The sequence below is a fragment of the Agarivorans sp. Toyoura001 genome, from assembly GCF_005405585.1.
In the GTDB taxonomy this organism is placed as follows: Bacteria; Pseudomonadota; Gammaproteobacteria; order Enterobacterales; family Celerinatantimonadaceae; genus Agarivorans.
Genome location: NZ_BJEQ01000004.1, coordinates 115,344 through 303,948, shown reverse-complemented (window position 1 = coordinate 303,948; position 188,605 = coordinate 115,344). Strand labels below are relative to the sequence as shown.

Here is a 188,605-nt window from a genome sequence, read left to right as displayed (position 1 = left end):
AGTGCTCACACAGATTGCTTGATAAATTGTTAAAGAGCGTTGCTTCGTTGCCGAAGCGAGGTGCGCATTCTACGCTTTCCTCTGTGGCTGTCAACCGCTTTTTAATATTAATTAAGAAGAAGTTTTTAAGCCGCTAATAAAGCCTCAGGCCTTACCAACCCTGACCTCGTTTCAACCTTGCTTTGCAGCGCCGCTTGCCGTGTCAGTGGAGTCGCATTATAGGGATCCGCGATTTTGGTGCAAGCGTTTTTTTACCAAAAATGCGCTTTACCGCACCGTTTGCTCACATTCTAAACAAAACAGTCATTTTTGACTAAAAATACAACAAAAGTAAGTTAAAAAAGAGAGTTTGCGCAGACCAAAAGAGATATACGGAATGGAAAACTCATCATTTAGCTAATGAGCTAACCCTGCTGTTGAATATATACTGCAGCATCTTGTAGAGAAGCAACTTTGGCTATGGCTAGCTTTGCTTCTTGTTCTGATATTGGATACTGGCCTTCAACCAATAATCGATTAGGTACACCGGCATTTTTAGCTGCAAGAAGATCAGATGCTTTGTCACCGACTAACCAAGATTTAGATAAGTCGATATTTAGTTCAGCGGCCGCTTCTAGCAACATACCTGGTTGTGGTTTTCTACAATCGCAATCTTGACGGTAAGTTTCGTCACCATATTTACTATGATGTGGGCAGAAATAGATACCATCTAGATCTACGCCACGATCTGCTAATGACCAATCCATCCATTCAGTCAAACTAACAAATTGCTCTTCGCTAAAATAGCCTCGAGCAATACCCGCTTGATTGGTGACTACCACTAAAAGCCATCCAGCTTTCTTTAGTTGTTGCATTGCTTCTATAGCGCCGTCGATAAATTCAAAGTCGTCGACCTTAGAAACATAGCCACGGTCGTGGTTAATTACACCATCACGGTCGAGAAAAATAGCGGGCTGCTTCATTACATAGTTCTACTGTTAATTATCTAAGCGCCAATTCTACAATACAAAACGTTGGATTTGTTGTTTCAATTGAATCGACTTTTCTTCTAACGCTTTAGCATCATTCACACTTGACTGAGCTTCACTAACCGAATCTTGAGCAATCAACGCAATAGTTTCTAACGTAGAGGCAACATCTGTAGCCACTGCAGATTGCTCTTCAGTAGCTGCGGCAATTGCAGTTACCATTTCAGTTACCCCCTGAGTAGTGCCAATGACTTGTTGTAAAGCATCTCCAGCTTTGTTCACCACTTCTCTACCACTAGATACCAATTCGGTACTTTGGCTCATACTTTGGTTTGCGGCTTCTGTGAGGCTGCGAATTTGATTAATGATACGTGCAATTTCTTCTGTAGATTCACTGGTTCTGCTAGCGAGGCTTCTCACTTCGTCAGCCACCACTGCAAAACCCCGTCCTTGCTCACCAGCACGAGCGGCTTCAATTGCAGCGTTTAAAGCAAGAAGATTAGTTTGCTCGGCGATGCCTGCAATAACATCGGTGATTTTCTCAACCTCTGCCCCTGCTAGATTTAGTTTGGCAATATGCTGATTGCTGTCCCCTACTGAACCTTCAATTTTTTTCATAATTGAAATGGTGTCAGTCACTACGCCACCGCCTTGCTCGGCTACCTCTCCACACTCTCTAGCGTGGTCAGCAGCTTGCGAAGTATTTTGTGCAATTTCTCGAGCGGCAACCGACATTTCTTCAATCGCGGTGGCTGCAGAGTCTACTTTTGAGCGTTGCTCATCTAGCGCTGCACCAATACCACTGCTTTTATCAAATACTTGAACACTGCTTTGGCTAACGTCTGCCGCCGTTTGATTAACCTCGGCGATGAGCCCCTTTAACTGCTCAGCCATAGCATTAACTGAGGTGGTCAATAATCCTACTTCGTCTTTATTTGTTACCTTTAAGGGTGGGTTAGACAGATTACCATTAGCAATTTCTACGGCTCTCTGATTAACCAAGCCCAAGCTCGTTTTAATTTGCTGCGTTAACCATAAAACCACTATACCACCGAGCAAAGCCGCGATAGCGGCGCCAGCAAACACCACAAATACGATTTGTTTACCCAGAGTTTCCAATTGCGATTGGTGGTCCTCTAACTGTTGTTGCTGCTGTTGATTCCAACTATCTAACTGAACCTGAATATCTTCCACCAGCGGTATAACATCATTAGCCATTCTATAGTTAGCGATATTCCAATCCTCGGCTGCGCGAATCACAAACAATTCATCTACCAAGGGTACGAATATATCAACCAACTCTACAAATTGCTGCCAAAGCCTGGCTTGCTCTTCTGTAAACAGGCTGCTGGCGGCCTCTACATCTGCCACCCTTTGCTTATGTCTGGCAAAGTATTCTTGGTATTTTTTCTGCTCGTAGCTATCTCCTGTAATAATAAAACTTCTTAAACTGGTTAAAGCATTAGCCAGTTCATTACGTGCTTCGCTCATATCAGCTAACAAACGTACTCGTTTTTTAGGGCTGTAAAGACCTGACTGTGATACCTCTTCGGTAACAGCGCTAGACACTTGGTTCATCGCTTCTTCTGCTAAGGGCGCTATATCAAATAACAACAGAGCATGAGCAGGTAAGTTGTCTTCACTGTTTGAAATCTTAATAATTTGTTGCTGTAACGCTTTGAGCTGCTCAAAACTCGCGGTTGTTTGTTCAGGCACACCTGCAGTTGTTAAAGCTTGAAGGTGTTCTAGGCTAGCCGCTATATTTTGCCATGATTGCTCAAACTGCTGTTGAAACTGCTCGGCACGTTGTTTGTCGGCTCCATGAATAAGATAACCACGCAGCGAACTAACGGTTAACTGCAACTGGCTTTCAATTTCTTTGCTTTGGGCAACAACAGGAACACTAACTTCAACTATTTGCCGTTCCTTTTGAGTAATGCTGCCTAGTTGAACAAATACGATGAAAGCAGAAATAACCATTAATACAGCCATAAAGCCAAACGCTGATAATAGTTTATTGGAAATAGACACTGACGAAGCTCCCTTTATTGAAGTGAAGATGCTGAAGATAAGCCAAGACCTTGGAGGCGTTATCCAGCGATTGGGTTTACATCCGGTAAACCCAAATAGATATCACTTAGAATATAAGCGCATATGCTGTTCTATTTCCAGCATAGTTTCTTGAAGGTTAGCCTCTAAAGCAGCAGCAAGTCCTAATATTTCGTGTGTTATCGGTTTAATTTTCAATCCTTCTTCAAGTTGAAAACACAAGTGCTGCAAACGGCTGGCACCAAAATAGCTGCTACTTGATTTTAAGCCATGGGCTAGGCGAATGGCTTCTTGATAGCGCTCTGCACTTAACGCTTGAGTCAATTCAACAATCATGGCTTCAGCACCTTTTTTGTACTCATGTAGCAATGACTCAAACTCTTCTCCCATGCTTGAGCTTAAGTTATCTAGATCAGCCGCAGTGATGTATTGGTAGTCTTTTGGGGCAGGCATTTGATGGCTAGATAAATTGCGCCCTCGCTCGTTACGCGCGCTCAACCATTTACGCAGGCAAACATATAACCCAACGCGGTCAAAAGGTTTAGTGACAAAATCATCCATGCCTGCGTCAAAGCAAGCTTGCTTGGCTTCAACACTAACACTGGCCGTTAATGCAACAATAGGAATACGCTGTGCGTGGTTTTCTAACTCGCGGATCACTGTGGTGGCTTCATAACCATCCATATCTGGCATCAAACAATCCATGAGAATCAGCGACAACTTAGAGCCCCAACGCTTGAACAAGTCTATCGCTTCATGGCCGTCTCTGGCGATCATCACCTTCAAACCAAAACTATTCAGCATATGACTTGCTACGCGTTGATTTACTAGAGTGTCTTCCACCAGAAGAACATGACCACTTAAGCGACTAAGTTCGATGTGTTCTCGCTCCTCCTTAGTCCCAACACTCAATACATCATCTTCTACACTTTGCATGGGCAAACTAACGCGAAACTCAGATCCCACACCTAAGCCAGATTGCACACTAATGTCACCGTTCATTAATGATACAATACGATGACAAATAGCCAAGCCTAATCCAGTACCACCATAACGACGAGTGGTTGAATTATCAGCTTGAGCAAAAGGAGTAAACAAATCGGCAATGGCTTCTTCCGCTATGCCAATACCACTGTCGGTAACTCTTAGAACAACAGTCTCTTCAATGCTGACATCAGGACAATATTCTACGCTTAGGTTTACGGTTCCAACCTCAGTAAATTTAATGGCGTTGCTAACAAGGTTTATGAAGACCTGCTGCACTCGCCCCTGATCTCCAATAAACACAGCAGGCAAGTGTTCAGGGTAATCTAACTGCAGTTTTATATGCTTAGATTTCGCTTGAGGTGAAAATAGCTTAACCACCTCTAACAACGTGAGTTTTAAGTTGAAGGCGTCTAAGCGCAGCTCCATTTTGCCAGCTTCAACTTTAGAAAAGTCCAGTACATCATTCACTATCACCAATAAGGCTTTACCTGATAAACGAATAGTATTGAGATGTTCGGTTTGTTCAGCACTCAATGAAGAAGCACTCAGTAACTGCGCCATACCTATAATGCCATTTAAGGGAGTACGGATTTCGTGGCTCATCATGGCTAAAAAATCACTTTTTGCCAACGAGGCAGCTTCTGCTTCTTTTTGCGCTAAAGATAGTTGCTTTTGACTTTTCTGATGCTGAGCAATTTCATTGTTTAGCTGATCGGTGCGAGCGTCTACCTTTTCTGTCATTTGACCAATTGCTTTAGCTAACACGCCCACTTCATCGTGAGATTTTTCTGGCAAGGTGACTCTAATATTACGCTCACCAAACAATAAAGTAGCATTAGTAATGTAACGCAGCGGCGATACAATGGTGTGCGCAAAAAACCACCCGACCAATACCATTAAACCCGTCACTACTGTTGCCGCGAGCAACGCTTGTTTAGCCGCCATTTGTGATGCAGCAATGGTATCTTGATAATTAGCTATTTGGACTAGATCCAAATGTTCCTTTTTATTATTAGCGAAATAAGAGAGCCGCTGAATACTGAGTATATAGGAACCAAAGGTTATCACTTGATTGGCAACATCTTTAACGGGTGAGTCGATCAACTCTTTCAAACGTTGGTATTCTGACGCCTGAAATCTGCCACTGTCGTTTTTATTCAGCTTACTTCGCCACAGCCGTTCACCATTTACATCAAACACCAATAACGGACCACCACTATGTTGGTTGGCTTCACCAAGCAGTCCATAAGTAGAGTTACGTTGAGAGGATTTGAACAGTTCGTCTAGTTGATACTGAAATAACCAAATCGCAGCCACTTCGCCAGAATGGTGCTGCACACCATGCGCTAAGTACCAAAATCCTTGGTTAGCTTGGCGAATGGTTTGAGCGTGGGCCGCATTAGGTGCTAGCTCTGCCTTTTTTAATAAGGTTTTAGGTAAGGTTTGACCATATTGTTTACCCACTGACAAATAATCAATTTGTTGTCCCTGAGCAACTATCACTAAATGTACTGCAACGAGAGCTTTTTCACGCTTTAGTTCGTGGCGAATATCATTTTCTATTCGCGATTTCCAAAAAGCCGGTTCGATATTTAAAAACTGCCCATCAACATACTGCTGTTGAATAAAGCCACTAAGCAACGCTGGCTCAGCAAAATGTTGAATTTCTTCATAGGCGTGGTCTATTTCACGGTCTAAACGTTCCACTTGAATAGCATTGTGCAAACTCAGCTGCTGTTTACGCTCAAGCTCTAAACTAGACACAAAAGAAAAATAGAAAATCAAATAAGTAACCAGCACTCCAGCAGCCACCAAACAGCCACTGAGCAAAGTAACGTAAGTGCTAATCGAGCTTTTGGTACGTGTAAACCAAGAGTGATTCTTCGCTCTTGCCCTCTCCATTAAACGAATTAAACGATCTTCTCGTCGATGCTCTCGCTCAACATCACTCATCGGGGCTGGCGCTTTAAGCTCAATATAAATGGCAATACTTACCACTAAGTAACTTATGAGTTTAATTAGCGCCAAACAAAATACCGCTAAGCTGTTGGCACCAAGTTCTGGCGAAACAGGCCAAAAATACAAAATAAATTGAATGCAAACACAGGCAAAAACACCACACTCTAAAGTGCAATGTAACCACCGACCTCGCCAACCAAAATAAGCGATTGCTACGGCAAAAATAACCGTAACAAGCAGTTCAAGTACCGAACGTAAATGATCTAGGGTGACTTGCATGAAAGGTAGCGAAACAACATACAGAAAAGCCACACTAAGCACAGCAAAAATAATGCTACCAATAGCCAATACCGAAATGCTCATTTTTCCGCCATTAGCTAAACGTTCATAACGACTCAGCAATATTCCGCATATCAAGAGTACCGCGGCTAAAAAGCCGCGTGTGATTAACCCGGCCCATACTGCAACTATGTTAGAAGAGTGAGGTAACGGTGATAAAAAGGATTGGTGATGAAGTACGAAATAACACAGTTCTAAGCCCGTGACGGAGAAGAAGGCAGCACCAAATACCAACATGGTATAGCTGTATTTTTTTCGATAAAATCTGCGACACATAAAGCCAACAGATAAAGGCAAAATAATACTGAATACGGCCACAAGCAACGAAGCCAACGGCGGCACAGTAGCGTCAACGCTTTGCCCCCAAAAGGCTAACGCCACCACCACCACAAGTGAAAAAAGCAAGCCTACGCTATGACGCCAAGCCAGATCGAGAGATTGAAACATGCTGAAACAAGGTTTAAACATTACCCTATCCTTGGTAAACCATCCTTACAGGATTATTTTCGCTATTCAGCATGAAACTAGAAACAGCAAGCGAAAGTAAGTGATGTTATAATAAACCCTGTATTATCAATAAGTATATGTCAATTGTACCAGCCAATGACCAGCTTCAAGTATTTTATCAATAGGATAGTTATGCGCTTCATTTTAACAGCAGCATTAAGCCTTAGCATTTTAGGGTGCAGTGGCAATTACTCATTCAATACCAACGTAGATAAAGAGAACTTCGAGAACTACGTACCCGCGGCTGACGTTACAGTGTATCAAGCAGAGGATATTGACCCACTGAATGCTGAATATATAGGTATTGTAGAGGGGGTAAGCTGCCAAGAAAAAACCAACCAAGCGCCACCTCAAGAAGTGGATGCCCGTAATGACTTACGTGCTCAAGCGGCTAGTATTGGTGCAAACGCGGTAACGGTACAGCAATGCTACCCCATTAAAGACCCCGCTGCGTGTATCGCTATGATGAGCTGTTTTGGTAAGGCCTACAAAATTTAAGCTTATGACCTTAACCATAGAACCTTTGGGACATATTCATTCCCCTTACCAAGAAAAATTCTCGGTGCCTAGACAAGCCAATTTAGTCACCGCAACAAGCAGTAAATTAGTCTTGTGTGAACCATTTAACGATCTAGACATGTTGGCTGAAATAGAACAGTTCAGCCACTTATGGTTAATGTTCGCTTTTCATCAAAATATAGCGGCAGGCTGGAAAGCGAAAGTGCGCCCTCCCCGCTTAGGCGGTAACAAAAAAGTGGGTGTACTCGCCTCTCGCTCTAGTTTTAGACCTAACCATTTAGGCTTGTCCTTAATGGAACTGAGCCACGTAGAGCGCGATACGAAAAGCCCTACTCTGCACTTTAGAGGTGGAGACTTAGTTAACGGCACACCTATTTACGATGTTAAACCCTACTTACCTTACTCAGACAGTAAACCCGATGCATTGGCAGGTTATGCTCAGCAAGCACCGTCAGTTTTATTGCCAGTGAGCTTTTCTCCTCAGGCCAAACAACAATCTCAAACCTTGGCACTTAGCGAGCAGCAACACCTGGTGATTGAGCAGGTCTTAGCACAAGATCCTCGGCCTGCTTACAAGCAACATAAAGCAGATGATAAAGAATATGGCGTGGCTTTGTTTGATTTAAACATTCGCTGGAAAGTAAACATTAACCCGCAGGGGCAACAATACATCACAGTGATGTCGGTGAGTTATGCCACTTAGCCCTGAAGATTACCAGCAGCAGCACAAACAACGCTTGGCTTGGATGCCGTGGTTGTACTACCGCTTAAAAGACAAGCATCTTGAATGGGCTAAGCCCTGGCAGCAAGCAATTCAACAACACATACAAGCTGTTGAAACGGTCACCTTGGCCGAGCACTGCTTTATCGCACCCGATGCGCAGTTATTTGCTGAGCCAGGTCGCTTAATCGATATTGCAGCAAACTCATTTGTGGCCGCTCAGTGCTTTTTGCATGGGCCTCTATCTATTGGCGAACATGTAGCAATTAACCACGGATGCTCCATTGATGGCGGTCAAAAGGGTGTCAGCATTGGCAAAAACTCTAGAATAGCGAATGGGGTGAAAATTTATGCCTTTAATCATGGCATGCACCCCGACCAACCTATATGGCAACAAAACAGTCAGTCACAAGGTATAAACATTGGTGAAGATGTGTGGATTGGCGCCAATGTTTGTATCACAGACGGCGTGAATATAAGCAACCACGCAGTGGTAGGAATGGGGTCAGTGGTGACTAAAAATGTACCAGAATGGGCCATCGTTGCAGGTAACCCTGCAAAAATCATTGGCGACCGTCGTGACAAGGCCTGACAGAGCGAAATTTGCCTGTTACAATCGCCGGAATTTAATAGCAAAAATGATAGGATAGATATGCGTTCTAGCAAATATCTTCTGGCAACTCAGAAAGAAACGCCAAGCGATGCCGAGGTTGTCTCTCACCAGCTAATGCTGCGTGCCGGCATGATCAGAAAATTAGCCTCTGGATTATATACTTGGCTACCCAATGGGGTGAGAGTTCTGCATAAAGTAGAACAAGTTGTAAGAGAAGAAATGAACGCCTGTGGCTCTATCGAAATCCACATGCCTACTGTTCAACCTTCAGATTTATGGCAAGAAACAGGTCGCTGGGACAAATTTGGCCCAGAGCTGTTGCGCTTTCAAGATCGTCATTCGCGCGACTTTGTACTAGGCCCTACCCACGAAGAAGTTGTTACAGAATTAGTGCGTAAAGAAGTTAACAGCTACAAACAGCTACCACTTAACCTTTACCAAATTCAAACCAAGTTCCGTGATGAAGTTCGCCCACGTTTTGGTGTAATGCGCTCACGTGAATTTTTGATGAAAGACGCTTACTCTTTCCACTTATCTCCTGAGTGTTTACAGAAAACCTACGATGAAATGTATGCGGGTTATTGCCGTATCTTTGAACGTTTAGGTTTAGAGTACCGCCCTGTACTGGCTGATACCGGCAGCATCGGTGGCAGTGTATCGCATGAGTTCCACGTATTAGCAGAATCAGGTGAAGACGCCATTGTATTCTCTGATGGTAGCGATTATGCGGCAAACATCGAAAAAGCAGAGACCATAGCACCAGCAGGCGAACGCCCTGCGCCAAGCCAGGAGATGCAAGAAGTTGCAACACCAAATGCTAAAACCATTGCTGAACTGATTGAGCAATTTGAACTAAAAATTGAACAAACAGTTAAAACGCTGATTGTTAAAGCCACCGAAGAATCTGAGCATCAGCTTATTGCCTTGATCATTCGTGGTGACCACGAACTAAACGACATTAAAGCAGAGAAGTTAGCCGATGTAGCCTCTCCATTGGAGTTCGCTAGCGAAGAAGAAATACGAGCAGCAGTGGGTGCCGGACCAGGATCTTTAGGCCCAGTTAATCTGCCAATGCCTGTTGTTGTAGACTACGCAGCTGCGCATTGTAGTGATTTTGGCGCTGGTGCAAACGTTGATGATAAACACTTCTTTGGCATTAACTGGGAGCGTGATGTAGCGCTAGGCCAAGTTGCAGACTTACGTAATGTAGTTGAAGGCGACCCAAGCCCTTGCGGTTCAGGTACCTTGGCGATAAAACGCGGCATTGAAGTCGGCCACATCTTCCAATTAGGCGAAGCTTATGCGGAATCAATGAATGCAGCGGTACTGAATGAGCAGGGTAAAAATCAAACCCTAACCATGGGCTGTTATGGTGTTGGTGTATCTCGAATTGTGGCTGCTGCTATAGAGCAGAACAATGACAAATACGGAATCACTTGGCCTGATAGTATTGCACCGTTCAAGCTGGCGATTGTGCCAATGAATATGCATAAGTCTCATCGCGTGCAGGAAGTTGCCAACAAACTCTATGAAGAAGCCAAAGAGCGAGGCATCGATGTATTGTTTGATGACCGTAAAGAACGTCCTGGAGTAATGTTTGCAGACATCGAGCTAATTGGTATTCCTCACGTTATCGTGATTGGTGACCGCAGCTTAGACAAAGGCGTGATCGAATACAAAAACCGCCGTAGCGGCGAGAAAATAGAAGTAGCAATTGAAGACATCTTCAATCAATTCTAAGTTAATACTTGCTTCAACTAAAAGCTGGCTATAGCCAGCTTTTTTGTTTCTGGTGTGTGATGATTCTGACAAGCAGCCAAATGACGCTGTGCTAACATATAATTATGAATCAAAAGCCTAGAGCAAAATCCAAACAAAAAGTCGCGCTTGTTCTCACAGGTGGTGGCGCACGGGCTGCTTATCAAGTTGGCGTGTTAAAAGCCATTGCTGAACAATACCCTCGCAATCACGCTAGCCCTTTCTCAGTTATATGTGGTACTTCTGCTGGGGCAATCAATGCAACCGCACTCGCGGTATATGCTTCTTGCTTTCGCCTTGGGGTTAAAAAACTCGAATATATTTGGCGTAACTTCCAATGTAAGCAAGTTTTTAGAACCGACGGGCTAGCCATTGCCAAACAACTATCTTCAATGCTGTGTAAAAGCCTACATGCTGACTACAGTAAACGAAACGGTTTCTCATTACTCAACAATGAGCCATTGCAAGAGCTGTTAAATAACTACCTAAACTATAAGCGCATTGACCAAAACATTGCCCGTAATTACTTAGATGCTTTATCGGTCACGGCTTCTAACTACCAAGATGGCCAGTCTTTATCTTTCTTTCAAGCTACTCAGCAACAGCAAGACTGGCAACGAGCCCGGCGTCACGGCAAAAAAACGCAGATCCATACCACCCATTTAATGGCATCCACAGCTATTCCTCTCATTTTCCCTGCTGCCAAAGTAGGTCAAGATTATTATGGTGATGGGTCAATTCACCAGCTTTGCCCACTTAGCCCAGCTATTCATTTAGGCGCAGACAAAATACTGGCGATTCACTTGGAGCAGCCAAGAAAGCCAGCGTGTGCAATAGACTGCCCCCCACCAAATAGTGCGGCTATTGCTGGTCATCTATTGGATTCTATTTTTTCTGATACGCTTAATTCAGACTTGGAACGCTTACAACGAATAAACCGCACCATTGAGCTTCTCAACGTAGATCAACAACAGCAGTTAGATCTCAGACCTATCACTTCTTTGAGTATTAAACCTAAGATAGATTTTGAGCAAATCGCCCACGATCACTACTCACATCTTCCGCTTAGCGTGCGCTTAATGCTAGCCACACTTGGTATTAAAAAAGACAAACCTTCGGCAATTACTAGCTTTTTAATGTTCGAGCAGGCCTACACTAACTATCTGATAAGAGAGGGCTATCAGGATACGCTTAAGCAAATTGACAAAATTTTGGCTTTTTTAGAAAACTAGCTGGCCTAGTATTTGCTTTACCCTCATGCAGTGGTGTTTTTTGACACCTCGTTGGATGTTTAAACAAAGAGTAAAGTAAGTATGGATTCATTACAATTGGCTCAAAGTAACGTGGTAAGCCCTAGAAAAATATCACATTTTTCTAGTACAGTTCAGCTTAACCCGGCACAAAAACTCAATATCATTGAGTCTTTGCAGGACAGCTTGCAGCTCGACGAGCTACTGCAAAACTTTGCCGCAGTGGCAACCAACTATGTAGAGTTTTCCGCTATCCGCTTAGTCAGCGATGCTATTCAAACAGAAGTGAATTTGTTTGAAGGACAACGCTACTACCGCAGCTTTAGTTTAAATCACAACAATCAACCCTTAGCGATTGCGACATTTACTCGTGATACCCCCTTTCAACGCAGTGAAATTGAACAACTGCGTCAGTTAAGCCAGATCTTACAAGCCCCCCTTAAACATGCGCTACAAATTGCACGCTTACAGGAACGAGTGCGTAACGACTACTTAACAGGAATTGGTAACCGCGCACATTTTGATGAATCCTTACATACCTCTATTGAACAGCAAACTCGCCAAAACAGAGAACAAGGTGGCTTGGTATTAATGCTGTTGGATTTGAATAAGTTTAAGCAAGTAAACGACACCCTAGGCCACCCTGTTGGTGACCAAGTACTGATCAATTTTGCCGAAGTGCTAAAAACCGTTATTCGTAGCGGCGACCAAGCATTTAGGATTGGCGGTGATGAATTTGCCATGTTGTTACGACCAGCCACAGAGCAATCAGCCAAGAAAGTGATTAATCGCTTACACGCCAAACTAGAAGAGTCGCCACAACTAGCGCAATACGATGTATCTGCCAGCGTAGGAGTGAGTGAATGGGCACCGGGTTGTAACAGCGAGCGGCTTATTCAACTCGCCGATGAACAACTCTACGCTAACAAGCCGACAGCCAGTTAAGTGTAATGCCCTGATTATTAGTGCAGCTAAACTGGCGCTGGGTGTACAAATGGCCAATCGCCACTAAATCATCATTATAGAAAACAAAGGGGATTCTATTACGCAGCCAAGGTGCTAACCCGGCTTCTTGCAGCAGCTTTTTAATACTGCGATTCCCATTACGCTCTAAGGCATCAAAGCTACCCTGCTCTACCTGTTGTCTAAAACGAATAGTTACCTGCTGATTTTTGCTAGGTGGCAATAAACTGCCGCCTGCTTGCCAACTAATTTGACTATTATTCTGAAGATTGATGGCTCTTTGCGTATCCCATAACCAAGCTACGGTGGACTCCGTTTCAACGAGTGTTTTAGAGTTCACCAAATACAGTTTATTTTTAAACCTACGCAGCTGTCCTTCAGAAAATGTAATCGCGACTTTAGCGTCGTCCTTAGCCTGGATTTGCTGCATAATTTGCGCTAACTGGCTTTGACTTGGATAGTCCCAATCTAGCAGCTTAAACCAAAAGCGAATTAAGTTCTTTTGTCTCGCTTGTGAAAGCATTGTTAGTGACGCAATCACCAAAGCATGGTCGCTAACACAGTTCTGGTAATCCAACTCGGCCAGCTCATCAAGCAGGCTCACGGCTTCTTGTAAGTGCTGAACACTTCTTTGCGCTGTATGTAACCATTGGGGCCAGCGTTTACTAAATGTTGGTAACACTTGATGTCGAACAAAATTACGATCAAACTCTAAGCTCTGGTTACTGGGGTCTTCCACCCAAGTTAAGCCCTGTTGTTTAGCGTAGGTTTCTAGCTCTACCCTGCTGCACGTTAATAGTGGTCTCAGCAGTACACCTTTGGCAAAACTGCGGCATAGCGGCATAGCCGCTAAGCCTTGTAATCCACTGCCTCTTTTTAATGCCAAGGTAAAAGTTTCAAACTGATCATCAGCATGGTGACCCGTAAGCAAGCAACTTTTAGCATCGATATGTTTTGCTAACGCAGCGTAGCGTTTTTCACGCGCCACTGCTTCTAAGCTCTCTCTTGGTTTCACTTCAACCGATACTTGTTCAGCAACAAATTCAACCGACAGAGCGTTCGCTTGCAGTCGGCAATGCTCTTGCCATTGCGCTGCAGAATGCTGTAAACCGTGATTAACATGCACAGCTAGAAGTTCAACATCAGCTTTCAAACGCACATATTCGGCCGCTAAATGGAGCAATACTCGAGAATCTAAGCCGCCGCTGTAAGCAACCACAATACGAGTAATAGATGTGGGAAGTTGTTTGAAGGAGTGATTAAAAAGAGATTGGATAGACAAAAAGAAACCTCATTAATAGGCATTGAGTTAAACAACTCAATGCCTTGAGACTGTGTTTAGCAGTAACCGTAAGACATTAAACGTTGGTAACGTTGCTCAAGCAAGGTATCAACATCTAATGCACATAGTGCATCTAAGTCACTGGTTAATTTTGCTTTAAGGTTATGTGCCATAGTTGGAATATCTCGATGCGCGCCACCCAATGGTTCGGCAACGATATCGTTAATTAAATCCAACTCTTTCAAGCGTTCTGAAGTAATACCCATGGCATCAGCAGCTACTGGCGCTTTATCAGCACTCTTCCACAAGATAGACGCACAACCTTCAGGAGAAATTACCGAGTAAGTACTGTATTGCAACATATTTACACGATCGCCCACACCAATGGCTAACGCGCCACCCGAGCCACCTTCGCCAATAACGGTACAAATGGTTGGCACCTTTAAACCGGCCATGACTAATAGGTTTTTGGCAATAGCTTCACTTTGGCCCCGTTCTTCAGCGCCTACTCCAGGATATGCTCCAGGTGTATCGATAAACGTGATGATAGGCATTTTGAATCGCTCAGCCATTTCCATCAAACGTAGCGCTTTTCGGTAACCCTCAGGTTTTGGCATACCGAAATTACGGCGAATTTTTTCTTTGGTTTCACGGCCTTTTTGTTGGCCAATAACCATTACAGGTTTACCGTCTAAACGGGCCATACCGCCAATAATCGCTTCATCGTTTGCGTAAGCTCGGTCGCCTGCTAGTTCATCAAAATCAGTAAAGATGTGTTCGATATAATCTAACATGTAAGGACGATTTGGATGACGCGCTAGTTGCGCCACTTGCCAAGCACCTAAGTCTGAGAATATTTTTTGTGTTAAATCGTTTTGCTTTTGTTGCAAACGAGAGATTTCTTCCTGTAAATCTACATCTACGCCAGATTCTTCATTCACAATGCACAATTCTTCGATTTGCGCTTGCAGCTCAGCAATCGGCTGCTCAAACTCTAGAAAATTCGGATTCATATAATCTTTTTCTTAATTAAATTCTAGGGTGACTTGCTGTTGCCCCAATAGTTGGGTCAACGCCTCTATTAAATCTTCACTTGGCGTAATTCGCCAATCGGTGCCTAAGCTTAACATGCCGCTGGCATGATCGCCCTCATAACTTATTGTTACCGGACAGGTTCCCGCTCGGTAAGGCTCTAATACTTGGTAAAATCGCTGCCAGAACACCTCATCAAGTTGATCTCGGCACATGCTCAAACGCAGCTTTTTCATCCAACGCTCGCGGGCCATCGACAAATCCATGACTTCACGAGCTGTCATTTTAATGCCTCCGGAGAAATCATCAACGCTGACCTCTCCTTGAATCACCAACATGCGATCTTTTTCTAATAAATCTTGGTAAGTGTCGTAGGCATCACTAAAGAACATAACATCTAATCGGGCACTTCTGTCATCTAACTGCAGAATGCCCATTTTAGCACCACGTTTGGTCATCATCACTCGAGTAGAGAGCACCAAGCCGGCTACTGTGGAGGTTTTCCCCCTGGCTGTTGGGCGAATATCCACCAAACGACCAGTAGTATAGTGACGAAACTCTTTCACATAGCGATTAACGGGATGGCCGGTTAAATACAGGCCTAGGGTTTCTTTCTCCCCTTCTAGCCATACTTTCTCGGTCCATTTTTCTGCGGGAAGAAATTCAGGGCGAACATCATCTTCTTCAGCAATAACGCCAAATAAATCCTCTTGACCCCGTGCGGAGGCATGAGCGTGCTGCGAAGCCGCCTTCATTGCAGTGGGCAAGTTAGCTATCATTGCTGCTCGGTGAGGGCCTAGTTTATCTAAAGCGCCCGCCATAATAAGCTTTTCAATCACTCGTCGGTTTATTTTCTTTAAATCGAGTCGACAACAAAAATCAAACAAATCAATGAAGGGTTTACCTTCACGCGCAGCCAAAATCGCATCTATCGGGCCTTCACCCACACCTTTAATAGCACCAATGCCGTAAACAATCTCTTCGTCGGCATTGACCGAAAACTTGAATAAGCCCGTATTCACATCGGGCGGAACCAGTTTCAGTTTCATATTGCTACACTCGTCAACCAAGGTAACAATTTTGTCGGTGTTGTCCATATCGGCCGACATTACCGCCGCCATAAAATAGGCAGGGTAATGTGTTTTCATCCATAGTGTTTGGTAAGACACCAATGCATAGGCAGCCGAGTGAGACTTGTTGAAGCCATAGCCTGCGAACTTTTCCACCAAGTCGAAAATCTTCATGGCCAACTCGCCATCGACTCCGTTCTTAATAGAACCTTCTTCAAACACTGCCCGCTGCTTGGCCATTTCCTCGGGTTTTTTCTTACCCATGGCCCGTCGTAACATATCGGCGCCACCAAGGGTATAACCAGCAAGGACCTGAGCAATTTGCATCACTTGTTCTTGATACAAGATAATGCCGTAAGTAGGCTCTAGGATCGGCTGCAAACTGTCGTGTTGCCAAGTTTCGTCGGGGTAAGACACTTCTTCTCGACCGTGCTTACGTTCGATAAAGTTATCTACCATGCCTGACTGTAAGGGTCCCGGACGGAACAATGCCACTAATGCGATCATGTCTTCGAAACAGTCGGGCTTGAGACGTTTGATTAAGTCTTTCATACCACGAGATTCGAGCTGGAATACCGCCGTTGTTTTACAGTCTTGCAATAATTTAAAGGACTTTTGATCGGTAGTAGAAATTGCCGCAATATCTACTGGCTGCTCACCTTTAGCTTCAAGCACTGGGTTAAGCATATCCAAAGCCCATTGAATAATGGTTAAGGTACGCAAGCCCAAGAAATCAAACTTTACCAGCCCTGCATACTCAACATCGTTTTTATCGAACTGAGTAACTGGGTTCTTACCCTCGGCGTCACAATACAAGGGGGCGAAATCGGTGATCGTAGTAGGGGAGATAACCACCCCACCCGCGTGTTTACCCGCATTACGCGTAACCCCTTCAAGGATCCTCGCCATATCGATAAGTTCACGAACTTCGTGGTCACCGTCATATAACTCCGGTAAACGAGGTTCTGCTTCAAAGGCTTTTTCAAGAGTCATTCCAGGGTCGGGTGGAATCAGCTTGGAAATTCTATCAACAAAGCCGTAGGGATGACCCATTACTCGGCCTACATCCCGAATCACCGCTTTGGCAGCCATGGTACCGAATGTAATAATTTGCGATACCGCATCGCGGCCATAGAGATCAGCAACGTGGTCGATTACTTCGTCGCGTCGGTCCATACAGAAGTCGACGTCAAAATCGGGCATTGATACCCGTTCTGGGTTCAAGAAACGTTCGAACAGTAAATCGTATTCTAATGGATCTAAATCGGTAATTTTTTGTGCATAGGCAACTAAAGATCCCGCACCAGAGCCTCGCCCTGGGCCGACCGGAATATTGTTATCCTTACTCCACTGAATAAACTCCATTACGATTAGGAAGTAACCGGGGAATCCCATTTGGTTGATTACGTCTAACTCAATCTGCAGACGCTCATCGTACTCTGGTCGTTTTGCTGCACGTACTTCAGGATCGGGAAATAGGAACTCTAAGCGTTCTTCTAAGCCGTCCCAAGACACCTTACAAAAGAACTCTTCAATGGGCAGCCCTTCTGTGGGGAAGTCTGGTAAAAAGTACTCTCCCAAACGAACAGTTACATTACAGCGCTTAGCAATTTCTACAGAGTTTTGTAATGCTTCAGGTATATCAGCAAATAGCTCCAGCATTTCCTGTTCATTACGCAAGTATTGCTGAGGGCTATATTTTTTAGGGCGACGATTATCATCGATTGCAAATCCGTCATAAATCGCCACTCGCACTTCATGAGGTTGAAACTGGTCTTCTTCTAGAAACACCACTTCATTGGTAGCCACCACCGGCAAGCCTTTATCTGCCGCTAAAGCTACCGCCATATGCAAGTAGTTTTCTTCGTCAGGTCGCCCGGTACGGATTAACTCTAGGAAATAGTGGTCAGGAAAATATTGCTGATAGAAGCTAAGGCTTGCCTCTACGATATCTTGGTTGCCTTTTAACAAGGCTTTGCCTACATCGCCCTCGCGCGCTCCAGACAGAACAATAACGCCTTCGGCGTGCTCACTTAACCATTGTTTTTGGATAACCGGCTTACCAAGATGCTGCCCACCTAAATAAGCGCGAGAAATAAGCATCGTAAGGTTTTGATAACCTTGATTGTCTTTTGCTAGCAAAGTCAGGCGGAAATAATCGTCGCCAAACTCTTCCGATTGCACATAAAAATCACAACCGACAATCGGTTTAATTCCTTGGTTATGAGCTTCGCCATAAAACTTCACTAAACCACAAAAGTTAGTTTGGTCAGTTAAGGCAATTGCTGGCATATTAAGCTCTGCCGCCTTAGCGACAATCGGCTTAACTTTTTTAAGCCCATCCACCATGGAAAAATCGGAGTGAACCCGAAGGTGGATAAAAGCAGGCGCTTGAGCAATCTCAGACAAGACTACAACTCTCCTAAAACACGTTTAACAGGTTTAAAACTGCGGCGGTGTTCATCAATAGGCCCGTGCTTCGCTAACATCTCTAAATGCACAGCGGTAGGGTAACCTTTGTGTTTTGCAAATTGGTATTCCGGATAGCGAGCGTCAAGCACGTCCATCTCATGATCTCGAGCAACTTTTGCAATAATAGAAGCAGCACTTATCTCAGCCACTAGGCCATCGCCCTTAATAATAGCTTGGCAGGGAATACTTAAAGTAGGTTCTCGATTCCCGTCAATCAGAGCAAACTCTGGGGTAACGCTTAAGGCTTCTACTGCTCGAGTCATTGCTAGCATGGTGGCATGCAAAATATTAAGTTGGTCTATCTCTAGCGGATTAGCGCGGCCTAATGCCCAACAAAGAGCCTTGGCTTTAATTTCTTCAGCTAGCACTTGTCGTTTTTTTTCTGATAGTTTTTTGGAATCATTAAGGCCGGTAATAGGTTTATTGGGATCAAGAATGACAGCTGCTGTGACTACGTCGCCTACCAAAGGGCCCCGCCCCACTTCGTCGACACCTGCAAACAAAGAAAAACCAGAAGGATAGATAAATGGTGTCATTACTACTCCGTTGAAGGGCAAAACTTACTAGGGGAAACTAGCTATTTATAACGTCGACAACTGCTTGAGCAGCCTTATTATCAGCGTCGCAACGAATCTTTTGGTGTAACTCAGAAAACTTATCTAACAACGCGCTATTGTCAGTGCGTAACAAGCGACTTAGCTCAGCGACAATATTATCACTGGTACAGTCTTCTTGTACGTATTCTTGAACAATCATCTCGTCAGCTAACAAGTTTGGCAATGCTGCAAATTTGGCATTAACAATAAGTTTTGCGATTCGGTAAGTCAGTGGCTTAAAGCGATAGGCTACAACCATAGGTCGTTTGACTAACATAGCTTCAAGCGTTGCGGTTCCTGATGCTAGCAGTATCGCATCAGCTGCGGTCATCACTGTTCGAGCTTGACCATCAACAACCTTAACATCTAAGTCAGGAGCATGCTCTTCTACTAAAGCTTCAAACTGCTCACGGCGCCGTTGATTGACCAAGGGAGCAACCAACTGTAAGCCAGGAAACTGCTTTACTAAGCGCCTAGCAGACTCTAAAAACACCGGACTTAGTAATCCCACCTCGGCATTACGACTGCCCGGTAGAATCGCTAATACCTTATGCTCATGGTTCAAACCCAATTGTTGAATAGCTGGGGTTTGAGGATTATCCATTGGAACTTGATCAGCCAAGGTATGGCCTACAAATTCACAGGGTACATCGAAGCGATCATAAAATTCTTTTTCAAAGGGCAAAAAGACTAAAATCTTGTTACAGCCTTCTTTAATTTTAAAAACACGCTTCTGTTTCCAAGCCCAAACCGAAGGACTCACATAATGAACCGTTTTAATGCCTTGAGCATGTAGCTTATGCTCAACACCCAAATTAAAGTCAGGTGCATCGATACCAATAAAAACATCAGGCGGAGAATTCTGGTAATGCTGAAGTAACTGTTTACGGATCTTTAAGATTCTAGGCAAACGACCCAAGACCTCAACCAAGCCCATTACCGATAACTCTTCCATTTCAAACAAGGCCTTACATCCTTGCTCTTGCATCAGCGGACCAGCAATTCCGGAAAAAGTCGCATCGGGATATTGTTTTTTAAGCGCTGATATAAGACCAGCACCTAAAATATCGCCGGAGACTTCCCCGGCGACGATGGCAATATGCAAAGGAGATTGCGCCATTAGCGAACGATACCTCGACCGTTTTCTTTTAAGAAATCGGCGAATAGTTTCACTTCGGGAAATTGCTCTGCAGAGAGCTCTATTTGGCTAAGCGCTTCGTCTAAAGTATTACCGCTACGGTATAAGGTTTTATAGGCTTGGCGAATGGCTTTGATTGAGTCTTTACTAAAACCACGACGTAACAGACCTTCAGTATTCACAGCGACAGGTCGGGCGTAGTTTCCAACAGCCATAACATACGGTGGGACATCTTTATTTACGGCTGCGCAACCGCCAACAAAGGCATAAGAACCTACTTTACCGAACTGGTGAATTGCTGCTTGCCCACCAAAAATAACGTTGTCACCAATAGTGACGTGACCCGCAAGGGTGGCATTATTGGCAAAAATACAACCATTGCCAACGACACAATCATGAGCAACGTGGGCGTTAATCATAAATAAGCAATTACTGCCAATTTTTGTTAGGCCCTTATCTTGAGTTGTACCCCGGTGAATAGTGACGCTCTCACGTATCGTATTGTTATCACCAATCTCCAGATAGGTATCTTCACCAGCATATTTTAAATCTTGGCAATCTTCCCCTACTGAAGCGAACTGAAAAATTCGGTTATTATTGCCAATTTTAGAATGCCCTTTAATCACGACGTGAGAGGCAATTTGGCAGTTATCGCCAATGGTAACTTCACCACGAATAATGGTGAACGCCCCTACGGTAGTGTTGGCGCCAATGCTTACATTACCTTCAATAATCGCCGTAGAGTGGATACTAGCCGTGCTATCAATCATAAGGTTCACCTATTTGTAGGCTCTGCGAGCACACATAATCTCTGCGCTACATACTACTTCATCTTCTACTTTGGCTACACAGTCAAACTTACCAACACCACGACGATCGCGCAGTAGTTCAACTTCTAAATGCAAAACGTCACCTGGGCCAACTGGCTTTTTAAATCGCGCTTTATCGATTCCTGCAAAGTAGTAAAGCTCATTTTCAGTAGGTTTTGACGTTGATTTAAACGCTAAAATACCAGTACATTGCGCCAACGCTTCTAAGATGAGTACGCCAGGGAATACTGGTTGCTGCGGGAAGTGACCAGTAAAAAATGGTTCATTAAAAGTAACATTCTTAACGGCATGTAGCGTTTTACCCACTTCAAAATCAAGCACACGATCAACCAACAAAAATGGGTAGCGATGTGGTAACAATTCCATTATGTCTTGAATTTCTAAGCGGTTAAGTTGTTTAGTCAAAATCTTTTCCTAGGTTAATCTTGCTTAGCGCTTTGTTTGCGCTCTAAGCTAACAATTCTTTTATGCATGTCGTCAATCTGAGAGAGTCGAGTCATTGACCTACGCCACTGGCGATTGGGTTGCGCAGGCATCCCAGATGAGAACACGCCAGGTTCTGTAATTGACTTAGTCACCATGGAATAACCGGTAATGGTAACTTGATCACAAATGTCTATATGCCCATTTATGCCAACACTGCCACCAATAATGCAATAACGTCCTATGCTAGTGCTTCCAGCAATGCCTGTAGCACCCGCTATAGCCGTCCCAGAACCAATCGTTACATTGTGTGCAATATGCACTTGATTATCGATAATCACATTAGAGTGAATAACAGTGTTATCCAATGCTCCTCGGTCGATAGAAACCGACGCACCAACTTCAACGTTGTCACCAATAATTACGGTGCCAAGTTGTGGTATTTTTATCCACTGACCTTGCTTGTTAGCATACCCAAATCCATCACAACCAATCACAGTGTTACCTTGGATAAGGCAATTGTTACCAATGTCCACTTCATGATAAATAGTACAATTTGCCCACAGCTTTGTATTACAGCCGATGGTGACATTTTGCCCCACAAAACAACCCGCACCAATTTGAGCGCCATCGTTAAGCGTCACGCCCGCTTCAATAACTGCATTGGCACCAACGTTAACGTCGCTACCTAATTTCACGCTGCTATCTATAACAGCGCTAGAGTGAATACCCTTAGCACAAGCTGGCGTTGAGTCCAGCAATTGCGCTAATTGTGCGTAGCTCACGTATGGGTCATCACTAATCAACGAATTGCCCGCAAACTCTTCAGCATGCTCTTTAGACAAGATAAGGGCAGCAGCCTTGCTACTCGCCAATAATGGTTTGTATTTAGCATTAGTTAAAAAACTTATCTCTTCATCACCCGCTTTTTCAAAGGAGGCAATACGAGATATAATTCGCTCGGCGTCACCAACAAGGGTTAATCCGAGCTGCTCAGCTATTTGGCCAAGACTCAAAGGCATATTTACTTACTCTTACTAACTTGTTGAATAACTAGCTTGGTAATATCAAGAGAATCCGAAGCGTAGGCTGTTGCATCTAAAGGCAATACTAAATCGTAGCCTTGAGACTTAGATACTTCAACAATGGCCTCCTGAACTTTAACCATCAACTTCTGTTGTTCTTCCGCACCGCGACGACGCTGATCTTCTTCTAGGTTTTTGCGCTTAAGTTTGTACTCAGCTTGCATCGTTTCTAATTGGCGAGTTATTTTTGTCACTTCTTGCTGGCCTAATAGCTCTCCGTCTTTCTCACGCTTATCATAAAGACGCTGCATTTCAGCTTCTAAACCGCGCACTTCTTGCACACGAACTTCAAACTCATCTTTCAGTGTTTTTTGTAAAGTATCGCGTTGTGGCAATTGTTGAAAAACATCAGCAATGTTAATTACAGCAATTTTTGCTTCTGCTAGAGCAGAGAAGCTTGGGGTCATCATAGTTACAGCAAGTGCAACTGCAGCGATTAATTTTTTCAAAAGAATACTCCTAAAATAAACAATTAAAAGGTTTGGCCAATGTTAAACGAAAAGTTCTCAGAACGATCACCCTCGTAACTCTTTATTGGCTTAGCAAATGAGAATACCAATGGCCCCATAGGCGAGAACCACTGAATAGATACACCTACCGAGGCTCGAATTCGGTCGGGTGAAGAATAGTCGCCCAGTCGGTCACAGTAGCTAATACATTGCATTTGACTAAAGCGTTCATAATCGAACTCAGTGTCCCAAACAGTACCAAAATCAATGAACGCAGTAGTACGAACTTGTCGAATATAGGCTTCATCTAAAAAAGGTGTTGGAAAAATGATCTCTGCAGAACCAACGGCTAGTGCGTTACCACCAACTGAATCATCAGAAGCGGTCACATAAGAACTACCATTGTTATCAACTAAATACAGTGCTCTCGGTCCTACTGTATTCGAACTGAAGCCACGTAGGGTGGAATAACCACCTGCGTAAAAGTTCTCAAAGAAAGGTAAGATTTGGTCGTTACCTTCAAGTTGCCCATAACCATTGCCATAACCAACGTTACCACGCACCGCGAAAGCCCAGTCATGATTGGTAGTGATCGGGAAGAAATGTCGAGTATCAAAACTCATTTTGAAGTACTGAACATCTGAACCTGGAATAGTAATCTTGGTATCAAACTTTTGCGAAGAACCCGCGGTTGGCATTGAGCCATTGTTCAAAGTATTTCTAGACCAACCTAAGGTAGTATCTAAAGAACCGAAGGTTAATGAGCCATCGTCATTTCGGTGTGGCGCATAAATATCCCAAAATTGTTGAATCTGAGCATAAGCGTTTAACTGAGAAATTTTGTTTTGCTCAAGACCTAAACTCGCGCTTAAGCGGTTATATTCATTTACAGGAAAACCTAGCGTACCGCGTAAGCCAATCGTTTCATTGTTATAGTCAACAATGTCGGCTTTAGACGCTTCAAAGTCAGTGTAATAAAAGCGGCCGCCGAAACTCACGCCATCTTTAGTAAAGTAAGGGTCAGTAAAGTTTACATCAAAGTTTTTAGAGTATTTGTTGGTACTAACATTAATACCCGCTCTATTACCAGTCCCTAAAAAGTTGTCTTGCTGAACACCGGCAGAGAGACTTACACCTGATTCAGTACCGAAGCCAACGCCCGCATTAAATGAGCCTGAAGGTTGTTCTTTAACGACAAAGCTAACGTCAACTTGGTCATCAGAGCCCGGAATTTTAGTAGTTTCAACCTCAACAGTTTCAAAGAAACCTAAGCGACTTAAGCGCGCTCTAGACTGCTCAACCAATCGGCTTGATAACCAAGTACCTTCCATTTGACGCATTTCACGGCGAATCACTTCATCTTTTGTGATTGTATTGCCGCTTACGTTAATTCGGCGAACATAAACCCTACTACCAGGGTCAATGTTAATATTTAACACTACAGATTTATCTTCGTCATTAATCACCGGAAAAACATTCACCTGAGGGTAAGCATAACCATAGCGACCTAAAAACTTAGATAACATATCTTCGGTTTTTGTCACTTCAGCGCCGCTGTATATGTCTCCAGGTTTAATACTGACTAATCCATTGAGTTCGGTACTTTTATCTAACAAGTTACCAGCCAGTTCCACTTTCTCTACATTGTAGATATCTCCCTCTTCGACATTAAGGGTAATGTAGATACCCTTTTTATCGGGAGTCAGAGCTACTTGAGTGGAATCAACTTTAAAGCGAATGTAACCACGGTCGTAATAAAAACTGTTGATAGTTTCTAAATCACCAGCTAACTTCTGCTTTTGATATTTTTTATCACCGAGAACGTTCCACCAAGGTACTTTGTCGGTCAAGCTCATGCGTTTTAACAACTCGCCCGATGAAAACTTTTCATTACCAATGATGTTTATTTGTTCAATTTCAGCTGATAGGCCTTCTTGGAAGTTAAACTTCAAATCAACTCGATTGCGCGGAAGTGGTGTAACAATCGCTTTAACACGCGCACTGTACTTGCCCACACTGTAATAGAAGTCTTCTAAGCTTTTTTCGATATTTCGAAGATTAGTTTTATCAAGAGGCTCGCCTATTTTGATGCCTGAAGAGCGTAAAGACTCCTCCAACTGTTCAGTTTTAATATCTTTGTTACCTGAGTACTCAATGTTACTCACGGTAGGGCGTTCAAAAACTTTGAATACCAACGCCTCGCCATCGCGATAAACTTGAATATCTTCAAAGTTACCGCTCTTATATAGACGTTTAATACTTTCACTCACTTCGGAACTGGAGACATCGTCACCAACCCGCAAAGGAATTTGTAACAAGGCGGCACCTAATGAAACTCGCTGTAAACCTTCGATGCGAATATCAGCTACAGTGAAAGAAGAATTCCCTTCCGCTAAAGTGGTACCGCTAATGCAGGCCAGAAAAAGTCCAACAACCAACTGCTTTTTGAACATAAGAAAAAAGAACGTCCTATTTAATTGTTATAAGCGCATAAAATCATTAAAAATAGCAAGACTCATAAGAGCCATCACTAATACTGCACCGATTCGAAATCCTATTTCCTGTACGCGTTCTGAAACAGGCTTACCAGTGATCCCTTCGATGGCAAAAAACACCAAATGACCGCCATCTAATACTGGCAATGGAAACAAGTTTATAATGCCTAAATTAATACTAACTAAAGCGACAAAACCCAAGAAATATACCAAGCCATAATCTGCAGTTGCTCCAGCGCCTTTGGCTATAGATATTGGACCGCTAAGATTATCTAATGAAACCACCCCTGTCACCAATTTACCGATCATAGATACGGTCAATTTGCTTAAATGCCAAGTTCGTTCCAAGGATTTGCCTATTGATTCAACAAATCCGTAATGTAAGTCGATACGGTACTCTTCTGGAAACTCGCCAATTTCTGGCGCGAGTCCGACATAACCCGATATCTGCCCTTGATATTCGCGTGCCTCGGGCACTAAACCCATTTGTAAGGCATTTCCATCGCGTGAAATATCTAGACGAATATTTTCTTCAGGGCGAGCTTGGACATAATCCACAAAATCTTGCCACGAAGACAAGCTAACACTATCTAAAGCAACTAAAACATCACCTTCTTTAATCCCAGCATTTGCAGCGGGTTTTCCTTCAACGACTTTAGCTACTGCTAAAGATATTGTCGGATTAAACGGCTTTAGGCCTAAACTCAATATAGGGCTTTGCTGCTCGCTATCTAGCTGCCACTGCCGAATGTCCAAATACGCAGTGGAGCTTTGCGACGTTTCCGTGTCAACAACTTGGATAGGCAACGTTTCACCACCCAACTCACCCACTAATGCCAAGTTAACACTTTCCCAATCAAGTGTTTCTTGGCCCGCAATTTGAACAATCTCTTGCCCTGAACGAAGGCCTGCTTGTTCTGCAATGCTATGAGGAGCAACCCCACCTAGTACCGGCTTGACCGAAGGAACGCCGATAACAAACATAATCCAGAAGGCTAAAATTGCTAGCAAGAAGTTGGCAATAGGTCCAGCCGCAACAACTGCACTACGCTGGCTTAAGCTTTTGTTGTTAAATGCTTGGGAACGAAGTGATTCTGGCACCTCAGCAACTCGCTCATCGAGCATTTTTACGTAGCCACCTAAAGGAATCATCGCCACAACATATTCAGTGCCATCTTTCGCGGTTCTACGCCATAGCGCCTTGCCAAAACCAATAGAAAAGCGCTCTACTTTAACGCCGCAACGACGTGCTACCCAAAAATGGCCGAATTCATGAACCGTGACCAAAATGCCTAAGGCAATAATAAAAAATGAGGTATTCCAAATTACTTCGTTCATGCACAGATCCTTTTAACCGCTGCACCAGCATGCAATCGCGCCTTTTGGTCGACCTCGAGTAAAACTGAAAGTTCAGTCTCTTGGCCAATATAACTGAGTTTATCTAAACAACTGGCTACAACGTCAGCAATTTGGATGAATTTTATTCTCCCTGCTAAAAAAGCGTCAACGGCAATTTCGTTTGCAGCATTTAAGCAAGTAGTAGCAGCTTGGCTATCATAACAAGCATCAATCGCAAGCTTGAGGCAAGGGTAGCGAGAGTAATCGGGGGGGATAAAGCTAAGTTCACCAATAGAGAAGAAATCCAACGCTTCCACTCCCGACGTTTGCCGTTTTGGGTAGGCCATCACGTGTGCAATAGGAGTCGCCATATCAGGCTGCCCCATCTGGGCTAATACTGAACCATCGCAATATTGCACCATCGAGTGAATGATCGATTGTGGATGGATAATCACATCAATTTGTTTAGGCTGAGTATTAAACAAACGTTTGGCTTCAATATACTCTAAACCTTTGTTCATCATAGTCGCTGAGTCGACCGATATCTTTTTACCCATCGACCAATTGGGGTGAGCACATGCTTGTTCAGGAGTAACACTAGCTAAACTATCAAGTGAGTTGTATCGAAAAGGGCCACCAGAGCCAGTAAGCAAGATCTTACTAATGCCTGCGGCCTTTAAATCACAATATCCCAATGTGTTTTGTACCGCTTCAGGCATACATTGAAATATCGCGTTGTGCTCACTATCGACAGGCAATACTTGGGCGCCACTACGTTTTGCGGCATCCATAAAAATGGCACCACTCATCACCAGTGCTTCTTTGTTGGCCAACAAGACCGTTTTACCAGCCTCTACCGCAGACAAAGTGGGTAACAGACCCGCAGCCCCCACAATCGCGGCCATAACAAGATCTACATCGGGTTCAGCGGCCAGTTGTGTGATCGCGTTTTCGCCTGCCAGCACTTCGCAAGCTAAAGAAGTGTCTAAAATCGCTTTGCGTAGCTCTTGGTTACTAGTTGGATCAGCCATTACAGCGTATTTAGGGGCAAACTCTCGACAAATTTCGAGCATCGCAGATACGTTTCGCCCCCCCGTTACCCCGAATAAAGAAAAACTATCTGGGTTCTCGCGAAGAACTTTTAGCGTACTGCTACCGATAGATCCTGTCGCGCCTAGGATAAGCAGTTGTTTGCTCATGCTAGCCTACATCCAGTGAAGGAAAAAGAAAGCAAATACAGGCATTGCAGCAGTTAAACTGTCGATTCTATCCAGCAAGCCGCCATGCCCAGGCAATAAGCTACCACTGTCTTTAATGCCCGCTTGTCGCTTAAACATACTCTCGACCAAATCACCGACCACTGACGCAAGCACAGTGAACCCACTGGCAAGCACCAATATCCAAGCTTTACCTTCTGGGATATCAAGAGAGTACAAAGCAGTAATAGTGACTAAAGCTGCAACACCAAAACCGCCCAACAGACCCTCTATGGTTTTCTTAGGACTAACGTTTTCTGCTAGTTTGCGCTTACCAAATTGTTTACCCGCAAAATAAGCACCGGTGTCTGCCGCCCAAACCAACATCAATACATACAGCACCCAAGCACCACCTACGAGGGGGTTGGTAGCGTCGATTGAGCGAAGATATATTAAAGACCAAAAGAACGGAAGTAATACAATGAGGCCAACAATTACCTTAAATAAGGAACTGTTGTGCCAAAAAGTAGCGGCTTTTGGATAAGTCGCTAACAAGTACAAACTACTTAACCAAGCGATCACCGAAACGCTTAGCATAGCGCTGAACCAACTTGATTGAGCTAAAGAATCTAAGGGAAGTTGCCATAAGCTCAGTCCAAAAACCAAAGCAAATACAACAATAAAAATAGCGCGTTTAGTGTTGTCTTTAGAAACAACGCGCGCCCACTCTCTGGCAGCAAGTACCAGTACCAAAGCAAATACTACCGCGAGGGCAAATAAAGGTAATTTGAAGATGGCAGCTAACGCAAGCGGCGCTAGTACCAATGCAGTAATGATTCGTTGCTTAAGCAAAATGGTCCTCATTTTCTTGTTTATTTTTTATTAGGGCTTGTACCTGTTCCCCGGTACACCCGAAGCGGCGCTCTCGGCTAACAAACGCAGCCACGGCTTTACCAAAGGCTTCGTCATCAAAATCAGGCCACAATACGTCACTAAAATACAACTCTGCATAAGCCGTTTGCCACAGTAAAAAGTTGCTTATGCGGTGGTCCCCACCGGTTCTAATCAACAAATCTACGTCGCCAACTGTATCAGAAGCCATAACTGCAGAAATGTGCTCTTCGCTAATGTCTTCAGCATTAAGTCGACCTTTACTCACTTGATGAGCCAATTGCTGAGTAGCATTAACAATGTCCCAGCGACCACCATAGTTCGCGGCAATATTTAACACCAAACCATCATTGCTGGCGGTTTCATTTTGAGCTAATGCAATGCGTTTTTGCAACTTGTCACTAAAGCGGGAAGTATCCCCAATTATTCTTAGTTGTACATTATTGTTTTTCAGTTTTTTAACTTCACGTTGCAAAACTGTCAAAAACAAGTTCATCAAGCTTGACACTTCTTCTTCAGGACGGCGCCAATTTTCGCTACTAAAGGCAAACAAGGTCAATGATTTTACGCCAAGTTGATTGGCAAAACTAACTGCGCGTCTTACCGACTTCACCCCTGCTTGATGGCCAAACATACGCAATTTCCCGCGCTGCTGAGCCCACCGTCCATTGCCATCCATAATAATAGCAACGTGTTTAGGCATAGCATCTTTTACGGCTAACTGCTGCGCTTCAGGTAAGGTCATATTCACTACTCGTTCTTACAAAAAAAAACCGTGTAACAAGACACGGCTATTTTTAACTCATTAATCGCTTAAACTTCAAGCAATTCCGCTTCTTTGGCGGCTAAAGCTTCGTCCACTAGCTTCACTGCAGCATCAGTGATTTTTTGAATGTCATCTTGCGCTTTACGGTCGTCGTCTTCGCCAATCTCTTTTTCTTTCAGTAACTCTTTCACATCGCCATTGGCATCACGGCGAATATTACGAATAGCTACACGAGCTTGTTCAGCTTCGGCGCGAACAATCTTGATTAGGTCACGACGGCGTTCTTCAGTTAACATCGGTAAAGGAATGCGAATTAACGTGCCTGCAGAAGAAGGATTCAAACCCAAATCTGAGCTCATAATTGCTTTCTCAACAGCACTAATTAGGCTGGCATCAAATACAGTAACAGTCAGTGTGCGTGAATCTTCAGTTGATACGTTACCCACTTGATTTAACGGAGTATCTACCCCGTAATATGGCACCACAATGCCATCAAGAAGACTAGTGTGCGCGCGGCCGGTACGTACTTTAGACATTTGAGTTTTTAAAGACTCAATGCTTTTACCCATACGTGTTTGAGCATCTTGTTTGATTTCGTTAATCACGATAACTATCCCTACTCTGTTTCTGTTTTATTTGATACGTGACAAATCGTAGTGCCTTCGTCATAGCCCATTACAACATTTTTCAAACTACCAGGCTTATTCATGTTAAATACACGAATCGGTAAGTTGTGGTCACGGGCCAAAGTGAATGCAGCTAAATCCATCACTTTTAATTCTTTGTCTAATACTTCGTTATAATCCAGCTCGCTATATAAAGTAGCAGCAGGATCTTTAACTGGGTCGGCGGTGTATACGCCATCAACTTTGGTGCCCTTAAGCACGGCTTCAGCTTCAATCTCAATACCACGTAAACAAGCAGCAGAGTCTGTTGTGAAGAAAGGATTACCGGTACCCGCTGAGAAAATAACTACTTTACCTGCTTTTAGGTTACTAATAGCGTCTGCCCAATTGTAAGAATCACACACGCCGTTCAGCTCAATGGCCGACATTAGGCGGGCGTTTACAAAATTTCTATGTAGCGCATCACGCATCGCCAAACCGTTCATTACGGTGGCCAACATGCCCATATGATCGCCTACAACACGGTTCATACCTGCTTTAGCAAGGCCTTCGCCTCGAAACAAGTTACCGCCACCAATAACTAAGCCAACTTGGATACCTAACTCTACTAACTCTTTAATTTCTAGAGCCATGCGATCCAATACTTTAGGGTCAATACCAAAACCTTCGTCACCCATTAGGGCTTCACCTGAAAGTTTTAAAAGAATACGGCGATATGCAGGTTTAGGGTTGGTGCTCATAGCGATGATGTTCTCTCATTAATAAAGAATATAAGAAGGTTGCGGCATGATACCGCAACCTGAAGTACAACTAAAATTACTTTTTAGCTGCAGCGATTTGTGCAGCAACTTCTGCAGCAAAATCTTCTTCTTTTTTCTCAATACCTTCGCCAACTTCTAGACGAATGAAACCGGCTACTGAAGCACCTTTCTCTTTCAAGATTGCGCCAACAGTTTTCTTAGGTTCCATGATGAACGCTTGACCAGTAAGAGAGATTTCACCGGTGAATTTCTTCATGCGGCCAGTAACCATCTTCTTAGCGATTTCTTCTGGTTTGCCTTCATTCATCGCGATTTCGATTTGAAGTTTTTCTTCTTTCGCAACTACGTCAGCTGGAACATCTTCAGGAGATAAGAACTCAGGCTTAGAAGCAGCAACGTGCATAGCAACGTGCTTAAGCGTTTCTGCGTCGGCTTCACCAGCAACAGCTACACCAATGCGCTCGCCGTGACGGTAAGAAGCAATTGAAGCACCATCTAAGTACTCAACACGACGGATAGAGATGTTTTCGCCAATTTTAGCTACTAACTGAACACGTTCTTCTTCAAAATTAGCTTTCAAAGAATCGATATCAGTTTTAGCCGCTGCAGCTGCTTCAGCAACTTTTTCAGCGAACGCTAAGAAGCTTGCATCTTTACCAACGAAGTCAGTTTGACAGTTAACTTCTAACAAGGCAGCAAAACCTGCGCCTTCTTTAATAATAATTGCGCCTTCAGCAGCGATATTACCCGCTTTTTTAGCAGCTTTAGCCGCACCGCTTTTACGCATATTTTCAATCGCTAACTCGATGTCGCCATCAGTTTCAGTCAACGCTTTTTTACAATCCATCATGCCTGCGCCGGTACGTTCGCGCAGTTCTTTTACTAGGGCAGCAGTAATTGCCATTTGTTCGATCCTCGATTATTTATCGGATAAAACTCAGGGGACAAGTTTGTCCCCTGCTATTCATCAAGCTCACTTAGAATAAATGCAGTTTATTGCATTTATTACTCAGCAGCTTCCTCTACGAAACCATCTTCTTCAGCTTGTACTACGATGTCGTCTTGACGACCTTGTAGCACGGTATCAGCAGCTGCGCCAAGGTACAATTTAATTGCACGGATAGCATCGTCATTACCAGGAATGATGTAATCAACACCGTCTGGTGCAGAGTTGGTATCAACAACAGAGATTACAGGGATACCTAGGTTGTTTGCTTCGCGAATAGCGATGTGCTCGTGTTCAGCATCAATTACAAACAATACGTCAGGTAGACCGCCCATGTTTTTGATACCGCCAAGGCTCTTCTCAAGCTTTTCCATTTCGCGAGTACGCATAAGCGCCTCTTTCTTGGTTAGCTTTTCGAAAGTACCGTCTTGGCTTTGAGCTTCTAGATCTTTTAGACGCTTGATAGATTGACGAACTGTTTTCCAGTTAGTCAACATACCACCTAACCAACGGTGGTTAACGTAGAATTGATCTGAACGAAGTGCTTCAGTCTTGATGGTGTCACCAGCGGCGCGCTTAGTACCAACAAAAAGAACTTTACCTTTCTTAGATGCAACTTTCTTAAGAACAGACATTGCATCATTAAACATAGGTACAGTTTTTTCTAAGTTAATGATATGAACTTTGTTACGTGCACCGAAAATGAAAGGCTTCATTTTTGGGTTCCAGTAACGAGTTTGGTGACCGAAGTGTACGCCTGCTTGAAGCATATCGCGCATTGAAACATTTGCCATTATAAATTTCCTCAAATGGGGTTAGGCCTCCACACATCCCATTTTACCGACCAAGCTATAACGCTCAGCACCCCGGAAAACGTGCCGATGTGTGTGTGTGATTAAAAAATAAATATTTAATTAATGTAAGCATCGGCTCTAATTCGAAAATCCAGAGTAATTACTTACGGCGCGCTTTATACCACATCTAGCGAAATTGATAAAGGAAAGGACTAACATTTTGTTAATTCTTCTAGCTACTACAACTCCCCTCCCCCTTACGGTAAACTAGCCACAAGACCAAGCTAAACACTCAACTATACAGACTCATGAGCATAGTAATAAAAACCCCAGAACAAATTGAAAAAATGCGCGTTGCCGGCCAATTAGCTGCCGATGTTCTCACCATGATTGGCCCCTTTGTAAAAGTGGGCGTAAGCACAGAAGAACTTAATCAACGCTGCCATGACTATATAGTGAACGAGCAAGATGCCATACCTGCTCCGCTTGATTACCATGGCTTCCCTAAATCTATCTGCACATCAGTAAACGATGTAGTTTGTCATGGTATTCCCTCAAGCACCCATATTTTGCAAGATGGCGATGTTATTAATATTGACATCACCGTCATCAAAGATGGTTACCATGGTGATACCTCAAAAATGTTTTTGGTTGGTAACTCAACACCTGCCGACAAATTATTATGCCGTGTGACTCAACAGGCGCTCTATCAAGCGATTAAAGTTGTTAAGCCCGGTAACAAGGTCAGTGATATAGGTAATGCCATTCAAAAGTATTTGAAAAAGGGTAACTACCGCTACGGCATTGTAGATAACTTTTGTGGTCACGGGATTGGCGAAGGCTTCCACGAAGACCCGCAAATTATGCATTACCGCAACAACGACCGAACCGTATTAAAAGCCGGCATGTGCTTTACCATTGAACCGATGATCAACCAAGGCAAGAAAGGCAACTGGGTTGATGAAGAAGATGGTTGGACGGCCCGCACTAACGATGGCAAAAACTCAGCGCAATGGGAACATACCTTATTGGTGACCAACGATGGCGTAGAAGTACTGACTCTTCGTGATGAAGAAGAACTACCGCGCATTATTAAGCACTAGTCAACAACGGTCACAGAGGTTTAGTCATGGAAACGACGCTAGCAGCACCGCCTTTGCCCTGCCTTGAAGAAATTTCACTAAAAAGCAGTAAGCAATACTTAGATAAACTCCAAGAGTACTTGGCTGATCAATTTAACCAAGGTGTGCATGTTGTTGAGTTAGTTCAATCGCGCTCTCAGCAAATGGATCTATTACTACACTGTCTGTGGCAACATTTTGGACTGGCTGAATACCCAGAACTATCCTTACTCGCAGTGGGTGGTTATGGTCGAGGTGAGTTGCACCCTCGCTCCGATATCGACATTCTTATTCTTAGCCGCCAACAAGTAAAACCCGAGATTGCCGAGAAGATTGGTGAGTTCATTACCCTGTTGTGGGATATCCGCCTCGACGTGGGCCAAAGTGTGCGTACCTTAGAGGAATGTCTAGAACTCGGTTTAGAAGACATTACCATTGCCACCAACTTGCAAGAATCACGCTTACTATTTGGCGATAAAAATCTCTATCAAGAGCTGTGTATGGCTGTTTGCGCCGATAGTTTTTGGCCTAGTGAAGCTTTTTTCCGCGCCAAAAAAGATGAACAATTATCCCGTCACCGCCAGTACAAGGGCAACTCGTACTCACTAGAACCAGATATTAAAGCCAACCCCGGTGGGCTGCGCGACATACAAACTATTTGTTGGGTAGCCGGACGCCACTTTGGCAGTAGTGATTTAGAAGAACTGACCAAACAAAACTTCCTCACCCTAGCTGAGTGTAGAGAGCTGCAAGATTGTCGCGACTTTTTGTGGCGAGTACGTTTTGCTCTGCATATCCACTTAACCAAAAGTGACGATCGATTGCTGTTTGATCGCCAGTTGGCGGTCGCACAATCTTTAGGTTATAGCGGTGACCATAACGCGCCGGTTGAACGTTTAATGAAGCATTTCTTTCAAACCGTTCGTCGAATCTCTGAACTGAATGAAATGCTGCTGCAGTTATTTGATGAAGCTATTCTCGGCAATACCGCCATGGATGTGCAGCCAGTAGATGAAAATTTCATGCTGCGTGGCAATTTAATCGATAGCGCTGACTCGCAACTCTTCCTGGAGCAGCCAGAACAAATTTTGGTGATGTTTTTACACATTGCAGACAACCCCAAAATTACCGGTATTTATTCGGCCACCTTACGTCAGTTGCGTGAAGCAAGGCGTCGTTTGACTCATTGGCTACAAGATTTACCTGAGTGTCGCCGATACTTTAGGCGTTTAATCAAACACCCCAATGTAACGGGTTTACCGCTAACCTTAATGCATCGCTACGGAGTGTTGTCCACCTACTTCCCGGCATGGAGCCGCATTGTTGGTCAGATGCAGTTTGACTTGTTCCACGCCTTTACTGTTGATGAACATACCCATCGCTTGGTCAGAAAGATTCATTCTTTTAAAGACCCTGCGACAAAAGAAGTCCACCCGCTATGTTGTCAGGTTTATCCGCGTTTAGAACGACCAGATATTTTGGTATTGGCTGCCATTTTTCATGACATAGCCAAAGGCCGCAAAGGCGACCACTCCACTCTAGGTGCGGTAGACGCCGAGGAATTTTGTTTAGCCCATGGATTTAGCAAACCTTCGGCCAGAACAGTAGCGTGGTTAGTTAAACACCATCTATTAATGTCGGTTACCGCTCAAAAACGCGATATTTACGATCCTGAAGTGATTACCGAGTTTGCTAAAGTGGTGCGCGATCAGCGCCATTTAGACATGCTGTTATGTTTAACGGTAGCGGATATTTGTGCTACCAACGATGACACCTGGAACAGTTGGAAACGCACACTACTCAGTGAACTTTATAATTCTACTCAAAAAGCGCTAAGACGCGGCTTAGAAAACCCTGTTGATATTCGCGGTGTTATTCGTGACAAGCAGAAGAAAGCCATTCAGCGCTTAGCCCTTAAAGGATATTCTGAAGAGCAAATTCGTGGCCTATGGCAACGTTTTAGAGTTGATTATTTCTTGCGTCATACCCCGCAGCAAATTGCCTGGCACAGTGACCACTTATGGGGACACAGTGAAGACGAACCTCTCGTACTGGTAAGCCGCAGAGCTACTCGAGGCGGCACCGAAATATTTATTCACTGCCAAGACATTCCGCATTTATTCGCTTCTGTTGCCGCAGAGTTGGACCAAAAGAATCTTAACATTCATGATGCGCAAATCATGTCTAGCAGAGATGGTTTTGTACTCGATACTTTTGTGGTACTTGACCAAGATGGCGAACCACTATCGGTAGAACGCGGGATATTGTTGCAACAAAGACTTGCTGAAAAGCTGCATGTTGCTGTGCCCATCGATCTAAAGCAACGCCGATTACCTCGGCAGTTTAAACAGTTCTCTATTGCCCCTCGCGTGGAGTTTTTACCCACCAAAGGCAATCGAACCTTGATTGAAGTTGTAGCCTTGGATAAGCCAGGATTATTGGCTAAGATAAGCGCCGTATTTCAATCCTTTAATTACACGATTCACGCCGCCAAAGTCACCACTATTGGTGAAAAGGCTGAAGATTTTTTCAGCATTAGCAATTGTGAACGTGAAAAGCTAAGTCCAGAGCAAAAGCAACAGCTAAAAAGCATTCTGGAACAAGCACTCAAACAATAATATTTAGCAAGCTCAACCACTATTTGGAGACAATCATGTCTAAAGACTTTTTTAGTTACGCCGTTGGTGTGGGAAGTAAAAACGCAAAGGGCCACTGGCTAGAAGTTTTTTACCCTGCTCCTGTATTAAACCCAAGTGAAGCAGAAGTAAGCGCCCTAACCAAAGATTTAGCTTACAACAATGGCAAACAAGACATTGAACTAGACGACGCAGCCTTAAACAGCCTAATCGCCAACGCAGAAGCACTAGGCCTTAAAGAACAAGCCATTGCTTACCAAGCTTTATTAGGTAGTACTCAGCCACGTGTTCTTTGTTTATTAAGTGAAGATAACGCTGCAGAGTCGACTCCTGAAGCATATTTGAAGCTTCATTTGCTGTCTCACCGCTTAGTTAAACCTCACGGAACAGATTTGAGCGGTATTTTTGCAGTTCTTCCAAACGTGGCGTGGACTAACCAAGGCGCAATTGATTTAGCCGAACTACCAAGCCATCAATTGGCCGCTCGCGCTAAAGGCGAATTGCTACAGGTTACCTCGGTAGATAAGTTCCCTAAAATGGCTGATTACGTAGTCCCAAGTGGTGTACGTATTGCTGCTACTTCGCGTGTTCGCCTAGGTGCTTACATCGGCGAAGGCACTACGATTATGCACGAAGGTTTCTGTAACTTTAATGCAGGTACTGCTGGCACTAGCATGATCGAAGGACGTATTTCTGCTGGTGTATTTGTAGGAAAAGGATCTGATTTAGGCGGAGGTTGTTCCACCATGGGTACCCTATCTGGTGGTGGTAACATTATCATCTCGGTAGGAGAAGAATCACTGATTGGCGCAAACGCAGGTACTGGTATCCCATTGGGTGACCGCTGTACCATTGAATCTGGTCTGTACATCACCTCAGGGACCAAAGTTATCCTGATAGATGAAAACAAACAGCAAGCTGGAACAATTAAAGCGCGTGAATTAGCCGGCAAGTCTGACTTACTGTTCCGCCGCAACAGCATCAGTGGCGCGATTGAATGTTTAACCAATAAAACAGCTATTGCCTTAAACGAAGAGCTACACGCTCACAACTAATCAATTGTAAACTCGAGCAGCCTTTGCTGTTCGAGTTTAGTTCCCTCCCCCTCTTCCTTGTTAAAAACCTTCTTAGTTCACACTCCTTCTATTTTTATTGGGCTATGCTGCTATATACAGACTCTGCAGATTATTACCGCGGTTACTGTATTCAGCACTAGAACAACGACTCGCTACGAAGGAAAATCTATGTATAAAAACTTAAAGAGTATTGGGATCACCAATCCAAGTGATATTGAGCGCTACAGCCTTCGTCAAGAAGCTAATTCAGACACCCTAAAAATCTATTTCCATAAAGAAAAAGGTGACTTTCTTACTCGCAGTGTCAAATTTAAATATCCGCGACAGAAAAAAACAGTACTAGTAGATGGTGGCAGAGGGACTTACAAAGATACCACTGAGATTAATCCCAATCTTCGCTTCATTGTTGAAGAACTCGATAAGATAACCCGCAGAGAACAACAAGAAAAAGACACTAAGCAGCAAGTTCTTGCTGAGCTAAAACACCTAGAGAAAGTAGTCACCAACAAAATTGCTGAGATAGAAGCCAAACTAGAAAGACTTTAAATAGGTAATTACCATTAAAAAAGGAGGCCTAGGCCTCCTTTTTACTTACATAATTTATTAACCGTTAAACAGTTTGTAAGTATGCTTCCATGTCTGTTTTAAGGTTGTCTGACTTGGTACCAAAGATAGCTTGAACACCCTGGCCGGCTACTACTACACCCGCAGCACCTAAGCCTTTAAGCTTAGCTTGGTCTACCGATTCAACAGATTTAACTTGTATGCGTAAACGCGTGATACAAGCATCTAAGCTTACGATGTTAGCTTTACCACCAAAGGCTTCAACCAAGTTTTTAGACATTTCGTCTTCTGATACAGCAACACTAGATACTGCATTATCTTCGTCTTCACGACCTGGCGTTTTCAAGTCTAACTTAGCAATAACCACGCGGAACACCGTGTAGTAAATAGCTGCGTAGCCCAAACCAATAACAGGGAATAACCAGAACTTCTGAGAGTTACCTGACAATACGATGAAGTCAATCAAACCGTGTGAGAATGACGTACCGTGTACCATGCCCAAAGAGTTGGTTATCACAAATGCAAGACCAGCCAATACCGCGTGAATAGCGTAAAGCACAGGTGCTACAAATAAGAATGCAAATTCAATGGGTTCGGTGATACCGGTTAAGAATGAAGTTAAAGCGGCTGAAATCATGATACCGCCTACCTTAGCGCGGTTCTCTGGTTTCGCAGCATGCCAAATTGCAATAGCTGCAGCAGGTAGGCCGTACATTTTAAACATGTAACCGCCCGCTAGTTGACCAAAGCCATTTCCGGCAGCGCGAGATGCCTCATCAGCTTGCAAGTAACAAGTTAATACGCCGTTAGCTATATCACCTGCAGCAGTTTTACATTGACCTGCTTCAAAGAAGAATGGAACGTTCCATACATGGTGTAAACCAAATGGAATCAATGAACGTTCAACGATGCCATAAATACCAAAGGCTAAGGTTGGGTTTTGTTCTGCAGCCCAATGAGAGAATGCAGCAATGCCGTTACCAATCGGTGGCCAAATAAACGCAAGCAACACACCTAGGAAAATAGTGAGGAAACCTGTGATAATTGGCACACTGCGCTTACCGGCGAAGAAACCTAAGTATGCAGGCAATTGAATACGGAAGAAGCGATTGAATGCCCAACCAGCAACGGCACCCGCTAGAATCCCACCAAGCACACCTGTATTGATCGTTTCAACGTCCATAACTGGCGCCATAACGGTCAATGTTTTTTCCATAATGGTAAAGCCAACAATCGCTGCTAATGCGGCAACACCGTCATTGTTGGTAAAGCCTAAGGCAACACCTACGGCAAACAACAATGCCATGTTACCAAATACTGCATCACCTGCGTTCATCATTAACTGAGATACGATATGCGGCATCCAACTGAAGTCAGCCGCGCCGACTCCTAGTAAAATACCCGCAACAGGTAGTACTGATACGGGTAGCATCAGTGCCTTTCCTACCTTTTGCGCTTGTGCAAACAAATTTCCAAACATAGTTAGCTCCTAGTGGGCTGATAGTGTACTGAATAAAGCCTTAGCCATTTTCCTTAAAAAGGCCAATTTTAGAGCGACTTATAGTTAATTATTATGAAGTAGTCGCTAAATTCGTTTTATTACGATTTCAGGTCTTAGTTTAGGGACTTACGCAACAGAAAAATGCGATTTGGCACAAGTTAACCCGCACTTTTTGTAACGCTTTGTAACACTTATTTTCATTGTCGATATAAAGCCTACATCTGGTAACAACTCTGTTTACATCCCGCGTTTTCCCTGCTTCCTTAAGTAATTTTCCGCACATCCATCCAGAAAAACCACTGCGATATAAAACATTAAAATAAAGTAAAAATAAGAAATAAAATTTCGTATAAATCAACTTTAAAAGCACCTGAAAGCATTTTCATGCTGTCAATGTGAGGAGTCTCACACGACAAAATCAAAAACTACTGCGACAATACTTTCGACATAATGTTCCGCAGGAATTGGAATTTACAGAACAGGGTGCTTATTTATGTCCATATTTGGAAATTAATACACATAAGGTTTATGTAATGAAATTAAAAACACTTTCTATTGCCATCGCTACTGCCGCGATGTCTTCTCAAGCTATTGCAGCAACTCCAGAGTTTAACGGCTACATGCGTTCAGGAATTGGCGCAACCGGATCTGGCGGCGACCAAATGTGCTTTCAAGCAGACGGTTCACCGTATAAGCACCGCTTGGGTAACGAATGTGAAACTTATGCAGAAATAGCCCTTTCTGCGCCTTTGTATGAAGAAGGCAACAAATCTATGGGTGTGCACACACTTCTAGCCCATTCAGTAGACCAACGTAACGATTGGGAAGAGAGCCCATCTGCGGTACGTGAAATGTACGTATCTGGTCAAAACATGGTTGAGTCTTTCGAAGGATCTAACCTGTGGGCTGGTAAGCGTTTCTACCAACGTCGTGACGTACACCAAATCGATTACTACTACCTAGCTAATGCAGGTGCCGGTGCGGGTATTGAAAACATCGACCTAGGCTTTGCTAAGCTATCTGCAGCGTGGGTACGAAATACCTCTGAAGCTTTGTTTGATGCGAACATTGCCGGTGAAGGCAAGCAGATGGCTGAGTTCTCCGGTAACAACTTAGATTTACGCTTAGACGGCATTAATACTAACAGCAATGGCGAGTTAGGCCTTGTTGGTATTTACGGCACATACTCAGAAGCAGATGACCAAGACTTCCGCGTAGAGAACCAAAAAGACAGCGGTGTGTTCTTGATGGCTGAGCACACCCAAGGTAACTTCTTCGGTGGTTTCAATAAACTCTCTGTAGCCTATGCCTCAGATGCAATGGCAGGCATTGGTGCAAGTGGTCAACTTCGAGGCTTCTCTTACGAAGAAGTAGAAGCTGCGCCTTTAGATAGCGGTTCTTACCTGGCAGAAAGCAATCAAGGTAGCTGGTACCGTATATTAAACTGGGGGGTTGTAGATTTAACTGACGCCGCCGCACTTTCTTATGTGGTTAACTACGAAAACTACGATAAAGATGACAATAAAGGTTCTACGCTATTCACTGTAGGTGTTCGCCCTCAGTACAACTGGAACAACAACCTATCTACTATCCTAGACCTTGGCTACGACATTGTAGAATTTCAAGATGCGGGCATCGCTAACGGCAGTGAAGATAACAAACTCGCTAAAATTACAGTAGCTCAACAATGGCAAGCGGGTCCAAATGTATTCGCTCGCCCTGCCCTACGAGCATTTGCTACTTACGCAAAATCTGACCAATACATCTCGCGCGATTCAAGCTCGAAAGATGAAGTGACCTTTGGTTTCCAAGCTGAAGCTTGGTGGTAAGCCAATAAACTAAAAAATGCCTATTTTTAGCCCTCGAAAGAGGGCTTTTTTTATACTTAATAAGCACAAAAAAGCCAGCTACATTAGCTGGCTAATTAAACGTTACAATAGAACAGTTCTACTTGTTCTTAACTGCCTCAATAAAGGTATTACGCGCTGAACGTGAACCGGCATACTCGGCTTCTTCTACTAACTTCAGTGCTTTTTCCACTTCATCTCTAGACACCATATCTTCGATAAGATTGTTATAGAAAGATTCGGTTTCAGGTAGCATCGCTTTTTTCAGGCTACGACTGTCTACCGCTACCACATTCGCAGAGTTACTGGATGATGTGACTGCTGCGGTGCTAGTTGCACTAACTGCGGCTACACTGGCATCGTTTGATGGTGCCGGTAATGGTTCCTCTTTCTTACCACCAAACCATGCCTTGTCGGAAAAAACGGTAGAAGCAGAAGAGTTAAACGCAACACTAAGCATACCCATTACGGAGTGCGGAATTAATGGATCAGGTAATCCAGGATCGGCTTTAGCTTGAGCTTTTGCGTAGGTTCTCGCAGGGTGAACAATTTGAGTCTGCTCGCTTAGTGATTGGTCAGTAGTATAAACTACCATATACCGCTCACGCTCCTCCGGTAAGCCTGAAGCCAAACGAACTTTAAATGAACCAGCTAATACGTTCGGTTTAAAGTGTTTTGCTTCAACATACTTAAAAAAGTCTGATGGCAGCACACGTAATACTTGGAAATTTTCATTCAAAAGCACAACGGTTGGAGCAAAAACTGTCTCTCCAATTTCGGCTTCTAAAGTTACTGGAATGTCTTCACCTAAACGCGGCAACTCATAAGCTACGATAAAGCTTTTTCCAGAGTTAAACTGAAAAGCCTGCCTAGAGTTATCGATTGCTTCTTCAGATTGGTAATCATAGTTAATCGATTTGAAATCAATTTGCTCGAAACTATTACAACAAACTGGTGCAGCATCTAATGTGCGCTCAGTAACAAGCGTATCAGCGTAAAGATAGCGAGTATCCGCACTAACAGATAGCAAAGAGTCATCTGTTCCCGAACTACATGCAGCTAAACCGACCATCGACGCTAAAACTACAACACCAAGTTTAGTTCCCATTACTACCTCCTAAAAAACTAAAAGACCCTTAAAATAGAGTATTTTAAGGGTCTTGACTAGCGTTCTAACTAATTAAGTTAAAATGCGGTGTTTACCACCAAGCTTCAACTTGAGCGCCGTACATTAGGTCATTTTTCTCTTGAGCCATGTCGCCACCGAACTTCGCTACGAAGATACGGATTTCAGGACGTGCCCAGAAACCACCTTTCTCTTGAAGAGGAGACCAAGCTTGAGCTAATGCAACCTTGTTAAGGTCAGCACTTTCGCTCATCCATGGGTCTTCTGCATTGTAGTATGCAGCTTCAAGAATTGTGCTCATGGTGTTGTTCCACAAGTAACGTGGACGTACTGTTACGCCGTAACGAGTACCATCGCTCTTGTTGTTATCACCCGCGTCGTCTTGATCAAGTTGCGAGTAAAAAGCAGACCAACCCATATCTACATTGCTACCAAATTTAACCACACCGTGGTCAATGATACGCCATGATTTACGACCTAAGTCACCGCCACCACCGATGTTGTATGAATCACCTAAGTGGTTGTTCATACCGTAACCAGACCAACCGTAGCCTTCAGTAGAGTACTGAGCAACTAACTTGTTGAAGCCACCAGGTAGACCAACAGCCCACTCAGCAGTTAACTGAACACCAGTTTTGTCGTTGTAGCTGCCATCAGTTTGAGCATCTTCTTGAGCATCACTTAGGTTAGCTTTGCCGCCCATAGCGATTAGGTCAATAGAACCTAAACCGATATCGATGCCGCTTAAACGAACATCCAATTGTGGAGTTGATGTGTAAGGTTGGCTATCGTCACCACCTACATCATGCCATTTGTTATGACGTACAGCCACACCCAAACGAGCGAAGCCTAGATCAATGCTATCAACACCAGCTCCGTAGCCAGAACCGTTTACGTAATACCAATCGTTGATGTGAACATCTTTACGACCGTAGTAACGGTTACCTGCCCAGATTTCTGTGCCGCTAGCCATAGTGTATTTAGCGTATGCTTCACGGAAAGATAAACGTTGACCAGACCAAGGGTCTGTAGCTTCACCTACGCCCTGCCAAGAGTTACCGCGTTGGTCTGTATTACCTTCTTGAGTGCCGTAAGCAACCAAGGTGTGAATAGAGAATTTTTCACCAGTATTACGTTCAACAACATTTTGGCTCAAAGATAATTCAGCGTAAGTATCACACTCATCACCTAAACGACCAACAACGTGAGCGTTAGGGCCACCGTCGCCATAACAGTACTGTGAACCACCGTCAGCGTTCAAGCCGAAGCCCGCACGGAAGTAACCATTGAAATCAAGAGCGAAAGCGCTTGAAGATATTGTTGCCGCAGTAACTGCAACAGCAAGTGTTTTCAGTTTCATAATCCTTTCCTTTTCCTTTAGAACTACTAAGTCCCTTACCTTTTTAAGTAAGAGCCAGCGGTGCATTTGTTAAGAGTGCTTATATCCGCTAACTGAGATGGATTATAGGGAGGCTGCACAGACACAACTTTGAACCTGATCACAGAATGCTTTTTCTGAAAATCGCTTGAAAACAGGGGTTTCACAGCTAAAAACAAGCTGTGGATCACATCATCAAATGACCATAAGAAAAGCCATGAAAATGCTTTCAATCACAAAGAAAAGGCTTTCAGTAGATTAATTACTAAAAAAATAGGAAATATCGACTAATATTTAAGGTTGAGGTATAAAAAAAGTAATTTTTTTACACGACTTTGAAACCCTTTTCAAAGTTCCATTTGGGTTTCAATAATGTGATATAGATCACCAATAAAAGTGGAACTATTTCCAGTTCATTAGCTTAAACATCTGTTTCCACCGCTCAGGTCGGGGACAAACAATGCTGATATTCTGCTTTGTATAGGGATGGACAAAGCTTAATTGATTAGCAATTAACCATAAACCGGCATGGTTCAAATCACGGAATAAGCGGTTATGGCGGCCATCGCCATAAGTGGTATCGCCGATGATGTGATGACTTAAATGGTGCATATGTCGACGAAGCTGGTGCTTTCTTCCAGTTTCCGGTTTAAGTTCCACCAAACTGTAACGAGATGTTGTAAATTTTCCTGAGGGGTATGGAAGTTCAGATTTTTGTAAGCCTTTATAGTGAGTAATGGCTGATTGAGCAGGCTTATCCTGCTGAGCTTTACCGTCTACCATTTTATCTAGCTTTTCTTTTAGCGGGTAATCGAGTAAATGTTCACCCTCTATATAGCCCCTCACTACAGCAAGGTAGGTTTTCCTTATTGCATGTTCGGCAAATAACACTGATAAATGTTTCGCGGCGTCTGAAGATTTAGCCATTATTAGCACACCGCTAGTCGGTCGATCTAAACGGTGAACCGGGTAAACATATTGGCCCAGCTGGTCACGCAGCATTTGCATCGCAAATTGAGTGGCTTCTTTGGCAATCCAACTTCTATGAACAAGTAAACCCGCAGGCTTATAAATCGCTGCGTAATGTTCATCTTGATACAAAATATCTAACTCAGCGGGAATGGGCTCGATGTGATCTTCAGCAGTTTCAATAATGTTATTCATTGAGGAAAGCACTCATCAAAAGCCTTGATACTGGTGAGTAACTCACCAGTATCAATATCTAATTGTTTAACAGACTCTTCGGCATAAGGGTATATGTCGACTTTCTGCGGTAATTGGCTACCAGATTCGATCAACGCACGCATTCGAGGGATGAGTATGAACTGCAACCACTGCGGCAAACTTAAGGTATCAACGCAAAAAGGTTGCGAACTTGCGAGAGCGGCTGCGCTTGGCTCAGACATCTGCCAACAATTACATTTCTTGAGGCTGGTTTCTAATTGATTTAGGCACAGTAAAACAGAGTCAGGCATAACTAAAAGAAGCTTCTATTAAAAGCAACATTGTAACACTGCTTTACACAGCTGGCACCGTTAAGCCTATTGATTGCCCTAAAGCCTATAAATGTGGATACTTACGCCACATTGATGACTGAAACCTAAGAACATGAAAAAAATAACTACATTAAGCGAAATCCTCCAGCTCTCGGGGAGTGAGCTACGCGTTTATGAAATGGGTCGACAGATACATCACATATCCAATCAAGACTTCTATCACATAGAAACAGCAAAACAGCCGTACCCTGCCCCTATTCAGCAGCAAGCCCGCTTTGCCTTATGCTTTTGGCAAAAGCAGCAATCTGATACACCTTATATATGGTTTTTACAGCTTCCGGTTGATGAACAAGGCTTTATTAGCCTAGGAGCGCGTGATGAGTTTATACAACTAGTGATTGATGCAATGGGTCATCAACTCAACCAAGAACCGACGGAAGAGCAACAGCAGGCATTAGCCAATAATCAATACATCTACAAACCTATTGAAGAAAAGCTGGCATATTTTAATGCTTTATATAAGAAAGACTGTCAGTTACCACCTTCAGAGCATTACCTAGCCGTTCACCGTTACTTAAGTGCGGATAGCTCGTGGGATAACTGGCAAGCCCTTGCCCTGCAAGGTCTGGCAGATGTCATTGCGCGTTTAGATAGAGATGAGAATAGTAAATTATTAAGCTCGGCATTCCATAAGTTGCCCATTGAAGTGGCCAATAAAACGCTAGAGTTGCTAGAGCATGCCAGCATCGATCAGCAATTGAGCCAATGCGTAGCCCAAAGCCATGCTGAACAATTAGAAAAAGATGAAGAATTAGCTAGCCTATATTTAAGAGCCTTAGCTGGGTCGTCAGTTACGCAACTAATCAACAAATCCATTATGCTTCAGTTAGAAAATGCTACGTCAATTCATAGTTTTATTGCAGTGGCAGGTCGTTTGTGGCAACAACTCGCTGAACCAAACATGCTTAAAGCGTTTCTCGAAGCCTTATCCAAACAACAAGATCCTGAGTTGTTTCAACAGATCTTTACAGATTTAGTATTTATTCCAAGCCTACGTAGTTTCGTATTAGCACAGCTTAGAGATCCGAGTAACTCCCCAGAGCTACAAGTCGCTATTCAGCAGCTACTAGACTTATACCAAAAACCTGTCCGCCATTAGGGAAACATAGATGTCTCAACAAATTGTTCTGTTAGCCATTAAATCTTTAGTGGATGATAATAAGCAACCTACTTTAGCTTTAGTAAAAGGCCGTTTAAGTTCTCGACAACCCATGCCATTGGTCATTGAGGCAATAAATGCCTTTAAACGCGACCCTAGTATTATTGAGGGTTTGACCCCAGCAGAGCCAACTGTTGTTGCTTCTACCAATACTCTATCTTTGGAAAAGCGCGTTGCGGAGCTTGAGTCTCAAGTAGCATTTTTACTAAAACGCGTAACACAACTAGAAGCTAATCACTAAGCATGTATTTAACAACCATAGAGTTTGAGTGTTTTGCAGATACCACTATTAGCCAAGCTGAAAAAGCCATAAACCAAGTACTCGATTGCTGGCGCTATAACGGACAAATTATCGGCCGAGAATTCCCAGTGGTGATAAAAGACGCAACCTTTAGTACTCGAGTTGTTTGCCCTGAAGAAAATAGTTTGCTAGAAAGCCACCAAAGCGCTCAGGTTAAACGTGCTAAACAAGCCTTGAGTGATGTAGGTTTACTTAGCCCCAAGATAAAAAGTTTGGGCCGAGATATTAACTCTGATGACAGCGACTTATGTGAATCGCCCTCTTGGCAAGTGCTGTATACCAACTATTTACAAAGCTGTTCACCGCTGCGTTGTGGCGACCATTTCACGCCTATTCCTTTGTATCACCTGCCCGCAGTAGCCAATGGCGATCACAAACAATTAGTAAAATGGCAAGAGGACTGGTCAGCTTGCGATCAATTACAAATGAATGGCAGCATTCTTGAACATGGTGCACTAATGGAAATGAGCAGTACCAAAAGTCACTTGTTTAAACGTGGTAGCAACTTATGCAAGCGGCTGGAATACCTCACTAAAACCCCCACTTACTTATACTTGTATCGCGTTGGCGGTGAAAGCTTATCTACTGAGAAGGCTAGAGCTTGCCCAAGTTGTGGAGGCCAATGGAAATTAGATGAGGTTGAACATGATATATTTGATTTTAAATGCGATAGCTGTCGCTTGGTGTCAAATATATCATGGGATTTCAAACGTTAACTCGCTAGGGTCAATTGGGCTAAAAAGTCGTCTAAGCTACTCGCTAATACACGGTCGATGCCTTTACCCAATTGCTCTAACACCACTTCACCCGAATCATTATTGATACTCACAACCTGCATTTCATCGTCAGTACTAGCAATAAATACGGTCTCATTCTGCTTTAATCTGCGTTGCATTAACACGTGGCCAATAATGTTTTCGAGCAGCATATCAAAATCTTGTTCATTCCAAGCCTGTACCAGCTCAATACGATTATTTTGAAAATCAACCGCTAGAGTTTCAGAAAAGTAATCACCATAAAACGCTTGAATACTAGGGTGAAGAGTGAGCTCAAGCGCAGCTTCAATCCCAGAAAAATCCCCAGTTTGCTCCCTTAGTACCGGGTGCCAATGTATTTGCTCATCAACAGGCTCACCCACGGTACAAGGAGACAACCAATCGTTGTCGTATTCAACTTGTGGATAAGACGAATTTTGCCACTCACGCTCAAACTTGGAAAAAACTGCTGTTAAAGGCTTTGATATCACGCTGCTCATAGATGTGTTTCACTTAGAATTGAGATAGACTAAGCCTAACCAATTCGATGTAACAACACCATGAAAAAGCAGCCCCTAAACACTTCAGAACAGTTAAAAGACAGTTTGAGCCTCGGTAAACCTACCGACTATATTAGCCATTACTCACCCAGCTTATTGCAAGGTGTGCCACGTACACTTAATCGCCAACAAATACGCCTAGACGAAAGCCAAGACTTGCCTTTTAATGGTTACGATTTGTGGAATTTATACGAACTATCGTGGCTAAACGATAATGGCTTACCTGTTGTTGCAGTAGCTGAAGTTAAAATTGCTGCTAGTTCGCGTTGCTTAATTGAATCCAAGTCTTTCAAACTCTATTTAAACAGTTTTAATCAAAGCCACTTTAGTGACTTTTCTGCTGTAGAGAAAATACTTGAAAAAGATTTAAGCCACTGTGCTGAAGGTGAAGTAAACGTGACTATTTTGCCCATTTCAAGCGCAATGGATAACTCAGCGATGCCTGGCGATAATATCGATAATCAAGATATCGCTATCGACAACTATGAACTGGATCCAAGCTTGTTAGAAAACGCTTGCGACCGCCATCAGCGAGTAACGGAAACACTAAACAGCCATTTGTTAAAATCTAACTGCTTAGTCACAAATCAGCCCGATTGGGCCAGTGTTTATATCCATTATAATGGACCTAAAATTGAGCAAGAAGCGCTGCTTCGCTACCTAATATCATTTCGTCAGCACAACGAATTTCACGAACAATGTGTGGAACGTATATTCACCGACTTAATGCATTATTGCCAACCCAGCAAGCTTACTGTTTATGCTCGATATACACGCCGCGGCGGCTTAGATATTAATCCTATGCGAAGTAACGATCCTGAAGCTACCGCTCGCTTGGGAAATTGGCGCTTGCTTCGTCAATGAGGATATTTAGTTTCTTGAAAGCACATTTTAGTATTTGGCGTTTATTGGCGTTAATCTGCGGCATACTGTCGGCTAATACTCAGGCTTACGAACATGGATTTGTACATGTTCCAAAAGCCTTAGAGCCGCTACGCCAATTACTCATTGCTAACCCTAGAATGTGTCTACAACAAACTAAACAACGCTTAGAGCAACAGCAAAACAGCACCAAACAAAGTCCTGAGTCGAAGAGCATTGAACTACTCACATTACAACTTGGCGCGCTTTGTTCTTATCGTATTAGCGATACCAAACAGGCTCAGAGCTACATTGACCACGCCATTTATCTAGCAAAACAACAACAGCATCAAGCCCACCTAACCCAAGCCTATATTATTGCTGCGTTGGTATTAAGTGGCGATCCCAACAGAGCAGTAGAGACGCGAAGTTATATTGAATTAGCGCAATCTAATCTTGAAAAGCTAAAGATTTTTCCACTGCCAAACATGCGCTTCCAGCTACAAAAAGTACTGGCGTTGTTTTATCAAAGCCAAGGTAAAAGCAACGAAGCTAAAAGCTACTTACTAAAAGCAAAAGAAGAAGCTTACGCCAGTAAATCAGTCATATTAAGAGCTTGGTCAGAAGCCTTGCTAGCCAACTACTACCTAATAAACAACCAGCCAGAATTAGCACTAAGTCATTTAAGTGAGGCTGAACTTGATGACGCGGATATAAAAACCAATGAAGCCTTGCTCCTAAGCAGCTTATTAAAAGCCAATATTGCCCGAGTATATTTAGGCCAGGGTGAGTTAGCCATTGCGGAACAAATTCAACAAGATGCCATCGCATACGCAGTCACGCTAGGCAACCTAGACCTACAAGCTGAAGAGATCGCTACTCTTGGCAACATGGCAGAGTTAACCGGTGATATTGATGCAGCTTTAGTGCACTACCTCAACGCTAAAGATATTGCTAAAGCGAATAATAACCTCCATTTGCTAGCCGATGTAGAGCTGCAATTAGGTCAAACCTATATGGAACTGTCGAACTATACGCCAGCTTTAGTGCACCTTCAGATTTCACGGCAGCTTTATACCACTTTAAATCAACCCAATAAGCTATTACGCAGCCTTTTACTATTGGGTGAGCTACACATCAACAATAAAGAGAATGGCTTGGCCATTTTGCAACTGGAAAAAGCCGAGCAACTCGCCAATACCATGGGCTTAACCAGCAGCCACAGTAAAGTGTATAAGTTACTCACTCAAGCTTACGAAGAAAATGGTAACTACGCCCTAGCCTTAGAGCAATTTAAGGTTTATCACAGCTTAAATCAGCGTTATCAGCAAATTCGAAATGAGTTAAAAAGAGAACAATTCAAGCAACACTATCAATATATTGAACAAGCTCAACAGCTATCTGATTTAACTCGAGAAAAAGCCATTATCTCGCAACAAAGTAACTTTCAGCAGCTCATTTTAGTATTGGTCTGCGTTTTTGGCATTATGCTGCTGTTCCTATTTTTAGTCACAAGACAAAAGCTATTAAGCCGCAATGCATCACTCAAAGAGCTGAAGTTAAAACTCAATCACCACCCTATTACCGGTTGGCAGCAGTTAGCGCATAGTGAAACACCTTTATTGTGCTTGCGCGATAATCAAGAAAACAAACAGCAACCCCGTATTTTGCTTATGTTATCTATCGAAAAAATCGGTTTAGTAAACCATCAAACGCTGGGCTTTAAATCTCATCGGGATTTAATCAAGTTGTTCGTTGAAGAGCTTATTACTGATTTAGACGGCGATTTCCACCTAGGGCACATTAACGATAAGCAAATAGTATTGTGTATCGAGCAGGGTCGTAATACGCCTCAAAAACTGAGTCAGCATTTAAGTGAGCGCGCTGAAAAATGCGCTGAAACGCAAAAAATTGAACTAATCTTAGCTATTGGTAGCTGTATGTTGCCATTTTTAACTAAAGCTGAAGATGCAATTGACGATATAGGTATGACTGAAGTTGTATGGTTAGCGCTTGAAGGTGCTCAGCAACTCTGTACACAAACAAATAGTAATCAGTGGGTCGAGCTCACTGCAATGAGTGGATCACACGCCGCATTCTTTTGTAGCGATGTGACTCAAGATGTAAAACAAGCCATTTCTAAAGGCTTGGTGAAAGTGAATGCATCTGCTGATAAGAGCCTCATTAATTGGTAAACTTTTGATAACACTCAACTACGATTAATGACTTGTTAGCATCTGTAGTTATCGAATATCTCGTGTTATGCTAAATTTTTATGTTAGGCACGCTAGGATGTATTGGTTTTAACGATGAGCGATATCATCACTATTAAGAAGCGACTTGCGTTGGTGAGAAACGAAATAGACAGTTCCAACAACAATCCTTCAGACCAAGATGCAAAGGTTAGAATGGAAAAAAAAGCAATAAGCCAGCTAATTTCACGCCTATCAAAAATTTGTTATGGCCTAGACGAACAGCTCGATCAAAAACTTCAACAACTTATCGAAGACGTTGAACAAAACGATGACCTGTCGGCTATCTCTCAATACCAAAACGAATTAGATGGCTTGTTTAAACAACACGGCGAGACTTTAAAAACTCTACTCGCTCATAATCAACGAATCATTAAATCTTCTGGTGAATCTTTAAAACGCATTAACGGCTTACCGCCCCAGCTGCGTCGCAAACTCACAGATTTTTTGGAACAAGAGCCCGCTTACTCACATGGTGATAATCAGCAACGCTTAGAGCAGCTGTTAAATTACTATTATCAAGCCTTACTGAACAAGCCCGCTTTTGGTGGAGCTCCAGCAGGAAGCACCGATAATGTTGCATCAGTAAAACCCAAAGAGAGTGTGCTTAATAGTCGCTTACACAAACGAATTTGTGATGACCTACAGCGCTTAATAACTGAGCTTGATTACAGTGGCGATGTTGGTACCAAACTCGGCCAAGTGCGTTCCGATTTACTGGTAGGTGTAGAGCCTGATGAACTACCTAGTATGTGCATTAAGGTCATTCAGCTCGTCATTGAAGGTAGCCGTGAAGAACGCAAAGCCTCGCAAGAGTTCTTATACTCATTAAACGAAAGTTTAGGAGGAGTTCACGATCAGTTTAATGACTCGCTAAGCCAATCTAAATCAATTCATAAAGATCAAAAGCAAAGTGATGGCTTACTTAAAAGTCGCTTGTTAGAGTTGGGAGCCGAAGTACGTTCAAGTAACGACTTAGACGCCCTAAAAAACTCTATTCAAAGCCGATTGATTCAAATTGCCGACGTCTTTAAAGAAAAAGAACAACTAGAGCAAAAAACTACAGATTTACTCGAACAACTTACTAATGTTGAGCTAAAACTACGTTTAGTGCGTGAAGAAACTCACGAGTACAAAAAACGCTTAAATGCTCATAAACATAAGCTATTTATCGACAGCCTCACCCAGGTCTACAACCGCGCAGCTTTAGACGAACGCTTGGAACTCGAGTACAAGCGCTGGAAGCGTTACGGCTACAACTTAGGCATGGCAATTATTGACATCGATCACTTCAAATCTATTAATGATAAGTTTGGACATATGGCTGGTGATAAGGCGCTTAAGGTGATTGCCCGCGCCCTGCAAAATAATTTACGAGACACAGACTTCTTAGCTCGCTTTGGTGGTGAAGAGTTTGTGTTACTTATGCCAAATATCTCTCCCGACGCTGTACTAGTGCCTTTAGATAATATTCGAGAGCAAATAAAAGCCCTCCCCTTTAGATTTAAAGACCAACAAGTATCGATTACCGTTTCTATTGGCGCAACTCTGTTCAAAGAAAGCGACAAGCCCTTAGATGCTTTTGAACGCGCCGACCAAGCCTTGTATGAATCCAAGAGCAGCGGCCGTGACAAAGTTAACATAATCAGCTAGTTAGTTTCGACTAAAGAGGAATAACACAACGCTTACATCACACCTCACGCTATACTGTAATATGCAAATTGCAAAATTACCCGTGAGGTGTTGATGATTACCCATATAAACCCTGTAGGCAGTATGAACTTACTGTCGAAGCTTGAAGTAGACCAACTCACCTTAAGTGCCTCCGAAGATATTTATCTCCTTTATAGAAACTGTAGCCTTGCTGTGCTCAACTCTGGTAGTAAAACAGATAGCAGCCGAGAAATTTTAGAACGCTACAAAGATTTCGAAATTAATGTCCTGAGCCGCGAGCGAGGGGTTAAATTAGAACTTGCCAACGCGCCAGAAGATGCTTTTGTAGATGGCGAAATTATTCGTGGTATTCAAGAACACTTGTTTAGCGTGTTACGCGACATTCTCTATGTCTCTAACGAAATAAAAGAACAAGCTCATTTAGATCTAAATCAATCATCCCACATCACCAATTTAGTGTTTTCAATGTTGCGTAATGCGCGGGTTATCCATCCTCGCACCGAGCCAAACTTAGTCGTTTGCTGGGGGGGGCACTCTATAAATGCAGTTGAGTATCAATATACTCGAGAGGTTGGCAGCCAATTGGGTTTACGGGAGTTAAATATTTGCACTGGCTGTGGGCCTGGCGCTATGGAAGGGCCAATGAAAGGTGCTGCTGTAGGCCACGCTAAGCAACGCGTAAATGATGGCCGTTATATTGGTTTAACAGAGCCAAGTATTATCGCGGCTGAGCCACCTAACCCTATCGTCAACGAACTCATCATATTGCCCGACATTGAAAAGCGCTTAGAGGCATTTGTTCGTATGGGGCATGCCATTGTCATTTTCCCAGGGGGCGCAGGAACCGCTGAGGAACTGCTATACATACTTGGCATTATGATGCACCCAGAAAACGCCCGCCAACCGCTACCGATAGTTTTAACCGGCCCTAAATCTAGTGAAGAGTACTTTAAAAGCATTGATGAGTTTATTGGCGAAACTTTAGGTCATGAAGCTCAGCAACGCTATCAAATCATCATTGACGATTCTGCTCGAGCTGCTCAAGTCATCAAACAAATGATGCCAAAAGTGAAGGATTATCGCCGGGCGATAGGCGACGCTTACTCGTTTAACTGGAGTTTAAAAATTGATAGCGATTTCCAGCATCCCTTTGAGCCTTTACACAAAAATGTTGAGAAGCTTAATTTACACTTTGATCAAGCGCCGCAAGATTTGGCAGCAAATTTACGGCGCGCGTTTTCTGCCATTGTCAGTGGTAATGTCAAAGATGAGGGAATAAAACAAATCGAAAAACATGGTCCTTTTATTATTGACGGTGACCCTAAAATAATGAAAATGTTAGACAAACTACTACAGGACTTCGTTGCTCAACATCGAATGAAACTACCCGGTAGCCACTATGAACCTTGTTATAAAATAGGTAAAGCAAAGTGATAGCACCTTGGCAACAGGGGCATCAGCGTGGCTAAGCAACTAGTCATTATTGATGCCTTAAACTTGATTCGTCGTATTTATGCGGTGCAGCAGCAACGTACACCTGATGCATCCTTAGCCAAAGCGACAGAGCAAGCGCTAACCAGCGCCTGTAAGCGAATCATCACAACTCTAAAACCGTCACACATTATTGCCGTGTTTGACGGTGACCGCTGTGCTTGGCGTGAAAACCTATATCCAGCCTATAAACAAAACCGCTCGCCAATGCCAATAGCGCTCGCCGAGCAACTTGAAACGCTAAAAGACCATTTACTAGACATAGGTATCGACTCCATTTCAGCCCCTAATGAGGAAGCTGATGATATTTGTGCCACCCTAGCCAGTAAAGCCGCTAAGGCAAACTACCCTGTTACCATTATCTCAACAGATCGTGGTTACTATTCGTTGCTTACCCAAGGTATTAGTTTGTACGACTATTTTCGCCGCTACTATGTATCCATCGATGAGGTTGAAACAAAGTTTGGTATTAAAATAAATCAGCTCGGTGATTACTGGTCTTTAGTCGGCATTAACAGTGTAAACGTAAGTGGTGTGCCGGGTGTTGGCAATAAAAGCGCTCAAACGTTATTGGAACGCTACACTAACACCGCAGATATCCTCGCAGAAGCCCAGCCAGACAAATTAGTCGCCAAGGTACAAGCCAATAGCAAAGCGTTGTTATTAGCTAAACAGCTTCTTAGTCTTAAAACAGACTTAAAACTAGGCTTCTCTCTCAAGCAACTTCGCTATCAAGCTTCTACTCCCTAAGCCTCATCGTTCACTACCAAGTATTTGTTAAACCTTGAATAAGGTTATTTGGAATATTGGATATTCCAAATAAACCCTACCCTTTAGATAAGATTTAGATGATTTTATCTTTTAAAGGCAAATGCTAGATGTCTAATAATTCAACTCATATACAACGAAATGAATCGTTGCCAAAAAAACTCTTAAGGATTGGGATAAAAACCTGCAAAAGTCTTATTAAAACCGCTGCGGCCCTAGGTATTTTAATTGGCTCATCAGTGCTGTTATCTAAACTAGCAACTATTCATGGTAAAACCTTACCAGAGGACTATTTTTCTCAAGGTTATCCAACCATCTTGAAGTTACTCGATTCTGAAATATTCATGGGTTTTGTCTTTTTCGTCACAGTGGCAATTTTGGTTTACCTTGCCTACTTATTCTGGTGCCTACATGAGGTCGCTGTACATAAAGCAGCCAAAATGTCGAGCGCCCATACCCAAATCATTTTTGCTCTTTCTCTGTGTGGTTTATTCATCGATAAAACCTGGTGGGTACTCGCTATCATCATCGCCTTTGCGCGTTGGGACGTATTAGCTAAAGAGCTATCTAATATTATTCGCAATGGTCGCGCTATCACTAAGCGTGTGGAGGAATAAATCATGAAAGAGATTATGCTCCCGTATATTTTAATCTGTTGGATACTGGTAAAAACAGGGGTTATTCAGTGGACATTACGTAATGCGGTTATCACCGTTAGTATCGGCGTAATGTTGGCAGCAGCCTTGTTTACAGCACACCGTTTTTGGTCACCGGCCGACCTTACAGACAGTACAACCGTAAAAGCACCACACGCCGTGCTAAGCCCTTTATTTGGCCAAGAAGTAGAAGAAGTTTTTGTTGTACATAACCAAATGGTTAAGAAAGGCGATCTTATTTACACCCTTAAAACCGAAGATACTGAATCTCAAGTTATCGGTTTAGAAGCGCAGAAGAAAGCTGCCGAAGCAGAAATACTGGCTTTGATTTACCAAATCAATAACGACAAGAAAAACCTTCAACGTTTAGAGAACTTAAGTGAATTTGCACAAGAGTATCAACGTGATGATTTACGAACCAAAATTGAACAAACCGAAGCGAACGTATTGTCTGTAAAAGCCCAAATGCTAAGCTTAGATGCGCAAATGACCAATGCTAATTGGCAGAATGAACGTCGTGAAATTCGTGCGCCATTTGATGGTCAGTTATCGATTACCAATATCGTAAACGGCACGCGTGTAGGTAATATGCACTTATACGATACCAACAAGAAATTTGTAGAAATGCGAATCGCCGACCAAACGTACCGCGGCATACAAGTGGGTCAGTTTGCTGAATTTTATGTTGATGCTTACCCTGGTGAAATATTCCGCGGTCGAGTGCATAGCTTAACAACGGGTACTGGTGAAGCGCGCGTTTCAGTAATAAACGGCTCACAGCAAGTTCGCCGACACGTGGGTAACAACATGGGCTCACACGGTCGAACCATTGTCATCGAATTCGAAGAGCCAGAAGGTTACAACGTGCCTATTGGCGCTACCGGTTCTGGCTGGGTTTCGGCTAACAAACCACATCCAGCGCTTGGTTTTATGGATATTATTGGTGGGGCAACTGTACGCTTAAAAGCCTTTAAATCATATTTGTCGGCGATTTAAACGCCACAACAAACGTAGAGTAGCGATCCCTTCGCTACTCTACTACTCGCCCTGTAAGGCTAACCATTCGCTATTGTGTCGATCGATAATTGACGAAATCAGATTTGATAGCCATTGTTGTTTAGCCGAATAACGAAGCGAGCTTTTCATTATCAATGCAACATCAATATTCAATTGATGCTGTTGGCTTTTTTCATAGTAAGGTTCGTACTTTAAAGTAAAACAATTGCCCATCAGTTGATCTAATAATATATGGCTATCAACAATAATTCCCACTTCTATTGTGGGATCTAGTGCCCTGAAATGGTCTTGATGCTCGTTCACTCCCGAGATTAGAAACTTCACATACTCCCCAGATTGATTACCATGAAAATAGCCCGCCCCAGAGTGAATTCTTTTTTGGTAAAAAGACTGAGGTTTATCATTGATAACATGTAAGCCAAGGTCTACTTCTTCGCGTAAAATAAGCGATTCGCTATTAGCGCCCCACTGCCTCATCTCAATCACTGCTGATGTTTGCTCTCTTATCGCGTCGATGATTTGTTTGCCTAAGGTAATCAAATAAGGCTCAACAATATGCAAGGTCACTTTACTGACACTTGATGGATCGAATTCGTCGGGTTCAAGAGCAAGATCTACATCTACCAAAGCGCGCTTTAATTTAGGAGCAATGGATTCGGCATAACTAGTAGGTTGTAAATCTCCAGCATGTCTCACAAACAAGGGATCATCTAATTGCTCTCTTAGCTGAGCCAACACCTTTGAAACATAAGACTGTGACCGCCCTAATTTCCGCGCGGCTTTAGTGGTAGAACGAGTGTGCATTAACGCTAAAAAAACGTGTAAAGCATTTAAATCTTTCATCTAAGCTCTGGTTATCCCATAACATTTAGCTAAAGCTACCTTAAAAAAGTCTTCTTGGCTAAACCATTCAAAGTAGTTTTTTGATCTATAGTTTATTTAGTCGCATGCATACAAGCTTGTCCAATAAGGCCAAGCTTTTGCAGAAGATGAAAATAAATATAGGGAAATATAAATGAGCGCCAAGGCAAAGATCCTCTACTTAATGGGTTTGTTGTTCTCCATTATAATTCTACTCATCTCCGCCGTTGGATTTATTAACTTTAAATCCGCTTCTGTAGTCAATTACACCGCCCAATTGGACGATCAAGCGTTCCTTATCGCGAAAGCGATTGAACAAAAAATGGATCGTTATTTTGATGCCTTGGATTTAAAGGCCGCCGAACTTCCAGTGAGTGCCTCTGGCAAAGTAGATGAAAAACAACTAATGGTGTCGCTACATGCGATGAAGAACAAATTAGGCGTGCTTAATGCCTACATCGGTTTGGCTAGTGGAGACACTTACGCTGCCAGCAATAATGGCATTATTCCTAACTTCAACGCTAAAAAGCTCAATCGCGAATGGTATACCCGTGGTATGGCGAATGAAGCTAAAATTGTTACCACACCTTATACCAGCAGCACCGGTGATGTTGTAATGGCGGTAGCTGTTCCAGTGCAGCGCGATGGCAAAGCGATAGGCATTTTGGCGGTTAACCTTGCCTTAAATCAGATAACAACGTTTATTGATGGCTTATCGGAACAAAATCAGCTGTTTGTAAGCCGAGAAGACGGTTTCATTATTGCGGCTAAATATACTGATTACATTGGCAAAAACCTGTTTGAATTACGCCCCTCCTATAAACAGTACAATACAATGGACTCAAGCCAGCATGACTATGATTTTGATGGTAACGAGTATTCCGTGGTATCAGCAAAAGCATCCACACTCAACTGGACAGTATGGGCGTGGGACCGGTGGGATAGTATAAACCAAGCCTCGAACCGTAATCTTATGATCACCGCTTCTCTAGCGGTAGTGCTAATTATTGTCGCCTTAGTGATTACCTACTTTGTGGTCATCCGATTAATGTATGCCCCGATTGGCGGCGAACCTTCAGACATAGAAACCATTGTGCAAAACATTGCCAAAGGTGATTTACGTTATTCAGAGCAGCAAACTGGAAATGAAACCGGGATTTATCATGCGGTGTTGGCCATGGTCAAAAACCTCACCAGCATCGTTACCGGTATTAACACCGCCACCGAGCAGTTAAATAAATCGTCATCCCTTATTCACGAGTCAGCCTCAACGGTAAACACCAGTTCTGAATCACAAATGATGCAATTGGAGCAAACGTCAACGGCAATGAACCAAATGACGGTAACTGTAGATGAAGTAGCGCGTAACGCACTTCAAGCCTCAACGGCAGCAACTGAAGCCAACGAACACTCCCAGCAAGGCATTAGCGTAGTCAACGAAATGAACAACAACATTAATTTGCTAGTTGGCGGTATCGAAAAAGTTCAGGAGGTGATTAACAAGCTAGAAATGGAAACAGAGGGCATTGGCCGAATATTAGAGGTAATTCGCGGCATTGCTGAACAAACCAACTTACTAGCGCTTAATGCGGCGATTGAAGCAGCACGCGCAGGCGAACAAGGCCGAGGCTTTGCGGTGGTTGCCGATGAGGTGCGTAATCTCGCTAATCGGACTCAAGATAGCACTAATGAAATTCAAGAGATGATTACCAAGCTGCAAACCGAGGCGAAAAACTCCGTATCATTAATGCAAACCAACGCCAAAGATGCTCAACTCACCGCAGAAAAATCAGACCAAGCAAATCAAGCCTTAGAAGCCATAAGTAGCTCAGTGTCAGTGATTCATGACATGAATACTCAAATTGCCACAGCCGCTGAAGAACAGACCCTAGTAGCGGCAGAAATTAACACCAGTATTGTCGGCATCAACGATTTAGCAAAAAGCACTTTCGATAGCTCGGAGAACAATACCAAAATGGTTGAGGAGCTCACTGAAATTGCCAATACACTGAATAAATCCATTGAGGTTTTCAAATTATAAGTCTTAACAAAGCTGGCTAAAATTTAGTCTTAAAATCAAGCTAATACCTTAGTATTAGCTGAATCCTTTTGAGTATTGAGTTAAAAAAATGTAAACTCTGTGTTGCCCGAAGACCTCAATTGTCGGGCAATAACACGGAGTGTTACCTCCTCCCCTTAGATAATAAAAAATGCCTACGAATTAGGAAGAGATATGTCAACAAGACGAATCACCGTAATACCAGGAGATGGTATTGGCCCTAGTATTATCGAAAGTGCAATCGCTATCATGGACAAAGCGGGTTGTGGTTTTGAATATGATTTTGCCAACGCAGGGCTTACTGCGTTAGAAAGTGATGGCAGCCTGTTACCTGAGAAATCCCTACAACTCATCGAACAAAATGGCATCGCACTAAAAGGCCCACTCACCACGCCTGTGGGTACCGGCTTCACCTCTATCAACGTTTCAATGCGTAAACATTTCGACCTTTACGCTAACATTCGTCCAGTACGCTCTTTTGTAGGTACTAAAGCGCGTTACGAGAACATTGATATCATCACCGTTCGTGAAAACACCGAAGGGATGTACTCAGGTATTGGTCAGAAACGTAGCGAAGACGGCACTAGCGCCGAAGCAATGAGTGTTATTACAAAAGATGGCGCAGAGCGCATTGTAAAATTTGCTTACGAATTGGCGCGCCGTGAAGGCCGTAAGAAAGTCACCGCCATTCATAAAGCTAACATCATGAAATCTACTTCTGGTTTATTTTTAGAAGTAGCGCGTGAAGTAGCTAAGCAATACCCCGATATTGAGTCGGAAGAAATGATCGTTGATGCCGCATGTATGAACCTAGTAATGTACCCAGAGCGCTTTGACGTAATGGTTACCACAAACTTATTTGGCGACATATTGTCTGACCTATGTGCTGGCCTAGTGGGCGGTTTAGGTATGGCTCCTGGCGCTAATATTGGTGAACGTGCAGCAATTTTTGAAGCGGTACACGGCAGCGCACCTGATATTGCAGGACAAGATATTGCTAACCCAACATCGGTTATTTTGGCCAGTATTCAAATGCTTGAATACCTAGGTATGGAAGACAAAGCGGCTAACATTCTAAAAGCGCTTACCGAAGTAATAGCAAGTGGTGACCGTACCACTCGTGATTTAGGTGGCACAGCCGGCACTAAAGAGTTTACTCAATCGATTTTAGATCGTTTATAAACTTATTATCGATTCAAAAAAGGCAGCCTAGGCTGCCTTTTTTATCGCTTAACACTACATCAATGATGTTTTAATAAACTCGTGCAAAAACCGTGATTTCTTCCCTATCATGGTAGAGTTGCTTGGCTCTTACTTCATGTTTGAAACCTAACTCACTTAAGCCTTCTCGCAATAGTTCCAAGTCTTGATTAACTTCAGTAAATCGCTGCTTCATTGGCAACTTCAAATTAAACATGGCGTAGCGACACCAACCATTGGCTAACCATTTAAGCATTAGTCGCGATACTTTAGCCGGGCGCTCAACCATGTCACACACCAACCAACTTACATTGTCACGCTCAGGTTTATATTTGAACCCATCTTCTCGATAATGCTGCACTTGGCCAGTATCCATTAAAGACTGCGCCATAGGGCCGTTATCCACTGCAGCTACAAACATATTTCGCCTAACCAACTGATAAGTCCAACCACCTGGGCAAGCCCCTAAATCAACAGCATGTTGGCCGTTTTCAATGTATTGCTCGCGCTCTTGTTCATTCAGCAATACCATAAAGGCTTCATCAAGCTTTAGGGTTGAGCGGCTAGGCGCTTCAGATGGAAACTTTAAACGTAGAATGCCATTAAGCTGAGCATTACCATTACGAGTATCAGAGTAACCTAGCCAACAATGGGTACCGCTAACGAAAAACAGCTGCATAGCCGGCAGTTTTGGATTGGTTTTTTTAGTCAACCATTGGTGTTTAACTAGCGCGTTTTCTAACGGGCGAGTAAATTTTTTGCAAAAACTTGATAGTGCTTTTCCGTCGTTAGTATCTGGGTATTCTAAACGCAAACTCCCGCATCGAGGCAACTTCTGCTCTAGCGCTAAAATAGATGCCACTCGGTTCGCTTCATCTAACTGCATTTCTGCCAAGGCTAAAAACCAATGCCGAGCAAATACCAACTGGCGAAAATCTATGCTTTGATAAAGACTTACTGAGTGCTCACTTTGGAAACAGCTAAACTCTACAAACCCTTTACCATCACCTGCTTTGGCAAACCCGTAATAGCCTAACTGCTCGGCATGAAACTGGATTTCGGCGGCACAGTCACTCTCAAAACCAGAGCGACAATAAAGGATGATACTACTCATTACTTATACTCTTTGTAGGTAACGCTAAACACAACCAGCCAATAATCAACACCACTCCACCGAGCGGAGTCATTGGCCCAAATATTTTAGCGCCGAAAAAAGCCAAGCAGTATAAGCTACCGGCAAATAACCAACCACCAATAATCCACAATATTGCACTAAGGCGATACTTATTCAGCACAGCGACCGCCGCCACTAAATGAATAAGTTGGTAGAACACGCCCGTTTCTATCCAGCCAAGCTGTCCGTCACCTAAAAACCGACTAAAGCCATGCGCGGCACCCGCCCCCATTATCACGGTAAATCCGCCGCTTATCGCGAGTAATAAACGAATTGGCCAACTGGCGTTGATTTGATTGCTCATTCTGCGTCTACCAAACCTTCATTCGCAAATTCCTGCTGCTCTTGCTCAACCAGCGAAATCATCCATTCACGAAACGCCACTAACTTGCCCTGCTCTGCTTGGCTCGGTTTACACACCATATAATAGGCATTTTTACTCAGTAAAACCTGCTCAAAAGGACATACCAAGCGACCCGCTTCAATCTCTGGCTTAGCCAGCACACTGTGCCCCAGCGCCACACCTTGCCCATAAACTGCCGCCTGTAACACCATGGTTGAGTGAGAAAAGATAGGTCCATGGTTAACATTCATTTGGCGCAAACCCACCAACTTAAACCATTCCTTCCAGTCATGGCGGGCTGTATCATGCAATAACGTATGAAACTGCAAATCTTCAGGCTTAGTTAAGGCTTTATCGCCCACCAATAAGCTCGGCGAACATACTGGAACCAAATACTCAGTGTGAAGCTTATCGGCGCGTAAACCAGACCAATTACCTCGCCCATAATAAATAGCAACATCGACATCTTCGGTTAATGAGCCTTCGTACAAATCTACCGCTTTTATTCGAACATCAATATCGGGATGCATCTCACTAAATTGGGATAAACGTGGTACTAACCATTGAATGGCAAAACTGGGTTGTAAACTAACTGTTATCGTTCCTTTAGCGCCACGAGCAAGTAGCCGATCGGTAGCTTCGGTTAACGATATAAAAATATCTTTAATATCAAGAAAATAGCCCTGGCCTTCTTCGGTCAACAGTAAGGCTCTGTTTTTTCTGCGGAAAAGTTTCAAACCCAAAAACTCTTCTAAGGCTTTGATCTGGTGACTGACTGCGGCTTGAGTCACAAATAACTCTTCTGCAGCTCGAGTAAAACTGAGGTGCCTAGCAGCAGCTTCAAACGCTTTTAATGCATTTAAGGGGGGCAAACGACGCGCCATATTAACATCCCATTAACGGATAAGTTTTTCTAATCTATAGGCATTATAAATTATCTATTGTTGTACGACCAGTTGCAGATTAATATGCACACGCAATCAAGCGAAGGGGTCTGACAGAGCGCCTAATATCAAGGTGTTATGTCAGGCCTCTTTAAGTAGTTACCGGATTTGTAATTACTTTGATTGCTATGTTGTGTTTGCATTTGTCGGCCTTTTGCTGACTTCCCTGTTTCTTATTTTGACCCTGTCTGTCAAAAAGAATTTGTAGCCATTGCTTTATGCGATGGCTTTTTTTTGCCTAAAATTCAAGGGTATGAAAAAGCTAGTTATCTTATTAAACAAACTAAACCAACAAAATTCATAAGGCTTTAGCATTAAAAAAAATAATCTTTGATTTTACGCATGAAAACGCTCGGCGCTGTAAACGCTTAAAAGATCATTGCCCTTTATGTTGACGTTGGTAAAAAACCAAACACAGCAAACCAACTAACAAAATAGGCAAAGCGCTGTAATTCACCGCTCGCCAGCCAAAGCTTTGCTCTAACCAACCAGCTGATAAAGCCGACACTGCCACCAAAGAAAACACCACAAACTCGTTAACTGCCTGCGCTTTCGCTTTTTCATTCAACTGATAACACTGAGTAAGCATTTGGGTAGCGCCAATAAACATGAAGTTCCAACCAACGCCCAACAAGGTTAATGCAATAGCGAAGTGGTTAAAGCTAGTCCCTAGAAGATTCACCAAAACACAAGCAACCATTAGCCCTAATCCCAATAACATGGTTGGAAACAAGCCAATACGCAGTATCAAACGCCCAGTGATAAACGAAGGAGCAAACATACCCAATACATGCCACTCGATAACGGAAGCAGATTGAGCAAAATGATAGCCATGGTGATGCATCGCTAAAGGCGTTGCTGTCATTAGTAAGTTCATAACAAAGTAGCTAACTACGCCCGCCACCACTGCCACTATGTAATTCGCCGAGCCAATAATGTCCCTTAAGGGCCGAGCGGCTACTGAGTGTTGATTGCTAGCTGCTTCATCATTAAAGCGAATCATCAGTAGCAAAATTAAGGCAATAATGTAAAGACCAAGCAACCCGACAAAAGCGCCAATAAAAGGCTGCTTAGGCCACCAGGCCTGGCTATAAACTGCGAGGCTCGGCCCTATGATTGCCGCAATAACACCGCCAGCCATAATGGCAGAAATGGCTCTTGGTTGTTGCCCCTCAGAGCAAAGCTCTACTGCTGCGAAGCGGTAAAGCATTCCAAAGCCAATTCCTATCCCAAGTAATAAGGTCGCACAGCTAAACAACATAAATTGCTGTTGCTGCAGAGCATACACCGCCAACACTGCCCCGCTAATACCCACTAAGTTACCCAATACAAAACCCTTCTTTCGCCCAGTAACGCCCATAATAAGAGAGGCGGGAATGGTCGCTAACATTAACCCCATAAACTGCATAGCAACAGGAAAGGTTACCCACCCAGCGGAAGGCGCGAGCTGTTGGCCAATCAAGCCAGTTACAGCTACTAATAATATATTGCCCGTAGTGAGCAAGGCTTGGCATATAGCCAACATCCATACAAATATGTTCAAACTACCCTTCCCTGCAATTAAGCGCCATCACTATAGAACATCGTTAGACGAAGACCGCACTCTTTCCCAATCCTGAAAGCCACTGTTTGTTAGCTCAGCAATACTTAGCCCGAGAGTCAACAGATATAAAAAAGGCGCCCTTAAGGCGCCTGTTTTAATAGGGAGTTATTATTCCCATTCAATGGTAGCTGGTGGCTTTCCAGAGATGTCGTAAACCACGCGTGATATACCGTCTATTTCGTTGATAATTCGGTTACTCACATGACCTAAGAAGTCGTAAGGCAAGTGTGCCCAATGCGCTGTCATAAAGTCGATAGTTTCTACAGCCCGTAGCGATACTACCCAATCGTATTTACGCGCATCACCCATTACTCCTACCGAACGGACCGGTAGGAACACCGTGAAAGCTTGGCTTACTTTATTGTAAAGATCGTTTTTGTGTAACTCTTCAATGAAGATAGCGTCTGCACGGCGCAATAAGTCACAGTACTCTTTCTTCACTTCACCTAATACACGAACGCCTAAACCAGGCCCAGGAAACGGGTGACGGTATAACATGTCGTAAGGCAAACCTAACTCTAGGCCAATTTTACGCACTTCATCTTTAAACAACTCGCGTAAAGGCTCGACTAAGCCCATGTCCATATCGTCTGGTAAACCGCCCACGTTATGGTGAGATTTAATCACGTGTGCTTTACCGGTTTTAGAAGCCGCTGACTCAATAACGTCTGGGTAAATAGTCCCTTGTGCTAGCCACTTAGCATTTTTTAGTTTTTTCGATTCTTCATCAAATACATCAATGAATACGTGGCCAATAATCTTACGTTTCTTCTCTGGGTCACTCTCACCGGCCATCGCCTCTAAAAAGCGACTTTCAGCGTTTACGTGAACGATATTAAGACCGAAGTGGTTACCAAACATGTCCATGACTTGTTGGCCTTCGTTTAAGCGCAATAATCCATTGTCTACAAAAACACAGGTAAGTTTATCGCCTATAGCACGTTGAATAAGCATCGCCACTACCGACGAATCTACCCCACCACTAAGGCCAAGAATCACTTCGTCATCACCCACTTGCTGCTTTATTTGAGCAATTGCGTTTTCGATAATAGATTCAGACGTCCACAAAGCATCACAAGCACAAATGTCTTTAACAAAGTGCTCAAGCATACGTAAACCTTGGCGGGTATGCGTAACTTCAGGGTGAAATTGCACGCCATAAAAGTTCTTTTCTGGGTGCATCATTGCCGCAAATTCACAACTAGGCGTTTGCGCTACGGTAGTGAATCCTTCAGGAATAGCCGATACTTTGTCGCCGTGGCTCATCCACACGTCTAACAAGGCATTACCATTTGGCGCTACCGCATCTTCAATGGCTTTAAACAATGGCGATTCAGCTACCACTTCAACTTGTGCGTAACCAAACTCACGTTGGCCTTCGCCTTGAATAACTGCGCCGCCAAGCTGTTCGGACATAGTTTGCATGCCGTAACAAATGCCTAATACCGGAACACCTGCGTTAAAAACATATTCTGGAGCACGTGGTGAATTATTTTCGGTCACACTTTCTGGTCCGCCGGCTAAAATTATGCCGTTTGGTGCGAACTCGCGAATGTCGGCTTCTTCAACATCCCATCCCCATAATTCACAGTAAACACCAATTTCGCGAATACGGCGTGCGATGAGTTGGGTGTATTGCGATCCAAAATCTAAAATTAGAATACGATGTTCGTGGATATCTCTGCTCATAATCACTTACTTTTAAACTAGGCTGATAGAACTAAGCGCCTGTCGGCGCTTAGTGGCATATTAAGGTGACGGACTTAGCCCATACGGTAGTTAGGGGCTTCTTTAGTAATGGTAACGTCGTGAACATGACTCTCACCCATACCAGCGCTGGTTACGCGAACAAACTCAGCTTTAGTATTCAGCTCATTAATCGTGCCGCAACCAGTTAGACCCATACATGAACGTAAACCGCCCATTTGTTGATGAATAATCGCCTTAACAGGGCCTTTATAAGCTACTCGACCTTCAATGCCTTCTGGCACTAATTTATCGGCAGCGTTATCGGTTTGGAAGTAACGATCTGATGAACCTTGAGACATAGCCCCTAAAGAGCCCATTCCGCGGTAAGACTTAAACGAACGACCTTGATACAGCTCAATTTCGCCAGGTGCTTCTTCAGTACCTGCAAACATGCTGCCAACCATCACACACGACGCACCAGCCACTAAGGCTTTAGCGATGTCACCAGAGAAACGGATGCCGCCATCAGCAATAACCGGGATATCGCGGCCTTTTAGTGCTTCTACTGCGTCAGATACAGCAGTAATTTGAGGCACACCTACACCGGTCACGATGCGCGTAGTACAAATTGACCCTGGGCCAATACCTACTTTAACGGCACTTACACCAGCATCTGCTAGGGCTATAGCACCTGCGCCCGTTGCTACATTCCCGCCAACAATGGCAAGATCAGGGTATTTAGTTCGAGTGGCTTTAATTCTATCGAGCACGCCTTGAGAATGACCGTGTGAAGAGTCTATCAGCAATACATCTACGCCAGCCTCAACCAAGGCATCTACTCGCTCTTCGTTACCCGCACCAGCACCAACAGCAGCACCAACACGCAAGCGACCAAAACTGTCTTTACACGCGTTTGGTTTACGCTCCGCTTTTTTGAAATCTTTTACGGTAATCAAGCCGGTCAATTTAAATGCATCATCAACCACCAACATTTTTTCAATGCGGTGCTCGTGCATCATTTTTTCAACTACATCACGTGAGGTATCAGTAGTAGTAACTAAACGCTCTTTTGGCGTCATAACCTGAGAAACGGTTTTAGTGAAGTCAGTTTCAAAACGCAAGTCACGCCCTGTAACAATACCGACTAAGTCGTTTGCTTCTGTTACCACTGGAAAACCAGCAAAACCATGTATCTGACGTAGCTCAGCAATTTGTCCTAAGGTTAAATCAGGCGTTACGGTGATAGGCTCAAGTACAATACCCGCTTCAAATTTCTTCACTCTGCGCACTTCAGCAGCTTGCTGCTCAATACTCATATTTTTGTGAATAAAGCCAACACCGCCTTCTTGAGCGAGTGCAATAGCAAAGTTTGCTTCAGTTACAGTATCCATAGCGGCAGATACCATAGGAATACTTAGCGGAATATCTTTGGTTAGACGTGTCGCCAAATTGGCGGTATTTGGAAGTACTTCTGAGTGAGCAGGAAGTAGTAGTACATCATCGAAGGTTAAGGCTTCTTTGGAAATTCTCAACATAGCAACATTCGCCTAAATCAGTTAATAAAGAGGTAAAATATTGCGGACGGATTATAGGTATAAAGCTGGCCAAGGTAAAACGAAAAATGTTATTTTCTTACATTATTTTCTACTTTCCTTCGAGTTAACTGATGAAATCTAGTCAAATAACCAATAATGTTCTGAGTGTTAGTCAGTTAAACCAGCAAGTTAGGCGTTTACTAGAAAATTCTATCGGTACGATTTGGTTAGAAGGTGAAATATCTAATTTTTCTACGCCATTTTCGGGGCATTGGTATTTTAGTTTAAAGGACCACTCAGCGCAGGTGCGTTGTGCAATGTTTAAAGGTGCTAACCGCAAGGTAGTATTCAAGCCCGAGTCGGGTATGAAAGTGCTGGTGAAAGCTAAAATAACAATGTACGAGCCTCGTGGTGACTATCAGCTGATTGCAGAAGCTATTCACCCCTCGGGGGATGGTGCGATGCAACAGGCTTACGAACAGCTAAAAATGAAGCTAGCCGCCGAAGGGCTATTCGCTGATGCCGAGAAACAAGCGCTCCCTGAATACCCTAGTTGCATAGGTATAATTAGTTCAGCGTCAGGGGCTGCGTTACAAGACATTTTAACGGTGTTAGAGCGCCGTGCGCCAGCAACCAAAGTGATTGTGTATCCTGCATTAGTGCAAGGCGAGCTAGCGGCTCCACAGCTTATTGAGATGATAGAACTGGCTAATCAGCGAGACGAAACCGACATACTCATTGTTGGCCGCGGTGGAGGCTCTAAAGAAGACTTATGGGCTTTTAATGATGAGCAACTGGCCAGAGCTATTTTTGATTCAAACATACCGATTATCTCAGCGGTAGGCCATGAGGTAGACGACAGCATTAGTGATTTGGTGGCCGATGTACGAGCAGCCACCCCATCAGCGGCAGCTGAAATTGTAAGCCAGCAAGCCAGTCACATCCCTCAGCGTATGACGCATTTAAAGCAACAACTAGCAATGCATGCCATGCACAGTTTTAGACAACAGCAAATTTGTTTGGCACAGCTCAATCATCGTATTCAGGCCTTATCGCCAGTTCATGTATTAGAACAGCAGCAGCAAAGGTTTGATGAGCTAGCACATCGTTTAAGCCTTTCACTTAATCAACAAGTCTCTAATGGTGAGCTTCGTTATGGCCAACTCAAGGCGCGTTTAAAACACTCGCTACTTGAACGAAAAGTTGAACGACAGCAGCAACGTTTATATGAGCAGCGCCAGCGATTGCTTAACGCTAGCCAACAGCTGATTGACCAACAGCAGCAGCAACTCGCCGGCATTTGTCGCCAATTAGATAATCTCAGCCCATTAAAGGTGCTAGACCGCGGTTTTACCTTGGTGACTCACCAAGACAAATTGGTTAAGCATGCGGCAGAGCTTAAACATGGCGATGTAGTAAAACTGAAATTTTCGGACGATAACCTTAATGCGACTATTTGCTCCTAACACTAATTGTTTTAAACACTAGCTCACAACTAGTGATTCAAATGTCAAAATTAATGGGATTATAGTTAGAACTGGCATAAGATTAGGGGGACTAAACCGGACATCTAGTTGGTTTGAAGTGTAACTGGAAGGACGACCAAGCCCGCTAAAGAGGCGAAGCGACCATTCTTGGTAACTAACTAGCCATTAAATAAAGAAAATTAGCAGCAATACTATGAATTCATTGGATAGCACCAAGGAGCGTGAGCTAACCAGCGTTGATAACAGGGAACAGTTGATCGGTATGATTTATCGAGCGGCAGCAGAACCTGAATATTGGCCTGACCTGCTAGAGCACCTTTATATGATGCCAGAACTTCAGCGAACTGAAGCCCCTGGTAAGCACGATAACTCCTCGGCAAAACTGAGCCAAATGTTGGACGCAGTCTCGCCGCAACTCTCGATGGCCCAAAGCCAGTACTCTGAACGCAATCAACTGCTGTTAGAGCACTTCAATCAAGCCTTAAACATTGCTAAACGCATTTATCAGCTTGAAGAAAAAAATCATTCACTAAACTCGCTACTTGATCATATTCCGGTCGGCGTGATTTTAGTTAACGCTCAAAGTGAAATTTTGCTTACCAACGAGCTGGCAGAGGAAACCCTGCAGCTTGGCCAAGGTTTATATCAAAAGAATAAAAACTTGGTGACCCAGCAAAGCGAATCTACTGAGTTACTTAAGCAATATGTTGAAGAATTGTCTTCGTTAGGGCCTAACGAATCAAGCAGTCGAGGTTTGCCTATTCAGGTAAACAACGAGACCGACGTGCAAACCATGGTTATTTTAAGCCCAGTCAATCACCTTCAAGATCCCTTACTTGAGCGTAATGCCAGTGTCGTGGTATTTATTTCGCCTTCGCGGCCAGATGTAGAGCTCGATTTAGCCGCCTTTGCCGATGGTTACAAACTCACGCCTAAAGAAGCGCGAATTGTTAATTACATCGCCCAAGGTATGTCTCCACCCGACATTGCTGACAAGATATTTGTAAGCTACAACACGGTCCGAACGCAGCTAAAATCGGTATTCAAAAAAACCGGTGTAAGCAGCCAAAGTGAACTTGCCAGTTTAGTGTTAACTGGTCCATGGGGAATGCTATCTCAAAGTAGCCGTCATTTTGATTTCGGCACACCTCAAGACAGCAATGCACGCTACTTCAGACTCCCTGATGAGCGCAAACTTTGTTATCAAGAGTTCGGTGACCCAAAAGGCAAACCCGTGGTGTACTGCCACAGTATCTTAGGTTGTCGCTTAGAAAACTTTTTTGACCAAGTAGATATCGCTGCTCAACTGGGAATTCGATTGATTTCTATCGACAGACCGGGCTTTGGCGGCTCTGACTATCATGAGAGTTACAGTTTTGTGCAATGGACTGCTGATCTAAAAGCACTGCTAGAGTACTTAAACCTCGATAAGGTTGAGCTATTGGGGTATGCCACTGGTGGGGTTTATGCGGCCTGTAGCGCAGCTAAAATTCCTGACATGGTTAGCCATTTAACTATCGTTAGCTCGGGTGATGCGCTAACTTATGATAGTGATTATAAAGCTACCGCTAAGCTTTATCGTATGCACATGAAGCTAGCGCGTGACTTCCCTAATATGCACCGCTTATTCACCAATATTTTGGACAAAGGTCTACACAAAGATCCTAACAAACTGTTTAAGGTGCTCGCGCGGGATTTAGAGGGAACCGATGTAGAGCTGTTTGAAAGCCCTATGTTCAAAGAAAAGTTTGGCCGTTATTTAATGGAATCGAAAGTCCAAGGTGGTAATGCTTTTTCGGACGAGGTTCGCCAAGTAATGGCACCTTGGGGCTTTGAGATTGAAGATGTAAAAGTAGCGACCCAACTCTTTCATGGCGAAAACGACAAACATATACCGCTAACCTTAGCAGAACGCTTTATTGCTCGAGCAAAAAATGCACGTTTAGAGGTGATACCTGAGTTAGGCCATTACATGATTTATCAACATTGGCCTGCAATCTTAGAAAGTATTGCCAAGCGAAAAAGCTAGTTATAAACAAACAATAAAAAAGACGGCCATGGCCGTCTTTTTTAATTAAGCTAAACGCTCAAACCGCCTTATCACGGCCCGCTTAGACTTCAGTTCATTACAGCTATTACAAAAGTAGTCCACTGCACCACAGGCTTTTAACTTTTCCAACTCGGCATCACATTTATCACAGTGCACTCGTTGTAAAAATTGATGATGACAAGCGCCACACAACCAATGGTCGTGTTCGTGCTGCAGTTCACCATCACATTCTGGGCAAGCAATTTCAATACTCATGGCTAACTCCAATTATTTCTTTTTATACCGACTTACAGTTTGCATCTTTTTACGGCGACGTTCTTGCGCCAGAGTAAGTTTTGACTTCTTCTCTGAAAATGGGTTTTCGCCTTCTTTAAATTCTACGCGAATAGGTGTCCCCATAATCTCTAAAGCTTTACGGTAGTAATTCATCAAGTAGCGCTTATACGCATCGGGCAACGAGTTTACTTGATTACCATGAACCACAATGCGCGGAGGATTGTAACCACCTGCGTGAGCATAACGTAATTTAACCCTACGGCCGCGCACTAACGGCGGCTGGTGGTCGTCTTGAGCCATTTGCATGATACGTGTCAGCATCGAAGTAGAAACGCGCTTAGTGGCGCTGCTGTATGCCTCTTGAACGCTTTCATACAAGTGACCAACACCAGTACCGTGCAAAGCAGAGATGAAATGAACACGTGCAAAATCAATAAAGCCTAAACGGCGATCTAATTCTGTTTTAATACGCTCTTTATGGTCGTTGTCTAAACCATCCCATTTGTTCACTGCAAGCACTAAAGCACGACCAGCATTAAGTACAAAACCTAACAAGCTTAAGTCTTGATCAGAGATACCGTCTTTAGCATCAATCACTAACATTACGACGTTAGCATCTTCAATGGCTTTAAGCGTTTTAATTACTGAGAACTTCTCAACAACTTCTGTCACTTTGCCACGTTTACGTACTCCCGCCGTATCAATCAAAATGTAGTCTTGATCTTCACGCTGCATCGGTATGTAAATACTGTCACGTGTGGTACCCGGCATGTCGTAAACAACAACCCGGTCTTCACCTAAAATCCGGTTTGTTAGCGTAGATTTCCCCACGTTCGGGCGACCCACAATCGCTAACTTAATCGGCAAATCAGCAAACTTCTGAGCGAGCTCATCCAGTTCAGACTCACTCATCTCACGAGTCTCATCTAAGCTAGGCTCTAATTCATCAGATTGTAGCTCTGCCTGCTCGGTAACAAACGGACGTAAAGCTTCTTCGAGTAGCATGTTCACGCCACGACCATGAGCGGCTGCAATGTGGTGAACTTCACCAAGGGCTAAAGCGTAAAACTCGCCACAGGCTGCATCAGCATCAATACCGTCAGTTTTATTGGCCACCAAGAAAATTTTCTTTTCTTGCTTGCGCAGATGATGCGCAATAGCTTCATCCGCAACTGTCATGCCCGAACGAGCATCAACCAAAAATAATACGGCGTCAGCTTCTTCAATGGCTTGCAAAGATTGCTGCGCCATCATCGCATCGATACCTTCTTCATCACCATCGATACCACCGGTATCAATAACAATGAATTCTTGCTCGGCTACTTTAGCTTGTCCGTACTTGCGGTCGCGAGTAAGCCCAGGAAAGTCGGCTACTAGCGCATCCCTGCTGCGCGTAAGGCGATTAAATAATGTAGATTTGCCAACGTTTGGGCGTCCCACTAAGGCTACAACAGGAAGCATAAGGGCCTCATTTTTTAGAATACATGACATGACAAAGGCTCATGATCAATTAATCATGAGCCTTTTGTACACAATTATAACAACTTAACTGCGATCTAGCGCAATTAGCTTACCATTTCGTGTTTGAACGATAATTTTGTCGGAGGTTACCACAGGCGCAACATATAAGCCGCTTTTATCTACTAACATTTTGCTAGTAAATTCACCAGTTTCTCGGTTTATCCAATATAAGTAACCTTCGCTGTCGCCAACGATGATTTGATTACCGTCTATCGCTGGTGCGGTAACAATGCGGTAAGACAGCGCACCTTGGGTCCACTGTTCAACACCATTATTGCGCTCAATGCTATAAACATTGTCGCTCACATCGGTAACAAACAAGCTTAAGCCCGCAGTTGCTAAATTTTGGTAGGCTGAGTAACTACGTCTCCATTGCTCTTCACCACTGCGTAAATTTACCGACACAAGGTTGCCGTTGTACGCTACGGCGTATAGCTGCGAGCCAACTAACACCGGTCGACTATCTACATCGACAATGCGGTCAATTTCAGTAGAGCCTTTAGGCTGAGCGAGCTTGCTTTCAAATAATAACTGGCCACTTTCTAGCAAATACAAACCAATCTTACCGTCGCTGCGGCCTAAAATGATTGCACCATTAGAAATAACCGCTGCCGCTTTACTTCGTAATGACAACGAAGGTTGGTCGATTTTAATGTCCCACTTTTGCTCACCACTGTGCGCATCAAGAGCCACTAAATGACCATTGCTGGTCATCACCACTACCACACTATCTTCTACAGCAGGTTTTGCTAGTACTTCGCCAGACACGGCGGCTTGCCAAACAATGTCGCCTGTTTCAGCATCTAAGGCAAATACATCAGCATTTTCAGTGCCAAGATAAATACGTTTGTAAGCTGCAGTTAAACCGCCAGAAATACGCGCATTAGGCGTATTACCAGAGAAGCGATTGTTACTTTCAACTTTGGAAAGGTTTTGTTGCCATAGGCGTTTACCATTTAAGTCAAAAGCACGGATCTCGCCAAAACGGGAGGCAGCAAATACTGAATCGTAAGCCACCACCGGCGACAAGGCCGAAAAGTATTTCTCTACACCATCGCCTACTCGAGTTTCCCACTGCTTAGCCACCGTAAACTGGTTGCTAAACTCTGGCACTGGTGCCATTTGTACAACATCTTCTTCAGAGTTGAACAAAGAACAAGCTGACAAACCAACAAGTAAACAAGCTAAGCTGACACTACGCCAAGCTTTAACCATTTGCGGCCTCAACTTCAGTTAGGTCGTTCAATTTAAGGTTTACGCTAGGGTCTTGCTCTGCGGCACCGGCAGCGACTGCTGCTTGGTATGCTTGACGAGCCATCGCGTTTTCACCTTGTTGAAGATAAATATCACCTTTAATAATTTCAACAGTAGCCACTAGAGCTGGGTCACTAACCATCTCTAAACTTGCTAGCGCGTCATCAAATGCAGCTTGTTGAGCTTGTACACGTGCTAACCGTGTATAAACCATGCCTTTTAGCTCTTCTGGTGCGCCATTTAAAGCCAACTGAAGTTGTGTTTGGGCTTGCGCAAAATCTTCTTTAGCCACTAATTCTTTGGCTAACAACAAAGAAGCAAACACTGAATAATTCTTGTCGCCTTGATTAGCAGCGACATAATTAACTAAAGGAGTGAGTTCTTCTGAATTAAGCGCTAGTTGAGTAACAGCTTGCTCGTAGGCATCTGAAGCAGCTTCTTGCTGACTAACCTGATACTCACCAAAATATCGCCAGCCAAATACTGCTGCTAAACCTAATACAGAACCGCCGATCACTGATGTTCCATTCTTTTTCCACCAGTCTTTGATGGCTTGAACTTGCTGTTCCTCAGTAGAATAAATGTCCACTGTCTCTCCTTAACTAAACTAATACGGTATTAAGCAAAGCAACTAACTCAGATTGAGCGATGCACTGCTGTTGAATATCTTGACGCAGGTACTTAACAGTAACTTGCTGATTGGCTAACTCATCATCGCCGATGATTAGCGCTACTTTCGCGCCTGATTTATCAGCACGCTTAAATTGTTTCTTAAAGTTACCACCGCCACAGTGGCTCATCACCCGCACAGAGGGTAACGCATCTCGCAATTGTTCAGCTAATGAAAATGCTGCTCCAAGTGTCCCTTCTCCAGCATTGATCACATAAACATCGGCGCCTGTCGGTAAATCACCCAATAGTTCCAGCGTTTCCAACAGCAATACTAAACGCTCCATACCCATGGCAAAACCAACAGCAGGAGTGGCTTTACCACCGAGTTGCTCAACTAAGCCATCGTATCGGCCGCCAGCACACACAGTACCTTGTGAACCCAGGCTGCTGGTTACCCATTCAAATACGGTGCGGTTGTAATAATCTAAACCTCGTACTAAACGAGGATTTATTGTGTACTCGATACCCGCGTTATCAAGCAAAGAGCGTAATTTATCAAAGTGCTCTACGCTTTCTTGGTCGAGGTACTCATTTAAACTCGGTGCATCAGCTAATGCCGCTTGAACCTCTGGGTTCTTGCTGTCTAGTACACGTAATGGGTTATCGTACATACGACGTTTAGCATCTTCATCGAGCGCGTCTTTATGTAATTCTAAGTAAGCGATTAAAGCATCACGGTAGTTAGCGCGCGCTTCGTTAGAGCCTAAACTGTTTAGCTCCAGTGTAACGTGTTTTTCTAAGCCAAAGGCTTTCCAAAAACGCGCCGACAACATAATCACTTCAGCATCTATATCAGCGCTTGCAATACCAAACGACTCAATACCTACTTGATGGAACTGACGATAGCGGCCTTTCTGCGGTCGCTCATGGCGAAACATTGGTCCCATATACCAAAGGCGTTGCTCTTGGTTATACAGTAAACCTGCTTGATTACCTGCACGTACACAACTTGCTGTACCTTCTGGTCGCAGGGTTAAGCTGTCGCCATTGCGGTCGTCAAAAGTGTACATTTCTTTTTCAACGATATCGGTTACTTCACCGATAGAGCGCTTAAACAAATCTGTACTTTCAACAATTGGCATTCTAATTTCGTTGTAACCGTAAGCGGCAACCACTTCACGGATAACTGATTCTACCTTTTGCCAAGCAGGTGTATCACTTGGAAGGCAATCATTCATGCCACGTATTGCTTGTATTTGTTTAGCCACATTAATCTCGAATAAAACAGGTCAATAACTATTAAAGGCCCTCGATTATAGGGCCTTTAACCATAGAGGTAAATTATTTGCGGTTGCGCGACTAGCTAATGTTTTTAACAGCGATGCGCGAGCGTATTTTTGCTTCTAGCGCATCCACTAAGTCGTCGTTGTCAAAACGCTCTTTTTGACGCACGCCATCTTGGTAATAGCCGCTTTTTTTATTGCCGCCAGTAATGCCCAAATCGGAGATAAGCGCTTCGCCTGGCCCATTCACTACACAACCAATGATAGACACATCCATTGGCTCTACAATGTCTTCCAAGCGCTGCTCTAGGGCATTAACCGTGGCAATTACATCAAACTCTTGGCGTGAACAGCTTGGGCACGCAATAAAATTAATTCCGCGAGCACGTATTCGTAAGGATTTAAGAATATCAAAACCGACTTTAATTTCTTCAACGGGATCAGCTGCCAGCGATACACGCAATGTATCACCAATGCCTTGCGACAATAACATGCCCAAGCCCACTGCCGACTTAACTGAACCACTGCGCAAGCCGCCAGCTTCGGTAATGCCGAGATGTAAAGGTTGGTCAATCCGCGAAGCCAAACCTTGATAAGCACCAACAGCCAAGAACACATCTGATGCTTTAACGCTTACTTTAAATTGATCAAAATTAAGGCGGTCAAGAATATCAACATGGCGCATGGCAGATTCAACCAAAGCGTCTGGCGTAGGTTCGCCATATTTTTCTTGGAGGTCTTTTTCTAAAGAACCGCCATTTACACCAATACGAATCGGAATATTACGGTCTTTAGCGGCATCGACCACTGAGCGGATCCGTTGTTCGTTACCAATGTTACCTGGGTTTATACGTAAACAATCAGCGCCGTATTCAGCCACTTTAAGGGCAATACGATAATCAAAATGAATATCTGCAATCACCGGAATAGACACTTGCTGCTTTATCTTTCTAAAGGCTTCTGCTGCATCCATAGTAGGTACCGATACGCGAACAATATCACCGCCCACTGCAGCAATACGGTTTATCTGCTCAACTGTAGCAGCTACGTCGTCGGTGCGGGTATTGGTCATTGACTGCACGGTAATAGGCGCGCCTCCGCCTACAGGTACATTACCCACCATAATTTGAGTTGATTTACGGCGTTTAATTGGAGTTGGCTGGTTCATCATACTCGAAAGGTCTTAGTTGTTAGGTATTGTCATTCGCACCACTTTACCGCCTTTAAATGACGATAAATCGATGTTCTCTTGTCCGTATTTCACACTAACGCCAGCATTTGTGCCTAACACAATGCTGTAAGGTGCTGGACCACTCACTGACAGGCTTTGGCCTGCCTTTTTAATATCTGCAACTAGGCGTTTGCCATCGGCGTCGCGCACTTCCACCCAGCATTCATTGTCAAAACTCATGGTAAGCGCGGTAAAGTTAGCGGCCGGTGTTTGCTGTGTTTCTGCCGCCGCAGACTGCACTTGATTGACTGGCTCAACAACAGTGTTAAGTTCAGCAGATAGTGGTTCAGCCTGATCGGTATCGTTAACCGGAGTGTTCACCGTGTTAGCTTGCTCTGGTGCTGCTTCAGCTTGAGTTTCTACTTCAACAGGCTCTGTGACTTGCTCAACGCTCGCCGACTCTTCAGATACCGTCTCACTGTGCTGAGGTTCCAAAAAATTTTCTGATTGAGGCTCTAGTACATCTTGGTTTTCAAGAGAGGGGGCAATCGGATCTATTATCGGGCTGTCACTGGTTTCAACCACTGAAGGCTCAGGCGAATCAAACAAGCTTTGTTGATTTTTTTCTTGCCACCACCACATGACCAATAACACAACGATGCCAAAAGCCACTAAATAAGTGAACTTCATTAATCGGCTATCGTGAGTTTCTTGCTTAATACGCCCCGAAAAGCTTTGCATTTCAGTGCGCTGCTCTTGAGCATCATGTAGGTGGGTATAACTAGATAATACTAAATCTTCTGATACATTCAGCAAACGAGCATACGCTCGCAAGTAGCCTTTCACAAAGGTGGTAGACAGCCCACTATCAAAACTATCGGCTTCAATGTCTACAATTACCTGCAAACGTAACTTTAAGCGCTCGGCTACTTGGCCTTGGCTCAACTTAGCAGCCACCCTCGCCTCTTGTAGCATTTGGCCAGGGCTAACAACTTCAATGTCTTCGCTTAGCTCAGCTGGCTCAATTTCGGCTTTAATAGTCATTAGCTATATATCGTTTAGTCTGTTCAGATTTAGGAAATTGCTGTTGAAGCGTTAATCCCCAGCGCGCTTCTTCTGCGAAGTTATCAGCAGCGCTTTCTAGGCGAACCCAAGCAAAGGCACTCTCAGCAGTAGTTTGAGCCATACTATCATACCGTTGTAGATATAAGCGGGCTTGCTCTGGTTTATTTTTTTGCAGGTAAATCTCGCTCGCACCAAGCAATGATGCAGGACGACGAATATTGTAAGCTAGTGCACTAGTGAAGTATTTTAGTGCTTTGTCTAAATCGCCAGCATTAAGCGCACATAAACCGGCATTTTCATTAGTACCCGCCACTTGCACATATTCTGGATTAGCTAATGCTTGTTTGAATAGTGATTCAGCTTCATCGTATTTCTTTTGCTGACACAACATAGCGCCGTAGTTATTTAATACGTCACCATTTCTTGGTTCAATCGATTTTGCGCGCTTATAGGCGTCAAGCGCTCGGTCAGGTTGACGAACCCGCTGATAAAAGTGAGCTTGGGCAATGTACACATCGACCAAATTAGGGGAAAGCTCTTGAGCTAACTCAAGATTACGTTTAGCTTGCTCGGCATCGCCAGCTTCAAGGTAACGGAGTGCAAGGCTAATGCGGGTTTTTGCCGCTGCATTTTTATCAAGTTGATTATTTTTATTGTTTACTTCTTGGCCATCAACGCGAGTTTCAGTGACACAACCGGTCACTAAAAACACCGCCAAAAACAAGTACAACCAGCGTTTCATATCCATCCTACGATAAGGTTAGTTATTGAATTGTGACTGAAATTTCTTGCTGTTGCATCCGTTTTCTCATTGTTCTTTTGGTTCTGTCGACAACGTCACCCGCTAACTGCCCACAAGCGGCGTCAATATCGTCTCCGCGAGTTTTACGCACTACCACAGTAGAGCCATACTCCATCAACACTTTACTGAAGCGATCCACTCGGCTGTTGCTTGGTTTGGTGAATGGAGACCCTGGATATGGATTAAACGGAATCAAATTAATCTTACACGGCGTATCGCGCAACACTTCGGCAAGTTCGTGCGCTTGCTCCATTGAATCGTTAACGCCATTTAGTAACACGTATTCAACCGTTACCTTGCCACGGTTGGCATTAGACTTATCAATGTAACGCTTAACGCCGGCTAGAAATGCTTCAATGTTGTATTTATCATTGATCGGCATAATTTCGCTACGAAGTTTATCGTTAGAAGCATGTAATGAAATCGCCAAGGCTACATCTATCTGGTCACCTAGTTTATCTAAGGCAGGTACTACACCAGAGGTACTAACAGTAACGCGACGTTTACTTAAGCCGTAACCATTATCATCCAGCATCAGCTCTAGAGCAGGTACCAGGTTACTCAGGTTTAGCAGAGGTTCACCCATGCCCATCATAACCACGTTAGTAATAGGTCGCTTACCTTCAACACCCTTATGACCAATTACCTGTGCTGCGCGCCATACTTGGCCAATAATGTCAGACACTTTTAGGTTACGGTTAAAGCCTTGTTGCCCGGTAGAACAAAAAGTACATTCCAAGGCACAACCTACTTGTGAAGAAACACACAGGGTTGCTCGGTCACCCTCTGGGATATAAACCGTTTCAATTTCTTGCCCCGCCACCAACATAGCCCACTTAATGGTGCCATCGGCACTGCGTTGTTCAGTGCTAATTTCTGGCGCTTTTACTTCGGCCTGTTTTTTAAGCTTCTCGCGCAGCGCTTTATTTATATTGTTCATCTGATCGAAGTCGTCTACGCCAAAGTGATAGATCCACTTCATTACTTGATCGGCGCGGAAAGGTTTTTCCCCGATCTCTGCGAAAAACTTACGTAATCCGTCTCGGTTCAAATCAAGTAAATTTGTTTTATTTTCACTCATCGCTTAACTCCACGACTGACCATTTAAAAAAAGCGCCGAATTGTACAAATTATGACAACAGAAAGCCAGTTAATCTCGGCACTCAGCGTAAATAGCTAACTATTAATCAATCACCTTTTATCCGCTTATTAAAAAAGGGGCCTAAGCCCCTTTTTATTATCTTGGACAAATTTCATTGTCTTCAAAGAAATAGGCTATTTCTCGAGACGCAGACTCCGGTGAATCAGAGCCATGGGTGCCATTTGGCGGCATAGCCGTTCCAAAATCGTGACGTAAGGTACCTGCTGCCGCTTCTGCTGGATTAGTCGCCCCCAGTAAATCACGATAACGTTGTACGGCATTCTCGCCTTCAAGTACTTGAACCATGATTGGACCCGAGGTCATGAACTCAATCAAAGGTGCATAAAATGGTTTGCCGTCATGCTCCGCGTAAAACCCCGCGGCTTGTTCTTGCGACAAATGCAACATTTTAGCTGCAACTAAGCGTAAACCCGCAGACTCCATGCGAGCGTATATCGCACCAATCGCATCTTTAGCCACTACATCAGGTTTAAGTATAGAAAAAGTACGTTCTAACGCCATTTACTAGCTCCATTGTAAAATTAGTGATACCAGTCAATTGGTAACCTTTAAGAATGATAAAGTAGCTCTACTCGCTTAACAACCGTGAAATGGTACGAATACCGTGACCTTTTGCACCCGTTGCCCACAGTGCGTTACCCGATTTTTGGTAAGAACCCGACAAATCAAAGTGCAGCCAATTTTGTTCTGCATTTTCAACAAAGTGAGCTAAGAAAGCTGCCGCAGTAGAAGCGCCAGCCATGCCTTCACCAGAGGATATATTTGCTATATCCGCAAATGAAGAGCCAATTTGGCCTTTGTGAAATGGCTCCAATGGCAATGCCCACGCTTTTTCGTTTTCAGCCTTAGCAGCTTGTAGAGCTTGATGAACTAAGTCATCATCAAAACCAAACACCGCATTATAATCTCGGCCAAGCGCCATTTTTGCCGCGCCAGTTAGCGTTGCAGCATCAATAATTTTTCCAGGTTTTAATTCACTCGCGGCGATTAAGCCATCGGCTAACACTAAACGTCCTTCTGCATCAGTGTTTAGTACTTCTACCGTTACGCCGTTTTTGTAGGTGATAACATCACCCAGTTTGTAAGCATCACCCGACACCATATTCTCGGCGCAGCATAAAAACAGTTTCACGCGCTTGTTTAAGCCGTTTGCAATAGCCAATCCTAAGCCGCCAGTCACGGTTGCAGCTCCGCCCATGTCGCTTTTCATAATCGACATGCCATCAGATGGTTTAATGCTGTAGCCACCAGAGTCAAACGTGATGCCCTTACCTACCAGCGCAATAGCTACAGGCTCATCTGGGTTTCCTGAAGGGTTATAATCAAGCTGTAATATGGCAGGCGCTTGGCTACTGCCTTTACCTACTTGATAGGTACCAACCCATCCTTCTGATAATAAATCCTCGCCAGAAATGATGTTATGAGATACGTACTCTGGTGCTAGCTCAGTTAAAAACTTAGCTGCCGATTCACATAAGGTTTGAGGATAAATAGCCGCAGGGCCAAGGTTAATAGTTTTACGGGTCCAGTCTGCAGCTATTTTTAGCGCGTTAAACTTAGCCAGGTCAGCATCACTTAACACAACTATCTCTAGCTGGTTATCTTGCTTGGCATTGTAATACCCTTGGTAAAAAGCCCAACAGGCTTCTACGTCCCAACTGTCGCCAATAAAGGAAAGGTGTTTTAAACCTTGGGCATCCAGTTTACGGGCGGCTTTTTGAATATCTTGCAGGCGAGAAGCGCCTTGAGAGGTAACATGAACGTTTACTTGGTTGGCTTCAAAACTTATCAGCGCGTTATCGCCCCAGTGGGCTGCAGCTGGTTTTGCACATAATACGAGATCCATTACGGCGGTCATCAATACTTCCTCATTTGACTAATTGACAACAAGCCACCGGAATTTAGTCTAGTTCATCCATCCAGGCTAAAATAATTGCTTCCAAAATGCGCTCGTTGCTATGCTGGGGCTCGTCTTCAAAATCGTCCAACTGACAAACCCATTGGTGTAAATCGGTAAACCGAACTTGTTTCGGATCCTGCTCAGGAAATTGCTCGGCCAGTTCTATCGCTATTTGCTCTACATCTATCCAACGCAACCCCATTAGCAAGTTTCCTTAATGTTGTTCAGACACCATATTAATCGTGTATTTTGGAATTTCTACTACTAAATCTTCATCGGCAACTAAAGCCTGACAACCTAAACGTGACTCAGGCTCTAAACCCCACGCCTTATCTAGCATATCATCTTCCAGCTCGTCACTTTCTTCCAAAGAATCAAACCCTTCGCGAACAATTACATGACATGTAGTACAGGCGCACGACTTTTCACAAGCATGTTCAATGTCTATGCCTTCGCGCAATGCAATATCAAGTACGCTTTCGCCTTCTTTGGCTTCTACAACAGACCCTTCTGGACATAAATCTTCATTGGGTAAGAAAATCACTTTAGGCATCTTAAATCCTATCTACTAGCTGGCCTGTTAAAGCCTGTTTAATTGAATCATCCATTCGCCTTGCAGCAAAATCTTGGCTGATACTATCTAATCGTTTAATGGCTTGCTCAATCGCAGGTACGCTATCTTCGGCAGCTACGACAGCTAACGCGTCTACTGCCAGTTTAATTTGCTGACGCTCGGCTGCATCCAGTAATCGCTCACCACTTTCCGCTAACGCTGCGCTCATATCTTCAATAAAGCGAGCCGCTTCAACTTGTTGTTCACGCAACATACGCATCGTAACATCATGCTTTGCGTTGGTGATTGAATCTTTCAGCATGCGCGCCACTTCTGCATCTTCTAAGCCATAGGAAGGCTTAACTTCAACAGAGGATTGTACACCCGTTGATTTTTCCATAGCAGTTACCGATAACAAACCATCGGCATCTACTTGAAAAGTCACTCTAATATGCGCTGCACCAGCAGCTAAAGGCGGAATACCTTTAAGGGCAAACTTGGCGAGAGAGCGGCAATCATCTACTAATTCACGCTCACCCTGCACTGCATGAATAGCCATGGCCGTTTGACCATCTTTAAAAGTGGTAAATTCTTGAGCCCGTGCCACAGGGATAGTGGTGTTTCGAGGAATCACTTTTTCCACCAAACCGCCCATGGTCTCAATGCCCAAAGATAGTGGTGTTACATCCAGTAGCAACAGTTCACCGTCTTTTTTATTGCCTACTAAGGTATCTGCTTGAATAGCCGCACCAATAGCTACCACCTGGTCTGGATCAATATTCGTTAATGGCGGTTTAGCAAAAAAGTTAGCTACATCGCTACGTACTTTAGGTACCCGCGTAGAGCCCCCCACCATTACTACATTGTTAACGTCTTCGAGCTCAACCTCGGCATCGCGTAATGCCCTACGACAAGCGCGAATAGTACGTTTAACTAAACCTTCTATTAACTCGTCAAACAATTCACGACTAATAGAACCCTGCCAATGAAATCCATCAATATCTAATTCGATATCAGAGTGTGAGTGTTCCGATAGGTTTACTTTTACTTGGTTAGCAATGCGCGACAATTCACGTTGTAACCGGGCTGAACGTTGGCCAGTGATCTTTGCTTGCTCAGCAATCCACTCAACCAAAGCGTCATCAAAATCATCACCACCTAGTGCAGAATCGCCGCCAGTAGCGAGTACTTGAAACACCCCTTTTGATAAACGCAAAATAGAGATATCAAAGGTTCCGCCACCTAAATCATAAATAGCAATAACGCCTTCATCACCACTGTCCAAGCCATAAGCAATAGCCGCTGCAGTAGGTTCATTCAGCAGGCGAAGTACATGTAAACCGGCTAATTGGGCTGCGTCTTTGGTACCTTGGCGCTGAGCGTCGTCAAAGTAAGCAGGAACGGTAATTACCACACCATCAGGCTCGCCTTGTAAAGATTCGGTAGCGCGCTTGGCTAAGCTTTTGAGAATTTCTGCAGATACTTGAATAGGATTAACGACACCACTTACCGTTTTGATTTGAGGTGAGCTAGCCTCGGTAAAATTATAAGGTAATCCGCTAAGGTCGATATCAGAAATATCTTTACCTAATAAACGTTTAACAGAGGTAATCGTGTTATTAGGATCGGTCACAGCGTGGGCTTTAGCTGACTGGCCAACATCAACGCCTTGCGCATGATAACGGACAACTGACGGTAAAAGAATGCCGCCGTCATGATCAGCTAAAGTAACAGATTTACCACTACGAACCGTAGCAACCAGCGAATTAGTCGTACCTAAGTCGATACCTACTGCGAGTTTATGTTGGTGAGGAACAGCCGATTGCCCAGGCTCTGCAATTTGTAGTAATGCCATATAGATTAGTAATCTAAAATCTTCTCTTCGAGTTGGAGCAACTGCTGTTGCAAACGTGCATAGAATTTGAGCTTGCGAACCTGATCCGCAGCAAAAGTAAAATTTTGCTCATTGTAGGCTTTTTCAAAGCTAGAGCTCAAGTCACTTCGTTGCTGCTTGAGTAGCTTGGAAAAATCCTCAAGAGCTTGCTCAGGATCAGCAGCATTTTCGATTTCTGCTAGCTGTTCTCTAAGCTCCATTTGCGCCATCAAAAACTCGATATCGTTGATGGTTTGTTGCTCTCCACCAAGCTCTATGTCTTGCAGACTTAACAAATATTGGGCGCGTGAAAGGGGATCTTTCAAGGTTTGATAAGCATCATTAATTTGCGCGGCTTTTTGCATAACTTGAGCTTGATTCTCAGAGGCATCTGCAGCGAAATTATCAGGATGGTATTTCTGTTGTAGCTCTCTATAACAATCAGCTAAACCTTGCAGGTCTAGCTGATATGAAGGGCGTAGAGAGAATAATTCAAAATGATTCATAGCGTGTTCCATTTAAACGCTAAAACTCTCTCCGCAACCACACTCGCCGGATACATTTGGATTGTTAAATACAAAACCTTCATTCAGGCCCTCTTTAACAAAGTCCAGCTCAGTACCGTCGATGTACAACAAGCTTTTTTCATCTACGATGACATTAACACCGTGGCTTTCAAAAACTTGATCATCATCAGCGAGTTGGTCAACAAACTCCAGAATATAAGCCATACCCGAACAGCCTGAGGTTTTGATACCTAAGCGAACCCCAGCGCCTGCGCCGCGGTTATTCAAGAACTGGCCAACATGGGTTGCCGCTGATTCGGTTAGTGATACAGCCATAATGGATCCTTAAAGCTCTAGGCGTTTTTCTTTTTGTAATCTGCAATCGCTGCTTTAATGGCGTCTTCGGCCAAAATTGAACAGTGAATTTTAACGGGTGGTAAAGCTAGTTCTTCAGCAATATCAGTGTTTTTTAACGACTGCGCTTCATCTAAGCTTTTGCCTTTTACCCATTCGGTAACCAATGAGCTAGACGCGATAGCTGAACCACAACCGTAAGTTTTAAAGCGCGCATCTTCAATAATACCGCTATCGCTTACTTTGAGTTGTAACTTCATTACGTCACCACAAGCTGGTGCGCCAACCATACCAGTACCAATATGACTGTCTTCTTTATCTTCAAACGCACCTACGTTACGTGGGTTTTCGTAGTGGTCGATTACTTTTTCGCTATAAGCCATGATATCTCTCCAAATCCGTTAGTTATAATACTTAGTGGTGAGCCCACTCGACCTGACTTAGGTCCACTCCATCTTTAAACATGTCCCACAATGGAGACATCTCGCGGAGGCGGCCAATTCCTTCGTTAATCACTTTAATTGCGTAATCAATTTCTTCTACTGTAGTGAAACGGCCAAACGAGAAGCGAATTGAACTATGTGCTAGCTCGTCATCTAAACCTAAGGCTCGTAGCACATAAGAAGGCTCTAAGCTGGCAGAAGTACACGCAGACCCTGACGATACAGCAAGGTCTTTAAGCGCCATGATCAATGACTCACCTTCTACGTAAGCAAAACTTACATTTAGGTTGCCCACTACACGTTGCTCAAAGTCGCCGTTAACGTAAGTTTCTTCGATATCTTTAATCCCCGCCCAAAAGCGGTCACGTAAAGCATGGATATGTTCGTTGTCTTTCGCCATATCTTGCTTAGCAATAGCAAACGCTTCGCCCATGCCCACGATTTGGTGAGTTGGTAAAGTACCTGAACGCATACCACGTTCGTGGCCGCCGCCGTGCATTTGGGCTTCTAAGCGAATACGCGGTTTACGTTGCACGTACAACGCGCCAATGCCTTTAGGGCCGTAAACCTTGTGTGCAGAAAACGACATCATATCTACTGGCAAGGCTTGTAAATCAATTTCAATTTTACCAGCACTTTGCGCCGCATCTACATGGAATAAAATTTTGCGTGAACGGCAAAGCTCACCAATTGCGTTAAGATCTTGAATCACGCCAATTTCGTTATTAACGTGCATAATGCTCACTAGCACCGTATCTTCACGTAAGGCTTCGCTTAGTTTCTCTAAGCTAATTACGCCGTTACTTTCTGGGTCAAGGTAAGTGACTTCATAACCTTCACGCTCTAACTGGCGGCATGTATCAAGTACTGCTTTATGCTCAGTTTTACAGGTAATAATATGTTTACCGCGTTTGTTGTAAAAGTGTGCAGCACCTTTGATTGCAAGGTTGTTTGATTCTGTGGCACCAGAAGTAAACACAATTTCGCGCGGGTCGGCATTTACTAATTCGGCAATTTGGTTACGAGCGATATCTACCGCTTCTTCTGCTTGCCAGCCGAAACGGTGTGAACGTGAAGCCGGGTTACCGTAGATACCGTCTACGCTAAGGTACTGCATCATCTTCTCAGCAACGCGTGGATCTACAGGGGTAGTTGCTGAGTAATCAAGATAAATTGGCAATTTCATTAAAGTTCTCCGTTACTACTCGGTGAAAGCGAGCGTCATAAACTAATTTGTATCGTGTTGGTATCAACATGCTGAAGCTGGTCTTGGTTATGAGCAACATTTACAATTTGTCGCTCGCGCATCAAGCCGCCTAAGCTAATATTATCGAGGAAGTCAGCGATACGTTCGCTCAAGTCATTCCATAACGAGTGGGTCAAGCAAGGTTTACCACCTTGGCAATCTGCTGAGCCATGACAGCGCGTAGCGTCAATAGACTCATCAACTGCGTGAATCACCATACCCACTGCAATATCATCGGCATCCATACCTAGTCGGTAACCGCCACCAGGACCACGTACACTAGTGACTAAGCCATGTTTACGTAATTTTGAAAAAAGTTGCTCTAGGTAAGACAACGAGATACCTTGTCTTTCAGAAATATCAGCTAGAGAAACCGGCCCTTCTTCCATATGAAGAGCAACATCTAACATTGCTGTAACCGCGTAGCGTCCCTTAGAAGTTAAGCGCATATCCAACCCATTTATCGCGTGAACTTGGTCACAATCTTTCCATATCCGACTAATTTAGTCAAGTATAAAACCTAGTAAATTAGTCAGGTTTATTTTTCTGGTTTAGAGATGTGTTTATCATATGCAGTGAGTATCCCACGCATCACGTTAAGCTCTTGTTTTTCCATGCGAATACGGTTGAACATTCGGCGAACCTTTTCCATTACTTTACCCGGATGAGGTTTAATGATGAAGCCGCTATCGGCAATGCTCTGCTCAAAATGCTGATAGAAACGCTCTAGATCATCGGCATGCGGGTAGTCTTCAACGGGGCTTTCAGGATGGATGTTTTGTAGATCCAAAAAGGCCATTCTAACTTCGTAGCTTAATAGCTGAACCGCCATAGCAAGGTTAAGCGAACTGTACTCTGGATTGGCTGGCACACAGACATGGAAGTGGCATTGCTGTAACTCAGTATTATTCAAGCCGCTATTCTCTCGACCAAATACAATGGCGACTTTGGCCTCTTGGGCTTCGCTAGCCAGTTTTACGCCAGCTTCACGTCCATCAAGCATTGGCCAATCTAATGTACGTGAGCGAGCACTAGCACCGATCACCAATTGACAATCAGCTACAGCTTCAGACAACTCATTTACAATAGTGGTTCCGCCTAACACATCAGAGGCGCCTGCCGATAACGCTACCGACTTGCCGTCTATTTCGGCTTCTGGAGCAACCAAACATAAATCAGTGATGCCCATGGTTTTCATGGCGCGTGCTGCCGAACCAATGTTGCCACTATGGCTGGTGCCAACTAAAACCACTCGAACATTTTCCAACATTAGTATTACTTCACCCTAAATTTAATGCGCAGGATTGTAACATAGCCCTAGCGTTAGTCGCTAGATTGGAAAAAGTTTAAATCTGTTGTCTATAATAAATTGTGTTTGCGAACACTATTCACTATAATCCGGCGGTTATTTTTTATGTTCTTTCTACAAATTGGTGGTAATTCATGCATGCTATGCTAAACATAGCGGTTCGCGCTGCGCGAAACGCAGGTAAAGTTGTAACTCAAGCTTATGAGCAATTAGACAAAGTTGACGCAACGCCAAAGGGCGCTAACGACTATCTAGTAAACGTTGTTGCGGCTTCTGAAAAAAGCATCGTCGACACCATACGTAACGCTTTCCCTGAGCACTCTTTCGTGACAGAGAAAAATGGTTTGAGCAAAGGCACGGATGACGAATACCAATGGGTTATTAACCCACTGGATGGAGCCACCAATTTCATTAAAGGTATTCCCCACTTTGCTATATCTATTGCCTTACGTGTTCGAGGAAAAACCGAACACGGCGTAGTGTACGATCCTTTACGTAATGAGCTGTTTGCTTCTTCTCGCGGAAAAAGTGCTCAGTTAGACGGTTACCGTTTACGAGTAAATAAAACCAAAGATTTAGAAGGCACCTTAATCGCCACAGGTTTCCCATACCGCCGCAAGCATTACACCGAAAGCTACTTAGCCATGTTTGGTGCTGTTTTTGCTGAGTGTAGCGACATTCGCCGCAGTGGAAGCCCAGCATTAGATTTAGCTTATGTTGCTGCTGGCCGTCACGACGGTTTCTTTGAATTAAACCTCAAGCCATGGGAAGTAGCCGCTGGTGAACTACTGGCTCGCGAAGCCGGTGCAATTGTTGCGGATATCGCGGGTAATACAGATTTCTACCAAACTGGTAATGTTGTTTGTGCTAACCCTAAAGTACTCAAGCACATGCTTGCTACATTCCGCCCTCACTTAACCGACGCTTTAAAAGGTTAAGCGAAAAACCAATACTGAAAATAAAGCGGGCAATGCCCGCTTTATTTTTATCTGCAATGCCTCTACCTTATATACAAAGTATAAATTTAAGGTAACGGTATGAAATTCCTCTTTTCTTTATTGTTTTTTGTCAGCGGTATTGCCCATGCGGCGAACCTTACCGAGTCACAGTTAACCAGTTGGTTTAGTGCCAGCAAACAGCTACTGCCCGTCATTGAACAAATAGAACAAGAAAATACTTTCCAAGATATTAATAACCCGAGTCAGTTTGCTGATGAAATGGCGAGTCAATTAAGCCGCAGTAGTAAAAGTGATGAAGTGACAGCGATACTATCTAAACATGATTTAAACATTGAAAGCTGGGCACAAACTACTGAGCAAGTGGTATTTGCTGCCATGGCTGCTAGTACTGAAGACAATATGGCGCAACTTGAGCAATACAAAACCATGAAACAAGAGCTGCTAGATAATCCCGAACTAAGTGCTGAGCAGAAGCAACAAATGCTACAAATGTTTGAGGTTAGCGATCAGTGGATCACTCAGTTAGAAGCTGTTTCACAAAGCGATATAGACTTGGTTAAACCTCACCTTGATAAATTTAACCAAGAATTGGGCTGGGACTTAGACGACTAACTAGCCCCCAAATCGAAACTATCGGAACCTAGCTCGGCGCGCTCTAGTTGCAGCTCAAGAAAAGCGATACGTTTAGCAAACTCGCCTAACAAAGTATCTTTTATCTCCAACAGTTGCAACACTGGAGTAGGTTCGCGCCACTCTGGATAGTCATTTTTATCTTCAGCGTGTTGATAGGCTAAACCAGCTTGAGCTTTATCTAAGAAATAGTGAGTGTTTTCAGCTATATCGAAAGAGTGGACCGTTAAGTGACTAAGCTCGTCCATTTTATGCCCCTTCTAAAGGATAGTTAGCGTCTTTCCAACCTCGAATGCCACCATCCATAGAGATAACATTTGTATACCCCATCTTCACTAAGTTATCTGCGCTTAATGCAGAGCGAAAGCCACCACCACAATAAATCACAATCATACTGTCCAGATTTGGGATCAATGTTTCAACGTCACGTTCCAACACCCCCCGTCCCATGTATTGAGCGCCAGGAATGCGGCTCTTTTGCCATTCGTCTTGCTCGCGATTATCAATCAATTTGAACTCGAAACCTTGCGCTAGCCATTGCTGCACTTGGTGAACATCACATTCCTTAATACGCGTTCGGCAATCGTCAACTAAGGCTAAAAAGCGGGGGTTATGGGCCATGTTATCTTCTCCTTAAGAATAAAAAACCCGCCGAAGCGGGTTTTGATATTTACATGATGGGGTCTTGGTCGGCGCCTTCTTTCTCTTCCAACTCTTTGGGCATAAAGTCTTCTTTCTTAATACCTAAATAGAGCGCTAGCGTACTAGCAACATATATAGAAGAGTGAGTACCAATAAACACACCAAACAACAATGCTGTTGCAAAGTTATGGATAAGCTCACCACCTAATAGGAAGAGCGAAATCAATACCATAATGGTAGTTAATGACGTCACAATAGTTCGGTTAAAGGTTTGAGTTAACGATACATCGATAATCTCTTCCGGGTCGCCCTTACGTAACTTACGGAAGTTTTCCCTAATCCTATCGGATACAACAATGGTATCGTTCAAGGAGTAACCCACTACCGTCAACAAGGCGGCGATTACCGTTAGATCAAACTCTAACTGTAACAACGAGAACAAGCCCAATGTTGCGATAACATCGTGTGCCAAGGCTAATACAGCACCTAGTGCCATACGCCACTCAAAGCGCATTGCAACGTAAAGTAAAATACAACCTAACGCGGCAATAATGGCTAAACCACCCTGCTCTGCTAGCTCTTTACCTACCGTAGGCCCTACGTATTCGATACGGCGCATTTCAACGTCGGCATCTACTTCAGAGCGCAGCAAACCCATAATGCTATCGCCAAGGTGTTCGCTATCAACACCTTGGCGCGGCATCATACGCAACAATACTTGGGTTTGTGACCCAAAGTACTGAGCGACAATATCTGGGTAGCTATTGTTGTTCATTACGTCACGGACTTCAGTAAGATCAGCAGGTTGTGAGAACTCTACTTCAATTAAGGTACCGCCAGTAAAGTCTAAGCCCCAGTTGATTTTGTTAATCGCTAAACTTGCTACAGAGGCAATCATTAGCAATACGGTAAACCAAATAAATGGTTTTCGGTGCGACATAAAACGCACAGTGTCTTTAGGTTTAAACAAATAAAACACGTCGTCGCTCCTAGATAGACAATTTGTCTATTTTCTTACCGCCCCAAACCAAGTTAACCACCACACGGGTGCCAACAATAGCGGTAAACATCGAAGTGGCAATACCAATAGCTAGCGTTACCGCAAAGCCTTTTACAGCACCCGTACCAATCGCAAACAAGATAAGCGCGGTAATAAAGGTGGTGATGTTAGCATCAGAAATAGTTGAAAGCGCGTTGCTATAACCGTGGTGAATAGCCTGCTGAGGACTGCGTCCATCTTTTAGCTCTTCACGAATACGTTCAAAAATAAGCACGTTGGCATCAACCGCCATACCTACGGTAAGAACAATACCCGCCATACCCGGTAAGGTGAGTGTTGCGCCTGGTATCATCGACATAAAGCCAATAATTACCCCTACGTTCGCCACTAAGGCTAAGTCGGCCACTAAACCAAATTTACGGTAGTACAAAGGCATAAATACAAGCAGCGCCAACAAGCCCATCACAATGGCCATAAAGCCTTTGTCGATGTTGTCTTGACCCAAGCTTGGACCTACGGTGCGTTCTTCAACAATTTGAATCGGTGCAATCAAGGCACCAGCACGTAATAGCAAGGCTAAATTTTGCGCTTCTGAAGGCGAATCAATACCGGTAATACGGAAGCTTCGGCCTAAACGAGACTGAATAGTCGCAACGTTAATCACTTCTTCTTGGCGCTGTAATATTGATTTACCTTCGGCATCTTTCTCACCGGTAGGTTTGTATTCAATAAACAGAGTAGCCATAGATTGGCCAACATTGTCTTTAGTAAAGCCAGCCATTTTACTGCCACCTTGGCTATCAAGGCTGATATTTACTTGTGGGCGACTGTATTCATCAAAACCAGATTGAGCACCAACAATATGGTCACCGGTTAAAATGACTTGATTGCGTAATACTACTGGCGAACCGTCGACACGCTTAGCTAACTGAGAACCAGGAGGAACACGACCAGCCGCGGCATCACGTAAATCGGCGTCAGTATTTACCATTCTAAATTCAAGCGTAGCGGTAGCACCTAAAATCTCTTTGGCGCGCGCAGTGTCTTGAACACCTGGCAACTGAACAACAATACGTTCTGAACCTTGACGCTGCACTTGTGGCTCAGCAACACCTAACTCATTTACCCGGTTACGGATAATGGTAATGTTTTGCTGAAGTGCATAATCACGAGTTTCTTTTAGTTTAGCTTCTGTCATTTTAGCGCTTAGACGGAATTGGTCGCCTTGGCTAGCATCACTAAACTGGTACTCGTTATATTTGCGGTCTAAGAAACTAATCGCTTTATCAAGGGTTGCTTCATCACGAAAACGAACCACTACCGCGTCACCTTGCGCGCGAACCCCTGCATAACGCAGTTTTTCTTCGCGTAAGTCACTACGAAAATCTTGAATCATGCCTTCTTGCGCTTTGCTTATCGCAGCGTCCATATCCACTTCCATTAAGAAGTGAACACCACCACGTAAGTCCAAGCCCAATTTAAGTGGGGCTGCGCCAATGGCATCTAACCAACCCGGTGTAGCGGGGGCAAGGTTTAAGGCAACAATGTAATCATCACCTAACAAATCATGTAATAAGCTCTTTACTTTAAGTTGGTCGGCATCGTTACGTAAGCGTACTAACGCCAATCCATCTTCAAAGCCAACCGAGCGAAAGTCGATAGATTGTGCTGTTAGGTGGTTGCGAATATTATCTAGTTGGGCAAGCTCTACTTGAGCGCCCCGAGTGCCAGAAACTTGTACGGCAGGATCCTCACCGTATAAGTTTGGCATGGCGTAAAGAAAACCGATGGCAATCAAAGCGACCACCATCACATTCTTCCACCAAGGGTATCTATTTAACAAAATCTTATCCCTAGTGACCGAGTTACAACTACAGAGACTTCAACGTGCCCTTTGGCAAAACCGCTGAAACAAAGTCCTTTTTAAGTGTAACTGTTGTGTCATCACTTAGGCTTAACTGGAAGTAGTCGTTTTCTTCAGAAATCTTAATGATTTTACCGACTAAACCACCCGTTGTTAGCACTTCGTCACCTTTCGATAACGAGGTCATCAAGTTTTTATGCTCTTTTACACGCTTAGATTGTGGGCGGTAAATCATGAAGTAGAAAATCACCGCAAAGATGACCATCATGAAAATCAGTTCCATGCCGCCGCCAGCTGATGATGCTGCGCCGCCTTCGGCGAATGCTGGAGAAATAAATAGGCTCATTGTTACCCTCACTAAAAAATTAAAAAACTTAAGATTAAAATACAACTATCTTATTAAATGGAGACTGACCGAGCAAAAACAAGGCTTTGCTTGGTCAATCGGGTATTATTCCGCCAAAGGTGGTACTTCGCGACCCAATTTGGCGTAAAAATCTGCTACAAAATCGTCAAACTTACCAGCGGCAACCGCTTCTCGTATACCTTCCATCACACGCTGGTAGTAACGCAAGTTATGAATGGTATTCAAACGAGCGCCAAGGATTTCATTACACTTATCTAAATGATGCAAGTAGGAACGAGAATAATTTTGACAAGTATAACAATCACACTCTTTATCTAGTGGATTAGTGTCCTCTCGATGACGTGCATTACGAATTTTAACCACGCCTTCGCCAGTGAAAAGGTGGCCATTTCGCGCGTTACGGGTTGGCATTACACAGTCAAACATATCTACACCACGGCGTACACCTTCCACCAAATCTTCTGGTTTACCCACCCCCATTAAATAACGAGGCTTATCGGCAGGTACTTTATGTGCAACATAATCCAAAATACGGTGCATATCTTCTTTAGGTTCGCCTACAGCTAAACCACCAATGGCGTAACCGTCAAAGCCAATGTTAGTTAAGCCTTCTAGGGAAACATCACGCAGGTGTTCGTAAACACCACCTTGAATAATCCCAAACAGCGCATTTTTGTTGTTGAGCTCATCGTGACGCTGACGCGAACGCGCGGCCCAACGCAAAGACATTTGCATTGATTTATCCGCTTCTGCTTCAGTCGCCGGATAAGGCGTACATTCGTCAAAAATCATCACAATGTCTGACCCCAAGTCGTTTTGAATTTCCATCGACTTTTCAGGGGTCAAGAAAATCTTATCGCCATTTACAGGATTGCGAAAATGCACACCTTCTTCGGTGATATTGCGAATATCACCCAAGCTAAATACTTGGAAGCCACCAGAGTCGGTAAGAATAGGCCCCTGCCAGTTCATAAAGTCATGCAAGTCGCCGTGGGCTTTCATCACTTCTTGACCAGGACGTAGCCACAAGTGAAAAGTATTACCTAGTAAGATTTCTGCACCGGTTTCACTCACCTCTTCAGGTGTCATGCCTTTAACGGTGCCGTAAGTTCCTACAGGCATGAATGCTGGCGTTTCTACGCTACCGCGTTCAAATTCTAAACGACCGCGACGGGCTTTACCGTCTTGAGCCAATAATTGGTATTTCATAGTTCACCTCAGATCGGAAAAACAGTCCGATTCAGATTGAGTTAGTGTGTTGTTTTACAATGTTGATTTAAGCTAATTCAACATAGGTCTTGTTATGCGTCTTTACGGGTAATGAACATGGCATCACCGTAACTAAAGAAGCGATATTGATTGTCGATTGCTGCTTGATAAGCTTGAGTAACATGATCTTTACCGGCAAAAGCCGATACCAGCATAATTAGCGTGGATTCCGGTAAATGAAAATTAGTCACCATGGCGTCTACCACTTCAAATTGATAGCCAGGAAAGATAAAAATATCGGTCTCAGCTGCATAGGCCTGCAACTCTACACCTTTTGATTTGGCATCTTTAGCGGCGCTCTCCAGAGAGCGAACCGAAGTTGTACCTACAGCAATGACTCTGCCACCAGCCGCTTTAGCCTTGGCAATTTTACTCACTACTTCTTGACCAACTTCGGCGTACTCTGAATGCATCACATGCTCATCAACCGATTCAACTTTTACTGGCTGAAAAGTTCCTGCGCCAACATGTAAAGTGACAAAAGCAGTGTCTGCCCCTTTATCTTTTATTTGTTGCATCAATGCATCGTCGAAATGCAATCCAGCAGTAGGTGCAGCAACAGCGCCGGGCTTTTCGTTATAAACCGTTTGGTAGCGTTCTTTATCTGCATCTTCATCAGGGCGGTCAATATAGGGAGGAAGCGGCATGTGGCCATAACTCTCTAATAGCTCTAACACAGTTCGAGTATCGTCAAAGCGCAACTCAAACAAGGCGTCGTGGCGTGCAATCATAGTTGCATCAAAAGCATCAGCTAAACGCAGTTGATTGCCAGGTTTAGGTGATTTAGAGCAGCGAACATGCGCAAGCACGCGGCGATCGTCTAATACGCGCTCGATTAATACTTCTAATTTACCACCAGTGGATTTTTGGCCAAATAAACGCGCCGGAATAACCCGAGTATTGTTAAACACCAAAAGATCATTTTCTTGAATATGATCGAGTAAATCAGGAAATTGCTGATGCTGTAACTCACCAGAGTTGCCATTTAGGTAAAGTAAACGACTGTCACGGCGTTGCTGTTTTGGGTATCGAGCAATTAGCTCATCAGGAAGATCAAAAGAAAAATCGGCAACACGCATGGGACTCAAAACTCTGTGGGATTTTGGATTATAATCAAGGCCGCAATTTTAGTGATTGCGGCCAGCAATAGCAAGGATTAGCGCAGTAAAAGGTGGCGTGGGAATCGATAGCGAATCATGGCAAGTGGAAAGACCATTAATAACAACCAAAAACTTGCTCCTCCCCCGCTAGAAACAGCTGGCTGAGTTTGATTACATTGCAAACTATTGTCACCCGCTAAGCTGGCGGTATCGGTCACCCAAGTGCACACTTTACCTACATCGGCATAAACGCCAGGTCGGTTCTGGCAACCAATACTGCCCCAACTGACTAAACCGAGTAAGCGATAGTCACTGCCTTCACGAACAAACACCGGTCCACCACTATCGCCCGAACAAGCATCTTGATCAGTACCATAGGCACAAAACATACGTTCGGTTATGGTGGAATTGGACCATCGACTAGCGCAAGACGACGTATCATACAGGCTTAAATTACCTTGTTGCAGCACTTCTGGATACTCAGGGGTTGATGGATCGCTATTAACCCGCCCAAAACCAATAACGCTCATAAAGCCACCACTATTTAAAGCATCGGTAACCTGACTCGCATTGATAAGCGGTGGAGTAATAGTTTGAGGCGTAGCTAAACGCAGTAAGCTAACATCGTAATCAAATGCCGCTCCCGAGCTAGATGGGCTCACATAATTAGGGTGCTGATATACTTCACTTACGGCTACAGCACCGGCGTGACTACTGTTAACCATCTCATAAACACCCAGTACCACCTTCACTTGAGACGGGGCAAGGTGTTTTTCATCAGCATTTACATCGTAGGTGCAATGCGCCGCAGTAAGCACCCATGATTCACCAATCAGTACACCACCACAACGCTGGCTACCAACAAATACCTGAGCCATCCACGGATAGTTTTGACTCGCATCATTGCCACCAACAATAAATGGGGTGATCTCTGTGTTAGAACTCGCGAAAGAGCTGAAACTATAACCACACAGTATGGCCAGTAGCCACATTCTTAGATTCATAACACACCTATACTTCACGTTCTGGACTACGAGTATTAACTTGTTCAGGCTCACCCAAAAAATGCGGTTGAGTTTTTAATATATGTAGATCTATTAAGGCTTTGGTTCTTGCGAGTACTTCACGTAAACGCACCCGCCAGTGAAACTCTCTAGGCGCATCATCCACCACATAACCGTAGGCTTCTATGCCATATTGATTGGCAATATATAGCGCCCTTTCTACGTGAAACTGTTGCGACACAATTATGATTGCGTTTTGGCCAAAAACTTGTTGTGCCCGAACAATGGAATCAAAGGTTCTAAAGCCAGCATAGTCCAACGCAATATGCTCTCTGGGTACGTTTAAACGCAGTACATCATTTAGCATCGTTACAGGTTCATTATAATAGCGGGTAGCATTATCGCCACTGAGGATTAAGGCTTGAACCTTATTGGTGTGATAGAGCTTAGCTGCGGCTTCTACTCTAAAAGTATAATAAGTGTTGAGGCGTTTACCTACATACTTGCTGGTACCAAGCACCAAAGCCACTGGTTGTGCGGGGACTTGTTGCATATCTCGAAACCACTGGCCCGAGACCTGATTAGAGATATAGCGGTCTATCGCAAATAAGCCCAAAAGCATGACGATAGCCATCAGCAACACTACGCTAAGGAATCGTTTCAATGCTTAATCTCCGACCATCTGCTACTCATTCAGCCATGCTAGCATAGCCATTGCCGCCAACCAAACATCACCCAAGCCATTTGCCAAAAGTGCCCAAGCTACAATATCTTGCCTATACTGAGACGGATCGTAAAAATGCGTAAAGGCAATTTACAATAGTTGCAATTTTGTTAGTTTACCCACACAAAACTTAATGGCAATTAACCATGAACGTAAAAAACAACTCAACGCAATTTGGATTAGTCAGTAAGCTTATTCACTGGCTTATGGCGGCACTTATCATCGCTTTGGTGGCTATCGCCTTATATATGGACACGCTACCAAGGGGAGCAGAAAAGTCTGAGCTATTTTCCCTCCACAAAGGTTTGGGTGTTATCGCTTTAGCCTCTATCTTCTTAAGAATTATTTGGCACCGTATAACCAAGGTGCCCTCACCTATTGGTGAAGGCATTAAATTGAAAATGGCTCACGCCGGACACTTAGCCTTATATTTGCTAATGTTGGCAATGCCTATTTCGGGCATGATCATGTCATTAGCCGGCGGCCACGCAATTAACTTCTTCGACTTATTCACCATTGCTGGCTTTGCTGAGAAAAACGAATGGTTAAATGGTATTGCCTCAGAGGTGCACTATTACGCTGCGCAAGCCTTATACGTGACACTAGCAGCTCATGTTGGCGCCGCGCTTTATCACCACTTTTTGTTAAAAGACGACACCATAAAACGTATGACGTCTAAATAGCGATCCTGTAGCGAAAAAAGCTAAGTTAAGGCCACGCGTTTGCTGGCCTTTTTATAGAAAATCCGCCAACCGCTCCAATTAGGCAGCTCCCAACGTTTTGGTCCGCCTTTTCTAGCGCCAGAGTGATAGTGAACAATCACTTGTTTAGAGCGACCTAGGTATTCCACATCAAGTTTGATATCAGCTAATACCAAATGCTGAGGGAAGCGTTGTTCGAAATCTGAACGTTGCCATTCAGGAATACCATCAAACACGATGTCACTAGGCTCTATTAGTTCCAAATCTTCGGCGTTTTCAACACCAAGTTGCAGCAAGTAATCACTCAACCAGCTTAATGCTTCAATTGCCTTGCCTTCACCACCTCCATGCTTAATACCAAGACTAACCCACAAGTTCCAAGCGTCTATGTCATTTTGTAGGCGTAATTGTTTAAACCTTGCTTGCTGTTTCGCCAATAAGCGCCTAGCCAAACCGAGCCGATACTGCTCAGGGTTAGCGGCTAAGGTTTCATTAGCAATCACTCGTCCAGCATAAACACGTTGCACTGGCTGACGCCCCTGCTTATCAATATGCCCTTTAGCCTCCAGTTCACCAAATTGCTGCTCCGCCAGCAGAGCGATAGACACAGGCACTAAACACAAACCAATATTCATTAACTGCTTAAGGCCTCGACCGGGCATGCTGTAAACATCAAAGGCTATTGCTGCCAACTGCTCGTTCGCCAACAGGCTTTCTCGGCCAATTTGTAGCTCAGAAAACCCATTCCCCATGGCGTCTTGGCGTTTTTCCCGTCGCACATATACCAATTCCTTAGCGCCGACTAAAATGGCCGTAATCAGCTTATCTCTTTGATAGGGAGCGGCTTCGGCCAAGTAATTCATTGCCATTACACTGCGTAGCTGCTCGGCTAACTCTTGAGCTTGATGTAATGCCTCTTGATTAACCAGTAGCTCTTCTGGCCAAGTTTTACCGCGCATTAAATCCAGCAATAATGTCATATCACAATGCAGCAGCTGCCATTCACTCAGTTGCTTTAAACCGTGTTCTGACTTAGGTTTTTGAAATATCGCTTTATTAATACTGAGTGCCGCCGCGAGATCCAACATGGCTTCGCGCTCTGCTTGCGACGACATAAGATTCACAAGATGAGCAAAATAGCTATCAATAGGCAGCGCTAACAAACGTTGCCCATGTTCACTCAACTTCGCAGGGCTGGTAAGCGCTCGCATACTTGTTAAACGCTCGGTCGCAATGTTTAGAGACTTCTCTGGCAAGGCTTCTAAAAAGGCTAAGTTAGCTAACGCTTGCTCACAACTAGCAGCAAACAACATAGGTTCAAGTAGTTCTTCACGCTGCATTTGAGGTGGAGTGACCTGTTCAAGCGGCGCAAACTCCCCCCATAAACGGTAACAATGGCCAGCTCTCACTCGGCCCGCTCGGCCTTTGCGCTGCTCGGCACTGGCCCGAGAAATTCGCTCCAGACTTAACACCGTTCGCCCTGCTCGTTGTTTAGTGCGGCGCTCTAAACCAGAATCAATCACACTACTTATTCGGGGAATAGTTAAACTGGTTTCTGCCACATTAGTGGCTAAAATCACTCGACGAGGCCGAGCTTTTGTCGATGAATCATCCAATAGGTATCGACGTTGCTCAGCGCTAATCGTGGCATGAAGGGCCAATACTTCGGCATTTATATCCGCTAGGCTCGCAAGGCTACGTTGAATTTCTCCACGCCCAGGTAAAAATACCAAGATATCGCCATCATCTTTTTTCATTGCCTTATTCACGGCGCTTTTTATGGCATCCGTGATTCGAGTAATATCTGGCAAGTGATGCGATTCCCGCGCTTCATAGCTTAAACTTACCGGGTACTCACGGCCTTCAGTTTTCAATGGTTTCGCCGCTAAATATTCACAGAGCTTATTACCTTCCAAAGTCGCTGAGGTAACCACTACTCGAATCGGCAGTTGCTTTACTAGAGCCAGTAATAAATCTGAGTCCCAACGCCGCTCATGAAATTCATCAATAATAATCACCGCAAATTCGCCAAGCTTATTTTCCGCCAACCAGCGCAAGGCGATTCCTGGGGTAACAAAAGCAATATTGGTATGTTCGTTTACCGTTGAATGAAAGCGAATCGAGTAACCCACCTTATGAGGCTCTCCTGCCAACTTAGCTTGCTCTGCAACATAACTAGCCAAGGCTTCACAGGCAATTCGACGCGGCTGAACCACCAACACCTTGCCCAAGCTTGTCGCCCAACGCGGTAAACGGGTTGACTTACCCGAGCCGGTGGCAGCTTCAACAACTAAGTGTGAGATTGCCAGCTGGTTAACAAACGAGGATTTAATTGAATCAATCGGTAATTCAGCTCTGGGGGACATATTGTCAAGTAGTGAGGAAAGATTGTTCGATAATAGATTTTTATTCTTGTTCAGCAAAGCTAAATCGCTATTCATTTCACACAATAAAATAGTATGACCAAAGCCTTCATAGACAAATGACATATAACTTTATAAGATGCAAAAAACAAATAAATCATTGAAAAATTGATAAAAATCCAACAAGGAAAGTTATGCCATCTCACCATAAAATCATAATTAGTAGTTTACTGAGTATAGCCATCTTAGGCCTTAGCGCTTGTAATAGCTCAACCGAGAAATTATCCGAGCAGCAAGTTAATAGTAGCGTGCACGACAGCTATATACATACTGGGAGATCTCTTAACGAAGCTAATTCTCAGTTTTATCTCATTGATACCGTGATAGCCGCGTTACATAAAAAAATAGAAGATCCAAGCCTCACTCATATCGAATGCCTTTCCTCCCAGCACACAACTGTAGACAAGCCAAAAATTGAACTGTCATTGGTAAATGATATGTTTAGCGCCAGTTTTCAGCAATGCACCTTAGGCGAAGGTTTAGATTCGTTTTATCGAATTACCGGTGATATTGACCTAAAACTAGACGACGCTAGTTTAAATGGTTTCATCCTAAATTTTTCAGGACAACTCGATGTAAAAAATTTGGCATATAGTCACAGTGATTCTAAAGTAGCTAAGAGCTTTACGGACTATAGTGCCGAAATAAACCAATACAGCAACGATAGCTATAATTCTTCCACTGAAGTCAATTTCACTACCCCGCTTGCCCTATATGTTGAACTCTATGACCTTTTACCTGCAACAGTTACATTTGAAGAACTAGCTATAGTTCGACAACTCGATTATCGCTTAGGACAGCATACTGTTAGCTACAATGGTCTTCTTAAATCAAACGGCTACAATGGCATAAATCAAGCTTCAATTAACACTATTACACCTATTACAACAATACGTAATAGGGTAACGGCAGGTGAAGTAGAGTTTGTCGACAACCTAAACTCTGTGATCAATATAAAATTGGATGAGTCCACTGAATACGCAGTTGAAGACTACCAAGCCAATTATAAAATAAGCGCTGAAGTCGAAAACTATGGTGCATATACTCATAATTTTTCAAGGGCTAATTACGTATTTCCTAATAACAGAGAGCATAGGTTAAGTTTTACTGCTCGAAACAACCGATTATCTAAGCGGCAGTCCCAAGATAATTATTACGAGGCTCCTGTTGGACTTGAAGCTACTTTTTGTATTCAAAGCCTCTCGACACAAGTACTAGTTAGCTCGCCCCAAAAAACGGCTAGAATAGCTATTATGCCTACTCTCGTTAGCCCTCAACAAGTAAGCCTTGAAATTGTAGGTGCAGACAAGTCTATAGTTGACTCTAGACTTTACAGCGTCAGCCTAGACGAAATTTGGCTAAATGTGGAATTTCAAGAAGGCGCATTAACTAACCAAGCATACTACGCCACCATCAACGATGTTTTTGGCCATGAAACATGCTCTTCTTTCCCTGTTGCCGCAGAATACTTTTTTTACTAAATGGGGTTACTTTATAGAAGTAAATTATTACTCCTTATATTTGCAAATGAAACAGGCTTTAACATAAGCTAACCCCTTATTTCGCTAACGTTGTTTAATGGAATCGACATGAATTTTTCTACACTTGGAAGCAGTAATTTATCGGTATCACGAGTTTGCTTAGGCAGCATGACTTGGGGCTTACAAAACAACCAAAGCGATGCGAACCAGCAAATCGACTATGCCCTTAGCCAGGGCGTAAACTTTATTGATACAGCTGAGATGTACGCAGTGCCACCTTCCGCTGAAACCTATGGCAAAACCGAAAGCATCATTGGTAACTGGGTAGCAGCCAATAAGCAGCAGCGCAAAGATGTGGTGATAGCCACCAAAATTGCCGGTGCGGGATTACCATGGGTGCGTAATGGCGGGCCCATTACCGGTGATGCTGTCGTTGCAGCGGTTGATGCTTCGCTACAACGCTTACAAACCGACTATATCGATTTATACCAACTACATTGGCCTAACCGCTCTACCCCGCACTTTGGTAAACATTGGCCCAATCAAATTACTCCTACTGAGCTAGATGCAACAGATCATCAAGCGCAGATGCTAGACATACTTCAAGGCTTACAGCGCTGTGTTGAAGCGGGAAAGATTCGCCATTGTGGTTTGTCCGACGATACACCGTGGGGCATTAACACCTATTTGAGGCTGAGTGAGCAACATAACTTGCCACGTATGGTATCGATTCAAAATGAGTTTAGTTTGCTACACGCTAAAGACTGGGCTTACTTAATTGAAAATTGCGTGCAAGAAAATGTTGCCTATTTGCCTTGGTCACCATTGGCCAGCGGTATGTTAAGTGGTAAATACGCCAATGGTGCACGCCCTGCTGGCAGTCGTTGGACCTTAATGCAGCGCAATGGCATTTTCCGCAATACGGAGTTAGCCCACAAAGCGGTAGCTGATTACGCAAAAATTGCTGCAGAGTATGATTATACTCCTGCGCAATTAGCGCTAGCTTGGTGTGACCAAGTCAATGGTGTGACTTCTACCATTATTGGCGCCACCAGCGTAGCCCAGCTAAAAGAAGATATTGATGCATTTTCACAACCATTAAGTGAGCGAGCGTTATCCGACATAGCAGACGTATTTAAACGCTACCCAGCACCTTATTAGTCGCCCTCGCCCAACAAAACGTCACAACAAAAAAGTCACCTTAATAGGTGGCTTTTTATTAGGCAGACTGCCTTTGTTCAATATCCTCAGCCAACTTACCCATTTGTTTGGTCATTCCATACAATAACCAACTGTGCCAAGGAGCAAAAAAATACCAATAGACCAAGCCCCAAAAGCCTGCAGGGTGCCAATACAACGCCACCTCTAATTGACAGGTATCGGCATCCAAGGCTTCAATACTTAATTGCATGCCGCCCCCGCCTGGTGCTTTCATGCCAAAGCGCATCACTAAACAGTCGTTTTCTTCCGCGCTTAAAATCGTCCATGAATCGACTCTATCACCCACTTTTAGCTGCCGATAATCGGTTCGGCCATGTTCTCGACCTTTACCGCCCACAACAAAATCCATCCACTCACGCATTGCCCATAGACTGTTTAAGTAAAAATAGCGGTGCTTGCCCCCTAGCAAGTTAATCACTTGCCATAGGGCTTGCGGACTTGCTTTCACGGTAACCACTTTCTTTGCGGCCTTGGCATAAAAGCCGTGTAAAGATGAAAAGTTACGAAAAGTAGGAACCCCATCTTGCCAACGCTTAGGGTAAGTGTGTACTTGCTCTTCATTTAGCAATTGCTCGATGGCCTGATCCAAACTAATCAGCGGTTGTGGAATTAACTCACGCAAGGGCTCTGGGTTTGCTTGCAGTTGCTCAGCTAAACCTGCAATTAAGGCCTTAGCTAAACTTTGTGGTACCGAGGTTATTACCCCAAGTACCATGCAGGCCAACTGAATAGGTAAACCCAGTAACACCATAATCTTTATTTCTTTATTCAAATGGTTAGCAATTTTTAGCATCAACTCGCGATAGCTCAACCACTCTGGGCCAGCAGCGTCCAGTACCATGCCTGCGGTTTCTGGCATCTCAGCTAATTTAACCAAATAATAAAGCACGTTTTCTAAGGCGATAGGTGGTGCCTTGGTTTCAATCGCTTTGGGCACAAAAGCCAACGGCATATGACCAACTAAGTCTCGCATTACCTCAAAAGCGGCAGATCCAGGAGAGATAATAATTCCTGCACGCAACTCGGTAACAGCCACTCCGCTAGAGGCTAGCGCTTGGCCAGTGGCCACTCGCGCTAACATGTGCTCAGATTTTGGTTTAGCCGATACCAAGCTGCCCATATAGATAATTCGTGTAATGTCGGCTTTACTGGCGGCATTTGCTAAGTTGTTAGCCGCAATGGCCTCAAGCTCACTATGCGCTTGCCCGTCGCTCATGCCATGCATTAAGTAGTAAACTAATTCTACCTTGGCTAAGGCATCTGGCAGACTATCTGGCTCAAGTAAATCTAAAGTAAAGCGAGGACAATCAAGCTCTTGCCACGGAGCCGCTTTATGAGGGTCACGAGAAGATACACTGACTTGATGACCCGCCTCTACTAATGCAGGAACTAACTTTCTGCCAATAGTGCCAAAGGCGCCAATCACCAAAATCCGCATCGTTTTTAACTCCAATTCTCATTAACTTAAACTCATTACTAGCGTAGTTGATTTTCACAGTAAGGAGCTCAGTAACTCAAATAACTATCTAAATAAAATAGGATTTAAAGGTAATGACTAAAAGCCTAATTGAATGACAGAACCGTTTGGGTTGATTGTCTAAACTTGCCAGGTGACATTCCCATTACCTGTTTAAATTTGGCACAAAAATAGGCGCTATCAGAAAATTCGCAGGCATAAGCAATTTGAGTGATGCTTTGGCGGCTTTCACTAAGCATCGCTACGGCAGTATTGATTTTGCGTTTAAGAATATAATCTTTGTAGTTTTGGTCAAACAAGGATTTAAATAAGCGAGAAAAGTGATACTTAGACATCCCGCATATATCGGCGGCCTGCTGCAAATTCAAGTTAAGGGTTTGCTGATTTTCGAGGTGGTGTAACAAGGGAATTAACTTAGAGAGACCTTTGTTTTCCCTCGCCGCTACCAGTGATTGCTCGGCGTTAAACAAACATCCCTTATGCTGCTGAGCAAGAAACAAAAAAATAGTATGCAGCAAACTATAAGCTAAGTTTCTATCTTCACTCTTGGCATCGACATTTTCTAACCACTCAAACTGGCTATGCAAAAAGCCCGCTTGTTGCTCATCGAGCTGGACCACCAAGGGGCGTTCTAGTTGGCTGGTGAACTCCAGTAGGTTTAGCTCACTTAACAAGTAGCGTTCAAACTGCAATAAACTAAATTCACGGTCGTCCCCGTCCATGTCTATTGCATGCATACCTAAAGAAGGAATAAACACCAAAACGTTACGGCCTAGTTCAATGGCTTGACCATCTATCTCCACTTGCCCAGCAATTTTTTTGAAGAGCATGATCTCGCCCAACATATGAAAATGGGTAGGAATAGCCATCTTCGGTTCATCCACAATATGAAAGCGCCTTAAGTAATAAGGTTTGCCTTGTGGCAGGTGAATGTTTTCAAAACTGAGAGCGTGCGCAGGCATAGTAGCAATAATTTCATATAAACAAGCTCAAACCTTACATATTACCCCATCTTAAAGCAATAAATTAACAATACAGACTTCAGGAGTAATTATGGCAACGATAACTAACCCTATCCTTACTGGTTTTCGACCAGACCCTTCCATCATCCGTGTGGGTGATGATTATTATATTGCTACCTCTACCTTTGAATGGTTTCCCGGCATTATGATTCACCATTCAAAAGACTTGGTTAACTGGCAAATAGTTGGCCACGTGCTTAATACCGTAGAGCATTTAGACATGCGTGGCATGGATAATTCTGAAGGAGTTTACGCCCCAGCCTTAAGTTACGCTGACGGAAAATTTTGGTGCTGCTTCGCCAATGTTCGCTCTTGCCGTGGCGGCACTTGGATGTCTACTCCCGCTTATGTAGTCAGTGCAGAAAATATTGAAGGCCCTTGGAGCAAACCCGTCTCTATTGGAGACTACGGTTTTGACCCTTCGTTGTTTCACGATGACGACGGCAAAAAGTACATGGTAAACATGGTGTGGGACGGGCGTAAAAAGACCGACTACTTTGGTGGGATTATTCTTCAGGAATTTGATGCTGATAAAGGTGAGTTGGTCGGCGAAGAAAAGATAGTTTTCGGCGGCACTAAGTTAGGCTGTACTGAAGGTCCCCAAATACTTAAAAAAGAGCGGTGGTATTACCTCATTACAGCCGAAGGCGGTACATCTTATGATCATGCCGTCACGGTATGTCGCTCTAAGAGCGTTTGGGGCCCTTACGATATTCACCCACAAAACCCTATTCTTACCTCTCGTCATCAAGATGAAGCAGAACTTCAGCGCGCAGGCCACGGATTTTTAGTAGAAACTCAAAATGGTGAGTGGTACTTATCTCACCTATGCGGTCGCCCAATTAACGACCCAGAAAACCCAAGCTATTCTATGGACTATGGGCAAGGGCGCTGTACTCTTGGCCGCGAAACCGCCTTGCAAAATGTAGAATGGCGCGACGGATGGCCTTACGTTGTAGGTGGCACAACACCACGCGTAGAGATTCAAGCGCCTAAACTAGCCGCACACCCTTGGCCGGTGGAAGCAAGCCGTGATGATTTTGACCAAACCCAATTGGCACCTAAGTACCAGTCACTTAAAGACCCGTTTGAAGAATCATGGATATCATTAAGCAAACGTCCAGGTTATGCGCGTTTAGTCGGTCGCGACTACTTATACTCCCGCTACAATCAAAGCCTGCTAGCACAGCGCCTAACTGCATTTAACTGTGTGAGCGAGACCGCAGTAGAGTTTGCGCCAAGTTCGCCAAGGCAAATGGCCGGCTTAGTAGCCTATTACTCACGTGGCGGCCACTACTTCCTAAAAACCTCCGCTAATGACCAAGGTGAACAAACAATTCAACTTGTTGGTGATATTGATGACAAGTACCTTGAGTACACCGATGAAATCGTTATTGGTAACTGTGAGCGTGTTTACATGCGATTGGAACTCAACACCCATTGGTATCAGTTTAGTTACTCTCTAGATGGCACAACATGGCTAAACATTGGTGAGCCACTTAATGCCACCGACCTATCTGACGAAGGCAGTAAAGACGTGTTCCGCTTCACCGGTACTCTGCTTGGTTTGTTTGCTTGTGACTTAACAGGCAAGCATATCGCAGCAGATTTTGATTACTTTGAATACAAGACCTTAGATTAATTAAGTTTATAAATCATTAGCTTAACGCACTACTTAAGAGATCTTAGGTAGTGCGATCTAACTCTTACTTTTTTCATTCAATGCAACTAAAAATCTTTAAGTTGATTTAAATCATTATCTCACTAGCTATACATTGACACACTCGCTGCATCATTTTTAACCACTGAGCAGTTTGTTATGCAATCTTCCATTCGTTTATTTTTGGCCCCCTGCTGCATATGTTTTTTGCTTAGTGCTGCTCATTTCTACTATGCCCAACAACAAATCTACGTAATCCTTTGTGTAATGGGCTTCTTCAGCGTGTTAATTCGACACCCCATTTGTTTACGTTTAAACCAATGCGCCATGTTATTGCTCACTGCAGAATGGATTAATACCTTGGCAGAGATTTACGTAATTCGCAGCGCATACGACCAACCTTGGCTGCGAATGGCTGCTATTTTAGGCGTAGTCGCACTGCTACATTTTGCTAGCGCCATGTTATTTCAGCATTACCGAATTCGCCGCTATTTTGGTTACCCAAGGCAGTATCTGTTTCGCTAAACCTCTCGAACAAACGCTCTACGTTATTCTGTTTTCGTCAGGATAGAGATAGCCCACTTGCTCGGGTATACTTAGCCACCTTTTAACTGCCATCTGAATTTTTTAGTGAATCGTTTCCTAACACTCTATGCTCAACGTAAAGCTGCCGCCACCACCGAGTTTAAAGGCCGAGGGGCTCGCCGAGTGCGCTGCGCCAGCTGCCAAATGCCTCAGCAAAACTGCTTTTGTGAGCAAGCTATTTTGCAAAATAGTGAATGTGGTTTTGCTTTGTTAATGCACAACATGGAAGTGCTACGCCCAAGCAACACTGGCCGATTTATTGCCGATTTGATTCCAGATACCCACGCCTTTATTTGGCAACGCAAAGAGCCTTGCCAAGGTCTACTTGCGTTGTGCCAACAGGCACATTGGCAACCCTATGTGGTATTCCCTGCAAGCTTTAGCCAGCCTGAGCGAGTGCATTACCAAGTAGAGCTGGAGCCAAAACGAAAACCACTCTTTATAATGCTTGATGGCAGTTGGCGCGAAGCACGCAAAATGTTTCATCAGAGCCCCTGGCTTGATCAATTTCCAGTTATTTCAATTCAACCTGAACATGCATCCCGTTACGGCTTGCGATCTCGACCAATAAAAGGCCAATGGGCCACCGCCGAAGTAGCGGCTCAATTATTGGCAATGAGTGGCGAAGAAAGCAACGCTAAACTTTTAGAACAGCGCTTTAATGCTTTTACTCAACAAACCCTTGCTGGACGACACCATTAAGTAGCCAAATCCACCAGTTTTTACTCAATTTACAGGCCTTTTCATCTACCACTTTCGTGAGATGCATCACGTGATTGAAAACGTTATCAAGCAAAAGTTGTTTTGCTTGCTTTTGTCACTATGCCTACCCCATAAGTTGTTGTTATGATGATTGCGCTTGAAGAGACAGCACATAATTTGTACAAATTACTAAGTGCTGCGAAACCCAAGCAAACTAAAAAAATAGAGTAATATTTCAATTGTTTCAGGAGACACAATGTCTAAGAGCACTGGTACCGTTAAGTGGTTTAACGAAAAGAAAGGTTTTGGTTTTATTTCTCAAGAGTCAGGCGCTGATGTGTTTGTTCACTTCCGTGCAATTTTGGGGGATGGATTTAAATCACTTGAAGAAGGCCAGAAAGTAGCATTTGACGTTGAAGACGGTCAAAAAGGCCCACAAGCCGCCAATGTTGAAGTTGCCTAATTAACTTCAAGAAGAAGCATAACCTGGGATTAGGTTATGCTTCCTATTTTCCTTCTATCTCATCCTTATTATAAATCCAAAAAATAAAGATGTTGTGGCCCTGCTGGCCCGCCGTTATACAACTTTTCACTGTCTACAAAACCACACTTTTTATACAAGGCTTGCGCCCCATTATTTCGACAATTTACGGTAAGCGACAAATGTTGAAAAGACGGATTTAGGTCCGCTACATAAGCTCTTAATTGCGCGCCTGCTGCATAGCCATAACCTTCGCCTTGAAACTGACTAGCCACAAAAAATGAACGTAATAAAACACTTTGCTGTAAGGGTAACTCAGCCTGATAAGGGTATTGGGTATCAATAACAAAAAAGCCCACTACCTGCTTGTTAGCTAAGATTAAATGTGCCGTTTGCTGGACGCTTAATTCATCTAAAACCCGCGCAATCGGCTTAACAAAATGTTGTTGTGCCTCACCTACTTGCAATGCCAATAATTCGGGTAACAACTCACTACTAATAGTTTGTAATTTAACTCGCTCGGTCATTCAATGCTCTCTCACTAAACGCAGCTTCTCGGCCCATCATTAGTTGCTTACGTTCTAAGCCCCAGCGATAACCTCCTAAGGCTCCACTACTGCGAATCACTCTATGGCAGGGAATAATAAAAGCAATCGGATTTTTCGCCACCGCACTCGCGACTGCACGTGTCGCATTACTAGAACTCACCTGTTCAGCCAAAAATTGGTAAGAACACAAACTGCCAAAAGGTAGCTTAAGTAGGGCTTGCCACACTTGTAACTGAAAGTTTGTTCCCTTTAGCCATAACGACAAGGGTTGTTGACTATTTCCACCGTCAAACACTTGAGATAATAGTTGCTGACTAAGCGTCTCATCTAAACAACACTGCGCCTTGGGCCAGGCTTTATTCAACTCTTCTAAGGGAGCTGAATCATGTTCTGTTTCACAGAAACTTAACTGACAAATGCCTCTTGTTGTGCTGGCAACAAACGCCCAGCCAAAAGGGGTCAGCCCCCAACCATAAAATATTTGAATGCCTGCACCTAAGCTCTTTGCTTCACCGGGAGTCACTGCGGCAATATTCACAAACAAGTCGTATAAACGCCCAGCACTAGACAAGCCCAAATCGTAAGCTAACTCTAACACCGAGTTAGACTCAGCCAACTGTTGCTGCGCTCGCTGCAAGGTAAGATATTGTAAGAAGCGTTTAGGAGAAACCCCCACCCAACGACTAAACAAACGCTGCATATGTGACTCACTAAAACCAAGTGTTGCAGATAGTTCGGCAAGTTCAGGCTGTTGCTGTTGATGTTCAAGCAAATAGGCCATAGCTTGGCTAATTTGCTGATACTCTCGGTGTGATTGCAGTGAGTATTGCTCCATCACTTATCCTCCTATAGTTTAAGCGCCACTCTACCCGAAATAGATCACTGACTCGACCCGATATTTGCTTAAGCCAACATCGTCTTTATTTCATGTCTATATTGTTGGGTTTACAGCTACTGTGGGACACTTCATTGAGCTAAAGGAACTGTCTTTAAGGTTATTGGCTCAACACCCTCTGTTCAGCCTGTTCAATCACTTGGGCTAACTCGCCAGATTTAAGCATATCTTGAATGACCTTATCGACCTTCTTAACCAGATGAAACTCTCGGCGGTGAATGTAATGATAAAGAGGAAATACAGCCAGTGGCGCAGAAGAGGTAATTTGCTCGTTTAGCTTTAACCGCTCTAGAGCAATTAATCCGTCCATGTTATTGGTGAGCGCAACGTCAGCTCTTCCACGACTCACAAACTCTAGTAACTTGTCGGTATTGCTGAGTTTCTCAACCTCACTAAAACTGGCGGTTACATCGGCAGTATGTTTAACCCCTCTTACTATCACCAATTTGTATTGCGCTAAGTCTGACAAGGTAGACACCGCCAAATCCCGCTCGGTTAGATAAAACGCAGTGGTATTTAATGAGTAATAAGGTGTAGGCACCCTTATTAATTGGCTATTTCGTTCTCCATAACTCCATATCCTCATGACTTCACCATCCAGCAAACCATTACTTGCCTCTGATTGAGCTCGCTTGGCTGGTAAGGAGTTAACATCAATGCTCAGCCCAAGCTTCTTGTAAACAGCATCAAGTACCATAATACCCACTTTTTGTTCAAACAAATGCTCTATAGCCGCATACCTATAAGGCCCTTCAGCTAAAACAGAAGAACAAAATAATAGGCTTAAGAGAAAAGTAAATTTGCGAATGCAGCCGCTCCCTTTATTGCTTTACTTAATGATAAAAACAGCAGGTTCTACAATAATACTAGACTAGCCTTTGGCAATTTTCTTACAAAAAAGGCGCACTTCTGTGCGCCTTTGCTATTTTACTTGGGGCTAAACCTTTAAGTCATTACATACACTTAATCAAAGGTATAGGTAAACACTCTAAAACCCTCGTTATCAGCTACATCATCAAACTCTTGCGTGGGTGTTACCCGCGGCAAATACTGGTTAGCAAAACCTTCTGCAGCTTCCAACTGTGATGATAGAAACTCAACACTAAGGCCAACAGGGCCAACTAAATTGAAGTTGTGAGCATTTGGAAACTCCAAAATATCACTAGGGTCATTTAAATCGTTCGATTTAGCATTCAAGTAGTGACTAACTAAATCGCGGTTAGACTCTACTTCATCTTCATGAGCGACGGTGGCGTTAGCAACGCCCGGCATCCAGCTTTGCGAAGCTCGGTAGTTGTTGGTCACCACGTACAGCTTTTTGGTTAGTTGGTTTTCTAAATCTTCTCCTGCATATTGAACATTGCCAATACGGCGGCTATTGACTTGAATTAACTCGCCATTTTCATCGTATACCAACTCACCTAATTCGTTTACTTGATAGCGAGGAGCTTGGCTTACATCGATGTCGTAAGTTAACAAGCTTTCTCCATCGGTATCAAAGCCACCGAAAAACACATCGAAGTTATAACTGCGAAATTGCTGGTGCAATAACCTATCGCCGTCTTCTGCTACGGTTTGATATTGCTGAGCAACAATTACTTCCATCCACTCAATAAGATCTGCCACCGTCAGTTCAAGCACCGCTGGTGTATTGTTATCAAACACATATAAGTCAGCAACACTGGCTCGAGTTAGCGCATCACTGTCAATATTGGTGTAATCCTCTCTACCACCACGACCACCTTTGAAGGGAGCGGAAACCGATAGCATAGTAATACTTGCGTCTAACAGGCCATCCTCTTGCCACGCCAAGCCTTGTGAATACTGCGCTTCGTTTACAATTTGCACTGATATGTCTGATTCAACGGCTGAAAAATAACTGTTTATTGGCTCGTCAATGTTACCAATTTCTTCAGCCATAAAATCTAAAGTGCCATCGTGATCTGAACTGACTAAGTAGTTAATCATTTCATCTTGCAGGTTGGGGTCATCCTTAAGTGCCCGCAAACTAGCGCTACTCGATTTAACCGACCATGTTTCCCCTCCATTGGAGCTTCTTAGGGTTAAATCAATCACACCTAAATGATTCCCCCAAAATCCCGGCATAACCGCTGGCTTACCAAATATTTTGCCGTTGGGTGCATCTACACCTTCCATCCCGTCATAAGTATTACTATCGGTTGGGAAGTTGTTGTGGTCATGGCCAAACATTAAAGCATCAATGCCATCAATTTGAGCTAACTGCCAAGAAGCATTGTCCATAAACTCGCCATCACGATCGCCACCCGACAAACCAGAATGAGGAATCGCCACAATAATATCGGCCCCCTCCGCTTTCATTTTGGGAACATAATGCTCAGCAGTCATTTTAATGTCTGCCAGCATCACCTTACATTCCAAGTACCGTTTATCCCAGTTCAGAATATTAGGTGGCGTAAAACCAATAACCCCTACTTTTACCGAATGAGTAGTGCCATTGGTAGCGGTAAAGTTACGCTCTAGAATCTCATAGGGAGTAAAGTAAGGTTCAAATTGCTCAAAGAAGGCAGCGTAGTTACCAGCAAAGTGCTTATCAATATCCACCGCACAGGTCTCTTCATTAATCGTCACATTGTTAGTTGTTTGCTTCCCTTCAAACTGATAAACATTGGCATTAATATACGGGAAGTTAGCTCCCGAGATAGCCGCAGCTAAATAATCTAAACCGTAGTTAAACTCATGGTTACCAATGTTCCCTACATCGTAAGCTAAGTAATTCATCGCTTTGTACACTGGATGAATATTTCTCTCTAAGTATGAGGTACCTAAATTAGCGACATAATCTCCCATCGGACTACCTTGAATTAGGTCGCCGTTATCAAACAACATACTGTTTTGGGCTTCTTCTCGCGCCTCTTTAATCAACACGGCAGTGCGAGCCAAACCATAGTCTTGAGGACCTAAGGCATCGTCTTTTGGGGAGGCGAAGTAGTTGTAAGGTTTCATATTTGAGTGAAGGTCGGTTGTTTCCATTAAACGAAGCTCCATCGACAATTCGTTGTAAGAATTGTTGCTAGAGTTATCCCAACAAGCACTTAAACTCACGGCAATGGCCGAAGCAATCAACATCTTTTTTAGCGGAAAATGATTATCCATTTCAATCTCTAAGTTAAGGTAGTGTAAAAAACGACTACACCTTATGTAGAGCTCATTTCAGTTTTATTAATTGATAAATAAAGTATTTTTGAAATATAAGTTTTAGATTAATCGCATCACCAGCTATAGCGACTAGAAAGCCTAGTTGCGTACCCAACATAGAACCGACCACACAAAACCATCAAATCAATATCAATACGGTGATGCAAACTAGCGACTAAATCTCGCTTAATATCCGCTATGTTATTTGGAGATAAAGGCTATAATGCGGCCACTAAGCAGTATAAGGTTCGGCAAAGTGATTAAACCCAAAGCAGCCAGTTGGATAAGTTTGTATTTTTCAGGATTATTCTTTGCCTGGGGAGTATTTCTACCTTTTTGGGCCTTATGGTTAGAAAGTGAAGGCTTAGACCCTAGCCAAATTGGTTTGTTATTAGGCTTTAGTATGCTGGCCCGATTCATGGGCAATATGTTACTTATGCCACGAATAAAATCGGCTAAACACTTGCTCCCAGGGATCCGCTGGGTGAGTTTCGCCAGCATTCTAGTGGTATCAGGTTTGTGTTGGTTAGAGGGGTATTTCTGGCTAACTGTGCTCACCCTAGCGGCAAACTTTTTTATTGCCACACTCATTCCCTTAGGTGATGCTGTTGCCACCAAATGGGTTAGCCAACTGCGCTTAGATTACGGTCGAGTTAGAGTATTTGGCTCTATCGCCTTTATTGTTTCATCAACGCTGCTGGGTATTGGGCTCACCTATTATTCTCACTCGCTCATTTTGTATGCCACCATCGGCTCGCTAGTATTAATGTGGGGCCTTAGTTTACTCACCCCAGCTTCACCTTTGGTGGATGAAACCAGTGAAAACGAACCCGCTAACCACCGTTTATGGGCGGTACTAAAACAAAAAAACACTCTGCTGTTTATTACTGTCACCGCTTTAATCCAAGGCTCACATGCCGCTTACTACGCCTACAGCACACTGTATTGGAAAAGTATTGGATATGCAGAATCGACCATTGGTTATTTATGGTCGATTGGCGTGGTATTCGAAATGAGCATTCTTATTTTTGGCAGTAAATGGTTTAAGCATTGGAATGCCAACAAAATGTTTTTGCTTGCTGCTATAGGTGGCGTATTACGTTGGGGAATATTTGGTAGTACCGAAATACTGCCATTAATGATGTTGTCGCAAGGCATGCACGCCCTTACTTTTGCACTAACCCAATTGGCGGCTATTAAGTACATAGCCTCAGAAGCGCCAAGCTCTCAGGCTATTCCACTACAAGCGTTGTACTCAGCCATCGCCTTAAACATGGGGACTGCGCTACTCACCTTTTTGAGCAGTGCTTTATACGAACCAATGGGCTCTGGTGTATTCCTAATAATGGGTGGTTTATCTGCCTTAGCAATACCGCTGTTATTGCTAAACGCACGTTCGGCCAATGTTAACCGTTAAGGCTAGTCGACGCCCCTATTGATAACACAAACTCTACTGCGCCAACAAAGCGCTGACTCCTAGATACACGCCTATAAAAAAATCCGAGTGCCACTAAGCACACTCGGATTTTGTTATCTTTAAATCAATGTTAGCGCGATAATGTAAACGTAATAGCTCGGTATACCAGCCTATTAGCTAGCGTGTCTCGCTTAAGTTTCTACATTTTCGCTAACGAGCATCGAGGAGATTAAAAACTCCCGGTTGTTGATGCACCTGTTCCAGTATTAACAGAGTTATTACCACCCGATTGCCACTGAATCACATTGCTAGGATCGCTTTCGTTACGAATAATACATTTCCATTCAATGTCTGTTGATTTAGGAAGCTTAATAGTAGCTGTCCAAGTTGGGTAACTCGTAGGGCTTAGCTGCACTGCATTAGCTGCTTGCCAGTTACCTAATGCACTATTGTTACCTACCGCATAAACGCTATCCCCCATGTTGGTATTACCGTTGTTACAGGTAAAGCTCACATTAACGTTATCTGTTGGGTCAATAATCACACCAGTTTCTGCTAACCACATTCTTGCTGAGCCAGCAGGTACATTAACGGTATAATTGCTACCGCTTGCTTGGAAGCTTGAGCCGGTGAATACGTCAACATAGTTTTTAGAGTGATTTAAGTTACTCGCGTTAACGCTAATGTCTTTATCATAACCACACTTGTTAATACCTAGCAGGCCAGCCTGGCCACGACGTAAAACGATTGCACACTGATCGGTATACAATACTTCTTCATCGGCCCCTTGAACGCCATTGTGGAATTTCACCATAGCTTTCAAGTTATCTTGTTTGTAGTCATCAACCCAGCGGCCACCGTCAACTCCAGTTGCATCACTAAATACCATTGGCACACCTTCCTGACGCCCAAGAATATAAGCGTAAGCAAGATGTTCATTGCCTTCACTCATAATTTGATAGCGGAAGCCGTCATTACTTGGAATATCGTGGGTGATGGTGAAAGTTAAGGCGCGGATGCCGTCAATCGCTCCACCCCAAGATTTAGGGTTGGCTAATGCCTCTAAGCTACCATTTACGTCAAATGCATCACGTAATGTTTTTAGTAGCGGGAAGTCATAAGCACTGTGTGAAGTTTCACGTAAATAAGGTTCTAAGAAGGTATCGTAATCAGCATTACCTGCACCGGCACCAGTAATAATCTCACCGAACAAGTACATATCTTGTTTAATAGTATCGTTAAACACTTGGTTTATGTGCCAAGTGGTCATGTGCTTGGCGGCGTCAATACGGAAGCCACTTACGCCCATGTTTTTAATGGCTTGAACATAGTTGCGTTGCTGCTCACGCACGTAGTTACTTGGATCTAAATCTGGTAAGCCGGGGTCACCATTACCGCCACAAATACGGCCGTTCATTGATTCCCAAACATTGGTCCAATTAGTGATACAGAAACCATCGTGAAAATCGCCGGGAGTAAATAAGTTATTGCTTAGATCACCGAACAGTTTTTGTCGATTCCAGTATTCACTGTTATTTGAATACTCGCTGAGCGTTTCTGAGCCAGGGAAGTAGGTAGAATTACCGCGCTCATTGGCCATTTGATTAATCACAATATCTGCATAGGTGTTAACCCCATGAGCATTCAATGCGTTAATCATGTTCTGAAAATCTTCTTTATTACCACGGTTATTATCAATCACGCGATAATCTTGTGGTTGATAACGGGCCCACCACTGTGAGTTACTGCTATCAGATTTTAATGGTGGCGCCACCAATACATTGGTATAGCCAATCTCTGCGATTTCTGCTGCTCTAGCGGCAACGTCTGAATATCGCCAATCAAATGCATGTAAAATTACATCTGCACTAGCCAGTTGTGAAAACACAGCCAGTGAGGTGCCAAGTAGGCACGTATTAATTGCATTCGCTTTGGTTTTACATTTCATTATTAGTATATCCTTTCCCTTGATTACTATATTGAATGAACACAAAGACCGATTGGTAGAATGCGCGTTTAGTTTAAATGTACCTTTCAGAACAATAGGAGCATCAATACCTAGCTCAGATGAAGTTTGGTGTTTATAAAATCATGTCAGTCACTCACATGAACACCAATAAAACCATACTGTCGGTATTGTGGAGATCCCCACCGTTCCTGCGCAAATCATCAGTCCTTGAGGTCAATCTAGCGTATGTTACAAATGTTGTTGAACGCTTTGCTGAAACCGATAAAAATCAACAAAACATCAACACGAGGTAATTTACTAACTCATGGATTGGTGTCAATGGAGGGAAAAAAGGATGTTCTAAAGTGTGAACCAACAGTGTGATAAGGCTTATCTCTGGCTTACATTTGTGACACTGGACAAACCAGAGTAACGTTTAGTTTGAGTAAACAACATGCCTCCTTAAAAGCACCTAACCCGTTAAAAACGTCCTTTGTTAGTATTATATTCGGCAATCACCATACAAATGGGATCGACGCAGTGTGCGCATTTAAGCGACATAAACTGCGTACTTCTGCCAAACTAGGGCTTATGTTGTTCAGGTAATCCAGCATTGAGACGGAATGAAATAACAATAGAGTCTGAGCGCTAAAGCCTGCAATAAAACAGACCTCTGCGGGTCATCAACAACAAGATTGACTAGGTTTTTCCTCACCAGCAGCCTTTAGGTTGCATTGGTTTGGCTTAGCATCCTCAAGCGCTTTCTTGAGTAATCCAAAAGACTCGATGATGTTTTCACGAGAAGTGGCAATGTTCATTCGCATAAAGTTAACACCTTCAGCACCAAACCAACTTCCTGGGGTCAAACCCATTTTGGCTTGTTTAAACACTAAGGTTTTCAATTGCTCTTCCGGTAAACCAAGGTCTGAAAAATCAAACCAAATTTGGTAGGTCCCTTCAGGCTGGTACATTTTTATCTGGGGAATATATTGTTCAATAAAACCACTGATCCAACTAACACTTTGCTCTAAATAAACCAGCATTTCATCTAACCATGTTTCGCCTTTTTCAAAGGCTGCAACAGTGGCAAACGCACTAAAGGCATTACCATGATCAAGATACATTGCTGCTACCTGTTGCTTAACATTCGCCAGCAGCGTTGAGTTATTGCTATAAATATACCCGTTAGCAATGCTATGCATACCAAAGGTTTTAGCAGGCGAGCCAATCAAAGCAATAACGTTGGCATAATCAAAGCTCGTTAAGCTGGTAAACCCTTGGCCAGAATAAATAATGTCAGAATGGATTTCGTCACTAATTAGCAGAACATTATGGCGCTGCGAAATCTCAACTAACTGGGCTAATTCAGCTTTGTTCCACACTCTGCCAGTTGGATTATGTGGGTTACAGAAGATGACAGCTTTAACATTGTGTTGCTCAATTTGGCGCTCATAATCCTCAAAGTCTATTTGATAGCGAGAACCATCGCTTACTAATTCACTTTTCACGACCTTGCGATTCGCCTTATTGATTAAGTTAGCAAATTGGTGATAAGCCGGAGTGTGGATCAATACTCCATCACCCTCTTGCGTAAATTGACGTAGCAATAGGGCGATACCCGACAACACTCCGGGCACTTGTGCAAAATTAGCTTCATTCAGGGGTAAATTATGACGTTTTTGATACCAAGCCGACAATGCGCGAAATACTGCACTTTCGTTAAATTCATAAGAATAAACGCCACGTTCCACTAAGCGTTGTAGCTCTTGGCTAATCGGTTTTGCTACCTGAAAATCCATGTCAGCAACCCAATAAGGAAAAACATCGCTAGTACCGTAAAAATTATTGAGCATCTCGGCTTTGTTTTTAATAAAGCCGTTTTCACCATAGTTTGATGAATCGTTAAATACAGACATGTGTTTCTCCGTTTAGTGGCGTTAATACGGTGTGTGACCAACCATTATTTCGAATATTCCAGAAATATAGATTTACAAGACCACAATGTCAAAATATATTTCCAATTAATTCGAAATAAATACCACCAAGTATCTGTAGACAACCAACAGCGCAAGGCCTTAGCCCACAACACAAAGCCATTGACTCAAAACAACATGAACAAAGTTTAATCTAATCATTTGTTAATATTTGATACATTTACCCCCTAGGCATTATTGAGCAAGGCCAGTGCCGTTTGTTGCTAACTTGATTCTTGTTCACTTCGCCCCGATATTGACTATTAATCACTCTAATAAAGGTTGTTGCTGCATTCATGAATCTTTCTCGACTATCGAGCATCAAAACTAAAGCTGATGACTTAGCCAAACTCACCATGGATAAACAGTTGCGCCTAGCGGTAACAGGTTTAAGTGGCGCAGGCAAAACGGCCTTCATCACCTCTTTAGTTAACCAGCTATTATTGGGAGCCGAAAACCACCAATTGCCACTCTGGCAACTGGCGCGTGAACACCGTTTTTTGGGTTCGAAACGTACTCCACAACCTCACTTACATTTAGCCAGTTTTGATTATCAAGGCGGAATGGATGCGCTACAAAGCCAGCCTCCTCGTTGGCCCTCGCCAACTCATGGGGTAAGTGAAATTAGATTGAAACTGCGCTACAAGCCGCAATCGTTGGTATGGAGAAAACTCAACCACACCGCCACGCTTAATCTTGATATTGTCGATTATCCTGGTGAATGGTTATTAGATTTACCGCTGTTAAATATGAATTACGCCCAGTGGTGTGAGCATATTGCTTTAAGCCTCAAAGATTCACGCAAAGCTCAATTAGCCGAGCAATGGCAAGCAATGGCTCAAGCCTTAGCGCTTAACGATAATGCCGATGAAAGCCAACTCGCAGACATAGCCCAGCACTACACAGATTATTTGCATCAATGCAAAGCCGAGCTAGGCATGCATCATATTCAACCTGGCCGCTTTGTATTGCCCGGAGAATTAGCCGGTGCGCCCGTACTCGCCTTTTTCCCCATTTCACCAGAACTTGCTAATGCAAAAGTAACCAATAAAAACAGCAATTTGGCCTTGTTGATTAAGCGGTTCGAATACTACAAAGAACATGTTGTGAAACAGTTTTATCAACAGCATTTTGTAAAGTTTGACCGCCAAATCGTATTGGTAGATTGCCTTAGCCCACTAAACAGCGGTCACGATAGCTTTTGCGATATGCAGCTAGCAGTAAACCAAATTCTACATAGCTTTAACTACGGTCAATCAGGGGTGTTGAGGCGCTTATTTTCCCCCAAAATAGATAAACTGTTGTTTGCCGCTACCAAAGCAGATCACGTAACCCCCGAGCAGCATCAACACTTGGTGAACCTACTCGGCGAAGTGGTTGCCGAAGGAAAACGCCACGTAAAATTTGAAGGCATTAATACCGAGATTATGGCGCTGGCGTCTATCAAAGCCACCCAAACAGGCAAAGCCCAACTCAATGGCAACACCATTAACGCTATTAAGGGCATTTTACAAAATGATGTCGATAGCCAGCAGTTAACCACTTTGTTTCCCGGAGAAGTGCCGGCCAGTTTGCCCAAACACACATTTTGGCAGCAACAAGGGTTTGAATTTAGCCCGTTTCAGCCGCCGCAAGCTAACCCTTATCAAGCGTTACCCCATATTCGCATCGACCAAGCCATTGAGTTTTTGCTAGGAGATAAATTTAAATGAATCCGCCGATTAAACAGCGCCAAGTGCTTAACGCAGAACAAGATACAAACACTCCCCTCAATCAGGAAGATGCGCCCCTAGCCAGCAAACAAGTCATCGATGATACAGATTGGCAACAAGATCCCGAGATTGCCGACCTAGAGCCCTTAGATATAGAGCTCACGCCACAAAAAACCAGCCCTTGGTTAAAATATGGGTTTGGCGCAGCCGTCGTTATTGCAATAGGTGAACTCGCCTTAAGCCTTGCTGAACTATGGCAAAGCTCGCCCACTCGCGCCGCCATTTATAGCGTAGTATTAGCCAGTATTGTGGGCGGATTACTGACCATTGCAGTGAGAGAGTTGGCTAAATTACGCCGTTTAAAAAAGTTCCAAAAAGAGCATCAACTTGGCGAACATTACCTAGAACAAGCAACTAGCGACAGCAGCAAAGCCAGAACCTATTGTGAAAACCTCGCTAAGCTACAAGGCTTAAGTGATAGCCAAGAATACCTAACCTGGAAAAACTGGCTAAACGACAGCCATAGCAGTAGTGAAATAGTCAGCTTGTACAGCGACACCGTGCTAACACCTTTAGATAACCGTGCTAAACAAGCCATAAGTAAATGGTCTGGCGAAGCCGCAGTGCTAGTGGCAATAAGCCCCTTAGCCTTGGTAGACATGCTTATCATTTTTTGGCGTAACATAAAAATGATTGAGTCAGTGGCTCAAATATACGGCATTGAGCTGGGCTACTTAAGCCGGATCCGCTTAATTAAATCGGTGTTTGCCAATATGATTTATGCCGCCGCAAGCGAGGTGATCACCGATGTGGGCAGTGACCTGTTAGGTGCCGAGCTTACTGCAAAGCTCTCGGGTAAAGCCGCACAAGGTATTGGCGCAGGTTTACTTACTGCACGCCTAGGCTTCAAAACCATGGAACAATGCAGGCCAGTACCATGGACTTTAAATAACAAACCTAAAACCAAGCAACTCAAGAGCATTTTGATTGAAAGAGTAAAACAAAAACTGAGTGCTTGAAGCTAACATATAAAAACTTATCGGTGAGGGAGCTTTTTAGCTTCCTCTAAGAACAACTTAATCACCGGATTGGCGTAGTAATTGGTACGTCGAATCGCTTCTACAAACCACTCACTATGTTGATTACTCTCAATTTTAAATGTTTTTAGTAAGCCCTGCTCTATAAAGGGTTCAGCGATAAACCTCGGTACCCTTGCCCAACCTAAACCATTGATCACCATTTTGATGATTTCATTAACGTTATTTGCGTAGAAAATATGATTACTAATTAAGTGTTGTTTGCTCACTTGGCCATCTCGAATAAATTCAAAACCTATTTGAGTAATGTTCCTCACCTCTTGGTCGGGCAACAATGCATCACTAGTTGGGTAATCACTAGCAAGAATATTCACCACTTCAAAATTGAACAAACGTGTTTGGGTAATATCTTTATGAAACATAAAGTTAGACGTTAGCACGCCTACTTCAGCCTCGCCCTTTCTCACCCATTCCAATACTTGAAACGGGTCACCATTTTTAACATTAAATTCTAGAGCAGGAAAGGTATCGGAAACCGTTTTATAGCAGCGAGCCAAATCAATACTACTAATGGTCGTATCTACTGCCAAACGGAAAACATCAGGCTCCTTAGCCTGCAATGATTCAGCCTTTGTTTGAAAATGCTTGGTTTCGTTTAGCACTGCATCCGCATACGCCAACAGCGTTTTACCCTCTGTCGTCAATGTAAGCTTTCTTACTTGCCGGTCGAACAAGTTCAAACCAAGGTCTATTTCCAGGTTAGATACCTGCTCACCAACAGTTGTCGAGTGTTTCTGCAAATCTTCCGCTGCTTGTTTAAAACTTCCCGATCTTGCTGTGGCAACAAAAGCCGCTAATTGCTCTAGAGACAAACTCATAGGCTCTCCTTTTCGCTTAAACGCTCATAACAGGGTTATCCCCTTCTCATAAAAGTGTTGCATTTTTTTTAGATAAATAAAATAGCCCCTGTAAACAAAAACGGGCAGTGACAAACAATTAAATTCACCAAACGTCCTTTGTTAATTGACTTTTAAAACATTAAGAAAAACTTGATAAATGACTATCAATAAATCCGCCAAGGAGGCCTTATAACTAAGAGAGAAAACCATGAAAAAACATTAACTGCATTAGCACTTTCAACTTTACTAGCCTCTTCATTTTCTTGGGCAGGTAATTGCGACCCACTTTTGGGATGTATCGTTCAAGACATAGAAGAGAGCGTTGGAGCAGCATCTTCGCAGGTTATCGCTGGCATTGCAGACAAGTCTGTTCGAGACAACTTACGCAGTTACATGGACCACGAAAAACCAGTGGCAGAGCGCCGAGCTATGGCCGCAGAGTATGTGAAAGGAGTAGCTGATGGCACCATTACCGATGGTGATATTGACGCGGCAAGTGGTTTCTACGCCAAGTTTAAGGATGGACAGGCTCAAAATCTTCATTCATCACTAGTGGCTGATGGCCTGTCTCACTTAGTAAATGACAAAAATAGTGGGATTACTCGCGACACAATCATAAAAGATGAAGCCGGAAACGATGTAACTGTAGGTGGTGTCATCAATAGAGCAAATAACGATAGAGATACGTTAGCGAAAGGGATCGATGCCAACGCCAAGATAATCCAAGGTGAAGTTGATCGTAGGAATGACCAAGCAGATAACAACCAACAGCGCTCAATAGAAAACGGCAACGGTATCAACAAAAACAAAGATGCTATTGATGCCGAGAAAGACCGCAACAACCAGCAAGACAAGCAAATTGGTAAAATTGAAGACAAGCAAAAAAGCATTGGCGAAAACGTTGATAAAAACAGCAGCGAAATAAACAAAAACAAAGATGCTATTAACGCTGAGAAAGACCGCAATAACCAGCAAGACAAGCAAATTGGCAAAATTGAAGACAAGCAAAAAAGCATCGGCGAAAACGTTGATAAAAACACTAAAGACATTTCAGATAATAAAAAACTGGGTGAAAACAACAAAAGTCGCTTAGATGAGATAAGCAAAGGGGCTGGCGACGAAATCGGTAACAACCGAAACTCAATTCATACCGAAGTTGAGAAGCAACGTAAGTGGAACGCTGAAGCAGAGAAAGAGCAGTCTAACTGGAATCGCAGTGCAGAAAGCGCTGCGGGAAAAATGACCACCGACATCAGCAAAAATGCCTCATCGATTAACGCCAATAGAAACTCTATTGAAGATAACCGCTTAAGCATTGAAAACTTACAAGCTAAAACTCAGCAAGATATAAATCGCTTAGACAATAAAATTGATGTGATGGAAGGCCGTTTATCGAATGGTGTGGCAATGAGTAGCGCCATGAGTCAAATGCAGTTTAATGGTGGTGCTGGCGTAGGTGTAGGTGTTGCGTCGTTTAATGGTTCAAACGCGATCGCACTAGGCGCGGGCTACAGTTTTGGCAGTGAAGATCAATGGATGTTACGAGGTTCATTAAGCCACTCTCAAACCAGTAAAGGTGGCAACCAATCAGATACCATGGCTGGCGCAGGTGTGACTTACAGCTTCCGCTAAACCACTAAGTGAGCAGCTAATCCAGGCTGCTCACTCTTATTCTTTTTGAGATAAACCTAGAAAAGCAGAGGCAAACATCTCATCTATAAGACTTTTTTGTTAATCCAGTGTTAAAAAACACCCGCTAATTTACCTCAATGACTTCAATCAGCCTTTTAGTCGAAACTAATTCTTGCAAGCCTAAAAATAAACCCATACCATTAAAAACAAAAAAATCAATAAGCTTTCTTTTTAATAGCACAAAGTAAATTTGTATCACTATTAGCGTCAATAATATTGGGGCTGAACTATTAAAAGGAGTTTTCGAATGTCGGTTTTACCGAAGGTAATCCCTGCGATTATCAGTACTTGTTTCACTATGTGTAGCTTCTCGTTATACGCCGTCGAAGCAAATCATAACTACGCCGAAGCACTACAAAAATCCGTATATTTTTACGATACCCAACGCTCTGGCCCGCTTCCCCGCCAAGATAACAACTTTCTTGCTAACCCCCTCCATAATGGCTTTTTACCCAACCGAGTAGAATGGCGCGGCGATTCTTATTTAGATGATGGCCAATACAACCAATTCAAACAGCAAATATCGCTCGATTTAACCGGTGGTTGGAGTGATGCTGGCGATCACGTTAAGTTTGGTTTACCTATGGCATTTTCTGCCAGTGTTTTTGGTTGGGGTATCTTGGAGTTTTGGGATGCTTATGAACTATCAGGCCAGCTCCCTTATGCACTCGATAACATGCGCTGGGTAAGTGATTACTTTCTTAAAGCGCACGTAGCAGAGAACGAATTTTACGCTCAAGTGGGTGATGGCCAAATAGACCACTCTTTGTGGGCTCCACCAGAGGTTCAAGGGCCAGAGTTAAAACGCCTTCATGGCAATGAAAGTTACCGCCCTGCATTAAAACTTACCTTAGAAAAACCGGGCGCCGATTTGGTGGGGCAAACGGCTGCGGCACTCACTATTGCCTCAATCATTTTTAAGAAAAACAGCATCAACAACCCCAAAGATGCTGAATATGCTGCCGAGCTACTTAAACACGCAGAGCAACTATTTAGCTTCGCCTATGCCACTAAAGACTTTGATCACAATGGTAAAGGTAATCCAGGCACTTACACCAAATCATTAGTAGACGACCTAGGGAACAACTACGCAGAAAGCTACTATAACTCAACGTCTGGTGCTAAAGATGAGATCCCGTGGGCGGCAGGTTGGTTATATTTGGCGACCCAAAAAGTCGACTATTTACATAAGGCAGAAGCCGGCTATACCGCGATTGCCGACAACACAGGTCACTTTGCTTGGTACCCAGCTTGGGATGATATTCGCAACGCGGTTTATTACTTAATGCAAACCGTTGCCACTAAAGACAGTTACCTTGAGGATTCAAGCCTTAGTGCCAGTGACCGAGTTAATGGCTTTTATGACTACCAGCTGCATAGCACTAACTACCTTGAGCAAATGCTAAATAACAAACGTTATACTCCCGGCGGCATGGTCTATCTGGATGGTTTTGCTTCGGCGCGCGCATCGGCAATGGCGGCTATGCTTGCATTGGTTCATAGAAACTATTTAGACAAGACTCAGCAACAACTTGGTTTTCAGCAACAACTCGCCGACTTCGCCACCAATCAAATCAACTACATTTTGGGTGATAACCCATACAAAATTAGCTACATGGTGGGTTACGGCGACAACTGGCAAACCGCAGCACACCACCGCTCGTCGCATGGCAGCAGCACCAATGATATTAACAACCCCACTATTCCCAAACACATTTTGTATGGCGCATTAGCGGGTGGGCCTGATGATAACGACAACTTCTCAAGTGATCGCGCTGACTTCCCAATGACAGAAGTAGCCACCGATATGAATGCAGGGTTTACCGGCGCTTTAGCCGGTATGGTAAATCTATATGGTGGCCAAGGTTTAGTTGATTTCCCTACCCCTGAAGCACGAGGCAACAGCGGAGCGAGAATAGACGCAAAAATTGCTTACCCTAGTGGTAACGGCAATACCTCTGGCGCTTTAATCAACCTGCGACTAACTAATGAAACGGCCTACCCTCCTCAAGAATTAAGCGATATCCGTTTTCGCTATTACTTTGATATGAGCGATGAAATAGCCAAAGGTTTTAGTGCCGAGCAATTAGTGGTATCGGCTTACTATGACTCAAACCAACTGAACAAGAGCTTCCCACTACATGCCTGGGGAAGTGAAAATGGCTTGTATTATATTGAGGGCTTAGGAGGGGTAATTTCTCCGGTAGGCGACAGTCAAAAAAGCGCTCAATTAGAGTTATACATGGGTGATTACGTTCAAAGCGGTTGGGATTTTACTAACGATCCGTCAAGCCAAGGCTTAAACGCAGAAAGCTTTAGCCCTGCTGAATACATTGTACTTTACGATGCTGAAGGCAAGGTAATTTGGGGAAGTGAGCCCGCAGGCCCAATAGCTCCAGTTGACCCAGTTGACCCAGTTGACCCAGTTGACCCAGTTGACCCAGTTGACCCAGCAACAGACCCGCTTATCAGCTGTACAGTCAAGCGAATTGACAATTGGACTGGCGGATTTGTGGCCTATGTCGAAGTAAATAACCAAGGCAAGCAGGCCAGTAAACACTGGCAGGTACAAGTAGATTTTGCTTTGCCTGTAGCAGTAAACAATAGCTGGAATGCTGATTTTGAAAGTGAGGCTACCTCAATAACGGCGAGCAACAAAAGCTATAACGGGGTCATTGCAACCAACGGCGTAACAGAGTTTGGCTTCCAAGGAACTTACGATGCTAATCAGAGTTTTGTTAAGCCTAGCTGTAGCGTAAAGTAATTAAAAAGCGTAACCCTAATTTCAGATAGCATTTCGCTAACGCTGAAACGTAAACCTAACCAAGGCTGCCTATTGGCGGCCTTTTTAAAGTCAACATTAAGCCAAAATACACTTTACAAAAATGAACTGCGGATGCTGAGACAAGCGCAAGAAATGCTCTGGAGATAATTCTTTTAAAGCTTCGCTGGGTTTACCCTCGCTAAGCTCACTCAGCAACATCCCGTTATTGGTAAGGGCAGAGATTAAGGCAGATAAAGAACGGCGGTAAAAACTCACAGAAACCGGTTTACCTACTGTATCCCACTCTTCGGTAATCAGCTCTGTCGCAAAATAGTTCCCACTGGGGCTGGCCTCAAAATCAATTAATGGATGATGAGTTGAAAATACAAAACACCCTTGCGGTTTAAGTACCCGTTTAACAGCGGCAAACAGCGGATTTAGATCTTCCAAGTAATGAAGCATCTGTGGGCAAATCACTACATCAAATTGCTGATTTTGCTCTTGCGGCAAGCCCTTGGCTAAATCTTGTTGATACACCTTAAGCTGCGATCCCAGCTTTTGCTTAACCAGTGACACCATTTCTTCTGAATTATCAATCGCGGTGACACTCGCCCTATTTGTTAGTAAATATTCAGCATAAACGCCAGAGCCACAGCCTAAATCAAGCACATGTTTACCCTGCACATCTCCCAACATGGCTTGTAAAGAAGGTCGCTCGTAATGGGCGTTATAAATGTTGTCTTGAATAGCCACATCGTATTCTTTGGCATAAGTAGAATACATTGCTGGTTTGTTCATCAATGGCTCTGTTTGTGGAGAAAGAGAGGGTGCAGCTGTTAGGTATTCTAATGTGCTAGAACCGCTAAAACCCAGTAACCATTTTAGGTAGGGGTAATAATCAGAGCTAACGATTTCAAAGCCTTTTGCTAGGTAAAGCTTTTTGGCTCTTGGATTGCTATTAATAACGTCTAAACGAACCCGTTCAAACCCTAGCTCTGTAGCATGCTCAACAATTTTATCGAGAAGCATAGAGCCAAGGCCTAAGCCACGATACCCCTCGGCAACAACAATTCCGTCCATTACTAAGGTTTTTGCGCTCGCTTTACGTTCAAAAAAACTAAACACCGCTGCAGCCCAAAGCCCTTTAATCGAGCCAAGAATTCGGGATAAACCAGCCCAAGCAATGTCTGACGTAAAGCTACCCTGCGGTGTTTGAAAACCCGCGACAGCCACCACTTTTTGTTGATGCATGACAACAAACGAATATTCAGGCTTAAACGCCTCTGCTAATACCCTAACCCGCACACTCTGTTGGTTAATCGCCAAAGCAAACTTTTGTCCAAAAGCCTGCTCGTAAAGCTCAGCAACCGTTGCTCGGTATTCTTCAGACCAGCTATGTTGAAGCAATAAATCATCAGCAATACTTTTCACAATAAGTCCTTGTTATAGGCTAAGCAGTAATACTTTTACGTGGCTAAACAACTACACAAAACAACGCTATGGCTTAATACTCAGTTCCATAATCCAATCATCCATCACGTAACCTTGACCAATATCTGCACATTCTTCTCTTACTTTAACAAAGCCCATTTTTAAGTAAGCAGCAATTGAGTCGTGATTATGTCGGTTTACTGTAAGATTTACGTTTGAAGCACCATTGTCTTTGGCAAACTGCTGAGCAAACGCCATTGCCGCTTTTCCCACACCTAAACCACGCGCCGAATGACGCACATACAGCTTACTCAAAAATAAACCACTTCCTGTCAGTTGAATACCCAGATACCCCGCGGTATCGCCATTATGTTGCAATAAGTAATAGTGGTAATTCTCAGATTTAATTTGCTCACTAATTCTGTCTAAAGAATGATAGTTGGCCAGCATATACTCCACTTGGTCTTTCCCAATAATCGGCGTGAAGTGCTCAAGCCAAATCTCTCTGGCCAGCGCAGCCACTGTTTGAATATCTTGCGAAGTGCTAATTGGGAATAAGGTCATGATATTTCCTTTTGCAATGCGGATTTCTCGCTAACTTGGTAGAGATGAGTGGAATCACGATGGTGAAGTCATTCGGTGTCAATAACTAAGAATAGGCATGCGGTTTTTTGCAACAACATCCGTTCAACACTTGGTAAGTCGAATGATGGTTACTTGGGCTTTTCTTTGCGGATAAGCATGTCCAAGTACTTAGTAAACCGTTTTAATCTGGTATCAGGTTTCTTGGCACTGATTAATCCATAAGCGATAACATAACGACTCGATTTAGTAAGGGTATCAAAAAACGCTTTCGCTTGAGGCTTGTCCTCTAGTGCTTCGAGAAAATCTATTGGCACTTCCATTTCACTTACCACATAAGCGCTTTTCCAGCGCCCGTCAGCTTTAGCATCCCGAATATGCGCAAGCCCAGCTTCCATCATGCGGTTTTCCGCAATCAAGCGTTCTGCATGCTCGGTGTTTCTTTTAGACCAGTTACTGCGTTTCTTTCTAGGTGTAATGCGTTGAATATAAGCCTGCTCATCGATGGACTTCTTAATACCATCAATCCATCCCCAACATAGCGCCTCAATAACAACATCATTCCATGTCACGCTCTCAATTCCGCTATTTTTCTTGAATATCTTCACCCAAAGTTCGGTTTTGAAATCGTGGTTAAGTCGCAGCCAGTCGCCAAGTTCTTGGGGTGTAGCAAATGACATAGTGTTCAATGAATCTGCCTCAGGCATAAATGAAGGTCTCTTTGGTACAACATGTAATAATCTTAACTAAACTTGCCAAGTACAGCGCTAAATTAACCGAAGGTTTTAATATACCTGCGTAAGAACACGCTTAAAGTGCTTTACACATATGGAGAAGCAGTTTCAGTTACCTCTACTAGTGTACCCATATTGGAAAAGAACAAATCTGAGATCATAAAACTATTTCGTTTATCCACTAAAGGTCCAGTCCTAATTGACTTAATGCATTCGGGTGTAATCGGTACACAAACATAACGAGTTAACCCCAATGAACAAGGCTTAATCTTTATATCTCCGTTAAAATTGTCTTGGAAAATAAAAAAGCGAACTTCTGACTCAGCCGCAAATGATTCATGTTTCATTTGAATAGCCATTTCTTGTAGCGAGGTAATATAGTTTGACGCAAAGTGGATATGATTCAAAAATTGGGGATGAGAGCGATTCATAGATTTGTACCAGTTATTATCTCTTACTGATTGCACATACTTTATGAACAAGTCTCGCTTTTCTTCTTCGCGGTATACGCATTCGTGTGATACGGCTTTATCATCCCTTAGTAATTTAAATACCTGTTTCTCCAATTCATCTTGATCAAATTCGATGCAAACTCCTAGGCCTTTTTGTGTATAAGACCTCCACTGAGTCAAATCATCTTCGATCTTGGATGTAGAGAAACCGAATGACACATATTGAAACTCGTCACTGTTACTGCGTTTAAAGTAAAACTCCGGAGGCAGCTCTGCTTCACTGAACTCATTTGCATACGCTTCACGCAACAATTCGTCATCTACTTTAGTTTCAAGAGGATCATTCATCATCCCGAAGCTACCAAAATGTAATGACTTATTCGTAACGATATTATAAAGAGCCTCAATACTCGTGTAGTGGTAGCAAGATTTACTCATGGATTACCTTGTTGCTTATAAATGATGACTAGCGAATTGCCGACTTACACATAACAGATTAAGAATTTCCATTATCTACTAACAAAACAGAATAATAGTCAATAAAATCATAACTTAAGAATAAGTACTTGAATTAATTTGTAATAGCTTTAGTGCCGAATTTTTAGTCACGATAATGCCGTAAAAGAGGCTATCAAATTAACCATCAGTTAACATGCTCGGCGCTGATTTATTAAGCATTGATCTAGTTTATACAGTCGTCATATTTTTAGTGTAAAATCCTCGCTCGTTTATGCAATGTTCGCTGTTAGCTAACGCTGTCTGGTTTAGCTCTTACCAAAGGTTTGCCCCAAATATGATTAAACTTATTGCCCTAGATATGGACGGCACACTTCTCAATGACGAGAAAAGAATTACCCCTCGTACTTATCAAGCTATTCAACAAGCTAAACAAGCGGGTGTAAAAGTAGTGCTTGCCTCTGGCCGCCCACTACAAGGCTTGCGCCCTTACCTTGAGCAATTAGAGCTGACCAGTGATGAAGACTTTGTAATCTCTTACAATGGCTCATTAGTGCAGCGAGTGGGCAGCGGTGAAGTGATTCATAAAACCACGTTACTCGGTTCCGACGGTATTTCTTTAGCTCGCATTGCTGAGCAGTTGGGCGTTTTTGTTCACGCCTTTTCGGCTGAACACGGCCTCATTACCCAGCAACACAACCCATGGACAGACATTGAATCGTCAATTAATGGCATGGACGTAAAAGAAATTGATTTTGCTAGTTTAGATGCCAACGATGCATTAACTAAAATTATGTTTGTAGCTGAAGAAAGCATACTCGACAAAGCTATTGCCAACTTGCCTGCTGAGTTACGCGAACAATACACAGTAGTGCGTAGTGCACCGTTTTTCTTAGAGTTTTTACACCGTAACAGCAACAAAGGTGTGGGTGTAGAACAGCTAGCCAATATCTTGGGTTTAAATGCATCTCAGGTAATGTGTGCTGGTGACGCCGACAACGACCGCCACATGCTGCAATACGCGGGTTTAGCGGTTGCGATGGCAAACGCCGATCCTGAAATTAAAGCAATGGCTAATTACCTAGCCCCAAGCAATAAAGAAGATGGGGTTGCTGTAGCCATTGAAGAAAACGTACTAAATACGCTTTGCCCAACCAGTTAAGCTAAACTGGTAAGCAAACAGTAACAAAGGCGAAACTAAAACCCTTAGTTTCGCCTTTATCTATTAAAATACCGTTCTCATTCCTGGTAAAAACAAACCCTAAACTTTCCATTCAAGATCAGCTTGATTAATTTATAAGCTTTATAAAAACAACAGCAAATAAACACCATCACACAAGACAAATAAGTCACAATCCTTACAAAATCCAACGAATTTTTTTAGCTATTTTAGTTATACGAACAGCAAACAAGCATCCGATTCTCGGCATATTGTTATTAGTTTTACCGATGCTATATTTCGCGCTCAGATAACTGATTAATAAGGAAATTCTAAAATGAGCACTAAGAAAACCGTAGGTATCGTTGTGGCAGTAATTGGTGTAATTCTAATTGCTATTGGTGGCTTTAGCCTTAATGACATCGTAGTCGCAGAGCAACAAGCGCAGGCCTTAGGCGGTTTATTTGGTGGTGCTGGGAATGATTTACTGGGTGGGCTAGGTTTAGATGCGGCATTAGAAGCACAAAAAAACAAAGCTTATGGGTTTGTTGTATTTGGTATTGCAGCCATTGTAGGTGGTGTTTACATGCTAAAAACCGCCACTGAAGAAAACACTAAAGCAGCTTAATTTAAATCAACAATGCTCACTTAATTCCATTTATCTAGAAAGCATTCGATTAAGTAAACTCAATAATAAATCCGAGTGACTAAGCCCACTCGGATTATTCAATAAATTCAAAAAAGACCTTTCTGCTGGTGCTTATAAACAAGCCCTCGATATTTAGTAGAAGCATTGAGGAACTAACCCGTCATTGTTTAACCCTAAAGCTGCAACTTCCTCATTGGTATAACACCATCAAACGGCTTTTTATTGCTCATAAGCAAGTTCTAAGAAAAATCTTCCAGCCTACTTAGCCAACTAAATCCTGAAGAATTTGTAACCAAATCGCCACAAATAAGTCACCCAACTGACATGTCTAGATAAGCTAACTGTCACATTACAAGCCTAAGTTATTGTTCAAAACAACGGCAGGATCCTGTAATGAACAATCAAGTAATCACAGTCAAGCAGCTGAACAAACACTTTGAAAACAACCACGCCCTTAAAAGCGTAGATTTAAGTGTTCAGCAAGGTGAAATGGTGGCATTACTTGGGCCGTCAGGCTCAGGAAAATCAACCCTTTTACGCCACTTAAATGGCTTGGTTAGCAGTGACAAAAACAGCAAAGGCTACATCGAAGTTCTTGGCATGCCAGTGCAACGTGACGGCAAGTTTTGTAACACCGTACGCAAAAGCCGCAGCCAAACGGGTTATATCTTCCAGCAGTTTAATTTGGTTTCACGCCTTAGCGTTTTGCAAAATGTTTTGATTGGCGCACTAAGCGCAACTCCCAGCTGGCGCAGCCTTACTGGCCGTTTTACTTTTGAGCAAAAGCGCCAAGCTTTAGCAGCTTTAAAACGCGTAGGCCTTGAGCAATTTGCTTTACAGCGCGTTTCAACACTATCTGGCGGTCAACAGCAACGCGTAGCGATTGCTCGCGCCTTAATGCAACGCGCCAAGATCATTTTAGCCGATGAGCCGATTGCTTCCTTAGATCCAGAGTCGTCACGCATCGTGATGGAAATACTCACCGACATCAATAAACAAGAAGGCATCGCAGTAGTGGTGACCTTACACCAAGTTGACTACGCCAAACGTTATTGCCCACGTGTTGTGGCGCTAAAACTTGGCGAAGTATTTTACGACGGGCCTAGCGAGCAATTAAACGAAGCCAAACTTGCCGCGTTATACGGCTCGCAAGCTCAACTAACAACCACCGAAAACCAAGACCAAGCAGTACCACAACTTTGGCCACAGATGGCCTAAACCCAACTAACAAGGAGATAGATGGCATGTTAAAGCTAATCAAGCAGACAGCCTTTGCAACTGCGGTAGTTGCCGCAGCAGTAAGTTCAACCATGGTTTCAGCTGCTGAAAAAGCGATGGACACCATCAACTTTGGGATTATTTCTACTGAGTCTCAGCAAAACCTAAAAACCACTTGGACACCGTTTCTAGAAGCGATGGAAGAGAAAACCGGTTACAAGGTAAAGGCATTTTTTGCTCCAGATTACGCCGGCATTATTCAAGGCATGCGTTTCGACAAAGTAGACGTAGCTTGGTATGGCAACAAATCTGCGATGGAAGCAGTAGACCGCGCCGGTGGCGAAATCTTCGCACAAACCGTTGATGCTACAGGTAACCCTGGTTACTGGAGCGTATTGGTTACTCACAAAGATAGCCCGCTTAACAGCCTTGAAGATGTTATCGCCAAACGTGGTGACCTTACTTTTGGTAACGGCGATCCAAACTCAACGTCTGGCTTCTTAGTACCTTCGTACTACGTATTTGCGCAAAACAACATTTCAGTGTCTGACTTCAAACGCAGCATGAACTCTGGCCACGAAGCTAACGCTTTAGCCGCGGCGGCGAAACAAGTAGATGTAGCAACTGGCAACACCGAAAACATGGACCGCTTAAAAATTACTGCACCTAAAAAGTTTGAGCAGCTAAAAGTTATTTGGAAGTCACCCCTTATTCCTTCAGACCCAATTGTATGGCGTAAAAACCTACCAGAAAGTGTGAAAGGCGAAGTGTATGACTTCTTCATGGAGTACGGCACCACTGGTGATGCTCAAGAGCTAGCAGTATTAGAAGCGCTACAGTGGGCCCCGTTCAAAGCCTCTAGCGACCTTCAACTGTTGCCTATTCGCCAATTGGTACTGTTCAAAAACCGCATTGTTACTGAAAACGACAGCAAAATGTCGAAAGCCGAAAAAGCGGCAGAGCTAGCAGTGATTGACGCCCAACTTGCTGATTTAAACCGCAAGCAGAGCGCAATTACCGCGATGGCTAAATAGTTAAAAGCTAGCTGGGTGAAAGCCCAGCTTTTTTAAAGCCAACTTATCTAGACATGTTGAGAACCTTAAATGACTACCGAAGCCGCAATTCTTAACCAAAACTCCAAGCCATCTTGGTTAAGCCTACTTTTTTGGGCCATCGCCATCGCCGGTTTAACTTGGAGCTGGCAAGGCGCCGAAATAGCGCCAATGAAAATTTATAACGATGCCGGCAATATGACGGAGTTAGCCAGTGACTTCTTCCCGCCAGACTTTAGCGATTTAAATTACTACCTAGAAGAAATGTTAATCACCCTGCATATCGCTATTTGGGGCACCATTTTCTCAATATTCCTGTCGGTTCCTTTTGGCTTAATGTGTGCCGAAAATATGGTGCCAGCGTGGGTATATCAACCAATGCGCCGCCTCATGGATGCCGCCCGAGCCATTAATGAAATGGTATTTGCCATGTTGTTTGTGGTCACCGTGGGTCTAGGTCCATTTGCTGGGGTAATGGCCTTGTTTATTCACACTACAGGGGTACTTGCCAAACTGTTTTCAGAAGCCGTTGAAGCGATAGATCCTGGCCAAGTTGAAGGCGTGCGCGCCACTGGTGCCAATAAGCTAGAAGAAATTGTATACGGAGTCATCCCCCAAGTGCTGCCGCTATGGATCTCTTTCTCCCTCTATCGTTTTGAATCTAACGTACGCTCCGCCACCGTTGTAGGCATGGTAGGCGCTGGAGGCATTGGCGTTATTTTGTGGGAAAGCATTCGAGGATTTATGTTCCCGCAAACTTGCGCCGTGATGATCATTATTGTGGCTACCGTGAGCCTGCTGGACTTTGCCTCACAACGCGTTAGAAAACTGTTTATTTAGGTGAACTGAACCATGCCTCGTTATCAAGAAATCGCCTTGAGCTTAGAAAAAGAAATTAGCCATGCGTATCAAGCGGGCCAATACCTGCCGCCTGAGCAACGTTTGGCCGAGCGCTATCAGGTTAATCGCCACACCTTGCGACGCGCCATTGACGAACTCGTGCTGAAAGGCTGGCTACTGCGACAGCAAGGCAAAGGGGTGATGGTACTTAGCAAGCCAGTACGCTACCCATTACATTCGGGATCTAAGTTCACCGATAACCTACTTAGCGCAGGCGCTAAACCCAATAGCCGCCTTTTGAGCTTTATTCGCACCAATGCCAATCAATGGGTAGCTAAAGGCTTAGGCGTGGAATTGGCCAGCCCAGTTATTCAGCTTAAAACCCTACGTTTTATCGACCAAGTGCCGATTAGCATTGTGTTTCACCATCTGCGTTTAGGCGAACACGAGGCACATTTAAGCCAATACCAACAAGGCTCGTTACACAGTTTTCTAAAGCAACATTGCAATATAGAACTGCGTCGTCAGCAAACCGTTGTTGGGGCTCAGCTGCCTAACAATGAAGACCAAGCCTGCTTGCAAATTGATGCTAGTAATCCTTTGCTCACCCTACAAACCGTCAATGTAGATCAGCAACAGCAAGCCTTTGAATTTTCCATTTCTCATATTAGAGCTGAGCTAGTAGAGCTTAGCCTGGAGCACCCGTTATGAGCCACTCACAGACCCAGCAACCATCATCCGGACAATCAATACGCCAGCACTGGATGGCCGTTTTAGCTAATGCTTCTTACCCAGCGTTAGTTAGCCGTTGGCAACAACTTAACTTAGACCCTGAATGCGAAGTTATTCGCCAGCCTGAAGTTGGCCTAGCCCGTTTGCAAGGGCGCGTTGGCGGCACTGGCGAACGCTTTAATTTAGGCGATACCACCATCACTCGCGCTGCTGTGCGCTTAAGCGATGGCACTTTAGGTTACGGCTATTTACGCGGTCGGGCCAAGCAACACGCACTGTTGTCGGCGGTTATTGATGCCCTAATGCAAAACCGAGAATACGCCCCTAGCTTGCAGGAGGCGGTAATTCAGCCGCTGGCCGAACTACAGCAACAAGCAAAACATAAAACGGCTGAACACGCAGCCCAATCAAAAGTCGATTTCTTCACGGTTGTAAGAGGAGAAGATTAATGCAGCACATTGAATCTGGATTTATCGACGGCATACATAATGCCCAACAATGCTTTCGCTACATCCTAAAAGCCTTAAGCGAGCCTGGCACCGAGGTTACGCTAAACAAACACCCCGGTTTTTCGCCGCTAAATGCCGCCACGAGCCAAATAATAATGAGCTTGTGTGACCAGCAAACCGGCGTGTATTTAAGCTCAGCACTTGCTGAATCAAGAGACGGTTTAGAGCACGCTTGGCATAACTTGGCCTTTCACAATGGCGTTTCCTCAACGCCTATGGAGCAAGCCGATTACCTAGTGGTCAGTGGCACTGAAGATCTTAACTTACAAAGTATTAAGGCTGGCACAGATGCCAGCCCCGAGCTGAGTGCCAGCGTATTAGTACAAACTACCGGTTTTGATAAGGGGCCTCGTTTTCGCTTAAGCGGACCCGGCATTAAACATAGCGTAGAGCTACAACTGGGTGATCTTAGTGACAACCTAGTGGACTACTTGCTTAAGCCAAGTCATCGCTACCCACTCGGTATTGATTTTATGTTCTGCCATCAGCAATCGCTAGTGGCCATTAGTCGTACCACCAAGCTGGAGTTAATCTCATGTATGTAGCGGTAAAAGGTGGCGAAAAAGCCATCGAAGCAGCCCATAAATTACAAGCCGAGCGCCGCCGTGGCGACACCGATATAGCGGAACTAAGCGTTGAGCAAATTAGCCAACAGCTCAGCTTAGCGGTTGAACGCGTAATGACCGAAGGTGGTATTTTTGACCGTGAACTAGCAGCACTGGCGATTAAGCAAGCCAGTGGCGATCAAATAGAAGCAATATTTTTACTACGTGCCTATCGTACTACTTTGCCACTGTTAGCCACATGCGAGCCATTAAATACCAGCAACATGCAGGTTCAAAGGCGCGTTTCAGCCACCTATAAAGACTTGCCTGGCGGCCAACAACTGGGCCCGACATACGATTACAGCCACCGCTTATTGGACTTTAGCTTACTGGCTGAGCAACAAGCCGACAGCAAGGCTGAACCGCCAGCGGCTGAGGCTTCAAACCAAGGTGATAATTCGCCACAAGCCTTTAGCAAAGTATTCTCGTTGTTAGAACAACAAGGTCTAGCCAAGCCGGAGATAGATGAAGGCGAAGAACCCGCCGACATTACCCAGCAAGCCATTAGCTACCCTTGTTCGCGGGCAGCTCGCTTGCAACAACTCAGCCGCGGCGACGAAGGCTTTTTACTCTCTATGGCCTACTCCACCCAACGTGGATATGGGCGTAACCACCCCTTTGCTGGCGAAATTCGTAGCGGCGAAGTAGCCATCGCAATCTGCCCAGATGAGTTGGGGTTTGAGGTTGAGATAGGCAGCATTACCCTCACCGAATGTGAAATGGTAAACGGCTTTGTTAGCCCACAAGATAAAGACGCTCACTTCACCCGAGGTTATGGCTTAGCCTTTGGCTTTAGCGAACGCAAAGCTATGGCGGTTGCCCTACTCGATCGCTCCTTGCAAACCGAGCGCTATAACGAGCCGGTAAGCAGCCCTGCGCAGGATGAAGAGTTTGTGCTAGCCCATGCCGACAACGTAGAAGCCGCCGGCTTTGTTTCTCACCTTAAATTGCCCCATTACGTCGACTTCCAATCGGAACTAGAACTGCTACGAAAAATGCGCCAGCAAGGAGCCAGCCATGACCAGCTTTAGCCAACAGGCTACTGCACTAGATGATAGTAGCCAGCAATACAATTTTGCTTACTTAGACGAACAAACCAAACGTATGATCCGTCGCGCCATCTTAAAAGGTGTCGCCATTCCTGGTTATCAAGTTCCCTTTGGTGGACGCGAAATGCCAATGCCTTACGGCTGGGGAACCGGCGGCATTATGCTTAGTGCCTCTATTCTTGGCCAAGATGACGTACTTAAAGTGATTGACCAAGGCGCCGACGACACTACCAATGCGGTATCTATTCGTCACTTTTTCAGCAAAGTTTGCGACATTGCCACTACCGAAAAAACCGAACAAGCCAGTGTTATTCAAACCCGCCACCGCATTCCAGAGCAAGCCCTAAGCAACAACCAAATTCTGGTTTTTCAGGTGCCTATTCCCGAGCCGCTGCGCTTTATTGAACCGCGTGAAACCGAGACAAAAAAAATGCACGCTTTGGAAGAATACGGTTCGATGCAGGTAAAACTGTACGAAGACATTGTGAAGTATGGCTACATCGCCACCAGCTACGCTTATCCGGTAACGGTGCATGGGCGCTACCTTATGGACCCATCGCCAATTCCTAAATTCGACAATCCAAAGCTACATCAATCGGAAGCCTTAATGATTTTTGGTGCTGGGCGAGAAAAACGCATTTACTGCATTCCTCCCTACACCGATGTGCACAGCCTCGATTTCGACGACCACCCCTTTAGCATTCAGCAGTGGGATGAGCCTTGCAGCCTATGTGGTAGTCACGACACCTTTCTTGATGAAGTGCTGATCGATGACCAAGGGCAACGCATGTTCATTTGCTCAGACACCGACTACTGCCAAAAGCAACAAGCCGCGCAACTAGGAGCTGAACATGACTCAGTTAGCTAAGCAACTTGAAGAACCTCGCGCAAACGCCGCGAACCAAGCCGAGCCAGCCCTACTCCAAGCCCAAAACTTGAGCATGCTGTACGCGCCAGGCAAAGGCTTTGAAGACGTTAACTTAAGCCTTTATCCCGGTGAAGTATTGGCCATTGTGGGTGAGTCGGGCTCTGGTAAAACTACCTTGCTCAAAACCTTATCGGGTCGCCTTGCTCCACAAACCGGTAGCATTAGTTTTCAAAGCGATAGCAACACCGCAGAGCTATACAAAATTAGTGAAGCGGAACGTCGCAGCTTAATCAGGCAACACTTTGGCATTGTGCATCAACATCCGCTAGATGGGCTTCGCCCAAGGGTGTCGGCGGGCGGCAACATTGGCGAGCGTTTAATGGAAAACGGTTGGCGCAATTACGCCGAGATCCGCCTGCAAGCTCTCACTTGGCTAAAAGCGGTAGAAATAGATCAAAGCCGAATTGACGACATGCCCCTCACCTTCTCCGGCGGCATGCAGCAACGCCTGCAAATCGCGCGCAATTTGGTTACCCATCCGCGTTTAGTATTTATGGACGAACCTACTGGCGGCTTAGATGTATCGGTGCAAGCGCGTTTATTAGATTTAATTCGTAATCTCGTCACCGAACTGCAACTCGCAGTGGTTATTGTTACTCACGACCTAGCGGTAGCAAGGTTGTTGGCGCACCGAATCATGGTGATGAAGCAAGGCCAAGTAGTAGAAAGCGGCCTTACCGACCGAGTATTGGATGACCCTAGTCACCCCTACACGCAATTGTTGGTTTCATCGGTTCTTCAACAATAAACGCTTAGCTTACAAGGATTCATCATGAAACCCGTCATGATCGCTAAAAACATCAATAAAACCTTTGTTTTACACAATCAAGGGGCTGCGCGTTTACCGGTTTTACGCCAGCAAAATCTAGAGATTTTTGCCGGAGAGTGCGTGGTGCTTAACGGCAGCTCAGGCTCTGGTAAATCTAGCCTATTACGTTCACTTTACGGTAACTATCAAGTTGATGAAGGTGAATTGCTGATTAGCCAAGGTGAGCAGTGGCTTGATTTAGCTACCGCTCAAGCAAGAGAAATTATTGCTTTACGCCGCAATACCATTGGTTGGGTAAGCCAGTTTTTAAGGGTTATTCCACGTTTATCGGCCTTAGATATCGTAATGCAACCGATGTTAGAAAATGGCATTAGCGATAGCCAAGCCAAAGCTAAAGCCGAAACCTTATTAAGCCACCTAAACGTGCCAGAGCGCTTATGGAGCCTAGCACCCGCTACCTTCTCTGGTGGTGAGCAACAACGGGTCAACATTGCCCGCGGTTTCGCCCTCGATTACCCAATATTGTTGCTAGACGAACCAACCGCCTCATTGGACAAACACAATGCCCAGCAAGTGGTTGAATTAATTTTGGCCGCCAAACAACGCGGCGCAGCCATTGTTGGCATATTTCACGATGCTTGGGTGCGCGATTTAGTCGCAGACCGCTTACACAACATGCAACAAGCAGCACAATTAGCAGGATAGTGTGATGATTATTACCAATGTAAATATGGTTCTGGAACATGAAGTAGTAACAGGGTCATTAGAAGTTCGTGAAGGCCGCATCGTGGCGCTTAGTGATACTCAAAGCCAACATAGTAGTGCCATAAACGGCGACGGCGCTTACCTGCTGCCAGGCCTTATTGAATTGCATACCGACAACTTAGAGAAGTTTTTCACCCCACGACCTAAGGTTAGCTGGCCCAGTGGTTCGGCCATGGCCAGCCACGATGCCTTAATGATTTCCAGCGGTATCACCACGGTGCTTGATGCCATTGCACTGGGCTACATTAACGACCACGGCACTCGCCTTGCCAACCTAGAGCGGATGCTACACACCATTGTGAATAGCCAGCAACGCGGCGTTAATCGCGCCGAGCACATGCTGCACTTACGCTGTGAACTGCCGAATGCCGATACCGCCAACATATTCGAAACTTTGGTTGAGCAAGGGCCAGTAGCCATGGTGTCGTTAATGGATCACACACCAGGCCAACGCCAATTTGTAGACAGCGAAAAGTATCGCACTTACTACATGGGTAAATACGGCTTAAACGATAAAGAAATGGCAGCTTTTGAAGCCGAGCAAACTGCCGCGTCCGAGCAGTGGTCAGACGCTAATCGCAAACACATAGCGGCCTCTGCCCGCGAGCGAGGCATTGCCTTAGCCAGCCATGACGACGCCACTCTTGAACACGCCCTAGAGTCTGCATCATTAGGTTGTGCCGTTGCCGAGTTCCCTACCACTGTTGCTGCGGCTAAAGCCTCGCACGACGCGGGTTTGCAGGTAATGATGGGTGGGCCAAATATTGTGCGTGGCGGATCTCACTCTGGCAACGTAGCCGCGGCAGAGCTAGCTCGCGAAGGTGTGCTGGATATTTTGTCGTCTGATTACTACCCAGCCAGTTTACTCGATGCCGCATATATGGTGGCTAACATGGAAGATAACAACTACGATCTTTGTCAGGCCATTCAAATGGTTAGCCTAACTCCAGCACATACCTTAGGCATGGACGACCGAGGCAGTATTTGTGAGGGTAAACGGGCCGATTTGGTATTAGCCAAACCCAATGATGAGCGCTTGCAAGTAATGCAAGTATGGCGTGAAGGAGAGCGAGTATTTTGATGACTTCGCTAACTGCCAGTGAACTAAACGGCGAAGCCAAGTTGTTTTACTTGGTGGGGCCTTCTGGCTCAGGTAAAGACAGCATTATTAATGGCTTACGTAGCCAGTTGCAAGCGGACAGCAATCTGCTGATTGCTCATCGCTACATCACCCGTGCGGTAGATGATAGCGGTGAAAATCACATTGCCTTAAGCGTGCCAGAGTTCACCCATCGTAAACACAGCGGCTTATTTGCGATGGACTGGCAGGCCAACGGCTGCAATTACGCCGTGGGTAACGAAGTAAATACTTGGTTGAGCATGGGGTTCTCGGTGCTTTTCAACGGCTCTCGCCAACAGATCCCCTTGGCTGAAGAGTTATTTGGGGAGCGCTTGCGAATAATCGCCTTAGAGGTAGATTCCAGCATATTGGCCGAACGCCTGCGCAAGCGCGGTCGTGAATCTGAACACGATATCTCAGCACGGCTGCGCCGCAGCGAACAATATCAGGCTTCTCTGCCAGAAGAGTGTTGGCGCTTAGACAACAACCGCAATCTAGACAGCACCGTGAGCAAACTGCTCAAATACATTGACACCGAAACTACCGAGTTATATATCCAATGAAACTAACCCTACTTGGCACCGGTAATGTAACAGGCTGCCCAGTGTACGGCTGCGATTGCCTCGCCTGCCAGCGAGCGAGCTTAGACCCCAGCAAAGCAAGATTGCTTTGCTCAGCAGTGCTAGAAGTAAATGGCCAGCGAATACTCATCGACGCCAACCATCCGCAGTTACAAACGCGCTTTCCAGCTGGGTCTATTGATGCCATGTTGCTCACCCACTTTCACATGGATCATGTACAAGCTTTATTTGAATTACGCTGGGGAGTAGCCAAGCCAATTCCGGTTTATCACCCAGATGATCCCTTAGGTTGTGATGACCTATTTAAACACTCTGGTTTACTAGATTTTCAGCCCGCTAGGCAGGCCATGCATAGCTTTGCGTTAGCAGGTATCAACATAACGCCCCTAGCTTTAAATCACTCAAAACCTACTCTAGGCTACTTGTTTACCAGTGAAAATGGCCTGATTGCCTACCTAACCGATACCCTAGGGATCCCAGACCAAAGCTGGCAACATTTGCTGCGCCAGCCGCCAAAGTATGTAGTGATTGATTGCAGTAACTCTCCCCTGCATCGTTCAGGTAATCACAATAATCTTAGCGACGTGCTTGAGTTAGCGCATGCTCTGCCCGACAGCACTTGGGTGCTCACCCACATTGGCCACGATTTAGACGAATACCTCATGCAACACCCCAACTGCTTACCCAGCAATGTGCTGGTTGGGCATGATGAATTATGCCTAAGCCTATAACTTCAAAGGAACAACCATGGCGATAGTAGACCCCGGCGCAAATTTAAACAGCCAGCCCAACGTAGCTAATAGCAGTAAGGTAACCAGCTCTGAGCTAGGCAGCTGGACTGAAATCGGCGAGCGCTGCCTATTAGACAACGTGCAATTTGGTGATTACAGCTACGTCCAAAACGACGTAGATATTGCTTTATGCGAAGTAGGAAAATTTGTCTCTATTGCTTCAAGCGTAAGGGTAAATCCCAGCAACCACCCTTGGTGGCGGCCAAGCCTGCACCACTTTAGCTACCGTCCGCAAAAGTATGGAATGGCAGCAAAAGTAGACGAACAGGTATTTGATTGGCGTGCAGATAACAAAGTGAAGATTGGTCACGATGTATGGATTGGCCACGGCGCGATTATTATGCCGGGTGTAAACATTGGTAATGGCGCCATTGTTGGCTCTGGCAGTATTGTCACTAAAGATGTACCCGCTTGGCACATCGTGGTGGGTAATCCTGCCAAGGTATTAAGACCACGCTTTGATAAACCTAGAACTGGCGAGCGCCTAGAAAAACTTGCCTGGTGGGATTGGTCGCATGAAAAACTTGCCGAGGCCCTACCCTTGTTCCAAGAAGACTGCTTAAGCTTTCTGGAACACTATGAGAAACAACTGCTAAGCGAAAGCGTTTAGTGGCACTAGCCCCAACTAAAGTTCGCTTAGCCACTCATGGAATGGCCATTGCCCAAACGCTGCTTTGGGCATGCCTTTACTATAGCTTTCCTGCCACGCTGCTCACTTGGCATCAGCAGCTTGCTTGGTCTATTGCCGATGTCTCGTTAGCATTCACGATTTGCCTAGTCGCCTCTGCACTTTGCTCGCCATTTATTGGCCGTTTAATCGACAAAGGGTTTGGCCCACGGGTTTTAAGCAGCAGCGCTCTGCTGGGCGGAATTGCTTTACTGGCCGTTAGCCAGGTGCAGAGCTTATGGCAGTTTTATGTTGCTTGGTTAGTGCTAGGCTGCGCTAGCGCAGGGTGTTTATACGAACCTTGTTTTGCTTTTCTTACCCGTTATCGCGGGGACAACGCTAAATCGGCGATCACCAAAGTCACCTTATATGCTGGCTTTGCAGGTACCCTAAGCTTTCCACTTTGCCATTACCTTATCGACCTCTTAGGCTGGCGAATAACGTCCGTGAGTTTAGCCTTGATTGTTTTGCTCATCGCTACTCCATTGCTGTTTATTAGCGCCAAGTTAATTCAAGGGGCCCAAAGCTCAGAGCTTCGCAAAAAGAAAGCCATCGCAGGCACTCAGCAATCGAGCGCGCCAAATGCTCAGCTTAAAAACGCAGTGTTCTGGTTTATTGCCTTAGCCTTTTCTCTTAGTGCACTTAACCACACGGTATTAGTTAACTTTTTGCTACCAAGCATGCACGCTCTCAACTTTAGCGCAGATAATGCCGTGTTAGTCATGGCGATGATTGGCCCAATGCAAGTGCTTGGGCGCATCGCCATGATCAGTGTAGATAAACGGCTATCGAATACCCTTATAACCATGATGTGTTTTGGCAGTTTGTTCGTTGCCGCCGGTTTGTTGTGGCAGCTCGAACAACTCCAGCACCTTATTTGGCTGTTTGTAGTTTTACAAGGGAGTGCTTATGGGGTAACCAGTATTTTGCGGCCAGTGTTAACCAAACAATTACTCGGTGAACAAGGTTTTGGAGCGATATCGGGAATGTTGGCTGTGCCCTATTTGCTCGCCAGCGCAAGTGCCCCATTTCTTGGTGCTTTTGCTTGGCAGTTAAATCAGCAGCAGGGTATTTTTGGTTTAGTCGGCCTTAGTGCAGGCCTAGGATTTATGGCAATGGCAGCATGTTGTTTCCAACACACTGCCACTGCCAACAGTTATCAGAAGTTAACTGCTAAACCTAGGTAAGCACCGCTGTCGCTTGTGCTGTAGCTACGTGTTGCAATGTCTTCGTATTGATAACCGGCTGAAATGTCGATAGTGCTCGCCACTAAATCAAACAATTCGTAGTTAACACCCGCACGAAAACGGTTTGCTTTGTAATCTTCGTCAGTTAGCGACAATTTAAGATCGCTCTCTAAGCCAAGACCTGAACCAGGGAAACGCCATGCTACACGGCCCACTGCATATACTTGCTCGCCAGAGTCGGTGCCTGCTAAAAACGAATCAGCACTGTCCCAACTCTCGTAACCCGCACCTAAGTCTAAGTACAAACCGGCAGTATCAAATAAGTTGTAGTAAAGCTCACCTTGGTAGCTAGACCCGTCAGCCGCATCGCCTTGTTTACGCTTGTTAGCGCCAACAGCAACATTTGGAATTAACGGGATAGGATGCTTAAAGCGTACTTCAATATCACCTTGCCATGCCGAAGAGGCTTTAGGGTCGGTATTGGTTTGAGCTAAGTGGCTGGCAACAGTCAGGCCAAGTAAATCAGCTTGAACGGGAAGTGCAGCGAACATTGCAGCGCCAATCGCTAGGCGAAATTTCATGGTGAGTCCTTTAACTAAACAACATCTATGAGGGTAAGGCGGCATTCTGCCATGAGCATTGTTTAACGCCAAGAGAAAAAGCTAATCAAGCAGGTCTATTTAGTTTAATTTGCTGAAAATTAACTAATAGCCGTATATTACTGCAATATATAGATAATATCTTTAGCTAACAAAACACTCTCCATACTTACCATTGATTATGCATATTATTGAGCGCCGAATGTAATAACTCATCATCATGACTATCCATAGCAGTACTATTATCAACGAGTTGGTTATGATTGTGCTCTTGGACATCATCAAGTTGGTGATGTTGTTCCTCACCTTCAGCCAATGGATTGTCAAACAGCTCCGACGATTGCCCAGCCAAATCACCTTCATCAGCTAACGGGTTATCTACGTTAACTTCCGGTAGTAATTCTGTTTGGCTGCCAGCTAAAGACTCCGTGGGTACATCATCTTTGCTCATTCCCAGCATTTGAAAGTAGTGGTCTACCGGAGCAATAGGATCATTGAGAACTCCAGTGCTTGCCACGTTGGAGAAATCCGCATCAACACTTGAGCTAAAGGTCAGCGTATCTGTTTCAGTGTCACTTTGTGGAGCATCTGATTGCCCTATTCCAGCGAGTACAGGTGCCGCTAGTACATCAACTCCAATAGTTTGACTAACCGAAGTCTGTTCACTGCCATCATGACTAATTGCTGAAACACTTAAATCAAAATGGCCATGAAAGTCAGCTTCAGGAATAACTTTGAGGTTAGTTAACTCGCTTTGTTGTAGTGTCCATATGCCGTTATTTTCAGTCCCCGCAGATAGCGAAGCCCCTGGTGGAACGCCTGTAATTTCAACTGTGAGCGTTTCATTTGTATCTGGACTGGATACGTTAATATTAAGTGCTAAATCAGAATTTTCATTACCCGAAATCGCCATTGTATCGAGTGGCGAAGCTAAATCACCGACATGCTTAGTAAATATCATGGTAGGAGTATCGGCGTCAGGCGACACATGAATCGCCATACTGTTATCTATCGCTACATGACCATCGGTCACCGTATAGTTTAAGCGTAATTCTCCATTATAATTTACCCCAGGATTGATAACCCAATGGTCACCTTGTTGGGTAATAGTACCACCACCGACTATTGATAAATGGCTTACATCAAGCACATCTTTAGCGTCTGTATCGTGAACATTAGCAAGTAAATCAGCTTTACTCAGAGTGAGCAGATGATCTTCAACAACCGTATTAGCAAGGGCATGTCCAACAACAGGTACGTCATTGGTACCGATGATCACCAATTTCATTGCTTGATCTACGCTGTGACCAAGGGAGTCAGTAGCGGTCACCATTATTGTTTCTTCAAGTCGCTCACCTTCAGCTAGGGCTTGTACACGAGCCGAACCATTATTAGCTTGATACTGCCAACTACCATCGGGGTTTAATGTTAAATCACCGTATTGAGGGTGAGCCCCAGGTTGCAACTCCCACGTGACACCGCTGGCCACCTTGACGTCACCGACCAATAAATCGAGCAAGCCGTGGGATTGAGTCACTTTGTCTTCGGTAACCACAGACTCGGACGCTCCGAAAATCTGTGGTCCGGTCTTACCATCGCCAATGTGTACTGTTAGGTGTTCTTCCCGACTCTGCCCACTGCCATCGGTTACTTTAAGGGTGACTGTTTCGGAGTGAATCTTACCTGCGGCCACTTCTTGATCAAGCTTGTCACGCTCAGGACCACTGTGACTGAAGGTAAAATCCCAACGTCCATCGGCATCGATACTAAAATGACCGATGCCTTGTACATCAATTTTATTACTGTTGCCTGGCGTAAAATCTAATAGATGGTGTCCACCCTGACTATCAATGTATTCAATATTGAGTTTATCACCAGCATCGATGTCATCAATATTGATATAGCCAAAGGAATGGGTATTGGTCATTGAGCCCGTCGTAATTGAACGAGATATTTCAAAAGTGCCCGTTAATAGGGGGGCATCGTTGGTGCCATGAATACCAATATTGACCACGGCATGTTTGGTGTCGCCATGGTTATTGGTATAACTGATGAAAAAGTTATCTGCATGGGTATCTGTTTGCCCCATTTGCTGAATAGCGGCTGCGTTATTGTCCAATGTGTATTGGTAACTACCATCGACATTCATTTGTAAAGTGCCGTAGTTGCCTTGTAATACGCCTGTAGTGGTAACAGTTTCACTCGCGCCTACAGCAAATAAAGTCCCTGTGGCTGTGGTTTTACTGTCCTCTTCTACTGCCTGAGTTTGTACCAGAGTGCTTAAATCGGCAGATACCACTAGCTGGCGTTGAACTTGAGCTGTGTCGCCAGTTGCGGTCGCGATAACCTCTGCATGGACTTGATAGGCACTGTCGCTAATATTGGCAACTTGATTTGCCGGAATGACCAATTGCCAATGGTTATTGTTAACGTTGGCGCTATAGTGTGTACCTGCGACAATCACATCAACCGAATTGCCATCAGCCACATGGGTTGTGGCACCTGTAATAGTTAAATCCTGCTGATGGTCATGATGATTTACCCAATCGTCATTGGAGATAGGGTCGATAGACAGCGTTGGTTTAGCAGTATCTATAGTGATTTTATGATGGGCTTGGGCATAGCTGCCATCAGCTTTTACTTCAAATACGGTCAGCGTATAGGTACCATCGGCGCGATCTGTTGCGCTGACATCCATTTTCCAATGACCATTTGCATCGACAATTGCTTTAGGGCCACTGAGAATCCCACTTCCCATGATCGTGCTACCGGGCTCGCCAGTTCCGTATAAGATTATGTGGCCGTCGCTAGTAACAAAGTCACTGTCACTGACCCCAGTATCTCGCTCTAATCGGGTGATCGCCAGAGGCGGTGTGACATCAATTATTGCGTTGGCATCAATAGTGTTATGACCATCACTGACTTTGAAACTAATGGCTAAATCGTTACCAACAAAGCCTGAATTTGCTGTAAAGCTATAACTACCGTCAGGATTGGTTACCACAGTTCCATGGGGAGAGAGCAGTGAGCCCGCCACAATCGATAGCCCTGCTGCACTGGTATCGACATCGGTAACATTAGCAAGCAAATCTGTTGCTTGGAAGTCGTGGGTGCGACCAGATTCAACCTTGCCTAAATCGGTGGTGACGGTTGTTGGGGCAGTGTCGCTGCCGATGAGTGTTACACTCAATTGTTGCTCTGTTCCATCAAGAGTTTTTACGGTAACAATATCGGTGGCGTTATGGTTTTGAGTCAAGGTTTCTGCCAGCTTACTTGGGGTGAATTCCCAACTTCCGACAGCTTTTATCGTAAATTGACCATGAGCACTTGGTATAACTTCTGCTATAAAATACGCTTGTGATGAATCTGTATCGGTAATAGTTAGCTGACCCGATACAGTTGAGACTTCATCTGTGGTTAGTTGTTCATCCCCGGTAATAACAGCATCAGGAACCGGGGAGTTAACATCTAATATTATTGGCAGTTTTGCACTATCGGTTGTACTTATACCATCAGGTCCGGTCGTGGTTGCGACTAACTGCATTAGCATGTTCTGATCGCCATGAGCAGGTAATGTTGCTGTCACTTTATCTAAATCCCAACCGGTAACATCCGCATGTTGCACCGCTGAGCCAATCGTTAAACTATGATGACCATCGCTAAGAATCGTGCCTTTCGCAAGTCCCAATATCTCTATCTTGCTGAGAACATCGTCATGATCTATAGGAGCCGCTACTGACAGGTGCATATGTAATACATCGCCTGGCGCTAAAGCCGTTGAGCCAGTATTGACCATTTCACCTGTAAACGTATGTAAGTCAGCAATATCAAGCTGATGGTGACCTGTTTGGTCTGATATAAGGCCATGACTGTCGGATCGAATGTCGATTAATAGACCATTATTTTTACTAACAGACTCATAGACTGGGCCATGTTGAATTTGTTCTGGTGTAAGTGCTTGCGAGGCAAAACTAGTTGAGAGCAATCGTCCTGGAAATTTATCTTGTCCTGCAAAATGCCCCGGAACGTATTTACTGCCTACATTTAAAAATGGATTTGCCGCAATGTGATCACTTCCTGCAAAACCATGAACCGTAACTTTTAAAACACCGTTATCATAAAGTAGAGCGGTATCTGTTTTACCATCCCATGTCATGGTTATACGATGATCTTGACCATCATTAAAATTGACTCCAGGGTTGCCGTTATCACCACTGATATGTGAACTGGTAAACTTCAAATTACCGCCAAAGGTCCACATGCCGAAATTAACGCCATCCATATCAGGCGTGCCATCAGGTTTAACCCCATGAAACATAACAAAATCTTGATAAGTACCAATGGTGATTTTGGGATCATGGATATAAGTGAATTCAGCCGTAAAAGCGTGTAAGTCACCTCCCGAATTAATTTGATCGCCATGGGGCTTAATGTAACCATGATCAGCTGATGAGGTCAGGCCAAATGCCGTACGTTGAACTTCTGCAGACAAGGAAGTCGTTGCTGCATCTGTAACTGAGCTCACACTTAAATGAGTCGTTTGGGCGTACTCGGTCGTTCCGTCACTGACTTTATAGTCAATTTCAGCTGGTCCATGGTAATTTGCATTCGGGGTAAAGTCATACCCTCCAGATGCATTCGCTGTTACTGTGCCATGAGTTGATGTCGGCACGCCGCTTATATGTAACGCACCATCGGCATCTGATAAGTTTGCGAGTAATTGCGCGTCTGTAAAATGTGTGGTGGTATCTTCATCCGTTGTACCTAAATCACGCATACCGCTATCGATTAATGGATCATCAACTGAAGCGATATGTATTGATGCTCTGGCTGGTGCTGAGTCCACATGACCATCATTGACTGAATAAGCAAAGTCTACGTCACCATGGAAGTTGGCGCTTGGTTCAAACTTAAGTTGACCTATGTCAGTGGCTGAAATTTGTTGATTGGTTGTAACTTCTACACCATTAAAAGTAAGTTTACCGTCTGCACTATCTGGTAAATCGGTAATAGTAATGTGATTTAGGGTATCGCCATTATCGACATCGGTAAAACCAAAATCAGCTTCGTTGAAGCTATAAATATTATCTTCTGTACCGCTCAGTGAGCTTGGCGTTATCGTTGGTGCATCATTTCTAGAAGCAACATCAATAGTTGCCTGAGCTTCTGCTGAACTATCATGGCCATCGCTAACACTATATTTAAAGTTTACATTTCCATTAAAGTTAAGATTTGGCGTAAACACTAAATTAGGAATGTCCGCATTACTGATTTGTTGGTTAGCCGTTATAGCGTGACCATTTAAGCTTAATTCTCCCTGAGATTTAGGTGGTAGCTCCGTAATCGTTAAGTGCTCTAATGATCCACCATCACTGTCAGTAAACCCAAAATCCGCCTTTGTAAAGTGATAGTCGGTATCTTCATAAGCTGAAATTGTGCTTGCTGTAATTGTTGGCGCTTCATTGCTACCTTGCACGTCAAAGTGCATGGTGTGAATTGTATGGCCACCTTCATTATCGCTAACGACTACATTGAATGTTTCGGTAACGTGTTGCCCTTCGGTTAAGGCTTGAGTTGCAGGTAAAGCATTATCAAGTTCATAATGCCAGCTGCCATTTGCCGCAATTGAAAAATGTCCATAGGTGCCCAATACATCGGTTTGCTCAGTAATGCTATGGGTGTCGCCAGTATCTGGATCGCTGATACTTAGCATTCCTGAAGTGCGTATAGCATCATGGCCACCGTCTTCAATAACCGTTTTAGGTGCTGCGAGTTCAGTAACGATTGGGTTATCGTCACGGCCATCAATATTAACGATAATTTGATGCTGGGTGCCATCAAGTGAGGTAACAATTAACGTATCTTGTACATGATCAGTTTTATTTAAGGCATTGGCTGTGGCATTTGGTGTATAAGTCCAATGGCCGTCTGTATCAATCGTTAAATGGCCATACTTGCCATCAATAGGCGTAGTATCAAAATACGCTTGTGCGGCATCGGTATCGGTAATTAATAGCTGTCCTGATATCGACGTGTCTTCATCGGTTGTCTTATTATCATCGCCGCTAATTACGGCATTTGGAATCGGTTTAGTAGGATCAAGCACTAAAGGCTGGTGTGCTTCTGTGGTTGAGGTGGCGCCATCTGGTCCGGTAGTCTCCACACGGACAATAATGTCCATGTTATGATTATTGCCTCCAGGTAACTGCGCGGTAAGATGATCTAAATCCCAGCCCTGAATATTGAGAGCATCCGTCATTGATGAAACAACATGATTGTGCCCAGGAGTACCATCGGTGATGACTGTGCCTGAAATCAATCCTAGTAATTCTACCTTAGAAATATGGTCGTCGGGATCAACGGGGTCGACAATATGAGGGCTAAGATTCAGTAAAGAATCACTATTAGGAATAGCGACTCCTGTATCAACTGACACAGTATGTGAGGTTAACGATCCAAAAGAGGTTAGCTGATGGTGCCCAGTCATATCAACTAACTGCCCTGAAGCTGACATTCTCATATCAATAACAAGACCATTATCTTTATCAACCGTATTCGCTAGAGGAGCATGTTGAAGAGAAGCGGGGGCTACAGAGTGATTCGTCACCATTGATGTACTAAAAATCTGACCATGAAATGCGTCATTAACACCAAAACCATGAGATTGATGTGAGCCATCCTCAAGCACAAATTTCTGACCATGAACCACATCCTGATCTTGTCCAATAGCTAGGGTGCCATGACCATTCATTGGTTGGCCTTTATGGACATTTGCATGAGTAAACTTAACGTCACCATCGACTAATACTTGCAGTACCCCTGTATTTGAATCCCATAAAATTGAATAGCGGTGAGTTGCAGTATCTTGAGTTGTATCGATGCCTGTAGCGTATTCAGTGCCATGGATCGCAATAGTTAAATTGCTTGGTTTCCAAGCATACATTTCATTATCTGATTCACTATTGGCATAACTAAAGTAGGTGGCTCCATGTGTTGAGCCGGATGTGACTTGTGGGCCGCCGATAACATTAAACTCGACCGCGACACTATTGATTTGGTCGCCGGTTTGTAACACCCCATTGTTCATTGCAGATGCAGAACCATCTGTACCTAACTGCATCACTTGTTGTTGGGCTGTCATGCTAAGGCCGACTTGTGCTGTATCAGTGATTGGGGTTACAGATAGTTGAGCTGTTTTAGCATATTCAGTCGAGCCATCAGTGACTTTGTAGTCAATTTCTGCAGGGCCGTGGTAATTGGAGTTTGGAGTAAAATCATATCCTCCAGAAGCATTTGCTGTGACTGCACCATGTGCCGATGTTGGTAAGCCACTGACATGCAATGGGCCATCAACATCAGATAAATGTTCCAATAATTGTGCTTCTGTAAAGTGGGTGCTGGTATCTTCATCCGTTACACCTAAGCCACGTACTCCATTATCGATTAATAGATCTTCCACTGAAGCAATATTTAAAGAGCCTGTTGCAGGCGCCGAATCTGTATGACCATCATTAACGGTATACGTAAACTGGATATCACCGTTAAAATCTTTTGCTGGGATAAATTGTAATTTACTGATGTCGCCTGCATCGATAACTTGGTTTGCGCTAACATTGTGCCCATCAAGTACAAATTTACCTTCAGTTAAACTTGGCAGATTGGTTAAGCTTATAGAATGAAGTGTGTCGCCTGAATCAACATCGCTAAAACCAAAATGGCTTGCCTGCATTTGGTAACTGACATCTTCAGTACCATTGGTTAAATGCACTTGGTTTACAGTGGGTGCATCATTAGTCCCCGTGACATTAATATGAAGATCGTAGGGTGTACCATCTTTACTATGTACGCGATATATAACAACTTCAGTTTGACCTTCGGCTAGGTATTGTAGCTTTGCGTTATCAACATGATAAGTCCAAGTACCAGCGCTATCGATACGTAACAAGCCATTATAAGGGTCATGAATTTTTGTTTCACCGAATTGGCTAAACTGGAATGAGTTTTCACCAGTGTCGGGGTCAACCACAGTAAGAGAGCCCGTTGCCAACTCCGTTACTGTTCCTCCATTACTGCTTCTGTGAGACCCATCTTCAGTAATACTCCCTGTGCTGACTTCTGTGATTATTGCGCTATCTTGAACTGCCGTTAATGTTGTTGTCGCGCCGGTGTGGGTGATACCAGCATGAGCATCTAAGACGTCATAGGTGAAATGGACTTGACCGTTGTAGTCTTTGTCTGGAGTAAAGGTAAAGGTTCCATCTTGGTTAGTGAGAATAGACCCATGATCAGCATGTAAATTGGCAATGGTGAGTTTGCCTGCATCATTGGCATCCACGTCTATGGTGTTTGCTAAAAGATCAACGACAGAGATGGTTTGAGCTAGATCTTCTTTGCCACTAGCAAGCAGCACTTCTGAAGAGCAATATGGGCGGTCATTATCACCATGAATAGTAATAATAATATCGTGAGATGTGCCATCTTTAGAGTATACAGTAATGGTATCAGTTAACGTTTGATGTTCACCTAATTTATCAATGGCAGTGCCGATTGTTGTCTTACGATTTCCTACCCAATCAACGCTTCCAACCGTCACGTCGTAATGCCAAGTACCATCTGTGTTTAAGAGTAAGTGTCCATATTGTCCGTGGTAAGAGTTATTCCAGGCACCGCCTTTAGGATCAAACTGAGATTCTGCTGTATCGGGGTCAACAATATCTAACTTGCCATCAGCTGTTAATGCTGCTTGCCCTAACTTAGCCATGCCTGGCTGAGCATAATCTGGCGACATATCTTGTCCAGCAGTTCCCTCGCTGACATCGCCAGTATCAACTCCACCAATAACGGCGGCATTATTGGTGCCGGTTATGCTAATAGAAAGGTTTTGTGTGGCACTGGCATTATGCTCATCAGTGACGGTGACTGGAATCGTTAGCGTTTTTGTTACCCCAGAGGCTAGTGATTGATAACTTGCATGGCTAGGGTCAAAGCTGTAGCTGCCGTCGGGGTTTAATGTGAGTCCATCTATCTGTGGTGCTGAGTAACGTAGTTGTGCACCAGTATCAATGTCATGGCCTATCATCTGCCCATTTAGGATGGCGCCACCTTCAGTGACAGACTGTGACTGTGCACTCACTGTGGGGGTATCATTGGTGCCGTGTACACTAAGTTTGATGGTATGCTCAGTGCCGTCAGCGGTGCGGATAATCGCCGAATCTGTTTTTGTTTCGCCGGCGGCAAGGTCTTGAATATGGCGGTTGTCCAGCGTATAGGTGTAGTGGCCATCTTGCATGAGTAAGATATGCCCACCGAGTTTAGTATCGTAACCAATACCTTGGTAAGTTTGTGGACCTATATTAGGGTCAAAACTGTTATCGCCTTTATCGGGATCTTGAATGTTTAATTGACCGTCATAGTGCAGATCGTAATGGGTATCTATGTAGCCGCGATCTTCAGTAACGCCGCGTAAATTCATGTCCGTTTGAGCATCAGTGACGGTTGCCTTATCGTCAGTGCCGTTAATGGTCACGGTGATTTGTTGCTCAGTGCCATCCACCGAATGTACTAGCAATGTATCGGTGAGTGATTCGCCAGTTTTGAGCCCTTGAATCGCCACTTGCGCGTTATCAGCAGTGTAAGTCCAGTGACCCAAATTATTGATAGCCAGCATACCGAATTTGCCTTGTAAGCTTTCAGCATTGAACTGGGTTTGACCGTTGTCAGCATCGGTGACGATAAGTGTGCCATCAACACGAAGTTGACCACCATGAACGTCTTTATCTTCAGTGAGCGAGGCCGTTGCTGTGCCAGCTATCACAGCTTTGTCATCGGTGCCGTTAATGGTCAAGGTGATTTTTTGCTCGGTCCCATCCACAGAATGAACCAGCAATGTGTCAGTTACTGATTCACCTGTTTTAAGCCCTTGAATAGTTGCTTGTGAGTTATCCGCCGTGTAGGTCCAATGGCCGAGATTATTGATGCTCAGTGTGCCAAACTGACCTTGCAAGGTTTCCGCGCTGTACTGGGCTTGGCCGTTATCACTATCTGTAATGGTTAACGCACCGTCCACGCGCAACTGACCAGCATGAACGTCTTTATCTTCAGTGAGCGAGGCTGTTGCTGTACCAGCTATCACAGCTTTGTCATCGGTGCCGTTAATGGTCAAGGTGATTTTTTGCTCGGTGCCATCCACAGAATGAACCAGCAATGTGTCAGTTACTGACTCCCCAGTTTTCAGGCCTTGAATAGTGGCTTGTGAGTTATCGGCGGTGTAGGTCCAATGGCCGAGATTATTGATGCTCAGTGTGCCAAATTGACCTTGCAAGGTTTCCGCGCTGAACTGGGCTTGGCCATTGTCACTATCTGTAATAGTGAGTGCACCATCGACACGAAGTAGACCCTGATGAACGTCTTTATCTTCTGTCAGTGATGCTGTTGATGTACCACCAATAATAGCTTTGTCATCAGTACCATTGATCGTAACGGTCAATTGTTGTGACGTGCCATCAACCGAATGAACAAATAGTGTATCGGTAACAGATTCACCGGTTTTTAGCCCTTGAATGGTCGCTTGTGAATTATCCGCAGTGTAAGTCCAGTGACCTAATTCATTGATTGAAAGAGTACCAAACTGTCCTTGTAATGAGGTAGCCGCAAACTGGCTCTGCCCTGCATCGGGATCGGTGATGCTTAAATTACCATCTGCTCTAAGCTGCCCTTGATAAACATCTTTATCTTCGGTAAGTGAGGCCCTTGCAGTACCAGCAATCACGGCTTTGTCATCGGTGCCGTTAATGGTGACAGTGATTTGTTGTTCAGTGCCATCAACAGAGTGAACCAGCAATGTGTCAGTAACTGATTCACCTATTTTAAGCCCTTGAATACTCGGCTGAGAGTTATCAGCGGTGTAGATCCAGTGCCCTAAATTGTTGATACTCAGGATACCGAACTGGCCTTGTAGTGATGTAGCAGCGAATTGGCTTTGGCCGTTATCTGCATCGGTAACAGTTAGTGCACCGTCTATTTTAAGCTGGCCACTATGAACATCTTTATCTTCGGTTAGGCTTGCCGAACTGGTTCCAGCAATTTGGGCTTTATCGTCAGTGCCGTTAATGGTGACAGTGATTTGTTGTTCAGTGCCATCAACAGAGTGAACCAGCAATGTGTCGGTGAGTGAATCACCCGTTTTAAGGCCTTGAGTAGTGGCTTGTGAGTTATCAGCGGTGTAGGTCCAATGGCCGAGATTATTGATGCTCAATGTGCCAAATTGACCTTGTAGGGTTTCTGCGCTGAACTTAGCTTGGCCCTTATCTACATCCGTCACAATCAATATCCCTTCAACAACTAAGTTGCCATGAGATACATTGATATCTTCTTTAACAGAAGCGTTGGTCTCTCCATCAAGTGTTGGGGCACCTTTGTCTAGGCTGCTAGCTGAAATACCTGTATAAGCATTTGAAATAAAAGCTTTATCATCGGTACCATTAATGGTGACTGTGATTTTTTGCTCGGAGCCATCAACTGAATGAACGAGCACTGTATCAGTGACGGCCTCACCGGTTTTCAAACCTTGAATTACAGGTAAAGTATTAGCGGCTGAAAAGCGCCAATGGCCATCAGTGTCTATTTGAAATTGGCCGTATTGCCCCTGCAATTGTTCGCTAACAAATACCGCCTGCAGAGCATCGGGATCTTGTATATGGAGCAGCCCTGCACAATGTAGTTCTCCCGCTTGAACATCTTTATCTTCAGTTACCACTCCACTAAAGCTGCCACTAATTAAGGCTTGTTCATTACTACCAGTGACCAATACGCTAACATCATGCTTAACCGCTTGGCCGGAGCTATCGGTTACAGTGGCAACAAAATGCTCTACTGCTTGCTGCCCGCCAGTTAACGCTAAGGTAGTGGCAGACTTATTGTCTAAAAGATATTGCCACTGACCTGTGGTGGGGCTAATGCTTAAACGCCCATACTGACCTTGCGGGTTAGAGACCGCCCATTGCAAATGCTCATTATGGTCTGGGTCGGTTGCCAACAACTGACCATCAACCTTATCCAGTTTGCCCATTTCAGATACGCTGGCGTGATGTAAGCCTGATATCACCGGTAAGTCGTTACTACCCTCCACTTCTACCGATACCAGCATTTTTACCTGCTGATGATTATTGCTAGTAGCCAATACTATAAATTGTTCGGTGTGGTGCTCTCCCTCAGCAAGAGTATCGGTTTTAGCTAACGAGTTATCCAGCAGATAACGCCATTGGCCTGTGTTTGGGTCGACCAATAAAGAGCCGTATTTACCACTTCCAGACTCTACTGCCCACACAGCGGTAGCCGAACCTAAACCTGCGATATGCAACTCACCTGATACTGCGTTAGTGTGGTCTTCTTTCACTAATCCACTTTGTTGTTGCTTCCCTTCAGCGTGCATTGCTTCTGGTTGGGCGGCACCACCTTGAAGGTGATTAACTTGGACAATCTGCTTAACGGTTAAACCTGGCGCCATATGATTTGGCATTGGCTTAAATTCTGCCGAATTAAAACTATTAGCCTGCTCGGTATTAGTTAAGAAAGAGTGTGGTGAATACCAATGATTGAAGCCCGAATCTTTTAGGCCTCCACCTTGACCCACACGAGACAATTGCTCAGTGTTTGGTTTAGCCTGGCCAGCTTCAAGATTAAACGCAGCACCTACCAATGAAGTCGATTTATCTGTGTCAGCTTGCTCGGTGCTGATATGCTGCGCACTTACTTGCTCTGATTCGGTATTATCTGTTTGTAGTTCATCTGATGGCATAAGGTCGGTATCTGTTCGCGGACTGTTAGCCAACCGTTGATGACTAGCTTTATCAGCAACCAAATCTTGATTGCTTAAACCTGCGGTTTTGACATCCCGTAACTCTTTTGCCTTAAGCCGTGCTACATCTTCATCGATACGCTTGGCTTTTTTTATGCCTTTATCTTTGTCGACACTGTTACTGCTTTTAGTAAGTTTACTTTTCGCTTTTAGGGATGATTTGTCTTGCTGCTTAGTCATAATAAACCTCCCTTACCGTTCGCCAAAGGCAGTGGTTATGTTGGTAAATACCGGTTTCCATAAGTATTGAAATACCGTTTTATCACCAGTCACAATATCTACTTCTCCGGTCATCCCAGGAATTAAGCCAAAGCGCTCGGGATCATTGTTAAAAAACGGTCTCTCAATGCTGATTTTCACCTTATAGAAAACACCTCCTTTCTCATCAGTGTCGGTCGAAGGAGAAATCCGTTGAACAATTCCGTCTAAGGCCCCATAACGGCTGTAATCAAAGGCGTCTATTTTTATTCTTGCTCGTTGACCTTCTGTAACAAAACCAATATCACGTGGAGATAGTTTGGCTTCAATTAGCGCTTCCTTGGTAGTAGGAACAATTACTGCGACAGTTCCCCCTGGTGCAATTACGCTGCCTGAGGAGGTAGTCGGAATAGATTGCACAATCCCATCAACCGGCGCCAAAACAGTAGTTTGAGAAACTTGTGAACCGGAAGATTTTAAACGCGCCTCAACCCCTAACAGTTCGGCTTGAGCCTCAGCCCGTTTTTCGCCTACTTGATTGAACAAAGCCGCATTTTTCTGATCTAGTTGCTTACTTAGATTGGTTAAGCTTTTACTTAAAACTTGTTCTTTACCCTCTAAAGATTTTAGCTCTCTTATGTAAGAGTCGAGCTTTTGTTGAGCTTCAAGTACCTGTAGTTTAGACACCACCTGAATACCGCCCGGCGATTTCATCATGTTGATGGTTTTACGAGAGGCCGATATTTGGTCACTTAGTGCTGGCACTTCATTCTCTACCGCAGCCAACTCTGCTTTAGCTTTAGCTATCTCCGATTCTGTTAATGCTGAAGTGGCGGCTAACTCAGCATTCATCCTTTTAAGTGCTGAAACATGCTGCGCCACTAATTTAGAATACTCCGCTTCAAATGCCGAGAAGTCTGCTTGGCGCTGCTCAACAAAGGCGTTATAACGCTCAATACGTAATTCCAAATTAGCTTGTTTGCTGGCTAATTCTTCCTCTAAAGACTGGCTATCAATGGCCACAAAATTTGCAAGTACATCGCCCTGCTTAACCACGTCACCTTCCTCTACACTCACAGAAGCTAAAGTTCCACCTAGCTGGCTTTGAATAACTTGCCTGTGACCCAGTGGCACCACCTGCCCTTTGGCTTTAGCAATTTCTTCCACAGTGGTAAAAATTGACCACAACAGCATTCCCAATACTGACAACGCGATAAACCACGCAATACGCCTAATCAGCGTTCTCTCCGCGGGGGCTTCAATGGCATCAGTAAATTCATGTTCTGGCCAAATACGATTAGACAATTGATGCTGTTCCATATTTACTGCTCCGTATCACTGTTGGTTTGAGGCTGCTGTGAAGGAATAGGTCCAACATAAGCGGCTGTACCTTTGTCTAAAATTATTACCTTGTCGGCTAGTTGAATTAGCTCTTGATCATGGCTGGTGAAGATAATTGTGGCTTTGCCTCGCAAGCTTTCTAAGGTGCGAATAAATTGGCGTTTAGCATCTGGATTTCGGTTTGCTAAAGGCTCGTCTAACAGCAAGTACTGAGCCCCTTTTAGTAGTGCTCTTGCTAAAGAAATGTAGCCACCTTCTACCGCCGATAGCATGGCACTGTCATCACCAGCAATTGGCGTATCTAACTGTTCATTTAACGCGCTAAATAACGCTTGCCCACCAGCAGCCAACAACGCATCAATTAATTGTTCATCACTGGCATCAGGATTTGCTACTCGTAGGTTTTCAGCCAAAGTGCCCGGAAATAAATCTGGCTCTGCCGGGCAATAAGCCGCCCATGAGCGCAATAGCTCCGGATCGTACTGGCGAATGTTTTTGTTGTTTATTGCTACATAACCGGCTTGAGGTTCAATTACCCCTAAAGCTGATAGCAACAATGAGGTTTTACCACAGCCATTAGGGCCAATGACTGCTACTATTTCTCCAGCTTCTATTTCAGCATTAACGGCCGATAATGCCGGCTCCATTTCGGCTCCATAACGCAAGGTTAAATGTTGAAAAGACACACTAGGTGCGCAGCTCATATCGGGTACATCTAAACGCAGTTCGCTATTTTCGGTTTTCACCTGCATAAATCGGTCAAACTGCTCAGCGGCCCCCTTTAGCAAGGTGAACTTTTGGGTGGAGCTAAACGCTAGTTGCGCTGGGCCGGTAATTCGCCAAATCAGCATGACACAGGCAATCAACGCCCCAGCAGATATTGACTGGTTAAGCACCAAAAAAATGCCACAGAAAACAGTGACCAAGGCAGTGGATAGACTTAAAGCATGAGCAACGGCAGCCATTAGCCCATTGCGCGCCGCATAACGAAAGTTCTGCCGGCTATTCTCACGACATAAACGGGCAAACTTAGTGGTCCAAGCATCGACTTGCCCGGCCGCTTTTAATTGGGTGAGATTTTTAGCCAACTCGTTAAGCGCATTTTGATACTCACCAGATACCGTAGGAGAAGCGCTTTGAATGTAGCTGCGCATTAATCGCATAAGTAGGTAAAACACCAGTAACATCAGCAGTGGAACCAGCACCAACCAACCACTTAACAAAGTAATGGTCGCTAAGGCGATGAAGGTAAAAGGTAAATCGATTAAGCCACCTGCAGCAGGACCAGATAACACAGTGCGAACTTTTTCTGCATTACGCATACGCGCCACATGATTGGCAATGCCCACTCGCGATAACACCATTAACGGCATGTTCAGCAAACGGTGAAAGGTAAGTTCAGACAAATCTCTCGCCATGCGATTACTCGCTGAGGACATCACTCTTGCTCTAATCAAGCGAGATGCAACTAAAATGCTTAAGGCCAATGCCGCACCTAAAGCAATACTGGGCAATACCTCAGGTGTTTGACCGCCAATTACACGGTCATAAACTGCCATTGTAAATAGCGGCACGGCTAATCCCGTCAAGCTAGACAATAAACTGAGCCAAAATACCGGCCGATACCATTTACTTCGCTTGCTCACTTGCTCGGCAAAAGCTTTCGCAGAAGATCCCTGCTGAGGCAAGCGCTCAATCATAATTAGATGCGCGTCTTCACCGATAGTTGCGGGGTCACAGGCTTGCCACTGCTGCTCAAACTGTTCCAGTTGCTCACCATGGCGACGCAACAACTTAGGAGCATGATGATCAGATATCAGTACAAAAGGATGAGCCGCTTGAGAAACTAAGGAAGGCAAGTGACGATGCACCGAATAGGCAATATGGTGTTTTTTAAGCAGCCCCACAAAGCCCATAACATCTAGCGAATCTATGCGCTGGTCTTGTTCTATATTGGTTGCTTGAGAGTACAAACCAAGTTGCTGCAACAAACTAATTAAGGTGGGTTTTAAATCAGGATTTTGCTGCTCCATGTTAAGCCCCCCTCTGTTGTTTTAACAGCTTGACTAAGCCATCTTCTGCAATTTGCAGTTGTATGTCGCAATGGGCTTTTACTTCTTCAAAATGCGAAGCGATCATCACCGTCATGTCATCGCCTTGCTTGCTTAGCAAGGCCAGTAAACGCTGCTGAGCATCAGCATCTAGAGACAACATAGGCTCGTCTAGCAGCAATATCGAAGGTTGCTGCGCTAACGCGCGTACCAGAGCGATAAGCTTAATCGCTCCCTTGTTAAGCATTTGGTTACCACTGTCTCCAACGCGGGTTTGATAACCGGCTGGTAACAAGGAAATGGCAGCACTCAAACCCAACTCTTCTGCTAACACCATGGCATTGGCTTCTAATTCAGGCCGAAACAAGGTCATGTTTTCCATCAAACTGCCAGCAAACAAGGTAGGCCACGGCGCTAAATACACCACGGATTGGCGATACTCATTTGCGTCATGCAGGCCAAGTTCAACACCAGCAATATTAATGCTGCCTTGTTGCAACTGATGAAAGCCAGCCAGCGTACTTAATACCAAACTGGCATGGCTAAGAGGATTAGATTGCACTACCACCATGCTGCCAGCGGGTAGGCTAAAACTCGCGTTTTCAATACAGGCCACCGAAGTTTTAACACTTAGATGGCTGTATTCAATGGGCCCTGCTGGTAACTTTTGCTGATAGCAATGTTCGGCGCTAAAGCGCTCTCCCTCTAAACTTGTCAACTGCTTTACTTGTTGCATCGCAGACTTGGCGGTAACCATTCGAGAGCGGAGGCTAATAATGGCGCTTAAAGGAGCAACCGCTCGACCCGCTAAGATAGAACAAGCCGCCAAGCCACCAGTGGTTAACTGTCCATCTAACACCATTAGACACCCCAACAATACCAATACTAAGGTAGTTCCCTGAGAAGCACCTTGAATAAACTCTTGCAGCTTGGCTGATAACCAATCAACCCGCTGTTGTTGTTGCAAACGCTTATAGTTAATTTTTCGGTAATTTGCGGCAATGCCACTTTCTAGAGCTAAGGCTTTAGTGGAGGTTAGCCCAGACAATACGTTAATCAATAATCGTGATCGTTCAGCCTCGCTAAGCGCTAAATCTTTAGTGGCTTGGGCTAGCTGCTTGCCAAGCAGCAATACAAGTAAGCTAATTAATCCCCATACGGCAATCGGAATAAAAACTAAGGGCCCACCAATGTAAGCCACTAAAGCTAAGAAAATAACAACAAATGGGAAATCAATCAGGGCTAAGGCCGCTTGACCAGAATATAGGTCTCGCATACCTGCTATTGAACTTAAGCCATTAAATACCCCGCCCCTGCCAAGTTTCGCGATAGGTTCAAAACTGCTAGCGAGTAGAGCTTTCACCGCATCAATAGTGGTATGCAACTCAAAATTAGCGGCTGCAGAAGCCAATAACCAGCTACGTATATATCGCAACACTAGCTCTAGCAAAATAGCCACCGCCACACCGAGCATAAGAACCGTAGCCGTGCCGTAGCCTTGGTTAGGTAATATGCGGTCGTAAATCTGCAACATGGCAAAAGGCAAAGCGAGCGAGAGTAAGTTTATAAATGTAGAAGAGAGCAATACATCGATTGCTGACCGATTTCGAAACAATAGGCTTAACGCATACCTCATTTAGCTGGCTTCCTTTCTCAATAAACACTGCGATGAGTTATTGATAAGCCTAGCAAATAATCTGCTTTTTTCTTTTTCAGTTGGCGTTTATTTGAGTGCTCGAGAAATCCCCCCCACATATTCATTAACATAATTGACACACCAAACAAACTAATTCACTATCTTTTAGTCAGTAAACAGCTCAAGACTTCATCTTGAATGACTAAGTAGTCATTTATAACTAATATCACTTTGTTAAACAGACAGATATGAATGAATCATCTAGCTTAGCGCAAGTGCTGGCCCTCCCCAGCCAGTCACACCATCACAGCCACAGCTACTACCAAGTAGTGATTGGGCTGCAAGGACAGACTGAATTCGACATTCAGGGCCAAGGTAATTTAGTGGGCCCTGGGCAAGGCTGCTTAGTGCCGGTAGCAACAGACCACGCCTTTACCGGCTTAGGTCGCAATCAGATATTAGTGGTAAATCTGCCGTCACATCAACAGCACGCAAACCCACAGCAAAACTATCAAGATAAAGTTTGCCAGCTATTTGAACGCAAAGCCTATTTTCAGCTATCCAATCAATCTCAAGTACTGATTGCTGCCCTGTGCCATGAAATTGTTAGCCAACCACAAGACTTGTTACTCGGCGAGGCTTGCGCCAATACTTTAGTCTGCGTACTGCAAAATCAACTAAGCCTAGCGAATAACCATCAGCAGCGTGGCGCCCGTTTACAAATGGATATTGTTGACCGTTACATTCAACAGCATTTACATCAAAAAATTAGCGTAGCTCAGCTCGCGGGCTGCGTTTACTTGGCAGAAAGCCAATTCTACCAGCGGTTCCGCCAACAAAATGGTATTACTCCTCACCAATATGTATTGCGTAAACGCTTCGAATTGGCCAAACAGCTATTGGCCGATATTACCCTAAGCCTGCAGCAAATTTCCGATAGTTGCGGCTTTGCCAGTCAAAGCAGCTTTACCAGTGCATTTGGCACTTTTTTCGGTCAATCTCCCGCGCGCTATCGTCGCCAACATCATTAATTAGCTCATAGAGTTTTTAATCATTGCTTGCCGTTACTACACTTAATGCTAAAAGCTGCCAGCAATAGTCTTTGGATTTGTTAACACTTCAGTTCAACGTTTGTTAATCAGCGGAGTTTTTCTAAAAAATCTCGGAGTTTTTCGAAATACCCAAGGCAAAAAGCACTCTACAATCAGTCGCTCAATAACAAAGCCGTAACATCCTTTGTCCCCTCGCAGAGGTTGGCAATACGAGGACATAGCATGCTGAATTCAACGCACCTAGATGCTCAAAAAATGCTACACGCTTCATTTATCGACCAACCCGTAGATCAGCTGTGGCAGCATATTTCTCCTTTGTATTCGGTAGATGAATCCACTTGGTTAAGGCAATTACTGCCTATCGCCCAACCCAGCGAAACCGAATTAAGCACCAGCACCGTGCTAGCCACTCAATTAATCGAGCGAGTACGCGCCGATAAAAAAGCGGTGCAAATGATTGACGCCTTGTTGCTGGAGTACAGCCTAGATACCCGCGAAGGCATATTGTTAATGTGTTTAGCCGAAGCGCTCATGCGAGTACCCGATGCAGCCACTGCCGACGCGCTAATTCGCGATAAAATGAGCGTGGCCGATTGGAAGTCTCACCTTAAGAATTCAGACTCATTATTTGTAAATGCCTCTACCTGGGGCTTAATGCTCACTGGCAAAGTAGTCAGTTTAGATGAACCCGCTAACGGCCAACCCAGTAGCATACTCAACCGATTAGTGAACAAGTTCTCTGAGCCAGTCATTCGCCAAGCCATGCACCAAGCCATGAAAATTATGGGCCACCAATTTGTGCTGGGCAGGAACATTCAAGAAGCGCTAAAAAATGGTGACGAGCCAAGCAGCCAAGGCTTTAGCTACTCTTTTGATATGTTGGGAGAATCTGCACTTACCGCAGAAGATGCCAGCAAATACGCTAACGATTATTACCAAGCCATTAGCCAAGTAGCCCAAAGCCAACAAGCTAATACGCATTCGGCTCCAGCCCCTTCTGTATCGATTAAATTATCGGCATTGCACCCGCGTTACGAAGCCGCCAATCAAACCCGGGTAATGAACGAAATGTTTAGCAGCGTGTTAGCCCTGCTTGTGCATGCTCGTGAACAAGAAGTGGCTATCACCATCGACGCTGAAGAAGCCGACCGCTTAGAAATATCACTCAAGCTTTTTGCCAAGCTGTATCAAGATCCCGCCATGCGCGGCTGGGGTAAATTTGGGCTGGTCGTGCAAGCCTATTCTAAACGAGCATTGCCAGTAATAGCGTGGCTTGCAGGTTTGGCTAAAAAACAGGGCGATGTTATTCCGATGCGCTTGGTTAAAGGCGCTTATTGGGATACCGAACTAAAGCTTGCTCAGCAACATGGTCATCATGGCTACCCCGTGTATACCCGCAAAGAAGCCACCGACGTTAGCTATTTAGCCTGCTCTCGCTTGCTGCTTAGCGAGCACTTACGCGGCTTAATTTTTCCGCAGTTTGCTAGCCATAACGCACAAACCATTGCCGCCATATCAGCAATGGCTAGCCATAAAGAGTTTGAATTTCAACGTTTGCACGGTATGGGAGATGCCTTGTACAACCATGCTAAAAGCTTACTGGCTAGCGATGTACGTATCTACGCCCCCGTGGGTAGCCATAAAGATCTGCTGCCATATTTAGTGAGGCGTTTATTGGAAAATGGCGCGAACAGTTCCTTTGTACACCGTTTAGTCGATGCGCGATGCCCAGTAGCGGATCTAACCGTTCACCCAGTGACTTTATTGCGCTCACGTAGCTGTTTGCATAACCCTAGAATTGTTAAGCCTCCACAGTTGTTTGGCGATCAACGCCAAAACTCGAGCGGTGTAGCCACCGATATTGAAAGTGAATGGCAACCCTTTGAGCGCCAAGTAAGCGCCTTTTTAGGTGACTATACATGGCAGGCGCAATCGATAATTAATGGCGAAAAGCAGCCTGGCGAAGCCAAACAAATTACAGCACCTTGCCATCGCCAGCAACATGTTGGCAGTATAATGTGGGCGAGCAATGAACAAGCAGAACAAGCCATTAGTGCCGGCCAACAAGCGTTTGCTAGCTGGCGAGATACACCGGTTAAACAGCGTGCTGCTTTTCTGCTTTGCTTGGCTGACAAGCTAGAGCAAAACATGGCTGAACTAGTGGCCTTATGTCATCGCGAAGCAGGCAAAACCGTATTAGACAGCATCGACGAAATTCGCGAGGCGGTAGACTTTTTACGTTACTACCCACAACAAGCAGTCGCCAATTTCAGCCAAGCCTGCGAGCAAACAGGCTTTAATGGTCACACTCAACATGTGGCGTATCAGGGTCGAGGCGTATTTGTCTGCATCAGCCCATGGAACTTCCCATTGGCTATCTTTATTGGCCAAATCTCGGCAGCGCTTGTCTCGGGCAATACTGTTGTTGCCAAACCCGCCGAGCAAACCTCGTTAATCGCAACGCGATGTATTGAGTTTTTGTTAGACACGGGCATTCCGGCTTCGGTCATTGGTTTAGTGATTGGCAGTGGTGCAGAACTAGGCGAGAGCTTAAGCGGTGACCCACGCATTGCTGGCGTAGCTTTCACCGGTTCAACTCCCACGGCGCAAACAATTAACCGCCAACTGGCTAAGCGAGAAGCGATGCCAGTACCATTTATTGCTGAAACAGGCGGACAAAATGCCATGTTAGTCGACAGCACCGCCCTACCCGAACAAGTAGTACGTGATGTTATTCGCAGCGCGTTTGCGTCTGCTGGCCAACGCTGCTCTGCGCTGCGAGTATTGTATGTGCAGCAAGATATTGCAGACCGAATTATTACATTGATTCAAGGAGCGATGGCAGAACTTAGCGTAGCTTGCCCCGAGCGCTTAAGTACCGATGTTGGCCCAGTCATCGATGCCCTCGCGCAAAAAAAATTACTTACCCATGTTGCGTGGCTAAAGAAAAATGCCCAGCTTATTTACCAGCTCGAACTACCCAAGCAATGTGAGCAAGGCACCTTTGTTGCCCCCTGTGCATTTGAAATCGAAAATATTAACCAGCTCAACCAAGAGCACTTCGGCCCTATTTTGCATGTGATTAAATATCAAGCAAATCAACTTGATAGGGTAATTGATCAAATAAACCAAAGTGGTTTTGGTTTAACATTGGGGGTGCATAGTCGTAATGAAAGCACCTATCAGCACATAGAACAACGCGCACGTGTGGGTAATTGTTACATCAACCGAGACCAAGTAGGCGCAGTGGTGGGGGTACAACCCTTTGGTGGCCAAGGCTTATCTGGCACTGGCCCTAAAGCCGGTGGACCACACTACTTATATCGCTTTGTAAAAGCGCGAGTCACTCCATCGAGTAACGGCGAGGTGCAATAACATGACTATGACTATGCATATGAATCAGTTGAACCAAAGCCTAGCGGTATTAGAAACTTGGCAACAACAAAGTGTGGAGCAACGGGTCGCTATTGTTCAGCGTTGGGCAACATTGTTAGACCAGCGCGATAATAAGTTTACCGAAAGCGTTGCTATGATCCGCTTTCAATGCCAACAAGCCTTAGCAACAATAGCGCAGACCCACACGTTGCAAGGGCCTACTGGTGAAACCAACCAGTTGTATTGTGTTGGCCGTGGCAGCTTTTTAGTATTTGCCGACGAAGCCGCTAATACCACTGCACTAGTGGGTTTAATTAGCGCCGCTTTGGTCGCTGGCAATACCGTTATTTGTAGTGCAGCTAACACACATATTGAGCTAGATAGCTTGCTTAGTGAGTTACTACGAGCAGGCTGCCCAGACAGAGTAGCTACTCAAGTGGCTGCAGAAGCCTGCGAGCCTTTAGCTAAACAGCCGCAGTTAGCGGGCGTAGCCTTAGCCGCTGCACCTGCAACTTGCCAGCGCTTTAACCAAATATTGGCAGAGCGCGATGGGCAATTGGCTCAGCTGATTTACGAAACAGATTCTCTTAACTTTAGCCAGTTGAGCGATTCAAAGTTGTGTTTACGCTTTATCACAGAGCGTACACGCACCATAAATATTACCGCCGTTGGTGGTAACGCTAGTCTGCTAGAGCTAGGCAGCGGCGAATAATAACCGATAAAGCCCCAAATGCTCATTTGAGCAATAAAAGGAACAAGGAATGATTGAAAATAGCTTCGCTATCAGTGCCACATTTATAGCCTATCTCATCGTTATGCTATCAATTGGTATTTACGCTTATAAACGCACCTCAAACTCTGAAGACTACTTCTTGGGTGGCCGTTCTTTAGGCCCATGGCCAGCGGCCTTATCTGCTGGCGCCTCCGATATGAGTGGTTGGTTACTTCTAGGTTTACCGGGTTACGCCTACGCCGCAGGCATTGAAGCCTTCTGGTTAGCCGGCGGCCTGTTAATAGGAACATGGTTAAACTGGCTGATTTGCGCCAAACGCCTGCGCACCTACTCTATTGTGGTAGACAATGCGCTCACCATACCTGAATTTTTTGCGCGCCGTTTTGAAGACAAATCAAAATTGCTGCAATCAATCTCAGCATTCTTCATCCTGCTGTTCTTCTTGTTCTACACTAGCTCGGGCTTAGTAGCAGGTGGCAAGTTATTCGAAACCGTATTTGGTTTGGACTACACCACCGCCGTAATAGTGGGTACTGTTTGTGTGGTGTCTTACACCCTCTTTGGTGGTTTCTTAGCCGTATCATGGACAGACTTAGTGCAAGGCTTGTTAATGTCGGCAGCGCTAATGATAGTGCCAATAGCCGCTATGGAAGGTTCATTTGGTGATTTAAGCCAAGCCCTAGAACTAAAAAATCCAGAGTTACTTAATCTATGGACAGACGTAAAAGGCGAGCCTTTATCTGCCATTGCTATTATCTCGTTAGTGGCGTGGGGTTTGGGCTACTTTGGCCAACCGCATATTTTGGCGCGTTTTAAAGCCACTCGCAGCAATAAAGACATTGGTACCGCTCGCCGTATCGCTGTAACGTGGACAGCCTTATCAATGGCTGGCGCACTGCTAATTGGCCTGGTGGGCATTACCTACGTAGATGCCCAACTGGGTGGCAGCATTAAAGATGGCGAAACCATCTTCATGTTGTTGGTAAACGCTATCTTCCACCCAGTGATTGCCGGTATTTTGTTAGCCGCTATCCTAGCAGCCATTATGAGTACTGCCGATTCACAACTGTTAGTGTCATCATCTGCCCTAGCAGAAGATTTTTACAAGCAGGTATTTCGCCCGCAAGCCAGCCAACAAGAGATTGTTAAAGTAGGCCGCGTTGCAGTAGTCGCGTTATCCATTGTAGCGCTGGTGTTAGCAATGAACCCAGAAAGCTCAGTGCTAGGCCTAGTATCTTACGCTTGGGCTGGGTTTGGTGCAGCCTTTGGTCCCGCCTTATTGTTAAGCCTGTTCTGGAAAGACATGAACCGCAATGGCGCATTAGCCGGTGTAGTATTAGGTGGCGTAACAGTGGTGGTTTGGAAGCAACTTAGCGGTGGCATTTTCGATATTTATGAAATTGTTCCAGGCTTTATTTTAGCCAGCATTGCAATTGTTGCCGTGAGCAAAACCACTGGTGGTGCTGAAGCCTCTGTGCAAAAAACACACGAAGAATACGAAAAACAGTTAATGAGCTTAGACTAAATTCTCAAGTTAATTAACAACCGCTAGCCTTTGGGTTAGCGGTTTTTTATGCCCGTTTAAGCAACAACAAAGCGTAAATACCCGCTCTCGATTCAAGCACAACACATCACTCTCAAATAACGGCTTCTAACACACTCATCCCCCCTAAATGAGTTTTACCTTAGGGTTAGCAAGGCTGCCATCATTAACTCCTTCCCGATTAAAACTAATGGTTTTTATCCAATTTACGACCCTGTAACGCGAGATATATAGGCAATGCTCTCACTTACTAGGTTTACGCACTTTTTAACTGTGCATTTGAACAACCCTCCTGGTTTTGTTTGCGTCATTTGTCAAAGCAATCAATGAAAGCTTTGGAGCGACGATTGATTGATTCCGAGTAAAAAACTAAGCTAGACAATGGGTTAATATCAAATCATAAACTGATGAGAGAGCGTGATTAAAATCATGTTTTTTGTGATAGAACGCGCGCCCATTGAATGGGATAGGTCGCACGTGCGGCCTACTTAGCGTTAGGCATCAATTCAGCAATCAATAATTCCGTGATAATAAAAAACATGAATAATAAAATACTAGCTTCCGTTCTAGAGGCATTAAATAATATAGATGACAGATTCTATGGGGTAGATGACATTGCTTACTGCTCTGGGAATTTAATTGATAGAGAGGCAATTAGAAATTTAGAACGAAGATTTATGATTGAGTTCTCAATAAAATATGCTTCTATCATGGACAGGGAGCGAGGATTTTATAAAGAGGTCAAATATGACTTCGAGGTCCCTAAAAAATTCATGTGGTATGAAAATCCAGATTATAGAATAAGAGAAACTTGGGAGAGATTGAATAATAGCATAGGTTCAGAAATCAACATGCACGATTATTGGTCTCAAGAACCTGACTTCCTCGTTCATGCTAACCAGAATGACAAGTCTCCAGAGAATCAGAAGCTCATTATTGAGGCAAAAACAAATCCAAACACCTCCAGAAATGAAATGCTCAAAGATATATTTCATACATGTATTTATGCAAATAAATACAACTTTCAAAACAATGTACTTCTATTAGTCAACATCAGTGAAAAGCGATGGAGAAAGTGCTTGGAAGACTACATTAGTGAAAACTATTATCATGGAGCATATAGAAACTTCAAAAAGATATTTGTCATTTTCAAAGAAACTTATCATTGTGAGCCTAAGTTTTTTTGTTTTGAAGAAATTATCGGAAAATGCCTAACAAGAAAATCCAGATGACGCCTACGGCGCACCTGATTTAGGCGTTGATATGACCCCCACTGTCAACACGCACAAGTTTACTTCTACCGATTAACACCAGCATAGAAAACCTGAATGAGAGACCTTTGGCAAGTAAGTGTCGGCGGTTGACCTTGCTGATATTAGAAAAAGAGGGCGAGCTTGGCTATCGCACCTTTTTGTAAAGATGGTTTGCGCCTGCACTTGATTGAGAAGCCTTGCCTCAGTCTAGGTGCGCGAGTTTGCATCGCTTAACGCCCTCGAGGATTGCTCTCACCGCTGCCGCAGGTCTTACTCACTCAAGTTGTTTAAACACTTAGCTTCTTTCTATTTCTACCCTATATGTTGGCTTTGTGGGTCAAAGCGCTGGGCAATGTCCCAGATGTAATCTAGTAGTTCTCTGGCAACAGCCGTAACCACTTTGTTGTGTTCTTTGCCACGGTGTTTGAGTTGGGCGAAGCGTCGACATAATCGAAGCTGAGCTTCCCATGAACGCTGCTGTAAATTCAGTGATTGGTCTTGCTGGCGTATCTGTAACTCGCGGGAGACTTTGGGGGCAAAGCGATAGGCCCAGGCGGCTTCTATTAGTATTCGCCGTGCATGAGTATTGCCACACTTAGTAATACCGCCTTGTTTTTGCCGGTTGCCACTGGAGTATTCTGAGGGCGTTAAGCCCACAAAGTTCATCAGTGAACGCGGGTTAGCAAAACGGCGCATGTCACCCAGCTCTGCCACTAAGGTAATGGCCGATAAGAAGCGAATACCTCTTAACACGGTGAGGTATTGGACTAACGGATACCAAGACCAGTCTTGGGCAATTATCTGTAGCTCTTGCTCAAGATGCTGAAGCCGCTCATAGCGCTCGGTAACAATGTTGATGTAGTGCTGAAAGGTGAGTTTTTTAGCTGGCTCAAAGACATGAATATCAGCTAAGTGCCGCTTGTAGGCCTCATTCCAGGCTTGCCGCCCCGAACACGGGTGACCATTGCGTAACAAGAACAGCTTTAAACGCTGCCGCGCTTGGCGACAATCGAGCATGGCATCTTCACGACAACGGATTAAATCTCGGACCGCTTCATCATCGGCATTGGGCACATGAATAGAGTGAATCAATCCTGCTCGCGCCATTCTCGCTAAAGCCATAGCATCACGCCTATCGGTTTTAACTTTATCACCGGGCGCTTTAGGGATAAGGGCGGGAGCCACTACCCAGCATTCAATGCCGTGTTTTACCAAGTGACGATACAGCCAAAATCCGCACGGCCCAGCTTCATAAACTAAACAGAGATGGGTAGCCAAGCATTTGTATTTTTTGATAAGTTTGTTGATAGAACGAATATTGGTGGGAATGGTGCCATGAAATACAGGCTCATCTCTCGAATTATCAACACAATAAGCGACATCTGTGGTCTATTTGTGAACATCTAGTCCAATGAAAAACGTGCTAGATTTAGACATGTCGATCTCCTGTTCTGTTAAGACTTTGCATCTAACAGTGTGGCTCTAGTTTGACTAACCCACGACAAACGCAGGAGGTCGGCACTTTCACCGGGGATCATTATGTCTATACATTCTTGGAGCATCATGGCAAAGCGGACATCTATTCCTAAAAAGGTTAAAGAGATCCTAAGAACAGAAGTTGGATTTGGCTGTCCAGTTCGTGATTGTGGTAATCCATATTTGGAATACCATCATTTTGATCCTCCTGTTCATATTACTCCTCATAATAATCCAGAGGGGATGATTGCATTGTGTGCTCAACACCATAAAAAAGCAGATGGGTACGCTTATACTAATGAACAATTACATGCGTTCAAGAAGAACAAAGTTCACTCCAAAAGTGTGCAAGGAAATCTTGACTGGTTACGAAGAGACCTTTTATCAATAGTTGGAGGTAATTTATTTTACGAAACACCGGTAGCAGTTCAAATAGACGGTCATAATGTAGTGTCGTTCAAACGAGATTGCGATGGTTATCAAAGATTGAGTATTTGCATGCTGTCCTTATTACCAGAAGAACGGGTAATAATTGAAGAAAACTCATGGGAAAACATTGGTAACCCATTAGATCTACGCTCTCCACCACAAGGTAAAGAGCTAGAGGTTAGTTATCATAACGGTGATTATCTATATTTAAAATTTTCTGAAGTCATGGATGAAATAGAACTCCAAAAGAAGTTCAACATTCTCCCTAGCGTTAGTGTTGAGTTTAAGTTTCCAATTACCGTTGTAGAAATAAATTTTGCTGTTGGTGGCACAAACATTAATTTTTCATCTAAAGGCACTCAAGCTTTCGGTATTAGTGCTAAACAAAGTGTTATAAGCCATTGTGGTGTCGGTTTTAGCTTGAATTCAAGAATAGAGTGGCAACAGAATCCAAAGTGGAAGTTAGAGAAAAATATGAACCAAGAGCGGGGAATATTATTAAGGTAGCATTTGGGAAATGAATGTATAACAAGGCATTTAAACGGAACTTGTAGTTGATCCGATTCAGTAGACACTTCATTCAAACAAGATGAGGTGTTTATGCCAGCTTATAAAACAGGTAATAAGATTCAGAGTTTAAGGCCACTGCCGTAAAATTAACCCACCTAGCGGTTGCTACAGTTAAAGGGGTAGCGGAGTCACTGGATACCCTTCCATTCATGTTACAGCCGCACTCAGAACACTCCCGACAAGCCTATTTACCCTTTGCATGCCTACCTTTGGGGTGAGTATCAATACTGTGATGTTCGCATTCAAGTTGCAGATCTAGCTTTCACAAATCACTATTGATTCATTTGTTATTTAACTAGTAATGCGAGTAAAAAATGTTATTCTGATTTTTAGAACATGACTGATAAGAGGGATCTTATGACTACACATAAGAAGAAAGGATTCACCCTGTTAGCGATTAACTTTGTAGTACTAATCATTGCTTATGTGCTGTTAAAACTTGAGATTGGAGGTTTGCTGCCAGGGATTTTAATGGTGAGTGAGTTTTTTGTAATAATCATGATTGCAGTTCGCTATTTTGTCTATGACGAGAATGAAACATCCCAGTCTGTGCTAGATGGCTTTGCAAAAGATGTGGCTAAATCTGAGACGGATGCTTACAAAATTCGTTCAGGTCGAGATTGAAGAGTTGCCATTTCGGCACATGGTTTATGAGTACACATGGTCTAATAACGTACAGTAAGGGGTAAAATGGAACAGCGCTCAGCAAGGCTTAAGTTGTAGATCCCTTTTGTTCAAAAATGTTTAATGAACGCCAGTGCAAACCTTACCCCAACCATTCTCTTGTCACGCAGTTTCGTCAAACTGATTTTATTGCCACCAATATATTCAATAGGTGTTTGGCTAGTTAGCTGAGAGAACGCCCCGTAAGCGGCCGTAGCCTCTCGATTGCCGAGCGAATAAATCATAGATAACAAGCTATTAAACGTTATGGGGAGCTGTACTTTTACATACGTTTAATGATAAAACCCACATCAAATAGTTACACAACAAGGTTCTATATAAATGAAAGGCGCAGGTGGAAGTTCTGGTGGCATTGGGCACTTTTTTATTGGTTTAGTCATGATGTGTGGTGGTTTCTACATGCTGCTAAACGCCATTTCGGTTACGTCTAACTTTGGTATGGGATCGAGATTATATAACTTTAGCGCCTTAGGTGGATTTAGTGTCACCAGCGGTAGCGTTATGATCCCCTTTATTTTTGGTGTGGGCTTAATTTTTTACAATTCGAAAAACATCTTAGGTTGGGTACTGTCTATAGGCTCTCTTGCTGCACTGTTATTTGGCGTTATATCTAGTGTTCGCTTTAGCATGCGCACCATGAGCTCTTTTGATCTTATCGTTATTTTGGTTCTTGCTGTGGGTGGTTTAGGGCTATTTTTACGCTCACTTAAAACCTTAGACGCACGTTATAGCTAGTAAAAATCTACGCTTAACCAACTAAACCAAAAGCAGCAACACAGCGTGCTTTAGCTGGCGAGTTAATACAGTGATGGCTTAACGATAAGTCGGTAATAATAATACCGACTACGCCCAGTGAATGCTAAGGCATCGAGTCACCAAAGGATGATGGCTGCAATGCATGACCTCTAAGCGAGTAATGCTATTTGATGCTAAACGGTAACAAATAGCATCAGACATATTGCCTACTAAAAACCCTAATTCTAGTCACTATAGATGTACTCGAACAACTAGCAGTGCTCAAAGGTGGCAAGTTAACTGATTGAAGTTTTAATTGCATGCGTTAGTAGTCACTGTTTGTTTAACGTAAAGCCCACACTCCCCCCGCTTTTGCTTAATCCAAGCTAAGCCCATCATTTTTGTATGATTATTAGGTAAGTCCCTCAATGGTGCTATCGGCATAGTTAGGCCTTTCATGCTTAAGGCCTGTATCTGAACCAAGCTCACAAATTATTTATATGTATTATTAAATTATATTAATACGATCACTTTTAATTGCTATTTATTGAGTAAGATATTGGTAGCTTATTTTCTGCTCAACTAACACTAAACAAAGAAAAGGAGATTCTATGTACCCTAGAAAGTGCTTATCCGTTGTTCTGGGTTTAATTCTTGTAGGATGTAATAGCAGCACCGATTCCCCTGCTACGCCAAGTGCCCCTGTTGATCCGCCGGCGGTGATAGACCCACCCACTGAGCCCGATCCTTCTGCGCCAGATCCTACCGTTCTAGAACCGAGCTTTGGTTTACCTGAAGCTGTACTCACGGTGCCAGATATTTCATGTAGCCAAGTATTTGATTCAACATCAGCGCTGGTAGATGCCACCTCAGAAGAAATGGAAGCTGGCACTACCCTTTGCTTAGCCGACGGAGAATACAGTGGTGATTTTACATTTAGCTTTGGCGGCGCTGGCACACTCGAACAGCCCATTACCATTGCTGCGCAAAACCCCGGTAAAGCGATTTTAAAAGGCGGTGAAGTGGGCATTAATATGGGCGGCACTTACACCCAGCTACAAGGCCTAATTTTTGATGGGGTGGAATATGGCAGCAACCTCATTGCCACCCGTTTTGGTACTAACGATTTATGTAGCCATTGCCGAATTAGCGAAATCACCATTGTTGATGCTAAGGCGCAAGATGACTATGGCATTTTGGTACATATTTATGGCAAAGATGTATGGCTTGATCATAGCGTGATTAGCGGTAAAACCGTGGCGAACCCTATGATTTCGTTTAACCGTTGGGTAGATGATGCTTGGGATGAAGCCACTAAACTGGCCGAGCTTGCGCAAGGTATTGTGGTGTACAACAACTACATTGCTAACCGCCCGCCAGCAAACAATAAAATGTATGCGGGCAGTAGTGATAATGATTATGAAGCCATTCGTACCGGCTTAAGTTTTACCCACCATTACCCAGGTGATTCTTTTATTGTACGAAACGTGTTTGAACGCATTCAAGGCGAAGCCGAGGTTATCTCTAACAAAGGCTCTAATAACCTTATTGCTTACAATACCATTCGCAATAGCTATGGCTCGCTCACCAATCGCCATGGCAACAGCAACAAAATTGAACACAACTTTATTCTTAGTGAAGATTACCCGCTCGCTGGGGGAATTCGTATTGCTGACGACGGCCACTCGGTAGTGAATAACTACATTGAGGGAGCGCGTTATCAAGATACCAGCCATCATGGTGGCATTGTTTTGCTTGGTTATGATGGCGCGGGAGATGGCGACAACGGCTATCAGCAAGTAGAAAACGTGCACGTTGCCAACAACACCATTGTAGACAGCGTAAATAGCTTAAATATTGATGGTGGGGGTAAACCTCAGCAGCCAAAGAATATTTACTTAGCTAACAACTTGATAGACCACGCCATTGGGCCGGTAATCACCCAAGCTAAGCGCGGCATGTTGCCCGATTCTAACGTGGTAGGAAACATCTTTTACGGCCAATCTTTTGCCGATGATGATGCCGTAGCATTAGGTACAGCAGGCATTGAGTTTTACAGTGCCAACTTGGAAAAAGGCGCAGATGATTTATATCGTCCTTCTGCTAGCTCCCCTAATTTGGATGCGGTAAGTGACTACAACAAAGCAGATTTTGCCAATGTTAGCCTAGATATGGATGGTCAAATACGCTCAACCATTAGCAGCGTGGGTGCCGACGAAGCACTGTCTAGCAGCATTGCCTTAACACCGTTGAGCTATGAAGACGTTGGCCCAAGTAGCTACCGTTTGAGCAAACCAAAAGCCACCATGCTTGAGACCAGTATTAATAATCCCGCCTTTGATGATGGTTTAACAACTTGGAACAACAGCGGCGCAGAGTTAGTGAATGGCAGTGAGGCCTTTTCGCGTAACGCCAGCGCTAAGGTGAGTGGCACTAGTCACCTAAGCCAAGCGGTTTCACTTACGGCCAATACGCCTTATGTAATATCGGCCTTTGTTAAAGGCAGTTATCAACTTGCCTTGGGCGATTTGGTCAAGCACTCGGGTGTTGCTTCTAGCAGTAAATATCAGTGGGTAAGCGCCGAGTTTAACTCTGGCAGCGTAACCGAAGCAGACATAAGCTTAAGTTTGCCCGAGCAAATTACCACCGATACCGAACTAGCAGACGGTCACTTAGGTGAGTTTCGCAGCAACAGTGGCTCAAGTACGGTTTGGCTACAAAATGAGGGTGACAGCGCAGGCTTAGGCGATGTAGGCAGCTCAGGCGATACCGCCTTTAGTGATAGCGGTTCTGCTAGCAGTGGCTCGGCACGGATCCGCTTTAAGAAAAGCGGCACTAATCACAACTTTGCCGCTACCCCTGGTTTATCGCAAATGGTGGCGAATATTCCGCAAAATACAGATTTACGCTATTCACTTTATTACTGTGATAACAAAGGTGATAACTCATTAAGTACATTACATTACGGGCTTAAAGATTCATCTGGCGACATTGTTGCTGAAGCTTTCGCTCATGTAAAAGATCTTAATGATGCACCACAAGGCGATGTAAAAAGCTGCTTTAAGCAGGTGAGTTTAAGTGTTAACTCTGCAGCCAATACCAGCCTAGAAGTGTTTGCTTACATGACACTAGATACCAGCACTTACAGCGAGGCTGAAATTTATGCTCACCAGCAATTTACTGACAACGAAGTGGAAGTGCGAATTGACGAATTTAGCTTAACTTACTCGGCAGCACCGAATGGCGCTAGCGAAGGTTACTTTGACGATATTCGATTAATGAGCCGTCAAGATTAGCCCCACCCCAGCAAAAGAGCAGTAGCTAGCTACTGCTCTTTATTGTTATTTAGCGACACGCCTATTCAATTAGTTAGCTATTTGCTTAGCCACTATTGGCAGGTGTAACCAGATACAACATTGCCGTTTTTATCGTAATACTGCGGCGCATTACCAGTGCCGTTAAACGCACTTTGGTTGTAGCGAATATTAGTATTAGTACCACGTGCAGTACTTGTGCTTAAGCCACAAGGCACATTGTAAAATGAGGCGGTAACTTGATAAGGATTACGCGTGGTAAATTGCGACGCATCATTGTCTTGAATCACCAAGTTAGAAAAACCAAAACCTAAGATGGTGTTCTCACCAGTGCCCTTAAAGATATTTCTTACCAAGGTAATGTTTTGACTGGCTTGTGCGTGATTTAACGGTGCGTGATGGTCTTGAAAAGACAATACATTAATTCCAGTGGCAAAGTTACCCGACGCACCCACCGTAATGGTATTACTGTCAACAACAATATTGGCAGCGTTATGCTCTACGTTAATGCCAGCGGTAAAGTTATTTTCGATATCTGCTGAAGAATTAATATCATCTTCAGTGGTGCTAACGGTGTTACCAGACACACTTAAATTAGCCACTGTAGCCAGCGCAATACCAAACTCATTAGCCCCTTCCACTATGTTGGAGTTAACCTGAGATCCGTTAGCAAATACCACTGGTTTATCACTAAACTGAGCACGAGCAGCTGCATCAAAGAAAGGAATATTGGTAAAACTTGGTGGCACGTACACACCGTCGTTACCGGCATCTACAGAGATCCCCAAACGCACTCGATTACCACGAATACGGTTATTAGAAATGTTTAATGTGCCGCCGTTTAGCACCACGTTATCAGCATTCACATTCCATACATTGTAAACACGACCAACATCGCGAAGCAGTTCCACGCTGCGATTCACTTTTATAAAATCGTTGTTACTAATGGTGAGGTTGTGAGGGATCAAACCTGAAGATGCGATACCCACAGGTGTGTTTTCAAAGGTATTGTTCTCAATGGTGATATTAGTAATTTGCTGGTAAGCATCTTCGTAAGGAATATTAATTAGTCGCGCATTTGAATGATCGTTACCGGCCTCTGCAGCTACTTGTGTATTGGTATTTTGACCATTTTGGTCAATCAGCAGCAAGTTGCGAATGGTTACGTTAGGGCTTTGAATATTAAACAAAGGCTGGAAACCGTCTGTAGACGTTCTTATCACCCTGCTCACTCGAAAGCCTGAATCACCTTGAATTATCACCGGTGTTTGTACATCAATCTGTTGGCCAGTAAATATGCTGCCTTGAATGGTAATAACGTCAACACCAGGTCCATTATTGGCGGCATCAGCTAACCGTGCTGATAACTGAGATGCGCTATTTGCCGTAAAGTTTGCTGCGCTCACTCCATGACTAAGTGCTAAACCCGCCATCAAGGCAATTAAGCTGGGCTTAAATAGGCAACGAGGTGACAAAGATGTATTCCAATTTTTATGCGCAATCATAGACATGAATGACTCTCCTTTGGTTAAATTCAACGCAAAGCTAACACCACTCATCAACAAAAAGAACATAATTGGATTACCAATTTTATCTTTTGTTAACCTATCTGCAGAAATTTTTATTTATCTATTTTAATAATGAAACTGAGAACTCAATCACTACAATCTTCCATAAGCAATGCTTAAGGAGCAAAGAAAGCCAACTAAACCACTAATAAATAGTGAAATATAGGCTAGAGCATTAGTAGACCAATGACTTGGTTTACGTTAGGTAAAGGGAAGTATTGTTGAATGGGGGAATCTTGAAGGTGAACAAAAAAAGGTTAACCAAACTGACCTTTAGTTAACGCTGACTGCTCTTTTGTTGATACATTAATTGATCCGCTTGCTCTAAGGCACTTTCAATGCTGGGGAAAGCAGCAAAATCTACGTCTAATAAGCCAAAGCTAAAACGTAATTTATACGCGAGCTTATTCTCTTCTGCAGCCGCTTCTAAATCTGCGGCAAAGCGCTGCAAAATCTCTTTGGCATCAGCAGCTTCGGTGTCGGTAAACAACACCACAAACTCATCGCCGCCCATACGAGCAAACAAATCAGACTCGCGAAACGAACCACACATTTGCTCAGCAAATAGTTTAAGCGCTCTGTCTCCTTCAGCATGACCATGCTCATCGTTAATCGGTTTAAACTGGTCTAAATCCATGTAGGCAATAGCTAAGGAAATCTTTTGGCGACGACACATGGCATAAGAGTAGTCAGCCAACTTCATAAAACCACGTCGGTTTGAAATACAGGTTAACTCGTCGGTACTGGCCAGCTGTAAGGCTGCCAACTCTTGTTCCACCATAACCGCTAAGTCGTCTAGGGCGACTAAATCGTCGGCACTTAAACTTTTCGGTTTAGTGTCAATAATGCACAATGTTCCAATTTTTTCGCCATCGGGGGTGGATAAGGGATGACCAGCATAAAAGCGAATGTGCGGGTAACCGGTAACTAGAGGGTTATCAGCAAAACGAGGATCGCTAAGCGCGTCTTCAATTTGGAAGGTTTCATCACCCAATATTGCATGGCCACAAAAAGAGATGTCGCGAGGTGTTTCACTGGCATCAACGCCGAAACATGATTTAAACCACTGACGGTTTTCATCAACCAAGCTCACCAAGGCAATCGGCACGTCAAATAGTCGTTTAGCCATGCGCGTAATGCGATCGAATCGCTCTTCTGGCTGAGTGTCCAAAATATCGAGCTCTTTTAACGATTTAAGCCGACTATCTTCACTTACTGGTGTACTTGGTGCTTGCATATCCAACTTCTACATTGGCCGTAAGATTCACTATTGGCTGTTAAATCAACACCCTAGTTATCGTATTGCCGTTAACAATCATTCAAATTTAGTATCTACGGCAAGTCAATAAATGGCAAGTTTATTAATAACAAATATGTCCATATGTAACATGATTGTTAACTAGCCTTGCAAGCACCTTTTCTGCGAAGGCAGAGGCATTCGCTAACATGGCGGCTTTTGTAAGTTTGGCAAGGCTTTCCATTTTAAAAGCTTGTTAACCTTAAGCGAGTGTATTTGTCGCCAAATAAACCACCAGGTTAGACGAGAGCAATCTGTTTGCTGGGCTTGCTCGGCTAATCTGGCCCATTTATCGGTACGCAGGTATTCACTCAGCTGCTGCGTAGTGCTGTACTTGGCTAATCGTAGATAGACCAAACGGCGCAACTGTTGTTGATTGTTAGACACTAAAGCCTGCACAAACATTACATTGCTAGGCAAAGGATGATGGCGGTAATAAACTCCTATTCGCCAAAGTAATATCGCCACTGCAAGCAACACCACAAGGCTAACAGTTAAGCCATATTGATGAGCGTGAAGCCAAGAACTCAAACTATGTTTTACACTAAAACTCCGCCCCGGCAGACGCAGAACCTTGAGACTATTGCTTGAGGTATCCCACCAATTTAGCGTTAACGGCGGCAACGCCAACTCACCACCGCTTTGCAACAAATACACTTGCTCTTGCTGTTTAAGCGAACGGTAGTCACCACGAGCACTACTATCGTTGAGATGATTAGGTTTGGGGTACATTTGATAAAGCTGATTGAGCTCATTATCTAAAAGATCGGGCAGCAGAATTGATAAGGTATTTTGCCCGGTGATTTGTACCCGTCGAGTAATCGCATCACCGGCAACCAACTCACTATTACTAAGCACCCACTCTTGGCTTATTTCTATATCGCTGGCCACTGTCCACTGGTCATTTTCATTAAGCAAACCCGTTGGCATCATCGCATTGAGCCTATGTGGCTGAGTGTACACAAATCCGCTGGCCTCTTTACCTGGCGCTGTAGACACTTTAATTTGCAGAGGGATCGCGGGAAGCGTGTACTCACCTGAAGCCTGCGGATATAAGGTTAGCTCCCAGCGCTGACGGGACCATGTTTCACCATTGCGGCGCTCAGTGTAGTTAGTCGCCAGTAAGTTACGCTGCTTAGCAATCAAGTTAGGCACATCGATACTACCGATGCGCGTCCCACTGGTGAACCAACGTGTAGTAGCCACCTCTATGTATAAAACAGCCTGCTGTTTTACAGCAACGTTTAGCACCTTATCAGAGGGTTCATCGCTATCCCCTAATGCTACCCACGACCTTACTTCCAGTTGCTTATTAGCAATCAGTGAATCTAATTCGTTGGCAACACTTGGAAAACTACAAAATACTGCGCTAACAACCAACAATAACAAGCAATAGTAAGTGTTTACCTCTCTCATCACCCTTCTCCTTTGCTTGCTAGCTCAGCCGCTTTAGACACCGCTTGTTGTTGCTGAACGCGAAATTTGCTTCTTAAAAACAACTTGGGATCGGCTTCAACCCGCTGTAACCATTTGTCGGCTAACTCTTCACTGCCAAGCAGCTGTTCGGCGGTCAGCGTTTGGCTACGCATATCATGAGCCATTACCTGCTCATCGGCACCGTCTGAAGTTTGTGGCTGGTCATCGGGCAACGCTATAGAGCCTTCAGGCTCATCTGGAGAACTGGTTTGGCTTTCACTAAATTGGTTAATTTCATCAATGATTTTTTGCACTTCTACCAGATTATGCTGAGCGGCTGAATGATCAGGTGTTTTATCTAAGATATGCTGATAGAGATTTCGCGCCGCAATATACTCACGCTGATGGGCTAAGGCGTTGGCGGCATAAAACAAAGCATCGCTAGACTCTACTTGTAGGAAGTACTGGTGCGCTAAATCGAAGCGCTTAGCATAGTAGTAAGCCACGCCCTTATCCAATGGTTGAGTATAACGCTCGGCTGCTTTTTCATATTGGTATCGATTAAAATACCATTGGCCTTGTTGGTCGCTGGTTAGCCACAAACTCATCCAAGCTTGTTGGCTTTTACTCCACAACGTTTCCTCGGCGAGAGGTGTTTGCGCCTTGCTTTCGACCATGGTTGCAAACGCATTCGGAGAGGTGACTAACGATAAACCGACACACCCCACTAAACACCATTGCACTAACCAACCGCGCCTAAACCACAGTAAAATCAAAATGCTAAATGGAAACAACAAGTAATACCCCATATCTTGCCATGGCATGGCGGAGTCACCACTTAGCTGCATGTGCCGCTCTACTTGTTGGTTTAACCATTGAACATCGTCTGCGTCGATAGTGACTGGCTGCATACGCCCATTGCTGGTATTTGCGAGCTGTTTTAATGAGGCTATGTCGGCTTGCCCACTATTGCTGTTGGCCATAGTGAGTATCAACAATTGCTGTGGATGTTTGGCAAAAAATTGCTGGTAAGCACTTATCGCTTCAGTATCAACGCCATCGCTAATTAACAGCACAGACCCAGTTTGTTGGCTTGCTGCAAATTGCTGTTCGATCAACGGTAATGCGCTGGCTGCAGACTTACCACTTAGTGGCATAATATCGGGGTCAATAGCGGCTAAAAATGGCGCAAACACTGCTTTGTCTTCGGTGAGCGGCATGGCTAAATGAGCAGAGCCAGCAAACACCACCAAACCGGTTTTACCTCCTGCACGCAGCGCTAATAAATCAGACACTTTCTGTTTTGCCCGCTCAATACGACTGGGGGCAATATCTTGCTCCAGCATAGATAAACTGTTGTCGAGTACAATCAATAACGAGGCTTTGTCTTCACCAAAAGGCGAGGCCTGTCGCTGCCACGTTGGGCCTGCACTCATTACAATAGCCAGCAGAGCCATTAGCGCTAACAACTTAAGTGGCAATAACTTTTTCCACCCCGCATCCCCAACAGTTAAGGCTTTACGTAGGTGTTTAGGTAAGTCAACCAGTGCTTGGCTCTGCTGCTCGCGTTGCCAACGAACCCATACAATGGCCGAAAATGGCAGTAAACACAGTAACCACCATGGGCGAATAAAATGAAACTGGCTTATTATTTGTTGCCAAAATAATCCATCAAACATCGGTGTTACCTCTCACTAGCTGGCGAAAGGTCATCACTGAAAAGGCCAGCAAATACATCACTAACACCAGCGCTATTGGGTAAAAATGCACGGCTTGTTTGGGTCGGTAACTAATACTGTTAAACAACTGGGGTTCCAACTCATCAACTTGTTGGTAAGCCTCATTTAACTGTTGCTGGTCTAAGGCTTGAAAAGAGCGACCGCCGCTTAAACTGGCCAATCTATTGATGACATCCATATCTAAGGCTGCTTCTCCAACGGTATTTGGGTCACCCATGGCAATGCTATGAATACGCACACCTTTGGCGGCAGCTACCTTGGCTGCATCTAAGGGCTCTACAAAGCTGCCACTGTCATTACCATCGGTTAATACAATCACTACTTTTTCGCGGTCGGCATCATCGCTATTTTCAAAGCTTTTAATCGCTAAACCCACTGCATCTCCTAAATAGGTACTCTGCCCCGCCATTGCGACTTCAGCTTGTTGCAACAAGGCTTGCCAAACCGTTAAGTCGGCGGTAAATGGGCTTTGAATAAACGCCGCGTCGCCAAATAAAATCAACCCTAGTCGGTCGCCTTTACGCTGTTCGGCAAAGTTATTCAGCACGCCTTTAGCGGCATCTAAACGACTAATAACTTGCCCTTGTGGCGACATAAAGTCTCGTTCATCCATAGAGCCAGAAAGATCTAATACCATCATTACATCTCGTCCTAACTGCTCTCGAGTTTGCGCTTCGCCCAATAACACCGGCTTAGCTAACGCACTAACCACTAATAACCAACTCAGTAGCAAAATCACCCGTTGCCACCAATGCGGCCGTAATTCACTGGCACCAGAGCTGGGTTTTTCATCTAAGGCTTGCAGTAAAGAAGAAAAAAAAGGTACTCGAATTGCGCTTTGCTTGGTGCGATAAGCAGGCAGTAAGCGATAAACCAATAGCGGCAGTGGCAACACCAAAAACCACAGCGGTGCCGTAAACTCTAGGGTATTCACCCAAGCAATACTAAGCATGATGCGCCGCCTGTTTACGCCAAAACGCCCGCAGAGAAAATGCCTTAGGCCCTTGGTGGTGGTTTAACCAATGCTCGCTCAGTAACAATAAGTCGCTCAACTGCGGCTCGCTCAACACTTGCGAAGAATCAAACAAACTACGCTGCCAGCGTTCGCCGAGTGGCTTGTTAAAGCCTCCATCGAAAAACTGATTGTTTGGGACTGTTGACGACGGATGCTCAGCCACGAGTTTTTCATCAAGTAGCCCTAAAAACTCATGGCCACTGGCTTTAGCCATACTAGGCTCCAAATAAGCCAATACGGTTTTCAGAACAAAAAATACTCGTGTTGCTTGCTGCTCTGTGGGTAACTCGCCAACGCCAGCTAAGGCGCTTAAGGCTTCTTTTCGATAACGGTTCAACCAACAAAAATGTAAGTACTTCGCCAGGTGAAAAACCGCATACAATACCAAACAAAGGGCGAGCAATTGCCAACCCAGGGTTTGCGGCCACCAGCTCACCACTGGTAAAACATCAATTTCAGCAAAGTTTTTTAGCATGTAAGAGCTAGGCGGAATATGAGTGCTCATTTCAAGCCTCCCAAGCTTTTACAAAACTGACTAATGTGCTCACCGCTAGTATCCACTTCAATCAGCGGTAAGTTTTTTAAAGCCATTAGCTGTTTTAGCTGGCTGTGTTTTAATTCACCTTGCTTAGCCAGTTGTTGGTTGGCTTTAGCCAGCTTTGCACCACCTTGTAAGTT

At 44.1% G+C, this 188,605-nt stretch carries 153 protein-coding genes and 2 pseudogenes (1 of these 155 running past the window's edge); 65 read left to right on the top strand and 90 right to left on the bottom strand.

What is annotated here, in order from left to right; genetic code table 11:
• Positions 1–404: 404 nt before the first annotated feature.
• From gmhB to FFR00_RS08045, 3 genes are all read right to left on the bottom strand, one after another.
• Positions 405–962 (bottom strand): D-glycero-beta-D-manno-heptose 1,7-bisphosphate 7-phosphatase, encoded by a 558-nt coding sequence (gene gmhB / locus FFR00_RS08055; protein WP_137672877.1) that lies wholly within the window; start codon positions 960–962, stop codon positions 405–407.
• Between the two features lie 36 nt (positions 963–998).
• Positions 999–2,999, bottom strand: coding sequence for a methyl-accepting chemotaxis protein (locus tag FFR00_RS08050; RefSeq protein WP_137672876.1), 2,001 nt, complete (start codon positions 2,997–2,999; stop codon positions 999–1,001).
• Positions 3,000–3,101: 102 nt separating this feature from the next.
• Positions 3,102–6,770 carry an ATP-binding protein gene (locus FFR00_RS08045; protein ID WP_137672875.1) on the bottom strand — a complete coding sequence of 1,223 codons (3,669 nt, stop codon included), beginning with the start codon at positions 6,768–6,770 and terminating at the stop codon, positions 3,102–3,104.
• A 171-nt stretch (positions 6,771–6,941) separates the two neighbouring features.
• On the opposite strand from FFR00_RS08045, the gene rcsF reads away from it, so the two are divergent.
• The 6 genes from rcsF (at position 6,942) to FFR00_RS08015 (ending at position 12,615) form a co-directional block, all read left to right on the top strand.
• Entirely contained in the window at positions 6,942–7,307 is a 366-nt protein-coding gene (gene rcsF / locus FFR00_RS08040) for an Rcs stress response system protein RcsF (RefSeq protein ID WP_161985123.1), read from the top strand.
• A 4-nt stretch (positions 7,308–7,311) separates the two neighbouring features.
• Positions 7,312–8,031 carry a tRNA (N6-threonylcarbamoyladenosine(37)-N6)-methyltransferase TrmO gene (gene tsaA, locus FFR00_RS08035; RefSeq protein WP_137672873.1) on the top strand — a complete coding sequence of 240 codons (720 nt, stop codon included), beginning with the start codon at positions 7,312–7,314 and terminating at the stop codon, positions 8,029–8,031.
• Complete coding sequence (locus FFR00_RS08030; protein WP_137672872.1) at positions 8,021–8,641, top strand: acyltransferase; 621 nt, start codon at positions 8,021–8,023, stop codon at positions 8,639–8,641. Before tsaA ends, FFR00_RS08030 begins: the two co-directional genes overlap by 11 nt.
• 60 nt (positions 8,642–8,701) lie before the next feature.
• On the top strand, positions 8,702–10,402 hold the full coding sequence (locus FFR00_RS08025; protein ID WP_137672871.1) for a proline--tRNA ligase: 1,701 nt from the start codon (positions 8,702–8,704) through the stop codon (positions 10,400–10,402).
• A gap of 104 nt (positions 10,403–10,506) precedes the next feature.
• Entirely contained in the window at positions 10,507–11,652 is a 1,146-nt protein-coding gene (locus FFR00_RS08020; protein WP_137672870.1) for a patatin-like phospholipase family protein, read from the top strand.
• 81 nt (positions 11,653–11,733) lie between these two features.
• Entirely contained in the window at positions 11,734–12,615 is an 882-nt protein-coding gene (locus FFR00_RS08015) for a GGDEF domain-containing protein (RefSeq protein WP_137672869.1), read from the top strand.
• Here FFR00_RS08015 and tilS read toward each other — a convergent pair.
• From tilS to rpsB, 18 genes are all read right to left on the bottom strand, one after another.
• The gene (gene tilS, locus FFR00_RS08010) at positions 12,593–13,915 is read right to left on the bottom strand and encodes a tRNA lysidine(34) synthetase TilS (protein ID WP_137672868.1); all 1,323 of its coding nucleotides are present in this window, start codon (positions 13,913–13,915) and stop codon (positions 12,593–12,595) included. The genes FFR00_RS08015 and tilS overlap by 23 nt on opposite strands.
• A gap of 56 nt (positions 13,916–13,971) precedes the next feature.
• The gene (accA, locus tag FFR00_RS08005; RefSeq protein ID WP_137672867.1) at positions 13,972–14,928 is read right to left on the bottom strand and encodes an acetyl-CoA carboxylase carboxyl transferase subunit alpha; all 957 of its coding nucleotides are present in this window, start codon (positions 14,926–14,928) and stop codon (positions 13,972–13,974) included.
• 12 nt (positions 14,929–14,940) lie between these two features.
• A complete protein-coding gene (gene dnaE, locus FFR00_RS08000) occupies positions 14,941–18,366 on the bottom strand; it encodes a DNA polymerase III subunit alpha (protein ID WP_201798715.1) in 3,426 nt (1,141 codons plus the stop codon).
• A 62-nt stretch (positions 18,367–18,428) separates the two neighbouring features.
• The gene (gene rnhB, locus FFR00_RS07995; RefSeq protein WP_137672866.1) at positions 18,429–19,025 is read right to left on the bottom strand and encodes a ribonuclease HII; all 597 of its coding nucleotides are present in this window, start codon (positions 19,023–19,025) and stop codon (positions 18,429–18,431) included.
• A 37-nt stretch (positions 19,026–19,062) separates the two neighbouring features.
• Positions 19,063–20,205 (bottom strand): lipid-A-disaccharide synthase, encoded by a 1,143-nt coding sequence (gene lpxB / locus FFR00_RS07990; protein ID WP_137672865.1) that lies wholly within the window; start codon positions 20,203–20,205, stop codon positions 19,063–19,065.
• A complete protein-coding gene (gene lpxA, locus FFR00_RS07985) occupies positions 20,205–20,993 on the bottom strand; it encodes an acyl-ACP--UDP-N-acetylglucosamine O-acyltransferase (protein WP_137672864.1) in 789 nt (262 codons plus the stop codon). Before lpxA ends, lpxB begins: the two co-directional genes overlap by 1 nt.
• Positions 20,994–21,002: 9 nt before the next feature.
• The gene (gene fabZ / locus FFR00_RS07980) at positions 21,003–21,458 is read right to left on the bottom strand and encodes a 3-hydroxyacyl-ACP dehydratase FabZ (protein ID WP_137672863.1); all 456 of its coding nucleotides are present in this window, start codon (positions 21,456–21,458) and stop codon (positions 21,003–21,005) included.
• Between the two features lie 14 nt (positions 21,459–21,472).
• Positions 21,473–22,498, bottom strand: coding sequence for a UDP-3-O-(3-hydroxymyristoyl)glucosamine N-acyltransferase (gene lpxD / locus FFR00_RS07975; RefSeq protein WP_137672862.1), 1,026 nt, complete (start codon positions 22,496–22,498; stop codon positions 21,473–21,475).
• 2 nt (positions 22,499–22,500) lie between these two features.
• Positions 22,501–23,010 carry an OmpH family outer membrane protein gene (locus FFR00_RS07970; RefSeq protein ID WP_137672861.1) on the bottom strand — a complete coding sequence of 170 codons (510 nt, stop codon included), beginning with the start codon at positions 23,008–23,010 and terminating at the stop codon, positions 22,501–22,503.
• A gap of 23 nt (positions 23,011–23,033) precedes the next feature.
• Positions 23,034–25,463, bottom strand: a complete 2,430-nt coding sequence (bamA, locus tag FFR00_RS07965) for an outer membrane protein assembly factor BamA (protein ID WP_137672860.1) — start codon at positions 25,461–25,463, stop codon at positions 23,034–23,036.
• 27 nt (positions 25,464–25,490) lie between these two features.
• On the bottom strand, positions 25,491–26,843 hold the full coding sequence (rseP, locus tag FFR00_RS07960) for a sigma E protease regulator RseP (RefSeq protein ID WP_137672859.1): 1,353 nt from the start codon (positions 26,841–26,843) through the stop codon (positions 25,491–25,493).
• Positions 26,840–28,042, bottom strand: coding sequence for a 1-deoxy-D-xylulose-5-phosphate reductoisomerase (ispC, locus tag FFR00_RS07955; protein ID WP_137672858.1), 1,203 nt, complete (start codon positions 28,040–28,042; stop codon positions 26,840–26,842). Before ispC ends, rseP begins: the two co-directional genes overlap by 4 nt.
• A gap of 6 nt (positions 28,043–28,048) precedes the next feature.
• The gene (locus tag FFR00_RS07950; protein ID WP_137672857.1) at positions 28,049–28,891 is read right to left on the bottom strand and encodes a phosphatidate cytidylyltransferase; all 843 of its coding nucleotides are present in this window, start codon (positions 28,889–28,891) and stop codon (positions 28,049–28,051) included.
• Positions 28,884–29,675 carry an isoprenyl transferase gene (locus tag FFR00_RS07945; RefSeq protein WP_137672856.1) on the bottom strand — a complete coding sequence of 264 codons (792 nt, stop codon included), beginning with the start codon at positions 29,673–29,675 and terminating at the stop codon, positions 28,884–28,886. The genes FFR00_RS07950 and FFR00_RS07945 overlap by 8 nt, the downstream gene beginning before the upstream one ends.
• Positions 29,676–29,743: 68 nt before the next feature.
• Positions 29,744–30,301, bottom strand: coding sequence for a ribosome recycling factor (gene frr / locus FFR00_RS07940; protein WP_137672855.1), 558 nt, complete (start codon positions 30,299–30,301; stop codon positions 29,744–29,746).
• Between the two features lie 11 nt (positions 30,302–30,312).
• Positions 30,313–31,062 carry a UMP kinase gene (gene pyrH, locus FFR00_RS07935; protein ID WP_137672854.1) on the bottom strand — a complete coding sequence of 250 codons (750 nt, stop codon included), beginning with the start codon at positions 31,060–31,062 and terminating at the stop codon, positions 30,313–30,315.
• Between the two features lie 76 nt (positions 31,063–31,138).
• Positions 31,139–31,987 carry a translation elongation factor Ts gene (gene tsf / locus FFR00_RS07930; RefSeq protein WP_137672853.1) on the bottom strand — a complete coding sequence of 283 codons (849 nt, stop codon included), beginning with the start codon at positions 31,985–31,987 and terminating at the stop codon, positions 31,139–31,141.
• 101 nt (positions 31,988–32,088) lie between these two features.
• The gene (rpsB, locus tag FFR00_RS07925; RefSeq protein ID WP_137672852.1) at positions 32,089–32,823 is read right to left on the bottom strand and encodes a 30S ribosomal protein S2; all 735 of its coding nucleotides are present in this window, start codon (positions 32,821–32,823) and stop codon (positions 32,089–32,091) included.
• Between the two features lie 293 nt (positions 32,824–33,116).
• Between rpsB and map the strand changes: the two are divergent.
• The 4 genes and pseudogenes from map to FFR00_RS07905 all read left to right on the top strand — a co-directional run.
• Positions 33,117–33,926 (top strand): annotated as a pseudogene (gene map / locus FFR00_RS07920) (type I methionyl aminopeptidase); the annotation flags it as partial.
• Between the two features lie 26 nt (positions 33,927–33,952).
• Complete coding sequence (gene glnD, locus FFR00_RS07915; protein ID WP_137672850.1) at positions 33,953–36,562, top strand: bifunctional uridylyltransferase/uridylyl-removing protein GlnD; 2,610 nt, start codon at positions 33,953–33,955, stop codon at positions 36,560–36,562.
• Positions 36,563–36,597: 35 nt separating this feature from the next.
• Entirely contained in the window at positions 36,598–37,635 is a 1,038-nt protein-coding gene (dapD, locus tag FFR00_RS07910) for a 2,3,4,5-tetrahydropyridine-2,6-dicarboxylate N-succinyltransferase (RefSeq protein ID WP_137672849.1), read from the top strand.
• Between the two features lie 189 nt (positions 37,636–37,824).
• Positions 37,825–38,202 carry a DUF3461 family protein gene (locus FFR00_RS07905; RefSeq protein WP_137672848.1) on the top strand — a complete coding sequence of 126 codons (378 nt, stop codon included), beginning with the start codon at positions 37,825–37,827 and terminating at the stop codon, positions 38,200–38,202.
• A gap of 64 nt (positions 38,203–38,266) precedes the next feature.
• Here the strand turns inward: FFR00_RS07905 and ptsG are convergent, their stop codons facing one another.
• A complete protein-coding gene (gene ptsG, locus FFR00_RS07900; protein WP_137672847.1) occupies positions 38,267–39,700 on the bottom strand; it encodes a PTS glucose transporter subunit IIBC in 1,434 nt (477 codons plus the stop codon).
• 554 nt (positions 39,701–40,254) lie between these two features.
• Here ptsG and lamB point away from each other — a divergent pair.
• A complete protein-coding gene (gene lamB / locus FFR00_RS07895; RefSeq protein WP_137672846.1) occupies positions 40,255–41,550 on the top strand; it encodes a maltoporin LamB in 1,296 nt (431 codons plus the stop codon).
• Positions 41,551–41,668: 118 nt separating this feature from the next.
• Here the strand turns inward: lamB and FFR00_RS07890 are convergent, their stop codons facing one another.
• From FFR00_RS07890 to FFR00_RS07875, 4 genes are all read right to left on the bottom strand, one after another.
• Complete coding sequence (locus FFR00_RS07890) at positions 41,669–42,676, bottom strand: MalM family protein (protein ID WP_137672845.1); 1,008 nt, start codon at positions 42,674–42,676, stop codon at positions 41,669–41,671.
• 91 nt (positions 42,677–42,767) lie between these two features.
• A complete protein-coding gene (locus FFR00_RS07885; protein ID WP_201798712.1) occupies positions 42,768–44,054 on the bottom strand; it encodes a carbohydrate porin in 1,287 nt (428 codons plus the stop codon).
• A gap of 420 nt (positions 44,055–44,474) precedes the next feature.
• Complete coding sequence (gene truC / locus FFR00_RS07880; RefSeq protein WP_137672844.1) at positions 44,475–45,236, bottom strand: tRNA pseudouridine(65) synthase TruC; 762 nt, start codon at positions 45,234–45,236, stop codon at positions 44,475–44,477.
• Entirely contained in the window at positions 45,233–45,478 is a 246-nt protein-coding gene (locus FFR00_RS07875) for a YqcC family protein (protein WP_235836178.1), read from the bottom strand. Before FFR00_RS07875 ends, truC begins: the two co-directional genes overlap by 4 nt.
• Positions 45,479–45,680: 202 nt before the next feature.
• On the opposite strand from FFR00_RS07875, the gene FFR00_RS07870 reads away from it, so the two are divergent.
• The 3 genes from FFR00_RS07870 to FFR00_RS07860 are packed head-to-tail and all read left to right on the top strand — an operon-like array spanning position 45,681 to position 47,804.
• Positions 45,681–46,727 (top strand): DUF3549 family protein, encoded by a 1,047-nt coding sequence (locus FFR00_RS07870; protein WP_137672842.1) that lies wholly within the window; start codon positions 45,681–45,683, stop codon positions 46,725–46,727.
• A gap of 10 nt (positions 46,728–46,737) precedes the next feature.
• Entirely contained in the window at positions 46,738–47,028 is a 291-nt protein-coding gene (locus FFR00_RS07865; protein WP_137672841.1) for a hypothetical protein, read from the top strand.
• A 2-nt stretch (positions 47,029–47,030) separates the two neighbouring features.
• The gene (locus FFR00_RS07860; RefSeq protein ID WP_137672840.1) at positions 47,031–47,804 is read left to right on the top strand and encodes a Zn-ribbon-containing protein; all 774 of its coding nucleotides are present in this window, start codon (positions 47,031–47,033) and stop codon (positions 47,802–47,804) included.
• Here the strand turns inward: FFR00_RS07860 and syd are convergent.
• Positions 47,801–48,343 carry a SecY-interacting protein gene (syd, locus tag FFR00_RS07855; RefSeq protein WP_137672839.1) on the bottom strand — a complete coding sequence of 181 codons (543 nt, stop codon included), beginning with the start codon at positions 48,341–48,343 and terminating at the stop codon, positions 47,801–47,803. The two genes, FFR00_RS07860 and syd, sit on opposite strands and share 4 nt — an antisense overlap.
• A gap of 60 nt (positions 48,344–48,403) precedes the next feature.
• Between syd and queF the strand changes: the two genes are divergently transcribed.
• The 7 genes from queF (at position 48,404) to FFR00_RS07820 (ending at position 57,101) form a co-directional block, all read left to right on the top strand.
• On the top strand, positions 48,404–49,267 hold the full coding sequence (gene queF / locus FFR00_RS07850) for an NADPH-dependent 7-cyano-7-deazaguanine reductase QueF (RefSeq protein ID WP_137672838.1): 864 nt from the start codon (positions 48,404–48,406) through the stop codon (positions 49,265–49,267).
• Positions 49,268–49,281: 14 nt separating this feature from the next.
• On the top strand, positions 49,282–51,459 hold the full coding sequence (locus FFR00_RS07845; protein WP_137672837.1) for a hypothetical protein: 2,178 nt from the start codon (positions 49,282–49,284) through the stop codon (positions 51,457–51,459).
• Between the two features lie 114 nt (positions 51,460–51,573).
• Positions 51,574–53,169 carry a GGDEF domain-containing protein gene (locus FFR00_RS07840; protein ID WP_137672836.1) on the top strand — a complete coding sequence of 532 codons (1,596 nt, stop codon included), beginning with the start codon at positions 51,574–51,576 and terminating at the stop codon, positions 53,167–53,169.
• Between the two features lie 93 nt (positions 53,170–53,262).
• A complete protein-coding gene (ppnN, locus tag FFR00_RS07835; protein ID WP_137672835.1) occupies positions 53,263–54,624 on the top strand; it encodes a nucleotide 5'-monophosphate nucleosidase PpnN in 1,362 nt (453 codons plus the stop codon).
• A gap of 27 nt (positions 54,625–54,651) precedes the next feature.
• A complete protein-coding gene (gene xni, locus FFR00_RS07830) occupies positions 54,652–55,431 on the top strand; it encodes a flap endonuclease Xni (protein WP_161985122.1) in 780 nt (259 codons plus the stop codon).
• Positions 55,432–55,559: 128 nt separating this feature from the next.
• A complete protein-coding gene (locus FFR00_RS07825) occupies positions 55,560–56,066 on the top strand; it encodes a magnesium transporter (RefSeq protein ID WP_137672833.1) in 507 nt (168 codons plus the stop codon).
• A 3-nt stretch (positions 56,067–56,069) separates the two neighbouring features.
• Complete coding sequence (locus tag FFR00_RS07820; RefSeq protein WP_137672832.1) at positions 56,070–57,101, top strand: HlyD family secretion protein; 1,032 nt, start codon at positions 56,070–56,072, stop codon at positions 57,099–57,101.
• A 42-nt stretch (positions 57,102–57,143) separates the two neighbouring features.
• Here the strand turns inward: FFR00_RS07820 and FFR00_RS07815 are convergent, their stop codons facing one another.
• Positions 57,144–57,965 carry a LysR family transcriptional regulator gene (locus FFR00_RS07815; protein ID WP_137672831.1) on the bottom strand — a complete coding sequence of 274 codons (822 nt, stop codon included), beginning with the start codon at positions 57,963–57,965 and terminating at the stop codon, positions 57,144–57,146.
• 172 nt (positions 57,966–58,137) lie between these two features.
• On the opposite strand from FFR00_RS07815, the gene FFR00_RS07810 reads away from it, so the two are divergent.
• Together FFR00_RS07810 and FFR00_RS07805 are read left to right on the top strand one after the other, a co-directional pair.
• Positions 58,138–60,024 carry a methyl-accepting chemotaxis protein gene (locus FFR00_RS07810; protein WP_137672830.1) on the top strand — a complete coding sequence of 629 codons (1,887 nt, stop codon included), beginning with the start codon at positions 58,138–58,140 and terminating at the stop codon, positions 60,022–60,024.
• Between the two features lie 192 nt (positions 60,025–60,216).
• Positions 60,217–61,224, top strand: a complete 1,008-nt coding sequence (locus FFR00_RS07805) for an isocitrate dehydrogenase (RefSeq protein ID WP_137672829.1) — start codon at positions 60,217–60,219, stop codon at positions 61,222–61,224.
• 70 nt (positions 61,225–61,294) lie between these two features.
• Here FFR00_RS07805 and rlmM read toward each other — a convergent pair whose 3' ends face one another.
• The 6 genes from rlmM to guaB form a co-directional block, all read right to left on the bottom strand.
• Complete coding sequence (rlmM, locus tag FFR00_RS07800) at positions 61,295–62,356, bottom strand: 23S rRNA (cytidine(2498)-2'-O)-methyltransferase RlmM (RefSeq protein WP_137672828.1); 1,062 nt, start codon at positions 62,354–62,356, stop codon at positions 61,295–61,297.
• On the bottom strand, positions 62,349–62,720 hold the full coding sequence (locus tag FFR00_RS07795; RefSeq protein WP_137672827.1) for a DUF423 domain-containing protein: 372 nt from the start codon (positions 62,718–62,720) through the stop codon (positions 62,349–62,351). Before FFR00_RS07795 ends, rlmM begins: the two co-directional genes overlap by 8 nt.
• The gene (locus FFR00_RS07790) at positions 62,717–63,643 is read right to left on the bottom strand and encodes a transcriptional regulator GcvA (protein ID WP_137672826.1); all 927 of its coding nucleotides are present in this window, start codon (positions 63,641–63,643) and stop codon (positions 62,717–62,719) included. Before FFR00_RS07790 ends, FFR00_RS07795 begins: the two co-directional genes overlap by 4 nt.
• Positions 63,644–64,079: 436 nt before the next feature.
• The gene (locus tag FFR00_RS07785; protein ID WP_137672825.1) at positions 64,080–65,246 is read right to left on the bottom strand and encodes an MFS transporter; all 1,167 of its coding nucleotides are present in this window, start codon (positions 65,244–65,246) and stop codon (positions 64,080–64,082) included.
• Between the two features lie 168 nt (positions 65,247–65,414).
• On the bottom strand, positions 65,415–66,995 hold the full coding sequence (gene guaA / locus FFR00_RS07780; RefSeq protein WP_137672824.1) for a glutamine-hydrolyzing GMP synthase: 1,581 nt from the start codon (positions 66,993–66,995) through the stop codon (positions 65,415–65,417).
• A 74-nt stretch (positions 66,996–67,069) separates the two neighbouring features.
• Complete coding sequence (guaB, locus tag FFR00_RS07775) at positions 67,070–68,530, bottom strand: IMP dehydrogenase (protein ID WP_137672823.1); 1,461 nt, start codon at positions 68,528–68,530, stop codon at positions 67,070–67,072.
• A 131-nt stretch (positions 68,531–68,661) separates the two neighbouring features.
• Between guaB and xseA the strand changes: the two genes are divergently transcribed.
• Both xseA and FFR00_RS07765 read left to right on the top strand, forming a co-directional pair.
• Entirely contained in the window at positions 68,662–69,996 is a 1,335-nt protein-coding gene (gene xseA / locus FFR00_RS07770; RefSeq protein ID WP_137672822.1) for an exodeoxyribonuclease VII large subunit, read from the top strand.
• Positions 69,997–70,210: 214 nt separating this feature from the next.
• Positions 70,211–72,046 carry an alpha/beta fold hydrolase gene (locus FFR00_RS07765; RefSeq protein WP_137672821.1) on the top strand — a complete coding sequence of 612 codons (1,836 nt, stop codon included), beginning with the start codon at positions 70,211–70,213 and terminating at the stop codon, positions 72,044–72,046.
• 45 nt (positions 72,047–72,091) lie between these two features.
• Here FFR00_RS07765 and FFR00_RS07760 read toward each other — a convergent pair whose 3' ends face one another.
• The 20 genes from FFR00_RS07760 to trmJ all read right to left on the bottom strand — a co-directional run bounded on the left by FFR00_RS07760 (position 72,092) and on the right by trmJ (position 89,358).
• The gene (locus FFR00_RS07760) at positions 72,092–72,322 is read right to left on the bottom strand and encodes a zinc ribbon domain-containing protein (protein WP_137672820.1); all 231 of its coding nucleotides are present in this window, start codon (positions 72,320–72,322) and stop codon (positions 72,092–72,094) included.
• Positions 72,323–72,334: 12 nt separating this feature from the next.
• Positions 72,335–73,804, bottom strand: coding sequence for a ribosome biogenesis GTPase Der (gene der, locus FFR00_RS07755; protein ID WP_137672819.1), 1,470 nt, complete (start codon positions 73,802–73,804; stop codon positions 72,335–72,337).
• Positions 73,805–73,888: 84 nt separating this feature from the next.
• The gene (gene bamB / locus FFR00_RS07750) at positions 73,889–75,079 is read right to left on the bottom strand and encodes an outer membrane protein assembly factor BamB (RefSeq protein WP_137672818.1); all 1,191 of its coding nucleotides are present in this window, start codon (positions 75,077–75,079) and stop codon (positions 73,889–73,891) included.
• The gene (locus tag FFR00_RS07745) at positions 75,072–75,707 is read right to left on the bottom strand and encodes a tetratricopeptide repeat protein (RefSeq protein WP_137672817.1); all 636 of its coding nucleotides are present in this window, start codon (positions 75,705–75,707) and stop codon (positions 75,072–75,074) included. Before FFR00_RS07745 ends, bamB begins: the two co-directional genes overlap by 8 nt.
• A gap of 13 nt (positions 75,708–75,720) precedes the next feature.
• Complete coding sequence (gene hisS / locus FFR00_RS07740) at positions 75,721–76,998, bottom strand: histidine--tRNA ligase (protein WP_137672816.1); 1,278 nt, start codon at positions 76,996–76,998, stop codon at positions 75,721–75,723.
• 91 nt (positions 76,999–77,089) lie between these two features.
• Positions 77,090–78,181, bottom strand: coding sequence for a flavodoxin-dependent (E)-4-hydroxy-3-methylbut-2-enyl-diphosphate synthase (gene ispG / locus FFR00_RS07735; RefSeq protein WP_137672885.1), 1,092 nt, complete (start codon positions 78,179–78,181; stop codon positions 77,090–77,092).
• Between the two features lie 15 nt (positions 78,182–78,196).
• A complete protein-coding gene (gene rodZ, locus FFR00_RS07730; RefSeq protein WP_137672815.1) occupies positions 78,197–79,228 on the bottom strand; it encodes a cytoskeleton protein RodZ in 1,032 nt (343 codons plus the stop codon).
• A complete protein-coding gene (pilW, locus tag FFR00_RS07725) occupies positions 79,218–79,991 on the bottom strand; it encodes a type IV pilus biogenesis/stability protein PilW (RefSeq protein WP_161985121.1) in 774 nt (257 codons plus the stop codon). Before pilW ends, rodZ begins: the two co-directional genes overlap by 11 nt.
• 22 nt (positions 79,992–80,013) lie before the next feature.
• Positions 80,014–81,132: a bifunctional tRNA (adenosine(37)-C2)-methyltransferase TrmG/ribosomal RNA large subunit methyltransferase RlmN gene (locus FFR00_RS07720; RefSeq protein WP_137672813.1), complete on the bottom strand. Its 1,119-nt coding sequence runs from the start codon at positions 81,130–81,132 to the stop codon at positions 80,014–80,016.
• A gap of 156 nt (positions 81,133–81,288) precedes the next feature.
• Positions 81,289–81,714 carry a nucleoside-diphosphate kinase gene (ndk, locus tag FFR00_RS07715; protein ID WP_137672812.1) on the bottom strand — a complete coding sequence of 142 codons (426 nt, stop codon included), beginning with the start codon at positions 81,712–81,714 and terminating at the stop codon, positions 81,289–81,291.
• 67 nt (positions 81,715–81,781) lie between these two features.
• Positions 81,782–83,071, bottom strand: coding sequence for an aminopeptidase PepB (gene pepB / locus FFR00_RS07710; RefSeq protein ID WP_137672811.1), 1,290 nt, complete (start codon positions 83,069–83,071; stop codon positions 81,782–81,784).
• 43 nt (positions 83,072–83,114) lie between these two features.
• Entirely contained in the window at positions 83,115–83,315 is a 201-nt protein-coding gene (gene iscX, locus FFR00_RS07705; RefSeq protein WP_137672810.1) for a Fe-S cluster assembly protein IscX, read from the bottom strand.
• A 12-nt stretch (positions 83,316–83,327) separates the two neighbouring features.
• Positions 83,328–83,666 carry an ISC system 2Fe-2S type ferredoxin gene (gene fdx, locus FFR00_RS07700; RefSeq protein WP_137672809.1) on the bottom strand — a complete coding sequence of 113 codons (339 nt, stop codon included), beginning with the start codon at positions 83,664–83,666 and terminating at the stop codon, positions 83,328–83,330.
• 1 nt (position 83,667) lies between these two features.
• The gene (gene hscA, locus FFR00_RS07695; protein WP_137672808.1) at positions 83,668–85,521 is read right to left on the bottom strand and encodes a Fe-S protein assembly chaperone HscA; all 1,854 of its coding nucleotides are present in this window, start codon (positions 85,519–85,521) and stop codon (positions 83,668–83,670) included.
• 5 nt (positions 85,522–85,526) lie between these two features.
• Positions 85,527–86,045, bottom strand: a complete 519-nt coding sequence (hscB, locus tag FFR00_RS07690) for a co-chaperone HscB (protein WP_137672807.1) — start codon at positions 86,043–86,045, stop codon at positions 85,527–85,529.
• A gap of 12 nt (positions 86,046–86,057) precedes the next feature.
• Positions 86,058–86,381: an iron-sulfur cluster assembly protein IscA gene (iscA, locus tag FFR00_RS07685; protein WP_137672806.1), complete on the bottom strand. Its 324-nt coding sequence runs from the start codon at positions 86,379–86,381 to the stop codon at positions 86,058–86,060.
• A gap of 17 nt (positions 86,382–86,398) precedes the next feature.
• Complete coding sequence (gene iscU, locus FFR00_RS07680; RefSeq protein WP_137672805.1) at positions 86,399–86,782, bottom strand: Fe-S cluster assembly scaffold IscU; 384 nt, start codon at positions 86,780–86,782, stop codon at positions 86,399–86,401.
• A gap of 31 nt (positions 86,783–86,813) precedes the next feature.
• Positions 86,814–88,028 (bottom strand): IscS subfamily cysteine desulfurase, encoded by a 1,215-nt coding sequence (locus FFR00_RS07675; RefSeq protein WP_137672804.1) that lies wholly within the window; start codon positions 88,026–88,028, stop codon positions 86,814–86,816.
• Positions 88,029–88,063: 35 nt separating this feature from the next.
• Positions 88,064–88,537, bottom strand: coding sequence for a Fe-S cluster assembly transcriptional regulator IscR (iscR, locus tag FFR00_RS07670; protein WP_137672803.1), 474 nt, complete (start codon positions 88,535–88,537; stop codon positions 88,064–88,066).
• Positions 88,538–88,626: 89 nt separating this feature from the next.
• Positions 88,627–89,358: a tRNA (cytosine(32)/uridine(32)-2'-O)-methyltransferase TrmJ gene (gene trmJ / locus FFR00_RS07665; RefSeq protein WP_137672802.1), complete on the bottom strand. Its 732-nt coding sequence runs from the start codon at positions 89,356–89,358 to the stop codon at positions 88,627–88,629.
• 173 nt (positions 89,359–89,531) lie between these two features.
• On the opposite strand from trmJ, the gene suhB reads away from it, so the two are divergent.
• A complete protein-coding gene (suhB, locus tag FFR00_RS07660) occupies positions 89,532–90,335 on the top strand; it encodes an inositol-1-monophosphatase (protein WP_137672801.1) in 804 nt (267 codons plus the stop codon).
• A gap of 99 nt (positions 90,336–90,434) precedes the next feature.
• The gene (locus FFR00_RS07655) at positions 90,435–90,968 is read left to right on the top strand and encodes a hypothetical protein (RefSeq protein WP_137672800.1); all 534 of its coding nucleotides are present in this window, start codon (positions 90,435–90,437) and stop codon (positions 90,966–90,968) included.
• Here FFR00_RS07655 and FFR00_RS07650 read toward each other — a convergent pair.
• The 9 genes from FFR00_RS07650 to FFR00_RS07610 all read right to left on the bottom strand — a co-directional run bounded on the left by FFR00_RS07650 (position 90,965) and on the right by FFR00_RS07610 (position 98,896).
• A complete protein-coding gene (locus tag FFR00_RS07650) occupies positions 90,965–91,234 on the bottom strand; it encodes a hypothetical protein (RefSeq protein WP_137672799.1) in 270 nt (89 codons plus the stop codon). The two genes, FFR00_RS07655 and FFR00_RS07650, sit on opposite strands and share 4 nt — an antisense overlap.
• Before the next feature lies 1 nt (position 91,235).
• Positions 91,236–91,607 carry a rhodanese-like domain-containing protein gene (locus FFR00_RS07645; RefSeq protein ID WP_137672798.1) on the bottom strand — a complete coding sequence of 124 codons (372 nt, stop codon included), beginning with the start codon at positions 91,605–91,607 and terminating at the stop codon, positions 91,236–91,238.
• A 49-nt stretch (positions 91,608–91,656) separates the two neighbouring features.
• Positions 91,657–92,607: a protein translocase subunit SecF gene (gene secF / locus FFR00_RS07640; RefSeq protein ID WP_137672797.1), complete on the bottom strand. Its 951-nt coding sequence runs from the start codon at positions 92,605–92,607 to the stop codon at positions 91,657–91,659.
• Between the two features lie 10 nt (positions 92,608–92,617).
• Positions 92,618–94,471 carry a protein translocase subunit SecD gene (gene secD / locus FFR00_RS07635; protein WP_137672796.1) on the bottom strand — a complete coding sequence of 618 codons (1,854 nt, stop codon included), beginning with the start codon at positions 94,469–94,471 and terminating at the stop codon, positions 92,618–92,620.
• 28 nt (positions 94,472–94,499) lie between these two features.
• A complete protein-coding gene (gene yajC / locus FFR00_RS07630; RefSeq protein ID WP_137672795.1) occupies positions 94,500–94,838 on the bottom strand; it encodes a preprotein translocase subunit YajC in 339 nt (112 codons plus the stop codon).
• A 105-nt stretch (positions 94,839–94,943) separates the two neighbouring features.
• Positions 94,944–96,068 carry a tRNA guanosine(34) transglycosylase Tgt gene (gene tgt / locus FFR00_RS07625; protein ID WP_137672794.1) on the bottom strand — a complete coding sequence of 375 codons (1,125 nt, stop codon included), beginning with the start codon at positions 96,066–96,068 and terminating at the stop codon, positions 94,944–94,946.
• Between the two features lie 92 nt (positions 96,069–96,160).
• On the bottom strand, positions 96,161–97,207 hold the full coding sequence (queA, locus tag FFR00_RS07620; protein ID WP_137672793.1) for a tRNA preQ1(34) S-adenosylmethionine ribosyltransferase-isomerase QueA: 1,047 nt from the start codon (positions 97,205–97,207) through the stop codon (positions 96,161–96,163).
• 77 nt (positions 97,208–97,284) lie between these two features.
• Positions 97,285–98,232: a serine protease gene (locus FFR00_RS07615; protein WP_137672792.1), complete on the bottom strand. Its 948-nt coding sequence runs from the start codon at positions 98,230–98,232 to the stop codon at positions 97,285–97,287.
• A gap of 7 nt (positions 98,233–98,239) precedes the next feature.
• Positions 98,240–98,896, bottom strand: a complete 657-nt coding sequence (locus FFR00_RS07610) for a vancomycin high temperature exclusion protein (RefSeq protein WP_235836177.1) — start codon at positions 98,894–98,896, stop codon at positions 98,240–98,242.
• A gap of 206 nt (positions 98,897–99,102) precedes the next feature.
• Here FFR00_RS07610 and FFR00_RS07605 point away from each other — a divergent pair, with 206 nt between their 5' ends.
• Entirely contained in the window at positions 99,103–99,639 is a 537-nt protein-coding gene (locus FFR00_RS07605) for a cytochrome b (RefSeq protein ID WP_137672791.1), read from the top strand.
• A 20-nt stretch (positions 99,640–99,659) separates the two neighbouring features.
• Here the strand turns inward: FFR00_RS07605 and FFR00_RS07600 are convergent, their stop codons facing one another.
• A complete protein-coding gene (locus tag FFR00_RS07600) occupies positions 99,660–102,023 on the bottom strand; it encodes a helicase-related protein (protein WP_137672883.1) in 2,364 nt (787 codons plus the stop codon).
• Between the two features lie 191 nt (positions 102,024–102,214).
• Between FFR00_RS07600 and FFR00_RS07595 the strand changes: the two genes are divergently transcribed.
• Positions 102,215–103,561, top strand: a complete 1,347-nt coding sequence (locus FFR00_RS07595; RefSeq protein WP_137672790.1) for a hypothetical protein — start codon at positions 102,215–102,217, stop codon at positions 103,559–103,561.
• A gap of 108 nt (positions 103,562–103,669) precedes the next feature.
• Entirely contained in the window at positions 103,670–104,722 is a 1,053-nt protein-coding gene (locus FFR00_RS07590; RefSeq protein WP_137672789.1) for an aldo/keto reductase, read from the top strand.
• Between the two features lie 58 nt (positions 104,723–104,780).
• Here FFR00_RS07590 and FFR00_RS07585 read toward each other — a convergent pair whose 3' ends face one another.
• The gene (locus FFR00_RS07585) at positions 104,781–106,220 is read right to left on the bottom strand and encodes a DUF2867 domain-containing protein (RefSeq protein ID WP_137672788.1); all 1,440 of its coding nucleotides are present in this window, start codon (positions 106,218–106,220) and stop codon (positions 104,781–104,783) included.
• 125 nt (positions 106,221–106,345) lie between these two features.
• Entirely contained in the window at positions 106,346–107,221 is an 876-nt protein-coding gene (locus tag FFR00_RS07580) for a helix-turn-helix transcriptional regulator (RefSeq protein WP_137672787.1), read from the bottom strand.
• A 91-nt stretch (positions 107,222–107,312) separates the two neighbouring features.
• Here FFR00_RS07580 and FFR00_RS07575 point away from each other — a divergent pair, with 91 nt between their 5' ends.
• The 4 genes from FFR00_RS07575 (at position 107,313) to FFR00_RS07560 (ending at position 110,691) form a co-directional block, all read left to right on the top strand.
• Complete coding sequence (locus tag FFR00_RS07575; RefSeq protein ID WP_137672786.1) at positions 107,313–108,923, top strand: glycoside hydrolase family 43 protein; 1,611 nt, start codon at positions 107,313–107,315, stop codon at positions 108,921–108,923.
• Between the two features lie 177 nt (positions 108,924–109,100).
• Positions 109,101–109,466: a hypothetical protein gene (locus tag FFR00_RS07570; RefSeq protein WP_137672785.1), complete on the top strand. Its 366-nt coding sequence runs from the start codon at positions 109,101–109,103 to the stop codon at positions 109,464–109,466.
• Positions 109,467–109,571: 105 nt separating this feature from the next.
• The gene (locus FFR00_RS07565) at positions 109,572–110,228 is read left to right on the top strand and encodes a tRNA-uridine aminocarboxypropyltransferase (protein ID WP_235836176.1); all 657 of its coding nucleotides are present in this window, start codon (positions 109,572–109,574) and stop codon (positions 110,226–110,228) included.
• Between the two features lie 256 nt (positions 110,229–110,484).
• On the top strand, positions 110,485–110,691 hold the full coding sequence (locus FFR00_RS07560; protein WP_137672783.1) for a cold-shock protein: 207 nt from the start codon (positions 110,485–110,487) through the stop codon (positions 110,689–110,691).
• Positions 110,692–110,759: 68 nt separating this feature from the next.
• Here FFR00_RS07560 and FFR00_RS07555 read toward each other — a convergent pair whose 3' ends face one another.
• The 4 genes from FFR00_RS07555 to FFR00_RS07540 all read right to left on the bottom strand — a co-directional run bounded on the left by FFR00_RS07555 (position 110,760) and on the right by FFR00_RS07540 (position 115,287).
• On the bottom strand, positions 110,760–111,236 hold the full coding sequence (locus tag FFR00_RS07555; RefSeq protein ID WP_137672782.1) for a GNAT family N-acetyltransferase: 477 nt from the start codon (positions 111,234–111,236) through the stop codon (positions 110,760–110,762).
• Positions 111,220–112,092, bottom strand: coding sequence for a methylated-DNA--[protein]-cysteine S-methyltransferase (locus FFR00_RS07550; protein ID WP_137672882.1), 873 nt, complete (start codon positions 112,090–112,092; stop codon positions 111,220–111,222). Before FFR00_RS07550 ends, FFR00_RS07555 begins: the two co-directional genes overlap by 17 nt.
• A gap of 160 nt (positions 112,093–112,252) precedes the next feature.
• A complete protein-coding gene (locus tag FFR00_RS07545; protein ID WP_137672781.1) occupies positions 112,253–112,873 on the bottom strand; it encodes an ABC transporter substrate-binding protein in 621 nt (206 codons plus the stop codon).
• Positions 112,874–113,115: 242 nt separating this feature from the next.
• Complete coding sequence (locus FFR00_RS07540; RefSeq protein WP_137672780.1) at positions 113,116–115,287, bottom strand: bifunctional 2',3'-cyclic-nucleotide 2'-phosphodiesterase/3'-nucleotidase; 2,172 nt, start codon at positions 115,285–115,287, stop codon at positions 113,116–113,118.
• Positions 115,288–115,585: 298 nt separating this feature from the next.
• Between FFR00_RS07540 and FFR00_RS07535 the strand changes: the two genes are divergently transcribed.
• Complete coding sequence (locus FFR00_RS07535; protein ID WP_161985120.1) at positions 115,586–116,746, top strand: 3-phenylpropionate MFS transporter; 1,161 nt, start codon at positions 115,586–115,588, stop codon at positions 116,744–116,746.
• A gap of 229 nt (positions 116,747–116,975) precedes the next feature.
• On the opposite strand, the gene FFR00_RS07530 is transcribed toward FFR00_RS07535, so the two are convergent.
• Positions 116,976–118,694, bottom strand: coding sequence for a carbohydrate-binding module family 20 domain-containing protein (locus FFR00_RS07530; protein WP_137672778.1), 1,719 nt, complete (start codon positions 118,692–118,694; stop codon positions 116,976–116,978).
• A gap of 683 nt (positions 118,695–119,377) precedes the next feature.
• Positions 119,378–120,610, bottom strand: coding sequence for a MalY/PatB family protein (locus FFR00_RS07525; protein ID WP_137672777.1), 1,233 nt, complete (start codon positions 120,608–120,610; stop codon positions 119,378–119,380).
• 353 nt (positions 120,611–120,963) lie between these two features.
• Here FFR00_RS07525 and FFR00_RS07520 point away from each other — a divergent pair, with 353 nt between their 5' ends.
• Entirely contained in the window at positions 120,964–122,379 is a 1,416-nt protein-coding gene (locus tag FFR00_RS07520; RefSeq protein ID WP_137672776.1) for a YcjX family protein, read from the top strand.
• Positions 122,376–123,398 carry a YcjF family protein gene (locus FFR00_RS07515; protein ID WP_137672775.1) on the top strand — a complete coding sequence of 341 codons (1,023 nt, stop codon included), beginning with the start codon at positions 122,376–122,378 and terminating at the stop codon, positions 123,396–123,398. The genes FFR00_RS07520 and FFR00_RS07515 overlap by 4 nt, the downstream gene beginning before the upstream one ends.
• A gap of 17 nt (positions 123,399–123,415) precedes the next feature.
• Here the strand turns inward: FFR00_RS07515 and FFR00_RS07510 are convergent, their stop codons facing one another.
• Positions 123,416–124,294 (bottom strand): LysR family transcriptional regulator, encoded by an 879-nt coding sequence (locus FFR00_RS07510; RefSeq protein ID WP_137672774.1) that lies wholly within the window; start codon positions 124,292–124,294, stop codon positions 123,416–123,418.
• A gap of 309 nt (positions 124,295–124,603) precedes the next feature.
• On the opposite strand from FFR00_RS07510, the gene FFR00_RS07505 reads away from it, so the two are divergent.
• Together FFR00_RS07505 and FFR00_RS07500 are read left to right on the top strand one after the other, a co-directional pair.
• Positions 124,604–125,947: a YadA C-terminal domain-containing protein gene (locus tag FFR00_RS07505; protein WP_137672773.1), complete on the top strand. Its 1,344-nt coding sequence runs from the start codon at positions 124,604–124,606 to the stop codon at positions 125,945–125,947.
• Between the two features lie 307 nt (positions 125,948–126,254).
• Positions 126,255–128,771 carry a glycoside hydrolase family 9 protein gene (locus tag FFR00_RS07500; RefSeq protein ID WP_137672772.1) on the top strand — a complete coding sequence of 839 codons (2,517 nt, stop codon included), beginning with the start codon at positions 126,255–126,257 and terminating at the stop codon, positions 128,769–128,771.
• A 96-nt stretch (positions 128,772–128,867) separates the two neighbouring features.
• Here the strand turns inward: FFR00_RS07500 and FFR00_RS21805 are convergent, their stop codons facing one another.
• The 4 genes from FFR00_RS21805 to FFR00_RS07475 all read right to left on the bottom strand — a co-directional run bounded on the left by FFR00_RS21805 (position 128,868) and on the right by FFR00_RS07475 (position 132,408).
• A complete protein-coding gene (locus FFR00_RS21805; protein WP_201798711.1) occupies positions 128,868–130,202 on the bottom strand; it encodes a bifunctional GNAT family N-acetyltransferase/class I SAM-dependent methyltransferase in 1,335 nt (444 codons plus the stop codon).
• 66 nt (positions 130,203–130,268) lie between these two features.
• Positions 130,269–130,766, bottom strand: a complete 498-nt coding sequence (locus FFR00_RS07485) for a GNAT family N-acetyltransferase (protein WP_137672771.1) — start codon at positions 130,764–130,766, stop codon at positions 130,269–130,271.
• A gap of 149 nt (positions 130,767–130,915) precedes the next feature.
• Complete coding sequence (locus FFR00_RS07480; RefSeq protein WP_137672770.1) at positions 130,916–131,491, bottom strand: YdeI family protein; 576 nt, start codon at positions 131,489–131,491, stop codon at positions 130,916–130,918.
• 113 nt (positions 131,492–131,604) lie between these two features.
• The gene (locus FFR00_RS07475) at positions 131,605–132,408 is read right to left on the bottom strand and encodes a DUF2971 domain-containing protein (protein WP_137672769.1); all 804 of its coding nucleotides are present in this window, start codon (positions 132,406–132,408) and stop codon (positions 131,605–131,607) included.
• Positions 132,409–132,763: 355 nt separating this feature from the next.
• Here FFR00_RS07475 and yidA point away from each other — a divergent pair, with 355 nt between their 5' ends.
• From yidA to FFR00_RS07390, 17 genes are all read left to right on the top strand, one after another.
• Positions 132,764–133,588: a sugar-phosphatase gene (gene yidA, locus FFR00_RS07470; RefSeq protein WP_137672768.1), complete on the top strand. Its 825-nt coding sequence runs from the start codon at positions 132,764–132,766 to the stop codon at positions 133,586–133,588.
• Positions 133,589–133,922: 334 nt separating this feature from the next.
• Complete coding sequence (locus FFR00_RS07465; protein WP_137672767.1) at positions 133,923–134,213, top strand: hypothetical protein; 291 nt, start codon at positions 133,923–133,925, stop codon at positions 134,211–134,213.
• 414 nt (positions 134,214–134,627) lie between these two features.
• Positions 134,628–135,452 (top strand): phosphonate ABC transporter ATP-binding protein, encoded by an 825-nt coding sequence (gene phnC, locus FFR00_RS07460; RefSeq protein WP_137672766.1) that lies wholly within the window; start codon positions 134,628–134,630, stop codon positions 135,450–135,452.
• 26 nt (positions 135,453–135,478) lie between these two features.
• Positions 135,479–136,486 (top strand): phosphonate ABC transporter substrate-binding protein, encoded by a 1,008-nt coding sequence (phnD, locus tag FFR00_RS07455; RefSeq protein ID WP_137672765.1) that lies wholly within the window; start codon positions 135,479–135,481, stop codon positions 136,484–136,486.
• 69 nt (positions 136,487–136,555) lie between these two features.
• A complete protein-coding gene (phnE, locus tag FFR00_RS07450) occupies positions 136,556–137,344 on the top strand; it encodes a phosphonate ABC transporter, permease protein PhnE (RefSeq protein ID WP_137672764.1) in 789 nt (262 codons plus the stop codon).
• Between the two features lie 12 nt (positions 137,345–137,356).
• Positions 137,357–138,055, top strand: a complete 699-nt coding sequence (gene phnF / locus FFR00_RS07445; RefSeq protein WP_137672763.1) for a phosphonate metabolism transcriptional regulator PhnF — start codon at positions 137,357–137,359, stop codon at positions 138,053–138,055.
• Positions 138,052–138,525 carry a phosphonate C-P lyase system protein PhnG gene (phnG, locus tag FFR00_RS07440; RefSeq protein ID WP_137672762.1) on the top strand — a complete coding sequence of 158 codons (474 nt, stop codon included), beginning with the start codon at positions 138,052–138,054 and terminating at the stop codon, positions 138,523–138,525. The genes phnF and phnG overlap by 4 nt, the downstream gene beginning before the upstream one ends.
• Positions 138,525–139,130: a phosphonate C-P lyase system protein PhnH gene (phnH, locus tag FFR00_RS07435; protein WP_137672761.1), complete on the top strand. Its 606-nt coding sequence runs from the start codon at positions 138,525–138,527 to the stop codon at positions 139,128–139,130. The genes phnG and phnH overlap by 1 nt, the downstream gene beginning before the upstream one ends.
• Positions 139,121–140,221, top strand: coding sequence for a carbon-phosphorus lyase complex subunit PhnI (locus tag FFR00_RS07430; protein ID WP_137672760.1), 1,101 nt, complete (start codon positions 139,121–139,123; stop codon positions 140,219–140,221). The genes phnH and FFR00_RS07430 overlap by 10 nt, the downstream gene beginning before the upstream one ends.
• A complete protein-coding gene (locus FFR00_RS07425; RefSeq protein WP_137672759.1) occupies positions 140,208–141,107 on the top strand; it encodes an alpha-D-ribose 1-methylphosphonate 5-phosphate C-P-lyase PhnJ in 900 nt (299 codons plus the stop codon). Before FFR00_RS07430 ends, FFR00_RS07425 begins: the two co-directional genes overlap by 14 nt.
• Complete coding sequence (gene phnK, locus FFR00_RS07420; protein WP_137672758.1) at positions 141,091–141,915, top strand: phosphonate C-P lyase system protein PhnK; 825 nt, start codon at positions 141,091–141,093, stop codon at positions 141,913–141,915. Before FFR00_RS07425 ends, phnK begins: the two co-directional genes overlap by 17 nt.
• A gap of 24 nt (positions 141,916–141,939) precedes the next feature.
• On the top strand, positions 141,940–142,641 hold the full coding sequence (phnL, locus tag FFR00_RS07415; RefSeq protein ID WP_137672757.1) for a phosphonate C-P lyase system protein PhnL: 702 nt from the start codon (positions 141,940–141,942) through the stop codon (positions 142,639–142,641).
• A gap of 4 nt (positions 142,642–142,645) precedes the next feature.
• Positions 142,646–143,782 (top strand): alpha-D-ribose 1-methylphosphonate 5-triphosphate diphosphatase, encoded by a 1,137-nt coding sequence (gene phnM, locus FFR00_RS07410; protein WP_137672756.1) that lies wholly within the window; start codon positions 142,646–142,648, stop codon positions 143,780–143,782.
• On the top strand, positions 143,782–144,384 hold the full coding sequence (gene phnN, locus FFR00_RS07405) for a ribose 1,5-bisphosphokinase (RefSeq protein ID WP_137672755.1): 603 nt from the start codon (positions 143,782–143,784) through the stop codon (positions 144,382–144,384). Before phnM ends, phnN begins: the two co-directional genes overlap by 1 nt.
• Positions 144,381–145,133, top strand: coding sequence for a phosphonate metabolism protein PhnP (gene phnP / locus FFR00_RS07400; protein WP_137672754.1), 753 nt, complete (start codon positions 144,381–144,383; stop codon positions 145,131–145,133). The genes phnN and phnP overlap by 4 nt, the downstream gene beginning before the upstream one ends.
• Before the next feature lie 16 nt (positions 145,134–145,149).
• Positions 145,150–145,803, top strand: a complete 654-nt coding sequence (locus FFR00_RS07395; protein ID WP_137672753.1) for a DapH/DapD/GlmU-related protein — start codon at positions 145,150–145,152, stop codon at positions 145,801–145,803.
• A complete protein-coding gene (locus tag FFR00_RS07390) occupies positions 145,803–147,047 on the top strand; it encodes an MFS transporter (protein ID WP_137672752.1) in 1,245 nt (414 codons plus the stop codon). The genes FFR00_RS07395 and FFR00_RS07390 overlap by 1 nt, the downstream gene beginning before the upstream one ends.
• Here the strand turns inward: FFR00_RS07390 and FFR00_RS07385 are convergent.
• From FFR00_RS07385 to FFR00_RS07365, 5 genes are all read right to left on the bottom strand, one after another.
• Complete coding sequence (locus FFR00_RS07385; RefSeq protein WP_137672751.1) at positions 147,020–147,628, bottom strand: hypothetical protein; 609 nt, start codon at positions 147,626–147,628, stop codon at positions 147,020–147,022. The genes FFR00_RS07390 and FFR00_RS07385 overlap by 28 nt on opposite strands.
• 187 nt (positions 147,629–147,815) lie before the next feature.
• Complete coding sequence (locus FFR00_RS07380; RefSeq protein ID WP_137672750.1) at positions 147,816–160,682, bottom strand: VCBS domain-containing protein; 12,867 nt, start codon at positions 160,680–160,682, stop codon at positions 147,816–147,818.
• 12 nt (positions 160,683–160,694) lie between these two features.
• Positions 160,695–162,020 carry an HlyD family type I secretion periplasmic adaptor subunit gene (locus tag FFR00_RS07375; RefSeq protein WP_137672749.1) on the bottom strand — a complete coding sequence of 442 codons (1,326 nt, stop codon included), beginning with the start codon at positions 162,018–162,020 and terminating at the stop codon, positions 160,695–160,697.
• A gap of 2 nt (positions 162,021–162,022) precedes the next feature.
• Entirely contained in the window at positions 162,023–164,074 is a 2,052-nt protein-coding gene (locus FFR00_RS07370) for a peptidase domain-containing ABC transporter (RefSeq protein WP_137672748.1), read from the bottom strand.
• Position 164,075: 1 nt separating this feature from the next.
• On the bottom strand, positions 164,076–165,728 hold the full coding sequence (locus tag FFR00_RS07365) for an ABC transporter transmembrane domain-containing protein (RefSeq protein ID WP_137672747.1): 1,653 nt from the start codon (positions 165,726–165,728) through the stop codon (positions 164,076–164,078).
• A gap of 248 nt (positions 165,729–165,976) precedes the next feature.
• Here FFR00_RS07365 and FFR00_RS07360 point away from each other — a divergent pair, with 248 nt between their 5' ends.
• The 5 genes from FFR00_RS07360 (at position 165,977) to FFR00_RS07340 (ending at position 173,663) form a co-directional block, all read left to right on the top strand.
• Entirely contained in the window at positions 165,977–166,759 is a 783-nt protein-coding gene (locus FFR00_RS07360; protein ID WP_137672746.1) for an AraC family transcriptional regulator, read from the top strand.
• Between the two features lie 243 nt (positions 166,760–167,002).
• Positions 167,003–170,155: a bifunctional proline dehydrogenase/L-glutamate gamma-semialdehyde dehydrogenase PutA gene (gene putA / locus FFR00_RS07355; protein ID WP_137672745.1), complete on the top strand. Its 3,153-nt coding sequence runs from the start codon at positions 167,003–167,005 to the stop codon at positions 170,153–170,155.
• Position 170,156: 1 nt separating this feature from the next.
• Entirely contained in the window at positions 170,157–170,867 is a 711-nt protein-coding gene (locus FFR00_RS07350) for a hypothetical protein (protein WP_137672744.1), read from the top strand.
• A gap of 49 nt (positions 170,868–170,916) precedes the next feature.
• Positions 170,917–172,413 carry a sodium/proline symporter PutP gene (putP, locus tag FFR00_RS07345; RefSeq protein WP_137672743.1) on the top strand — a complete coding sequence of 499 codons (1,497 nt, stop codon included), beginning with the start codon at positions 170,917–170,919 and terminating at the stop codon, positions 172,411–172,413.
• 557 nt (positions 172,414–172,970) lie between these two features.
• Positions 172,971–173,663, top strand: coding sequence for a hypothetical protein (locus FFR00_RS07340; protein WP_137672742.1), 693 nt, complete (start codon positions 172,971–172,973; stop codon positions 173,661–173,663).
• A gap of 333 nt (positions 173,664–173,996) precedes the next feature.
• Here the strand turns inward: FFR00_RS07340 and FFR00_RS07335 are convergent.
• Positions 173,997–175,049, bottom strand: a pseudogene (locus tag FFR00_RS07335) (IS110 family transposase); the annotation flags it as partial.
• Positions 175,050–175,223: 174 nt separating this feature from the next.
• Here FFR00_RS07335 and FFR00_RS07330 point away from each other — a divergent pair.
• The 4 genes from FFR00_RS07330 (at position 175,224) to FFR00_RS07315 (ending at position 180,874) form a co-directional block, all read left to right on the top strand.
• Positions 175,224–176,096, top strand: coding sequence for an HNH endonuclease (locus FFR00_RS07330; RefSeq protein WP_235836175.1), 873 nt, complete (start codon positions 175,224–175,226; stop codon positions 176,094–176,096).
• A 420-nt stretch (positions 176,097–176,516) separates the two neighbouring features.
• On the top strand, positions 176,517–176,783 hold the full coding sequence (locus FFR00_RS07325) for a hypothetical protein (protein ID WP_137672740.1): 267 nt from the start codon (positions 176,517–176,519) through the stop codon (positions 176,781–176,783).
• 381 nt (positions 176,784–177,164) lie between these two features.
• Positions 177,165–177,578, top strand: coding sequence for a hypothetical protein (locus FFR00_RS07320; protein WP_137672739.1), 414 nt, complete (start codon positions 177,165–177,167; stop codon positions 177,576–177,578).
• Between the two features lie 611 nt (positions 177,579–178,189).
• A complete protein-coding gene (locus FFR00_RS07315; protein ID WP_137672738.1) occupies positions 178,190–180,874 on the top strand; it encodes a polysaccharide lyase 6 family protein in 2,685 nt (894 codons plus the stop codon).
• A gap of 92 nt (positions 180,875–180,966) precedes the next feature.
• Here the strand turns inward: FFR00_RS07315 and FFR00_RS07310 are convergent, their stop codons facing one another.
• The 7 genes from FFR00_RS07310 to FFR00_RS07280 form a co-directional block, all read right to left on the bottom strand.
• Positions 180,967–182,403: a hypothetical protein gene (locus FFR00_RS07310; RefSeq protein WP_137672737.1), complete on the bottom strand. Its 1,437-nt coding sequence runs from the start codon at positions 182,401–182,403 to the stop codon at positions 180,967–180,969.
• A gap of 334 nt (positions 182,404–182,737) precedes the next feature.
• Entirely contained in the window at positions 182,738–183,697 is a 960-nt protein-coding gene (locus tag FFR00_RS07305; protein ID WP_137672736.1) for a sensor domain-containing diguanylate cyclase, read from the bottom strand.
• A gap of 204 nt (positions 183,698–183,901) precedes the next feature.
• Complete coding sequence (locus FFR00_RS07300) at positions 183,902–185,173, bottom strand: BatD family protein (RefSeq protein WP_137672735.1); 1,272 nt, start codon at positions 185,171–185,173, stop codon at positions 183,902–183,904.
• Positions 185,173–186,852 (bottom strand): VWA domain-containing protein, encoded by a 1,680-nt coding sequence (locus FFR00_RS07295; RefSeq protein WP_137672734.1) that lies wholly within the window; start codon positions 186,850–186,852, stop codon positions 185,173–185,175. The genes FFR00_RS07300 and FFR00_RS07295 overlap by 1 nt, the downstream gene beginning before the upstream one ends.
• Positions 186,845–187,864 (bottom strand): VWA domain-containing protein, encoded by a 1,020-nt coding sequence (locus tag FFR00_RS07290; protein WP_137672733.1) that lies wholly within the window; start codon positions 187,862–187,864, stop codon positions 186,845–186,847. Before FFR00_RS07290 ends, FFR00_RS07295 begins: the two co-directional genes overlap by 8 nt.
• A complete protein-coding gene (locus FFR00_RS07285; RefSeq protein WP_137672732.1) occupies positions 187,857–188,432 on the bottom strand; it encodes a DUF4381 domain-containing protein in 576 nt (191 codons plus the stop codon). The genes FFR00_RS07290 and FFR00_RS07285 overlap by 8 nt, the downstream gene beginning before the upstream one ends.
• A protein-coding gene (locus FFR00_RS07280; RefSeq protein ID WP_137672731.1) for a DUF58 domain-containing protein crosses the window boundary here: on the bottom strand, positions 188,429–188,605 show its 3' portion. 795 nt of this gene lie beyond the right edge of the window; 177 of the gene's 972 nt are visible here — the last part of the coding sequence; its start codon lies beyond the right edge, outside the window — the gene reads right to left on this strand; its stop codon occupies positions 188,429–188,431. Before FFR00_RS07280 ends, FFR00_RS07285 begins: the two co-directional genes overlap by 4 nt.

Excerpts from the sequence above, each read along its gene's own strand:
- gmhB (WP_137672877.1), bottom strand. The coding sequence starts at position 962 with ATGAAGCAGCCCGCTATTTTTCTCGACCGTGATGGTGTAATTAACCAC.
- FFR00_RS08045 (WP_137672875.1), bottom strand. The coding sequence starts at position 6,770 with ATGTTTAAACCTTGTTTCAGCATGTTTCAATCTCTCGATCTGGCTTGG.
- rcsF (WP_161985123.1), top strand. The coding sequence starts at position 6,942 with ATGCGCTTCATTTTAACAGCAGCATTAAGCCTTAGCATTTTAGGGTGC.
- tsaA (WP_137672873.1), top strand. The coding sequence starts at position 7,312 with ATGACCTTAACCATAGAACCTTTGGGACATATTCATTCCCCTTACCAA.
- FFR00_RS08030 (WP_137672872.1), top strand. The coding sequence starts at position 8,021 with ATGCCACTTAGCCCTGAAGATTACCAGCAGCAGCACAAACAACGCTTG.
- FFR00_RS08025 (WP_137672871.1), top strand. The coding sequence starts at position 8,702 with ATGCGTTCTAGCAAATATCTTCTGGCAACTCAGAAAGAAACGCCAAGC.
- FFR00_RS08020 (WP_137672870.1), top strand. The coding sequence starts at position 10,507 with ATGAATCAAAAGCCTAGAGCAAAATCCAAACAAAAAGTCGCGCTTGTT.
- FFR00_RS08015 (WP_137672869.1), top strand. The coding sequence starts at position 11,734 with ATGGATTCATTACAATTGGCTCAAAGTAACGTGGTAAGCCCTAGAAAA.
- accA (WP_137672867.1), bottom strand. The coding sequence starts at position 14,928 with ATGAATCCGAATTTTCTAGAGTTTGAGCAGCCGATTGCTGAGCTGCAA.
- dnaE (WP_201798715.1), bottom strand. The coding sequence starts at position 18,366 with ATGGTGGATGGGCTTAAAAAAGTTAAGCCGATTGTCGCTAAGGCGGCA.
- rnhB (WP_137672866.1), bottom strand. The coding sequence starts at position 19,025 with ATGACACCATTTATCTATCCTTCTGGTTTTTCTTTGTTTGCAGGTGTC.
- lpxB (WP_137672865.1), bottom strand. The coding sequence starts at position 20,205 with ATGGCGCAATCTCCTTTGCATATTGCCATCGTCGCCGGGGAAGTCTCC.
- lpxA (WP_137672864.1), bottom strand. The coding sequence starts at position 20,993 with ATGATTGATAGCACGGCTAGTATCCACTCTACGGCGATTATTGAAGGT.
- lpxD (WP_137672862.1), bottom strand. The coding sequence starts at position 22,498 with ATGCCTTTGAGTCTTGGCCAAATAGCTGAGCAGCTCGGATTAACCCTT.
- bamA (WP_137672860.1), bottom strand. The coding sequence starts at position 25,463 with ATGTTCAAAAAGCAGTTGGTTGTTGGACTTTTTCTGGCCTGCATTAGC.
- rseP (WP_137672859.1), bottom strand. The coding sequence starts at position 26,843 with ATGAACGAAGTAATTTGGAATACCTCATTTTTTATTATTGCCTTAGGC.
- ispC (WP_137672858.1), bottom strand. The coding sequence starts at position 28,042 with ATGAGCAAACAACTGCTTATCCTAGGCGCGACAGGATCTATCGGTAGC.
- FFR00_RS07945 (WP_137672856.1), bottom strand. The coding sequence starts at position 29,675 with ATGACCTTACCTGAAGCGCAGCAGTTAGCCGTAAAAGATGCTATGCCT.
- pyrH (WP_137672854.1), bottom strand. The coding sequence starts at position 31,062 with ATGAGCACCAACCCTAAACCTGCATATCGCCGTATTCTTTTAAAACTT.
- tsf (WP_137672853.1), bottom strand. The coding sequence starts at position 31,987 with ATGGCAATTACTGCTGCCCTAGTAAAAGAACTGCGCGAACGTACCGGC.
- rpsB (WP_137672852.1), bottom strand. The coding sequence starts at position 32,823 with ATGGCAAATGTTTCAATGCGCGATATGCTTCAAGCAGGCGTACACTTC.
- glnD (WP_137672850.1), top strand. The coding sequence starts at position 33,953 with ATGGAAACGACGCTAGCAGCACCGCCTTTGCCCTGCCTTGAAGAAATT.
- dapD (WP_137672849.1), top strand. The coding sequence starts at position 36,598 with ATGTCTAAAGACTTTTTTAGTTACGCCGTTGGTGTGGGAAGTAAAAAC.
- FFR00_RS07905 (WP_137672848.1), top strand. The coding sequence starts at position 37,825 with ATGTATAAAAACTTAAAGAGTATTGGGATCACCAATCCAAGTGATATT.
- ptsG (WP_137672847.1), bottom strand. The coding sequence starts at position 39,700 with ATGTTTGGAAATTTGTTTGCACAAGCGCAAAAGGTAGGAAAGGCACTG.
- lamB (WP_137672846.1), top strand. The coding sequence starts at position 40,255 with ATGAAATTAAAAACACTTTCTATTGCCATCGCTACTGCCGCGATGTCT.
- FFR00_RS07890 (WP_137672845.1), bottom strand. The coding sequence starts at position 42,676 with ATGGGAACTAAACTTGGTGTTGTAGTTTTAGCGTCGATGGTCGGTTTA.
- FFR00_RS07885 (WP_201798712.1), bottom strand. The coding sequence starts at position 44,054 with ATGAAACTGAAAACACTTGCTGTTGCAGTTACTGCGGCAACAATATCT.
- truC (WP_137672844.1), bottom strand. The coding sequence starts at position 45,236 with ATGAATAACATTATTGAAACTGCTGAAGATCACATCGAGCCCATTCCC.
- FFR00_RS07875 (WP_235836178.1), bottom strand. The coding sequence starts at position 45,478 with ATGTCTGAGCCAAGCGCAGCCGCTCTCGCAAGTTCGCAACCTTTTTGC.
- FFR00_RS07870 (WP_137672842.1), top strand. The coding sequence starts at position 45,681 with ATGAAAAAAATAACTACATTAAGCGAAATCCTCCAGCTCTCGGGGAGT.
- FFR00_RS07865 (WP_137672841.1), top strand. The coding sequence starts at position 46,738 with ATGTCTCAACAAATTGTTCTGTTAGCCATTAAATCTTTAGTGGATGAT.
- FFR00_RS07860 (WP_137672840.1), top strand. The coding sequence starts at position 47,031 with ATGTATTTAACAACCATAGAGTTTGAGTGTTTTGCAGATACCACTATT.
- syd (WP_137672839.1), bottom strand. The coding sequence starts at position 48,343 with ATGAGCAGCGTGATATCAAAGCCTTTAACAGCAGTTTTTTCCAAGTTT.
- queF (WP_137672838.1), top strand. The coding sequence starts at position 48,404 with ATGAAAAAGCAGCCCCTAAACACTTCAGAACAGTTAAAAGACAGTTTG.
- FFR00_RS07840 (WP_137672836.1), top strand. The coding sequence starts at position 51,574 with ATGAGCGATATCATCACTATTAAGAAGCGACTTGCGTTGGTGAGAAAC.
- ppnN (WP_137672835.1), top strand. The coding sequence starts at position 53,263 with ATGATTACCCATATAAACCCTGTAGGCAGTATGAACTTACTGTCGAAG.
- FFR00_RS07825 (WP_137672833.1), top strand. The coding sequence starts at position 55,560 with ATGTCTAATAATTCAACTCATATACAACGAAATGAATCGTTGCCAAAA.
- FFR00_RS07820 (WP_137672832.1), top strand. The coding sequence starts at position 56,070 with ATGAAAGAGATTATGCTCCCGTATATTTTAATCTGTTGGATACTGGTA.
- FFR00_RS07815 (WP_137672831.1), bottom strand. The coding sequence starts at position 57,965 with ATGAAAGATTTAAATGCTTTACACGTTTTTTTAGCGTTAATGCACACT.
- FFR00_RS07810 (WP_137672830.1), top strand. The coding sequence starts at position 58,138 with ATGAGCGCCAAGGCAAAGATCCTCTACTTAATGGGTTTGTTGTTCTCC.
- FFR00_RS07805 (WP_137672829.1), top strand. The coding sequence starts at position 60,217 with ATGTCAACAAGACGAATCACCGTAATACCAGGAGATGGTATTGGCCCT.
- rlmM (WP_137672828.1), bottom strand. The coding sequence starts at position 62,356 with ATGAGTAGTATCATCCTTTATTGTCGCTCTGGTTTTGAGAGTGACTGT.
- FFR00_RS07795 (WP_137672827.1), bottom strand. The coding sequence starts at position 62,720 with ATGAGCAATCAAATCAACGCCAGTTGGCCAATTCGTTTATTACTCGCG.
- FFR00_RS07790 (WP_137672826.1), bottom strand. The coding sequence starts at position 63,643 with ATGGCGCGTCGTTTGCCCCCCTTAAATGCATTAAAAGCGTTTGAAGCT.
- guaA (WP_137672824.1), bottom strand. The coding sequence starts at position 66,995 with ATGAGCAGAGATATCCACGAACATCGTATTCTAATTTTAGATTTTGGA.
- guaB (WP_137672823.1), bottom strand. The coding sequence starts at position 68,530 with ATGTTGAGAATTTCCAAAGAAGCCTTAACCTTCGATGATGTACTACTA.
- xseA (WP_137672822.1), top strand. The coding sequence starts at position 68,662 with ATGAAATCTAGTCAAATAACCAATAATGTTCTGAGTGTTAGTCAGTTA.
- FFR00_RS07765 (WP_137672821.1), top strand. The coding sequence starts at position 70,211 with ATGAATTCATTGGATAGCACCAAGGAGCGTGAGCTAACCAGCGTTGAT.
- FFR00_RS07760 (WP_137672820.1), bottom strand. The coding sequence starts at position 72,322 with ATGAGTATTGAAATTGCTTGCCCAGAATGTGATGGTGAACTGCAGCAC.
- der (WP_137672819.1), bottom strand. The coding sequence starts at position 73,804 with ATGCTTCCTGTTGTAGCCTTAGTGGGACGCCCAAACGTTGGCAAATCT.
- bamB (WP_137672818.1), bottom strand. The coding sequence starts at position 75,079 with ATGGTTAAAGCTTGGCGTAGTGTCAGCTTAGCTTGTTTACTTGTTGGT.
- ispG (WP_137672885.1), bottom strand. The coding sequence starts at position 78,181 with ATGAACCAGCCAACTCCAATTAAACGCCGTAAATCAACTCAAATTATG.
- rodZ (WP_137672815.1), bottom strand. The coding sequence starts at position 79,228 with ATGACTATTAAAGCCGAAATTGAGCCAGCTGAGCTAAGCGAAGACATT.
- pilW (WP_161985121.1), bottom strand. The coding sequence starts at position 79,991 with ATGAAACGCTGGTTGTACTTGTTTTTGGCGGTGTTTTTAGTGACCGGT.
- FFR00_RS07720 (WP_137672813.1), bottom strand. The coding sequence starts at position 81,132 with ATGAGTGAAAATAAAACAAATTTACTTGATTTGAACCGAGACGGATTA.
- ndk (WP_137672812.1), bottom strand. The coding sequence starts at position 81,714 with ATGGCGTTAGAACGTACTTTTTCTATACTTAAACCTGATGTAGTGGCT.
- pepB (WP_137672811.1), bottom strand. The coding sequence starts at position 83,071 with ATGACCGCCGTAATGGATCTCGTATTATGTGCAAAACCAGCTGCAGCC.
- iscX (WP_137672810.1), bottom strand. The coding sequence starts at position 83,315 with ATGGGGTTGCGTTGGATAGATGTAGAGCAAATAGCGATAGAACTGGCC.
- fdx (WP_137672809.1), bottom strand. The coding sequence starts at position 83,666 with ATGCCTAAAGTGATTTTCTTACCCAATGAAGATTTATGTCCAGAAGGG.
- hscA (WP_137672808.1), bottom strand. The coding sequence starts at position 85,521 with ATGGCATTACTACAAATTGCAGAGCCTGGGCAATCGGCTGTTCCTCAC.
- hscB (WP_137672807.1), bottom strand. The coding sequence starts at position 86,045 with ATGAATCATTTTGAATTATTCTCTCTACGCCCTTCATATCAGCTAGAC.
- iscA (WP_137672806.1), bottom strand. The coding sequence starts at position 86,381 with ATGGCTGTATCACTAACCGAATCAGCGGCAACCCATGTTGGCCAGTTC.
- iscU (WP_137672805.1), bottom strand. The coding sequence starts at position 86,782 with ATGGCTTATAGCGAAAAAGTAATCGACCACTACGAAAACCCACGTAAC.
- FFR00_RS07675 (WP_137672804.1), bottom strand. The coding sequence starts at position 88,028 with ATGAAATTGCCAATTTATCTTGATTACTCAGCAACTACCCCTGTAGAT.
- iscR (WP_137672803.1), bottom strand. The coding sequence starts at position 88,537 with ATGCGCTTAACTTCTAAGGGACGCTACGCGGTTACAGCAATGTTAGAT.
- trmJ (WP_137672802.1), bottom strand. The coding sequence starts at position 89,358 with ATGTTGGAAAATGTTCGAGTGGTTTTAGTTGGCACCAGCCATAGTGGC.
- suhB (WP_137672801.1), top strand. The coding sequence starts at position 89,532 with ATGCATGCTATGCTAAACATAGCGGTTCGCGCTGCGCGAAACGCAGGT.
- FFR00_RS07655 (WP_137672800.1), top strand. The coding sequence starts at position 90,435 with ATGAAATTCCTCTTTTCTTTATTGTTTTTTGTCAGCGGTATTGCCCAT.
- FFR00_RS07650 (WP_137672799.1), bottom strand. The coding sequence starts at position 91,234 with ATGGACGAGCTTAGTCACTTAACGGTCCACTCTTTCGATATAGCTGAA.
- FFR00_RS07645 (WP_137672798.1), bottom strand. The coding sequence starts at position 91,607 with ATGGCCCATAACCCCCGCTTTTTAGCCTTAGTTGACGATTGCCGAACG.
- yajC (WP_137672795.1), bottom strand. The coding sequence starts at position 94,838 with ATGAGCCTATTTATTTCTCCAGCATTCGCCGAAGGCGGCGCAGCATCA.
- tgt (WP_137672794.1), bottom strand. The coding sequence starts at position 96,068 with ATGAAATACCAATTATTGGCTCAAGACGGTAAAGCCCGTCGCGGTCGT.
- queA (WP_137672793.1), bottom strand. The coding sequence starts at position 97,207 with ATGCGTGTTGCCGATTTTTCTTTTGATCTTCCTGATGAGCTAATTGCT.
- FFR00_RS07615 (WP_137672792.1), bottom strand. The coding sequence starts at position 98,232 with ATGAATCTAAGAATGTGGCTACTGGCCATACTGTGTGGTTATAGTTTC.
- FFR00_RS07605 (WP_137672791.1), top strand. The coding sequence starts at position 99,103 with ATGAACGTAAAAAACAACTCAACGCAATTTGGATTAGTCAGTAAGCTT.
- FFR00_RS07600 (WP_137672883.1), bottom strand. The coding sequence starts at position 102,023 with ATGTCCCCCAGAGCTGAATTACCGATTGATTCAATTAAATCCTCGTTT.
- FFR00_RS07595 (WP_137672790.1), top strand. The coding sequence starts at position 102,215 with ATGCCATCTCACCATAAAATCATAATTAGTAGTTTACTGAGTATAGCC.
- FFR00_RS07590 (WP_137672789.1), top strand. The coding sequence starts at position 103,670 with ATGAATTTTTCTACACTTGGAAGCAGTAATTTATCGGTATCACGAGTT.
- FFR00_RS07585 (WP_137672788.1), bottom strand. The coding sequence starts at position 106,220 with ATGCGGATTTTGGTGATTGGCGCCTTTGGCACTATTGGCAGAAAGTTA.
- FFR00_RS07580 (WP_137672787.1), bottom strand. The coding sequence starts at position 107,221 with ATGCCTGCGCACGCTCTCAGTTTTGAAAACATTCACCTGCCACAAGGC.
- FFR00_RS07575 (WP_137672786.1), top strand. The coding sequence starts at position 107,313 with ATGGCAACGATAACTAACCCTATCCTTACTGGTTTTCGACCAGACCCT.
- FFR00_RS07570 (WP_137672785.1), top strand. The coding sequence starts at position 109,101 with ATGCAATCTTCCATTCGTTTATTTTTGGCCCCCTGCTGCATATGTTTT.
- FFR00_RS07560 (WP_137672783.1), top strand. The coding sequence starts at position 110,485 with ATGTCTAAGAGCACTGGTACCGTTAAGTGGTTTAACGAAAAGAAAGGT.
- FFR00_RS07555 (WP_137672782.1), bottom strand. The coding sequence starts at position 111,236 with ATGACCGAGCGAGTTAAATTACAAACTATTAGTAGTGAGTTGTTACCC.
- FFR00_RS07550 (WP_137672882.1), bottom strand. The coding sequence starts at position 112,092 with ATGGAGCAATACTCACTGCAATCACACCGAGAGTATCAGCAAATTAGC.
- FFR00_RS07540 (WP_137672780.1), bottom strand. The coding sequence starts at position 115,287 with ATGGATAATCATTTTCCGCTAAAAAAGATGTTGATTGCTTCGGCCATT.
- FFR00_RS07530 (WP_137672778.1), bottom strand. The coding sequence starts at position 118,694 with ATGAAATGTAAAACCAAAGCGAATGCAATTAATACGTGCCTACTTGGC.
- FFR00_RS07525 (WP_137672777.1), bottom strand. The coding sequence starts at position 120,610 with ATGTCTGTATTTAACGATTCATCAAACTATGGTGAAAACGGCTTTATT.
- FFR00_RS07520 (WP_137672776.1), top strand. The coding sequence starts at position 120,964 with ATGAATCTTTCTCGACTATCGAGCATCAAAACTAAAGCTGATGACTTA.
- FFR00_RS07515 (WP_137672775.1), top strand. The coding sequence starts at position 122,376 with ATGAATCCGCCGATTAAACAGCGCCAAGTGCTTAACGCAGAACAAGAT.
- FFR00_RS07510 (WP_137672774.1), bottom strand. The coding sequence starts at position 124,294 with ATGAGTTTGTCTCTAGAGCAATTAGCGGCTTTTGTTGCCACAGCAAGA.
- FFR00_RS07500 (WP_137672772.1), top strand. The coding sequence starts at position 126,255 with ATGTCGGTTTTACCGAAGGTAATCCCTGCGATTATCAGTACTTGTTTC.
- FFR00_RS07485 (WP_137672771.1), bottom strand. The coding sequence starts at position 130,766 with ATGACCTTATTCCCAATTAGCACTTCGCAAGATATTCAAACAGTGGCT.
- FFR00_RS07480 (WP_137672770.1), bottom strand. The coding sequence starts at position 131,491 with ATGCCTGAGGCAGATTCATTGAACACTATGTCATTTGCTACACCCCAA.
- FFR00_RS07475 (WP_137672769.1), bottom strand. The coding sequence starts at position 132,408 with ATGAGTAAATCTTGCTACCACTACACGAGTATTGAGGCTCTTTATAAT.
- yidA (WP_137672768.1), top strand. The coding sequence starts at position 132,764 with ATGATTAAACTTATTGCCCTAGATATGGACGGCACACTTCTCAATGAC.
- FFR00_RS07465 (WP_137672767.1), top strand. The coding sequence starts at position 133,923 with ATGAGCACTAAGAAAACCGTAGGTATCGTTGTGGCAGTAATTGGTGTA.
- phnC (WP_137672766.1), top strand. The coding sequence starts at position 134,628 with ATGAACAATCAAGTAATCACAGTCAAGCAGCTGAACAAACACTTTGAA.
- phnD (WP_137672765.1), top strand. The coding sequence starts at position 135,479 with ATGTTAAAGCTAATCAAGCAGACAGCCTTTGCAACTGCGGTAGTTGCC.
- phnE (WP_137672764.1), top strand. The coding sequence starts at position 136,556 with ATGACTACCGAAGCCGCAATTCTTAACCAAAACTCCAAGCCATCTTGG.
- phnF (WP_137672763.1), top strand. The coding sequence starts at position 137,357 with ATGCCTCGTTATCAAGAAATCGCCTTGAGCTTAGAAAAAGAAATTAGC.
- phnG (WP_137672762.1), top strand. The coding sequence starts at position 138,052 with ATGAGCCACTCACAGACCCAGCAACCATCATCCGGACAATCAATACGC.
- phnH (WP_137672761.1), top strand. The coding sequence starts at position 138,525 with ATGCAGCACATTGAATCTGGATTTATCGACGGCATACATAATGCCCAA.
- FFR00_RS07430 (WP_137672760.1), top strand. The coding sequence starts at position 139,121 with ATGTATGTAGCGGTAAAAGGTGGCGAAAAAGCCATCGAAGCAGCCCAT.
- FFR00_RS07425 (WP_137672759.1), top strand. The coding sequence starts at position 140,208 with ATGACCAGCTTTAGCCAACAGGCTACTGCACTAGATGATAGTAGCCAG.
- phnK (WP_137672758.1), top strand. The coding sequence starts at position 141,091 with ATGACTCAGTTAGCTAAGCAACTTGAAGAACCTCGCGCAAACGCCGCG.
- phnL (WP_137672757.1), top strand. The coding sequence starts at position 141,940 with ATGAAACCCGTCATGATCGCTAAAAACATCAATAAAACCTTTGTTTTA.
- phnM (WP_137672756.1), top strand. The coding sequence starts at position 142,646 with ATGATTATTACCAATGTAAATATGGTTCTGGAACATGAAGTAGTAACA.
- phnN (WP_137672755.1), top strand. The coding sequence starts at position 143,782 with ATGACTTCGCTAACTGCCAGTGAACTAAACGGCGAAGCCAAGTTGTTT.
- phnP (WP_137672754.1), top strand. The coding sequence starts at position 144,381 with ATGAAACTAACCCTACTTGGCACCGGTAATGTAACAGGCTGCCCAGTG.
- FFR00_RS07395 (WP_137672753.1), top strand. The coding sequence starts at position 145,150 with ATGGCGATAGTAGACCCCGGCGCAAATTTAAACAGCCAGCCCAACGTA.
- FFR00_RS07385 (WP_137672751.1), bottom strand. The coding sequence starts at position 147,628 with ATGAAATTTCGCCTAGCGATTGGCGCTGCAATGTTCGCTGCACTTCCC.
- FFR00_RS07380 (WP_137672750.1), bottom strand. The coding sequence starts at position 160,682 with ATGACTAAGCAGCAAGACAAATCATCCCTAAAAGCGAAAAGTAAACTT.
- FFR00_RS07375 (WP_137672749.1), bottom strand. The coding sequence starts at position 162,020 with ATGGAACAGCATCAATTGTCTAATCGTATTTGGCCAGAACATGAATTT.
- FFR00_RS07370 (WP_137672748.1), bottom strand. The coding sequence starts at position 164,074 with ATGGAGCAGCAAAATCCTGATTTAAAACCCACCTTAATTAGTTTGTTG.
- FFR00_RS07365 (WP_137672747.1), bottom strand. The coding sequence starts at position 165,728 with ATGAGGTATGCGTTAAGCCTATTGTTTCGAAATCGGTCAGCAATCGAT.
- FFR00_RS07360 (WP_137672746.1), top strand. The coding sequence starts at position 165,977 with ATGAATGAATCATCTAGCTTAGCGCAAGTGCTGGCCCTCCCCAGCCAG.
- putA (WP_137672745.1), top strand. The coding sequence starts at position 167,003 with ATGCTGAATTCAACGCACCTAGATGCTCAAAAAATGCTACACGCTTCA.
- FFR00_RS07350 (WP_137672744.1), top strand. The coding sequence starts at position 170,157 with ATGACTATGACTATGCATATGAATCAGTTGAACCAAAGCCTAGCGGTA.
- putP (WP_137672743.1), top strand. The coding sequence starts at position 170,917 with ATGATTGAAAATAGCTTCGCTATCAGTGCCACATTTATAGCCTATCTC.
- FFR00_RS07340 (WP_137672742.1), top strand. The coding sequence starts at position 172,971 with ATGAATAATAAAATACTAGCTTCCGTTCTAGAGGCATTAAATAATATA.
- FFR00_RS07330 (WP_235836175.1), top strand. The coding sequence starts at position 175,224 with ATGTCTATACATTCTTGGAGCATCATGGCAAAGCGGACATCTATTCCT.
- FFR00_RS07325 (WP_137672740.1), top strand. The coding sequence starts at position 176,517 with ATGACTACACATAAGAAGAAAGGATTCACCCTGTTAGCGATTAACTTT.
- FFR00_RS07320 (WP_137672739.1), top strand. The coding sequence starts at position 177,165 with ATGAAAGGCGCAGGTGGAAGTTCTGGTGGCATTGGGCACTTTTTTATT.
- FFR00_RS07315 (WP_137672738.1), top strand. The coding sequence starts at position 178,190 with ATGTACCCTAGAAAGTGCTTATCCGTTGTTCTGGGTTTAATTCTTGTA.
- FFR00_RS07310 (WP_137672737.1), bottom strand. The coding sequence starts at position 182,403 with ATGTCTATGATTGCGCATAAAAATTGGAATACATCTTTGTCACCTCGT.
- FFR00_RS07305 (WP_137672736.1), bottom strand. The coding sequence starts at position 183,697 with ATGCAAGCACCAAGTACACCAGTAAGTGAAGATAGTCGGCTTAAATCG.
- FFR00_RS07300 (WP_137672735.1), bottom strand. The coding sequence starts at position 185,173 with ATGAGAGAGGTAAACACTTACTATTGCTTGTTATTGTTGGTTGTTAGC.
- FFR00_RS07295 (WP_137672734.1), bottom strand. The coding sequence starts at position 186,852 with ATGTTTGATGGATTATTTTGGCAACAAATAATAAGCCAGTTTCATTTT.
- FFR00_RS07290 (WP_137672733.1), bottom strand. The coding sequence starts at position 187,864 with ATGCTTAGTATTGCTTGGGTGAATACCCTAGAGTTTACGGCACCGCTG.
- FFR00_RS07285 (WP_137672732.1), bottom strand. The coding sequence starts at position 188,432 with ATGAGCACTCATATTCCGCCTAGCTCTTACATGCTAAAAAACTTTGCT.